Here is a 227,807-nt window from a genome sequence, read left to right on the forward strand (position 1 = left end):
TCGCCGCCCTGCGCGCAACGCGCCGCGACCGCGTACAGACCAGCCTGAACCTCGCCCTCGGCTCCGCGATGGCCAGCATCGGCCTGACCATCCCGGCCGTCGCGGTCGCCTCGGTGTGGCTCTCCGGGCCACTGGTGCTCGGCCTCGGCCCGACCCATATGGTGCTGCTCGCGCTGACCGTCGCCGTCGGCACGCTCACGGTCGTGCCGGGACGCGCCACGCCGTTGCAGGGCGGGGTCCATCTCGTGGTGTTCGCCGCCTACCTGGAGCTCGCGGTCACGCCGTGACGGGGGCCGGCTCCGGAACCGGCCGGGTCTCCGGCAGCAGCGCGAAGCACCCCAGGCTCAGCAGGGCGACCCCCGTCAGATACGCCGCGACGCCCCACGGAGTCCCGTCCCCCTGCGCCACCGCCGTCGCCACGATCGGGGTGAGCGCGCCGCCGAGCACCCCGCCCAGGTTGTAGCCCACCGCGGCGCCGGTGCAGCGCACCCGAGGCTCGTACAGCTCGGGCAGATACGCGGCGATCACCGCGAACATCGTGATGAACGCGAGCATCGCCACCAGGAAGCCGAGGAACATCAGCAGCGGCTCACCGGTCGCCAGGAGCGCGATCATCGGGAACATCCACAGCGCCGAAAGCGCGCATCCGAGCAGACACAGGGGGCGCCGTCCGAAGCGGTCGCCGAGCACGGCGGCCACGGGAGTCAGCGCGCCCTTCACCACGACCGCCGCCATGATGCAGGCGAGCATGACCGTACGGCTCACGTCGAGCCGCTCCACCGCGTAGGCCAGGGACCACGTCGTGACGGCGTAGAACACCGCGTACCCGACGGCCAGCGCGCCCGCCGTGAGCAGGACCAGGCGCCAGTGGTCGCGCACCACTTCGGCGAGCGGCACGCGCGCGTGCTCCCGCAGTTCGAGGAAGCTGGGGCTCTCCGCGAGGGACGTGCGCAGCGCGAGCCCGGCCGTTGCGAGCACGCCCGCCGCCCAGAACGGCACCCGCCATCCCCAGGAGGCGAACTGCGCGTCGGTGAGGGTCGCCGAGAGCGTCAGCATGATGCCGTTGGCGAGCAGGAAACCGAGCGGGGGGCCCATCTGCGGAAAGCTCGCCCACAGCCCGCGCCGCTCGGCCGGCGCGTGCTCGGCGGTCAGCAGCACCGCCCCGCCCCACTCGCCGCCCAGCCCGAGCCCTTGGAGAAAACGCAGCACCAGGAGAAGCACCGGAGCGGCCGTACCGATCGACGCGTACGTGGGCACACAGCCGACGGCGACCGTCGCGAGGCCCGTCAGGAGCAGCGAGACGATGAGGACGGGGCGCCGCCCGTGCCGGTCGCCGATGTGCCCGAAGAGGACGGAGCCGAGCGGCCGGGCCACAAAGCCCACTCCGAATGTCGCGAAGGCGGCGAGAGTTCCCGCCAGCGGAGAGAACGTCGGAAAGAACAGCGGCCCGAGCACCAGCGCCGCGGCCGTCCCGTAGATGAAGAAGTCGTAGAACTCGATGGCGGTCCCGGCGAGCGAGGCGGCCGCGAGCCGCGGCAGAGAGGGAGTCCTGGCAGGGGAGTGGCTCTTGTGCATGCCGCGTCAACTACCCGCTGTGACGGCCGGTTACGGGGGCGTACGGAGGCGTGGAGGATCCCTCAGTACGCTGACGACATGACGCGCACTCTTGCCAACGCCCCGATCATGATCCTGAACGGCCCCAACCTGAACCTGCTCGGTCAGCGCCAGCCCGAGATCTACGGCTCCGACACCCTCGCCGACGTCGAGGCGCTGTGCGCCAAGGCGGCCGCCGCGCACGGCGGCACCGTGGACCTGCGGCAGAGCAACCACGAGGGCCAGTTGGTGGACTGGATCCACGAGGCGCGCGAGCACCACGCAGGCATCGTCATCAACCCGGCGGCGTACTCGCACACCTCGGTCGCGATCCTGGACGCGCTCAACACCTGTGACGGAATGCCGGTGTTGGAGGTGCACATCTCCAACATCCACCAGCGGGAGGCGTTCCGGCACCACAGTTACGTCTCCCAGCGCGCCGACGGCGTCATCGCCGGGTGCGGCGTGCAGGGCTACGTCTTCGCGGTGGAGCGGGTGGCCGCACTGGTCGGCAAGGCCTGACCCCTCGGCTCACCAGCCCCGCTGACGCCACTCCGGCAGATGCGGGCGCTCGGCGCCCAGCGTCGTGTCGTTCCCGTGGCCCGGGTAGACCCAGCTCTCGTCGGGGAGCGCACCGAAGATCTTCGTCTCGACGTCGTGCAGCAGGCTCGCGAAGGCCTGCGGATCGCTGTGGGTGTTGCCGATGCCGCCAGGGAAGAGGCAGTCGCCGGTGAAGACGTGCGGGTGGCCGTGCGGGTCGTCGTACACGAGGGCGATCGAGCCCGGGGTGTGGCCCACCAAGTGGCGCGCGGTGAGCGACACCTGGCCGACCCGCACGGTGTCGCCGTCGACGAGCGGGACGTCCGTGGGCACCGGGATGCCGGGCGCGTCCTCGCGGCCCGCGTAGGTCCGCGCCCCGGTCGCGGCGACGACCGCGGCAAGGGCCTGCCAGTGGTCGCCGTGCTGGTGGGTGGTGACGACGGACGCGATGCCGTCGCCACCGATCAGCGTGAGCAGCGTCCCGGAGTCGTTCGCCGCGTCGATCAGGAGCTGCTCGCCCGTGGCCCGGCAACGCAGCAGATAGGCGTTGTTGTCCATCGGGCCGACCGCGACCTTCGAGATCATCAGGTCCTGCAGCTCGTGCACGTCCGCACCGCCGCCGACCTTCACTGCTCCGCTGTACGTCATGTTCCTCAGCCTATAGCGGCGGCAGGGCGGGCAGGAGGCCGCCTTCGGCCGTCAGTGCGGTGCCGCCGCGGCGCCCGGAGAGCCAGCCGACGACGTCGGGCGCGGACCCGGAGACGGTGACTTCGGGCTCGCCGTCGCGGCCGGTGGTCCACGCGTGCGTGCCGTCCGTGATGCGGGTGGGCGGCACGTCGGGGTTCCCCGAGAAGCGTGCGGCGAGGAACGCGATCTCGCGCTGCACGAATTCATCGGGCAGGTCCTCGAGCTCGTACCCGATGCCGAGGTCGACATGGTGCAGCTCCACCTCGACCCACCGCCGGAACGGCACCCGCGACGCGGAGTCGGTGACTCCGTTGCGCATCTCGATGGTGCGGGACCAGTCGGCGGGGACGGCGGCCTGTGCCTCGAAGCGGGCCGCGCTGTCGCGTACGTCGTCGAGCTGCTCGGCCAGTGGCCGCGGGGCGTCCCGCTCGATGTCCGCGTCCCGTGCCTCGCCGCTGACGTACATCGGCCGCCCGGCGAGGACGTTGACGAGCGCGTCCGCGTTACGGGCGAGATGGGCGAGGACGTGGCCACGGCTCCAGCCCGGGAGGCGTGACGGCTCCGCGGTCGAATCGTTGTTCAGTTTCGCGGCTGCGGTGAGCAGCCGGTCGGTCGCGTCACGTACAGACGCCAGGTCGCGCACATGATCAATCATGCGCCCGACGATAGCCGCGCCACACGTTTGGGTGAAGGCATCGGAGCAGCGCCGCAAATCGAATGCACGTGCTATATGGTCGGGTGCGGCATCGGGCATCCTTGGTGGTCGGGGTTTGTCACCGACAGGGAAACCGCCCCGGCGTTGTCAGTGGCTCGCCCTAGTCTGTGAATGACGGGGGCCCCGCCCCTGTCACCACTCTCAAGAAAGGTGCGGACCGGCGTGGCCGACCGTCTCATCGTCCGTGGCGCGCGCGAGCACAATCTCAAGAACGTCTCGCTCGACCTCCCGCGTGACTCCCTCATCGTGTTCACCGGACTCTCCGGGTCGGGCAAGTCCTCGCTCGCGTTCGACACGATCTTCGCCGAGGGCCAGCGGCGGTACGTCGAGTCGCTCTCCTCGTACGCCCGGCAGTTCCTCGGTCAGATGGACAAGCCGGACGTCGACTTCATCGAGGGCCTCTCGCCCGCGGTCTCGATCGACCAGAAGTCGACCTCGCGCAACCCGCGCTCGACGGTCGGCACGATCACCGAGGTGTACGACTACCTCCGCCTGCTCTTCGCGCGCATCGGCAAGCCGCACTGCCCCGAGTGCGGCCGCCCCATCTCGCGGCAGTCGCCGCAGGCCATCGTCGACAAGGTCCTCGAGCTGCCCGAGGGCAGCCGCTTCCAGGTACTGTCCCCGCTGGTGCGCGAGCGCAAGGGCGAGTTCGTCGACCTCTTCGCCGACCTCCAGACCAAGGGCTACAGCCGCGCGCGGGTCGACGGCGAGACGATCCAGCTCTCCGAGCCGCCCACGCTCAAGAAGCAGGAGAAGCACACCATCGAGGTCGTCATCGACCGCCTCACGGTGAAGGACTCCGCCAAGCGCCGCCTGACCGACTCCGTGGAGACCGCCCTCGGCCTCTCCGGAGGCATGGTCGTACTCGACTTCGTCGACCTCCCCGAGGACGACCCCGAGCGCGAGCGGATGTACTCGGAGCACCTGTACTGCCCGTACGACGACCTGTCGTTCGAGGAGCTGGAGCCGCGCTCCTTCTCCTTCAACTCGCCCTTCGGCGCTTGCCCGGACTGCACGGGTATCGGTACGCGCATGGAGGTCGACCCCGAGCTGATCGTCCCGGACGAGGACAAGTCGCTCGACGAGGGCGCCATCCACCCCTGGTCGCACGGCCACACCAAGGACTACTTCGGCCGGCTCGTGGGAGCCCTCGCCGACGCCCTCGGGTTCTCCACCGACATGCCCTGGGCGGGCCTGCCGCAGCGCGCCAAGAAGGCGCTCCTGCACGGGCACAAGACGCAGATCGAGGTCCGCTACCGGAACAGGTACGGCCGCGAGCGGGTCTACACCACCGCCTTCGAAGGCGCCGTCCCCTTCGTCAAGCGCCGCCACAGCGAGGCCGAGAGCGACGCGAGCCGCGAGCGCTTCGAGGGCTATATGCGCGAGGTGCCCTGCCCCACCTGTGAGGGCACGCGCCTCAAGCCGATCGTCCTGGCCGTCACGGTCATGGGCCGGTCCATCGCCGAGGTCTCCGCGATGTCCATCAGCGACTGCGCGGACTTCCTCGCCGAGCTGAAGCTGGGCGCCCGCGACAAGAAGATCGCCGAGCGGGTCCTGAAGGAGGTCAACGAACGGCTGCGCTTCCTGGTCGACGTCGGCCTGGACTATCTCTCCCTGAACCGCGCGGCGGGCACCCTCTCCGGAGGCGAGGCCCAGCGCATCCGCCTGGCCACGCAGATCGGCTCCGGCCTGGTCGGCGTGCTCTACGTCCTGGACGAACCGTCCATCGGACTCCACCAGCGCGACAACCACCGGCTCATCGAGACCCTCGTACGCCTGCGGGACATGGGCAACACGCTCATCGTCGTCGAGCACGACGAGGACACCATCAAGGTCGCCGACTGGGTCGTCGACATCGGCCCCGGCGCGGGCGAGCACGGCGGCAAGGTCGTGCACAGCGGCTCCATGAAGGAGCTGCTCGCCAACGACAAGTCGATCACCGGGCAGTATCTGTCGGGCAAGAGGTCCATCCCGGTCCCGGACATCCGCCGCCCGGCGGACCCCTCCCGTCAGCTGACGGTGCACGGGGCCCGGGAGAACAACCTCCAGGACATCGACGTCTCCTTCCCGCTCGGCGTCCTCACCGCCGTCACGGGTGTCTCGGGCTCGGGCAAGTCGACGCTCGTGAACGACATCCTCTACACGCACCTGGCAAGGGAGTTGAACGGCGCACGGTCGGTTCCCGGCCGCCACACGCGCGTGGACGGCGACGACCTCGTCGACAAGGTCGTGCACGTCGACCAGTCGCCCATCGGCCGTACGCCGCGGTCGAACCCGGCGACGTACACCGGAGTCTTCGACCACGTCCGCAAGCTCTTCGCGGAGACGATGGAGGCGAAGGTGCGGGGCTATCTGCCCGGCCGCTTCTCCTTCAACGTCAAGGGCGGCCGCTGCGAGAACTGCTCCGGCGACGGCACCATCAAGATCGAGATGAACTTCCTGCCGGACGTGTACGTGCCGTGCGAGGTCTGCCACGGCGCGCGGTACAACCGCGAGACGCTGGACGTCCACTACAAGGGCAAGTCCATCGCCGAGGTCCTGGACATGCCGATCGAGGAGGCGCTCGACTTCTTCGAGGCCGTGCCGGCGATCGCCCGCCACCTGCGCACGCTCAACGACGTGGGTCTGGGGTACGTCCGTCTCGGGCAGTCCGCGCCGACGCTCTCCGGAGGCGAGGCCCAGCGCGTGAAGCTGGCGAGCGAGCTCCAGAAGCGGTCCACGGGCCGGACCGTGTATGTCCTGGACGAGCCGACCACCGGTCTGCACTTCGAGGACATCAGCAAGCTGATCACGGTGCTCTCCGGGCTTGTCGACAAGGGCAACACGGTCATCGTCATCGAGCACAACCTCGACGTCATCAAGACGGCCGACTGGGTCGTCGACATGGGTCCCGAGGGTGGCAACGGCGGCGGTCTGGTCATCGCCGAGGGCACGCCCGAGGAGGTCGCCGGGGTTCCGGCGAGCCACACGGGCAAGTTCCTGCGGGACATCATCTCGGCGGACCGCATCAGTGATGGGGCCTCGCAGGGGCGTCAGCGGAGGGTTGCCTCTGCCCCTGTGGCTAAGAAGACCGCGGCCAAGAAGGTTGCCGCCAAGAAGGTTGCCGCGAAGAAGGTGGCCAAGGCTCGTAAGAGCTGACGGTGCGTTGTTGCGTATCCGCGGGTGCGTGGGGGCTGGTCGCGCAGTTCCCCGCGCCCCTTCGGGGCGCTCCCCTTGTCCGGCGGTCCTTGGGCGTGGTCGCCTGGGGCCCATGTCCGTACGTACTGAACGCCAAGGACCTGTCACCACCATCGTGCTGTCGCGTCCCGATGTGCGGAACGCCGTCGACGGGCCCACCGCTCGTGCCCTTGCCGATGCGTTTCGCGCGTTCGATGCGGATCCCGAGGCGGCCGTTGCCGTGCTGTGGGGGGAGGGCGGCACGTTCTGCGCGGGTGCGGACCTCAAGGCGATCGCGACGCCGGACGGGAACGAGGTGACGGAGAAGGGGGACGGGCCCATGGGGCCGACCCGGATGCGGCTCTCCAAGCCCGTCATCGCCGCGATCTCCGGACACGCAGTCGCCGGCGGTCTCGAACTCGCCCTCTGGTGCGATCTGCGCGTCGCCGACGAGGACGCGGTGCTCGGCGTGTTCTGCCGCCGCTGGGGCGTCCCGCTCATCGACGGGGGAACGGTGCGGCTGCCGCGGCTCATCGGGGAGAGCCGGGCCATGGACCTGGTACTCACGGGGAGGCCCGTGGCCGCCGATGAGGCGCTGGCCATGGGGCTCGTCAACCGGACCGTGCCGCCGGGCACTTGCCGGGCCGAGGCCGAAGCGCTCGCCGCGCAGATCGCCGCGTTCCCGCAGACCTGCATGAGGGGCGACCGGCTCTCCGTACGCGAACAGGCGGGCCTGAGCGAGGAGGAGGCGATGGCGGGCGAACTCCGCCACGGCCTGCGTGCCCTGACCGAGGCGTCCGAGGGCGCCGCCCGCTTCGCCGCGGGGGCGGGGCGGCACGGCGCGTTCACGGACGGCTGAGGCCCGAGGTCAGCTGCCCTGCGGCGCCGCGGTCCCGACCGGCTCCAGGAACTGCATGTCCAGCTGGATCTTCACCACGTCGCCGAGCAGCCCGGCCCCGAAGTCGAGGCCGTAGTCGCCGCGGCGGATCTCGCCGGTGGCCTCGAAACCGGCGTGGCGTCGCTCGTCGCCAGGGAAGGCCTGCAGACCGCCGAACTCGACGGCGAGGGTGATCGGCCGGGTGACGTCGCCGATGGTCAGCTCGCCCTCCAGGGTCCAGTCGTCCTCCTTGCCGGTGACCCGCGTCGAGCGGAACGTCATCGTGGGGCGGCGCTCCACATCGAGCAGATCGGGGGACCGGACATGCGCGTCGCGGTCCGCGTTGCCGGTGTCGATCGAGGCCAGGGCGACGGTGGCCGTCACCGATGAGGTCTCCAGGCTTTCGCCCACGACGAGACCGGCCGTCACCTCGCTGAAACGGCCCCGCACCTTGGAGATCCCGAGGTGGCGGATGGTGAAGTTGACGGCGGAGTGGAAGGGGTCGATCTCCCAGCTGCCTGCGGGCAGCGGAAGGGCGGTCGTGGTGCTCGTGGCACTGGTGTCAGAAGTCATGCCGTCCACGATGGGCGGCCGCCGAGACCCGAGGAAGGCCGGGCCGAGACTGGTAGTGACAGGGCCACGATCCGGTCCGGTGACGCTGATACGTTCGATCGGTGAGCGACAACGAGCTGGGCATCTTCCTGCGGCGCTGCCGTGAAGCGGTCACGCCCGCCCAGGTCGGGCTGCCCACGGGACCGCGGCGCCGCACGCCCGGCCTGCGCCGCTCCGAGGTCGCCACGCTCGCCGGGGTCAGCGTCGAATACCTGGCCCGGCTCGAACAAGGCCGCGACCGCCACCCGTCGCCGCAGGTGATGGGCGCGCTCGCGGACGCCCTGCGGCTCTCCGTGGAGGAGCGTCTCCATCTGCGCCGCCTGGAGAAGGAGACGAGCGGCGACCCCTGCTGCCCGACGGCGAGCGCGCCGGCCCAGGCGGTCCGGCCCACCGTGCGGGCGCTGATCGACCGCCTGGAGCCCGCCCCGGCCGTCCTGCTCAACCGGCTCAGCGATGTTCTCGCGTACACATCGGGCTACGAGCGGATCGTCGGCCCCACCGGTCTCCTGGACGGCGAGCGGCCCAACCTCATCCGGTTCCTGTTCACCGACGAGCGGGCCCGTGCCGCCTACCCCGAATGGGACCGCGTGGCCGACGAGCAGGTCGCGAGCCTCCGGTCGGACTCCATGCTCAGCGACCCCCATGCCGAGGGGTTCGCCGACGAGCTGACCGTCATCGCGGGCGCCCCGTTCGCCGACCGCATGGCGACCGTGCCACGGCTGCCGCGGCGCAGCGGCGTCGACCGCATGACGCATCCGGAGGCCGGCGCGCTGCTTCTGTCGTACGAGACGCTGGCCCTGCCCGAGGGCGACGAACAGCGCCTGGTGGTGTACCTCCCGGCCGACGACGCCTCGTCGGCGGCGCTCGACCGCCTCAACGGCCGCCAGCCGGGCGGCCTGCGCGCGGTGACGGGCTGACGGGCCTCAGGCCACCTCCGCGGTCCGGCTTCAGGCCAGCTCCGCCGCGTACGGCGGCTCGGCGCCCGAGCGGGACACGGTGAACGCGGGCGCGCGCCGCGAGATGCAGTGCATCGCCGCGGCCGGCGGCGCTTCGTCGGCGGCTGACCGGCTGACCCGTCTCAGGCCAGTTCCGTCGCGTACGGCGGTTCGGCGCCTGCACGGGACATGGTGTCGGCGGGCGCGCGCACCGCGAGACGCAGTGCATCGCCCCGGCCAACGACGCCTCGTCGGCGGCTGACCGGCCTTGGACCGGTTGACCTGCCTCAGGCCAGTTCCGTCGCGTACGGCGGTTCGGCGCCCGCACGGGACATGGTGAACGCGGGCGCGCGCCGCGAGATGCAGTGCATCGCCCCGGCCAACGACGCCTCGTCGGCGGCTGACCGGTCTCGGTCCGGTTGACCTGCCTCACGCCAGTTCCGTCGCGTACGGCGGCTCGGCGCCCGCGCGGGACACGGTGACGGCCGCCGCGCGCGCCGCGAGACGCAGTACCTCGCCCCAGCCGTCCGCGCCGAGCGCGGCCAGACCCGGCGCGGACAGCGCGTCCCGCAGGGAAAGTCCGTGCAGCAGCGCCGCGTTGACCGTGTCGCCCGCGCCGATGGTGTCCACGACATCGACCCGCTCACCCGGCACGGACCACTCCCCGCCGTCCCGGGTGAAGACCGTAAGACCCGAGCCGCCCCGCGTGATCACCACGGCGCCGGGGCCGGACGCGAGCCACTCGTGCGGCGTGCCGCCGAGCCAACTCGCGTCGTCCTCCGACAGCTTGAGCAGCGAGACCGACGGCAGCCAGCTCTTGAAACGGGCCCGGTAGGCGTCCGCGTCCGGGATCAGACCGGCCCGGATGTTCGGATCGAGCGCCGTGAAGACACCCCGCGCCGACTCCCGGCGCATCAGCTCCTCGTAGGCGCTCGCGCCCGGTTCGAGGACGAGCGAGCACGTGCCGAACGACACCGCGCGCACGCCGTCGGGCAGCACGGCCGGGGCCGTGAAGAGCCGGTCGGCGGTGCCGTCGACGTAGAAGGAGTAACCGGCGGAGCCGTCCGCGCCGATCGAGGCGACGGCGAGCGTCGTCGGTTCGGCGCCCCGCTGGACGTACGACACATCGACGCCGGCGGCCCGCAGCCCCGCCACCAGCGCCTCGCCGAACGCGTCCCGCGAGATCCGTGAACAGAAGGCGACAGGGGAGCCGAGGCGGCCGAGGGCCACCGCGGTGTTGTACGGACCGCCGCCCAGACGCGGGGCGAGCGGGGACAGCGAGGGCGGCACGGCACCGGCGGAATCCTGCGGGACGAGGTCGATCAGGGCCTCTCCGGCGACGACTATCACGGCTGGTTCCTCTCGGCTCTGCGGTCGTACGGCGCGGCAGCCGCGCACACCGGCTCCCTGACTCCCCGGCTTGCGCACAGGCTAGGGCTTCTGGGCGGACACGGGCCGATACGGGCGGCACTCGGGCACGGCCGTGCCCAACACGGGCGCGCAGCCCCGCACCGGTATGGTCTGATCCGTCACCGATGCGCCTGACCTGTGGAGAGTTCATGCCCGGCACGCCTCCCCCCGCCCGCCGCACCGTGCTGCGCGCCGCCGCCATCGTGCCGGCCGCCGGGCTCGGCATCACGGCCTGCTCGTCCGGCGGCGGCGGTGGCGGCAACCGCTCCGCGCCGACCGCGCCGGTGGACCTCGGCGCGTCGGACGAGATCAAGGTGGGCGCCTCGAAGCTCTACACGGACGAGAACGTCGTGGTCAGCCGTATCGCGGACGCCGAGTACAAGGCGTTCAGCACGATCTGCACGCACGAGAAGTGCCCCATCAACAACCTGGAGGGGCACAAGCTCACCTGCCCCTGCCATGGCAGCCAGTTCGACGCCACGAACGGCAAGGTGCTGCACGAGCCAGCCACCGTCCCGCTCGCCGAGCTGCCGGTGAAGGTCGAGAAGGGCAAGATCATCGCGGGTCCCGGGGCCTGACGACGCGATCAGCCGGGCGGATCGTTCACTCCGGGCGATTCACTCCGGGCGATTCACTCCCAGTCCCACGCGATCCCCAGGAGCCCCGCCCGCACCTGCTGCTCCACGATGTGCACCGACCGATGGCTGCCGCTCAGTGTCAGCTCCTGGCGGCCACCGCGCGGCGCCGCCGCCGAATGCTGGGCGAAGCGGTGGCAGTGCAGGGGCAGGGCACCCTCGTCGAAGCGCACCTGCAGCGCGTACTGCCCGCCCGCGTAGGTGAAGCCGCGCAGATACTCGGTGGAGGCGCCCGCCGTGCCGTCCTCGAAGCCGTAGCGGAACAGATGGGTGTCTCCCGCGCGCAGGCGCGCGTCGAAGAGCAGCTCGGCGACGAGCACACCCGTCTCGTGATGCCACCGCACGCGCCCGGTGCGGCAGTTCTCCAGGGCGTGTACGCCGATGTGTTCGGGTACGCAGCCGGGGTCGCCGTGGTAGATCGCGAGGTAGCGGTCCACGTCGTCCCGGTGGGAGCGCACCACGTGCTGCGAGTCGCGGCCGAGCAGCTCACGGCGCGCGCCGATCCGCACCCGCTCATGGTGGCCGACCGTGTGCAGACCGCCGTCGAGCGGGGATTCGAGGTCGGCGAGGAGGCGCTGCACGACGTCGGAGGCCTCGATGAGCGAGCGGTAGGAGCGGGCGGCGGGGCGTTCGCAGCCAGGACTCCCCGAGGAATGGGCGGGCTGCGCGAGAAGCCGGATCAGTGACTCGTCGGGAAGCTGGAGGATCTCCTCCAGGGCGCGTACGGCCCGCAGCGACTCGGTGCGCTGCGGGCGCCGCGCACCCTGCTGCCAGTAACTCAGGCTCGTCACACCGACGTTGACGCCGTGCCGCGCGAGATGATGACGTACCCGTTGCAGGGGGAGGCGGCGGGCGGCGATCGCGGCCCGCAGCGCCACATGGAAGGGCCCGGTGCGCAGCGCGGTCTCCAGGTCCGCAGGCGTCTCCTCCGCGAGCTGTGTGCCGTGCCGCATCGCAAGGCCCCTTCTGTGAACATTCACATCGGCCGCCCGGGCGTACGCGCCGGTCGGAACGGGCCACCAGGTGGGCGTACGAGGGGTGTTCACATACGTACGCCGTCGTTCACTGGCCCAAGTAATCCCGCATTGAACCTTGTTGACCTGCACCCGACAACACTCGATGCTCAATCGCAGCGTCCGGACGCGCTCCTCCACCCCCTCGCCCCCACTCGGGAGGAACGCGATGCGCCAGAGAAACAGCAGGTACAGCAGACGCAGACGGTTGTCGGCGGTCGCCGTCGTGGCGGTGGCGCTGGTTGCCGCGCCGGCGGCGACGGCCACGGCCGAGCCGGCCCCAGGACCCTCCGCCCTCGCCGCCAAGCGGCTGAACATCACGATGCAGGCTCAGGAGAAGACCAACTGGTGCTGGGCCGCGGGCGGGAACACCATCGCCGCCTTCTACGGCAAGAAGTACAGCCAGAACCAGTTCTGCAACGCCGCCTTCGGGCGCAACCAGAACACCGAGTGCCCCAACAACCAGGCCACGCTGGGCAACGTACAGAACGGCCTGGAGTGGGCGGGCATCAACTCCGGCTCCTATGTGAACGGTTGGCTGCGCTACCCGACCGTGCAGGCCGAGATCAACGCGGGCCGGCCCGTGGAGACCCGCATCCAGTGGTCGGGCGGCGGCGGCCACATGCACGTCCTCTACGGATACGACGATGCCCAGAGCTGGGTCTACTGGGGCGACCCCTGGCCCTCCAGCGACCGCTACAACTGGGCCTCGCACGACTGGTACGTGGACAACGGCACCTTCTCCTGGACCCACTCGCTGTACCGGATCGGGGCGTGAGCGCGATGAGCCGTCATCTGCTGAGAGCCGTGCTCGCCGGCTCCGCCGCCACCCTGTTCCTCGGCCTCGCCGCCCCGCACGCCACGGCGGACTCGGGCCCCTCCGAAGCCTCGCGCGAGGCCGCCCGGAAGGCGGCGAGCTCGCCCGGGACGCTGGACACCCTCTCCCGCTTCTTCGCCCGCGATGGCGCCGTCACCAAGGCCGCGGCGGACCCGCGCGTCCAGGGCGACGCCGTGCCCGTGTACTACCTCTCCCCGGAGTTCGTCACGGGCGAGAAGGGGGCGCCGGTCGCCCGCCTGGAGTTCCTCGCCAGCAAGGCGGTCTCGTCCGACGGACAGGAGGCCTCCCTGTGGACCGTCGAGCGGGGCGATTCCTGGAAGGTCGTGAACATCGCCACCGGGGACGACGAGACGCACTACGCGCGCGTGGGCGCCAAGAAGCTCCCCGGAGGCACCGTTTTCCGCGAGCCGCAGATCGACGCCTGGTACGTCCAGGGGCGGGGGCGAGTGCTGCCGCTGGACGCGGACGCGAAGCTTGCCGTGGGCTCCGGCGGTATCCCGGTTGCCGCCTATCAGAAGCGGGTGCACGACGCGTACGCCGATAAATTGCCTGGCAGCGGCTACGCGAAGTCCGGTGCGGCGGGGGGCTTCGCCCGGAAGGAGGCCGCTGGTGAGCCGGCGGGTGGCTCCTCGCCCGACGGTCCCGTCACAGTTGCCTCCTCCGTGGCCGGAGCGGGAGCACTGGTCGCCCTCGGCCTCTCCGGAGCGGCCGTTCTGCGGCATCGCACCCGGCAGCGCGCCTGACCTTGCCCGGCCTCCGGCCGGGCTTCCCCACCCACCCGCCCTTTAGGGCGGGTGGGCTTCAAGGGTGGGGGAGAAGCGGCGCGAGACCGGGCGGAGGCGAGGAGGCGGCGGCGACGCGAGGCATCGCGGGACCGTCGCGCACAGCTCGCCCTCAAGACCCGGACTGTCACCCCCCGCCAGTAGGGTGTGAGGCATGGCAGACCCCTCCAGCTACCGCCCCAAGCCGGGACAGATCCCCGACTCGCCGGGGGTCTACAAGTTCCGGGACGAACACCGCCGGGTCATCTACGTGGGCAAGGCGAAAAGCCTGCGCCAGCGCCTGGCGAGCTACTTCCAGGACCTCTCCCACCTGCACCCGCGCACCGCCTCGATGGTGACGACCGCCGCGTCCGTCGAGTGGACGGTGGTGTCCACCGAGGTCGAGGCGCTGCAGCTGGAGTACAGCTGGATCAAGGAGTTCGACCCCCGGTTCAACGTCAAGTACCGCGACGACAAGAGCTATCCGTATCTCGCGGTGACGATGAACGAGGAGTTCCCGCGCGTGCAGGTGATGCGCGGCCACAAGAAGAAGGGCGTGCGCTACTTCGGGCCCTACGGCCATGCGTGGGCCATCCGCGACACGGTCGACCTCCTGCTGCGCGTCTTCCCCGTCCGCACCTGCTCGGCCGGAGTCTTCAAGAACGCCGAGCGCACGGGCCGCCCCTGCCTCCTCGGCTATATCGGCAAGTGCTCGGCGCCCTGCGTGGAGCGGGTCACTCCGGAGGAGCACCGTGAACTCGCCGAGGACTTCTGCGAGTTCATGACGGGACGCACGGGCACGTACATCCGCCGTATCGAGCGTCAGATGGCGGACGCCGCCGAGGAGATGGAGTACGAGAAGGCGGCTCGCCTCCGCGACGACATCGAGGCCCTGAAGAAGGCCATGGAGAAGAGCGCCGTCGTCCTCGCCGACGCCACGGACGCCGATCTGATCGCCCTTGCCGAGGACGAACTCGAAGCCGCCGTCCAGATCTTCCACGTCCGCGGCGGCCGGGTGCGGGGCCAGCGCGGCTGGGTCACCGACAAGGTCGAGGCGGTCACCAGCGGTGACCTCGTCGAGCACGCCCTCCAGCAGCTCTATGGCGAGGAGAGCGGGGACTCCGTACCGAAGGAAGTCCTCGTGCCCGCGCTGCCCGACCCGATAGAGCCCGTCCAGGAGTGGCTCACCGAGCGGCGCGGCGCGAACGTCTCCCTGCGCATCCCGCAGCGCGGCGACAAGAAGGCGCTGATGGAGACCGTGGCGCGCAACGCGCAGCAGTCGCTGATGCTCCACAAGACCAAGCGGGCCTCCGACCTGACCACCCGCTCCCGCGCCCTGGAGGAGATCGCCGAGGCTCTGGAGCTCGACGGCGCCCCGCTGCGCATCGAGTGCTACGACATCTCGCATCTGCAGGGTGACGACGTGGTCGCATCGATGGTCGTCTTCGAGGACGGCCTCGCCCGCAAGAGCGAGTACCGCCGCTTCCAGATCAAGGGCTTCGAGGGGCAGGACGACGTCCGCTCCATGCACGAGGTGCTCACCCGCCGCTTCAAGCGCTATCTCGCCGACAAGGAGAAGACGGGGGAGCTGGACGAGGAGGGTGTCGTCGACGAGTCGAACGGCGGGGCGAACGGCCTGACCGAGGAGGACGGCCGCCCCAAGCGCTTCGCCTACCCGCCCCAGCTCGTCGTCGTGGACGGCGGCCAGCCGCAGGTCGCGGCGGCCCGGCGGGCCCTTGACGAGCTCGGCATCGACGACATCGCGGTCTGCGGCCTCGCCAAGCGCCTCGAAGAGGTCTGGGTGCCGGGCGACGACGACCCGGTGATCCTGCCGCGCACCAGCGAGGGGCTGTACCTTCTCCAGCGGGTGCGCGACGAGGCACACCGCTTCGCGATCACCTACCAGCGGGCCAAGCGGGCCAAGCGCTTCAAGGCGGGACCGCTGGACGCCGTGCCCGGCCTGGGCGACGCGCGCAAGCAGACGCTGATCAAGCACTTCGGTTCGGTGAAGAAGCTCCGGTCCGCGACAATCGAGCAGATCTGCGAGGTGCCGGGGATAGGCCGCAAGACGGCCGAGGCGATCGTGGTCGCCCTGGCCGCAGCGGCACCTGTGGCGCCCGCCGTGAACACGGCGACCGGAGAGATCATTGAAGAAGAGGAACCCGTACACGCGGGAGCCTCGAACGGTGAGACCGAGGCACCCGTGACCGCGGGCACCTCAGAGGAGCGACGGGGGCAGGAGACATGAACGAGCACGATGAAGGCGGCGAGCAAGTGAGTACGGGCACGACCATCGAGCCGGGTGAGGCCGCCGAGGCGGCGATCCCCGAGCTGGTGATCATCTCCGGCATGTCGGGCGCAGGCCGCAGCACGGCCGCGAAGTGCCTTGAGGACCTCGGCTGGTTCGTCGTCGACAACCTGCCGCCCGCGCTGATCCCCACGATGGTGGAGCTCGGCGCCCGCTCGCAGGGCAACGTGGCACGGATCGCGGTCGTCGTCGACGTCCGCGGCCGCCGCTTCTTCGACAATCTGCGCCAGTCCCTCTCGGATCTCGAGTCCAAGCAGGTCACCCGCAGGATCGTCTTCCTGGAGTCCTCGGACGACGCCCTGGTGCGCCGCTTCGAGTCGGTGCGCCGCCCGCACCCGCTGCAGGGCGACGGCCGCATCGTCGACGGCATCGCGGCCGAGCGCGAGCTCCTGCGCGAGCTGCGCGGCGACGCCGACCTGGTGATCGACACGTCCAGCCTGAACGTGCACGAGCTGCGCGCCAAGATGGACGCCCAGTTCGCGGGCGACGAGGAGCCCGAGCTGCGGGCCACGGTCATGTCGTTCGGCTACAAGTACGGCCTGCCGGTCGACGCCGACCTGGTCGTGGACTGCCGCTTCCTGCCCAACCCGCACTGGGTGCCGGAGCTGCGCCCCTTCACGGGGCTCAACGAAGAGGTCTCCGGTTACGTCTTCAACCAGCCCGGGGCCAAGGAGTTCCTCGACCGGTACGCCGAGCTGCTCCAGCTCATCGCCGCGGGGTACCGCCGCGAGGGCAAGCGTTACGTGACGATCGCGGTCGGCTGTACGGGCGGCAAGCACCGCTCCGTCGCCATGTCGGAGAAGCTTGCGGCGCGCCTCGCTTCCGAGGGCGTCGAGACCGTCCTCGTCCATCGGGACATGGGGCGCGAATGAAGGCTTCCCTGCGGCTGAACCGACTGGGCCGCAAGCGGAGCGCTCAGCCCAAGGTGGTGGCGCTCGGCGGCGGAATGGGGCTTTCCGCCTCGCTCGCCGCGCTGCGCCGCATCACCGGCGACCTCACCGCCGTGGTCACCGTCGCCGACGACGGCGGCTCCAGCGGGCGGCTCCGCGACGAGCTGGGTGTGCTGCCGCCCGGCGACCTGCGCAAGGCGCTCGCCGCCCTGTGCGGTGACGACGACTGGGGCCAGACCTGGGCCCGCGTCATCCAGCACCGGTTCCAGTCCCAGGGCGAGCTGCACGAGCACGCGGTCGGCAATCTGCTGATCGTCGCGCTGTGGGAGCAGCTCGGCGACCATGTCCAGGCGCTTGACCTGGTCGGCAAGCTGCTCGGCGCGCAGGGCCGCGTACTGCCGATGTCGGCCGTTCCGCTGGAGCTCCAGGCCCTGGTCAAGGGCCACGACCCGGAGCGTCCGGAGGACGTGGACACGGTGCGCGGGCAGGCCACGGTGGCGCTCACACCGGGCGAGGTGCAGTCCGTGCACGTGGTCCCGCACGACCCGCCGGCCGTCCCCGAGGCGGTCGCCGCCGTCCTCGACGCGGACTGGGTGGTGCTCGGCCCCGGCTCCTGGTTCTCGTCGGTGATCCCGCATCTGCTGGTCCCCGAACTGCTCGACGCGCTCATCGAGACGAAGGCCCGCAGGGTGCTCTCGCTGAACCTCGCGCCGCAACCCGGTGAAACCGATGGGTTCTCTCCGCAGCGTCATTTGGAGGTTTTGGCCCGACACGCCCCTAAACTCGCCCTGGACGTGGTGCTGGCCGACGACGCCGCCGTGCCCGACCGTGAGTCACTGACCGATGCCGCCAAGCGGCTCGGCGCCACGGTCGAGCTGGCGCCGGTGGCCCGGCCCGACGGGACTCCGAGGCACGATCCGGAGCTCCTGGCCACCGCGTACGACCGTATTTTTCGGATGCATGGAAGGATCGGCCCATGGCGATGACGGCAGCGGTGAAGGACGAGATCTCCCGGCTTCCCGTCACCCGGACCTGCTGCAGGAAGGCAGAGGTCTCGGCGATCCTGCGGTTCGCGGGCGGCCTTCACCTGGTGAGCGGCCGCATCGTGATCGAGGCGGAGCTGGACACGGCGATGGCCGCACGGCGGCTGAAGCGGGACATTCTGGAGATCTTCGGGCACAGCTCGGAGCTGATCGTGATGGCCCCCGGCGGGCTGCGGCGCGGCTCGCGCTATGTCGTACGCGTGGTGGCCGGCGGCGACCAGCTGGCCCGGCAGACGGGTCTCGTGGACGGCCGCGGCCGCCCGATCAGAGGGCTGCCGCCGCAGGTGGTCTCGGGGGCCACCTGTGACGCGGAGGCCGCCTGGCGCGGGGCCTTCCTGGCGCACGGCTCGCTGACCGAGCCGGGGCGTTCCTCCTCCCTGGAGGTGACCTGCCCGGGTCCGGAGGCCGCGCTGGCCCTGGTCGGTGCCGCTCGCAGGCTGCAGATCGGGGCCAAGGCCCGTGAGGTGCGCGGCGTGGACCGTGTCGTCGTCCGGGACGGCGACGCGATCGGCGCCCTGCTCACCCGGCTCGGCGCCCACGAGTCCGTACTGGCCTGGGAGGAGCGGCGGATGCGCCGCGAGGTGCGCGCCACCGCCAACCGCCTGGCCAACTTCGACGACGCCAACCTGCGCCGCTCGGCCCGCGCGGCCGTCGCCGCGGGCGCCCGTGTGCAGCGCGCCCTGGAGATCCTCGGCGACGAGGTCCCGGAGCACCTGGCGGCCGCCGGACGGCTGCGGATGGAGCACAAGCAGGCCTCCCTGGAGGAGCTGGGCGCGCTCGCCGACCCGGCGCTGACGAAGGACGCGGTCGCGGGCCGTATCCGCCGGCTGCTCGCGATGGCCGACAAGCGGGCCCAGGACCTGGGGATTCCGGGTACGGAGTCCAACCTGAGCGAGGATCTCGCCGACAGCCTCGCCGACAACATGGCGGTCTGAGCGCCGTAGTACGTCACGCAAGCCGCCGGGGCCGCTGAGGCCCCGGCGGCTTCTTTGCGTCCTTTTCGCATCGGCCTCCACGCCATATTGACATGATCATGAAGTGTCACGAGCCTGGCGTTCCCGCACATATGTGCCGGACAACTGCAAGGGGGGCTCATGAGACGAAGAGCGAGAGCCAGATCGGTCATCGCCGCGGGCGCGCTGCTCATCGGCGGACTCGTCGCCGCGCCGCACGCGCAGGCCGACCCGAAGGCCCCGGCCGCCGACGATCCGGCGGCCGTGAAGGTCTACGAAGCCGACGTCACCAAGCAGCAGATCCCCATCCTGGTGAAGGCGGGCCAGGACGCCCATGAACTCGCCGGCCAGGCGCCCGAGCGCGGCACCGCCCGCGTCCAGGTCTATCTGACCGAGGCGCAGGCCAAGGGCGTCGAGCGCGAGGGCATCGAACTCACCGAGCACAAGGTCTCGGCGAGCACGGAGAAGAAGCTCAAGGCCGCGGGGGACGGCGTCTTCCGGCCGTACGGCGGAAAGGGCGGCCTGAAGGAGGAGATCGTCAAGACCGGGCAGGCCCACCCCGGGCTCACCAAGGTCGTCTCCATCGGCAAGACGCTCAACGGGCAGGACATCCTCGCGCTCAAGCTCTCCAAGGGCGCGAGCAAGTCCAAGGACGGCTCCAAGCCCGCCACGCTCTACCTCTCCAACCAGCACGCGCGCGAGTGGATCACCCCCGAGATGAACCGCCGCCTGCTCCACCACTACCTCGACAACTACGGCAAGGACCAGCGCATCACCAAGCTGGTCGACTCCACCGAGCTGTGGTTCGTGCTCTCGGCCAACCCCGACGGCTACGACTTCACCCACGCCGCCGACGGCAACCGCCAGTGGCGCAAGAACCTCCGCGACATCGACGGCGACGGCAAGATAGCCGCGGGCGACGGCGTCGACCTCAACCGCAACTTCGCCTACAAGTGGGGCTACGACAACGAGGGTTCGTCCCCGGAGTCCTCCTCCGAGACGTACCGCGGCACGGGACCCATGTCCGAGCCCGAGACCAAGGCGCTCGACCGCCTCCAGAAGCGCATCGGTTTCGAGTACGGCATCAACTACCACTCGGCGGCCGAACTGATCCTCTACGGAGTGGGCTGGCAGGTCGCGACGCCCACCCCGGACGACGTGCTCTACAAGGCCCTTGCGGGCACTCCCGAGAAGCCCGCGATCCCCGGCTACCACCCGCAGGTCGCCTCCGAGCTCTACACCACCAACGGCGAGGCGGACGGCCACGCGGGCAACATCAACGGCATCTCGATGTTCACGCCCGAGATGTCCACCTGCCAGACCGTCTCCGCGCTCGACCCGAACGACCCCTGGAAGCCCGAGGACTGCGCCTCGATCTTCACCTTCCCGGACGACGAGAAGCTGATACAGCAGGAGTTCGCGAAGAACATCCCCTTCGCGCTCGCCGTCGCCGAGACGGCCGCCCACCCCGACCAGCCGGTCTCCGTCCCCGGCGTCGATGCCCCCGACTTCACCCCGGACGCCTTCACGACGTCGTACGCGCGCGGAGCCGACCAGGAGGTCGCCGTCACCGCCCGCAAGTCGGTGCGCGACAAGGAGCTCAACTACCGCGTCAACGGCGGCCGTACGCACGATGACGACCTCAAGGCCTGGAAGGGCGGCGAGACGTACGGCGGCGAGGACAACCTGTACTTCGACCAGTACCGCGCCGGCGTCGAGGACGCGCGCGTGGGCGACAAGGTCGAGGTGTGGTTCACCGGGCGCACCAAGAAGGGCCGCACGGAGAGCGAGCACTTCACGTACACCGTCGCCGAACGCCCCAAGGCGAAGACGCTCGTCGTCGCCGAGGAAGGCGCCACCGCCACACAGGCCCAGAAGTACGTCGACGCCCTCAAGGGCAACGGGCGTTCGGCCGCGGTCTGGGACGTCGCCGAGAAGGGCGCCCCGCACCCGCTGGGCGTGCTCGGCCACTTCTCGACGGTCGTGCACTACACCGGCGACCCGGTACCCGGCGCGCCCACCCAACTCGCCCTGCGCGCCTACCTCAACGAGGGCGGCAAGCTGATCGAGTCCGGCGAGCGCACGGGCGGCAACGTGGACCTCGGTGACGCGCTCACCGACGACTTCGCGCAGTACTACCTGGGCGCGTACGAACGCCTCTCCGCACCCGGCGCCAACAGCTTCGCCGGCAGCGGGGCGCTCGACGGCGTCAAGACCCCGCTCGCGGCGGCCGGCGTCAACCCCCTGGACAAGGCGGGCCGTTACACCGTCACGTCCGACAACCTGCCCGCCGACGACTTCCCGCAGTTCAAGAGCGCGGCCGCCGGCAGCTACCCCGGACTCAGCAATCCGTACGCACCCTTCGAGGGCCAGGGCATGGCATCGGCGACCCACGCCGACCAGGACTGGAAGCGGCTGACCCGCACCATCGACCTGACCGGGGTCTCGGCCGCGGACAAGCCGGAGCTGCGGTTCGCGCTCAACTGGAACCTGGAGCCGGGCTACGACCACGGGATCCTGGAGGCGCACACCTCGGGCGCCGACGACTGGACCACGCTGCCGGACAAGAACGGGGGCTCCAAGACGGACGTGCCCGCGGAGTGCGGGGCCGGGTTCTTCATCAACGGTCACCCGTTCCTGCGCCACTACCTGACGCAGACGGCGACCGGCTGCACGGCCACCGGCAGCAGCGGTGCCTGGAACAGCTTCACCGGCGCGGCGGGCGGCTTCAAGCCCGTCGCCTTCGACCTCAGCGCCTACGCGGGCAAGAAGGTCGAGGTGTCGCTCAGCTCCGTCACCGACCCCTCCAGCGGAGGCCGCGGCCTCTTCGCCGACAACGCGCAGCTCGTCGTCGGAGGCAACGCGACGGAGACCGAAGGATTCGAGTCCGGGCTCGGTGTCTGGGCCGTCTCGCCGGCCCCGGCCGGGAGCCCCAATATCACAGGCGACTGGGCGCGCACCGGGGAGCTCTACAAGCCCCACGCGGCCGTCACAGCGCGTGACAGTGTGCTCCTCGGCTTCGGGTTCGAGCATGTACCCGGAAGCCCAGAGCGCACCGCTCTAATGGGCGCCTCCCTGGCACATCTGAGCCGCTGACGCTCCGTGACAAAAGGCGGCCCGTACCCCTACTGGCGAGTACGGGCCGACCTGCCGTCGAAGCCCCTCTCGATGTCACTTCGGGGCCATCAGAGAGGTAGGGTCGGAGGCGGTCGGGGACATCCCATACATCTCGCCGGCGTCTGAAACCGGCGTACCAACGAGGAGATCGGTTCGTGACGATCCGCGTAGGCATCAACGGCTTCGGCCGCATCGGGCGCAACTACTTCCGGGCGCTGCTCGAGCAGGGTGCGGACATTGAGATCGTGGCTGTCAACGACCTGGGTGACACCGCGACGACGGCGCACCTCCTGAAGTACGACACCATCCTGGGCCGTCTCAAGGCCGAGGTGTCGCACACCGAGGACACCATCACGGTCGACGGCCACACCATCAAGGTCCTTTCCGAGCGCAACCCCGCGGACATCCCCTGGGGCCAGCTGGGCGTCGACATCGTGATCGAGTCCACGGGCATCTTCACGAAGAAGGCCGACGCCGAGAAGCACATCGCCGGCGGCGCCAAGAAGGTCCTCATCTCGGCTCCGGCCAAGGACGAGGACATCACCATCGTGATGGGCGTCAACCAGGACAAGTACGACCCCGCGCAGCACAACATCATTTCGAACGCGTCCTGCACCACCAACTGTGTGGCGCCGATGGCCAAGGTTCTGGACGAGAACTTCGGCATCGTCAAGGGCCTGATGACCACGGTCCACGCGTACACCAACGACCAGCGCATCCTGGACTTCCCGCACTCGGACCTGCGTCGCGCCCGCGCCGCCGCCGAGAACATCATTCCGACCACGACCGGTGCCGCCAAGGCCACCGCTCTGGTCCTGCCGCAGCTCAAGGGCAAGCTCGACGGCATCGCGATGCGCGTCCCGGTCCCGACCGGTTCGGCCACCGACCTGGTCGTCGAGGTGCAGCGCGACGTCACCAAGGACGAGGTCAACGCCGCGTTCAAGAAGGCCGCCGACGACGGCGACCTGAAGGGCGTCCTCTTCTACACCGAGGACCCGATCGTGTCCTCGGACATCGTCGGCGACCCGGCGTCCTGCACCTTCGACTCGTCCCTGACCATGGTCCAGGACGGCAAGTCGGTGAAGATCCTCGGCTGGTACGACAACGAGTGGGGTTACTCCAACCGCCTCGTCGACCTCACGGTCTTCGTCGGCGGCCAGCTCTGATCGTCAGAGCAGACACCTCGATGTGAGCACAGGGTCCGGACCGCGCAATACTGCGGTCCGGGCCTTGTTGCACGTCAGCCCTCTTAAGGAGTCCTGGAGTCCAGCCATGAAGACGATCGACGAACTTCTCGCCGAAGGGGTCGAAGGCAAGCGGGTCTTCGTCCGCGCCGACCTCAATGTGCCGCTCGCCGACGGCACCATCACCGACGACGGCCGCATCCGCGCCGTCCTGCCGACCGTCAAGGCGCTCGCGGACGCGGGCGCCAAGGTGGTCGTCGCCTCGCACCTGGGCCGCCCCAAGGGCGCCCCGGACCCGGCGTTCTCGCTGCTGCCCGCCGCCGAGCGGCTCGGTGAACTCCTGGGCGAGCCCGTCGCGTTCGCGCAGGACACCGTGGGCCCCGCCGCGCACGACGCGGTGGACGGACTGCAGCCCGGCCAGGTCGCCGTCATCGAGAACCTCCGCTTCAACGCCGGTGAGACGTCCAAGGACGACGCCGAGCGCGGCGCCTTCGCCGACCAGCTCGCCGCCCTGGCGGATGTCTACGTAGGGGACGGTTTCGGTGCCGTGCACCGCAAGCACGCCTCCGTGTACGACCTGCCGGCGCGCCTGCCGCACTACGCGGGCTACCTCATCGCCACCGAGGTCGGCGTCCTGAAGAAGCTCACCGAGGACGTCAAGCGCCCCTACGTGGTCGCGCTCGGCGGCGCCAAGGTCTCCGACAAGCTGGCCGTCATCGACCAGCTGCTCGGCAAGGCCGACCGCCTCCTGATCGGCGGCGGCATGGCCTACACCTTCCTGAAGGCGCAGGGCCACGAGGTCGGCGTCTCCCTCCTCCAGGAGGACCAGATCCCGCAGGTCAAGGAGTACATCAAGCGCGCGGAGGAGAACGGCGTCGAGCTGGTGCTCCCCGTCGACGTACTGGTCTCCACCGACTTCCCTGACCTGAAGACCAAGGCCCCGGCCAACCCCACCACGGTCGCCGCGGACGCCATCCCGGCCGACCAGGAGGGTCTCGACATCGGACCCGAGACCCGTAAGCTCTACGCCTCGAAGCTCGCCGACGCGGCCACCGTCTTCTGGAACGGCCCGATGGGCGTCTTCGAGCACCCGGACTACGCCGAGGGCACCAAGGCGGTCGCCCAGGCTCTCCTCGACTCCCCGGCCTTCACGGTCGTCGGCGGTGGCGACAGCGCCGCGGCCGTCCGGATCCTGGGCTTCGACGAGAACGCATTCGGCCACATTTCCACCGGCGGCGGCGCCTCCCTCGAATACCTCGAGGGCAAGACGCTCCCCGGCCTCGCCGCACTGGAGAACTGACACCTGATGACTACGCGTACCCCGCTGATGGCGGGCAACTGGAAGATGAACCTCAACCACCTCGAGGCCATCGCCCACGTCCAGAAGCTCGCCTTCGCCCTGGCCGACAAGGACTACGAGGCCGTCGAGGTCGCCGTCCTGCCGCCCTTCACCGATCTGCGCTCCGTGCAGACCCTGGTCGACGGCGACAAGCTCAAGATCAAGTACGGCGCCCAGGACATCTCGGCGCACGACTCCGGCGCGTACACCGGCGAGATCTCGGGCCCGATGCTCGCCAAGCTGAAGTGCACGTATGTGGCCGTGGGCCACTCCGAGCGCCGCCAGTACCACGACGAGACCGACGAGGTCTGCAACGGCAAGGTGAAGGCCGCCTACAAGCACGGCCTGACCCCGATCCTCTGCGTCGGCGAGGGCCTCGACATCCGTGAGGCCGGCCAGCAGATCCAGTACACGCTCAACCAGATCGACGGCGGCCTCAAGGGCATCCCCGCCGAGCAGGCCGAGTCCATCGTCATCGCGTACGAGCCGGTGTGGGCCATCGGCACCGGCAAGGTCGCGACCCCCGAGGACGCCCAGGAGGTCTGCGGTGCGATCCGCGGCCGCCTGGCCGAGCTGTACTCGCAGGAGCTCGCCGACAAGGTGCGCATCCAGTACGGCGGCTCCGTGAAGTCCGGCAATGTGGCCGCGATCATGGCGCAGCCCGATGTCGACGGTGCCCTGGTGGGTGGCGCCGCCCTCGACACGGACGAGTTCGTCAAGATCGTCCGCTTCAGCGACCAGTGAGTATGCGGTAGCGGCGTTACGACGTACCCTTGCGGGGGTCGGCGGCTCCAGTTTCTAGCTCGAGGGCTACGAAGAAGAGCACCGGCCCCCGTCGTCGATTCTGATCCGAGGAAGTTGGTCCAGCCGTGGTTATGGGGTTCTCGATCGCCCTCATCGTCTTCAGCCTGCTGATGATGCTGCTGGTGCTGATGCACAAGGGCAAGGGCGGCGGCCTCTCCGACATGTTCGGTGGCGGCATGCAGTCGTCCGTCGGCGGCTCGTCGGTCGCCGAGCGAAATCTCGACCGCATCACCGTCGTGGTCGGTCTTCTCTGGTTCGCGTGCATTGTCGTGCTCGGCCTGCTGATGAAGGTGAACAACTGACCGCGAAAGCGGCTTGATTACCACCTTGCGAAATCATCGCTGAAAGCCCCATGTACGGTGCGTGCTCTCCAGCGCGGATTATCATGGGGCTTGCGTCTCGGGGCGGGGTGTAACTCCAAACACTGGACGCGCGTTGGGCCTTACGTAGACTGAGGCGCCCGCAGCAGCACCATCACGCAGGGAGTTACGACCGTGGCAAGTGGCAACGCGATCCGAGGAAGTCGGGTCGGGGCGGGGCCGATGGGCGAGGCCGAGCGCGGTGAGTCCGCGCCGCGACTGCGCATCTCCTTCTGGTGCTCCAACGGACACGAGACGGTGCCCAGCTTCGCCAGCGACGCGCAGGTTCCCGATACTTGGGACTGCCCCCGCTGCGGCTTCCCCGCCGGTCAGGACCGGGACAACCCGCCGGACCCGCCCCGCACCGAGCCGTACAAGACGCACCTGGCGTATGTACGGGAGCGGCGCAGCGACGCGGACGGCGAGGCGATTCTCGCGGAGGCGCTCGCCAAACTGCGGGGCGAGATCTAGGACTTGCGAAGGGCCGGACACCTGAGGGTGTTCGGCCGCTGCGCTTTTCACGGGCCGGTCGGCCTTTCATGTGACGTTTACCGGCACGTGTGCGGACAGACAGCTTCAGACATCTCATACCGGGCCCTGATCAATTAGGTTGGACCGTGCAGCGGGGCAAGGTACGTACATAGGTACGAGAGAAGGCTGAAGTCCGAGATGAACGCAGAAAGCCGCGCGCGGCTCAACCAGACGCCCGAGTGGGCGGCGCTCAGCAAGCACCGGGAGCAGCTGGGGGAGGTGCAGCTGCGTGATCTTTTCGCGCAGGATCCGGCGCGCGGTACGGGATACGCCCTCCAGGTCGGCGACCTGCACGTCGACTACTCCAAGCACCTCGTCACCGACGAGACGCTGGCACTGCTGCGCGAGCTCGCCGCCGCGACGGACGTCTTCGGGCTCCGGGACGCCATGTTCCGCGGCGAGAAGATCAACACCACCGAGGACCGTGCGGTCCTGCACACCGCGCTGCGCGCCCCGCGCGACGCGGTGATCGAGGTCGACGGCGAGAACGTGGTGCCGGCCGTGCACGCCGTCCTCGACAAGATGGCCGCCTTCGCCGACCAGGTCCGCTCCGGCGGGTGGACCGGGCACACCGGCAAGCGCATCAAGAACATCGTGAACGTCGGCATCGGTGGCTCGGACCTCGGTCCCGCGATGGCCTATGAGGTCCTGCGCTCCTTCACCGACCGTGACCTCACCGTGCGCTTCGTGTCCAACGTCGACGGCGCCGACCTGCACGAGGCCGTGCGGGACCTGGACCCGGCCGAGACGCTGTTCATCATCGCCTCGAAGACCTTCACCACCATCGAGACGATCACGAACGCCACCTCGGCGCGCGACTGGCTCCTGACCGGCCTGCGCGCCGACCAGAGCGCGGTCGCCAAGCACTTCGTGGCGCTTTCGACGAATGCCGAGAAGGTCGCCGAATTCGGCATCGACACGGCCAACATGTTCGAGTTCTGGGACTGGGTCGGCGGCCGCTACTCGTTCGACTCGGCGATCGGCCTGTCGCTGATGCTCGCCATCGGCCCGGACGCCTTCCGCGAGATGCTGGACGGCTTCCACCTCGTCGACGAGCACTTCCGCACCGCGCCCGCCGAGTCCAACGTGCCTCTGCTCCTTGGCCTGTTGGGCATCTGGTACGGCAACTTCCACGACGCCCAGGCGCACGCGGTCCTGCCGTACTCGCACTACCTCTCCAAGTTCACCGCGTACCTCCAGCAGCTGGACATGGAGTCCAACGGCAAGTCGGTCGGACGTGACGGCGAGCGGGTCGACTGGCAGACCGGGCCGGTCGTCTGGGGCACGCCGGGCACCAATGGGCAGCACGCGTACTACCAACTCATCCACCAGGGCACGAAGTTGATCCCCGCGGACTTCATCGGCTTCGCCGAGCCCGTCGGTGATCTGCTGCCGGGTCTGGTCGCCCAGCACGACCTTCTGATGGCCAACTTCTTCGCGCAGACGCAGGCGTTGGCCTTCGGCAAGACGCCGGACGAGGTGCGCGCCGAGGGCGTGCCGGAGGAACTCGTCCCGCACAAGACGTTCCGGGGCAACCACCCGACGACGACGATCCTCTCCAAGGAACTTTCGCCGTCGGTTCTCGGCCAACTCATCGCGCTCTACGAGCACAAGGTGTTCGTGCAGGGCGCGGTGTGGAACATCGACTCCTTCGACCAGTGGGGCGTCGAGCTCGGCAAGGTGCTCGCCAAGCGCATCGAGCCCGCCCTGACCGAGGGCGCCGAGGTGCCGGGCCTGGATGGTTCGACGACCGCGCTGGTCGCCAAGTACCGGACGCTGCGCGGGCGCTGAGCCTGAACAGGGCCCCGGCAGGTAGGTGAATCCTCTGGTGGATGGCTCTCGGCCAAGAGAGCCTGCTCCGCCAGAGGGTTCGCCTGTGTCAGGACCGACCGCCTTGCCGGGGGCCGAGGGGGCGCAGGTCCACATCCTGTTGCCCCGACAGGGGTGCCGGCTCCTTCCACGGCTCAGGGGCCGTCCTGGGCAGCAGCACCTCCACCGCCGTTCCCTTGCCGCGCTGTCGCTGTGCCCACTCCTCGACCTCCTCGCGGCAGGCGAGGTCCAGATGGGAGACGGCGGTCAGGTCGAGTTGGACACCGGAGCGGGCCGACAGGGGTTCCAGCGTGGCGATGAGCTGGGGGAGCCGCAGGAAGGTGGCGTTGCCGCTCATCACGAGGAGTGCGCTGTCGCCTTCGGTGACGGTGTCCATGCGCACGCGCGACATCCTTACCGCCGCAAGCAGGATCGCCACCGCGACGCCGGCGAGCACGCCCTCCAGCAGGTTGCCGACCACGATGGCGCCCGTGGTGACGACCATGACGACGCCCTCGCCCCGGTCCTTGCGCCACATCTCGGGGAACTGGCCCGGGTCGAGCAGCTTCCAGCCGCTGTGCACCAGGATTCCGGCGAGTACGGACACCGGTATCAGCCCGAGCACTCCCGGAAGCAGCAGGCCGAAGCCGAGCAGCCAGGCGCCGTGCAGGACACGGGACACCTTGGTGGTGGCGCCCGCCTGGACGTTGGCCGAGCTGCGCGCGATGACGGCGGTGATCGGCAAGGCGCCGAGCGCGCCCGCGACGGCGTTGCCGACGCCCTGGGAGAACAGTTCGGGGTTGTACCGGGTACGCGGCCCGCTGTGCATCCGGTCCACGGCCGCGGCGCTGAACAGGCTCTCGGCGGAGGCGATCACGGTGAACGTCACCACGACGCCGAGGACCGCCGGGTCCGCGAGCCCCGCGAACCGCTCTGGGCCCGGGATCAGTACGGCGTTCCCGAGGCTGCCGAAGTCGACGGTCTTCACGCCCATCCCAAGGAGCGCTGTGAGCAGCGCGCCGAGGGCGACGGCGACGAGCGGCGCGGGCAGCGCGCCGAGCGGTTTTGGGACCTTCTTCCACAGTGCGCAGATGGTGACGGCGAGTGCCCCGAGCGCCAGGGCTTGGGTCGCGGACCGGTCGGCGAAGGTATCGGGGAACAGGGCGGGCAGTCCCGCGATGTTCTTGAGCGCGTTGCCGAGCTGGGCGTGATCGGTGAGGGCGTACAGCTGGCCGAGGATGAGCGGGAGTCCGATGCCGGCGAGCATGCCGCCGATCACCGACACCGGGATGGCCTGGAAGAAGCGGCCCGCCTTGAGGGCGCCGAGCACCATCTGGAGGAGGCCGGTGGCGAGCACGATCGGGCCCAGCATCTCCAGGCCGTGGTCGGTGACGGCCTCGAGTACCAGCGCGGCGAGTCCGGCGGCCGGCCCGCTGACCTGGAGGTTGCTGCCGGGCAGGAAGCCGACGACGAGGCCGCCGACGATTCCGGAGATGATGCCGAGTGCCACCGGCACCCCGGAGGCGGCGGCGACGCCGATGCACAGGGGCAGCGCCACCAGGAACACGACGAGGGAGGCGACGACGTCGGTGGCGATCACACCTCCTGAGGGCGGCGGCGCGGATGTGCCCGGTCCTGCGGGCGCGCCCCGTCCTGCGGGAGCGGGGCGCTTGGCGTGCCGTCCGGAGCCCATCAGCCTTCCCCCGCAGACCAGTTGAGTATGTCGACCTCGCCCGTGTCGATCCGGTAGAACCAGCCGTGCAGCCGCACGTCACCCCGTTCGACGCCGGGCCGGACGGACGGATAGGTGGCGAGGGTGGTGAGCTGGGCGGCCACATGCCGGTGCACCAGGCGGGTCAGCGCCGGGTCGTATGCCGTCTCGGAAGAGCTGCCGGCCCCGGGACGGCCGAGGCCCAGTGAGGGCCGGGCGAGGTCCAGCCAGCGGCCGATACTCGGCAGCCCCGCGAGGTCGGTGCCGCTGACGAGGGCGTCGAGCGCCCCGCAGTGTGAGTGGCCGCAGACGACGATGTCGCGGACGCCGAGCACCTCCACGGCGTACGAGATGGTGGCGGCCTCGCTGCACGCCGGGCTGTGGTCGTACGGAGGCACGATGCTCCCGGCGGTGCGCAGTTCGAAGAGGTCGCCGGGTCCGGCACCCGTGATGTGGGCCGGGACCACCCGCGAGTCCGAGCAGGTGATGAACAGCGCCTGGGGTGCCTGGCCCTCGGCGAGCCTGCGATATTTGTCACTGTCGGCGCTCACGTGATGCCTGAACGACTGTGCACGCTCCAGTAGTTGCTGCATGGACGCGCTCCTTTCGTTTCGGGTGATCAGGACGCTAACCAGCGGCTTTGCGGCCACGGGAGGGCTCTGGCCGAGCGCTGGACGGACCTTGGCGAATTCCTGGGCCGCCCCTGTACTTGCCTTAACTCCTGTGCCGTCCGGGCCCGTTGGGGTGTGACGGCTGATGTACCTTCCGGGGCATGCGAGTGCTCCTTGTGGAGGACGACGAGACGATCGCCGAGCCGCTGGCCGACGGTCTCGGCCGGTACGGCTTCACCGTCACGCGGTGTGCCACGGGCGCGGAGGCGCTGGGCACGCCGCCCGGCGACTTCGTGCTGCTCGACCTGGGGCTGCCGGACATGGACGGCATCGACGTGTGCCGCGGGCTGCGCCAGGTTTCCCCGGTGCCGATCATCATGCTGACCGCGCGCGGCGGTGAGGCCGACCGCATCGTGGGCCTGGAACTCGGTGCGGACGACTACCTGGGGAAGCCGTTCTCGCTGCGCGAACTGGTTGCGCGGATGCGGGCGGTGACCCGGCGCACGGCCGCCCCGGCGCAGGCCTCGACCGCCGTACCGGCCCGGGCCCAGGCCCCTGCTCCCGTACCGGCACCGCCCGGCCCCCTCGTCGCAGGACCGCTCACCGTCGACCGGCGCACTCGCCACGTGCACATGGCGGGCGAGGGCGTGGCCCTGACCCCGAAGGAGTTCGACCTGCTGGCGCTGCTCATGCAGGACCCGGGCGCGGTGTTCCCGCGCAGACTGCTCCTGGAGGCGGTGTGGGAGGCGGATTTCTTCGGATCGACCAAGACTCTCGATGTCCATGTGGCCGCACTGCGGCGGAAGTTGGGCGATTCCGCATGGATCGAAACGGTGCGCGGAGTGGGGTTCCGGTTGGTCGCGCCGGGCGGCTGAGGAGGCCAGGGACGTGCGCTACCGCCTGCTGCGCAGCTACCTGATGCTTGCCGCGCTGGCCCTGATCGTGCTGGAACTGCCGCTCGGCCGCTTCTACTTGCGCTCGGAGGAGACCCGGGCACTGGCCGCGCTGGAGCGCAATGCCGAGGTGCTTGCCGCCTACGCCGACCAGTTGATCGAGGCGCGCGCCCCGGACCGGCTGCCCGCCCTGGCCCGCGACACGGCGGGACGCATCGCCGGCGAAGTCGTCGTCGTGGACGCCCGGGGCCAGCTCCTGGCCGCCTCGCCGGGGTTCAGCGAGCGTGAGCGCCGGAAGCTGGCGCGGCAGCCCGAGATCGTCACGTCACTGGGCGGCGGCTTCACGGCGGGCGTACGCCATGGGTCGGCCGGGGGTGAAGCGGTCGTGCACCTGGCCGTGCCCACCCGCCCCGGCCCGGTGTCGCGCGGCGCGGTACGGATCACCGTGCCGCGTTCGCAGATCATGGTCGACAGCCATGCGGTGTGGCTGTATCTGGGGGCGGCCGGGGCAGGTGTCCTCGCAGTCGCCGCCGTGGTGGCGTTCGCCATGGCGCGCTGGATCAGCCGCCCGGTCCTTGCGCTCCAGGAGGCGGCGGCGCGGGTCGCGGCGGGTGGCGATCTTGTCGTGCCCGCCCGCCGGACAACCGGGCCGCCCGAGATCCGCCGGCTCACCGAGACGCTGCGCATGACCGCCCGGCGCCTGGGCCATCTCCTTGCCGCCCAGCGGGCCTTCGCGGGGGAAGCCTCCCACCAGCTCAAGACGCCGCTGGCGGCACTGCGGCTGCGCCTCGAGAACCTGGAACAGGACCTCGCGCCGCGCGCACGGCGGGACTTGGAGGCGGCCCTCGCGGAGACCGACCGTCTTGCCCGGACGGCGGAGACGCTCCTTGCCCTGTCCCGCCTGGAGGAGTCCGGCAGCGCGCCCGAACCGATCGTCGTGGACGCCGTCGTGGCCGAGCGCGTCGCTTCGTGGGCGCCGGTCGCGGCGGCATCCGGTGTCTGGCTGGTCGCGGCAGGCGAGGCGGCGGGCCGGGTCTGGGCGCTGCCGGGTGCGGTGGAGCAGATCCTCGACAATCTGCTGTCCAACGCCGTACGGGTCTGTCCGACGGGCGGCACGGTCACCGTCCGCACCCACGTCGTGCGCCCGCGCCACAGGCTGAGCCGGCGTGCCCGCCGTAGCCGCGGGACCCAGGAGGACGGCGCCCCGCCGCAGTTGGTCGAGCTGCATGTGGTCGACGAAGGGCCGGGGCTCTCGCCGGAGGAGCGCGAGCGTGCCTTCGACCGGTTCTGGCGGGCCTCGGACGCGCCCAAGGGCGGGTCCGGTCTGGGCCTGCCGCTCGTCCGGCGCCTGGCGCGGGCGGCGGGCGGTGACGCCCGCCTGGACCAGGCACCGGGTTCCGGGGTCGACGCGGCGGTGACTCTGGTCCGTGCGACGAGCGCCGTCACCTGGCGGCGGCGCGAGGACAGAGCGGCCACGGCGCACCCTGATGGCCGACGGGCCCGGCCGTGGGCGGCCAGGCCCTGAATCCACCCCAGCTGAAGCAGGGGGATTCTTGGCTCACGCCGCCTGGCGCACCACCGCACAGAGCTCTGGCGTCAGGCGACCGCGCTCAGCGTGTCCGCGAGGCGGCGCCGGGCCGCTCGCGACGCCGGGAGCGCGGCAAGGGCGGCGGCTCCAAGGACCGCGGCCGAGCCGAAGAGGATGAGCAGAGCGGGGGACGGCATCCGGGCGATGCCGGCGCCGATGCCGTTCGACCGGCCCTGGGCGTCGATCAGCCAGTGCGCCAGGGGCAGCCCGAGGGCCGTGCCGGTGAGCGCGGCGGCGAGGGCGGTGCACCCCGTCGCCGTCACCGCGACCGCCGTGATCTGCCGTGGCGACAGGCCGATCGCCTTGAGGGCGAGCAGATCCCGTTCCCCCTCGCGCACCGTGCCGCCGATCGCGGTCAGCAGCTCGATGAGCCCGATCAGGGCGAGGACGGCGATCAGACCGATGACCACCGAGCGCAGGGGCGAGAGCCCGTCGGCCGGGTTGGTCACGGCCTGGACGTCGAGCTGTCCCCGCGAGGTCTTCGTCAGCTCGGCGCCGACCGCTGCGGGATCCGCGCCGGGGCGCAGCTGGAGCTGGTAGAGCGTGGGCCGGAGCTTCGGGTCGTTCTCCCGCAGCGTGTCGAGCGAGGTGGAGATGACCCGGCCGCTGTTCTCCGGCTCGATGTTGCGGCCCACGATGTGCAGGATCTGCGGGCGCCCGCCCACCGTCATCCGCACCCAGTCACCGACGCGTACGTCCAGTGCGTCGAGGAGCCCCTGTCCGGCCACCGCCTCGTCCGGGCCGCGCGCCGGGCGGCCCTCGGCCAGGGTGAAGGGGTACGGGTCCTGGTGCGTGCCCAGGCCGCGCAGCGCGATGGTGCCGGTCTGGCCGGGGACGAGGGCGGCCACCTCGATGCCTGGATGGACCCCGGTGACCTGCCGGTTTCCGGCGAGCAGATCCCGCGCCCCGGAGTCGGTCAGGTCCTCGTCGGCGCGGGCGGTGAGCGCCGCCGCGAGGCCCAGCTCCTGGGGCTTGTCGTGGAACCGGTCGATGGTGGTCCAGGCGCTCAGCGCGACCACGATCAGCAGGAGCGGCAGGGCGAGGCGGGCGATCGCGGACAGAGAGCGCGGCCGCCGCGTGAACGCCTTGTGCCAGCCGAGGACCAGCGCGGGCGGCAGCCGCAGCCCCAGTGCCCCGCGCGCCACGCCGGACAGACGCCCGCCGGGCGCCACCGCGGCCCGCAGCACCGGCACCGACGGCACCCGCCCGGCCCGCCACGCGGCGAGCCCCGTCATGGCCCCGATGAAGAGGACCACGGCGGCCGGCACCCCGAACAGGGCCGCCGTATGCTCCGGCAGCCCCTGCCACACGCCGACCGCGTCGCCGAGCCGCCCCGGGACGCGGCTGCCCAGGGTCTGGATGAGAGCCGTCGCCACCGCGGCGCCGAGCAGGGCGTACGCCAGATGCTGGACGAGGAAGCTGCGCACCACCTGGCCGGGGGTGAAGCCGATGGCCTTCAGGACCGAGATGTCGCGCAGATGGCCCCGGATACGGGTGTCGATGGCGCCGTACACGGCAAGGGCGGCGGCCACCAGGGCGCCCAGGCCGAAGAGGCCGAGCACCTGGCCGAGCAGCCGGTTGCCGCCCTGGGCCTCCGCGCGTGCCTGCTGCCAGTGGGAGACCTGGGTGACCGCTCCGGCGCCCAGGGTCGTGACGGCGCGCTGCACCGCGTAGTCCGTGTCGCCGGGGTCGGCGAGGCGGAGGCCGACGACCTGGCCCGAGCGTCCTTCGGCCCGCTGCACGACGGACGGGGGAGCCCAGACGAGTCCGGACCGCTCCCCGGGGCTGTAGCCGGGCTCGGCGCTGTCGGCGACGCCGAGGACGGTCAGGGTGCGCGCGGTGCCGGGCAGCTTCAGGGTGTCGCCGGGCTCGGCCCACAGCGCACGGGCGAGGCCGTGTTCGAGGACGACGCCGTCCGGAGTGGCCGGGTCCAGCCAGCGGCCCGAGGTGAGCAGGGGGCGCCCGGTGGCGGGCGGTGCCCCGGTGGCTCCGCGCAGTTCGACGGAGGCACGGGCGCCGTGTGACTCGACGGCGGTCGCGGCGGTCCGGTACGGCCCGGAGACGGACTCGACGCCGCCGAGCCGGGCAAGGCGGCCCGCGTCGGTGTCGGCCCCGGTGTGGATCCACACATGGGCGCCCCGTGACTGGGTGAAGACGCGCTGCCAGGGGTTGGTGGCGTACCCGAAGAGCGCCGACGCAAGGAGCAGCGAGGCGACGATCCCGGCGGTGGCGAGCACGATGAACAGCGCCTCGCCACGGTGCGTCCGCAGATCGGCGTGCGCCCAGCGCAGGGTGGCCCGCATGTCCTCAGCCCCTCGGCCCGAGAGCGCGTGCGGCGGGGCGGTGCGTGGGCAGCAACCCGCGTACGGCGCGAGGGCTTGTCGGCGGATGGCCGGGCACTGCGGGACGGCTCGTCGGCGGGTGGGCGTGCACGTGAGGTCAGTCCTTCAGTTCGAGCACGCCGGAGATGCCGGTGCCGCGCGGCAGTGCGCCGCCGAGCTCGGCGTCGTCGGCGATCCGGCCGTCGAAGAAGCTGATGACGCGGTCCGCGGAGCTCGCGAGCCGTGCGTCATGGGTGACGAGCACAATCGTCTGACCGCGCTGGTGGAAGCGGGACAGCAGGCGCATCACCTCGCGCGTCCCCTTGCTGTCCAGGCTGCCCGCGGGCTCGTCGGCCAGGAGCAGGGAAGGGTGGTTGACCAGGGCGCGGGCCAGCGCGACGCGCTGCTGCTCGCCGCCGGACAGCTCGCCCGGCATGCTGCGCTCCTTGCCCTGGAGGCCGAGCTCGGCCAGGAGCTCCTCGCGCTCGGCGCGCGCCTGTTTCGGCGAGGTCCCGGCGAGCAGCGCGGGCAGCTCCACATTGTCGGCGACCGACAGATTGGAGACGAGGTTGAAGAACTGGAAGACGATGCCGATCCGGCGTCTGCGCTCCACCGCCCAGCGCGCCTCGCTGTAGGAGTCGGTGGACTCGCCGTCCAGGCGGATGCTGCCGCTGTCCGGCCGCTGGAGCCCGCCGAGCAGATGCAGCAGGGTCGACTTCCCGGCGCCGGAGGGCCCGGTGACGGCGACGAACTCGCCCTGCCGTATGCAGAGATCGACACCGCGTACGGCAGGGGCGGGCGCGCCCTCGCCGTAGTGGGTCTTGACCAGGCCCTCGGCCTCGAGGAGGGGAGGCAGGGGAGACGGCGTGGAGGGACGGTCGTTCACTACTGTTCCTCCAGCTCTTCCTGGCACCGCTCGAGCCAGTCGAGGTCGGCCTGCAGATGCAGCATGGCGCCCTCGATCAGCAGTTGGGAGATGCGGTTGTCCCGGTTCTCGGCCGCGGACAGCTTCGACAGATCGCGCATGGTGTTCAGGTACTGGCGCCGCTGTTTGTTTATCAGGGCGATCTGGTCGGCGAGGCCGGTCCGCGGGGCGAGCGCGAGCTTCATGAAGAACTCGTCCCGCACCCGCGGCTCGTCCGCCGTCTCCTCGTACCAGGCGTGCAGCGCTTCCCGCCCGGCGTCGGTGAGGTGGTAGATCTTCTTGTTGGGCCGGCTCGACTGCTCGACTTCCTCGCCCTCGATCAGTCCCGACTTCTCGAGGCGGCCGAGCGTCACATAGATCTGGCCGACGTTCGGCTGAGGGTACGCGGAGCCGAGGAGTTGCTCAAGGTCCTGCTTGAGCTCGTAGCCGTGGGCCGGGCCTCGCGCCAGGAGAGCAAGGAGGGGCAGCCGCACTCGTGCTCTCCTCCTCGCATCCTCGTATTGTGCTCCAGGCCCTAGTATCGCCCATACCTAACGGGTATACATGGCCCCTGACGCATGGCGAAGGTGCCGGGCGCCGGTGTACAGGGAGGAACCTATGCGGTGGATACGTGCCGCGGGTAGGGGACTCCTGGTCATCGCCGTGATCCTGTCCGGGTACGTCGCATCGGGAACCCGGTCCGACACGGTATCCGGCGACGGACGCGGCCCCCTCACGCTGGCCACCGCGGGCGATCTCACCGGCTATCTGGGCCCGCTCCTCGAGGGCTGGAACCGCACCCACCCCGGCGAGAAGGTCACCCTCGTCGAGCTCCCGGACTCCGCCGACGAGACCCATGCGCAGATGACCACCGATCTGCGCTCGGACAGCAGCCGCTTCGACGTGCTCAACATCGACGTCGCCTGGACCTCGGAGTTCGCCGCCGCGGGCTGGATCGCCCCGCTGCGGCGCGACAGCTTCCCGCTGAAGAGCTTCCTGCCGCCGGTCGTGGACACGGCCACGTACGACGGGAAGCTGTACGCGGTTCCCTACGTCACCAACGCCGGGCTGCTCCTGTACCGCAAGGACGTCCTGGCCAAGGAGGGCATCGCGCCGCCGCGTACCTGGGCCGAGCTCGAACGGGCGGCGAAGACCATCGCCCCCAAGTACGGACTCGACGGATACGCGGGCCAGTTCCTCCCCTACGAAGGGCTCACCGTGAACGCCGCCGAGGCGGTCTACTCGGCGGGCGGCACGATCCTCGGCGACGACGGCGAGCGCGTCACGGTCAACTCCACGGCGGCCCGCGAGGGCATCGGGTTCCTCGCCCGCGGGGTGCGCGAGGGCTGGATCCCGAAGAAGGCCCTGACGTATAAGGAGGAAGAGTCCCGGCAGGCCTTCCAGGACGGCCGGCTGCTCTTCCTGCGCAACTGGCCGTACGCGTACGTCAGCGCGTCCGGCGAGAAGTCCGAGGTCGCGGGGAAGGTCGGCGCCGTACAGCTGCCGGGGGCCGACGGCCCGGGGACGAGTGTGCTCGGCGGCTCGAACCTCGCCGTCAGCTCGCATGCGCGGCACCCCGATTCCGCCGCCCGCCTTCTCGCGTATCTCACCGGCGAGAAGGTGCAGCGGCAGGTCCTCACGCGGGGCGCGCTGCCGCCCGTGCGGGCCGCGCTCTATCGGGACCCCGGTCTCATCCGGAAGTTCCCGTATCTGCCGACGCTGCGCGCGAGCGTGCTCGCGGCGGCACCGCGCCCCAAGAGCCCCCGCTACGACCAGGTGAGCCTGGCGGTGCAGGCCGCCGTGCATGACGCCATGGCCGGGAATCAGTCGCCCGACGCGGCGGTGCGGCGCCTTGCGCGGGAGCTTGCGGCGATCTCGCGCTAGCTGTCCTAGTTACATGTTAGGTATCTGAGGCGAGCTTCAGAGGCCTCAGGTGCACCAAAAACTCTGGACATAACACCTCAATTCATCCCCGCTTTCTGCCTACTCGTTGACACCTCTGCGACATGCCTACTTAACATGCATGCATAACCGCTCGGGTCGCGGTCACTCCACGCACTTCACGTAGACAGGTCAACGGGTCATGCTCACAGTCCCGGCCGGCGACGGCCTCGCGCGCCTCCACCCGCACCACTGGTGGCGGGACGCAGTGATCTATCAGGTGTACGTCCGCAGCTTCCTGGACAGCACCGGTGACGGCATCGGCGATCTCGCCGGGGTCCGCGCGGGCCTGCCGTATCTGAAGAAGCTCGGCGTCGACGGCATCTGGCTGAGCCCCTTCTACCCCTCGCCCCAGCACGACCACGGCTACGACGTCGCCGACTACTGCGACGTGGACCCGATCTTCGGCAACCTCGCCGAGTTCGACCTGCTGATGGCCGACGCCCGGCGCCTGGGCGTCAAGGTGCTCCTGGACATCGTCCCCAACCACTGCTCCAGTGACCACGACTGGTTCCGCGAGGCGCTCGCCGCGGAGCCCGGCAGCGCGGCGCGCGCCCGCTTCCACTTCGCCGAGGGCCGCGGCCCGCACGGCGAGGAGCCGCCCAACAACTGGCACGCCATGTTCGGCGGCCCCGCCTGGACCCGCGTCACCGAGCCGGACGGCACCCCCGGCCAGTGGTACCTGCACATGTTCACGCCCGAGCAGCCGGACCTGAACTGGCGCAACCCCGAGGTCGGCGCCCACTTCGACCACGCGCTGCGGTTCTGGCTCGACCGGGGCGTCGACGGCTTCCGCATCGATGTGGCCGCCGGGCTCTTCAAGCACCCCGACCTGCCGGACTCGCCGGACCCCGAGGCCGACGCCCGCACCCGCGACTCGGTCAACCCCCTCGCCTGGAACCAGCCCGAGGTGCACGACGTGTGGCGGCACTGGCGGGCCGTGTGCGAGGAGTACACCGCACGCGACGGCCACGAGCGCCTCCTCGTCGGCGAGGTCTCCGTGCCGACCGCCCGCGAACACGCCCAGTACGTACGCCCCGACGAACTCCACCAGGCGTTCTTCTTCGACCTGCTGGGCGCGCCCTGGGACGCGGACGCCTTCCGCAAGGTCATCGACGAGGCGATGCGGGACATCGCGGGCACCGGCTCCACGGTCACCTGGGTGCTCAACAACCACGACCAGGTCCGCACGGTCACGCGGTACGGCGAGTCCGGCACCGAGGGCAGCGGCCTCGGCGCCACCCGGGCACGGGCCGCGGCGCTGCTCATGCTCTCGCTGCCCGGAGCCGCGTACATCTACCAGGGCGAGGAGCTCGGCCTTCCCGAGGTCGACGATCTGCCCGACGAGGTGCTCACCGACCCGATCTTCCACCGCACCGGCAGCCGGGCCCGGATCCGCGACGGCTGCCGGGTGCCGCTGCCGTGGTCCGGGCACGCGTCGCCGTTCGGCTTCACCTCCGGGGCCGAGAGCGCCAAGCCGTGGCTGCCGCAGCCCGCGTGGTTCGCCGAGCACGCCACCGACCGCGCGCTCGCCGACACCCGCTCCTTCTGGCACCTCTACCGCGACGGACTCCAACTGCGCGCCGGGCTGCCCCAGTTGGGAGAGGGAGCGCTGCGCTGGCTGCAGACGCCGCCCGGGGTCCTAGCCTTCGTGCGCGGCGACGGCCTGGTGTGCGCGGTCAACTTCGGCACGGCTCCGGTGCCCGCGCCCGTCTCCGGCGCCCCGCTGCTTTCCAGCGGTCCGTGCCCGACCGGCGTCCTGCCCGGCTCCACCGCCGCCTGGTGGATCAGTGACTGCACCAACCCCTGAGATCCGCTCCACCCAAGAGACCGTCAACTCCTTTGCCCCCGAAGGGACATCAACGATGATGCGACGACGTATCACGCTTGCGAGCTGCACCGCCCTCGCCCTGGCCATGGGCGCCACCGCCTGCGGCGGTGGCGACGTCAGCGCCGGTGGCGGTGACAAGTCGCTCGACGGCCAGACGATCACCGTCGCCGGCGTCTGGTCCGGCAGCGAGCAGAAGAACTTCCAGAAGGTGCTCGACGCCTTCGGCGAGGAGACCGGGGCCAAGGCCCAGTTCGTCTCCACCGGTGACAACGTCTCCACCGTCGTCGGCAGCAAGATCGAGGGCGGCAACGCCCCCGACGTCGTGATGGTCCCGCAGGTCGGCGTCCTGAAGCAGTTCGCCAAGAAGGGCTGGCTCAAGCCCCTGTCCCAGAAGACCGAGCAGGCCGTCGACACCAACTACGCGAGCGTGTGGAAGAAGTACGGCAGCGTCGAAGGCGCCCTCTACGGCCTCTACTTCAAGGCCGCGCACAAGTCGACCGTCTGGTACAGCCCCGAAGCCCTCGACCAGGCGGGCGTCAAGACCCCCAAGACGTACGAGGACATGCTCAAGGCGGGCGGGACGGTCTCCGACTCGGGGCTCGCCGCCTTCTCCGTCGCGGGACAGGACGGCTGGACCCTCACCGACTGGTTCGAGAACATCTACCTCTCGCAGGCCGGGCCCGAGAAGTACGACCAGCTCGCCGCGCACAAGATCAAGTGGACCGACCCGTCCGTGGTCGACGCGCTCACCACCCTCGGCAAGCTCTTCAAGGACGAGCAGCTGATCGCCGGCGGCCGCAAGGAGGCCCTGAGCACCGACTTCCCGGGCTCCGTCGAGAAGGTCTTCGGGCCCGAGCCCAAGGCGGGCATGGTCTACGAGGGCGACTTCGTGGCCGGTGTCGCCAAGGACCAGTTCGACAAGAAGATCGGTACGGACGCCGACTTCTTCCCCTTCCCCGCGGTCGACGGCGGCAAGGCACCCGTGGTCAGCGGCGGTGACGCCGCGGTCGTCCTGAAGGACGGCAAGAACCAGGAGGGCGCCATGAAGTTCCTGGAGTACCTGGCGACCCCCGAGGCGGCCGCCGTGTGGGCCGAGGCGGGCGGCTTCCTCTCCCCGAACAAGAAGGTCGACCTCGCGTCGTACGGCGACGACGTCAGCCGCGAGACCGCCAAGTCCCTTGTCGGCGCAGGTGATTCGGTCCGCTTCGACATGTCCGACCAGGCCCCCGCGGCCTTCGGCGGCACCAAGGGCATGGGCGAGTGGAAGCTCCTCCAGGACTTCCTGCGCGACCCGTCCGACCCGAAGGCCACGGCGCGGCGGCTCGAGGCCGCGGCCGCCAAGGCCGACAAGGGCTGATCGCCGTGACCGCCACTTCCGCCACCTCCGCCGGGCCCCCGGCCGCCACCGAGGCCGCCCGGCGCAGGCGCCGCGGGCGGGTCATCGCCGTCGTCTTCGTGCTGCCCGCCCTGCTCCTGCTCGGCGCCCTCGTCGTCTACCCCGTGCTGTTCTCGGCGGGACGCAGCTTCTTCGACGCCTCCGGCACGGAGTTCGTCGGCGGCGACAACTACACCGAGATGTTCCGCGACCCGGCCACGCTCAAGGCCATCCGCAACAGCGTCATCTGGGTGGTCATAGCCCCGACGCTGCTCACCGGGCTCGGCCTCATCCTGGCCGTCCTGGTCGAGAAGATCCGCTGGGCCACCGCGTTCAAGCTGCTGCTCTTCATGCCCATGGCGGTCTCGTTCCTCGCCGCGGGCATCATCTTCCGGCTCGCGTACGACGAGGACCCCGAGAAGGGTGTCCTGAACGCCGCCGTGGTGGGCGTGCACGACGCCTTCGAGGGCACCTCCTCCTATCCGACCGCGCGTGCCCGTGACGGCCAGGGCCTGACCAAGGGCGCCGACGGCTCGTACCGTACGACGGCCGCCGCGTCCCCCGGCCAGACGGTCGGTCTCGGCCTTGTCGGCGTCGCGCCCAAGGACCTGCCCGAGGACGCCGCGCCCGCATACGCGGCGGCCGGGCGGACGGCCGGCGCGCAGGAACTGCGCGGTGTCGTCTACCTGGACTTCGTACCCGGCGGGGGAGGGAAGCAGGGCGAGACGGACCGGGCCGAGAGCGGACTGCCGCAGATGCAGGTCGAGGCGGTGCAGGGCGGCAAGACGGTCGCGAGCACCACCACCGGCGCCGACGGCTCCTTCCGCTTCACGGACCTCGACCCCGGTACGGCGTACAGCGTGCGGCTGCCCGCGGAGAACTTCGCCGCGCCCTACGAAGGCGTCTCCTGGCTGGGCCCCGCCCTCGTCACCCCGGCCATCATCGGCGCGTATCTGTGGATCTGGACGGGCTTCGCCATGGTGCTCATCGGCGCCGGGCTCGCCGCGCTGCCGCGCGACGCCCTGGAGGCGGCCCGGATGGACGGCGCCAGTGAGTGGCAGGTCTTCCGCCGGATCACCGTGCCGCTGCTCGCGCCCGTCCTCACCGTGGTCTTCGTGACCCTGGTGATCAACGTGATGAAGGTCTTCGACCTCGTCTACATCATCGCGCCGGGGCCCGTGCAGGAGGACGCCACGGTCCTCGCCACCCAGATGTGGCTGGTCTCCTTCGGCGGCGGCAACAACCAGGGCCTCGGCAGCGCGCTCGGCATGCTCCTGCTGCTCCTGGTGATCCCCGCCATGGTGTTCAACGTCCGCCGCTTCCGCAGGAGTCAGTCATGACCGTCACCACTCCCGAACGGCAGGCCGTGGCGCCGGACAAGGAACCGGCGGCCGCCGCACCGGCCACCCGCCCCCGCCCCAAGGGCCGGATCGGCCGGTGGCTCGGCAGCAGCCTGGTCCAGGCGTTCCTCGTGGTCGTCGCGCTTGTCTGGATCACCCCGCTCGCCGGGCTCTTCCTCTCCTCGCTGCGTTCCGCCCAGGACAACGCGAGCGGCGGCTGGTGGACCTCCCTGAGCAGCCCGGCGCAGCTGTCCTTCGACAACTACTCGGCGCTGCTCGGCAACGCCGGGATGACGCAGGCGTTCTGGAACACCGTCCTGATCTCGGTGCCCGCGACCGCCCTGGTCGTCGTCATCGCGGCCCTCGCCGCGTACGCCTTCGCCTGGCTGGAGTTCCCCGGCAGGGACCCGCTGTTCCTGCTCGTGGTGGCGCTGCTCGTGGTGCCGATGCAGATCGGCCTGCTTCCGGTGGCCAAGCTCTTCGGTGAGCTGGGGCTTTTCGGCACCATCCCGGGCGTGGTGCTCTTCCACGTCGCCTACGGACTGCCGTTCGCCATCTTCCTGCTGCGCAACTACTTCGCCGAGATGCCGAAGGAGATGCTGGAGGCGGCCCGGATGGACGGCGGCACGGAGTGGCGGATCTTCACGCGGCTCGTGCTGCCGGTGGGGCGTCCTGCCATCGCGAGCCTGGCCATCTTCCAGTTCCTCTGGGTGTGGAACGACATGCTGGTGGCGCTGCTCTTCGCCGACAGCGCCTCGCAGCCGCTGACCGTGGAACTGCAGTCGCAGATCCGGCAGTTCGGCAGCAACATCGATGTGCTCGCGCCCGGCGCGTTCCTCTCGCTGGTCGTCCCGGTGGTCGTGTTCTTCGCGTTCCAGCGGCACTTCGTGCAGGGGGTGATGGCGGGCTCCGTCAAGTGAGCCCGTACGTACGGGAGTTGCCCGTACGCACAACGCGCCGCGGCCCGGTCCTCCACGGGGGAGGACCGGGCCGCGGCACGTGCGTCGTCGCTGCCGTCAGGCCGACGCCGGCGGATACAGATCGCGCGGCAGCTGCGAGGCCGCCGCCGCGTCGAGCAGCCACAGGGTGCGTGACCGACCGTAGGCGCCGGCCGCGGGGGCCTGCACCTCGCCCGCTCCGGAGAGGGCGATCGCCGCGGCGTTCGCCTTGTCCTCGCCCGCCGCGAGCAGCCACACCTCGCGGGCCGCCCGGATCGCCGGGAGGGTGAGCGTGATGCGGGTGGGCGGCGGCTTGGGCGCGCCGTGCACGCCGACCACCGTGCGCTCCGTCTCACGGACCGCGGGCAGCTCCGGGAAGAGCGAGGCGACATGGGTGTCCGGGCCGACGCCCAGCATCAGTACGTCGAACGTCGGCACCGGACCGTGGTCCTCGGGCCCGGCCGCCGCGGAGAGCTCGGCGGCGTACTGCGCCGCCGCCGCGTCCGCCTCGTACACGCCGTCCGACGCGGGCATCGGATGCACCCGGGCCGGGTTCAGCGGCACCGAGTCGAGCAGCGCCTCCTTGGCCTGGGTGTAGTTGCGCTCCGGGTCGCCGTCCGGCAGGAAGCGCTCGTCGCCCCACCACAGGTCGAGGCGCGACCAGTCGACCGCGTCCTTCGCCGGGGCCGAACTGAGCGCCGCAAGGAGGCCGTTGCCGTTGCGGCCGCCGGTGAGGACCACTGACGCGTAGCCCCTGGCGGACTGCGCGTCGACGATCTTCGTGATGAGGCGGGCCGCCGCGGCCTGCGCCATCAGCTCCTTGTCGCGGTGGACGACGAGCTGCGGAGCCGCACTCACTTCGCCGCCGCCTTCTTGGCCGGGGCCTTCTTCGCCGGGGCGGCCTTCTTCGGCTCGTCGGCGGACTGCTCGCCGGCGGACGGCTCGGCCGCCGGCGCCGCCGGCTGCTTCACCGGCTCACCGAGCCGCTCCACGCCGAACTTCAGCGCGGACGCGTAGGTGTCGTCCGGGTCGAGCCGGCGCAGCTCCTCGGCGATCAGCTCGGCCGTCTCACGGCGCTTGAGCGCCACCGCACGGTCGGGCTGCCCCTGGACGGAGAGCGTCGCGAGCGAGCCGTCGGAGCGGCCGAGCACGATGGGACCGCAGTCGGTCTCCATGCGTACGCCGGTCAGGCCAGGGCCCGTCGAGATCGAACGCTTCACGGGGACATCGAGGCGGTCCGCGAGCCACATCGCGAGCAGCTCGCAGCTCGGGTTGAACTCCTCGCCCTCCACCTCGACCGACGTGACCTTGCAGGTGACCTGGTCAAGGGCGGCCGCGAGCATCGAGCGCCACGGCGTGATCCGGGTCCAGGACAGGTCCGTGTCGCCGGGGTGGTACGCCTCGGCACGCGCGGCCAGCTCGTGGATCGGCTGCTCCGCGGCGTAGGTGTCCGTGACGCGGCGCTGGGCCAGGGCGCCCAGCGGGTCGTTGGACGGGTCGAGCGGGGCGCTCACCGGCCACCAGACGACCACGGGGGCGTCGGGAAGCAGCAGCGGCAGGACGACCGACTGGGCGTGGTTGATGACCTCGCCGTACAGCCGCAGGATCACCGTCTCGCCGGTGCCCGCCTCGACGCCCACCCGCACCTCGGCGTCGAGCCGCGACGACGTGCGGTCACGCGGCGAGCGCGCGGCGCGCCGGATGACGACGAGGGTGCGCGAGGGGTGCTCGCGGGACGCGTCGTTGGCGGCCTTCAGGGAGTCGTAGGCGTTCTCCTCGTCGGTGACGATGACGAGGGTGAGGACCATGCCGACGGCCGGGGTGCCGATCGCGCGGCGGCCCTGCACGAGCGCCTTGTTGATCTTGCTGGACGTGGTGTCCGTAAGGTCGATCTTCATGGCCGACGCCAGCTCCGTCCGTCTCGTGCGAGCATTTCGTCCGCCTCGGTCGGGCCCCAGGTGCCTGCCGGGTACTGCGCGGGCTTGCCGTGCCTGTCCCAGTACTCCTCGATCGGGTCGAGGATGTTCCAGGACAGCTCGACCTCCTCCGTGCGCGGGAAGAGGTTGGCGTCGCCGAGCAGGACGTCCAGGATCAGGCGCTCGTACGCCTCGGGGCTGGACTCGGTGAAGGACTCGCCGTACGCGAAGTCCATCGACACGTCGCGGATCTCCATCGACGTGCCCGGCACCTTGGAGCCGAAGCGGACCGTGATGCCCTCGTCCGGCTGGACGCGGATGACGATCGCGTTCTGCCCGAGCTCCTCGGTTGCCGTGTGGTCGAAGGGGGAGTGCGGGGCGCGCTGGAAGACGACCGCGATCTCCGTGACGCGACGGCCCAGGCGCTTGCCCGTGCGCAGATAGAAGGGGACGCCCGCCCAGCGGCGGTTGTCCACCTCCAGCTTGATGGCCGCGTAGGTGTCGGTCTTCGACTTGGGGTCGATGCCGTCTTCCTGGAGATAGCCGACGGCCTTCTCGCCGCCCTGCCAGCCCGCCGCGTACTGCCCGCGGACCGTGCTCTCGCCGAGGTCCTTGGGCAGCCGGACGGCGCCTAGCACCTTCGCCTTCTCGGCGACGAGCGCGTCCGCGTCGAAGGAGGCGGGCTCCTCCATCGCGGTCAGCGCCATCAGCTGGAGGAGGTGGTTCTGGATGACGTCACGGGCGGCGCCGATGCCGTCGTAGTAGCCGGCGCGGCCGCCGATGCCGATGTCCTCGGCCATGGTGATCTGAATGTGGTCCACGTACGACCGGTTCCAGATCGGCTCGAACATCTGGTTGGCGAAGCGCAGCGCCAGGATGTTCTGGACGGTCTCCTTGCCGAGGTAGTGGTCGATCCGGAACACCTGGTCCGGGTCGAACACCTCGTGCACGATCGAGTTGAGCTCCTGGGCGGACGCCAGGTTGTGCCCGAAGGGCTTCTCGATGACCGCGCGCCGCCAGGACCCCTCGGGGGCGTCCGCGAGCCCGTGCTTCTTGAGCTGCTGGACGACGTCCGGGAAGAACTTCGGCGGTACGGACAGGTAGAAGGCGAAGTTGCCGCCCGTGCCCTGCGCCTTGTCGAGGTCCTGGATGGTGGCCTTGAGCTGCTCGAAGGCGGTGTCGTCGTCGAAGTTGCCCTGGACGAAGCGCATGCCCTGGATGAGCTGCTGCCAGACCTCCTCGCGGAAGGGGGTGCGCGCGTGCTGCTTGACCGCGTCGTGCACCTCCTGCGCGAAGTCCTCGTCCTGCCACTCGCGCCGGGCGAAACCGATCAGGGAAAAGCCCGGCGGAAGAAGGCCTCGGTTGGCGAGGTCATAGACAGCGGGCATCAGCTTTTTACGGGACAAATCGCCCGTGACGCCAAAGATGACCAGGCCCGACGGCCCCGCGATACGCGGGAGCCGTCGGTCTGCGGCGTCACGCAGCGGATTGCTGCTTGACAAGATGGTCAGCCCTCCGAAGGGGTGAGGCGCTTGAGCTCCGCCTCGGTGGACTTGAGCAGGTCGTTCCAGGACGCCTCGAACTTGTCGACGCCCTCGTCCTCCAGAAGCTGTACGACGTCGTCGTAGCTGATGCCGAGCTTCTCGACGGCCTCGATCTCGCCGCGCGACGCGTCGTACGTGCCGGCCACGGTGTTGCCCGTGATCCGGCCGTGGTCGGCGGTGGCCTCCAGGGTGGCCTCCGGCATGGTGTTCACCGTGTTCGGCGCGACCAGGTCGTCGACGTACAGGGTGTCCTTGTACGCCGGGTCCTTGACGCCGGTCGAGGCCCACAGCGGACGCTGCTTGTTGGCCTGCGCCTTGTCGAGTGCGGCCCAGCGGTCGGAGGAGAAGACGTCCTCGTACGCCTCGTAGGCCAGACGCGCGTTGGCGAGCGCCGCCTTGCCCTTGAGGGACTTGGCCTCGTCGGTGCCCAGGCCGTCCAGGCGCTTGTCGATCTCGGTGTCCACGCGGGACACGAAGAAGGACGCCACCGAGTGGATCTTGGAGAGGTCCAGGCCCGCGGCCTTCGCCTTCTCCAGGCCCGCCAGGTACGCGTCCATGACCTCGCGGTAGCGCTCGAGCGAGAAGATCAGCGTCACGTTCACGCTGATGCCCTTGCCGATGACCTCGGTGATCGCGGGCAGGCCCGCCTTCGTCGCCGGGATCTTGATGAGGGTGTTCGGGCGGTCCACCAGCCAGGCGAGCTGCTTGGCCTCGGCGACCGTCGCCTCGGTGTTGTGCGCCAGGCGCGGGTCGACCTCGATGGACACGCGGCCGTCCTGGCCGCCCGTCGCGTCGAAGACCGGGCGCAGGATGTCGGCGGCGTCACGGACGTCCGCCGTCGTGATCATGCGGATGGCCTCTTCGACGGTGACCTTGCGGGCGGCGAGGTCGGCGAGCTGCTGCTCGTAACCGTCACCGCTGCTGATCGCCTTCTGGAAGATCGACGGGTTCGTCGTGACACCCACCACGTGGCTCTGGTCGATCAGTTCGGCGAGGTTGCCGGACGTGATCCGCTTGCGCGACAGGTCGTCCAGCCAGATCGCGACGCCTTCGTCGGAGAGGCGCTTGAGTGCGTCTGTCATGGGATTACATCTCCTACTTGGTCGTATGTCGGCGTCAGCGCTGAGCGGCGTCGATCGATTCCCGGGCGGCCGCGGCCACGGCATCGGCAGTGAAGCCGAACTCGCGGAAGAGCACCTTGCCGTCGGCCGAAGCGCCGAAGTGCTCCAGCGAAACGATGCGGCCGGCGTCACCCACGAAGCGGTGCCAGGTCAGGCCGATGCCCGCCTCGACCGCCACGCGCGCCTTCACCGAAGGCGGAAGCACGCTGTCGCGGTACTCCTGGGTCTGCTCCTCGAACCACTCGACCGACGGCATCGAGACGACGCGCGTCGGAACGCCGGCCGCCTGCAGCTGCTCGCGCGCCTCGACGGCGAGGTGCACCTCGGAGCCGGTGCCGATGAGGACGACCTCGGGCTTGCCGCCGTCGGCCTCGAACAGGACGTAACCGCCCTTGGCAGCGCCCTCCGTGACCTCGCGGTCGTACGTCGGCACGCCCTGACGGGTCAGCGCCAGGCCGTGCGGGGCGCCCTTGCCGAACACCTTGGTGTAGCGCTTGAGGATCTCGCGCCACGCGACGGTGGTCTCGTTCGCGTCCGCCGGGCGGACCACGTTCAGACCCGGGATGGCGCGCAGCGAGGCCAGGTGCTCGATCGGCTGGTGCGTCGGGCCGTCCTCGCCGAGACCGATGGAGTCGTGCGTCCACACGTACGTCACCGGCAGGTGCATCAGCGCGGAGAGACGGACGGCGTTGCGCATGTAGTCGGAGAACACCAGGAAGGTGCCGCCGTAGATGCGGGTGCCGCCGTGCAGCGCGATGCCGTTCATCTCCGCGGCCATGGAGTGCTCGCGGATGCCGAAGTGGATCGTGCGGCCGTACGGGTCGGCCTCCGGCAGCGGGTTGTCCGCGGGGAGGAACGACGACGTCTTGTCGATCGTCGTGTTGTTCGAGCCCGCGAGGTCGGCGGAGCCGCCCCACAGCTCCGGCACGACCGCGCCGAGCGCCTGCAGGACCTTGCCGGACGCGGCACGCGTCGCGACGCCCTTGCCCGCCTCGAAGACCGGGAGCTTCTCCTCCCAGCCGGCCGGCAGCTCGCCCGCGGCGATGCGGTCGAACTCCGCGGCGCGCTCCGGGGAAGCGGTGCGCCAGGCGGCGAAGCCCTTCTCCCACTCGGCCTTGGCGTCACGGCCGCGGTCGAGCGCCTCACGGGCGTGCGCGAGGACCTCGTCGGCGACCTCGAAGCTCTGCTCCGGGTCGAAGCCGAGGACGCGCTTGGTGGCCGCGACCTCGTCGGCGCCGAGCGCCGAGCCGTGCGCGGCCTCGGTGTTCTGCGCGTTCGGCGCGGGCCAGGCGATGATCGAGCGCATCGCGATGAAGGACGGCTTGTCCGTCACCGCCTTCGCGGCCTGGATCGCGGCGTAGAGGGCGGCCGGGTCGAGGTCGCCGTTCTCCTTGGGCTCCACGCGCTGGACGTGCCAGCCGTAGGCCTCGTACCGCTTGATGGTGTCCTCGGAGACGGCCGTCTCCGTGTCGCCCTCGATCGAGATGTGGTTGTCGTCCCACAGCAGCACGAGGTTGCCGAGCTTCTGGTGCCCGGCCAGCGAGGACGCCTCTGAGGAGATGCCCTCCTGGAGGCAGCCGTCACCGGCGATCGCGTAGATGTAGTGGTCGAACGGCGACTCGCCATCGGCGGCCTCCGGGTCGAACAGACCACGCTCGTAACGGGCGGCCATCGCCATGCCCACGGCGTTCGCGACGCCCTGGCCCAGCGGGCCCGTCGTCGTCTCCACGCCCGTGGTGTGCCCGTACTCCGGGTGGCCGGGGGTCTTCGAACCCCAGGTGCGGAACGCCTTCAGATCATCGAGCTCCAGGCCGAAGCCGGCCAGGTAGAGCTGGATGTAAAGGGTCAGTGACGAGTGGCCCGCGGAAAGAACGAACCGGTCGCGCCCGGCCCACTCGGCGTCCGCGGGGTCGTGCCGCATCACCTTCTGGAAGAGGGTGTAGGCGGCAGGCGCGAGGCTCATGGCCGTACCCGGATGGCCGTTGCCGACCTTCTGTACGGCGTCGGCGGCCAGGACGCGGGCGGTGTCGACAGCCCGCTGGTCCAGTTCGGTCCACTCGAGGTCAGTGGTGGTCGGCTTGGTGCTCACCCTGAGTCAGGGCTCCTCTCCAAAATGTCGAATGCCGGCGATGGAGATCCCACCGGCCGATGTCGAGCCTACCGCTGTGAAGACGTGCATTTTTTCGAGTCATTCCAGACTGCCGGGGTGCGCCGGGATCCGCCTCCCGAAAGGGATCCACGCTGTTCACCATGTGAAGTCGAAGCCGCTCAGATGGACTGGATGAACGAGTGCCGGGCCGCTCATCTGAACGGGTGTCGCACCGTGTTCCCGGGTGTTTCCCGGGCGCCCAACACGCCGCTCAACACGACCCCACCCCCGCGAAGGGCGAGGTATGGGCAACGTCTACAGTGGCGTGGTACGCGCGAGCCTTTACCGGATCTTCATGTCCGAACTTCCGAAGTGGCTTGCTGGGAAGTCTCTGTCAGGGGTGTGCGTGACGGCCGTTGAATCCCGTCCAGCGGGAGCAATTGGGACGAGCTCTAGCCCAAGCCACCGGCCGTTCGGGGCCCGTGTCATGGCGTTCGTGGCGCTGACCAAGCCGCGGATCATCGAGCTCCTCCTGATCACCACCGTTCCGGTGATGTTCCTCGCCGAGCAGGGTGTGCCCGACCTGTGGCTGGTCCTGCTGACCTGCGTCGGCGGCTACCTCTCCGCGGGCGGCGCCAACGCGCTGAACATGTACATCGACCGCGACATCGACGCGCTGATGGACCGTACGTCGCAACGGCCCCTGGTCACCGGCATGGTGAGCCCCCGCGAGTGCCTGGTCTTCGGCATCTCGCTCGCGGTGATCTCCACGCTCCTGTTCGGCCTGGCCGTCAACTGGCTCTCGGCCTGGCTCTCCTTGGGCGCACTGCTCTTCTACGTGGTCGTCTACACGATGATCCTGAAGCGCCGCACCTCGCAGAACATCGTGTGGGGCGGCATCGCGGGCTGTCTGCCGGTCCTCATCGGCTGGTCCTCGGTCACCAACTCCATGTCGTGGGCGCCGGTCATCCTCTTCCTCGTCATGTTCTTCTGGACGCCGCCGCACTACTGGCCGCTGTCCATGAAGGTCAAGGACGACTACGCGCGCGTGGGCGTCCCGATGCTGCCGGTCATCGCGTCGAACAAGGTGGTCGCCCGCCAGATCGTCCTCTACAGCTGGGTCATGGTCGCCGTGTCCCTGCTGCTGCAGCCGCTCGGCTACACCGGCTGGTTCTACACGGCGGTCGCCCTGCTGTCCGGCGGCTTCTGGCTGTGGGAGGCGCACGGCCTGCAGACCCGCGCCAAGGCCGAGGTCACGGGCGGCAAACTCAAGGAGATGCGGCTCTTCCACTGGTCGATCACCTACGTCTCGCTGCTGTTCGTGGCGGTGGCGGTGGATCCCTTCCTCCGCTGAGTTCCAAGGCTTCGTCGACGGGCGGGGTACGTGGTGTTGAACGCCACGTGCCCCGCCCGTCGCCAGTTGATCTACCCGTCGGTAGCATCCTGCCCATGGCAGACACGCAGCAGGTGGACGACAGCAAGCAGGCCGCGAAGGCCGAGCGGAAGGCGGCCAAGCTGGCCAAGGAGATCGGGGCCTTCGCCAAGGCGCACGGTGGTGCCGAGGGGCAGGTCGCGTACATCGGGCACGAGGGCACCCGGATCGTTCTCGTCGGTGAGGACGGCGGCTGGGGCGACCTGGTGGCGCCCACCTATGCCATCGCGCAGAGCGCCGTGGAGAAGGCCGGGATCACCGTCCACGAGAACTTCGACGGCGAGTTCGCGGCCAAGGTGAAGACCGGGCCCTATGAGTGGACGCGCATGGCGGGCATTCAGCTCGGCGGGCCGAAGAACGCCTGACGGCTCGCGGTCGATGTCGTACAGACTCGCCGAAAGCAACACCTGACGCCCGGCTCACCCGTTAGGACCGTAGGAGCACGGTCCGTCTACCGGGAGTCCGGATGATCGAAACGCCGTCCCTGGTGGACCAGTACTGCCATGGCGTGCTGCGCACGGAGCTGGGCCTCGGCACCTTCGAGGCCCACCTCGGCCGCGGCGGGGGCCCGCCCGCGCCCGGCACCACCTTCTTCGACACCCAGACGGGCTTCGCGGTACGCCGCTGGTGCCCGCCGCTGCTCGGCCTCGAACCGCACTGCCCGCCCGCCCGCTATCTCGCCCGCCGTCGCGAACTGGGCGTGCTGGAAGCGGCCCGGCGGCTGTTGCAGGGCAGCGGCATCACGACGTATCTCGTCGACACCGGGCTGCCGGGTGACCTCACCGGGCCCGATGAGATGGCCTCCACCGGTGCGGCCGAGGCGCACGAGATCGTCCGCCTCGAATTACTGGCCGAACAGGTGGCCGACACCTCCGGCACCGTCGACTCCTTCCTCGCCAATCTTGCCGAGTCCGTGCACGCGGCCGCCGCGGGTGCCGTCGCCTTCACGTCCGTCGCCGGCGTCCGGCACGGTCTCGCCCTGACGCCCGAACCGCCGGGTCCGGGGGAGGTGCGGGGCGCCGCGGGCCGCTGGCTCTCGGGGCGGCAGGTGGGCGGCGCCCTCGGGGACCCCGTACTGCTGAGGCATCTGCTGTGGATCGCCGTCGCGTCGGGGCGCCCGCTGCAGCTGCACGCGGGGGCCGGCGACCCGCAGGCGTACTTCGGGGGCTTCGCGCGGGCGACCGCGGGGCTCGGCACCGATCTCGTACTGCTGCACGGCTACCCCTATCACCGGGGCGCCGCCCACCTCGCGGGCGACTTCCCGCACGTGTACGCCGATCTGGGCCCCGCGCTGGTGCGCACCGGCGCCCGTGCGGCGGCCGTGCTCGCGGAGATCCTGGAACTCGCGCCGTTCGGCAAGGTGCTGTTCTCCAGCGGCGCGCACGGGCTACCCGAGCTGCACGTGGTGGGCGCGCGGCTGTTCAGGGAGGCGCTGGGCAGAGTGCTCGGCGGCTGGGTCGCGGACGGGGCGTGGTCCCTTGCGGACGCACAGAGGGTGGCGGGGCTCGTCGCGTCGGGCAACGCCCGCCGCGTGTACGGGCTTTCGGAGGGCTGAGGCCCGTCAGACCGACGACAGGCGGGAGTCGTCGGCCTGCGCCGGGACCTCCACCGCGGTCAGCGGGCGCTCGCGCAGCGAGAGGAGCACCCTCACCACGCCGATCCACACCAGGCACGAGCCGAGCATGTGCAGGCCCACCAGGACCTCGGGCAGGTCCGTGAAGTACTGGACGTAGCCGATGGCGCCCTGGGCAAGGAGGATCAGGAACAGATCGCGGGTGCGGTGCAGCGGGCCCTTGGGCGCGTCCACGGCCTTGAGGACGAACCACAGGGCGAACGTCAGCGTCACCACGATCCAGGCGAGGACCGCGTGCACCTTGCTGACCGTCTCCCAGTCGAAGCCCATCCGCGGCACCTCGCTGGAGTCGCCCGCGTGCGGCCCCGAGCCGGTCACGACCGTGCCCACGGCGATCAGCAGTCCGGACGTCACGACCAGGAACCACACCAGCTGCGCCACGGCCTTGCCGACCAGCGGGCGCGGCTCGGCGTCGCCCTCGCGGGTGCGCTGCCACATCGTGACGGCGACCGCGATCAGGGCGGAGGAGAGCAGGAAGTGTGCCGCGACCGTCCACGGGTTCAGGCCGACGAGGACCACGATGCCGCCGAGCACGGCGTTGCTCATGACCAGCCAGAACTGGATCCAGCCGAGCCGGGTGAGGCTGCGCCGCATCGGCTTCTGGGAGCGCGCCGCGATGATGGCCCAGCCGACGGCCGCGCTGAGCACGTACGCCAGCATGCGGTTGCCGAACTCGATGAAGCCGTGGATGCCCATCTCGCTGGTCGCGGTCAGGGAGTCGTCCGTGCACTTGGGCCAGGTCGGGCAGCCGAGGCCCGAGCCGGTCAGGCGGACGGCGCCGCCGGTGACCACGATGCCCACCGTCATCACGAGCGAGATCATCGCCGCGCGCCGGACGGTCCGCTGCTGCGGGGTCCAGCGTTCAGCGATGAAGGCGAGCGGGTTGCGCACGAATTGAGCGACGTCGGCTCGGGTCACGTTTGGCACGGGCCCCATCGTAGGGGGCCGCTTGTGCACGCCTTCACGAGGGGGACGTAAGTGGCGTATCTGTGACGCCGGTTACTCCCAGCGGAAGAACTTCGCCGCCGCGCCGAGCCCCAGAACCGCCCACACGGCAAGGATCGCGAGGTCGCCCCACGGCATGCCCGCGCCGTGCTGGAGGACGTCCCGAAGACCGTCCGAGAGCGCCGAGATGGGCAGCAGGCCGAGCACCGACTGGGCGGCGTCCGGGAACTTGTCGAGCGGCACGATGACGCCGCCGCCCACGAGCAGGAGCAGGAAGACCAGGTTCGCGGCGGCGAGCGTCGCCTCCGCCTTCAGGGTCCCCGCCATCAGCAGGCCGAGCCCGGAGAAGGCCGCGGTGCCGAGGATCAGGAGGAGGAGTACGGAGACGGGGTTGCCCTGCGGCGACCAGCCGAGCGCGAAGGCGATGACCGTGAGCAGGGCGATCTGCAGGACCTCGGTGACCAGGACCGACAGGGTCTTGGCCGCCATCAGGCCCCAGCGGGGCAGCGGCGAGGCGCCGAGCCGCTTGAGCACGCCGTAGCGCCGCTCGAAGCCCGTCGCGATGGCCTGCCCGGTGAACGCCGTCGACATCACGGCGAGCGCGAGGATGCCGGGCGCGAGGAAGTCGACGGCCTTGCCCTCACCCGTGTCGACGATGTCGACCGCGCTGAACAGCACGAGCAGCAGGGTCGGGATCACGACCGTGAGGAGCAACTGCTCGCCGTTGCGCAGCAGCATCTTCGTCTCGAGCGCCGCCTGCGCGGCGATCATGCGGGGGAGCGGGGCGGCGCCCGGCTTCGGTGCGTACGTACCGGCGGCGCTCATCCGCGCAGCTCCTTGCCTGTGAGCTCGAGGAAGACGTCTTCGAGGGTGTGGCGTTCGACCGCGATCTTCTCCGGCATGACGCCGTGCTGGGCGCACCAGGAGGTGACGGTGGCGAGCAGCTGGGGGTCGACCGTGCCGCTCACGCGGTAGGCGCCGGGGGTGAGTTCGGCTGCCGCCGAGTCCGGCGGCAGCGCCTTGAGCAGGGAGGCGACGTCGAGTCCCGGGCGCCCGGTGAAGCGCAGGGTGTTCTCGGCGCCGCCGCGGCACAGCTCCTCGGGGCTGCCCTCGGCGATGACCTTGCCCGCGTCGATGATCGCGACGTCGTCGGAGAGCTCCTCGGCCTCGTCCATGTGATGCGTGGTGAGGATGACGGAGACACCGTCGCGGCGCAGATCGCGTACGAGATCCCAGGTGGCCCGGCGTGCCTGCGGGTCGAGGCCCGCGGTGGGCTCGTCCAGGAAGACAAGTTCGGGCCGGCCGACCACGGCCATCGCGAGTGCGAGGCGCTGCTGCTGGCCGCCGGAGAGCCGCCGGTAGGTGGTGCGGCCGCAGCTCTCCAGGCCCAGGCGCTCGATCAGCGCGCCCACGTCCAGCGGGTCTGCGTGCAGCTTCGCCACGTGCCGCAGCATCTCGTCGGCGCGGGCGCCGGAGTAGACGCCGCCCGACTGCAGCATCACGCCTATGCGGGGGCGCAGGGCCGCGGCCTGCGTGACCGGGTCGAGGCCGAGGACGCGGACCGTGCCCGCGTCCGGCCTGCGGTAACCCTCGCAGGTCTCGATCGTGGTGGTCTTCCCGGCGCCGTTCGGCCCGAGGACGGCGGTGACGGTGCCCGCGCGGACCCGGAGGTCGAGGCCGTCCACCGCGGTCTTCTTGCCGTACCGCTTGACCAGGCCGGTGACCTGGACGACGGACTCAGTTCCCATGGCGGGAAGTCTAGAGAGGGGGAGACGGGCCGTGGGCAGGGGGCTGCTACCCGGCGAACTCGGCCCGCGAGCGGTGGATGTCCAGCCACCGCTCGGCGTACGCGACCGCGTCGGCGACGGGGAAGAGCCGTGCCGTCGCGGCACCGACCTTGCCCCGCACGACCGGCCTGTCCCGCTCGAAGTCCGAGCCGAGCTCGTCGAAGCGCTCATCGGAGATGGAGGGCTCGCGCACCGTCGTCCACCGGCGGCCCTCCGGCGTCATGACCGCGAAGGAGTTCTCGACCTCAGGGGCGGGGATCCGGTACTCGGCCAGGTGGAAGGAGGTGCAGGAGCCGAAGCCGGCGCCGAGCAGCAGCACACGCGCGTGCACCTCTTCGAGGCGGGCCAGCGGGCTGCGCTCACCCAGGCGGCAGTCGAGCGCGTGCCCCTCCATGAGGGCCGCGGCGCGCGGGCCGATCGCCGCGAAGGAGGTCTGCGGGTGTGCGCTGCGGACGGCTCCGGGCCAGGTCCGCACGGTCTCGGGGATCACGCCGACGCCCCGGGTGGGCGCGGTGCGCGGGTCGTACGCGGGGATGGACGCGCGGATCTCGGGCCACCAGGACTCGGGCACGGGAGGGTTCTCCCACTCGGCGGGGTCCGAGTTGTCGCTGGACTGCGCGGGGACCACCAGCGTGCCGATTTCGCCCAGGGCGTCGAGCAGTGATTGCACGACGGCGATCTGGCCGCCGCTGACCCAGCCGAGCGCGCTGAGCGAGGAGTGCACGAGGAGGGTCTCGCCGGGCCGCACGCCGAGCTCGCGGAGGTCGGCGGCAAGAGACGTCCGCGTACACAAAGGGCCGGTGGGAGGGGGTGTGGGCATGGTCTGGGAGTTTCCTCGGAGCAGCTCTCGACCGCCACCGATTTGATCGATCAGTGATCATTTCCGCAGGTCAGCTTAGGTATGCCTAAGTGATGCAGCGCACCGGACCGCGATCCGGACGTGGGTTGTCAGGCTCTGAGGAATTACGCAACAATGGCGTTGTGAAAAACGTTGGCGAGGCTCCGCAGGAGGAACTCGCGACCGGGGAGCGGTCTACGCGCAACCGGGTCGCGCGCTCCGTCCTGGATCACGGCCCGTCCACCGTCGCAGACCTCGCGAAGCGCCTCGGTCTCACCCAGGCAGCCGTACGCAGGCACCTGGACACGCTCGTCCACGAGAACGTGGTCGAGCCCCGCGAGCAGCGCGTCTACGGCACGCGTACCCGCGGGCGCCCCGCCAAGGTCTTCGCCCTGACGGACTGCGGCCGGGACGCCTTCGACCAGTCCTACGACAAGCTCGCCGCCGACGCCCTGCGCTGGATCGGCGAGCGGCACGGCGAGGGAGCGGTCGTCGAATTCGCCCGCGAGCGCATCGCCTCCCAGGCCGAGGCCTACCGCAAGGCGATCGACGCGGCGCCTCCGGAGCAGCGCACCGAGGCTCTTGCGAAGGCGTTGACCCGCGACGGGTACGCTGCTACGGCTCGCAGCGCGCCGGTAGGCGAGCAGCTGTGCCAGCACCACTGCCCCGTCGCTCATGTCGCCGAGCAGTACCCGCAACTGTGCGAGGCGGAGACGGAGATCTTCTCCGTCCTGCTCGGAACGCATGTCCAGCGGCTCGCCACCATCGCCCACGGCGACGGCGTCTGCACGACGTTCATTCCCCGCAACACCCCACAGACCACTGATAACGCATCTGCAAGCACGGCCGGGAGGAACCCCGCATGACTCTCCCCACGGAGACTGCCCACCCCGAACTCGAGGGTCTGGGTACGTACGAATACGGCTGGGCCGACTCCGACGCGGCTGGTGCCTCTGCCAAGCGCGGCATCAACGAGGACGTCGTCCGGGACATCTCGGCCAAGAAGTCCGAGCCGGAGTGGATGACCAAGCTCCGCCTCAAGGGCCTGCGCCTCTTCGACAAGAAGCCCATGCCGAACTGGGGCTCGGACCTGTCGGGCATCGACTTCGACAACATCAAGTACTTCGTGCGCTCCACGGAGAAGCAGGCGGAGTCCTGGGAGGACCTGCCCGAGGACATCAAGAACACGTACGACAAGCTCGGCATCCCCGAGGCGGAGAAGCAGCGCCTCGTCGCCGGTGTCGCGGCCCAGTACGAGTCCGAGGTCGTCTACCACCAGATCCGTGAGGACCTGGAGGAGCAGGGCGTCATCTTCCTGGACACCGACACGGCGCTGAAGGAGCACCCGGAGCTCTTCAAGGAGTACTTCGGGACCGTCATCCCCGTCGGCGACAACAAGTTCGCGTCGCTGAACACGGCCGTCTGGTCCGGCGGCTCGTTCATCTACGTCCCCAAGGGCGTGCACGTCGAGATCCCGCTCCAGGCCTACTTCCGCATCAACACGGAGAACATGGGCCAGTTCGAGCGGACCCTGATCATCGTGGACGAGGACGCCTACGTTCACTACGTCGAGGGCTGCACCGCGCCGATCTACAAGTCGGACTCGCTGCACTCCGCGGTCGTCGAGATCATCGTCAAGAAGGGCGGCCGCTGCCGCTACACGACGATCCAGAACTGGTCGAACAACGTCTACAACCTGGTCACCAAGCGCGCCGTGGCGTACGAGGGCGCGACCATGGAGTGGATCGACGGCAACATCGGCTCCAAGGTGACGATGAAGTACCCGGCTGTTTACCTCATGGGTGAGCACGCCAAGGGTGAGACCCTCTCCATCGCCTTCGCGGGCGAGGGCCAGCACCAGGACGCCGGTTCCAAGATGGTCCACATGGCGCCGAACACGTCCTCCAACATCGTCTCGAAGTCCGTGGCGCGTGGCGGTGGCCGCACCTCCTATCGCGGTCTCGTCGAGATCGGTGAGGGCGCCGCCGGATCGAAGTCGAACGTGCTCTGTGACGCGCTGCTCGTCGACACGATCTCCCGCTCGGACACGTACCCGTACGTCGACGTCCGCGAGGACGACGTCTCCATGGGTCACGAGGCGACCGTCTCCAAGGTCTCCGACGACCAGCTCTTCTACCTGATGAGCCGCGGCATGACCGAGTTCGAGGCCATGGCGATGATCGTCCGCGGCTTCGTCGAGCCGATCGCCAAGGAGCTGCCCATGGAGTACGCCCTGGAGCTGAACCGGCTGATCGAGCTGCAGATGGAGGGCTCGGTCGGTTAAGACCCGGCCGCGTCCCCGTAGCAGCGAGCAGACTTCTTACGCAGAGAGAGAGCACGACGACAGCCATGGCTGAGGCTCAGAACATCCCGGTGGGATCCACCACCGCCGGATCCATCGCGGTGGCCGCCGAGTCCACCGTCGCCACCCGTATGAGCGCACCCCCGTCCTTCGACGTGGCGGACTTCCCGGTCCCCCACGGCCGCGAGGAGGAGTGGCGGTTCACGCCGCTCGAGCGCCTTCGCGGGCTGCACGACGGCACGGCGGTCGCCACCGGCGGCATCCGTGTCGAGGTGACGGCGCCGGCGGGCGTGACCCAGGAGACCGTCGGCCGGGACGACGCGCGCGTGGGCAAGGCGGGCAAGCCCGTCGACCGCGTCGCCGCGCAGGCGTACTCGTCCTTCGAGAAGGCCTCGGTCGTGACCGTCCCCAAGGAGACGGTGCTCACCGAGCCGATCCGGATCGCCGTGCACGGGGAATCCCAGAATGGACAAACCGCCACCGCCTTCGCGCACCAGGTCATCGAGGTCGGCGCGTTCGCCGAGGCGCTCGTCGTCATCGACCACACCGGCGACGCCGTGCTCGCCGCCAACGTCGACTACCTCCTGGGCGACGGCGCCAAGCTGACCGTCGTCTCCGTCCAGGACTGGGACGACAAGGCCGTGCACGTCGCGCAGCACAACGCGCTGATCGGCCGGGACGCCTCCTTCAAGTCGGTCGTCGTGACCTTCGGCGGCGACGTCGTCCGCCTGCACCCGCGCGTCGAGTACGCGGGCACGGGCGGCGAGGCCGAGCTCCTCGGTCTGTACGTCACCGACGCGGGCCAGCACCAGGAGCACCGCCTCCTGGTCGACCACAACCAGCCGCACTGCAAGTCGAACGTCGTCTACAAGGGCGCGCTCCAGGGCGACAACGCGCACGCGGTGTGGATCGGCGACGTCCTCATCGAGGCCGCGGCCGAGGGCACGGACACGTACGAGATGAACCGCAACCTGGTTCTGACCGACGGCGCCCGTGTCGACTCGGTACCGAACCTCGAGATCGAGACCGGCGAGATCGTCGGCGCGGGCCACGCATCGGCGACCGGCCGTTTCGACGACGAGCAGCTCTTCTACCTGCAGTCGCGCGGTATCCCGGAGGACGAGGCGCGCCGCCTGGTCGTCCGTGGATTCTTCGCCGAGCTGATCCAGCAGATCGGCCTGCCCGACATCGAAGAGCGCCTCCTCGCCAAGATCGAAGAGGAGCTGGAGGCGTCGGTCGCATGACATTCGTACGCGCCTGTGGCCTGAGCGAGCTGTCGGAGGACACCCCGAAGCGGGTGGAACTCGACGGCACGCCGGTCTCGGTCGTCCACACCGAGGGCGAGGTGTTCGCGATCTACGACATCTGCTCGCACGCGAACGTCTCCCTCTCCGAGGGAGAGGTGGAGGACTGTCAGATCGAGTGCTGGCTGCACGGCTCCAGCTTCGACCTCCGCACCGGCAAGCCGTCCGGCCTTCCCGCGACGCGCCCCGTCCCCGTATACCCCGTAAAGATCGAAGGGGACGATGTGCTCGTCTCCGTCACCCAGGAGTCCTGAGGCACATGGCAACGCTTGAAATCCGCGACCTGCACGTCACTGTCGAGGTCGAGAACGGCACCAAGGAAATCCTCAAGGGTGTCGACCTGACCGTGAAGCAGGGCGAGACCCACGCCATCATGGGCCCGAACGGCTCCGGCAAGTCGACCCTCGCGTACTCGATCGCGGGACACCCCAAGTACACGATCACGCAGGGCACCGTCACCCTCGACGGCGAGGACGTCCTGGAGATGTCCGTCGACGAGCGCGCCCGCGCCGGCATGTTCCTGGCCATGCAGTACCCGGTCGAGGTCCCCGGCGTATCGGTCTCCAACTTCCTGCGTACGTCGGCCACCGCGATCCGCGGCGAGGCCCCCAAGCTGCGCACCTGGGTGAAGGAGGTCAAGTCCGCGATGGAGCAGCTCCAGATGGACCCGGCCTTCGCCGAGCGCAACGTGAACGAGGGCTTCTCCGGCGGTGAGAAGAAGCGCCACGAGATCCTCCAGATGGAGCTCCTCAAGCCGAAGATCGCGATCCTCGACGAGACGGACTCCGGTCTGGACGTCGACGCCCTGCGTCAGGTCTCGGACGGCGTCAACCGCGTCCGTGAGACCGGCGAGGTCGGCACCCTGCTGATCACGCACTACACGCGCATCCTGCGCTACATCAAGCCCGACTTCGTGCACGTCTTCGCGAACGGCCGCATCGCCGAGTCCGGCGGCGCGGAGCTCGCCGACAAGCTCGAGGCCGAGGGCTACGAGGCTTACACGAAGGGTGGCGTATCCGCGTGACACAGCTGCCGGGCCTCCTCGACACCGAGGCGATCCGCAAGGACTTCCCCATCCTGGATCGCACGATCCACGACGGCAAGAAGCTCGTGTACCTGGACAACGCGGCGACTTCGCAGACGCCGCGCCAGGTGCTCGACGTACTCAACGAGTACTACGAGAAGCACAACGCCAACGTCCACCGCGGCGTGCACGTCCTCGCGGAGGAGGCCACGGCGCTGTACGAGGGCGCCCGTGACAAGGTCGCGGCGTTCATCAACGCGCCGAGCCGCGACGAGGTGATATTCACCAAGAACGCCTCGGAGTCGCTCAACCTCGTGGCCAACATGCTCGGTTGGGCCGACGAGCCCTACCGCGTGGACCACGAGACCGAGATCGTCATCACGGAGATGGAGCACCACTCCAACATCGTGCCGTGGCAGCTGCTCTCGCAGCGCACGGGCGCGAAGCTGAAGTGGTTCGGTCTCACGGACGACGGCCGGCTCGACCTGTCCAACATCGACGAGATCATCACGGAGAAGACGAAGATCGTCTCCTTCGTGCTCGTGTCGAACATCCTGGGCACGCTCAACCCGGTCGAGGCGATCGTCCGCCGCGCCCAGGAGGTCGGCGCCCTGGTCCTGATCGACGCCTCGCAGGCCGCCCCGCACATGGTGCTCGACGTGCAGGCGCTGCAGGCCGACTTCGTGGCCTTCACCGGCCACAAGATGCTCGGCCCGACGGGCATCGGCGTGCTGTGGGGACGCCAGGAGCTCCTCGAGGACCTGCCGCCGTTCCTCGGCGGCGGCGAGATGATCGAGACCGTGTCGATGCACTCGTCGACGTACGCTCCCGCGCCGCACAAGTTCGAGGCGGGCACGCCCCCGGTCTCCCAGGCCGTCGGCCTGGGCGCGGCCGTGGACTACCTGTCGGCGATCGGCATGGACAAGATCGCCGCTCATGAGCACGCGATCACCGAGTACGCGGTCAAGCGCCTCCTGGAGGTCCCCGACCTCCGGATCATCGGTCCGTCGACCGCCGAGGACCGCGGCGCCGCGATCTCCTTCACGCTCGGCGACATCCACCCGCACGACGTGGGCCAGGTCCTGGACGAGGAAGGCATCGCGGTCCGCGTGGGTCACCACTGCGCCCGCCCCGTCTGCCTCCGCTACGGAATTCCTGCGACCACGCGAGCGTCGTTCTATCTGTACTCCACGCCCGGCGAGATCGACGCGCTGATCGACGGCCTGGAGCACGTACGGAACTTCTTCGGCTGAGGGGCTGGCTGGGAACGTGAAGCTGGATTCGATGTACCAGGAAGTCATCCTGGACCACTACAAGCACCCGCACGGGCGCGGTCTGCGTGATGGCGACGCCGAGGTGCACCACGTCAACCCGACGTGCGGCGACGAGATCACGCTGCGCGTCAAGTACGACGGGTCGACGATCGCCGACGTGTCGTACGAGGGCCAGGGCTGCTCCATCAGCCAGGCCAGCGCGTCCGTCCTGAACGACCTGCTTGTCGGCAAGGAGCTCGCCGAGGCGCAGAAGATCCAGGCCGTGTTCCTGGAGCTGATGCAGTCCAAGGGCAAGCTGGAGCCGGACGACGCGATGGAGGAGATCCTGGAGGACGCGGTCGCGTTCGCCGGTGTCTCCAAGTACCCGGCGCGTGTGAAGTGTGCTCTGCTGAGCTGGATGGCGTGGAAGGACGCGACGGCCCAGGCGCTCGAGGGCGCCGGAGCCGGGATCGCTGAGAGGAAGACCGCATGAGCGAGAACGAGACGCTGACGAAGCCCGCCTCCGAAGAAGAGGTGCGCGAGGCGCTGTACGACGTCGTCGACCCCGAGCTGGGCATCGACGTCGTCAACCTCGGCCTGATCTACGGCATCCACATCGACGACGCGAACATCGCGACGATCGACATGACGCTCACCTCGGCGGCCTGCCCGCTGACGGACGTCATCGAGGACCAGGCGAAGTCCGCCACCGACGGCATCGTCAACGAGCTGCGGATCAACTGGGTCTGGATGCCGCCGTGGGGCCCGGACAAGATCACGGACGATGGCCGCGAGCAGCTTCGGGCGCTCGGGTTCAACGTCTGAGACAGGACCTCAGGGCTAAGACAGGACCTCAGGGTCTGAGACAGGACCACTGATTCGGCCCCCCGCGCTTATGGCGCGGGGGGCCGAACTGCGTTTACGGGGTGGGCTGCTGGACCGACGACGCCTCCGCCAGGGTGTGGGCCAGGCCCTCCTTGCGGATGCGGCTGTCTATGTAGAGCAGCGCGGTCACCAGCGGGAGGAGCACCGTGGCGGCCAGCTGGGTGAGGAAGCTGCCGACCAGGCCGAGGATGGCGTACAGGCCGAACTGGGAGCGCAGTTGGTCGAGGAAGTAGGCCGACGCGGAGTCGTCCGGGTCCACCGGGGGCGGGGTCGGCGCCGCGAACTGCAGGGGGAGCCGCAGCGCGAGGGACACCCCCAGCACGATGAGGCCCGCGAGCAGCGAGATGCCGAAGGTGCGCCACCAGGCGCCGCGCACCAGACGTACGGAGCGCCGCAACGCCGTGAAGGGGCCCGCTGATTCGAGGACCGCGGCCGCCGGGGCGAAGGCGAACAGGACGTACAGCCAGGCCGCGAGCGGCATCGTCACCAGGAACAGCGGGAAGACCAGGCCGATGGGGATGATCGACTGGGTCATCATCAGGAAGACGAGGGAGAAGAGGAGCAGCGCGAACGCGGCCACCGGCAGCATCAGGATGACGGCGAGAAATAGCGTCACGGCCGCCACGGACGGCGTCCGTGACCACGCCTTGCGCCAGACCGCGCCGAACGTCGCGGGGCGGCCGAGCACCGCCTCGTGCAGGGTGGCCGCGCAGGCGGCCTGGATGAACGAGTTGACGGCCAGCGTGGCGAGCATGAACAGCAGCCACACCAGGCCGAACGCGACCAGGATCGGCCTGCCGTCGTCCCATGAGAAGTCCGCGCCCGGATCGTAGACGGCGCGGACGTGGTCCTGGGTCGCCGCGTAGGCCAGCCCCGCCCCGGCCACGAGGACGACGGCGAGCAGGCCGTAGGCCGCGGCGGCGGTGCCGAACAGTGGCTTGGCGTAGCGCCGCATCGTCGCGAACGCGCCGCCGATGACGTGGTTGGCGCCGAGCGGAGCGAGGGGGATGACGCCCGGCTTGGGCGGCGGGGGCAGCGGTGCCCAGCCGCTGCCGTTCCAGCCCCAGCCGGGCGGCGGCCCGCCGTAAGGCCCGGGCGGCCCGTACGGCCCCGGTGGCCCGCCGTAAGGCGCCTGTGGTCCCCACCCCGATGTGTCTGACATCGCTCTTGTGCTCCGTAGCTTCGTGCGGTGTTCCGCGTGTGCTCGCTGTGGCCCCCCACAGTGATCGCGTCACCTTAGCCGGTCTGCCGTCCGGGTTTGCGTACGCCCGTACATAACGTTGTGTACACTCGTACGCATGGGATACGGACTGCTGGCCGCGGCGATCGCGGCGGAGGTGGCCGGGACGACGGCCATGAAGTACAGCGAAGGGTTCAGCAGGCTCTGGCCCTCGCTGATCACCGTCGCGGGATATCTGATCGCGTTCACCCTCCTCGCGCAGACGCTGAAGACGCTCTCCGTGGGGACCGCCTACGCGATCTGGGCGGGGATAGGGACCGCCGCGGTCGCCGGAATCGGGATGCTGTTCCTGGGGGAGTCGACGAGCCTGGTCAAGGTCTCCGGGATCGCGCTGGTGATCGCGGGCGTCGTCGTGCTCAATCTCGGAGGTGCGCACTGATGGCCCGCAGGTACGACCCCGAGCGGCGGCAGCGGATCATCGACGCCGCGATCCGGGTGGTGGGACAGAAGGGGATCGGCGGGCTCAGTCATCGTTCGGTCGCCGCCGAGGCCGATGTGCCGCTCGGGTCGACGACCTATCATTTCAAGACACTTGACGAGCTGATGGTGGCCGCGCTGCGGCAGGCCAATGAGGGGTTCGCCAAGGCGGTCGCCGCGCGGAGCGCCTTCGAGGATCCGTGCGCCGATCTCGCCGGTGAGCTCGCCGCACTGCTCGGGGAGTGGCTCGCGGGAGATCGCACGGAGGTGGAGCTGGAGTACGAGCTCTATCTGGCCGCCCTGCGCAAGCCCGCCCTGCGGCCCGTCGCCGCCGAGTGCGGTGTGGGCCTCGCCGAGGTTCTGGAGCAGCGCACCGATGCCGTCACCGCGCGGGCCATCGCCGCGCTCATGGACGGGATCTGTCTGGAGGTCCTGCTCACGGACGCGCGGTACGACGAGGAGTACGCGCGTGAGGCGTTCCGCCGGATTGTCGCGTCAGGCGGTTGACCGCCGCAGGCGGCCGACCGTCGCCAGTGCCACGTCGACGCTCGCCGTGACATCCGTGACCGGGTACTGCACGTCCCGCACGACCCGGTCCCGGTCCACCACCAGGGTCAGCCGCTTCAGCCGGCTCACCCCGGCCACGCGGAACGTCGGCAGGCGCAGCGCCGCCGTCAGGTTCAGGTCCGCGTCCGAGAGGAGCGGGAAGCGCAGCCGCTCCTTCTCGGCGAACGCCCGCTGTTCGTCGGGGCGTTGGGTGGAGACCCCGTGGACCGTCGCGCCCGCCGCGGTGAACTCGGCGAGCCGGTCGCGGTAGGTGCAGGACTCCAGCGTGCAGCCCTGGGCGCCGGGGATCCGGGCCCAGTCGGGCGGGTAGGCGTCCTTGCGCGCGTAGGCGCCCGGGAAGCAGTACAAGACGGTGTACGGGGTGGTGGCGGCCACCGGGTCATTGAACTCCCCGTCCTCGCCGAGGAGTTGGAGCTCGGGCAGATGCGTGCCCAGCAGCTCGTGGACCCGCTGTGCCTCCACGGAGGCCTCCGCCGCGGTCGCCATCGTCTCTCCCTCTCCCATCACCCAGGTGTCGCCCCAGTCCTGGAGGGCGACCAGGACCGGCAGCAGCGCACGGCCGCGTGGCGTCAGGCGGTACTCGTGGCGTACCGGACGGTCCTGATAGGGGACGCGCGTGAGCACCTCCGCGTCCACCAGGAGACGCAGCCGCTCGGTCAACACCTTGCGGGACACGCCCAGTTCACGCTGCAGCTCGTCGAAGCGGTGCAGGCCACGGGCCGCGTCGCGCACGATCAGCAGGGTCCACCAGTCGCCCACGACGTCCAGGGCCTGCGCGATGGCGCAGTGGTCGTCGTCGAGCCGGGTCCGTTGCGCCATGGGCCGCGGGCCTTTCGTGGGTCGGTGTCTCGTTGACCTGAGGCTGTCATGCTGACATAGTCCGTTCCCAAAAGGAACTCACTCGGGTTCCGGGGGAACGCGGTTCGGGAGGCGGACGGGTGGGGGCGCTGCGGGACGTACCGCGCACGGTGTGGCTGCTGGCGGCGGGGGTGTTCGTGAACGCCTTTGTCGCCTTCACCTTCGTTTTCGTCTTCGTCTATCTGACCGGGCCCCGCGGCCTCTCGGTCACCGAGGCCGGAGTCGTCAGCGGCCTCGGCGGCGTCGGCTTGGTCGCGGGCAACTTCACCGGCGGCTGGTACGGCGACAGATACGGCCACCGGCGCGTCCTGCTCGCCGCCTCGCTGGTCGGCGGCGTCCTGATCGCCGCGCTGCCCGTCCTGCCCACGCCCGCGCTGTACGCCGTTCTGCCGCTGGCCCAGTACGGCGCGGGCGTCATCCGCTCGGCCAACTCCGCGCTCGTCGCGGTCACCGTCCCCGAAGGGGCGCGGCGCCAGGCATTCGCCGTGATCCGCAGCGCGAGCAACGGCGGGATCACCCTCGGCCCGCCGCTCGGCGCGCTCCTCGCCACGACCTTCTCGTACGACTGGCTCTTCCTCGCCGACGGCATCGGCACCCTCTTCTTCGCGTACTGGACCGCCCGGGTGGTCCCCGCACGCGGCGCCGCGCGGCCGAAAGCGGGACGGACGCCCGGCATCTGGCGTGAGCTGCGGGCCAGACCGCGGGTGCTCGTACTGCTCGGCGCGATCCTCGTCATCGACCTCGTCTACCGCCAGCAGTACTCGACCTTCCCCGTGTACCTCGGCGACCACGGCATGGACGCCCGCGTCTACGGATGGATGATCGCCGTCAACGGCGGCCTCATCCTCTGCCTCGAACTCCCCACCGCCCTGGCCCTGCGGGCCCGGCCGCCGCTGGCGATCGTCGGCACCGGTCTGGTCCTGGTCGGCGCCGGGTACGCGGCCCTGCTGCTCGGTGCCGGGATCGGTCCCGCCGTGGCGATGATGGCCCTGCTCACCCTCGGGGAGATCCTCTACAAGTCCACCGCCACCGCGTACGTCTCCGACCAGGCGCCCGAGCACGCGCAGGGCCGCTTCCAGAGTCTGTACAACGGCGTCTCCGTCAGCGGCGTGATCCTCTCCCCGCCGCTCGGCGGCGCGCTCTACGCGGTGGCGCCCGGCCTGCTCTGGCCGGTGTGTGCGGTGCTCGGAGCCTGCGCGGGGCTCGCGGTCCTGGTGGCGGGGCGGATCCCCGAGCGGGCATCCCTCCGGGTGAGCGGCGCCGCCGGTGGCTCGGCCACTGAGACCGGTTCGCCCGCGCGGTCCCCCGCCGGTTAGGTTTTCCCCATGACCGACACGAACGCTTCCCGCACCACCGGCGCCGTCGCCGCAGGCCTTGCCACCGTCACCGCCGACGGCACCGTCCTCGACACCTGGTTCCCCGCGCCCCAGCTCGACGCCGAGCCGGGCCCGTCCGGCACCGAGCGGCTCACCGCCGAGCGCGCCGTGGAGCTGCTCGGCGACGGTGCCGCCAAGGCGATCGGCCCCGACGCCCGCCGTGGCGTGGAGATCATCGCCGTACGTACGGTCATCGCGTCCCTCGACGAGAAGCCGCTGGACGCCCACGACGCCTACCTGCGTCTGCACCTGCTCAGCCACCGCCTGGTCAAGCCGCACGGCCAGAGCCTGGACGGCGTCTTCGGCCTGCTCGCCAACGTCGCCTGGACCTCGCTCGGCCCGGTCGCCGTCGACGACGTCGAGAAGGTCCGGCTCAACGCCCGCGCCGAGGGCCTGCACCTCGCCGTGACCTCCATCGACAAGTTCCCGCGCATGACGGACTACGTCGCGCCCAAGGGCGTCCGCATCGCCGACGCCGACCGCGTCCGGCTCGGTGCGCACCTCGCCGAGGGCACGACCGTCATGCACGAGGGCTTCGTGAACTTCAACGCGGGCACGCTCGGCACCTCCATGGTCGAGGGCCGCATCTCCGCCGGTGTCGTCGTCGGCGACGGCTCGGACATCGGCGGCGGCGCCTCCACCATGGGCACCCTCTCCGGCGGCGGCAACGTCCGCATCGTCATCGGCGAGCGCTGCCTGATCGGCGCCGAGGCCGGCGTCGGCATCGCCCTCGGCGACGAGTGCGTCGTCGAGGCCGGTCTGTACGTCACCGCGGGCACCCGCGTCACCATGCCCGACGGGCAGATCGTCAAGGCCCGCGAGCTCTCCGGCGCCTCGAACATCCTCTTCCGCCGCAACTCGGTCTCCGGCGCCGTCGAGGCCCGCCCGAACAACGCGGTGTGGGGCGGCCTGAACGACGTCCTGCACAGCCACAACTGACGTACGCCACACACTCCGCCTGGGCGGCCCGCACCGAAACCGGTGCGGGCCGCCCACGCGTATGTAGGGACAGACGCACAGGCAAGGCATAGCGGGGCGGCGCCGCGCGCGTCATCACGGGCAGAGGGGCAGTGAGGCCCGTCGTAACGCAGGAGACGAGAAGGTGGCGATGGATGCCGAAGGCCAGGAAAGCTTCCGGGAGTTCGTGGACAACAGGTCGACCGCGCTCCTGAGGACCGCCGTGCTGCTCAGCGGCGGCGACCGGCACGCGGCCGAGGACCTGCTGCAGAACGCGCTGGTCAAGGCCGCGGGCCGGTGGCATCGGATCGACGATCCCGAGGCGTACGTACGGCAGATCCTCTACCGGCAGCAGGTCAGCCGCTGGCGGCTGAAGTGGCCGCGGCGCGAACTGGCCGTCGCCGAGCCGCCGGAGAGCGCCGTGGGGGACGCCGCGGGCGCCGCCGAGCTGCGCATCGTGATGCGGGCGGCGCTCGCCCGGCTCACCACGCGGCAGCGCACCGTGCTGGTCCTTCGCTACTTCGAGGACCTGCCGGAGGCGGATGTCGCCCGGCTGCTCGGCTGCTCGGTCGGCACCGTGCGCAGCACGACGCACCGCTCGCTCGCCAAGCTGCGCGGCCTCGCGCCGGAACTGGCGGCGCTCGACGGCCCTGACCCCGGCCCCGGCCGGCCGCCGTCCCCCGACTACTCGCCCGTGTCGTCCGTGGAGGTACAGCAGTGAACGTGGAAGAAGTGGTGCGCGAGTCGCTCCGGGAGCAGGCGGGCGACGGTGTGCGGCCCCCGGAGGGTCTCGCCGACCGGGTGCTCGCGCTCAGGCGCCGCCGCAGGACCCGCACCTTCGCGGGCCTGGCGGTCGGCACGGCCGCGGTGGTCGCGGCGGCGGTGGCCGTGCCCGCGCTCGACTCGGGCGGCGAGGACGTCCGCCCCGCGAGCGACGCCCAGACCGGCGACGTCGTCGCCCACCCCGACCAGTCGCCGCCCCGCGACCTGATCGCCGCGGGGAGCACCGCGCTCGCCGCGTTCTACACCACTCAGACGACGAAGCAGCCGGGCGGTGACAAGCTCACCACCCGTACATACGGCCTGCTCGACCAGAAGACGGGGACGTACAAGAAGGCCTCCAAGAAGTGGGCCTGGATCGATGTCGCCCCGGGCATGCGCACCGCCGCGGTCCTGGAGGGCGAACTGCCCGCCCGGCGCATCGGGATCCTGGACCTGATCACCGGCAAGGTCGAGCGCTGGATCCCCGTGAACCACCCGGTGGCGGGGGTCAGTTGGTCCCCCGACGGCGGCGAGCTGGTCGCCACCGCGTACGCCAAGAACCCCGACCGGCTGATCGACCTGCCCGACGACCACCCCAAGAACCCGCCCCAGCGGCACGGCAGCCGCACCGGATTCTTCGTCGTCGACGCCCCGTCCGGCGAGGTGGGCCCGTTCCGTGAGCTGCCGCAGAAGGCCGCCGGCAAGTTCGGCTTCTTCGAAGGCAACTCGCGCGAGGACCTGCGCTGGAGCCATGACGGCAAGCTGCTCTACGTTCAGCTGGCGGCGGGCGCCGACGGCGAGAACCGCGCCTGGTACACGCCGGAGGGCAAGAAGACGAAGGCGCCCGCCGCCGAGCGGTACGCGGGCTGGCCCGAGGCCGGTCTTTCGCCCGACGGGAAGCTGCTCGCGAGCGACGGCAACGACAAGGGCTCACCGGTCCTCGACCCGAGGACCGGCAAGAAGATCACCACGGTGCCGGGACAGCAGCAGCTCGCCTGGGCCGACAACAAGCGGCTCATCGCGTGGGGCTGCGACCCGAAGAAGTGCAGCGGGAAGGGCGAGTTCCGCAACCAGCTCGTGTTGGTCACCGTCGACAGCAAGAAGGTCGTGCCGCTCAGCGACTTCCGCAGGGCGTCGGACGACTACCCGGGCCGCTGGACGCCGATGTTCGCCGACCGCTGACCCTCGGCGGAGCTACCGCAGTGCCTCGTACGCCGTCATCAGCCCGTCGGTCGCCTCGCGGCCGGCGGGCAGCAGCGGTGCCCGCACCGGACCGCCGGGCAGACCGAGCGCGCCGAGCACCGCCTTGGAGGTCACCGTGCCGGGCAGTCCCGCGCCCATCATCAACTCGATGAGTTCCATGGCCCGTTGCTGGAGCCGCTGAGCCTCGGTCGTGTCTCCCGCGTCGAACGCGTCGATGATCGCCCGGAGTTGGCGCGGCACGGCGTTGGCCACCGTGCTGATGTATCCGGCGCCGCCGATCGCGTACATCGCCAGGATGTACTCGTCGCAGCCCGTGTAGTACGCCAAGTCCGTGCGGGCGAGCACCTTCTGAGTGCCCATCAGCTCGTACGCGCAGTCCTTCACGGCGACGATCCGGGGATGCTCGGCCAGTCGTAGCATCGTCTCCGGCTCGATCCGCGTCCCGGTGCGGCCCGGGATGTCGTACAGCGCGAGCGGCAGCCCCGAGGCGTCGGCGACCTCGCGGAAGTGCGCCTCGACGGCGGCCTGCGGCGGCTTGCTGTAGTAAGGGGTGACCACCAACAGGCCCTCCGCGCCCGCCTTTTCGGCCTGCAGCGCCAGCTCGACGGTGTGCCGCGTGGCGAAGCTGCCGACGCCCGCGACGACCGTGGCCCGGTCGCCGACGGCCTCGGCGACGGCCCGTACGAGCGCGGACTTCTCGCCGTCGGACGTGGTGGGGGACTCGCCGGTGGTGCCGGACAGCACGAGCCCGTCGCAGCCGCCGTCCACCAGACGCGCGGCGAGCCGCTGCGCGCCGTCGAGGTCGAGCAGACCGTCGTCCGTGAAGGGCGTGACCATCGCGCAGAGAGCGCGGCCGAAGACGGGAGCCGATGAGGGTGAGGTCATAGGGGCAGTGTCGGCACGACGGCCGTGAAGCTCCACTTAATTCTGCTACGAGATACGGGGCAGGAACGCTACGAGGTGGACGCCGAACCCGACGGGCACTAGTGCCAACTCGCCCCCGTATGGGCCACCGTGGGCGGACGGTAGTCGACGGACGGCCGCAGGGCCGGCGCAGGAGGCACGCCCGGCGCCCAGGCGACGTCGGGCACCCTCCCGGTCAGGACCTGTGTGCCTGGTCGGTCAGCGTCCGGAGGGACGTGCCACGCGGGCCGACGGATTCGTCCATGGGTACCAGGGCACGAAGGCGATGGGTTTACATCTCTGAGCAACCGAAGCGTTCCTCTGCACCGCCGAACATCGCAGGGCGGCGCTGCTCGAAGTGACGGTGCTCGGCGCGTACATCCGCTTCGAGCGCGGCTTCCGGTATGCGCGGCAGCGCGCTGCGGCTCACGGAGTTCGCGCGGATCGCCGGGGAGGGGCTCACGGTCCTGGGGGCGCGTCTGCTGCAGGCCCGACTCGACGTGTTCCAGGGGGAGTTGGCGAGACTGGCGAAGGGGGAACGGAACTAGCCGTGCACCGTCTGGCATGATCGGCGCGGGGCGTGACAGGCCGACATGACAAGACATGAGGCTTGATGAGCAACAACAGCGACAACCGAACGCAGGCACAGGCACAGGACAAGCGCGTCGCCCTGGTGACGGGGTCGTCATCGGGCATCGGCGCGGAGGTGGCCCGCCGCCTCGCCGCGGCGGGCATCCGCGTCGTGGTCAACTCCGCCAACTCGGTCGAGGCCGGCGAGAAACTGGCCGCCGAACTCCCCGATGCCGTCTACGTCCGGGCGAACGTCGCCGACGAGGCCGACGCAGCACGCCTGGTCCGGACGGCGGTCGACACCTACGGACGCCTGGACATCCTCGTCAACTGCGCGGGCGCCACCCTCCCCCATAGCCTTAAGGGCATGGGGGGACCCCCTCCATCGCCCACGACGACTTCGAGTCCGCGAACCCCCAGGTCTGGCGCGAGCTCTACGACATCAACGTCATCGGCGTATGGCAGACGATCACGGCCGCCGTCCCGCACCTGCGGGCGAGCGGCGCGGGCAGCGTCGTCACGATCTCCTCGCAGGCGGGGGTCCGCCCCGGCGGCAGCTCCATCCCGTACTCCGTCAGCAAGGCCGCCGTGAACCACATGACGAAGCTCCTGGCCAAGACCCTCGGCCCGGACGTACGGGTCAACGCGGTCGCGCCCGGAATGATCGACACCCCGTGGTTCGACGGGGTCGAGGGCATCGAGTCCGCGATGGAGGAGACGGCGGCCAGGCTTCCGCTGCGCCGCGTGGGCAGGCCGCAGGACATCGCGGATGCGGTCTTCGACCTGGTCAACGCCTCGTACATCACCGGCGAGGTCCTGCTGGTGGACGGCGGCGGCCACCTTTTGTGACCCGCGCCGAAAGGCCGCCCCCGCGACCGCGTTGACGACCCCCGCCCGTCAGAGGAGGCTCAGGCCATGAGCACACATCCGTACGCGCGCTATGTCGCGATGGGCGACAGCCAGACGGAAGGGATCGGGGACGGCGACGAGGCCCACGGCTACCGCGGCTGGGCCGACCGCCTCGCCGAGCTGCTCGCCGATGCCAACCCTGACATCGGGTACGCCAACCTCGCCGTGCGGGGCAGGCTGACCGCGGGCATCAAGGCGGAGCAGCTTGCCCCCGCGCTGGCCCTCAAGCCGGACCTGGTCACGGTCATGGCGGGCATGAACGACCTGGTGCGGCCCGGCTTCGACGCCGCGGGGGTGGCCCGCGACATCGAGGACATGTTCACCGAGCTCACCGCGGCGGGAGCGCGGGTGGCCACGGTGACGTTCCCGGACATCGGGCGGATCTCGCCGCTCGCGCGCCGGGCGATGCCGCGGGTGCTCGATCTGAACGCCCGGATCAGGGCGGCCGCGGACCGGCATGGCGTCGTCGTCTTCGACACGTTCCCGCACCGGATCACCACCGACCCCCGGCTGTGGTGCGCCGACCGGCTGCACGCCAGCCCCCTTGGGCATGCGCGGATCGCCGCCGGCATGGCCGACGCGCTCGGCATTCCGGGGCACGAGGACTGGCTGCGGCCGCTGCCGGCGCCTCCGGCGGTTTCGCCGCTGCGGGCGGCGGTCGTGGAGGCGCGGTGGTTTGCGGGGTTCATGGGGCCGTGGGCCTGGCGGCGGCTGCGGGGGCGTTCCTCTGGGGACGGGAGGGTGGCTAAGCGGCCGGCTCTTGGGCCGGTGGTTACGCCGGAGCGGGCACCTTGAGGCTGGTGCCCTGTTCATCGCTTGCCCGGCAGCTGTGGGCACAGCGGGGGCGACATAGAGGGAACCACCTCGGAACCACGATCGCGAGGGAGTCGCCATGACGACCAGCAGTGGCAAGGAGTTCGAGATCGTGCGGGAGTTTGAGGTCGATGCCTCGCCCGTGGAAGTCTGGGACGCGCTCACCACCGGTACCGGCGGCTGGCTGTGGCCCATGCGGTACGAACCTCGCGAAGGCGGAGCCGCCCCCTTCGGCGGCACCGTCACCCGCTGGGATCCCCCGCACCGCCTCACCGGACGCGTGGAGGATCCGGAAGGTCTGCCGGACGGCCAGGTCCTCCATCAGCTCGACCACACCATCGAGCCCCGCGACGGCGGCCGCCGCTCCTGGGTCCGCTACGTACACAGCGGCGTCTTCACCGACGACTGGGCCAACCAGTACGACGGGGCGAGCAAGCACACCGACTTCTATCTGCACACCCTGCGCCAGTACCTGACCCACTTCACGGGCCGCCCCGCCGCCTTCACCACCCTGGAGGGCCCGCCGTCCGCCAAGACCCCGGGCGCCTTCATCGAGCTGGGCCGCCACCTGGGCCTGCCCGACGACGCCCGGGAGGGCGCCCGCGTGCGCGTGGACGCGCCCGGCGGTCCGCTCGACGCGGTGGTCGACTTCCGCACGTCCCACTTCATCGGCCTGCGCACGGACACCGCGCTGTACCGCTTCTTCGGCCGCAACCGCTTCGGCGCCCCCGTGGCCGTCAGCGTCCACGACTTCGCGACGCACACCGACCCCAAGGGCACCGAACTGGCCTGGCGGGACTGGCTGGACAGGCTGTACGCCTAGGAGAGCCTGTCCAGCCGCCCGGAGCCTACGGGCGGAACCTCAGCACCTGCGGGTCGTGGTCACTGTTCTGCTCGGCGAACTCCGCGTTGATGTGCACGCTGTCGTACGCGAAGTCCCCGGCAGCCCCCACCCCGGGACTGGTCAGGATCTGGTCGAGGACCTGCGAGTTCCCCTGGTACACATACGAGTAACGCTCGGACCGGGGAAGGGACTTGACGGCCGACTTCAGCGCGCCGCCCGACTCCAGGGCCTTCGTCGTCCCGGAGAACTCGAAGTCGTTCACATCCCCGAGCACGACCATGTCCGCGCTCTTGTGCACCTTGCGTACGTCCCGCACGAAGGAGTTCACGGCCTGCGCCTGCCGCACCCGCTTCTCCTCCGACGAGCGCACCGGCGGCTGGTGGTGCGACGTGAGGCCCTCGTCGCCGCCCTTCGAGCCGAAGTGATTGGCGACCACGAACACGGTCCGCCCCCGGAAGCTGAACTCGCCGGCCAGCGGCTTGCGGCTGTCCGCCCAGGCGGAGTTCGCGGGGTCGATGCGCCCCGGCGAGAGGGTCAGCTCGGCCCGTCCGCCCGAGGAGGAGGCGACGACGTCCGTGGCGGTCGTCGCGTTCCCCTCGCCCCGGTCGGTGAAGGACACCCGCTCCGGGTTGAAGAGGAACACCTGACGGATGTTCCCGCCGGGCTCCCCGCCGTCCTTGTTGTTCTCCGGGGCGATGGACCGCCACTCGTAGCGGGGCCCGCCCGCGGCGACGATCGCGTCTGTGAACTTCTTCAGGGTCGCCTCCGCCGAGACGGTCCCGTCGTTCTTGGCGCCGTTGTCGTCCTGGATCTCCTCCAGGGCGAGGATGTCGGGCGATGCGAGGTTCGAGACGACGGCGCCCGCGAGCGCGTCGAACTTCTTCTGCGGGTCGGTCGGGTCGAGGTTCTCCACGTTGTACGTCGCCACGGCCAGCTCACCCTTGGCCTGGCGCCGTGTCTTCTCGCGTACGAGCCCCTTGTCGGTGACCTTGCCGAGGGTGCGCGCCGTCAGGGTGTAGCCGCCGAACTGGTTGAAGTCCAGGGGCCCTTCGGCGCCACCGGACAGCACGTCGCCGACGTTCGCCTTCGGGAACGGCTGCTCGGAGACCGGCGCGAGCTGCTGGATCTGCAGCCGCCCGGTGTTCTGCGCCGCGTAGGAGCCGTAGACGGTGCCGCCCCGCCGGTCCGCGTTCTCGTGCGGCTTCACGGTGATCCACAGCTCGTTGTAGGGATCGGTGGCGCCGACCACGCGCGAGGTGCCGACGCGGACGTTCATGCCCTCCAGGGACTCGTACAGATCGAGGGCGTACGAGCGGGGCTTCAGCGGCAGCGCGTTGATGCTGGAGCCGTCCGCCGGGTCGCCGTCGGGCGCGTACGCGGACGGCACCTTCTTGGCGTCCACCGTGACCGGCGCGGGCAGCGCGTTGCCGGACGATTCGACGGTCACCGTCGGCTTGGTGAGCTGGGTCAGGGACTGGTTGCCGGACGCGGCGCCGCCGGGCACGTACTCGGCGACCGTGCCGGAGACGCGGACGGCGTCACCGGTCTTCACCGTCAGGGCCGCCGACCCCGTGTAGACGAAGACGCCCTCGCTGGTCGCGGCGTCCGAGTCGGCCTTCGGGTCCTGGATCCAGAAGCCCTTGGAGCCGTAGGAGCGCACGCCCGTGACGATGCCCGTCACGTCCGTGACCTGCTGCCCGTCCAGGGGCGAGAGACGGGTGGTGCCCTGGATGTCGTGGACGCGGACCTCGTCGGCGGAGGCGGCGGACGAGCTCGCGGCGAGCAGACCGGCGGCCAGCGCGGTGGCGACGACGGTGGCGATCGCGGCGGATCTCACGGTGGGCCGGGTGGCACCGGGTATGAGCGGCATGTGGGGACTCCGGGTGGGTGAGGGAACGTACGCAGCACCGGGCCGGCGGGCGCCCGGGACTCTACGCGCGTCAATCTCTTGTGTGGCCAGGGGAGTTGTCAAGGTTCGGCGGGTGTTCTCGCCGTGTATGTCTTCTGACAGGGACATGAACCGGGCGGCATGGGTCCATATCCGTCTAGGCTTCTGTTCAGCCGAACCGTTTGTTTTGCCTCGGAGGAGAACCAGCCGATGTCCGTAAGTCCCGCCACCCTGCCGCCGGTGCTGCTGCACCCCGAAGCGGAACTCGCGCGGGCCGCGCTCGCCACACCGCTGCTGTCCCGCGCCGCGCGGCTCGCCCGCTGGGCGGGCCCCGACACACGGGTCGGGGCGGGCGGCGAACTGGTCGACGAGCAGCTGCCGGCCGCCGCTGCGGAGCTGGGCCTGGACACGGACGACCCGGACTCCGCCGCGTACGCCAGTGAGGCCTGGCGGGTGGCGGTCGACACGGGCCTTGTGGAGGTCACGGACGGCGACGAGGAGGAAGGGGAGGGGGCGCTCGGCACCGTGACCGTCGGCGAGGACCTCGCCGCGCTCACGTCCGGCAGCCCGCAGGACGTCCTCGGGGTCTGGCTCGGCGCCCTGGACACCGTGTACGCGGACGCGACCGTGCCCGACATGGACAATCTCCTCGATGTCCTCGAGGAGAACGGCGAGGTCGACTTCGACGAGCTGGGCTGGGACCCGCAGGCCGAGGCGGACTTCCTCGACGGTGTGCTCGGCAATCTGTATCTGCTGACCGTCGGCGACGCCGCCGGGAGCGAAGGGCCGGTGCCGCTGCCCGCGCTCGCCGCCTCGATGATCGTGCCCGACGACATGGGGGAGCCCACGGACGACGTCCTGGAGCAGGTGTCGGACGCGATGATGAAGCTCGACGACCAGTTCCGGCTCTTCGAGCCGCTTGGCCTCGTCGAGTACCAGCCGGTCGACGAGGCGCTGATGGTCGACATCGACGAGGCGGAGGCGCCGCTGCCGGACGACGACGAGGACGTGTCCCGGTACGGCCTCGTCCGCCTTACGCCGCTCGGCCTGTACGGCGTCCGGGCGCGGATGCTGGAGGCCGGCGTCGACGCGCCCGCGGTCGGTGACCTCGCGGACAAGGGCGCCGACACGCTGCTCGACGGGACGGCCGGTTTCCCGCAGGCGGCCGCGCAGGCGGAGATCGAGCTGTGGCTCGCCCGGCACGAACCGCTGGGCGCGGCACGGGAGTTGCTGGCCGCGGCGCGCGGCGGCGACGAGGGCGCGCCGCTGCGCAGGCTGCGGTGCCAGCAGGCGCTCTCGCTGGTGGGCGTGGAGGCGGAGGCCGCGCTGCGGGAGGTGCTCGACGACGCGGAGCTCGGCGGGCTCGCCCGGGTGTGGCTGGCCGAGCACGGGGCCGCGGACGTGCCGGCGCCGTCCGAGGCGATGGTGTTCTGGCTGACCATCGACACGATCGCCGCGCAGCTCGCCGCCGAGGGCAACTCGGACGAGCTGCAGGGTCTGGTCGAGGGTCTCTCCGAGCAGCACAGCGGGTTCTTCGCGGCGGCGTGGCGGGTCGAGCACCCGGCCACCGCCGACGTCCTGGAGGCGATGGGGCGGCTGCACCCCGACAAGAAGGTGGCGAAGGAAGCGCGGAAGGCGGCCTTCAAGGCCCGCTCGCAGCAAGGGATTTGATCCCACGGCAGATGCCTGCCGGGCCGAATTCTTCAGCCCGGCAGGCATCCGGCTCAGCTCAGCTCAGCACTGATACAGCGTCGTGTGCTTGAACGACGACGTCGCACCGTCGAAGCCGTACGTTCCTCGGTACGCCGGAGGGTTCTGGTACTCGCCGACGATCGTGATCGTGTTCGCACACGATCCCTGGCCCGCGCGCTTGGCGTCCAGGCGGATGGTGTCGCCGATGAGGCCGCCCGTGATGTCCCACGGCGCGCCGCAGATGCCGGCGGTGATCTGGCCGCCCGTCACCACGTGCGGGTAGGTGTTCGGGTTGTACTTCACCTCGATGGCGAAGGTGACAGCGCCGTTGTGCAGCTCCATCTTGCAAGCGGTGGAGACCGCCTCGGCGGACACCTCCTGGGGCGCGGCGAACGCCTCGTCGCGCGTCTTGACCTCGGCGCCCTGCGGATTGTGGAAGCGGTGCTCCGCGCGGGCCTGGCCCTTCTGCTTACGTGCCTGAGTGGTCATGAAAACCCTCCTCTCGTGGTGCGACCGGTCAGGCCAGCTGCTCGGAGACCTCGACCCGCAGCAGCGCGCGGACGTTCTCGATGTGGTTGAGCACGGTCACGGTCGAGGAACCGGCGAACAGCAGGCCGAGTGCGACGTTGTCGAGCGAGGTCACCAGGGACCCCGAGTCGCCGCCCGCCGAGATGTTCGTCGTCAGGATCTGGTCCTTGAAGCGAGCCGTGCCCGCCGTGCCGTAGTTGACGTCGATCGTCGCGTCGACGGCGATGATCCGGCCGAAGGAGATGTTGGTCGTACGGCCGGTCTTCTTCACCAGGTCGCCGACGGCGACGTTCGCCTTGCGGCGCCAGGCGCGCGGCGCACCGCTGAAGTACGTCTCACGGGTCGCGTCCTGGAAGTCGACGGTGCCGAGCGCCGCGTCGACGACGTTGTTGTGCCGCTCCAGCGGGATCTGCGGGGCGAACTGGATCGTGATGAAGCGCTCCAGGGTCGCGATGCGGTCGGCCGGGTCCTGGCCGCCGTCGAAGATCCCCGGCTGCACGATGGCGCTGCCCAGCTGGGCGCGGTTGGAGTCGGCGAGCACGTGGTTGTTGGACAGGATGTAGAACTTCGCGGGTACGCCGAGGCCGGCGCCCGGCGGGTCGACGGAGGCGCCGGGCAGGAAGTCGTAGACCACGCTGCCGAGCGTGCCGGCCGTCACCCGTACGTTGCCGACCGAGAAGCCGGAGGGGCACGGGCGCATCCGGCGCTTGAGGAGCTGCGGCTCGAACGCGCCGAGTCCGGCGAGCTCTTCCAGCATGGGCTGCGAAAGGCCCCCGAGCTGCTCGCTCACACCGCCGTCGGGGCCGTACGTCACCGAACGGTCTTCGGTGCGGCCCGACTTGCGCTGCTGCCGCTGTGCGGCGACGTGGCCGACGGCGATGACGTCGGTGGGGGTGCCGTCGTCCATCTGGGAGGGGATCACGTCCCGCTCCGGGAGCATGGACTCCGGAACCTTCTGGGTCACGAACACCATGACCGCGGGTTCGCCCGTGGGCTCGCCGTTGATCCACTTCACGCCGTGGCCGAAGCCGACGACGTTGGCCAGCGACGTCTGGGGGCCCAGGAAGTCCCCTTTCGCCTGCTGACGTGAGCTGTCACTGAGCTGACCGCCGGTGGGTCCTCGCATCAATTCGGGCTGGCTCACCACGCCAGACCACCTCTTCCCCTTGGTTGAAGGGTGGAGTTCCGGGCCGCTTGCGCAGGTCGTCCCGCTGCGCCTCGTCCTACTGCGCCGCGGTCTCGCCGATGGCGAGCACGCGCACGGGGACGCCTTCGAGCCGATCCGGAATCACGTCTTCGTCACGGAGCCGGTCGCGGGGCACTGTGCGGGTGACGAACACGACGATCACGTCCGCCCCCGAGTGCTCGTCCTTTCCGATGCCGACGCCGGTGACATTGGCCAGCTTCATCAGCCGGTCCTCATGGAGGCTGCGTGCCTGCTGTGCGTCCACGCGGCTCGCCTCCCCCAACGGGTGATGCAGGTAGGTGATGTCTATTGCCGTGTGGATCGCGGGTCAAGGCGTTCCACACGAAATCTTGGCTTTACGGGTGATCCGCTCCTGTTGACCTTCTTTACGAAGATTCTTCCAACCTCTCGTTCGGACGCGGACGTTCAGGTACGCAGATGTGAAGCGCCGTTGAGGTCGAGCACCGTCCCTGACGCCCACTCGGCCACCGGCGAGGCCAGCCACAGCACCGCCGCAGCGATCTCCTCCGCCGTCCCCGCCCGCCCGAACGGACTCTGCGCACGGATCGCCGCGCCCTCCGCCCCGCTGAGCCGGTGCGCCACCCGCTCGGTCTCGAAGAATCCGGGCGCGACGGACGCCACCGCGATGCCGTGCGGGGCCAGCGAGACGGCCAGGGACTGCCCGAGCGCGTGCACGGCCGCCTTCGTCGCCCCGTACGCCGGGTGATCCGGCTCCCCGCGGAACGCGCCGCGCGAGCCGATGTTCACGATCCGGCCGCCCGAGCCCTGGTCGATCATCCGCCGGGCGGCGAGATGGCTGAGGTTCGCCGTGGCAAGGAGATTCACGGACACATGCCGCTGCCACAGCTCGGCCCAGTCCTCGTACGACGTGTCGGCGAGCGGATGCGGCAGGTTCACGGCGGCGTTGTTCACCAGGACGTCGATGCCGCCCAGCGCATCGGCGGCCCGCCCCGCGACATCCGCGGCCCCCGCCGGATCCGACAGGTCACCGCCCACCAGCACATGTCCGCCGCCCGTCAGCGAGTCGAGCGTCGCGCGCGCCTCCTCCTCGCGCGAGCCGTAGTGCACCGCGACGCGGTCCCCGTTCTCCGCGAAGGCCTGCGCGAGGGCTCTCCCCAGGCCTCGGGAGGCTCCGCTGATCAGTACACGGCGGCCGGTGGCTGGCAGGTTCATGGAAGGAAGCCCCTTGACGTCGGACGGTGTTCAACCGCCGTTTATACGCGAGCGGGAACGTGACGCCGACAGCAGCCCGGCCTATCCTCGCCGCCTGCGACCGAGCCCCCACGCAGCCTGTCCGTAGTCCGCTCGTACGCGCCTTTGGAGAGATCATGTCGCTCACCCGCAGGGACTTCGCCAGACGCTCCGCGACAACCGGCGCCGGGGTCGCGCTGGCCGGCAGCGTCGGCGCGCTCGCCACCGCACCCGGCGCGCTCGCCGCCACCGAGACGGAAGGCGTGGACGCGGAAGGCGCCGAAGCGGCGTACGGCGCCCCCGGCTACGGTCCGCTCATACCCGACCCGAAGGGCCTGCTGGCGCTGCCCGCCGGGTTCTCGTACCGCGTCCTCACGTACAGCGGCAAGACGAAGCTGGAGACCGGCGAGTTCACGCCGTCCAACCACGACGGCACGGCCACCTTCGAGGGCCCGCGCGGTGTGACCCTGCTCGTCAACAACCACGAGCTGAGCGGCCCCCGCTCCAAGTGGAAGCACCCGGTCCCGCTCACCGAAGGCCTCGTCTACGACCCGGCCGCGTCCGGCGGCTGCACCGTCGTCGAGGTCCGCCGCGACGGACAGGTCGCCGAATGGGTCGGCATAGCCGGCACCGCCACCAACTGCGCGGGCGGCAGCACTCCTTGGGGCACCTGGCTGACCGGCGAGGAGACCGAGGACCGGGCCGGCGAGAACGGCATGACCAAGGACCACGGCTACGTCTTCGAGGTCGACCCCCTCGACAAGCGCGCCAACCAGGCGCCCAAGCCCATCAAGGCGCTCGGCCGCTACGCCCACGAGGCCGTCGTCGTCGACCCCAAGCGCGGCCACCTCTACCTCACCGAGGACGCCTCCGGACCCAACGGCCTGCTCTACCGCTGGACCCCGCCGCACGGCTTCGAGCACGGCCGCGGCAAGCTGCGCGCTCTCGCCGACGACGCGGGCGTACTGAAGGCCCTCAAGTGCTACGACTCCGGCGGCCGCTTCGTGGACGACCTGTCCCGCGCCACCAAGATCGGCACGGTCTACGGCGTGGACTGGGTCGAGGTCCCCGACCGCGACGCCCGCACGGTCCCGGTGCGCGAGCAGTTCGACGACGGCGACATCACGCGCGCCCGCAAGCTCGAAGGCATGTGGTGGGGCGACGGCGGCGTCTACATCGTCGCGTCGTACGCCCGTGACGAGAGCCCCGTCCACCACGACGGACAGGTGTGGTTCTACCACCCGGCCCGCCGCACCCTGACCCTGAAGGTCCTCCTCGGCGTCAACCAGGACCCCGGCAAGGACGGCGCCTTCGACGGCCCGGACAACATCACCGTCTCCCCGTACGGCGGCCTGGTCATCGCCGAGGACGGCGACGGCATCCAGCACCTCTTCGGCGCGACCGACCGCGGCCGCACGTACCCGATCGCCCGCAACGACCTCAACGCGGGCACCCCGGAGAAGCCCTCCTACAGCGAGTTCACCGGCGTCACGTTCTCGCCCGACGGCAAGACGCTCTACGCCAACATCCAGTCGCCCGGCATCATGCTGGCGATCACCGGGCCGTGGCGGAGACAGCGGGGCTAGGGCCGGGCGGAGGCAGCGCGGCTGGGAGCGGGACCGGCCGGGGGCGTTGACCGCGCGCACGGAGTCGTTGTCGACGCGCGTGTACCAGCCGGACGAGTCGGCGGCGAGGTCGGTGATCTCGCCGCCGACCGGCCATTGCGCACGCACCGTGCCGCCGCTCAGGGTCAGCGCCTTGCAGACACCGCCCGCGGCGGCGTAGACGGTGCCGTCCGCGACGGCCGGGGGGACCTGCGCGGTCGCGCCGAACGTCTCGAGCCACAGGCCCTTGCCGCTGCTGAGGTCGATGGCCTGCAGGGTCTTCTCGTTCGTCCAGTGCAGCAGGACGCCGTCGGCGGTGACGGGGTCGTGCCCGCCGCCGGGCAGCCGCCGCCAGCTCGCTTCGAGGCCGGCGGTGGGGAAGTCCCAGCGCTGCTCGCCGTTCACCGGCTCGAAGCCGATGAGCCGCCCGGCGCCACCCGCGAGCAGCAGGCCGGTGCCGGGGTGCTTGCCGGTGCCGGGGGCGTGACCGAGGGCGGTACTGCCACGCCCGGCGGAGACCTCCATGTCCCGCCGGTACAGCCGCTCGCCCTCGCGTGCGCCGATGAGGTGCAGCTCGCTCTCCTCGGTGAGCAGGGCGAACCGCGCGGCGCCCAGGGTGACGGCGGCATTGTCGACGACGTACAGATCATCGCCCTCGCGCAACAGCGCGCCCCCGTAAGCGACTTCACCGATACCGGTCTTCCACCGCACCCGCCCGCGCGGCACCCGCGTGCGTCGGGCGTCGGGCTTGTTGCCGGTGCCGTCGTCGTCCTGGTTCAGCGCGATGGCCGTGGCGGTGGCGACACCGGCGGTGGCGAGCGCGGCACCGGTCCAGGCGAGGAGGCGGCGGCGGGACGGGAGATGGGGGGCCGCCTGGGCCTGGGGCGGTCGCGCGTCGGCCGGGGTGTCCCGCGGGCCCCGGACTCGGGCGCCGGGCACGGCGTCGGCGGGGGCGTTCCGCGGCCCCCGGACGGCGGCCGTGCTCTCCTCGTCGCGCGCGACCAGCTCCGCAACCTCGTCCTCATGGCTGAGCACGAGCTCCGGCACCGGCCCCCGCTCCCACCACGGCGAGTCGTCGGCCCGCGCCCCGCACCACCCAAGCACCTCACCGACCGTAGGACGGTCCGCCGGGTCACGCGCCAGGCAGCGGGCGAGGAACGGGGGCCAGGTGGTGCCCGGCACGCCCGCCAGGTCCGGCTCGTCGTGCAGGGTGCGGTACAGGACCGCGGGGGCGGCGCCCGTGTCGAACGGGGCGCGTCCCGTGGCGGCCAGCGTGAGGACCGCGCCCAGGGCGAACACATCGGCGGCGGGGCCCGGTTCGCCGTCCCGCGCCAGCTGTTCCGGAGCGATGAAACCGGGCGAGCCGATCGCCTCGTCGTCGGCGGTCAGGCTCTCGTCGGCCGCGCTCTTCGCGATGCCGAAGTCGAGGACCTTGGGGCCGTCACGGGTGATGAGGATGTTCGACGGCTTCAGGTCGCGGTGCGTGAGCCCCACCGCGTGCACTCCGGACAGCGCCTCCGCGAGGGCCGCGCCCAGCGTGGCGAGTTCGGCGGGGCCGAGGGGCCCGTGCGCGGCGACGGCGGCCGTCAGATCGGGGCCCGCGCAGAACTCCGTGGCGAGCCACGGCCGTTCGGCATCCGGATCGGCGTCGAGCACCGCCGCGGTGAAGGGGCCCGCGACGGCGCGCGCTGCGACGGTCTCACGGCGGAACCGCTCCCTGAACTCGGCCTCCACGGCCAGGTGTTCATGCATCGTCTTGACGGCCGCGAGCCGCCCCGACGCCGAACGCGCCAGATGCACACGCCCCATCCCGCCCTCGCCGAGCCGCGCCACGATCCGGAACCCGCCGAGCTCGACCGGCTCACCCCGCGTGGACTGTGCCATGCCCCGGCATCCCCTCCGCATCGACCACCCCCCCGGACGATCTGTGCGACGCCTGTGAGTCGTCGTACGGTTGCACCGAAAAAGCATTGGTGCCCCGCCAGTTCACTCTCCTAAAGTGAAGCTCGTCCAGGTGCGAAGGCAGGACTTACTTCCACTCATAATGGGGAGCGGACGGGTTCGAGTCCCGTCTCCGGCACCAACAGGCCGGAGTAGCTCAGGGGTTAGAGCACCATCGTCAGTTCAGCCGAACCGAACTCTGGACACCTGAACTTCACATGTTTCGCACCTCCCGGTGCGCACGCAGCGGCTACTTCCTTCAAAGAATCCATGCCGCCGCCACTTTGATCTCGGGAGGCCTCAACAGCCGGTGTGCGCCCTGCGGCGCGCCCTCGCGCTGTGCTGCCTCCCCCGTCGTACTTCGGAATTCGGGGGAATTCTCATGGCACGCTTCAACACCAAGTCCGCGAAGGCTCTCGTCACTTCGGCGGTGAAGTCGACCGGCCGCACCACCCGTACCCACGAGGGCGGCCGAGGGCACCTCCGTGACCCGCGTTCCGAGCTTTTCCTGCTCGCGGTCGCGAATTTCGTGTCCCAGCAGACCTTTTACGAGTCCGGCGATGACCGCGACGACCGTTTCGCCGTGCTCGTGCGCCGCCTCGCCGTCGAGGACCCGGAGTGGACCGCGGGCCTGCTCGGCTGGCTGCGCGGCGACGGCAACATGCGCACGGCCTCGCTCGTCGGCACCGCCGAGTACGTCAAGGCGCGCCTCGACGCGGACGTGACGGAAGGCCCCGCCAACCGCCAGGTTGTCGCCTCCGTGCTGCGCCGCCCGGACGAGCCCGGCGAGCTGCTCGGCTACTGGACGGCGACGTACGGCCGCGCCATCCCCAAGCCCGTCAAGCGCGGCATCGCCGACGCCGTACGCCGCATGTACGGCGAGAAGGCGCTGCTGAAGTACGACACGGCGTCCAAGGGCTACCGCTTCGGCGACATCCTCAACCTCGTGCACGCCGCGCCCGACCCGGACAAGCCGTGGCAGGGCGACCTCTTCCAGTACGCCCTCGACCGCCGGCACAACCCGGACACCGCTGTCCCGCCCGCGTCCGCCCGCATTCTGGGCGCGCACCGCGAGCTGATGGCGGTGCCCGTCGCCGAGCGGCGCGCGGTGGTGACCGGTGACGGCGGCGCCGAGCGGCTCGCCGCCGCGGGCATCACCTGGGAGGCGCTCGCGGGCTGGCTGCAGGGTCCGATGGACAAGGCGGCCTGGGAGGCCGTGATTCCGTCCATGGGCGCCATGGCCCTCGTCCGTAACCTGCGCAACTTCGACGAGGCGGGCGTCTCGGACGAGGTGGCGGCCGGCGTCGCGGCGAAGCTCGCCGACCCGGCGGAGGTCGCGAAGTCGCGGCAGTTCCCCTTCCGCTACCTCGCCGCGTACCAGCACGCGCCGTCGCTGCGCTGGTCGTACCCGCTGGAGCAGGCGCTCGGCCACTCGCTGGCCAACGTGCCCGCGCTGCCCGGCCGTTCGCTGATCCTGGTCGACCGGTCCGGATCGATGTGGTCGCCGCTCTCGGCCCGCTCGCAGCTCAACCGCGCGGACGCGGCGGCGGTCTTCGGCACGGCGCTCGCGCTGCGGGCGGCGGACGCGGACCTGGTCGAGTTCGGCACAAGCAGCGCCCGGGTGAAGTACCGCAAGGGCGAGTCCGTCCTGAAGGTGCTCGACCGCTTCGGGAGCCTCGGCGGCACGAACACCACCGAGGCGGTGCGCCGCTTCTACAAGAAGCACGACCGGGTCCTGATCGTCACCGACGAGCAGGCGGCGTACAACTACCACGGCGACCCGACCGAGCAGGTTCCGGCGGACATCCCGGTCTACACCTGGAACCTGGCGGGCTACCAGGCGGGCCACGGCGCGTCCGGCACGGGAAACCGCCATGTGTTCGGCGGGCTTTCGGACGCGGCCTTCCGCATGGTGCAGCTGCTCGAGCAGGGGGCTTCGAGCGACTGGCCCTGGGTGAAGTGAGCTGACGGAGGGGGCGGGCGGCGGGCGGGCCGGCCCGCCGCTCGCCCCCTGGACGCCGCCGACGTCAGCGATGCGGCGGCCGTCGTCCGCGCCATGAGTGACCCGCGGCTCCGCCAGATTTTTCCTGAACGGATGCGACGAGAGATCCGGAAGGGATAAATCGGCGTTGACGGAGTCCCGTGGGGCACAAATGTGCGCGTGGTGCAATGGAGTGGCTACGGACCGCTACGGGGAAGCCGTGTTTGTGTGTCGGTTTGATGCCGATGTGAGGACCGTGTGAGCTCGGAGCATGGTGCGGCGGGCTCCCGGGGGCGCATACTCAGGACATGACGAGGCCCCCCGGTACCCGACGCCACCTGCCGAACAGTCCCTTCAACGTTCCGCCGCCGCCCGCACCGCCCATCGAGCAGTTCGCCGTGGGCGACCGGGTCTCGCACGACCAGTACGGACTCGGACGGATCGTCGGAGTCGAAGGCGAGGAAGCGGTGGTCATCGACTTCGCCGGCCGCCAGGGAAGGTTCCTGAGCCCGTACCCCAAGCTGGCCAAGCTCTGATCCGCTGATCTGCGTACGACGAAGGGGCGGCCGCCAGGAGGAGTCGATCCTCCCGGCAGCCGCCCCTGCGCATTTCCCGCGGCGGCTACAGCGCCTGCGCCGCCGGCTTCACCATGCCGCGCACGGTGCGTGACTTCACGAAGTCGCCCATGGCGGTCATTTCCCACTCGCCGGTGAACTGCTTGATCAGCTTGGCCATCATCACGCCCGTCTGCGCCTCGGCGTTGGTGAGGTCGAAGCGGACCAGCTCCTCGCCCGTCGCCGCGTCCAGGAGGCGGCAGTAGGCCTTGGCGACCTGCGTGAACTTCTGGCCGGAGAACGAGTTCACCGTGAAGACGAGGCCCGTCACGTCCTGCGGCAGCCGGCCGAGGTCGACGACGATCACCTCGTCGTCACCGCCGCCCTCGCCCGTGAGGTTGTCGCCGGAGTGCTTGATCGCGCCGTTCACGATCGACAGCTTGCCGAAGTAGCAGCTGTCCACGTGGTTGCGCTGCGGGCCGTAGGCGATGACCGAGGCGTCCAGGTCGATGTCCTTGCCGCGGAACGCGGGCTCCCAGCCGAGGCCCATCTTGACCTGCGAGAGCAGCGGCTGGCCGCCCTTGACCAGGGACACCGTCTGGTTCTTCTGCAGGCTGACGCGGCCCTTGTCCAGGTTGATCTTCCCGGCGCCGGGCGCGGGGGCTGCGGGCGCCGCTGCGGGCGCAGCCGGGGCGGCGACACGGGGGTCGGCGACCGGCGGGGGCGGGCCCTGCACGGGGGCGCCGACCGGCGGGGCCATCGGGGCGGGGGCCGGAGCGGCGGCCGGGGCGGGCGCGGGCTCCTCCACCGAAACCCCGAAGTCCGTCGCGATGCCCGCGAGGCCGTTCGAGTACCCCTGGCCGACGGCACGGGCCTTCCACGCGCCGTTGCGCAGGTAGACCTCGATGACCACCAGGGCGGTCTCGCCGCCGAGCTGCGGGGGAGTGAACGTGGCGAGTACGGAGCCGTCGTCGGCGTTGCGGATGGTGGCGGTGGGTTCGATGCCCTGGAAGGTCTGGCCCGCGGCGTCCGGGCTCGCGGTGACGACGATCTTCTCGATGCCGGGGGGCACGGCCGTCGTGTCGACGGTGATCTTGTCGGGCGTCGTGCCGCCGCCCGACTGATAGGTCACGCCGGGGCCCGCGGGCTGGTTGAAGAAGATGAAGTCGTCGTCGGAGCGCACTTTGCCGTCGGCGGTGAGCAGCAGGCCCGACACGTCGAGCCGCACCGGTGCGGCGACGTCCACCGCTACGCGCGTGGCGGTGAGGGGAATGTTCGAGCCGGGTGTCATAGCGGTCATGCACGGGGTAACGAACATCCCGGCTTTGCCGTTCCCTTACCCGCAGAACTTTTCTCTCGCCCGACGGGCTGGAGGTCCAGCCCGTCCGGCGTTTGAGGACGAACTCGGCGAAGCCGGTGATGTCCGGTACGAGCGCCGCGGGCTACGGCACCACCACGATCTTCCGGCCCACGCCGGAGGCGAACCGCTCCAGAGCCTCGGGGTACGCCGCCAGCGGCAGCCGGTCGCTGATGAAGACGTCCGGGTCGAGGACGCCCCCGGCGAACAGCTCCGCCGCCCGCTCATAGCTGTGCAGCACCGCCATCGACCCGGTGATGGTGATCTCCTGGTTGTAGATCCGGTACGGGTCGATGCTCACGCGCGTCGCGTAGTCCGCCACCCCGAACTGCAGGAACGTCCCGGCCTTGGCGACCCGCCCGAGCCCGTCCTGGATCGCCCCCGCGTTCCCCGTCGCGTCGACGACGATGTCCCAGCCCTGCGGCCGCTCCAGCTCGTCCGCGTTCGCGGCGGAGCCCGAGACGCCCAGCTGCCGCGCCGTGGCGAGGCGGTCCGGGTTGAGGTCCACGACCTCCACGCTCGCCGCGCCCGTCCGCTTGGCGAGCTCCAGCATCATCAGGCCCATGGTCCCCGAGCCGTAGATCAGCACATGCGCGCCCAGCTGGGCGCGCAGCACGTCATAGCCGCGCACCGCGCAGGACAGCGGCTCGATGAGCGCGGCGTCCTGGGTGCGGACGTGCTCCGGGAGGCGTACGCAGTTGGCGACGGGCGCGACGGCGTACTGGGCGGCGCCGCCCGCCGTGGTGACGCCGATCGCGGCCCAGCGCTCGCAGAGGTTGTTGTGGCCGGTGCGGCAGTAGCGGCACTCGTAGCAGTAGAGGGACGGGTCGACGGCGACCCGGTCGCCGACGGCGAGTTCCGTGACCTCGCTGCCGAGCCCCACCACCTCCCCGGCGAACTCGTGCCCCGGCACCACGGGCAGCGTGGGCGCGAACTCGCCCTGGAGGATGTGCAGATCGGTCCCGCACAGACCGCACGCGGCGACTTCCACGACGACCTGGCGCGGCCCGGGTGTCGGGTCCGGGACCTCGGCGACCACGGCCTTGCCGATGGACTCGATGACGGCGGCCTTCATTTCACGGCTCCCAACGACAGGCCCTGGACCAGCTTGTCCTGGGCGGCGAACCCCGCGGCGAGCACCGGCAGGGAGATCACGAGCGACGCGGCGCACACCTTCGCCAGGAACAAGCCCTGGCTGGTGATGAAGCCGGTCAGGAAAACGGGCGCGGTCTGGGCGACGACCCCGGTGAGCACCCGTGCGAAGAGCAGTTCGTTCCAGCTGAAGATGAAGCAGATCAGGGCCGTCGCGGCGATCCCGGGCAGCGCGATGGGCGCCACCACGCGCGCGAGGATGGTCGGCAGTCGTGCCCCGTCGATCTGCGCGGCCTCGATGATCGCGACCGGGACCTCGGCGAGGAAGGACTGCATCATCCAGACCGCGATCGGCAGGTTCATCGACGTATAGAGGATGACGAGCAGCCAGATGTTGTCGAGCATCTCGGCGTTCTTGGCGAAGAGATAGATCGGCAGGAGGCCCGCCACGACCGGCAGCATCTTCGTCGAGAGGAAGAAGAACAGGACGTCCGTCCACTTCTTCACCGGCCTGATGGAGAGCGCGTACGCGGCAGGGAGTGCGAGGAGCAGCACAAGCAGGGTCGAGGCGACCGATGCCACGGTCGAGTTGATCAGCGCGGGCCAGGGGCTCGCGCCGCCGCCCGTGCCGAAGAAGTCGCGGTAGCCGTCCAGGGTGAGCGAGGCGGCGATCGACGGCGGGTTGGTCGCGGCGTCCTCCTCCGAGTGGAAGGAGGTCAGGGTCATCCAGGCGATCGGCAGGAAGAACAGGATGCCGGCCAGCCAGGCGACGAGGCCGAGCCCCGACGCTCCCTTCGTACGGACGGTACGGACGGTACGGACGGTACGGACCCGCGTCACGGCGGTGTTCATGCTGCTCATCAGCGGGACGCCTCCTCACGGAACAGGGACGAGACGACCCGCAGCGCGAAGGTCGCGATGATGATGGAACCGATGACGACGAGGACACCGGCGGCGGACGCCAGGCCGTTCTCGTGGGCCTGGTAGAAGCTCTGGTAGACGGTGTAGGGCAGGTTGGCGGTGCCCAGGCCGCCCGAGGTGATCGTGAAGACGGCGTCGAAGTTCTGCACGATGTACACCGAGCCGAGCAGGGCGCCCAGTTCGAGGTAGCGGCGCAGATGCGGCAGCGTCAGGTAGCGGAACACCTGCCAGTTGCTCGCGCCGTCCATGCGGGCGGCCTCGATGAGTTCGGTGTCGCGGCTCTGCAGCCCGGCGAGCAGGATCAGCATCATGAAGGGCGTCCACTGCCAGATCAGGGAGGCCTCGATGGCGATCAGCGGGGTGTTGGACACCCAGTCGGGCTGCGCGGCGCCGTCACCTCCCACCCAGTGCAGGAGCCCGTTGAAGAGCCCGTACTCGGGGTTGTAGAGCACGTGCTTCCACAGCAGCGCGGCGGCCACCGGCACGAGCAGGAACGGTGCGATGAGCAACGTACGCACCAGGCCGCGGCCCCGGAACTTCCGGTCGAGGAGGAGTGCGAGCGCGAGGCCGATGACGAGGCTCGCGATCACCACGGTGGCCGTGAGCACGATGGTCGTCAGGACGGACTTGCGCAGGTCCGGATCGGTGAGGACCTCGGAGTAGTTGGCGAGTCCGGTGAAGCTGCGGGCGTCGGGGTAGAGGGCGTTCCAGTCGAAGAAGGAGATCACCAGCGTGGCCACGAACGGCAGCTGGGTCACCACGACCATGAAGATCAGGGCGGGAAGGAGCGGGGCCCTGGTGGCCCAGGCGCGCAGCCGTCCCGGTGTCGGTGACTTGGCGGTGGGCACGCGCGCGTGCCCGACGGCGGTGGTGCTCGCGGTGGCGGTCATCGTCCCTCGTACTCCTCGGCGATCTTCTCGGCGAGCTTCTGTGACTTCCTCAGGGCCGAGTCGACGGACTGCCGCCCGGCGATGGCCGCGCTGATCTCCTGGGAGACCTTCGTGCCGAGGTCGGTGAACTCGGGGATGCCGACGAACTGGATGCCGGGCGCGGGCCGGGGCTGTACACCCGGGTCGCGGGGCCTTGCGCCTTCGATGGCGGCGCGGGTGACGTCCTGGAAGGCGGCGGCTTCCTTGCGGTACTCCGGGTTGGTGTACGTCGAGGCGCGCTTGCCGGCGGGGACGTTGGACCAGCCGATCTTCTCGCCGACCAGCTGCTCGTACTCCTTGCTCGACGCCCAGGAGACGAACTTCCAGGCCTTGTCCGGGTTGCGCGAGGCCTTCTGCAGGCCCCAGGCCCAGGTGTAGAGCCACCCGGAGCTCTTGGTCTTCTCCACGGGCGCCGGTACGTAGCCGATCTTGCCCTTGACGGGGGACTTGGCGGACTCCAGGGAGCCGGCGGCGGCGGTGGCGTCGTACCACATGGCGGTCTTGCCCTGAGTGAGGTTGTTCAGGCACTCGGCATAGCCGGACTGGGCGGCTCCGGACTCGCCGTGCTCGCGAACGAGGTCTACGTAGAAGCGAGTTGCCTTCTCAAACTCGGGTGAGTCGAGACGGGCCTTCCACCCCTTGTCGAACCACGTCCCTCCGAAGGTGTTCACCACGGTCGTCAGGGGCGCCATCAGCTCGCCCCAGCCGGGAAGCCCGCGCAGGCAGATGCCCTTCATGCCGGACTCGGCACCGTCCACGTCGGCGGCGAGCTTCGCCACCTGCTGCCAGGTGGGGTGCTTCGGCATGGTGAGCCCTGCCTTCTTGAACACGTCCTTCCGGTACATCAGGAAGGACGACTCTCCGTAGAAGGGCTGTCCGTAGAGCTTCCCGTCGTCGCCGGTGAGCGACTGGCGCATGGGCGGCAGGATGTCCTTCTGGTCGTACGCCTTGTCCTTGCGCGTATACGAACCGACTTCATGCAGCCAGCCGTTGCGGGCGTAGATCGGTATCTCATAGTTGCTGAGCGTCGCGACGTCGTACTGCCCGGCCTGGTTGGCGAAGTCCTGGCTGATCTTGTCGCGGACGTCGTTCTCGGGCAGGACCGTGAAGTTCACCTTGATGCCCGTCTCCTTGGTGAAGTGGGCGGCGGTGAGCTTCTGCAGCTCGACCATCTGCGGGTTGTTCACCATCAGTACGTTGATGGAGTCGCCGCCTGAACCGGTCCCGCCCGCCCCGGCCCAGCAGCCGGAGAGCAGCGGGGCAAGCAGCGTCCCTGCGGCGGCAGCGGCGAGTACGCGCGGCCTCCGTCGGCTCTGGGTTCGCATGAATGCTCCTGGACTTTTGGGGACTTATGGGGTGCTTCGGGGTGTGGTTGGGATGCGGTGGGGTGCTTCCGGGGCGTGCGGAAGCCCGATGCGGCGGGGGCGGGGGAGGGGGGATGCGGCGGGTGTCGTCAGACCCGGATGACCTGCGGCCCCTGGAGGGAGTAGCGGTGTGCCTCGGACGCGGGCAGCTGGCTGCTGGTGACGATGGCCTCCAGGTCGCCGACGTGCGCGAACCGGCAGAAGCTCGTCGCCCCGAACTTGGTGTGCACGCCCGCGAACACGGTGCGCCGCGACGCCCGGATCGCCTGGGCTTTCACTTCGCTGACGGCCGGGTCGGGCGTCGTCAGGCCGTGCTCGCGGGAGATGCCGTTGGCCCCGATGTACGCCAGGTCGATCACGAACCCGGCGAGCATCCGGGTGGTCCAGTGGTCGACGGTCGCGAGTGTGCCCGGACGGACCCGGCCGCCGAGGAGCAGCACGGACATGTTCTCGGCCTCGGCGAGGGCGCCGGCGGTCGCGAGGGACGCGGTGACGACCGTCAGAGCGCGGCCCTTGGTGGCCTCGGGCAGTGCCTCGGCGATCAGCTGCGGGGTGAAGCCCTCGTCGACGAAGACGGTCTCGGCGTCGCCCAGGAGGTCGGCTGCGGCGGTGGCGATCCTTCGCTTCTCCGGGACGTGCATGGTGGTGCGGAAGGCGAGCGTCGTCTCGAAACCGGCGCTTTCCACGGGGTAGGCGCCGCCGTGGGTGCGGCGGACCAGGCCGTGGTCCTCCAGGGCGCGGAGGTCGCGGCGCACGGTCTCCTTGGCGACGCCCAGTTCGGCGGCGAGTGCGGTGACGTCCACGGAACCGGAGTTCCGCGCCGCTCGGACGATCTTCCGCTGACGTTCTTCCGCGGTCATGACCGCCGCCTCCTTCCTCGCCGGATGCCCGTTCGGGCCCTGTGGGGAAGTTCTACAGCGGGCGGCGGCGTGTGAACAGGCTCGGAGCCGGGGCGATGGTGCCCGTGTCTGCCCGTTTGGCGGAGCGGTGGCCTGCGGTCCGGGCGGTAGGGATGCCCGTTCGGTGGGGTGGGGGTGCCCGTTTGGTGCCCGGATGCAGGTTCAGGGCCTTCTCTTTCCCCAAACCCGCCCCTACCCGAATCCCTTCCGGCTGCGCCGGCCGCGGGGTGACCGTCGATCACCGGCTCCGCCGAGTTCGTCCTCAAACGCCGGACGGGCTGAATTACCTGCGGCCAGTCTTGAGAACCACCGGCAGGGCGGGTGGGCCACTGCCGGGTATCGGGTGGGTGGGTGGGAAAGCTTTCGCCGCGGAGCGGCGGTACGGCGGCGCGGCCGACGACGGCGCGTCGACAGGCTGGGGCCGCTGCGGGGCAATCGGGCGGGCGGGCGGGTTGGTCAGTGCGGCCACACCGGAGGGTTCGTGCAGAAGTGGCCGCCCAGGTACGCGTGGTCCGGGTTCGCAGCGTCCAGTTCCCCGTGCTCGGCGACCAGCTTCTCCGCGTACTGCTCAGAGTCGTCCTGCGGCTCATACCCCAGCGCCCGCGCCGAGGAGAGGTCCCACCACAGCCGGGTGTTCGCGGAGGACCCGTACACCACCGCATGCCCCACAGCGGGAGCGCTCAGCGCCGCGTGGAAGAGCCGTGCGCCGTCCCCCGGCGACATCCACACTGACAGCATCCGCACGCTCGTCGGCTCCATGAAGCAGGAGCCGATGCGCACGGAGACCGTCTCGATCCCGTGTTTGTCCCAGTAGAGCTGGGCGAGATCCTCGCCGAAGGACTTGGACAGGCCGTAGAAGGTGTCGGGGCGGCGCGGTGTGTCGACCGGGATCAGCGGGTCGTCCCCGGTCGGCCGCGGCGTGAAGCCCACCGCGTGGTTCGAGGAAGCGAAGACGATGCGGCGCACGCCCTCCTCGCGGGCCGCCTCGTAGAGGTTGTACGTCCCCTCGATGTTGGCCTTCAGGATCTTGTCGAAGGTGGATTCGAGGGAGATGCCCGCCAGATGGACGATCGCGTCGACGCCCCGCACCGCCTCGCGCAGCGCCGCCCGGTCCGAGAGGTCCGCCGTGACCGCCGTTGGCTCGCCCTCGATCGGCCGCATGTCGAGCAGCCGCAGCTCATATCCGTAGGCGGGCAGCAGGCCCCGCATCAGGGTGCCGAGGCCGCCGGCTGCGCCGGTGAGCAGGACGGTGCGGGGAGCGGGCATGAGGGAGTCTCCTCGGATCAGCTGTCGCATTCGCCTTCATATTCGCGTGCGCGTACGACATTCACATGTGTGGACACGCTAGGGATCGGATCACCGCCGCGTCAAGTGTCGTACGGAGGCGGTGAATCCGCTCCTGAATTGCGGTTCTGTTGCACGCCTGCGCGCTTGACCAGGGGTTAGGGCGCGCCTTAGCGTGGACGCGTTCAGAAATATGGACGTGGATCAGAAACGTGCACGCTAAGGGAGAGCCCGTGACGTCAGCACCCCTCGCCGCTCGACTCCGCATCCCCAGCGGGCCACTGTTCTTCCCGGTCACCGCCTACGGCCCTGACGGCCCCGTGAACCTCGACGTCTTCCGCACGCATGTGCGCGCGGGGATCGAGGCGGGCGCGGCGGCCGTCTTCGCCTGCTGCGGCACCGGCGAGTTCCACGCCCTGACCCCCGAGGAGTACGAGGCGTGCGTCGCCGCCGCCGTCGAGGAGTCGGCGGGCCGGGTGCCGGTGGTCGCGGGAGCCGGGTACGGCACCGCCCTCGCCGTGCGGTACGCGAAGCTCGCCGAGGGCGCCGGCGCCGACGGGCTGCTCGCGATGCCGCCCTACCTGGTCGTCGCCGGACAGGACGGCCTGCTGCGGCACTACGCCGAACTGGCCGCCGCCACCTCCCTCGACGTGATCGTCTACCAGCGCGACAATGCCGTGTTCACCCCCGAGACCGTCGTCGAACTCGCCCGTACCGAGGGCATCATCGGCTTCAAGGACGGCCTCGGCGACATGGACCTGATGCAGCGCATCGTCAGCGCCGTACGCAGTGAAGTGCCCGAGGACTTCCTGTACTTCAACGGTCTGCCCACCGCCGAGCTGACCGGACTCGCCTATCGCGGCATCGGCGTGACGCTCTACTCCTCGGCCGTCTTCTGCTTCGCGCCCGACATCGCGCTCGCCTTCCACAAGGCCTTCAACGCCGGGGACGCCGAGGGCGACGCCACCGTGAACCGGCTCGTCGACGGCTTCTACCGGCCCTTCGTGGAGCTGCGCGGCGAAGGCCGTGGCTATGCGGTCTCCCTCGTCAAGGCGGGCGTACGCCTGGCCGGACTCGACGTCGGCGGGGTGCGGACGCCGCTGCACGACCCCGCGGATGAGCACATCAAGCGTCTCGCCGAACTGACCGAGCGAGGCAGGGCGTTGCTGCGGGCGGGGGCGGACGCGTGAGGACCTCCGCCTTCCTCTACCCCTGGGACGTCGTCGGCGACCCCGAGGCGCCCGCCCGCATCGCCGCCATCGGCGTCCAGCAGGTCACCCTCGCCGCCGCCTACCACTCCACCCGCGCACTGACCCCGCGCCACCCCCGCCACCGCATCGTCACCGCCGAGCACGCGGCCGTGCTGTACGAGCCGGACACCCGCTGGCAGGGGCGCGAACTGCGTCCGTACGCGCCGGGAAACTGGGCCCGGGGCGACGCCTACGGAGAGGCCGCCGAGGCGCTGGCGTCCGCCGGGCTCGACGTGCACACCTGGGTCGTCCTCGCCCACAACTCCCGCATGGGCGCCGACCATCCGCACACCTCCGTCGTCAACGCCTACGGAGACCGCTACCCCTGGGCGCCCTGCATCGCACAGCCCGCCACGCGCGCGTACCTGATCGACCTCGCCGCGGAAGCCGCCGTACGCCCCGGCGCGCTCGGCACCGAACTGGAGTCCCTCGGCTGGTACGGCCTCGCGCATCTGCACGCCCACGACAAGACCGCGGGGGTGCCGCTCGGCGAGGCAGGGCAGTACCTGATGTCGCTCTGCTTCTGCGCGGACTGCCGTCAGGGGTACGCCGGACAGGGCCTGGACCCCGACGAGTTGGCCCCCGCGGTCCGCCGCGCCCTGGAGCCCGTATGGCGCGGCGAGGAACCCGCCGGCGGCTGGGCGGCCGTGGAGAAGCTCATCGGCGCCGACAAGGCGGCCGCCACGCGCGCGTGGCGCGACGAGACCGCGCGCACCCTCCAGGAGGCGGCGATCGCGGCGGTGCGCGCGGCCGCGCCGGACGGTTTCCAAGTGCTGCTGCACGCCGACCCGGTGACATACCACTGCGGCGCGAACGCCGGAGTCGACCCCGAGCACATCCTCTCCGTGGCGGACGGCGTGGTCGTGCCCTGCACGGGCGGCGCGGACGCCCTGACGGCCTTCACACCGCACCGCACCGACCGCACCACGCTCGCCGCGAACCTCACCGTCGTCTCCGGCATGGGCGGCAGCCCCGCCACCCTCGCCGCCGACGCCGAGCACGCGGCCGAGCTGGGCGCCGACGAACTGCGGCTCTACCACGCCGGGTTGGCGTCGGACGCGGATCTCGCGCGGGTTCGCAACGCCCTTTCGAGCCTCAAATAGCCCCTGTCGCCCGTGAAGTGAAGACGGTTACCATCCGCGCAACCATTCGCTCCAGTACGAGAAATACGAGGAGACAAGGTGCGCAACAAGGGGATATCGGCGCTGTTCTGTGCCGGGTTCATGGCAGGCGCGGCGGTGCTCGGCGGGGCCGTGCCCGCCGCCGCGCAGACGGGCGGGAGACAGGCCGCCGCACCCGACATCCGGGAGCGGTTGGAGAAGATCCCGGGCATGAAGGTCGTCTCCGTGGCGGACCGCGAGGGCTACCCCCTCTACACGCTCACCTACGCCCAGCCCGTCGACCACGACAACCCCGACGCCGGCACGTTCACCCAGCGCGCCACCCTCTGGCACAAGTCCACGGACAAGCCGACCGTCCTCTACACCGGCGGCTACACCCTCGCCTCCAACACCACCGCCCTCACCAAGCTGATCGACGCCAACCAAGTCAGCGTCGAGCACCGCTACTTCGAGCAGTCCCGGCCGTCGGGCGCGGCCGGCTCCGACTGGTCCAAGCTCACCGTGCAGCAGGAGGCGGCCGACGAGCACCGCCTCACGCAGGCGCTGCGCGGCATCGAGAAGGGCAAGTGGCTGGGCACGGGCGCCAGCAAGGGCGGTATGACGGCGACGTACCACGAGCGCTTCTACCCCGACGACCTGGACGCCGTCGTCGCGTTCGTGGCGCCGAACGACGCCAACAACAAGGACGACAGCGGCTACGAGCACTTCTTCAAGACGGTGGGGACGGCCGAGTGCCGTACCGCGCTCGACGCGGTGCAGCGCGAGATGCTCGTACGCCGTGACGCCCTGATCCCCAAGTTCGAGGCGGACGCCAAGGCCAACGGCGACACCTTCGAGGAGACCCTCGGCACCACGGACCGCGCCTACGAGTTCGCCGTGCTCGACCAGGTGTGGAACTTCTGGCAGAGCGGCACCATCGACAACTGCCCGACCGTGCCCGACGCCAAGAAGGCCACCGACGACGAGCTGTACGACTGGTCCAAGAAGCACGGCTTCAGCGTCTACCAGGACGAGACCCTCGGCACGAACGGCACGGGCCCCTACTACCGGCAGGCCGCCACCCAACTCGGCTGGGCCGACCTGAAGTTCAAGCACCTCAAGGGCGTCCGCCACTACCCGGACATCTACCAGCCCAACTCGGTCCTGCCCGAGGGCATGCGCGGCTCGTACAACAACAGGACCATCGCCGACGTCGACCGCTGGGTGAAGACCCGCGGCAAGCGGATGATGTTCATCTACGGCGAGAACGACCCGTGGAGCGCGGAGAAGTTTACGCCGAGCCACCGCGACTCCTACCGCTACGAGGTGCCCGGCTCCAACCACGGCGCCTCGATCGCCAAGCTGCCCGCCGCCGAGCAGGCCGAGGTCACCGCCACCATCAAGCGCTGGGCCGCTGTGAAGTAGCCGCTTCCGAAGGGGACTTGAGCAGGGGCGCGGCGATCAGCAGCCGCGCTCCCGCCAGGACCGGGAGCAGCAGGCCGTAGTCGACCGTCTCGACCAGAGCCGCGCCCAGCGCGATGCCCAGCGCGGTCGGCGTGAACATCATTGTGTTGGCGGTCGCCGCCGCGCGTCCCAGGAGGGCCACCGGCGTCTCGCGCTGGACCGCCGTCATGCCCGCGATCAGTACGCAGGGCAGGCCGATGCCGTTGGCGAGGCTGCCCGCGAGGGCGGCGGCGTTGTACGGCAGTGCGTGCAGGGCCGCGGCCAGGGCGGTGAGGACGATGCCGGTACCGGCGAACCGCCGAATGCCGACGCGTCGCATCAGCGGCCCCGACGCGATGCCGAGCGCGACGGATCCGGCGCCCTGCACGACGTACAGGACACCTGCGTACGCGGGGGAGCGGCCGAGGCCCGCCACGACCGCGTAGAGCATCGCGCCGCTGATCCCCGAGGTGAGCATGGTCAGTCCGGCGGCCACCACGAGAGCCCGCAGCCGGGCGTTCCCCCACAGGTGCCGGGTGCCCTCGGCGGTCCGCGCCCGCCAGTCGCTGCGAACGGGCGTCGGAGCGCTCTCGTGCACCCGCAGCAGTGCGAACATCCCTGCCGCGAGGACGAAGGTGGCGGCGTCGAGGAGTGCCACGCCGGCGCCGCCGTACACGGCGTAGACACCGGCGCCCGCGAGCGGCGCGACGAGCTTCATGCCCTCGTTCGCGGCCATCCGCAGGCCGTTGAAGTCGCCGGTCAGGTCCTTGCCGACGGCCTGGGGCAGCAGGGCCGCCTCCGCCGCGTCGGTGACGGCGCCGCACGCCCCGTACAGGAGGAGCGCCGCGAAGAGGATCCACAGGGTGCCGGCCGTATCGACGAGCAGGAGGGCGGTGAGCAGGGCGGCCAGGGCCAGGTTCGTGCGGACAAGGAGTGGCCCCCGGCGGGTGCGGTCGGCGAGGGTGCCGAGGAGCGGGCCGATCAGGGTGGGCGCCCACAGGGCGAACGCGCAGAGCGCGGCGAGGCCGTCGGACCCGGTCAGCTCCTTCACCCAGATCCCGGAGACCAGCCACATCGCGGAGCTCCCGAACCCGGAGACCAGCACGGCGCCGAGACAGAGCCGTGCGTCGCGGTTGGCCAGGACCCGCCCTGTTGTCGTCGACGTCATGGCTGGTGAGCGTGGCGCTAAGGCCCCCGGTCCCGCATAGGGCGAAGTCGCTAGATCCGGGCGGCGCGTCGCGATGAGTTCCGGGGGCGGCCGGGGTCTACCAAGGAAGGACGGAAACGACTTGGAGGCACCCATGACGGAGATGATCGACTTCGCGCCGCAGGCCCGGCTCGTGGCGGGGGTCGCGGAGCGCGTCACCGATGAGCAGCTCTCGGGGCCCACGCCCTGTCCGGAGTACGAGGTGCGCCATCTGCTGGGGCACCTGGTCGGTCTCACCGGCGCGTTCCGTGACGCCGGGCGCAAGGACATGAGCCCGGTGCTCGACCAGGACCCGGGGGACCACGTGCCGGAGCTCGGTCCCGGGTGGCGTGCCGAACTGCCCAAGCTGCTCGACGAGTTGGTGGAGGCATGGCGGGATCCGGCCGCGTGGGAGGGCATGACCCGCGCGGGCGGCATCGACCTGCCCGGAGCCGTCGCGGGCATCGTCGCCCTGGATGAACTCGTCGTGCACGGCTGGGACCTGGCGCGCGCGACGGGCCAGGCGTACGCCCCTGACGAGGCGAGCCTCGGGGCGGCCCAGGCGGTGTTGACGCCCCAGGAGGGCGACGAGTCCTCCAGGGGCGGCCTGTTCGGGAATGTCGTCGCGGTGCCGGACGATGCCCCGCTCCTCGACCGAGTGATCGGCCTCAGCGGCCGCGATCCGGGCTGGACGCCGGGCATGTAGCGGCAGGCGGTTGCTCACGGATCAGGTATCGATCGAGTAAAGGGTCTCCCCGGGGTCTCGCGGGGGCCCGCGTGATGCGCGTAGACAAGGCGCGTAGACAGGCTTTGACCTGCTCACCTTGTTGCCCCTACGTACACATACGCAGACACTGATCCGGAGAGACCGCTCTATGCGCAAGTCCCTACGGGTGGCGGGTATCGCCACCGCATGTGCCGTCGCCGGCGCCGCGCTGTACGGCACCGGCGCCGCCACCGCCGACAACGCCTCGGCGCGGCACACCGCCGAGCCGCAGAACATCGGCCTGCTCGTCGGCGAGATCGACGACTACTACGGCGCGTACCAGGACGCCGACGGCGTCTGGCGCTCATCGCCCGACAGCCCCTACGCCAAGGACCTGGCGCGCATCCAGGCGAAGGCGAAGAAGGACATCAGGAAGGCCGCGGCACACGGCGCGAAGGGTGCGGGCCACGGCAAGAAGCCCGCGATCGTCCTCGACGTGGACGACACATCGCTGCTCAGCTTCGACTACGAGAAGACCACCAACTTCACCTACAACAGCGCCACTTGGGACGCCTACGTCAAGGCGGCCAAGCGCCCGGCGGTCTTCGGCATGCCCGAACTCGTCACGTACGCCAAGGGCAAGGGCGTCGAGGTCTTCTTCCTGACCGGCCTGAGCGAGGCGCAGCGCGAGGGCGCCGTCACCAACCTCGCCAAGGCCGGGTACGAGACGCAGCTGGACAAGCAGCACGTGTTCACCAAGGACAAGATCAACCCGCCCGCCTATCTGAGCGACTGCGCCACGCCCGCCAAGTGGGAGTGCAGCACCGTGCAGTTCAAGGAAGGCACTCGCAAGCACATCGAGTCGAAGGGCTACAACATCGTCGGCAGCTTCGGCGACCAGCTCTCCGACCTCGCGGGCGGGTACGCGGACAAGACGTACAAGCTGCCGAACCCGACGTATTTCGTCGAGTAGGCACCGGAGATGCCGGGGGAGGCTCGGCATCGCGAGCTAGCTTGCATTCCTGACTAGGTCGCTTTACGGTCTAGGTAGCTCACATGCTCATGGGGCCGTGCGGCACGCGCCGCGCGGCCCCTTCGGGAAGGGGGATCCCATGACCGTCTCGCCGGACTTCTCGGCCGCGTCCACGGCCGTCACCGCCGTGCTCGGCGCCTATCTGCTGCTCGGCGAGCCCTGGCTCGGCCGTCGCGTCTACGGCTCGCTCGCGCGCCGCCGCGACACCGAACCACGCGCTCTCGTCCGCTACTTCACCTTTGTGCTCGCCTTCTGGTGGGTCCTTGCCGCCCTCGCCGTGGCGGTGCTGCTGCTCTCGCCGGGCATGGCCGCCGCCGACCTCGGCATCGCGGCGCCCGATTCGCCGGTGACCGCGGCCGTCGTCATCGTCGTGATGGCAGTGGTCTCCGTGACGTCCGGGCGCAAGATGCGCGCCCTCGCCGCGGGCGGCAGGAATGTGCCGGGGCTCGCCTCCATCCAGGCGATGCTGCCGCGCACGCCACAGGAGCGCCGCCTCGCGATCGCCGTCGCCGTCACCGACGGCCTCTGCGCCGAACTCGTCTACCGCGGGCTCCTGATCGCCTTCGGCGTCGGCGTGCTCGGCCTCAACCTCTATGTGGCGGCGGCTCTTTCGGTGCTCGTGTACGCCGTCGCAGGCTTCTACCAGGGCCGCAGCGGCGTCCTCGCCTTCGGCTTCGTCGGGGCGCTGTTCGCCGGGCTCTATGTGGCGAGCGGCAGCCTGCTGCTGCCCGTCGCCGTCCATATCGCCCTCTCCGTACGGGACTTGACCCTCCCCGAACCGGAGCCGATCGGTTCCGTGCCCGCGTACGAGCCGGCCTCGAAGGGAAGTTGAGCGTGACCCCACCCGCGTCCTCGGGCGCCAAGACCGACCGTCGGGCCAGCTGGTTCAAGGGCGTACTCGATCTGCTCGTCCTTGCCGGCCTCACCGACGGCGAGAGCTACGGCTACGAGATCGCCAAGCTGCTCGGCGCCGCCGGGTTCGGCCAGATCAAGGGCGGCACGCTCTACCCCGTGCTCAACCGCCTTGAGGAGGCGGGCCTGGTCGTCGCCGAGTTCCGGGCCACGGAGAAGGGGCCGGGGCGGCGCTACTACTCCCTCACGGACGCGGGGCGCGAGACCCTCGGCGAGCAGGGCGGACTGTGGCTCGCCTTCGACGCGTCCGTACGTGAGGTCCTGGGGAAGGCGGGTGTGCGATGAGCCTGAGCTACTTCGATGACCTGGCCGGTCGGCTGCGGGAGCACGGGGTGCCCGCCGAGCGTGTCGAGGCGACCGTCGCGGATCTGCGGGCGCACCTGGAGGAGTCGGGCGGGGCGGAGCCGGAGGCCGAGTTCGGGCCCGTGGAGGAGTTCGCCCGGGATCTGGCGCCTGCCGGGGGAGAGGGGCGGCCCGAGGTTCCTGACGCGCACATCGAGACGTGGCGGTGGACCGCCGACACGTACGTCGACGAGGAGTTGCTGAACCGCTTCGGCGGTGAGGGGTGGGAGGTCGAGCGGGTCGACGCGCTCGGGCGGTTCGTCTGCCATCGGGATCTTGAGCGGCCGCAGCGGTGGGAGTACCGGCGGGAGCTGGTCACGCGGGGGCGTGAAGGGCTTGACGAGCGGCTTGCTCCCGAAGGGTGGGAGGCGTGCGGGAACTGGATCGTGTACGCGTGGTTCAAGCGGCCTCGGGCCGCGAGTGTTGGTCCTGGGGCGGAGATTTCGGCGCCGCCGGGGGTTCCCCTGCGGGGGCGGTTCTTCAGCCGGCGGTTTTATGTGCTGGTGGGTGTTGTGGCCGTGGCTGTCGTCCTGGCGGGTGTTGCTGTTGCCGTCGATGACGGCGACGCCAGCAGTGGGTTCGGCTTCGCCGGGGGGCTGTTGGTGGGGGCGTTGGTGCCGCTTGCCTGCCTTTGGGGCTGGCAGGTGTGGAAGTCGCGGCGTTGACCTCCGCGGGGTGCCCGTCGCTTTCTTCGGCACCCCGCGGCTGTGGGCACAGCGGGAGCGGGTGGGTGGCTGCGCCCACGGCAGGAGTGGGCGGGTGGCTGCGCCCACAGCCAGGCCGGCTGTGCGCCGGGGCTACGAGTTCAGGGCCGCCTGCATCATCGCCTTGGCGATCGGCGCCGCCAAGCCATTGCCGCTTACCTCTGACCTTGATGCGTCCGAGGACTCCACGATGACCGACACCGCCACCTCCTTGCCGTCGCCGCCCTTCGCGTACGACGTGAACCAGGCGTACGGCGTCTTGCTGTTGTTCTCACCGTGCTGGGCCGTGCCCGTCTTGCCGCCCACGTCCGCGCCGCTGATCCGCGCGTTCGTGCCCGTGCCCTCCTCGACGACCGTCTCCATCGCGGACTGCAGCTCGCCCGCCGTGTCCTCGCTCATCACCCGCTCGGAGTCCGGGTCGTCGTACGACTCCAGGGCATCGCCGTTCGAGTCGGTGATCTGGGACACCATGTGCGGCGACACCAGCTCGCCGCCGTTGGCGATCGCGGCCGAGACCATCGAGATCTGCAGCGGCGTCGCCGTCACGTCGAACTGGCCGATGCCGGTCAGGGCCGTCTGTGCCTTGTCCATGTCGGAGGGGTAGACGCTCTTGGACGCGCGCACCGGCACGTCCAGCTTGTCGGCGTTGAAGCCCATCTTCTCGGTCATCGACTTGACCTTGTCCTGGCCCAGGTCGACGGCCATCTTCGCGAAGACGTTGTTGCAGGAGTACTGCAGCGCCGTACGGATCGTCGCGTTCTCGCAGGGCGCGCTCGCGTTCTCGTTCTTCAGGACCGTGGTCGTGCCGGGCAGCGTGTACGGGTTCGGGCTGTCGGTCTTGGTGTCGGCGGAGGCGTAGAGGCCGTCCTCGAGAGCCGCCGCCGCGACGACCAGCTTGAACGTGGACCCCGGCGGCAGCGGCTGCCGCAGCGCGCGGTTGACCATCGGCTTGTCCTCGTCGCCGGTCAGCGCCTTCCACTCCTTGGAGTCCGTGGAACCGCTGATGTCCGAGGGGTCGTACGACGGCGTCGAGACCATGCCGAGGATCTTGCCGGTCTTCGGGTCGATCGCGACCGCCGCGCCCTTCTTGTCGCCCAGGGCCTTGTACGCGGCCTTCTGCACGGCCGGGTCGATGGTCGTGACCACGTCACCCGGGTCGGCGCGCTTGTTGGTGACCGTGTCCAGCGGGTTCTTCAGCCGGTTGTCGGTGCCGTCGAGGATGTCCTTGTAGATGCCCTCGATCTGCGTCGCCCCGTACACCTGAGAGCTGTAGCCCGTGACGGCCGAATAGAGATCGCCGTCCTTGTACGTGCGCTTGTACGCGAGGTCGCCGCCCTTCGTCCGCTCGGAGCCGGTGATGGCGTCACCGCCCACGATGATGTCGCCCAGCGGGTTCGCGTACTGCTCGATCGCGTTGCGCCGGTTCAGCTTGTCGTCCGCGAGAGCCTTCGAGTCGTAGAACTGCACCCACGTCGCCCGCACCAGGAGGGCGAGCACGAGCAGCAGCGTGAAGACCGAGGCATGCCTGATCGTCTTGTTCATCCCGTGAAAGGACGAGCGGCACGGATGCTTTCGTTCCGTTCTGCCGGGTTTCTTAGAGATTCCTCATAGTCGGACCAGGGGCGTCAGGCGTCCTTCATGAAGCCCGCCTCGTACGCCGCGATCACCGCCTGTGTGCGGTCCCGGGCCCCCGTCTTGGCGAGGACCGAAGCCACATGGGTCTTCACCGTCGCCGGGCCCACCCCCATCCGTCCGGCGATCTCCGCGTTGGTGAGGCCCGCGGCCATCAGCCGCAGCACCTCGTTCTCCCGCCCGGTGAGCCTGGCCACCCAGGCCGGGGCCGCCGGCTTGGCGCTCGCGTGCTCGGCGGCCAGGGCGCGCACGGCCGCGGGGAAGAGCAGCGAGTCGCTGCGCGCGACAAGCCGCACCGCCTGGACGAGCGAGTCCGCGTCGGCCCGCTTGAGCAGGAACCCGGAGGCCCCGGCGCGCAGCGCGTCGTACACATAGGCGTCGTTCTCGAAGGTCGTCACGACCACGATGCGCGGCGGATCGGCGAGCGTCTGCAGGATCTGCTCGGTGGCGCGGATGCCGTCGATCTCCGGCATGCGTACGTCCATGAGCACCACGTCCGGCTTCAGCTCACGCACGACCGACACCGCCTCGGCGCCGCTCGCCGCCTCACCGACGACCTCCAGGCCGTCCTCGGCGGAGAGGATCACGCGCAGGGCCGTGCGCACCATGCGTTCGTCGTCGGCGAGGACGATACGGATGGGTACTGCGGCGGTCTCGGTCATGCGGATTCCTTCGGTTTCTGCGGTTCCTGCGGTTCCTGCGGCTTCATCGGCTTGTTCGGCTTCTTCGGGTCGGGGGCGTGCGGGCCTTTCAAGGGGAGGCGTACGCGCAGGTGCCAGGTTCCGTCGATCGGTCCTGCTTGGGCCGTGCCGCCCAGGAGCCGGGCCCGGTCGGTGATGCCGCGCAGGCCGTGGCCGCCGCCGGGGCGGGAGGTGGCGCCCGCGGCGGGCAGCGGGTTCTGCGCGGTGATCTCCAGGTCGGCGCCTTCCAGGGTGATCCGCAGGGTCACCGCGGCGTCGGGGCCCGCGTGCCGCAGCGCGTTGCTCAGGCTCTCCTGGACGATGCGGTACGCCTCGCGGGAGACCATCGGGGGCAGGGCGTCCGTGCCCTGCGGGCCGAGGTCCACGACCGACTTCACGCGCAGGCCGCCCGCGCGGGTCCGCTTGAGCAGCCCGTCCAGATCGGCGGCGAGGGTGGGGGCCGGGGCGGTCGGCGCCGTCTGGTCGCCGTCCCGCAACACCCCCAGGACCGCGTCGAGTTCACCCACCGTGCGCCGGGTCGTCTCCTCGATCGCGGTCAGCGCCTCGCGGACGAACTCCGGGTCCTTGTCGAGGACCCGGCGGGCCGCGCTCGCCTGGAGCGTGACGGCGCTCAGGGCGTGCCCCACCGAGTCGTGCAGCTCCCGCGCGAGCCGGTTGCGTACGGCGAGATCCGCCGCGCGCTGCTCGGCCGCAGCGAGCCGGTCGGCGGGCGTGGGCCCCAGGAGTTCGGGCGCCCAGCGCGCGAGCAGGGCCCCGGCACCCGCCGCGCACCCCGCGAGCGCGACGAGGGAGGCGCATCCGATGACCGGCGAGAGGGCAAGGAGCCAGCCCTCGCCGAACACTTCGGGCATCCCGACCCGGCTGCCCCGCAGCGCCGCGGCGAACGGCAGCGCGATCAGCACCCCCGCGAACGGCGGCAGCGCGAGGGACATCCCGCTGATGATCCCGCCGAATCCGAGGTGCAGCGTGAACCACGTGACGGTGCGGCCGCGCGCCGTGCGGGACCGCGCGGGCCCGTCGGCGAGGCTCTCGCCCGGCACGTCGCACAGCGCGCGTACGGCGGCCACCGACATGGGGCGGGTGAGCGGGAAGAGCGCGGTGATCGCGGCGAGCGGCAACCCCACGGCGAACGCGGCGAGTTGGGCCGTGATCGAGCCGAAGACGGCGTCCTCGCCGAGCAGCGGGCCGACGATGACGGAGCCCACGAAGACGTACGGCATGGCGAGCGCGCCGCCGAGGATCAGATGGATCCAGCGGCGGCGCGCCCGCCGCCCGAAGAGGGCTGTGGCAAAGGTTTTCACGCGGGGTCCTTGGAGGCGGGGTCCTTGAAGAAGCGCACCCCGAGGGTGACCACAAGCATCCCGACGATCATCTGCACAGCGTAGGTCAGGAGCATCGGCGCCGTCGGCCGCTCTGCGATGTCGTCGACGCCGACGAGCAGGGCGAACAGCAGCCAGCCGCCCCAGCAGGCGACGGCGCCGGAGCCGAGCCAGCCGAGTGCGAGCGGCACCTTCACGGGCAGTGCGGGTGCTCGCCGGAAGGCGATGAGGAGTCCGCCGGCCACGGCGGCGGCGAGGTAGCCGATGTCCAGGACTTCGAGGACGTAGAAGTCGGTCGTACGTTGCTCGATGCGCGCCTCGTTGAGACCGAAGGTGGAACCGGTGGCCCAGAGGAGGTGCAGGGTCGCGGGGGCGAGGGCGAGGAGAGCGGCAGTTATTCCTGTGCGGCGGTCATTCTTGGTTGCGGTCCGGGTCCGGGGGAGGTCCCCGATGCGGCCGCGCCACAGGTGGCCCCAGCGGTCGCGGGCGTAGCGGACGAAGAGGGCGCCGAGGGCGAGGCCTTGCAGGATGAAACCGGTGTAGACGACGCCGAAGACCCAGTCGTCGAGGAAGGCGTCACTGCCGCTGCTCGATCCCTGGTTGCTGCTGCCGCCGAAGGCCTTCACCAGGAGCTGGAGCGGGAATCCGGCCATGATCGGCGTCAGTAGTCCGGTGGCCGCCCACATGGGGAGGGCGAGCAGCCAGGCGGGGGTGCGCAGGCCCCAGGGGCGGGTCAGGAGCAGGGCGAGGACGATGACGCAGGCGTCCATCAGCACGGTGAGGCTGTTGGCGAAGATCATGGCGGTGCGGTGCTGGAGGAGGCTGCTGCCTTCGGGGATGCCGATGTGGCTGCCGGCGATCCAGGCGATCTTGAGGCTGAGGTAGGGGAGGCAGGCGAGGATGGCGATGGCTCGCAGGGTGCGGGGCACTGCCGTGCGGGCTGGGGCGGGGACGAGCGTGTGCGTCATGCCTCTACGCTCCCGGCGGGGGCTGCCGGGGGCGTCCTGCGGGGCGATGATCCGGGTCCGCCGTGCGGGGGAGGGCGGTTCTAGACCGCCGCTTCGCGGCGGATCTTTCCCGCCCACCCCCAAGCTCTTAATGAGCAGGGGGGACCCCCTTCCCGATTGCCCGGCAGTTGCCCATTTCAGCCCGTCCGGCGTTTGAGGACGAACTCGGCGGAGCCGGTGATCGACGGTCACCTCGCGGCCGGCGCAGCCGGAAGTTTCGGGAAGGGGCGGGGTTGGGGAAGAGGAAGCCGCTCCTACCCCAGCACCAGCACCGCCTCGTCGATCTCCTCGCCCCGCGCATGCGCGAAGCCCCGCTCGGCGGCCGTCACCCGGAAGCCGCACTTCTCGAGGACCCGCAGGGACCCGGCATTGTCCGCCGCCGCCCGGGCGTGCAGCGGGCGCTCCGGGACCTCCGCCAGCAGCCCCAGCAACGCGGCGGTCGCCAGGCCGCGCCCCCAGTACGCGCGGTCGATCCAGTACGTGACCTCCCGCTCGCCCGGCTCCCCGTACACCGCCACGCTCCCCACGACGTCCCCGTCCGCGAGAACCGTCCGCACGACGACGTCGGGCGACGTCCGCAGCCCGTTCCAGTGGGCCTCGAAGAGGTCCCGGTCCGCCGTCTTCGGCGAGGTGAACGCGGCGACGCGGTTCGCCTCGGGATCGTTCATCTGCCGGTAGAAGACCGGCAGATCGCTGTCATGCACCGGGCGCAGACTGACATCCATGGCCGCCGTGTTCGCCGTGTTCGTCGTGCTCGTCGTGTTCACCATGGTTCAGAGCCTACGAGTCGCCAGTGTCAGCCGGTCCCGAGCGTCGAACAACGCGTCCTTCACCATCTGTTCGTGCGCGGGCGTAAGCCGCGCCACCGGCACAGAGCAGCTGATCGCGTCCCGCGCGGGCGTGCGGTACGGGATGGCCACGCCGAAGCAGCGAAGGCCCAGCGTGTTCTCCTCGCGGTCCACCGCGAAGCCCTGCTCGCGCACCGTCCGCAGCTCCTCGATCAGCTTCTCGCGGTCGGTGATCGTGTGCTCGGTCAGCGCGGGCAGCGTCTCCGGGAGCATCTTGCGGACCTGCTCGTCGGTGTGCGTGGCGAGCAACGCCTTGCCCAGGGACGTGGAGTGGGCGGGGAGCCGGCGGCCGACCCGGGTGAAGGGGCGGAGGTAGTGCTGCGACTGGCGCGTGGCCAGGTAGACCACGTTCGTGCCGTCGAGGCGCGCCAGGTGGATCGTCTCCGTGGTGTCGTCCGAGAGGCGGTCCAGGGTGGGACGCGCCGCCGCCACCACCTCGTCGCCGTCGATGTACGAGGTGCCGACCAGCAGGGCCCGCACCCCGATGCCGTACCGCGTGCCCGTGGCGTCCGTCTCCACCCAGCCGAGCTCCACCAACGTACGAAGAAGCATGTAGAGGCTGGACTTGGGGTACCCGACGGCTTCCTGGACGGAGGCCAGGGAGTGCATTCCGGGGCGGCCCGCGAAGTATTCGAGCAACTCCACCGTCCGCACCGCGGACTTGACCTGTGCCCCGCCAGTCTCGCCAGCCGACATCGCCCTTGACCCCTTAGTTCGACGAGAAATAGTCTCCGAAGTCTCCGGTATTCATCATGGGAGACGCTGTTCAGCATATCGAACAGTGCAGGTGAGTGGCAGTACATCTGAGTGCATCTGTGGCAACACATCTTGAGGAGCCCGCGGTGGCAGCAGCACCAGTCTGGAGTGTCGACCCCCGAACCGGGAAGCAGCGCGAGCAGGTTGCGGTGGAAGCCACAGCCCAGGAGGTGGACCAGACGGTACGTGCCGCGCTTGCCGCCAAGGACGCGCTCGCCGACCGCACCGTACGCGCGGCGTTCCTGCGCACCGCGGCCGAGTTGCTCGACGGGGCCAAGGACCAGCTCGTGGAGGCGGCGGACGCGGAGACCGCGCTCGGCCCCGTCCGGCTGACCGGCGAACTCGCCCGCACCTGCTATCAGTTGCGGGCCTTCGCGGGCGTGGTCGACGAGGGTGAGTTCCTCGGGGTCGTCATCGACCACCCGGATGGCAGCGCGACCCCGCCCATCCCCGACCTGCGGCGCTACAAGATCCCGCTGGGTGTCGTGGCCGTCTACTCCGCGTCCAACTTCCCGTTCGCCTTCTCGGTCCCCGGCGGCGACACCGCGAGCGCGCTCGCCGCGGGCTGCCCCGTGGTCGTCAAGGCGCACCCTGACCATCCGGCCACGTCCGAGCTGGTCGCGGCGCTGATCCGGGCGGCCGCGGACCGGCACGGCATCCCGGACGGCGTTCTCGGCCTCGTACACGGCTTCGAGGCGGGCGTGGAACTGGTCCGGCATCCGCTCGTCTCGGGCGCCGGGTTCACCGGCTCGATCCGTGGCGGCCGCGCCCTCTTCGACGCGGCGGCGGCCCGTCCCGTACCGATCCCCTTCCACGGCGAACTCGGCTCCCTCAACCCGGTCGTGGTGACCGAGGCGGCGGCCGCCGAGCGCGCCGAGGAGATCGGGGCGGGGCTCGCGGGCTCGATGACGCTGGGCGTCGGCCAGTTCTGCGTCAAGCCGGGCCTGGTCTTCGCCCCGTCGGGCGCGGGCGGCGACCGCTTCATCAAGTCGCTCACGGAGGCGGTCAGCGACACCGAGGCCGGGGTGCTCCTCGACCACCGGATGCGGGACAACTTCGTGGCGGGCGTGCGGGAGCGCGGCGGGCTGCCGGACGTGGACGCTCCGGTGACGCCGGGCGCGGGCAGCGAGCACATGGTCAGCGCGGGGTTCCTGACGGTTCCGGCGGCGCGGCTGGCCTCCGAGGGAGAGCACGATCTGCTCCTGGAGGAGTGCTTCGGTCCGGTGACCGTCGTCGCCCGCTACGAGGACGACGCGGAGATCACCGCGGTCCTGTCCCGCCTGCCGGGCAACCTCACGGCGACCGTGCAGCTCTCCGCGCGGGAGGCGGCCGGCGAGGGGCGCGGGGCGGCGCTGCTCGCCGAACTGACGCCGCTGGCCGGGCGCGTGCTGGTCGACGGCTGGCCGACCGGGGTCGCCGTGGCGCCCGCGCAGCACCACGGCGGACCGTACCCGGCGACGACGTCCACCTCGACGTCCGTGGGCGGTACGGCCATCGAGCGCTGGCTGCGTCCCGTCGCGTACCAGAACACCCCGGAGGCGCTGCTGCCGCCCGAGCTGCGGGACAACAACCCACTGGGGCTGCCGCGCCGCTACGACGGGCGCCTGGAACACTGACGCCCATGGACGTCGATATCCCGCAACTGCCCTTCTCCCTGCGCACGTACGGCCCTGACGGGCATTGGTCGTACGACGACGGGGTCCTCACCGGCTGGGCGGGCGCCCGGCAGGACCGCTTCGTGCCGCCGACGGGCGAGGCGCTCGACCCCGCGTCGGACGCGCCTCGCCTCCTCGGCGCCCCCGAGGGCGACTTCCAGCTGATCGCCAAGGTCACGGTGGGGTTCGCGGCGGCGTTCGACGCGGGTGTGCTGTACGTGCATGTCGGCGACCGGGAGTGGGCCAAGCTCTGCCTGGAGCGCTCGCCGGACGAGGCGACGGTGTGCACGGTCGTCACCCGTGGCCGCTCCGACGACGCCAACGCGTTCGTGGTGGACGGCAGCAGCGTGTGGCTCCGGGTCAGCCGCACGGGCTCCGCGTTCGCCTTCCACGCCTCGCCGGACGGGAAGCGGTGGACGTTCGTCCGGATCTTCTCGCTGGGCGATGAGAAGGCGGCGGGGGCGGCGCTGGTCGGCTTCATGGCGCAGTCCCCTGTCGGGGAAGGCTGCGTGGTGACGTACGAGTCCGTCGAGTTCCGCCCGAACTGGCCGGTGGGCCTCAGGGACGGTTCTTAGTCACCCTGCGGGTGGGGTGGCCGCCGCGGGGCTCTGCCCCGGACCCCGGTCTCCCGGGGGTGCGACGCTGCGGCTCCGTTGTGGCTGGTCGCGCAGTTCCCCGCGCGCCTTCGGGGCGCAACCCGAGCGTCGCCAGCCCCGTAGCCGCCAGCAGCCCCGCCGAAATCAGCAGACTCACCCGCATCCCGGAGACGAAGTCCCCGGCCACCAACCCCCCGAAGGCAGCGATCCCGAGGCCCCCCGCCACCTGCCGCGCCGAGTTCAGGACCCCCGCAGCCAGCCCCGCCCGCTCGGAAGGCACCGCCTCCATCATCGCGGACGTCAGCGGCGGGATCGTCAGGGCGCAGCCAAGGGCCAGCGGGACCATGAGGAACGCCAGGCCGAGCGCCGGCGTCGACGCGTCGGCGAAGAGGAGGACCAGCAGGCCGAGCACGGCCAGGGACTGTCCCGCCAGCATCGGGACCCGCGGCCCCACCCGCGCCGCCAGCTTCCCCGCCACCACATTCGTCACCGCGATGAGCCCCGTCATCGGCAGGAACATCAGCCCGGCCCACAGTGCCGAATGCCCCTGCACCTGCTGGAAGAAGAGGCTGAAGACAAAGACGAGACCGTAGAAGGCGACGCTGCACGCCGCCCCCGCCGCGACTGTGATCGCGACCGTCCGGTTGCGGAAGAGCCCGAGCGGCACCACCGGATGCGGCTGCCGCGCCTCCGTCCGAAGGAAGAGCGCACCTCCCGCCACCACGACGGCCAGGGCGAGCAGACCCGTCGTACCGCCCTCGATCACCGCGAAGGTCAGCGCCGTCAGGGTCACCACCGCCAGCGCCTGCCCCGGCAGGTCAAGCGGTGCGGGACGCCGCTGCGAGCGCGGCGCCCGCAGCAGGAGCACCAGGGCCACCGCGCCCAGGGGGACGTTGATGAAGAAGATGCCGCTCCAGTCCCACGCCGTGGTCAGCGCGCCGCCCGCGACCGGACCGAGCGCCACCGCGACGGAACCGCCCGCCGCCCACATCGCCACCGCACGCGCCCGCCCCGCCGCGTCCGCGTACGCCTGACGGACCAGGGAGAGCGAGGCCGGCAGGACCACCGCGGCCGCCATCCCCTGCACCACCCGCGCGCCGATCAGCGCGGGCAGCGACGGTGCGAGGCCGCACGCCACGGAAGCCGCCGTGAAGACCGTGATGCCGATCGCGTACGCCCGGGTCGCGCCGATCCGGTCGGAGAGCGCGCCGGTGGACAGCATCAGCGCGGCGAAGGCGAGGGTGTACGCGTCCACGACCCACTGGAGCCCGGACATGCCGCCGCCGAGTTCGCCGCCGATCGCGGGCAGCGCCACGTTCACCACGGAGGCGTCGAGCGTGATCAGGGCGAAGCCCAGCATGGCGGCGACCAGGGTGAGGACGGGTGACGTCCGGCCCTTGCCGGGGGGTGCGGACCGGGGGTGCGGCCGCGTCAAGTCGCCCGTGTGACCGGGGGGTTCGGTGAGGGAGTTCGTTGCCATGCCCCTGAGTCTGCGGGCTGCGGCGCGGCTACAGTAGTGGCCTGAATGCCATACATCCGGAGGTTCTGGCCATGCCCCGCTCCCAGGGCGACCACCGTGCCCACCGCGCGCATCGCGTCGTCGTCATCGCCCCCTCACCTGTGTCGATGTTCAACCTCGCGATCCCGGAGATGCTCCTCGGCAAGGTCGAGGTGCCGGGCGGCCCCGGCTACGAGGTGGTCGTCTGCACCCCGCGGCCCGGCGCCATCGCCACCACCGGCGGCCTCAGCCTGCACGTGGAGCACGGGCTCGACGCCGTACGCGACGCCGACACGCTCCTCGTCGCGGGCACCGGACACCGCTACGAACCCGACCCGCTGACCGTCGCCGCCGTCCGCGAGGCCGCAGAGCGGGGCGCCCGCATCGCCTCCATCTGCAGCGGCGCCTTCGTGCTCGCCGAGGCGGGTCTGCTCGACGGGCGCAGCGCCACCACGTACTGGCAGCTGGCGGAGGAGCTGCGCAGCCGCTATCCCGCGCTCGACCTCAAGGGAGACGTCCTCTACGTGGAGGACGGCCAGGTGATGACGTCCTCCGGGTACGCAGCCGGGATCGACCTGTGCCTGCACATCATCCGCACCGACTACGGAGCGGCGGTGGCCAACGAGGTCGCCAGGGCCGCACTCGTCGCCCCCGTACGGCCGGGCGGCCAGACCCAGTTCACCCAGACCCCGCTGCCGCCCGAGCGCGGCAACGCCTGCGCCGACACCCGAGGCTGGGCCATGCGGCGCCTCGACGAGCCGCTCACCCTCACCGACCTGGCCCGGCACGCGGGCGTCAGCGTGCGCACCCTCACCCGGCGCTTCCACGCCGAGAGCGGGGTCAGCCCGCTGCAGTGGCTGCTCCACCAGCGCATCGAGCGGGCCAAGGAGCTCCTGGAGACCACGTCCTTCCCGATGGACCGGGTGGCCCAGGCGTGCGGATTGGGCACGGCCGACTCGCTGCGCGGTCATCTGGTGCGCCGCACGGGGCTCACGCCGAGCGCCTACCGCGCCCAGTTCAGCCGCCTCGGGACACGCCCCTCCACGCGCCCCGGAACTCAGAAAGCGCGGCGCACGTCTATCGCAGCGTGATCCACTCCGCACTTCCCACACCGCCCACCCCGAAGCAGGCAGTGATGCCGACCGTCATCCGCACCGCACTGCCCGCCGACGCACCCGTGCTCGCGGCTCTGCACGCCCGGGCCCGCGCCACGTACTACCCCGAAGGGCCGCCGGACGCGGGCGTCGACGGGACGGCGATGTGGCGGGGCGCCATCGGGCGCCGCGACGGGCATGTGCTGTGCGCGGTCCGGGACGGGCGCGTCGTGGGCCTCGCGTCCTTCCGTACGCCCGACGGCGACGCGGCGGACACGGCGCAGCTCTTCCAGTTCCACGTCGAGCCCGCCCACTGGCGCGCGGGTGTCGGCGCCGCGCTGCACGCCGCGTGCGTGGAGCAGTGGCGCGCCGACGGCATCCGCGAGGCGGGCCTGGACGTCCACCGCGAGAACCGCAGGGCCCAGGCCTTCTACGCCCGCCACGGCTGGCGGCCCGCCGAGCGCGCGGACGGCGCCGGCACCCATCTGCGGATGCGCTTTGCCGTGTCGGACGCGGCCGGGGAATGAGAACCGACGGTCGTACGTTGTTCAACTGACCGGAGGGACCCTCCGCACCACCCGTACGACCTGGAAAGAGCTGCACACATGCGCGTCGAGATCTGGAGCGACATCGCCTGCCCCTGGTGCTACGTGGGCAAGGCCCGCTTCGAGAAGGCGCTCGCCGCCTTCCCGCACCGTGACGACGTCGAGGTGGTGCACCGCTCCTTCGAGCTCGACCCCACGCGCGTCAAGGGCGACAGCGGCCCGGTGATCCCGATGCTCGCCAAGAAGTACGGCATGAGCGAGCAGCAGGCCCAGGAGGCCGAGCGGAACCTCGGCGTGAACGCCGCCTCCGAGGGCCTCGACTACCTCACCGAGGGCCGCGACCACGGCAACACCTTTGACATGCACCGCCTGCTGCACTTCGCCAAGGAGCAGGGCAGGCAGGACGAGCTGATCGGGCTCCTGTACCGGGCCAACTTCGCCGACGAGCGGTCCGTCTTCGACGACGACGAGCGGCTCGTGGAGATCGCCGTCGCGGCGGGTCTGGACGCGGCGGACGCCCGCGCGGTCCTCGCCGACCCCGACCGGTACGCCGACGACGTGCGCGCCGACGAGCGCGAGGCCGCGGAACTGGGCGCGAACGGCGTGCCGTTCTTCGTCCTCGACCGCAAGTACGGCGTGTCGGGGGCCCAGCCCGCCGACGTCTTCGCGCAGGCCCTCGAGCAGGCGTGGGGCAGCCGCTCGCCGCTGACGACCCTCGCGGGCGGCGACGCCTGCGGCCCGGACGGCTGCGCGGTTCCGCAGCCCGGTGCCGACGTGTGACGTGTAAGCAGCCCTGACAGGTCCCCCGTACACATCATCAATGGACGTGGGCGCGGACAGGCCCGAGAGTTGGTCCCATGGGGATCATCAACGGTGCCGACTTCGCGCCCACGTCGACGTATCTGAACACCGCGAGCTGCGGGCTGCTGCCCGGCCGCGCGGTGGCGGCCATCCACTCCCTCGCGGCCGAGAACGGCGCGGGCAGGCGCGGCGGATCGGGCAGCTTCGAGGTCGTGGACGCCGCACGCCGGTCCTTCGCGCGGCTCGTCGCGGTGGACCACGGGCGCGTGGCGTGCGGCGGCTCGGTCGCCGTGCACACCGGTCTTGTCGCCGCCTCGATGCGGCCCGGGGCCGAAGTCCTGTTCCCCGAGGGCGACTTCAGCTCGATCATCAACCCCTTCGTGGTGCGCGGCGACCTCAAGGTGCGCTACGTGCCCCTGGAGGACCTCGCCGATGCGATCGGCCCCACGACCGACCTCGTCGTGTGGTCCGCCGTGCAGTCGGCCGACGGCCGGATCGCCGACGACGCGGCGGTGCGCGCGGCGGCCGCCGCCCATGGCGCGCGCACCTTCAACGACGCGACACAGGCGGCCGGCTGGCTGCCCTTCGACGCGGGTCTGTACGACTACACCGTCACCGGAGCCTTCAAGTGGCTGCTGTGTCCGCGCGGCACGTCGTTCCTGACGGTGCGCGAGGAGGCGCAGGAGACCCTCGTCCCGCTGCACGGCGGCTGGCTCGCCTCGGCCGACACCTGGAACTCGACGTACGGCCCGCTCACCGAACTGGCCCCGGACGCACGCCGCTTCGACGAGCCGCCCGCCTTCCTCGCCTACCACGGGGCGGCCGAGTCCCTCGCGTACCTGGAGGAGATCGGCATCGACGCGGTGTACGCCCACGACACGGCGCTCGGCGCCCGCTACCGCGCCGGACTCGTAGCGCTGGGCCACGAACCGGTGCCGGGCACGTCGCCCATCGTGTCGGTGCCCGGACTCGCCGACAGGGAGCCCGAGTTGAGCCGCGCCGGGATCATCACCTCCGCGCGGGCGGGGCTGCTGCGAGCCTCGTTCCACCTGTACAACACGGAGGCGGACGTGGACCGGCTCCTGGACGTGCTGTCCGGCTGAACACTGGCGCTGGGGGCGGCGGCACGCTAGGAAGGCAGGACGGGGTGGCCGCACGAGGCGGTGGTGGACAGTGGCAGTGGCGGAACAGCCCTTCAAGGACACCGATCTGCACCAACGGCTGGTGTACGGCGACGAGACGGCGCTGGCCGAGGTGTACGACGCGTACGGCGGCCTCGTCCACCGGATCGCGGGCCGCGTCACGCGCAGCCCCGCCGGGGCGGAGGACGTGGCCCAGGAGGTCTTCGCCCACCTGTGGTCGCGGCCCTACGCGTTCGACGCGCGGCGCGGCAGTCTGCGCACCTGGCTGTCCATGCTGGCCCACCGGCGTGCGGTGGACTGGGTGCGCGGCGAGGAGCGCCACCGCAAGGCGGCGCACGCCGACGACGCGACGCTGCACACGATCCCGACGCAGGACCCGCCCCCGGAAGACGTGGTCATGGCACGAGAACGCTCCCTGCTGCTGCACTCCGCGCTGGCCCGGCTTCCGCTCCCGCAGCGGCAGGTGGTGCACCTCGCCTACTTCGCCGGCCGCACCTACCGCCAGGCGGCGGTGGAACTCGGCATCCCCGAGGGCACCGCGAAGACCCGATTACGCACGGCCCTGCGCACCCTGGCCGAAGCCCTGACCGACCCACCCGACCCGGCACTTGCCGAAGCTCCAGGCGAAAGAGGCGCGTGATGACCACGGATCACGAAGCCATACGTGAACTCCTCGGCGCCTGGTCCTTCGGCGCGCTCATGCCGGGCGACGAGCGGGTGGTCGCCCCGCATCTGGCCGACTGCGAGCTGTGCGCCGCGGAGGCCGCGCGGCTGCGGGCGGCCGTGCGCGACCTGGACGGGCCGCCGCTCCCCGCCGGGCCCGCACCCGCCCGGCGTGCCCTCGCCGGCGCACTCGGCGCCCGTGCGGCGGCGCCGCGGACCGCGGCACACGCCGCGCCGTACGCCGCGGCCGTGGCCGGACTCCAGGCGCTCCTGGCGGAGTTGGACGAGCACGGACCCTGGGGTACCCCCGTGGTGCACGACTGGGACGTGCACGACACCGTCGCCCATCTGATCGCCGCCGACGGGGCGCTCGCCGTGCGTCTCGGCCTGGCGACGGGCGCGTCCGCGTCGCCGTCCGTGTCCGTCGACGGGACTCCCTGGCGTGCGGTCTGGGCCGCGCGCACGGCCGACGCCCTCTCGCGCGAGCGGCGGCGGGCGCCCGCCGATACGGTCGCCGACTGGCGGGCGCAGTCCGCCGCGCTGCTCTCGTCCCCGGCGGCGCACGATCCGGAGCTTGCCGGGCGGGCCGCCACGCTGATGGGTGTCCGGCTTCCGCTGGCGGATCACTTCCGGGTGCGGGCCTTCGAGACGTGGGTGCACGCGGACGACATCGGCAGGGCCCTGGACAAACCCGTTCCGCCGCCGCTCGCCGATCATCTCTGGCAGCTGGTGCGGCTTGCCGTGCGCATGCTCGACCGGGCCGTCGGGGCGAGTGCGGAGCCGGTGGCGCTGACGGTGTCGGGGGAGGGGCGTGCGGTGGAGTGGGTCCTGGGCAGTCAGGACGAGCCGGTGGCCGCGGAGGTGGTTCTGGACCCGGTGGACTTCTGCCTGCTCCTCGGGGGCCGTAGCGACCCCGCGCAGGTTCCTCGCGGGGTCGCGGGGGACGAGGCAGCCGCCGACCGCCTCCTGAACCGGGCCTCAGTCCTGTCCTGGCTGTGAGCCTCTCCCCGGCTGAGGCTGTGGCCTGACGCCCTGGCGCCCTGCTGTATCGGGGCCCGGCGGCTGGGGCTGTGCCCACCCTTCCCCAAGCTCTCGGCTTCGCTCGAGCAGGGGAGACCCCACTCGCCCTGCGGAACGCCTGCCCACAGCGGGGGCGGCCGGGCGCTATGCCCCGCCCGTCACTGCCGCCGCAGCCCTGCGGGCCTCCTCCGGGCAGTCTGCCGTCTCCGTGCAGAGGTTCGCCTCCACCCGGCCCAGGAGGCGTGCCAGTTCCGTCCGGTCCTTCGCGTCGAGGCCCGTGAGCGTGTGCTCCTCCAGGTCGCCCCAGGCGAGCTCCACCTCCCGCAGCAGTCCGCAGCTCGCGTCCGTGGCCTCGACCAGGACCGCACGCCGGTCGTCGGGGTCCTGCCGCCGCCGGACGTGCCCCGCCTGTTCGAGGCGCTGCAGCATCTTGGTGATGGTCGAGGGATCCAGGTCCATGGCCTTGATGAGCTCCGACTGCCGCACGGGCCCCGCGTCCCACAGGTACATCATCACGAACTCCTGGCCGGGGTAGAGCCCGACGCCCTTCAGCACCTTGCCCGCGGCGATCCGGTGCAGCCGGGCCACCCGGCTCACGGTGTGGCTCACGGGCCCGCGGCGCGCGGCGGTGGGGAGGAGGTCGGCGTCGGTACAGGCGGGATCGGCCTCGGCAGCCATCGGAACTCCAGGTCGGGCGTTGGTCGGGTCGGCAGGGTGCCAACAGTCTCCAGCACAAGATTAGCTTGGTCGGCCAAGGAATGCGCTACAGTGGCTCTTGGTTGAATTACTTGGCCGACCAATGGAGTCGGCCGACACAAACCTATGCCAATGCCTGGGGGCACCTGATGACCACCGCGTTCGACTCCATCGACCTGTCCGGCACCCCGCTCAGCAACCGCATCGCCATGGCACCGATGACCCGCAGCCGCGCGGGCGACGGCGCCACCGCGACGGAGCTCACCGCCGAGTACTACGCCCAGCGCGCATCGGCGGGCCTGATCATCACCGAGGGCATCCAGCCGTCCGTGATCGGCCAGGGCTACCCGGACACCCCGGGCCTGCACTCCGCTGAGCAGATCGCCTCCTGGCGCAAGGTCACCGCCGCCGTGCACGAGGCGGGCGGCAAGATCTTCGCGCAGATCATGCACACCGGCCGCATCGGCCACCCCGTACTGCTCCCCGACGGCCTGGTGAACGTGGCCCCCTCGGCGATCCCCGCCCAGGGCCAGGTCTACACGGCCGATGGCCCCAAGGACTTCGTCACGCCGCGCGAGCTGACCGGCGACGAGGTCCGCGCCACCATCGCCGACTTCGCGGCCGCGGCCCGCAACGCGATCGACGCGGGCTTCGACGGGGTCGAACTGCACGGCGCCAACGGCTACTTGATCCACCAGTTCCTGGCGCCGGGCTCCAACCAGCGCACCGACGAGTGGGGCGGAACCCCGGAGAACCGCATCCGTTTCGCGGTCGAGACGGCCAAGGCGGTCGCCGCGGAGATCGGCGCGGCGCGCACCGGCATCCGCCTCTCGCCGGGCAACCCGTTCAACGACATCTCCGAGCCGCAGGACGAGCTCGAGGCGACGTACACCGCCCTCGTGAAGGAGCTCGACGCGCTGAACCTGGCGTATCTGCACGTCATGGAGGTGGGCCCGATCCGCGACCTGGTGACCGCCCTGCGCGGCGGCTTCGGCGGCACCTTCGTCCTCAACCCCTCCACCGAGGGCCCCACGGGACCCGACGCGCTGGCCCTCGTCGAGGAGGGCGCCGCGGACCTCGTCTCCTTCGGCGCGCTGTTCCTCGCCAACCCCGACCTGCCGGCCCGCCTCAAGGCCGAAGGCCCGTACAACACCCCTGACACGGCCACGTTCTACGGCGGTACGGAGAAGGGCTACACGGACTACCCGGCGCTGTAACCGGTCCGTACGACAACCGGTACGCGCGACGCGAGGCGGCCCGGCACCACCTGCCGGTGCCGGGCCGCTTCAACTCACTTGTATGGCGGGTTACTTCACCGGCGTGAAGTCCCGGGCCCCGATGTACACGGGCCGCCGGATCGGCGCGGCGAACGGCTCCACCGCCGTGTTCTCCACACTGTTGAACACGATGAAGACGTTGCTGCGCGGGAACGGCGTGATGTTGTCCCCCGAACCGTGCATGGCATTGCAGTCGAACCAGGTCGCGGAGCCCGCCTCACCGGTGAAGAGCCGGATGCCGTGGTCCGATGCGAGGCTGGTCAGCGTCTCGTTCGACGGAATGCCCGCGTCCTGCATCTGCAGGGACCGCTTGTAGTTGTCCTTCGGCGTGGCGCCCGCACAGCCGAGGAACGTCCTGTGCGACCCCGGCATGATCATGAGGCCGCCGTTGGTGTCGTGATTCTTGGTGAGCGCGATCGAGACCGAGACGGTCCGCATGTTCGCGAGCCCGTCCTCCGCGTGCCAGGTCTCGAAGTCCGAGTGCCAGTAGAAGCCGGAGGCTCCGAAGCCCGGCTTCACATTGATCCGGGACTGGTGGACGTAGACGTCGGAACCCAGGATCTGCCGGGCCCGTCCCACCACCCGCGGATCGGCGGCGAGCTTCGCGAACAGCTCGCTGATCTTGTGCACCTCGAAGATGGACCGGATCTCCTGGGAACGGGGCTCCACGATGGAGCGCTCGTTCTCCCGCATCGCGGGATCACCGATCAACCGTTCCAGCTCCGCGTGGTGGACGCTCACCTCTTCGGGGGTGATGAGCTGGTCGATCGCCAGGAAACCGTCCCGTTCGAACCCCGCCAGATCGTCGGCCGCGATGGGCCCCGGTGCACCCGGCTCGGACCACACGACAGGGTCCTTGCGCTCTATGAGGACCTCTTCGGCGCCTCGGGTCGGGTACAGATCGGCGGTGCGTTCGGGTGCGGTGGTCATGGTGTTGCCTGCCTCTCCTCTCGTACGGCCCTTTCCGGGATGTACACCCCCGCCGCCCAGAGGAAGGAGGGCGGCGGGGGAGTTCAGGGGGGCGTGCTCAGCCCTGCGGCTTCAGCCCTGCGGCGCCGACTCCGGCTCCGGCTCGGTGAGCAGCGGGTACACGCCGTTCTCGTCGTGGTCCTCACGACCCGTGACGGGCGGGTTGAAGACACAGATGCAGTGGAAGTCCTCCTTGATCCGCATCGTGTGCTTCTCGTGCCCGTCCAGCAGGTACATGGTCCCCGGCGTGATCGTGTACTTCTCGCCGGTCGTGTCGTCGGTCAGCTCGGCCTCGCCCTTCGTGCACACGACGGCCTCGATGTGGTTGGCGTACCACATCGACGTCTCCGTACCCGCGTACAGGATGGTCTCGTGGACGGAGAAGCCGACCCGCTCCTTGGCGAGGACGATGCGCTTGCTCTCCCACGTGCCCGACTTGGCCTTGACGTGCCGGTCGGTGCCTTCAATGTCCTTGAACGAACGGACGATCACGGTGAGTTGGTTCCTTTTCTCTTACGGGGGTGAAGACGCGGGCGGCCGGGCCGGCGGGGCGGCCCGGCGCACCGCTCAGGCGGTCTCGCGCACCGCGCGGGCGAGCGTGCGAAGGCCCTCGTCCAGCTCGTCGGCGGTGATCGTCAGCGCCGGAAGGAGCTTGACGACCTCGCCCTCGGGGCCCGACGTCTCGATGAGCAGGCCGAGTTCGAAGGCCCGCTTGGCGATGGTGTTCGCGCGCTCCTTGTCGAGGAACTCCATGCCCCAGACCAGGCCGCGGCCGCGGTACTCCTTGATCGCGCCGGGGTTCTCCTCGACGATGGCGGCGAACGCCTCCTCGATCTGCTCACCCTTGGCGCGGGTCTGCTTCTCCATGGCCGAGCCGTCGGTCCAGTACGTCTCGAGGGTGGCGGCAGCCGTGACGAACGCCGGGTTGTTGCCGCGGAAGGTGCCGTTGTGCTCGCCCGGCTCCCAGACGTCGAGCTCGGGCTTGAACAGGGTCAGCGCCATCGGCATGCCGTAGCCGCTGATGGACTTGGACACCGTCACGATGTCCGGCACGATGCCCGCCTCCTCGAAGGAGAAGAAGGCGCCGGTGCGGCCGCAGCCCATCTGGATGTCGTCGACGATCAGGAGCATGTCCCAGCGCTCGCACACGTCGGCGAGCTTGCGCAGCCACTCGGCGCGGGCGACGTTGATGCCGCCCTCGCCCTGGACCGTCTCGACGATCACGGCGGCGGGCTGGTTGAGGCCGGAGCCCTGGTCCTCGAGCAGCCGCTCGAACCAGATGAAGTCGGGGGTCTGGCCGTCGAGGTAGTTGTCGAACGGCATCGGCGTGCCGTGCACCAGCGGGATGCCGGCGCCGGCCCGCTTGAACGCGTTGCCGGTCACGGCGAGCGAGCCGAGCGACATCCCGTGGAAGGCGTTGGTGAACGAGACGATCGACTCGCGGCCCTTGACCTTGCGGGCCAGCTTCAGCGCGGACTCGACGGCGTTGGTGCCCGTCGGGCCCGGGAACATGACCTTGTACGGCAGGTCACGCGGGCGCAGGATGATGTTCTGGAACGACTCGAGGAACGCGCGCTTGGCGGTCGTCGACATGTCGAGACCGTGGGTGACGCCGTCGCGCTCCAGGTAGTCGATGAGGGCGCGTTTGAGGACGGGGTTGTTGTGCCCGTAGTTGAGCGAGCCGGCCCCGGCGAAGAAGTCGAGGTACGAGTGGCCGTCCTCGTCGAACATGCGGCTGCCCTGCGCACGGTCGAAGATGGTGGGCCAACCGCGGCAGTAGCTGCGCACCTCCGACTCCAGGGTCTCGAAGACGCTCAGGTCGGGCTGGGTGATGGTCACAGCAGATCTCCTGGGAGATGGAAAGGCGTGGGAGGTGGGGGGAGTTGACTGAAAGCGAGGGGGGACGCGGGTGACGCCGTCGTCAGCCGCGTGGCGCGTCGGGCGCGATCGGCGGTATCGGCTCGATGAGGAACAGAACCTCCGGCTCGTGGCCGCCGTCGGGGAAGAGCCCCGCGTCGAAGAGCACCGTGCGCTCGACCGAGGCACCGTGCCGCTGTGCGTACGAGGTGAAGAGCCGCTCGGACGCGGTGTTGTCCGGGGTGATGGTCGTCTCGACCGAGACCAGCTCGCGGTCGGCGGCGACCTTCGCGGTCAGTCCGTCGAGCAGCGCACCGGCGAGCCCCCGACCACGGTGCGCGTGGTCGACGGCCACCTGCCAGACCACCAGGGTGCGCGGCCGCTCGGGCCGGATGTAGCCGGTGATGAATCCCGCGGGCTGCCCGTCGGCGTCTCTGGCCACGACGGAGGTCGCCGCGAAGTCACGACACCACAGCAGATAGCTGTACGAGGAGTTGAGGTCGAGCACCTTCGAGTCGCGGGCGATCCGCCAGATCGCGGCGCCGTCGGCGACGGCGGGGGTGTCGAGCCGCAACCCCTCGGGCATTTCCAGGGAATTCGCGTGCAGGTCGGTCGGTAGATCGGCTTGTGCAGCGGTCATGCGTATTGAATTTACCGAGCAATTTCTTGGATTGCATCGCGAGGAGGGGTTACGCGAGAGCGCGTCATGTGTTATCACGCGGGGGTGCGCGCCCGCAGGAAGCTCCGGCGGTATCGCCCATTTTGAGCGGGACGAAAGGTCTATACCGGACCTGATGTGGAGTACGTCACAGACGCGTAACTCCGTCGAGACGTGCCCGAATTACGTCGGTTGGCGCTGTCGAAATCTTGGTGTTTAGGTCCCGGGAAAGCGGGCAGAAGAATACGGGAAGCTGCGCTGATAAAGTGGATAAAGAGGCGATGAGAAGCGGATGAGGCGCCGGTGAGAATGCGTCCGTGAATTTACGTAGAGTATTTACGGTCCCGTCACTCCGTCGATGCCCTCCCTGAGGAGATCGGCATGGCCGTTGTGCCGTGCGTACTCCTCGACGAGGTGTACGAGGATCCAGCGCAGGCTGACCCCGTCGCTGCCCGCGACGGCCGCCTCCCGCGCGCTCAGCCGCCCGATGTCGTCCACGCGCGCCCCTCGCAGAGCTCCCTGCTCAGCGCCGTCTCGCGCCGCCACACGGCCAGGGCCTCGGCGAATATCTGCTCCGGGTCCAGGGTGAAGCCCCCGGCCGGATCCTCGTACACCGGAGGCACGTCCTGCCCGGCCAGCACGCGCTGGAACCAGTTCCGCTCGACCTCGGCGAGATGCCGTACCAGGCCGAGCAGGGTCAGCGACGAGGACGGGACCGAGGCGATCCGCGTCTGCGCGTCCTCGAGGCCGACGCACTTCACCACGAGCGTGGCGCGGTGGAAATCTAGCCAGTCGGCGAGCATGGCGCGCTCGTCGGCGGTGGGGCGGGGAACGGGACGACCGTCCGGCAAGGTGGTCACGGCGCTCACGCTGCCATGCCGCCGGTCCCGGACGGCCGCTGTTCGCTGAGAGCGAGGGAGCCCCCCGCTGCCCGGCTCCTGCCTACTGCCAGGCGGCCGTCACCGCGCGGCGGGCCGCTTCCAGGTCGACCGTCAGGCCGGCCTCACCCATCGCCTCACCCAGCGCCGCGAGCGAGGCATGCACGACGCCACGGGTCGCGTCCGGCCCGTAGTGATTGACCCGGATCATCTCCTTGGCCAGTGCGCCTCCGCCCGCCACCAGCGGAAGCACCGGGTCCGCTGCCAGGGCCTTCGCGACCAGCTCCGAGGCGTCGATGCCGGAGGGCGCACGCAGGGTGGTGGCGACCGGGGCCGCGTCCTGGGCCTCGTACACATAAGGCTCCAGGCCCCCACCCAGCGCCAGCGCACCCGCGCGCGTGGCGGCGGCAGCGGTGGCGTGCCGCGCCATCAGGGCGTCGAGCCCCTCCGCCTCGATCCGCTCCACGCAGGCTTCGAGGGCGAGCATCTCCAACTGGGCGGGTGCGTGAAGCAGCGCCTTCCTGCCGCCGTCGATCCAGCGCTCCTTCCAGTCCAGGAGGGAGAGATACGAGCGGCGCGGCGCCCGCGGATTGGCCGCGAGCCGTGTCCAGGCGCGCTCGCTCACGGAGACCGCCGAGACGCCCGCGGGGCCGCCCATCGCCTTCTGCGCGCCGATCACGCACAGGTCCACGCCCCACGCGTCCGGAAGCAGCGGCTCGGCGGCCACGGAGGCGACGGCGTCCAGCATGAACAGGGCACCGTGCTCCCGCACGACCTCACCGATCGCGGCGACGGGATTGGTGTTGCCCGTCGCGGCCTCCGCGTGCACGAGCGAGACGAAATCGATCTCTGGATGCTCGGCGAGGGCGGCCCGCACCTGCTCCGCGGTCACGGCGGTGTGGAAGGGGACGGCGAGGTCGACGACCGTCGCCCCGCAGTCCCGCAGCCAGTTCCCGAACGTCTGGCCGTACGGCCCGGTGATGATGTTCAGCGCGGTCGTACCCGGCTGAGCCGCACCCCGGATGCAGCCCTCCAGGGGCAGCAGCGCCTCGCCCTGCATGATCACGACGTCCTGCGAGGTGGCGAGGAGACCGGCGACGCGCTCCTCGATGGAGGCGAAGTGCCGGGCGCTCAAGGGGGCCAGGTCAAGGAATGGATGCGTCGTCACGGTGCTGCTCACTTCGCTGCTCACTTCGCTCACGAGTTCGTTCGGGCTGCCGGACCGAGCGTACCGACAGGCTCCTAAGCTGCTGTACATGAGCGATCACACGGTGCTGCACGTGAAGGGGCGGGTGCTCGTCGGCCCGGACGAGGTCCGGGACGAGCTGTGGGTCGTCGGGGGCAGGGTCACGTACGACCGCCCGGCGCACGCGGCGGCGGACATCACCACGATCGAGGGCTGGGTGCTCCCCGGCCTGGTCGACGCGCACTGCCACGTGGGCCTGGACGCGCACGGCCCGGTGGAACCGGAGGTGGCGGAGAAGCAGGCGCTGACGGACCGCGAGATCGGCGCCCTCCTCATCCGCGACGCGGGCTCCCCGTCCGACACCCGCTGGATCGACGACCGCGAGGACCTCCCGAAGATCATCCGCGCGGGCCGGCACATCGCGCGCACGCGCCGCTACATCCGCAACTACGCCCACGAGATCGAGCCGTCCGACCTCGTCGCGTACGTCGCCCAGGAGGCCCGCCGCGGCGACGGCTGGGTCAAACTGGTCGGCGACTGGATCGACCGCGAGGCGGGCGATCTCACCGCCTGCTGGCCCCGCCCCGAGGTGGAGGCGGCGATCGCCGAGGCCCACCGCCTGGGGGCGCGGGTGACGGCCCACTGCTTCGCCGAGGATTCCCTGCGGGACCTGGTGGAGGCGGGCATCGACTGCATCGAGCACGCGACGGGCCTGACCGAGGACACGATCCCGCTGTTCGCGGAGAAGGGCGTGGCGATCGTCCCCACGCTGGTGAACATCGCGACGTTCCCGCAGCTCGCGGACGGCGGCGAGTCCAAGTTCCCCCGCTGGTCGCAGCACATGCGCCGCCTGTACGAGCGCCGCTACGACACGGTGCGGGCGGCGTACGACGCAGGCGTCCCCGTCTACGCGGGCACGGACGCCGGAGGCTCCCTCGCACACGGCCTGGTGGCGGCGGAGGTGGCGGAGCTGACGCTGGCCGGCATCCCGGCGGTGGACGCGCTGTCGGCGACGACGTGGGGGGCGAGGGCCTGGCTGGGGCGCCCCGGGCTCGTGGAGGGCGCCCCCGCGGACCTCGTGGTCTACGAGGCGGACCCTCGGGAGGACGTGCGGGTGTTGGGGGCGCCGCGGAGGGTTGTGCTGAACGGGAGGGTGGTGGGTTGACATCCTCTGCCCCATGGATGAGGGCAATCCGGAGCTATTGAGGTTGTCCAAGCTGTCGGGTATCGCCCTCTAAGGGCAACGCCGTTGCGTTACGGCCGATCTTGGTCTCGACCGCCTGCGCGGCGCGGCCAGCTGATACTCGGGACGGTTTCCGCACCGGCCGACACGGCCATCGGTCGACGGATCCCGCTCGCCATCGGAACGGCACGCCAAGATCGCGGCTGACGCAACGGCATGGGCGCCAGAGGGCGTCTGAGAAGCCCCGTTCAGGGCAGGTGAGTTGGTATGCCTGCGCTGATGGAGGCCGGGATGGCCGGGGAGCGGCGCGCGTATCCGACGGATCTGTCCGACAGGGAGTGCGCGGTGCCGGCGCCGCTCGTGGCGCCGAAGCCGGGCGGGCGGCCACCAAGAGCTGTGCCCTGAACGGGACTTCTCGGCCGCCCTCGTGTCCGTGGCCGGCCGCGCGTGCAGATGGAGGTCCGGGTGGATGGTCCTGGGCTCGCCCCAGGAGCCCCGCCCGCACGCCTCGGGAAGGACCCAGTAGCCCAGGCCGTCGATGCGCGGAACTATCTGGCGCCGCCCCACCCCTCGTCAGTGAAGCTTCAACCAGTGTGCACCGCGGGTGAGTTGGGGCACGCTCAAGGTGACCGTCGCCGTGCGCACATGGCATGATCCACTTTCGCGTTACCTGTGGGTAACGCCCCCCACCCCCCCAATCCAAAGGTCACACCTACGTGCGCACGCTCTCCAGACGCCTCCTGCTCCCCGGCCTGACCGCCCTCGCGCTCGCCGCCACCGGCTGCTCCTCGACGCCGGACACGAACGCGGCCGAGCCCGAAAGCAGCAGCACCGCCACCACGCCGACAGCCGACGGCACCCGGCGGCTCGACGTGGACGCCGCGCCGCAGGCGTCGCCCGCGCCGACCGCCGTGGCCCGCGCCCATACCGGCAAGGGCCGTCCCGAGAAGTCCTCGCTGAAGGTGGCCTCGTACGACAAGACGAGCCGACAGGCAGTCATATCCACGGCCCCGCAGCGGCACACCGCCACGCCGGGCCACTCCGCCGCGCCTGACAAGCCCGTCGCCGTCGGCGACATCATCGCCAGCGCGCCGGCGCACGGCGCTCCCAACGGCCTGCTCGCCAAGGTCACCGAGGTCGTGGGGGAGACCGACCGCGGCACCGAGGTGAAGACTGCCTCCACGACGCTGGCCTCCGTCCTCCAGGACGACAAGGCCGATGGCAAGGTCCCGGTCGACCCGTCGTCGGTCACGGTCGAGCCTCTGACCAAGGGCGTCAGCTTCTCCTGGGCAAAGAGCCAGGGCGTGCGTTTCGGGCCCAAGGGCGCAAAGCTCCCCCTCGGTAATCTGCGGCTCGACGTGAACGCCTCGGTGGATACCGCCAAGGACGCCCCAGCCTCGGCCGGTGCCTCCGTCTCCGGCTTCGTCCAGCTCGCCCCCGAGGTCGAGTTCTCCTACGAGGGCAACAAGGACGGCGGCTTCGCTCCGAGCTCCGCCTTCCTCGGCATGAGCGGTGACTGGTCCTCGCGGTGGGCGCTCAAGGGCCGCGCCGCCGCGAGCACCGGGGAGCCCAAGCGGATCCCGTTCGCCAAACTGCACAGCACCCCCGTCATCCAGGTCGGCCCGGTGCCCGTCGTCGTCAACCTCGACCTGACCTGCTACATCCAGGTGGAGGCCGACGGCCACGTCACGCTCGACGTCCAGCAGGACGTCAAGGGCGACTTCCGGGTCGGCGGCAGTTACGCCTCGGGCAAGGGCTGGGCCCCGGTCGGCACGTCGGCCGTGCACAGCACCCCGGTGAACGCGAGCGTCACCGCCGCCGGGCGCGTCAAGGGCGCTCTCGGCGCGGAGGCCTCCGTCGGCCTGTACGGGGCCGTGGGTGTCACCGCCGACTTCGCCCCGTATCTACGCGGCGAGGCCGACGCCAAGGCGACCGCGTCCAGCGACGGCAAGACCTCGGTGACCGGCGCCTGGGCGCTGTACGGCGGCTTCGACTTGAGCGGCCAACTCCACTTCCGGCTCGCCCTGTTCGGTACGCCGATCATCGAGCACCGCATCCCGCTGGGCACCCTCAACCGCGAGTGGCGGCTCGCGAGCGGGCACTCCGGACGATAACCGGGCGCGGACTCCGCCACCGTGGCCAGTGATGGATGGGCGGCGCCCGTGCGCGTTGACATCCGCCCAGGGATCGATTAGGCCCAACTGGCCAGCAGCCGTCGCGTCACGCGTGCGGTCAACTCGCAGCCGGAGGAGTCGTATGCCCCGCAACGTCGCCCTGTTCGCCGCCGACTGGTGGGCCCAGGCCGGGTACGGGGTGCGGTTCGAGTGGGGACCCGAAGGGGCGCGGCGACTGATGGCGGGCGGGGATGTGGCGTGCCTGGTCGTAGTGGACGTGCTGTCGTTCACGACCGCGGTGTCGGTCGCGGTGGACGCCGGGACACGGGTCTTCCCGTACGCGTGGCGGGACGAGAGCGCGGTGGCGTACGCGGCGGACCGGGGCGCCGTGCTGGCGGTGGGACGGCGCGCGGTGACGCCCGATACGCCGTGGTCGCTCTCCCCCGCCGCGCTGCGCCGGGCACCCTTCGCGTCCCGCCTGGTGCTGCCCTCGCCCAATGGGTCCGCGATCGCGGCGGCGGCGTCGGAGGCGGGCGGGGTGGTGGTCGCCGGATGCCTCAGGAACGCGGCGGCGGTGGGCGGTTGGCTGGCCCGGGAGGGCTTCGGCACCACTGACCGGCCGGTCGCGGTGGTCGCCTCCGGCGAGCGGTGGGAGGACGGGAGCCTGCGGCCCGCGCTGGAGGACGCGCTGGGGGCGGGGGCGGTGATCTCCGCTCTGGGCGGGGGGCGTCTTTCGCCGGAGGCGGAGGTGGCGGCGGGCGGGTACGCGTCGTGCGGGGACGTCGCGGTGGCGGTGGCGGAGTGTGCGTCGGGGCGAGAGCTGGCGGCGGGCGGCTTCGCCGGGGATGTGGCGGTGGCGGTGGAGCGGGATGCGTCGAGGGTGGTGCCGGTGCTGGTGGACGGCGCTTTCTCTTCCCCGCTGTGTCCATGAACGCGCTCCGCCCGCGGGCGCCCCTTCCCGAAATCTTCCGGCTGCGCCGGCCGCGAGGTGGCCGTGGATCACCGCCTCCGGCGAGTTCGTCCTCAAACTCCCCCAAGCTCCTAAAGAGCAGGGGGGACCCCCTCGACGGGCTGGAAGGTCTGTGGCCGGGCTGGAAGCCCTGTTGACGGGTGGGCGGGCAACTTCGGGGCAATCGGGAAGGGGGTCCCCCCTGCTCATTAAGAGCTTGGGGGAGGGCGGGAAAGATCCGCCGCGAAGCGGCGGTCTTGCCCGGCCTCGGGAAGGGGTCAGCCCCCCAGCACCGACCCCAACGCCGCCAAGAACCGATCCGTCGTCCCCCGGTCACGGACCGCGACCCGTAGCCACTCCGCGCCCAGGCCAGGGAACGTGTCGCCGCGTCGCACGGCGAAGCCACGCTCCCGCAGCGTGGAGCGCACCGCGGCGGCCCCCGGCACCCGGATCAGGACGAACGGTCCCTCCGCCGCCGGAACGGCCCGCACCCCGCCGGAGGCGAACTCCGCGAGCCCCGCGAGGAGATGGGCCCGGTCGGCGGCGATCAGGGAAGCCGCGTCCGCCGCCTCGGCCAAGGCGGCGGACGCCACGCACGCCTCCGCCGCCGCCAGCGCCGGCGAGGACACCGGCCACAGCGGCTGCGCCCCCGCCAGTGTCGCGATCGTCTCCGGGTCGGAGAGGACGTAACCGATCCGTAGTCCGGCCAGGCCCCACGTCTTGGTGAGGCTGCGCAGGACGACGAGTCCGGGTACGTCCGTACGGCCGGCCAGCGCTTCCCGTTCACCCGGCACCGCGTCCATGAAGGCCTCGTCCACCACCAACACCCGCCCGGGACGGGCGAGTTCGGTGATGGACGCGGCCGGGTGCAGTACCGACGTCGGGTTGGTCGGGTTGCCGATCACCACCAGGTCGGCCGACTCCGGCACCACCGCCGGGTCAAGCCTGAACCCTTCGGACTCCCGCAGCAGCCCCCGGCCCACCACATGCCCCGCATCCCGTAGAGCCGCCTCGGGCTCGGTGAACTGCGGGTGCACGACCACCGGCTGACGGACCTTCAGGGCCCGCGCGAGGAGTACGAACGCCTCCGCCGCGCCCGATGTGAGCAGCACCCGGTCCGGTGACACACCGTGCCGCGCCGCCACCGCGGCCCGCGCCGACCGCCCGTCCGGATACGCGGCCAGGCCGTCGAGCGAGGCGGCGATGTGCCGCTTCAGCCAGTCGGGCGGGGTGTTCGCGCGGACGTTGACCGCGAGGTCGGTGAGGCCGGCGGCGCCCCGGACCTCGGCATCCCCGTGATGCCGCAGGTCCAGTTCGCCGTCGTACCCGGTGTCGGTCTCAGGCTCAGTGGGAGTGCGCATGGGACCCGTGGTGGTGACCGTGTCCGTGCCCATGTCCGTGCCCGTGCCCATGGTCCCCGTCGTCGTCCGGGTGGAAGTGCGGCTGCTGCGGCAGGCCCACCTTGTCCTCGAAGCCGGGCAGCGCGATGCGGTAGACGCAGGAGTCGCAGTTCATCCGGAGGTCGCCCTTGACCGCCTCCCGGTAGCGCTCCATGACGAGGTCGAGCAGCTCCTCCTCGGGGCCGATCACATCCGCCGAGAGCACCTCGACCTCGGGGTGCGCCGCCGCCCAGCCGTCCGTCTGCTGGCGGACCCGGTCCGGCAGGATGCCGGTGAAGAGGAAGTAGGGCAGGACCACGATCCGCTTCGCGCCAAGCCGTACGCAGCGGTCGAGGCCCGACGGCACGTCCGGCGCCGCGAGCGAGACGAACGCCGTCTCCACGCCCGCGTAACCGCGCCCCTCCCACAGCAGCCGCGCCGCCTTGTGCACCTCGGCGTTGGCGTCCGGGTCGGTCGAACCGCGGCCGACGAGCAGCACCGTCACGTCCGCGCGGTCCTCGGGCGTGCGCGCCGCGCCGCCGAGCGCCTCGTCCAGGCGGCGCTCCAGGACCTTCAGGAGCGAGGGGTGCGGGCCGAGCGGGCGGCCGTAGGTGTAGGAGATGCCGGGGTGGCGCTCCTTCTCACGGGTGAGCGCCGCAGGGATGTCCCCCTTGGCGTGCCCGGCCGACACCAGCATCAGCGGGACGGCGGCGAAGCGTTTGACGCCCCGCTCCACCAGGTCGGTGACCGCGTCGCCCAGCGGCGGCGGCGACAGCTCGATGAAGCCGCCGGCGACCGGGAGTTCGGGGTTGCGGCGGGCGAGTTCCTGCACGAAGTCCCGGAACGCTGCGGCCCCGGCCTCGTCGCGGGTGCCGTGGCCGGCGATGAGCAGTGCGGGCGGGGTGGTCACGGGGACTCCTCGGTTGTTGCGGGTGCTTCGTAAGACTTCGACTGCGAGTGCGGTGTCGACTTCGGCGACGGCGCGGGGTGGTACAGGAGCGCGTTCAGCGCGGCCGCCGCGACCGCCGAACCGCCCTTCTCCGAGACATTGCTGACGGCGGGAAGGCCGCTCTCGCGCAGCGCCGCCTTGGACTCGGCGGCACCGACGAAGCCGACGGGCAGGCCGATCACCAGGGCGGGCGCCGCGTCGAGCACGAGCAGTTCCTCCAGGGCGGTCGGCGCGCAGCCGATCACCCAGAGCGCCCCGGGGCCCACTTCCTCGTACGCGAGACGGATCGCGTGGGCCGAACGGGTAAGGCCGGGGCCCGACTTGGCGTCCTTCAAACGACACACCGTCTGCCGCTTCGTGATGCCCGCCGCGACCATCTCCACGTCGGTGACCACGGGCGCACCCGCGTGCAGCGCCGCGTGGGCCGCCACGAGGGCGTCCTCGTCGGTGACGAGGTCCGTCGCGTACTCCAGGTCGGCGGCGGAGTGGATGACGCGCTCCACGACCGCCCGGGTCAGCGGCGCGAAGTGCGAGGTGTCCAGGCGGGCCCGGAGCCGCCGGAACGACTCCTGCTCGATGGGGTGGACGACACGGGTCACTTGGACACCTCCGAAGGGTCGGCCGACTGGTCCGCGTGCTGCCAGCGGTAACCGCGCGGAGTCACCATGCGGCCCGCGATCTCACGGGTCGCGGTGTTGCCGACCGTCACGACCGTCATCATGTCGACGACTCCCGGGTCGAGTTCGCCGATCGTGCTCAGGCGCGCGGACTCGTCCGGGCGCGAGGCATTGCGTACGACACCGACCGGCGTCGTCGGCTCCCGGTGCTCGGCGAGGATCGACAGGGCCTTCGGCAGCTGCCAGTCGCGGCCCCGGCTGCGCGGGTTGTAGAAGGTGACGATGATGTCCGCCTCGGCCGCCGCGCGCACCCGGCGCTCGATGACCTCCCACGGAGTGTGCAGGTCGGAGAGGCTGATGGACACGTGGTCGTGGCCGAGCGGCGCGCCCAGTATCGCCGCCGCCGCGAGCGCGGCCGTCACACCGGGTACGCCGATGACGTCGATGTCGTCGCTCGCCTCGGCAAGGGCGGGCGAGGCCATGGCGTACACGCCCGCGTCGCCCGAACCGATCAGCGCGACCGCCTGCCCCTTCTGCGCCTCCGCGACAGCGGTACGCGCCCGCTCCTCCTCGGCGCCGAGCCCCGACTCGATGATGACCGTGCCGGGGCGAAGGAGGTCCCGGATCTGGTCGACGTACTGGTCGAGACCGACCAGGACCGAGGCCCTGCGCAGCTCTTCGCGGGCGCGCGGCGTCAGCAGGTCCCGTGCGCCGGGACCGAGCCCGACGACCGCGAGCCGTCCGCGCGGCTTCCGCCGCACGACGGCACAGGTGGCCATCGGCGCACGGCCCTCGGGCGCCGACTTCCGCTTGGGCACGAGGAGTTCACCGCCGCCGCGCAGTGCGGCGGCCTCCGCGACGGAGGGCGTACCGACGGCGGCGAGCGGCGCGTCGGACGGGTTCGGCACGTCGACCCCGGCCAACTCGTCGGCCGCGTACGTCACGACCGGCACCCCGAGCCGCGCGGCGGCCTCGACGATGCCGGGTTCGTCGGCCTTCGCGTCGACGGTCGCCAGCGAGGCGACGGAAGCGGCGGAGAGCCCCGCGTCCCGCAGGGTGTCCTGAACGAGCCCGAGCACTTCTTCGACGGGCGCACCCTTGCTGGCGCCGACGCCTACGACGAGGGTGGGCGGCCGCAACACGACTTCCCTGTCCCCGAGTTCAGCGCGGCGATCGCTGACCCGGATGGTCGCCACGGTCGTCTGCCCCGGCTGTGGGCAGGCGTTCCGCACGGCGGAACGGGTGGGCACAGGCTCAACTTCGGGGCCCCGATCAAGCGACGTCACGTTAGGCGGCAACGCAGGCAGTGGGTAGCCCAACTCGTCACAGAGAGCAACGGCTTCCCCGTCCAGCACCGCACGGGTCACACCCGCAACATCCCCCTCAACCGGCAGCCCCAGCATGTCAAGACCCGGCACATCGACGGAGTCGGTGGCGGTCGTCACGACAGGCAAGGCCCGCAGAACATCCCCCACCTCGTGGGCAAGGGCATTCGCACCCCCCTCATGCCCGCCCAGCAGGGCAACGGCAAACCGCCCGCCCTCATCGACGCACACCACCCCAGGGTCGACATCCTTCCCCTGGAGCAGCGGCGCGCAGAGCCGCACCACGGCGCCCGCGGCGAGAAAGCACACCACCTGCTCGCACTCCGCGAAGGCCCGCTCCACGGCGCCCCGCACGGGCCCCTCGTACACCCGCGTCCGCGAGGGCCACGCCGCGGCGAGACGGTCGCGTGCCGCGCCGCCCGCCGCCGTGGCGGAGATCAGGCCGATCACTGAACTACTCCTTCAGACAAGGGAGATGAGGGGCGGGTGCCCCACACCAGAAAGACCGGATTGGTCGCCGCGAGCCGCGACACCTCACCCGGCAGCGGCGCGAGCCGCGACGACTGCAGCAGTACGCCGTCGCAGTCGAACCCGGCACCGCTCAGCGCCGCCCGCACCGCGGGCACCCGGTCGAGCGCCGCCATGGCGACGACGACGGACCGCCGGGCCCGCCGCGCGCACGCCGTCACTATCGCGGGCAGCTCACGCCCGCCGCCGCCGATGAACACCGCGTCCGGGTCGGCGAGATCGGACAGGACGGTGGGCGCGGCCCCATGCACGGCGTGTACGTCGACGCCGTGCGCCGCGGCGTTGGCGCGGATGCGCTCGACGCCGTCGGCGGTCTTCTCCACGGCCACGACCGCCGCGCCGAACCGCGCGCACTCCACGGCGACCGAGCCGGAGCCCGCGCCGATGTCCCACACCAGGTCGCCCAGGCGCGGTCCGAGCCGGGCGAGGGCGAGCGCCCGCACCTCGAACTTGGTGATCATCGAGTCGCGGTGGGTGAACTCGCCCTCATCCAGGGCCCATTGGGCGGGTCCGGGCCGGGGCCCCGCGACAGTGCGCAGCGGCGCGAGGGCCCGTTCCTCGTCCAGGCAGAGCACGACACTCACCGCTGGCCCCCAGTCGCGGGCCGCGGCCTCGGCCGGCGTGACCCGTTCCACGCGCTCGTGCTCCGGGTCGCCGAGGGCGCTCGCGACGACGAGCGTGCGGGCGTCGGCGCGCCGGACCAGCTCGGCGCCGAGTTCGGCGGGGCCGCTGCCGGGGCCGGTCAGGATGGCCACCTTGGGGTGCGCGCGGCAGGCGTTCGCGGCGGTGCGCGGATCGCGTCCGTGCGCGCTGACCACCACGGCGTCGTCCCACGGAAGCCCGACCCGCGCGAAGGCGGTGGCGACGGACGAGACACCGGGCCGGACGTCGAGCCGGTCGGACCCGAACCGCTCGGCGAGTGCCCGCACGATCCCGAAGAACCCGGGGTCCCCGGAGGCGAGCACCACGACGCCGCCGCCCTCCGCCGCCCCGTCGGCCTTCGCCAGCTGTTCCTCGATGGCGTCGAGCGCGGGGGCGAGCGGCCCCATCACCACCCGGGCCGTCCCCGGCGGCAGCCCGGCGGACTCGATGTGCCGCCGGGCGCCCACGACGAGCCCCGCGGCGCGCACCGCGTCCAGGGCGGCGGTGTCGAGCGGCGCCCCCGTCCCCGTACCGAAGACGGTGATCACGATTTCGCCCTCTCCGCGCGCAACGCGGCCCGCGCCTCGGGGTCGGCCTTGCGGAAGCCGTGGAAGTGGCCCGGGTGGTAGAGGTGCGAGCGGGTGCCGTGCGCGGCGAGGGCCGGTCCGACCAGGAACAGCGTGTGCTTCCACAGGCGGTGTTCCTTGACCGTTTCCTCAAGGGTCTCGATGGTGCAGTTGAGGACGAGCTCCTCGGGCCATGTCGCCTGGTACGCGATGACGACGGGCGTGGTCGTCGGGTAGCCGCCCTCCAGGAGCTCACGCACCAGCTGGCCGCTGCGTGCCGCGGAGAGGAACAGCGCCATCGTCGTGCCGTGCCGCGCGAACTCCCGCACCTCCTCGCCGGGCGGCATCGGCGTCTTGCCGCCGCCGAGCCGGGTGAGGATCACGGACTGCGCGACCTCGGGGATCGTCAGCTCGCGCTGCGCGATCGCCGCGACCGCCGAGAAGGACGAGACGCCCGGCACGATCTCCGTCGCCACGCCGATCCCGGCGCACCGGTCGACCTGCTCCTGCGTGCCGCCCCACAGGGCCGGGTCGCCGGAGTGGATGCGGGCGACCTTCAGGCCCTCGGCGGCGGCGCGCTCGTACACGGCGACGACGTCTTCGAGGGACATCGTCGCCGAGTCGAGGATCTCGGCGCCCTCGCGCGCGTGATCGAGGACGTCCGCCTGCACCAGGCTCGCCGCCCAGATGACGACATCGGCCTCCGCGATGGCGCGTGCGGCACGGAACGTCAGCAGGTCGGCGGCGCCGGGCCCTGCCCCGACAAAGGTCACCTTGCCGGTGGTGGCTTCGGCGTCGGCCATGGGTGGAGTTCCTCTCGTACGAAACAGAAACAGTCAGTGGTGGAACAGAAATCAGTGGTGGAACAGAAATCCGTGGGTGTCGCCCCGCGGATGGATGTGCGGGGCAGGGGGTCGATCGGCTAGCAAGGGCGCATGGCTGTGTTCGTGGCGCTCGGCGCTTTTCTGATGACCCTGGCGGGCGGCTGGACGGCCCAGCGGGTCACCGACCGGCGTCACCTCGTCCTGGGGCTCGCCGGCGGTCTGATGCTCGGCGTGGTCGGCCTCGACCTGCTGCCGGAGGCCCTGGAGGCCGCGGGCGGCCCGGTCTTCGGCGTACCGGCGGCGCTGCTCCTGTTCGTGGCGGGCTTCCTCGTGGCGCACCTGGTGGAGCGGCTGCTCGCGGTGCGTCAGGCGGCGCACGGGGCGGAGGAGGTCAACGGCAGGGCGCCCCAGGTGGGTCTGACGGCGGCCGCCGCGATGGTCGGCCACAGCCTCATGGACGGCGTCGCGATCGGCGCCGCCTTCCAGGTGGGCCAGGGCATGGGCCTCGCGGTGGCGCTCGCGGTCATCGCCCATGACTTCGCGGACGGCTTCAACACGTACACGATCGCCAGCCTGTACGGGAACGCCCGCCGCAAGGCACTCGCGATGCTCTTCGCCGACGCGGTGGCCCCGGTCGTGGGCGCCGCGTCGACGCTCCTCTTCACCATTCCGGAGCAACTGCTCGGCGGATATCTCGGCTTCTTCGGCGGAGCGCTGCTCTATCTGGCCGCCGCGGAGATCCTGCCGGAGGCGCACCACGAGCACCCGGCCCGCTCGACGGTGCTGTGCACGATCGCGGGAGCCGCGTTCATCTGGCTGGTGGTGGGCATCGCGGACTGACGCCGCGGTGCGGACCGAGGTCACAGTTTCCCGCCCCGGCCGCCCTCGCGCCGCGCGGGAGCGATCAGCGTGGACAGATAGGGCAGCGGCGTCTCGTCCAGCTCGGCGGCCGAGCGGATGGACTCCTCGGGAAGGCCGAGCGCGGACCCCCACACGGCGTCCTCCGTGCGCCCCGTCTCGCGCAGTGCGGCCGCCACCTCCTGGGCCTGCCGCCCGAACTTGTACGCGACGACCGTGCCGGGCCCGGCGAGCGCGTCCTTGAGCACGGCGGCACCCGCGGTCACCGGCACCAGCGTCAGCGGCTCGGTGCCTTCGGTGAGCACGGCACCGCTGCGGGCGGCGAGATCCTGCATGGCGGTGATGCCGGGCACGGTCTCGATGCCGGCCCCCGGCACGAGCTCCGCGATGGTCTGCGCGAGATAGGTGAACGTCGAGTACACATTGGGGTCGCCGATCGTCGCGAACGCCACCGAGCCGTGCTCCCGCAGCAGCTCGGCGACCCGCTCGCCGGCGGCGTCCCAGGCGGCCTCGCGGCGCTGCCGGTCGGTGCGCTCGTTGAGCGCGAACACGACACGCACGACCTTGTCCTCGGGGACGTAGTGCAGCACGGTCGCTTCTGCCCGCCCGCGCTCACCGGTGTCCATGACCGGTACGACGACGACAGCGGCGGCACGCAGCGCGTTGACGCCCTTGACGGTCACCAGCTCCGGGTCACCGGGCCCGACACCGACTCCGACCAGCGTGTTGCTCATGCCGTGCACCTCTCTACGAACCGACGGGCGATACCGGGTTCGGCGGCCCAATGCGTGTGCAGATAACTCGCGTGCACACCCTGTTGTACGAAGCCTTCGACGCGCCGTTCAGGGGCGTGCAGACCCCAGGCGGGAGCCGCCCCGGCGCCCGGTTCGACGACGGTGCGGTGAAACTCGTGCCCGCGCATCCGGGTCCCGACGGCCGCGAGCGCGCTGTCGGACACGGCGACGGCCTCCCGGTACCCGAGGGTCAGCCGCTCCGACATCCGCGCACGGGCGTCGAGCACGCCGCACATGGGCTTCCCGTCCAACTCCCGCGTCAGATAGAGCAGCCCGGCACACTCGGCGGCGACGGGCGCCCCACCGAGCGCAAGCTCGGCAACGGCTTTCCGCAACGGCTCATTGGCGGAAAGCTCGGGAGCGTACACCTCGGGAAATCCACCGCCGATGACCAACCCGGCGGTGCCGTCCGGCAGTTGCTCGTCATGGAGAGGATCAAACGTGACGACGTCTGCGCCGGCGGCGGTGAGCAGCTCGGCGTGCTCGGCGTAGGAGAACGAGAAGGCGGCACCACCGGCGATGGCGACGACAGGCCTGCGGCTCTCGCTCTTCAGCGCGTCCGGCGAAACTTCCGGGTCCCACGTGTCACCGGACAACGCAGGCGCGCTACGGGCCAGCCCCAGAATCCCCTCCAGGTCACACCCTTCCCGCACCCGCGAGGCCAACGCCGCAACAGAGTCCACAGCCTCAGCCCGCCGCTCGGCGACCGGCACGAGTCCCAGGTGCCGCGAGGGCGCGTGGACCTGCTGCGCCCGACCCAGCGCCCCCAGCACAGGAACCCCGGACTCGTCCAAGGCCTCCCGCAGCAACGCCTCATGCCGCGCGGACCCCACCTTGTTCAAGATGACGCCCCCGATCCGTACCTCCGGATCCCACGAGGCGAACCCATGCACAAGCGCGGCAACGGACCGCGACTGCGACGAAGCGTCGACCACCAGAACCACCGGCGCCCGCAACAACTTCGCCACCTGCGCCGTAGAAGCGAGCTCACCCTGCCCCGAGGCCCCGTCATAGAGCCCCATGACGCCCTCGACCACGGCGAGATCGCACCCACGCGCCCCATGCGCGAACAGCGGCGCGACCATCTCGGGCCCGCAGAGATACGCGTCGAGATTCCGCCCCGGCCGCCCCGTGGCCAGCGCGTGATACCCGGGATCGATGTAGTCGGGCCCCACCTTGTGCGGGGACACGGCGAGCCCGGCCGCCGAGAAGGCGGCCATCAACCCCGTGGCGACAGTCGTCTTCCCGCTTCCGGAGGAAGGCGCTGCGACGACGAGCCGAGCTACCACTCGATGCCCCTCTGGCCCTTCTGCCCGGCGTCCATCGGATGCTTGACCTTGGACATGTCCGTCACGAGATCGGCGAAGTCGACCAGCGCATCGGGAGCATTGCGCCCTGTGATCACGACATGCTGATTCCCCGGCCGATTCCGCAGCGTCTCCACGACCTCGTCCGTGTCGACCCACCCCCAGTGCATGGGATAGGCGAACTCGTCGAGGACGTAGAGGCGGTACGTCTCGGCGGCGAGGTCACGCTTGACCTGCTCCCAGCCCTCGCGGGCCTTGTCCTCGTTGCTCATCTCGCCGTCGGCGGGCGCGCGCTGGATCCACGACCAGCCCTCGCCCATCTTGTGCCAGTCGACGGCCCCGCCCTCGCCGGAGGCCCCGAGGACCTTGAGGGCGTTCTCCTCGCCCACCTTCCACTTCGCCGACTTCACGAACTGGAAGACCCCGATCGGCCAGCCCTGATTCCAGGCCCGCAGCGCGAGCCCGAAGGCGGCGGTGGACTTCCCCTTGCCGATGCCGGTGTGCACGACGACGAGCGGGCGGTTGCGCCGCTGACGCGTGGTGAGTCCGTCGTCCGGCACGACGCTCGGCTGTCCCTGCGGCATTACGCGACGCTCCTCATGCGAGTCATACGAGATCCCGATCCCTGTACGTCCTTGACGAGCCCGGCGATGGACTCGGCCCGCAGCTCGTCCAGCGTCACCGCGGTACCGCCGAGCTCACCGGCAAGCTGCCCGGCGAGCCCGAGCCGCACGGGCCCCGACTCGCAGTCGACGACCACGGAGGCTATCCCGGCCGCCCCGAACAGCCGCGCGGCACGCCCCGCCTGGGCCACCGGCTCGGGCCCGCCCGTGGCGCGCCCGTCCGTCACGACCACCACGAGGGCCCGCCGCGCCGGATCCCGCAGCCGCTCCACCCGCAGCACCTCGTGTGCCTTGAGCAGCCCGGCAGCGACCGGCGTACGCCCACCCGTGGGCAGCGACTCCAGGCGCGCGGCGGCCGCGTCGACGGACGAGGTCGGGGGCAGCGCCACGTCGGCGCTCGTGCCCCGGAAGGTGACGAGCCCGACCTTGTCGCGCCGCTGGTAGGCGTCGAGCAGCAGCGAGAGGACGGCCCCCTTGACCGCGCTCATCCGCTGCCGTGCGGCCATGGACCCGGAGGCGTCCACGACGAAGAGGACGAGGTTGCCCTCGCGCCCCTCCCGTGTCGCCTGCCGCAGGTCGTCCCTGCGCACCACGAGACCCCGGCCCGACCGGCCGCGCGCCCGCTGATGCGGGGCCGCGGCCTGCACGGTGGCCGCCAAGTGCAGCTTGGTGAGGGCCCCTTGGGGCCGCCGGGCCCCGGTGGTCCTGCCGTGCTCGGTACGCGCCCGAGAGCGCCGCCCGGCGGCACCTTCGCCCAGTCCGGGCACGCTCAGCATCTTCGTACGGAACGGTTCGGCGGCCCGCACGGCCTGCTGTTCACCGCCACCGGCGGCGGGAGCCTGCGCGGCGGACGCCTCGTCCTCCTGGCCCGCCTCGCTCTGGTCCCCGGGAGTGCCGGGCGAGTCCGGACCGCTCTCCGGGGGCCGGCCGCCCCCGCCGGGCCCGTCGGGATCCGGATCGTCGTCGCCCTCATCGCCCCCGGACTGCTCCAGGGTGTCGTCCAGCTTGTCCTCGTCGAGTCCCGGAGCGTCGAAGGGGTTGCGCCGCCGCCGGTGCGGAAGGGCGAGCAGCGCCGCCTGCCGGACGTCCTCGGCGAGTACGTCCTCGCGCCCGGCCCAGGCGGCAAGTGCCGTCGCCGTACGCGCCATCACGATGTCGGCCCGCATCCCGTCGACCTCGAAGGCCGCGCAGGTCGCCGCGATCTGCCGCAACGCCCCGTCACCGAGCCGCACTTGGGGAAGCAGGGCGCGCGCCGCGACGATCCGGGTCCGCAGCGCGGTCTCCTCGTCGCCCCACCGCGCGGCGAAGCCCTCCGCGTCGTCGTCGTACGCGAGCCGCCGGCGCACGACCTCCACACGCTGGTCGGTCTCCCGCGACGCGGCCACCTCGACGGTGAGCCCGAACCGGTCGAGCAACTGCGGCCGCAGCTCGCCCTCTTCGGGGTTCATGGTCCCGACGAGCAGGAAGCGCGCGGCGTGCCGCACGGACACCCCCTCGCGCTCCACATAGGAGGCGCCCATGGCGGCGGCGTCGAGCAGCAGATCGACCAAGTGGTCGTGCAGCAGGTTGACTTCGTCGACGTAGAGGATGCCGCGGTGCGCGTCGGCGAGCAGCCCCGGCTCGAAGGCCTTGACCCCCTCGGCGAGCGCCCGCTCGATGTCGAGCGCGCCGACAAGACGGTCCTCGGACGCCCCCACGGGCAGCTCGACCATCCGGGCGTCCCGCACCGAGTCCCCGCCGACGTCGTGCGGACCGTCGGGGCAGGCGGCATCGGCGGCGGCCGGATCGCAGGAGAACCGGCACCCGGCGACCACCGGCACCTGCGGAAGCAGCGCCGAAAGGGCGCGCACCGCGGTGGACTTGGCGGTGCCCTTCTCGCCGCGTACGAGCACGCCGCCGACGGCGGGCGAGACGGCGTTGAGCAGCAGGGCGAGCCGCAGGTCGTCCTGTCCGACGAGCGCGGTGAACGGATAGGGGGTGCTCACAAGGCCTCCATCAGGTGATTCGGGGCGGGACGTGGGGCGTCGGAACTCATCCGTCCCCCTCCAGCTCACCCTCAAGTTCGAGGTACGTGGCCCGCAGCCGCTCCAGCGTCTGTGCGTCCGGCTCCGCCCACAGACCCCGCTCGGCCGCTTCGAGCAACCGCTCCGAAATCCCGCGCAGGGCCCAGGGGTTGGACTTCTGCATGAACTCCCGGTTCTCGGGATCGAAGACGTACTCGGCGGAGAGCTTCTCGTACATCCAGTCGTCGACCACGCCCGCGGTCGCGTCGTACCCGAAGAGATAGTCCACGGTGGCGGCCATCTCGAACGCGCCCTTGTACCCGTGCCGGCGCATCGCCGCCATCCACCGGGGGTTGACGACGCGGGCCCGGAAGACCCGGTGGGTCTCCTCGCCCAGGGTGCGCGTCTTCACCTGGTCGGGCGTGGCGGAGTCCCCGACGTACGCCTCGGGGGATTCGCCGGTCAGGTGCCGCACCATGGCGACCATGCCGCCGTGGTACTGGAAGTAGTCGTCGGCGTCGACCAGGTCGTGCTCGCGGGTGTCGACGTTCTTCGCCGCGACCGCGATCCGCCGGAACGCCGTCTCCATGTCCCCGCGCGCGGCCTTGCCGTCGAGCCCACGCCCGTACGCGTAGCCGCCCCACACCGCGTACACCTCGGCGAGGTCGGCGTCGCTGCGCCAGTTGCGTGCGTCGATCAGCGGAAGGAGGCCCGCCCCATAGGCGCCGGGCTTGGACCCGAAGATCCGGGACGTGGCACGGCGCCGGTCGCCGTGCTCGGCGGTGTCCTCGTCCGCGTGGGCGCGTACGTAATTGGATTCCGGGGCCTCGTCCAGCTCGGCCACGGCCCGTACCGCATCGTCGATCAGGCCGACGACGTGCGGGAACGCGTCGCGGAAGAACCCGGAGATGCGCACCGTCACATCGATGCGCGGCCGCCCGAGCTCCGCCACCGGCACGATCTCGAAGCCGGTCACGCGCCGGGACGCGTCGTCCCACACGGGACGGCAGCCGAGCAGCGCCAGGATCTCCGCGATGTCATCGCCCTGCGTACGCATCGCCGACGTGCCCCACACGGTCAGACCCACGGACTTCGGGTACTCACCCGTGTCCGCCAGATACCGCGCGATCAGCGAGTCCGCGAGGGACTGGCCGACCTCCCAGGACAGCCGCGAGGGGATGGCCTTGGGGTCGACCGAGTAGAAGTTGCGTCCGGTCGGCAGCACATTCACGAGCCCGCGCGTCGGCGACCCGGAAGGACCGGCGGGAACGTAACCGCCGTCGAGCGCCCGCAGGATGTGCCCGATCTCGTCGGTCGTCCGCGCGAGGCGGGGCACGACCTCCTCGCAGGCGAAGCCCAACACGGCCACGGCGGGAGTGACTTCGACCCCGAGCACGTCTCGCACGAGGCTGCGTACGGCTTCCAGCTTCCAGCCGCGCTCCTCCATGCCCTCGGCGAGGCGTCGGCACAGCTGCTCCAGGAGGTCAAGCGCGTCGGCGCCGGTCCGAGCGGGCCCGTCGACCAGGGACGTCAGACCGTCCGCCACCTTCACGGCGGCGCCCGGCTCGGCGAGCAGCTCCTTCTCGCTGAGCCCGAAGTGCTCGGCGAGGCAGGCCCGCAGGCCGGGCAGCGCGTTCGCCTGGCCGCCCCACACCTGCGAGGCCCGCAGTACGGCGAGCACCAGATTGACGCGCGCCTCGCCCTCGGGGCCGCCGCCGAGGATGTGCAGGCCGTCACGGATCTGTACGTCCTTGATCTCGCAGAGATAGCCGTCGATGTGCATGACGAACTCGTCGAACTCGCCGTCGTCGGGCTGCTCGTCGACATGCAGGTCGTGGTGGAGCTCGGCGGCCTTCACCAGCGTCCAGATCTGCGCGCGGACGGCAGGGGCCTTCGTCGGGTCCAGGTCGCTGACGAGTGCGTACTCGTCGAGCAGCTGCTCCAGCTTCGCCAGATCGCCGTACGTGTCCGCCCGTGCCATCGGCGGCACCAGGTGGTCGACGACCGTGGCGTGCCCGCGCCGCTTGGCCTGGGTGCCCTCGCCGGGGTCGTTCACGATGAAGGGGTAGATCAGCGGCAGCTCGCCGAGCACCGCGTCCGGGGCGCAACTCCCGCTCAGGCCGAGGCCCTTGCCCGGCAGCCACTCCATCGTGCCGTGCTTGCCCATGTGGACGACCGCGTCGGCGCCGAAGGACAGCTCCAGCCAGCGGTAGGCCGCCATGTAGTGGTGCGAGGGCGGCATGTCCGGGTCGTGGTAGATCGCGATCGGGTTCTCGCCGAAGCCGCGCGGCGGCTGGATCATCACGACGACGTTCCCGAACTGCAGGGAGGCGAGCACGATGTCGTCGCCGTCCACGTACAGGCTGCCGGGCGGCTCGCCCCACGCCTCCAGCATGCCGTCGCGCAGCTCGGGGGCCAGCTTGTCGAACCAGGCCCGGTAGTCGGCGAGCGGCACGCGCGCGGGCGCGGCGGCCAGCTGCTCCTCGGTGAGCCACTCGACGTCGTGGCCACCGGCGTTGATGAGCCGGTGGATCAGCTCGTCGCCGTTGTCCGGGTGGCCCTCGACGACGTATCCGGCATCGCGCAGCGAGTCGAGCACGCGCACCGCCGACGCGGGCGTGTCGAGCCCGACGGCGTTGCCGACACGCGAGTGCTTGGTGGGATAGGCCGTGAAGACGAGCGCGAGCTTCTTCTCGGCGTTCGGCTTGTGCTTCAACTGGGCGTGCCGCAGGGCGATTCCGGCGACCCGGGCGGCGCGCTCGGGGTCGGCGACGTACACCGGTACGTCGTCGGGGCCCTGCTCCTTGAAGGAGAACGGCACGGTGATGACACGGCCGTCGAACTCCGGGATCGCCACCTGCATCGCGGCGTCCATGGGGGAGAGCGCGGCGTCCGACGCGTCCCACGTCGCCCGCGACGAGGTGAGGCAGAGTCCTTGCAGCACAGGGATGTTGAGGTCGGCGAGCGCGCCGATGTCCCAGGCCTCCTCGTCGCCGCCCGCGCTCGCGCCGGAGGCATGCGTGCCGCCCGCCGCGAGGACGGTGGCGACCAGGGCGTCGGCCCGCCCGAGGATCTCGTACAGGCCCGCGTCGGCGCCGCGCAGCGAACCGCAGTACACGGCAAGGGCGTTGGCGCCCCGCGCCTCGATCGCGTCGCACAGCGTGTCCACGAAGCCGGTGTTCCCGGAGAGCTGGTGCGCCCGGTAGAAGAGCACACCGACGGTGGGCCGGCCCTCGACGTACTCCCGGGTGCCATGCACCCCGTACTCGGGCATCTTCTGCGGCTCGGCACTCTGCCGCTCCTGCGTGTCGGCGGCCGACGCCCGGCCGCGACCCGCCGCGAGGACGTCCTCCTTGAGGAAGCGCACCAGCTCGCGCAGATTGCCCGTGCCGCCCTCGACGAGATACCGCAGCGCCTCCGCCACGGACCCCGCGTGCACGGTCGACTCGGCCATCAGCTCCGCGTCCGGCACGGCCTCGCCGCCGAGCAGCACCGTCGGGATCCCGGCGGCCTTCAGCGCCGCGAGCCCGTCCTCCCAGGCGCGCCTGCCGCCGAGGAGGCGTACGACGGCGATGTCGGCGCCCTCGATCAGGGCGGGCAGCTCGTTCTGTACGTCGACCCGGGTCGGGTTGCCGATGCGGTACCCGGCGCCCGAGGCACGGGCGGCCAGCAGGTCCGTGTCGGCGGTGGACAGAAGCAGGACGGTCATGAGGGTGCCCCCGGTGCGATGAAGGGGAGACCGGACGGTGTGCCGGTCTCGATCAGACTGAGCAGCGCGTCCGTGTCCGCGTGTTCTTCGATCAGGTCTCCGAGCAGGTCGAGCTGCTCCTCGCGCAGTGCGCCGAAGCTGGTGTCGGGCGCGGGCACGAAACGGCGCCCGGCGGCGCGGGCCACCTCGGTGAGGAAGCGCCGCCGGAACGCGTCGCTCTCAAGGGAGCCGTGCCAGTGCGTGCCCCACACCTCACCGACGCGGCAGCCGTCCAAGAAGGGCTCTCCGCCCAGGACTTGGGCGACGCCGTGATGAATCTCGTACCCCTCGACGGGTTCCCCGAGTGCCTCGCCGACGGGCCGGGCGAGGGTCTTCTCGCGGGCGAACCGCACGCGCACGGGCAGCAGCCCGAGCCCGTCCACGGCCCCCGCGCGCGATTCCACGTCGTCCTCGATGTGCTCGCCGAGCACCTGGAAGCCGCCGCAGATCCCGAGCACGGGCCGCCCCTCGGCCGCACGCCGCGCGATGGCGTCGGCGAGCCCACGCTCGCGCAGCCATTCAAGCGCGCGCACGGTCCCGCGCGTCCCCGGCACGATCACGAGATCGGCGTCGACGAGTTCCTCGGCCCGGTCCACGAACCGCACGACGACACCGGGTTCGGCGGCGAGCGCGTCCACGTCCGTGAAGTTCGACATCAGCGGTACGGCACAGACGGCGACCCGCAGCACGTCCTCGCCGACCGGGGGAGCGACGACGGACTCCCGCACGGCACCCCGCAGGGACACCCGAAGGCCGTCCTCCTCGTCGATGCCGAGCCCGTGCTGGAACGGCAGCACACCGAACGTGCGCCGCCCGGTGAGTCCTTGCAGCATGTCGAGCCCGGGTGCGAGCAGCGACACATCGCCCCGGAACTTGTTGACGAGATACCCGGCGACCAGTTCCTGATCCTCGGCACTGAGCAGCGCGGTCGTGCCGAAGAAGGAGGCGAAGACGCCACCGCGGTCGATGTCGCCGACGACGACGACGGGGAACCGGGCGGCCCGCGCGATCCCCATGTTCACAATGTCCGTACGCCGCAGATTGATCTCGGCGGGACTGCCCGCGCCTTCGCAGATCACGGCGTCATAGCTGCCCCGAAGTTCCTCAAGACATCCCACCACGGTCGAGAGCAACGCCTCCTGGCGCCCGCCGTGATAGCCACGCGCACTCATCTCGCCCACGGGCTTCCCCATGAGCACCACCTGACTGCTGCGGTCGCTGCCCGGCTTGAGCAGCACGGGATTCATCAGCGCGCTCGGCTCGACCCGGGCGGCCTGCGCCTGCATGGCCTGCGCCCGCCCGATCTCGGCGCCTTCGCGCGTGACGAAGGAGTTGAGCGACATGTTCTGCGCCTTGAACGGCGCGACGGAAACTCCTTTGCGAGCCAGCCACCGACAGATCCCGGCGGTGACGACGCTCTTCCCGGCGTCAGAGGTGGTTCCGGCAACAAGCAGCCCGCCACTCATGAGGTTCTCCTTGACTTGCTCTGCCGTCCTTGCTGTGGGCAGGCGTTCCGCAGGGCGGAACGGGTGGGCACAGTCCCAACTGCCGGGCTCCGCTTCGGACGGGCGGCCATGGCAACCCCCAGCGCCAGCAGCCCAACCCGCCGAGACAGCCGAACAGCCCGCTCGATGTCAGCCACGGCAACGGCACGCCCACCCCCATTGAGAACAGGCCGATGCTCAACCCGCCCCCCGTACGAGAGAGTCCCCCCGAGCCGCACCCCCAACGCCCCGGCAAAGGCCGCCTCAACGGGCCCAGCGTTGGGACTCGGATGCTTGGCGGCATCGTCACGCCAGGCCCGCAGCGCCCCGGAGGGCGAATCCCCCGCAGCAGCCGCCAGCAGGGCGGTCAGCCGAGCCCCCGGCCACCCCAGAACATCATCGAGCCGAGCAGACGCCCACCCGTACCGGAGGTACCTCGCGGACTTGTGCCCCACCATCGCGTCCAACGTGTTCACGGCCCGAAACCCGACAAGCCCCGGAACGCCCGCCAACGCCCCCCACACCAGCGCCCCCACGACGGCGTCGGACGTGTTCTCGGCGACGGACTCGACGACGGCCCGCGCGATGCCGTCGGCATCCAGCGCCTGCGGATCCCGCCCGCACAGATGCGGCAGCCACTCCCGCGCCACCTCGATGTCCCCCGCGGCGAGCGCCCCGCCGATGGCCCGCGCCTCACGCCCGAGCGAGGTCCCGCCGACCACGGCCCAGGTCGCGGCGGCGGTCAGCGCGACCGATCCGGCGCGCGAGTGGCGACGTACAAGAGAAGAGGCAAGGGCGGCGGCACCCGCAGCACCGCCGGCGCACACCACGGCATGCAGCGCGCCCCACCCGCGGTGATCCCGCCACAGGACACGCTCGACGGCACCCGCCGCACGCCCGAACGCGGCGACCGGATGCCCGCGGCGAGGATCACCGAGAAGCAGGTCACCGAGGAGCCCGGCGGCGGCGCCGTACGCGAAGTCGCGATCGGCACACACGGGTTCAGCCGACCGTTACGTGAAGGGGAGCGACGGGCCCGGCCTGGACAGGCGGGGGCACAGGAACCGGCAACGGGCGGCCGCGCATGGCGATATGTCCTCACTCAGGGTGTCCGCGCCCTGGTTCGACGTGATCGGCGGGCGAGAGTTCCTGGCTCACGGGGAGTCGTCTCCCCGGTGACAGTGGCGGGACCGCGCCGGATTCGCACCGGCTTCCTCTTCTGCCGCCGTAATGGCTCCGGCAGTCCACCACGCCCGCGAACGCCCGTCAACTCGCCTTTGACCTGCGACGGGAGAGTGTGCCAAGGCCCACATACGAAGGTGGGGTGCGGGACGCCGAAGCGTCTCGCACCCCACCTCGAACTCCGTCGTCAGGCGACGAACTCCGGCCGTCAGGCGACGATCAGATAGATCCCGTACGCCACCGCGGCCGCGCACAGCGCGAAGCACGCGTACGCGCCGGCGCGCGCCGCCGCAGCGTTGCCGCCCGCGGCGGAAGCGGCGCCGGAGGCGGCCGCCTCGTGCTTGGAGAGGCCGACGATGCCGAGGGTGAACAGGCCCACCAGGGCCACCGTCACCGCGAGGCTGACTCCGAAGACGGAGCCGAGAGCTGCCCAGTCGATGTCCATGCTGATCTGTCCTTACACCGTGGCAGGCCGGGCGGGGTCCGCCACGGAGCCGGTCGGGGCCGGGATGGTGGCCTTGACGTGGTCGTCGTCGGCGGCCGTCGCGGCGGCGCCGGTGGGCGGCGGCGTGACGGCGGCGATCGCGGTGGTCACGACGCCCGCGGGCTCCGCGTCGGAGCCGCCGATCTCGTCGTCCGCGACGTTCGTGTGGTCGACGGCGTTGCGCCGCGAGAGCACCCAGATGACGGCCGAGCCGCCGACCAGGAGCGCCGCGGTCGCCGCGATGCCCCAGGGGCCCTGCTTGGTGAGGAACTCGGCGCCCGCGCCGACCAGGCCGGCGGCCGGGAGCGTCAGACCCCAGGCGACGAACATCCGGGTCGCCGTGGACCAGCGGACCACACCGCCCTTGCGGCCCAGGCCCGCGCCCATCACGGCGCCGGAGCAGGACTGCGTGGTGGAGAGCGAGAAGCCGATGTGCGACGAGGCGAGGATGACCGTCGCGGCGCTGGTCTGGGCGGCGAAGCCCTGCTGCGGCTGGAGGTCGGTGAGGCCCTTGCCCATGGTGCGGATGATGCGCCAGCCGCCCAGGTAGGTGCCGAGCGCGATGGCCACACCGGCCGAGACGATGACCCACATCGGGGGGTTCGCGCCGGGGTTGAGGACGCCGCCGGTGACCAGGGCGAGCGTGATGATGCCCATGGTCTTCTGCGCGTCGTTCGTGCCGTGCGCCAGCGAGACGAGGCCGGCGGAGGCGATCTGGCCGGCGCGGTAGCCCTTGGCGGTCGACTTGGTGTCGGTGTTGCGGCCGATCCGGTACGTCAGGCGCGTGGCCGCCATCGCGGCGAGACCCGCCACGAGCGGCGCGGCGAGGGCCGGGATCAGGATCTTGGTGACGACGGTGCCGCCGTTGATCGACGACCAGCCCATCGACATGACGGCGGCGCCGATGAGGCCGCCGAAGAGTGCGTGGGAGGAACTGGAGGGCAGGCCCACCAGCCAGGTCAGCAGATTCCAGAGGATCGCGCCCACCAGGGCCGCGAATATGACCTCTGTCTTCAGTCCGTCCTCGTTGACGATGCCGCCAGAGATCGTCTTGGCGACTTCGACGGAGAGGAATGCTCCGACGAGGTTCAGCACGGCGGACATGGCCACCGCCGTCTTGGGCTTGAGGGCGCCGGTCGAGATGGTGGTCGCCATCGCGTTGGCTGTGTCGTGGAAACCGTTCGTGAAGTCGAACACGAGAGCGGTAACGATCACGATCCCGAGGAGAAGCGTGATGTGTTCCATTTACCCAGGCTTCTGTTGGACGTCAGTGGCAAGTGGAACGTAGGCAACCTGGGTGAACGGAAAGTGAACTGGGCCGGGCGGTGCGGTGACTCGATGCGGGGCACCGCCACTCCGCTTCCGTCGGAACCGTGACGGAGATCGTCCGGAGCGGCGGTACGGGGCCCGGAATCCGGGCTTCCAAGGGCTTTTGGCTACCCTCGGGCGAACCTCTTCAGCTGGTTCATCGAGCCGTTGAAGAGATTCTGATCACCCGGCAGCTCGCCGCCGTTGTCGTACTGCCAGATGGTCAAGTACGACCACCCCTTGGGCAGCGTCCCCGACGTCGACGACCAGCGCGCGAGCCACAGCGCGTGATTCGCCGCGAAGGCGCGGCTGCCGCCCGTGCAGTTGTTCCACCACTTGGTGGTCGTGTAGATCACGGGACGGCGTCCCGTCTGGCGCTGCACCTCGTTGCTGAACGACTTGATCCAGTTGACCATGCCGGTCTTGCTGAGGCCGTAGCACTTGCGTTTGCTGTACGGATTGTGCTCGATGTCGAGCGCGGGCGGCAGCGTCCAGCCGTCCGCCCGCCAGCGCCCGCCGTGGCTCATGAAGTACGCGGCCTGCTTCTTGCCGGACGACTTGTTCGGTACGGCGAAGTGGTACGCCCCGCGGACGATGCCCGCGTTGCGGGAGCCGTTGTACTGCTGCTTGAAGTGGGGATTGCGGTACGTGTGGGACTCGGTGGCCTTCACGTACACGAAGCGTGCGCCCTTGCTCTTGGCCTTCTGCCAGTTGACGTTCTTCTGGTGCGACGAGACGTCGTGGCCCCTAGGCTTGCCCGCCGCCGAAACCGGAATCTCGGCGAGGGCGGTCCCGCTCAGGGCCAGCGTTGCCACTGAGGCGGCGATGACGCGGGCGCGGCGACGGGACGGTTTGTGATCACGAGCCATATTTCCCCCCGGATGGCGACGTGCATGACAAATCCCCCAGAGGTTACTGGAAGATCACCGCATGCCGGTCGATCGCCAGCCAATCATCGCCAGAAGGGGATGTATGCCCATAACACGCCGATACGGACGCTCCGGCTCCGCACTGCGGTGCCGCGGTCCCGGCTGGCAGGATCACGGCATGACTGAGCAGCGGCAGGACGCGGTGGAACGGGCCTGGGGCGATCTCGTCGCGGCGGCTCGCAGGACCGTCTCGGACGGCCTGGTGGTCGGCACGTCGGGCAATGTCTCCGTACGCGTCGGCGGCACGGTCCTGGTCACCCCGAGCGGAGTCCCCTACGACCGCCTCACACCGCGGGACGCGGTCGGCGTCGACCTCGACGGCGCCCGGCTCTTCGGCGACCTCACCCCGACCAGCGAACTGCCGATGCACCTCGCGATCTACCGCAACACCTCCGCCGGGGCCGTGGTCCACACCCACGCGGTGCACGCCACGGCCGTCTCCACGCTGCTGCCGGAGCTGCCGCCGATCCACTACATGGCGGCCTCGATGGGCGGCCCCGCCCGCGTCGCCCGGTATGCGCCGTACGGCTCGGACGAGTTGGCCGAGAACATGCTGCACGCCCTGCGCGAGCGCACAGCTTGTCTCCTCCAGAACCACGGAACCATCACATACGGAGACACTCTGGACCAGGCATACGACCGCACGGCCCAGCTGGAATGGATGTGCCGCCTCTGGCTGACGGCAAGCGCGATCCCCGGCCACGCGCCGACCCTGCTGTCGGACGCCCAGCTACGGGAAGCGGAGGACCGACTGCGGGGGTACGGGCAGGGGTAAGCCCTGCGGGGCCTCTCCCCAATCCCGCCCCTTCCCGATTTTCCGGCTCCGCCGGCCGCGCAGTTGCCGTCATCACCGGCTTCGCCGAGTTCGTCCTCAAACGCCGGACGGGCTGAATCATCCAGCCCCTCCGGCGTTTGAGGAGCGGGGTCCGGGGCGGAGCCCCGTGGCGTCCACCACTTCGGGGGTCTGGGGGCGGAGCCCCCAGTTTCGGGAAGGGGCGGGATTGGGGAAGAAGCCCGCCGCAGGCGCAACGGTCCGCAGCCGGAATCACTCCACAGCCCCCGTCCACTGGCCCTACCCAGCCACCCCGCCGACACTGGACACGTGCGCCCAGCCAAAGCGACGGCAACGGCCGTCACCGCCGCAGCGACCGCCCTCCTGGCCGGCGCAGCCGCCATCGCGGCGGGCCGCGTCGCCAGCAACGCCGCCCTCAAGACCCCGGCAGGCCGCCCCCTGCCGGGGCCCCGCCTCACGGTCCACGCCACGGCGGCAGGCCAGATCACCCTGACCCGCGCCCTCGCGAGCCTGCGCCCCGGCAGATACGGCCTCGGCGGCGCCGGCAGCCACGCGGTGATCGGCCCGGTCGTCGACTCCGCGCCGCACGAGGCCGACACCGTCGTACGCCGCCTGGAAGCCGTCACCCACGGCACCCTGGACCCCGGCGCCCGGGTCCGGCTCACCCCGCAGGTGTACATCGGCGACCCGCACGCCGCGCTCGACATCGACCACGCGGACGTGGACATCCCCGGAGAACTCGGCGGCCTGCCCGCCTGGTTCGTGCCCGGCGCCCGCGACACCTGGGTGATCACCGTGCACGGCCTCGGCACCACCCGCGAGCACCCCATGGTCGTCATGGACTTCCTGCACCGCCTGCAGTTCCCCATCCTCGACCTCGCCTACCGAGGCGACCTCGGCGCACCCCGCTCCCCGGACGGCCTCGGCCACCTCGGCGAGACCGAGTGGCGCGACCTCGACGCGGCCATCCGCTACGCCGTGCGCTACGGCGCAGAGAACGTGATCGTGCACGGCTGGTCCACCGGCGCCGCCATGGCCCTGCACGCCGCCGCGTACTCGGCCCTGCGCGACCGCATCAGCGGCCTCGTGCTGGACTCCCCGGTGCTCGACTGGGAGGTCACCCTGCGTGCGCTCGCCGCGGCCCGGCGCACGCCGGGCTTCCTGCTGCCGCTCGCGGTGCGCGCCGCCCAGGGACGGACCGGCCTGCGCGGCGACCGCATCCTGGAGGCCGCCCACCCCGACGTGCTCAAGGTGCCGACCCTGCTCTTCCACGGCCCCGACGACGTCATCGCCCCCTGGGGCCTGTCCCGGCAACTGGCCGCCCGGCGCCCGGAACTCGTCACTCTCCACACGGTTCCGGATGCGCCCCACGGCGCCATGTGGAACGCGGACCCGGCGGGCTACGAAGAGGTGCTGCGGCGCTTCCTCACGCCCCTGATGTAGCACCCCGCGCACCCCGGACGTAGCGCTCCGGAGCCTCACGAAGTCATTCCGTTTGGGTTTTCGGACCGTCAACAGGAAGACTGCTCCCGTGACGTCCCGTATCCCGCGCGACTCAAGGCTCCGACTCGTCCGTGCTCAGTCCCCGATGGCCGAGAGGCGAGCAGCGGCGGATCGCGGCGCAGCGCGCCCCCTGACTGCTCCCGGCGCAGTGACCGAGGCCCGTTCGCGCCGTCCCGCGCCCCGGCCGCCCGAGGGCACACCGGCCCCCGCCGAGCTGGCCCGCATGGCCCGCGCCGGTCTCGCCGACGCCGTGCGGGTGGCCCGCTGGGCCGACGCGTCGCTGCGCCCGGGAAGCGGCGGGGGCGAGCGCGACGGCAAAGGAACCCTCTCCACCGCCACCGCCGAACGGGCCGCCGCGGAACTCGCCCTGACCGCGGATCAGGTCAGGGCGGACTGGGACACCGCACGGCTCGCCGGCCTCGTCGAGGTGCACGGCGACAGCGCGCGCCCCGGCTGGCGCCTGCGCGCCTGGGACCGCGACGACGCCGCCGTGCTGCGCGGCTGGGTCGCGCTGTTCGACGCCTGGTCCCTGGCGCACGCGGCATCGCGCGAACTGCCGCCCGCCGCCGTCGCCGAGACCGTCGAGGCCATGCCGCAGCTCCTCACCCTGCTGCAGCTCTCGGCGGGTCCCGTCCCCCTGCCGCAGCTCCTTGACCTCCTGGACCAGCGCGTCACGGAACTGCGTACGGAACGCTGCGAGATCCCCTACGGCCCGCAGCCCGAGCCGGTGGACCCCGATGACGCCCCTTCCCTGCCCACCCTCCTCGACTGGGCCCTGCGCGGTCTCGCCGCCGTCGGCGCGCTGACGTACGCCGACGGGCAGGCCACGCTCACGCCGCTCGGCAGCTGGGCGGTCTGGGTCAAGCTGGAGCAGATCTGCGTGGCCGCGCAGAGCCCGGCGGGGAACATCGAGCAGGCGGCCGCCGACATGCTGCGCGGCTGCGCACGCCTGCGCCCCAAAGCGGCCCGCTCCGAGTACCGCGCCTGGCTCGCCGCGCGCCCCGTGGGCAGCGCCGTCACCGAGCTCCTGGAGGCGGCACGCGGCGAGGACGCCCTGCTGCGCGGCCTCGCCTTCGAGGCCCTGCGGGTGGTCGGCGCCCCGGCCGAGGCCGAGGTGCGGGCCGTCGTGGACGAGACCTCGCTGCGGCCGTACGCCCTGATCTGGCTGGCCGAGCAGGAGGGCGCGGACCCCGAGGACGTCCACCTGGTCCTGACCCGTGACGAGTCGACGTGGCTGTGGGTCGACACCGCCGCGGCCGTCGCCGACCACGGCGAGACCCATCTGCTCATCCGCCACCTGGAGTCCGCGGTCCAGCCCACGGTGCCCGCGCTCCTGGACGAGGTGCGCCGGATCGGCCACCCCCGCACCGTCCAGGTCCTGGTCGCGCTCGCCGCCGCGCACCCCGACCCGGCGCTCGCGAAGGCCGTCCGCCGGGCTGCGTTCCAGGTGCACACCGGAGGGGTGTAGCGGCCCGTCCGGCTCACCGGAAGGTGTTGCACTGCCCCATGTCGCCGGTGCGGTAGCCCTCGTAGAACCACTGCTGCCGCTGCTCGGCCGAGCCGTGCGTCCAGGTCTCGGGTGTGACCCGGCCCTGGAACCTCTCCTGGATGCGGTCGTCGCCGACCGCGGCCGCCGCGTCCAGGCCCTCGCGGATGTCCGCCTCGGTGAGACTGGTGATCAGCGGCCTGCCCGTCCGGTCGTCGGGGGTGCGGGTCGCGTGCCGCGCCCACACCCCGGCATAGCAGTCGGCCTGCAGCTCGACCTTCACCGCGTTGCTGTTCTGCCCGGTGCGCCCGTCCTGGGAGCGCTGCAGCGTCCCCATGAGGTTCTGTACGTGGTGCCCGTACTCGTGCGCCACGACGTACGCCTGCGCGAAGGGGCCGCCGCTGGAGCCGAACGTGGTCCGCAGCTCCTCGAAGAACCCCAGGTCCAGATAGACCTTCCGGTCACCGGGGCAGTAGAAGGGGCCGACCGCCGACGACGCCGCGCCGCACGCGGTGCCCACCCTGCTGGTGAAAGGGACCGTCTGCGCGGGGGAGTAGGTCCCGCCCCTGAGCTGGAACTCCGGACGCCAGTAGTCCTGCAGGCTGTTGACCACCGCCACGATCCGGCAGTCCTCCTTGGTGTTCGCGTCCTGTCCCGTACGGCAGTTCTGCTGCACCTGCGCCACGGACGAGGACGATGCGGCGGGCTCTTCGCCGCCCGACGAGAGGCCGAGCTGGTCGGGGCCGACCCCGAAGAGCAGCCCGAGGACGAGCGCGATCAGGCCCGCGATGCCGCCGCCGACCGTCGCCCTGCCGCCGGGAATCCGGCTGCCCCGCACGTCCTGCACCTCGGACGTGTCCAGATCGGCGTCGTCGTCGAACTGCATGGGCGCACCCCCCTCTGCCTCGCATCCGGGGCGGCGTCCGCAGTCCCGCGCCGACCGTTCGGCCCCTTCATCCTGATAGGCCCCTCCCCGTGCGGCGCCGGACGGAGGGCCGAACGGGGGACGCCCGCCGAGTGGCGCGCCGGACGACCGGGGCGTGCGCTGCCGCCGCCGCTACGCTCTGCGCCTGTTCCGTGGGCATCGGCCGGGAACGGGCCGTGAGCATCGGCCGGGCATGGGTACCAAAGGGGCGCGTCGTGAGCTGGGTACCAAAGGGGCGGGTCGTGACGTGGGTACGAAGGGGGCGCGTCATGGCCGTCGCACCGATCGAGGCGACCGGGCCGCAGGAGACGGCACCGCAGGCGACGGGATCACGAGCGACAGAACCGCAGGCGACCGGACTGCGGCCGACGGGATCACGGGTGACCGGACCGCAGGCGACCGGACTGCGGCCGACGGGATCACGGGTGACCGGACCGCAGGCGACCGGACTGCGGCCGACGGGATCACGGGTGACCGGACCGCAGGCGACCGGACTGCGGCCGACGGGATCACGGGTGACCGGACCGCAGGCGACCGGACCCCGGGCGACGGCCGCCCGCCGCGGCTCCCGGCTCGCGCTCCCGGTGGCCCTCGCCCTCCTCGCCCTCCCGCTGATCACCGCCGCCCACCACGCGCGCCCGGCTCCCTACGGAGACCACATCACCGTCCACGCGCGCGTGGCCGCCGGCAGCGCCGCCCCCGAGCTCCGCACGAAGGGGCCAACCGTCGAGGCGTACGACCCGGCGACCGGCCGCGCACGCTGGACCTACGGCCGCGCCGGACACCGCCCGCTCGCGCTGCTCCCCGCCCCCGGCCACGCCGTCGCGCTCTGGAGCGACGGCCTGGTCACCGACACCGCGCGCGCCGCCGGCAGCGCCGTCCGCTGGCACCGTGCCATCCCCGGCAGCGCCTCCTGGCTGCGCACCCCCGCCGCCCGGGGCGCCGCCGGAGTCCTGCAGCCGCTCGACCCGCACGGCCGCATGATCGCCGTCGTCACCCCGCACCGCATCGCCGCCTACCGCACCGCCGACGGCGACCTGCGCTGGGTGCTGCCCGCCCGCGGTGGCTGCGCCTTCGAGCCCGCCCGCTCCGTACGCCACCGCGCGGCCCTCCTGGTGGCCCAGCCCTGCGGCGACGCCGCCACCCCGTGGACCTCACAGCTGATCGCGGTGGACGACCTCGGCCGGATCGTGCCGCGCCGCACCCCGCTGGGCAACGAGCTGCCGGGGGCCGCCCCCGACGACGTACCGAACCGGGCAGAAAAAGTGTTTGCGCGGCCCCGGTAGAATTGCCGTCATGGCCATTCTCCTCGTGCATTAGACGGCGTGATCGCCCTCCATCAACCCTTCCGCCGTCCTTCCCCCTGCCCTGGAGTCTGTCCGTGATCACCGCTTCCGGCATCGAGCTGCGCGCCGGCGCCCGCATCCTCATCGAGAACGCCACCTTCCGCATCGCCAAGGGCGACCGCATCGGTCTGGTGGGCCGCAACGGCGCGGGCAAGACCACGCTCACCAAGTGCCTGGCCGGTGAGGGCATCCCGGCCGGCGGCACCATCAGCCGCTCCGGAGAGGTCGGCTACCTCCCGCAGGACCCCCGCACCGGCGACCTCGACGTGCTGGCCCGCGACCGCATCCTCTCCGCCCGCGGACTCGACGTACTCATCCGCAAGATGCGTGAGAACGAACAGCGCATCGCCAGCGGCTCGGGCGCCACCCGCGACAAGGCGATGCGGCAGTACGAACGCCAGGAGACGGAGTTCCTCACCAAGGGCGGGTACGCCGCCGAGGCCGAGGCCGCCACCATCGCCGCCGCGCTCAACCTCCCCGACCGGGTGCTCGGCCAGCCCCTGCACACGCTCTCCGGTGGTCAGCGCCGCCGTATCGAGCTGGCCCGGATCCTCTTCTCGGACGCCGACACGCTCCTCCTCGACGAGCCCACGAACCACCTCGACGCCGACTCCATCGTCTGGCTGCGGGACTACCTGAAGACGTACCGCGGCGGCTTCATCGTGATCTCCCACGACGTCGACCTGGTCGAGACGGTCGTCAACAAGGTCTTCTATCTGGACGCCAACCGCACCCAGATCGACGTCTACAACATGGGCTGGAAGCTCTACCAGCAGCAGCGCGAGTCCGACGAGAAGCGCCGCAAGCGCGAGCGTCAGAACGCCGAGAAGAAGGCCTCCCAGCTCCACTCGCAGGCCGACAAGATGCGGGCCAAGGCCACCAAGACCGTCGCCGCGCAGAACATGGCCAAGCGTGCCGACAAGCTCCTCGCGGGCCTGGAGGAGGTGCGCCAGAGCGACAAGGTCGCCAAGCTGCGCTTCCCGGACCCCTCGCCGTGCGGCAAGACGCCGCTGATGGCGGAGGGCCTTTCGAAGTCGTACGGCTCGCTGGAGATCTTCACCGATGTCGACCTCGCCATCGACAAGGGATCCCGCGTCGTCATCCTGGGCCTGAACGGCGCGGGCAAGACCACCCTGCTCCGGCTTCTCGGCGGCGCCGAGAAGCCCGACACCGGACAGGTCATAGAGGGCCACGGCCTCAAGCTCGGGTACTACGCCCAGGAGCACGAGACCCTCGACCCGGAGCGCACGGTCCTGGAGAACATGCGCTCGGCCGCCCCGGACCTCGACCTCGTCCAGGTCCGCAAGACGCTCGGCTCGTTCCTCTTCTCCGGGGACGACGTCGACAAGCCGGCGGGCGTGCTCTCTGGCGGTGAGAAGACCCGGCTCGCGCTGGCGACCCTGGTCGTCTCGTCCGCCAACGTCCTGCTCCTCGACGAGCCCACCAACAACCTCGACCCGGCAAGCCGCGAGGAGATCCTCGGCGCCCTGCGCACGTACAAGGGCGCGGTCGTCCTCGTCACGCACGACGAGGGCGCGGTGGACGCCCTCCAGCCGGAGCGGATCATCCTGCTGCCCGACGGCGTCGAGGACCTGTGGGGCCAGGACTACGCGGATCTGGTCGCACTCGCCTGATCTCTCCTGACCCGCGGGCCTCGCGCGAGGGGTCCACTTTGGTTGATCGAATAACTGATCCACTGCGTATGGATCATTCGGCCGATCCGTGATCCTTCATCTGTGTGAGGCCGCCTCGTACCGAGGTGTGGGATACACGGATTTCCCTCGTGTGGCGGGCGCTGACCGCGGTTCTCGTCCGCCACCGCGCTGACCTGGCACTTCGCCCGACAACCCATTCGGCCGTACGGAATTTGATGCGCGGAATCGTTAATTCCGCTCATGGTGGCCCGTTCTTGAGCGGCAAACCTTGTCGTACGGACCTTGCCGAATGGGTGGCCAGGAAGCCCGGAAGGGGTGATCATGAGAAGTCCAGAGCGCACTTCCCATGAGGAGGCACGGGTGGCCGAGACTCTGAAGAAGGGCAGCCGGGTAACCGGCGCCGCGCGCGACAAGCTCGCGGCAGACCTGAAGAAGAAGTACGACGGCGGTGCGAGCATCCGGGCGTTGGCCGAGGAGACCGGCCGTTCGTACGGCTTTGTGCACCGCATGCTCAGCGAATCCGGCGTCACGCTGCGGGGACGCGGCGGGGCGACGCGAGGCAAGAAGGCCGCTGCCGGCTGACGGCGGCGGTCTGTTCACCGGCTTCGACGGTGGCCACCGGGCCGATCGTCCCCCAGAGCCCTTAAGGGACCTGGGGGTGACCCCTGATCGGCCGGGTGGTTACTGTGCAGTCACTTACGGGCGCACGTGTGTGCCCGCACCGACCGCACACCACCATCGGAGGCCCCCATGGTTTCGCCCGGCAGTGAACTCGGCGGACCCGCACCGGTACTCGACAAGGACGGCGTACGCCTGACTGTCGACGAGGCCGTAGCCACGGTGACGCTGGCCAACCCGGCCAAGCGCAACGCCCAATCTCCCGCGCTGTGGAGGGCGTTGGCCGAGGCAGGCCGGATGTTGCCGGGCAGTGTCCGCGTCGTGGTGCTCCGAGGTGAGGGCAAGTCCTTCTCCGCGGGCCTCGACCGCCAGGCGTTCACGCCCGAGGGCTTCGACGGTGAGCCGTCCTTCATCGACCTCGCGCGCGGCGACGACGGCGTCCTCGACGCCACCATCGCCGAGTACCAAGAGGCGTTCACCTGGTGGCGGCGCAGCGACATCGTGTCCATCGCCGCCGTCCAGGGGCATGCCATCGGTGCGGGCTTCCAGCTCGCGCTCGGCTGTGACCTGCGGATCGTCGCGGACGACGTGCAGTTCGCCATGCGCGAGACCAGCCTCGGCCTGGTGCCCGACCTCACCGGCACGCACCCCCTCGTGGGTCTTGTCGGCTACGCCCGCGCGCTGGAGATCTGCGCCACCGGGCGGTTCGTCCAAGCGGCCGAGGCCGAGCGCATCGGCCTCGCCAACCTTGTCGTGCCCGCGGACCAGCTCGACGCGTCCGTGAGTGACCTGGCGGCCGCGCTGCTCGCCGCACCGCGCGACGCGGTCATCGAGACCAAGGCGCTGCTGCAGGGCGTCTCCGGTCGTACGTACGAGGAGCAGCGCACCGCCGAGCGCGCGGCGCAGGGGCGGCGGCTGCGGGACCTTGCGGGGATCGGCGAGTAGGCGCTCCGCTGGGTGGGCGGATTCTGTCTGCGGGTGTTTTGTGGCTGGGCGCGCAGTTCCCCGCGCCCCTTTGGGGCGCGCCCGCCTCTGCCGGGTTAGTCCTCTACGGCTGTGATCAGCACCGCCACCGAAGGGTGGTCCGGGAGCGCGTCACCGACCGCCGTGCGGACCACTAGTGCCACGTCCAGGGCGCGGTGCTCGCGGGCCGTTGCCAGTTCCACGCGCACGTGGCGGCGCGGGAGGGCCGCTTTCGCTGCGGGCGACTCCTCGATGTGGACCGCGTGGCCGAGTCCGCCGAGCGCACCCGTCAGCCTGCGTACGCCGGGCACGTCCAGGGCGGCCGCGGCCACTTGGGCCTCGTCTCCGCTGCCGGACGGCGGCTTGGACTCGGCCGGTGGCTGCTCCTGGTCGGGGGAGTCGGCCGCGGGAGCCTCGCCCTCGTCCAGCAGGGCCGTCACGCCGAGGTCCACCTCGTCGACCACCAGGCCGAGCCGGTCCGCGGCCGCCGTGAACAGTGCCTCGCGGAGCCGGGCTGCAGCCGCCGGCAGCGGCTCGGTCGCGGCCGCCGCGAACTCCGCCGTGATCCGCAGCGGCCCCGGCGGCAGCGCGCTCGGCGGCGCCGGCACCGAGGCGACGTACGCGTCCGAAGGATCGGCCAGTGCAAGCCGCAGGCCGCCGAGCCGCACACCGCTCACCCCCTGTGCCGCACGGCGCAGCACCGCGCCCGCCGCCGACTCCGTCACCCAGACGCCGTCGCCCGGTCCGCCGAGCGGCAGCACCCGCCCCAGGCCGAGTTGCCGCCGCACTGCCTCAGTCCACCCGTCACCGGTCATTGCCCCAGCCTGCCGCATCCCTGGCGCGCTATGGCGCAACCGCACTTAGTGTGGTCGAAGGAGCACATCCCCTTTCGAAAGGGACGGCGATGACCGACACCGGACAGCGGAAGCGGCCCCAGGAGAGCCTGGAGAAGGAACCCTCGGGCGAGGCGGTGGGGAGGAGCGGCGCGACCAGGCGCGGCGGCGGAGATCCCGCGACCAGGGGACGCACCACCATCGCGGACGGCGTGGTCGAGAAGATCGCCGGGCTCGCGGCCCGCGACGTCGTCGGCGTGCACGCGATGGGCGGCGGCCTTGCCCGGACCTTCGGCGCCGTCCGCGACCGGGTGCCCGGCGGCTCCAAGTCCGTGTCGCGCGGCGTGAAGGCCGAAGTCGGCGAGGTGCAGACGGCGCTCGACCTGGAGATCGTCGTCGAGTACGGGGTCTCGATCGCCGATGTCGCCCACGCCGTACGCGAGAACGTCATCGGCGCGGTCGAGCGCATGACCGGCCTTGAGGTCGTCGAGGTCAACATCGCGGTGAGCGATGTGAAGCTGCCGGACGAGGAAGACGATGAGCCGCAAGGCCGCCTTCAGTGACGCGGCCGTCCTGCTCGAAGTCGTCTTGCTAAGGAGCGCGCGATGAGCATGGCCGTGATCGGCATGGTGGCCGGAATGGCGCTCGGCTTCGCCGGGTACTTCGGCGGGTTCGGGGCGTTCCTTCTGGTGGCGGCCCTGGGCGCCATAGGTTTTGTCGCCGGCCGGTTCCTCGAGGGCGACCTCGACCCGGGCGACTTCTTCCGTACCCGTGGCGACGACCGGCGGCGGTGAGCCGTGGCGGCACAGGTCGCTCCAGGGTGGCGCGGCGCGACCCGGATCGCCGACCGGGTCGTCGCGAAGATCGCCGCGCGGGCGGCGCGCGAGGCGCTGGGCACGGTCCCCGCCGACGGCTCGCCGCCGCACGCGACGGTCACCGTGCGCCATGATGTGGCGCGCGTGCGCATCAGCGTGGAACTGGACTACCCCTCGGACATCGGCGCGCAGTGCGGTGCGGTGCGTCGCCGAGTCGCCGAGCGGGTAAAGGCGTTGGCGGGGATGGAAGTGCCCGAGGTCGCGGTCCAGGTCGAGCGGCTGCACTCGGCACAGGTGCGCGCCGCGGCGCGGGGGAGGACGCGATGAGTGAGACCGAGGGGCCGGAGGGCGAGGGCGGTGGTCGCACACAGCCGGTGCCGGTCATCGAGCGGGCCGGCAGCGATCTCGACCAGTCGGCGTCCGCGGCCTCCTACGATCCGCCGCCCACGCTGGCCGACGACACCAAGGCGACCCGCTTCTGGTCCTCCCGGCGCGTTCCCGCCACCGTCCTCGCGCTGCTGGTCCTCGGCGGTGCGGGGCTTCTGCTGTACGACATCGCTGCCGTGCGCGCCGGGCACTCGGCGATGGCGTGGCGGCGCGACCTCGCCCGTGAGCTGGCCGAGCGGCCGCTGGACAGCACGTCGGTGCTTGTCGGCGCGGGGGTCGCGGCGGCCGCCGGGGTGTGGCTGATCGTGCTCGCCGCGACGCCGGGGCTGCGGGCCGTGCTCGCCATGCGGCGCGACGACGCCGACGTACGGGCCGGTCTCGACCGCGGGGCCGCGGCGATGGTGCTGCGGGACCGGGCCATGGACGTGTCCGGGGTGCAGTCGGTGCGGGTCCGCATGACGCGCTCCAAGGTGGACGTCCGCGCGGTCTCGCACTTCCGCGAACTGGACGACGTACGCGGTGACTTGGATGCCACGCTGGCCGACGCCATCAAGGATCTGGGTCTCGGCCGCGGTCCCGCGCTCTCGGTGCGCGTCGCACGGCCGGGCAGGAAGGGCTGAACTCGCGATGCTGAAGACGGTCAACCGTGTGGTGCTCGGCCTGCTGGGCCTCGTCCTGCTGGTGCTCGGCGGTTCGGTGCTCGCCATCGGCCTCGGCGCGAGCCCGCCCTCGTGGTGGGTGCACGACGGGAAGCGCGATGTCCTGCTCAGCGAGGCGGACCGGGATCGGTGGCGGGACGACGGCTGGTTCTGGCCCACGGTCATCGGCGTGCTCGCGGTGTGCGTGCTGCTCGCCCTGTGGTGGCTCTCCGCGCAGTTGCGGCGGCGGAGGCTGGCGGAGGTGCTTGTGGAGACCGGGGACGGGGAGGGGGCGCTGCTGCGGGGGCGCGCCCTGGAGAACGTACTGGCGGGCGAGGCCGAGTCGCTGGAGGGTGTGCAGCGGGCCGCGGTCTCCCTGACGGGCCGCCGCAACGCTCCCGAGGCGCGGGTGTCCCTCCTCCTGGAGCCGCACGCGACGCCGGGCGAGGCGCTCCACCGCCTCTCGGCGGAGGCGCTGGCGCATGCGCGCGACTCCGCGGGGTTGGCGAAGCTGCCGGCGGTGGTGCAGTTGAGGGCGGTCAAGCACCGGGCGGAGCGGGTGAGCTAGGCCGCCGCTTCGCGGCGGATCTTTCCCGCCCTCCCCCAAGCTCTTAATGAGCAGGGGGGACCCCCTTCCCGATTGCCCGGCAGCGGTCTCAGCCTGCCGACGCGCCGTCGTCGGCCGCGCCGCCGTACCGCCGCTTCGCGGCGAGTTTCCCGCCCACCCACCCGATTACCCGGCACTTGCCCGCCCACCCATTGGCAGATTTTTCAGCCCGTCCGGCGATTGAGGACGAACTCGGCGGAGCCGGTGATCGACGGCCACCTCGCGGCCGGCGCAGCCGGAAAGTTTCGGGAAGGGGCGGGGTTGGGGAAAGAAGCCGCCTAGAACCCCCGCCGCGCCCCACCATCCACCGGCAGCATGACCCCCGTCAGATAGGACGCCGCGGGAGAGAGGAGGAACGCGGCCGTCTGGCCGAATTCCTCCGGGGTGCCGTAGCGGCGCAGCGGGATGCGGGACTCGTTCGCCGCCCGCGTCGCCTCGGGATCCGCCGAGAGCCCGTCCAGCTCCCGCACCCGATCCGTGTCGATACGGGCCGGCAGGAGTCCGACGACGCGAATGCCCCGCGGCCCGAGCTCGTCGGCGAGCGACTTGGCGAAGCCGGCAAGCCCCGGCCGCAGCCCGTTGGAGATCGTCAGACCCGGAATCGGCTCGTGCACGGACGCGGAGAGGACGAAGCCGATGACACCCCCCTCACCGAGCTCGGCCGCGGCCGCCCGCGCAAGCCGCACCGCGCCGAGGAAGACGGACTCGAACGCCGACTCCCACTGCTCGTCCGTGTTGTCGGCGGCGAACCCCGGCGCAGGACCCCCGACACTGATCAGCACTCCGTCGAACCGCCCGAACCGCTCCCGCGCGGCATCGATCAGCCGCCCGGCGACGGCGGGGTCGCCGTTGTCCGCCGCGATGCCGGCCGCGTCGGGGCCCAGCGCCTCCGCCGCCTCCGCGACGGTCTTCTCGTCCCGCCCGGTGATGAGTACCTTCGCGCCGTCCGCGATCAGCTCACGCGCGGCGGCGTTGCCCAGGCCGCGGGTGGCGCCGGTGATGACGTAGACACGGTCCTTCAGTCCAAGATCCATGGCGCTATTTTGCCGCGTCACGGCGGGGGAACGCGAGGCCCGTCACACCGTCGCGGGCGTCGCCTCCGGCGTGGACTCCGCGGCTGCCGCCGTGCGGTCCCGCACTTCGCGGCGGACCAGGATCACCCAGCCGATGGGGACGCCCGCGCAGAACAGCCACCACTGGACCGCGTACGCCATGTGCGGGCCGATGTCGCCGTGCTCGGGCTCGCCGATCGGCTGGGGGGTGCCGGACGCGGGTTCCGGCGAGGTCAGTTCGATGTAGCCGCCGAGGACCTGCTTGCCGAGGGTGTGCGCCTGTTGCCCGCTGCTGATCAGCATGATCTGACGGTCCGGCAGACCCTGGAGGTCCTTGATGCCGCTCTTCGCGGACGTCTCGTCGGCCATGAGCCGGCCGGTGACGGTCAGCTCGCCCTTGGGCGCCGGGGGAACCTTCGGGAACGCGGTCTGCGGCCCGTTCGCCGGGATCCAGCCCCGGTTGACGAGGAGCACCTTGCCGTCGTCGAGGACGAACGGCGTCAGGACGTGGAAGCCGATCTCCTCGTCGGAGTTCGTGCGGCGCCGCACGACGACCTCGTGCTCCGTGTCGTACGTGCCCTTCGCGCTCACCCGCCGGTAGCGCTCGTCGTGCGAGACGGCGTGACCGGGGGACGTGAGCCGCTCGGCGGGGACCGGCTTCGCGTCCAGCGCCTTGGAGATCTGCGCGTTCTGTGCGACGCGGTGCTCGTGGCGGTGCAGCTGCCAGAAGCCCAGCTCGATCATCGTGGGGATGAGGACGAGGGCGATGAGGGTGAGGATCACCCACTGCCGGGTCAACAGGAAGCGGTACACCCCACGACGGTACAACTCGGTCGTGGGGTGCACGGGAGTGGGGTACTCCGGAACGGAGCCGCGGAGGGCCGTGGGGGAGGGGCGGGTCACACCCTGTCGACGATGCCCACCTGCCCCTCCGCGCGCGAACAGTGCGCACCGCAGTACCACTGCCCGTCGGCCTCCACGCCCTGGCCGATGATCCGGCACCGGCAGTGCTCACAGATGGGCGCCATGCGGTGAATGGCGCAGGAGAAGCAGTCGAAGACGTGCACCGCGCCTTGCGCGTGCACCTCGAAGGACATGCCGTAGTCGTTTCCGCAGACCTCGCAACGTGCCATGCGCCACAGGGTGGGACGCGCGGCGCCCGCATGCGAGCGGGCAGGCGGGGCGCGGCGCGACAATCACCCGTCTGACACCCGCCCGTCGGCTCAGCCCTCCGCCGCCGGAGCGACGTCCTGGAGGAGCTGGCCGAAGGCCGCCTCGTCGATGACCGGGGTGCCGAACGCCCGCGCCTTGGTGGTCTTGGACGTACCCGAATCCGGGTCGTTCGTGACGAGCACGCTGGTCAGCCGCGACACGCTCGTCGCGATGTGCAGTCCGGCCTCCACCGCGCGGTCCTCGAGCAGCTCGCGCTCGGTCGAGGTGTCCCCGGAGAACGCGACACGCATGCCCTGCTGGAGCGGTTTGCCCGGTTCGTACCGCCCCGGGTTGGGGTAGGGGCAGGCGGGCCGCTTGCGTGAGGGGCGCCAACTCCCTTGGCCGTACGAAGAGTACGAGGAGGATGACGAGGACGACGAGGATGCGGAGCCCGGTCCCGTCGGCTGGCGGACGATGCGCGCCGCGCCGTCGGACCACTCGGTGAGCGGACGGCACTCGAGGAGCGGCAGCCGCACCCCTTCGCTCGCCGCGGCGCGCAGGCTCGGCCGGAAGGCCTCGGCGAGCACGCGCGCGTCGTCGAGCGCGTTGTGCGCGTTGCGCTGCTCGACGCCGAAGTGCGCGGCGAGCGACTCCAGCTTGTGGTTGGGCAGCGGGAGCCGCAGCTCCTTGGAGAGGGCGATCGTGCACAGGCGCTGGCGGACCGGGGCGGTGCGCTCCGCGCGTGCGTACTCCCTGGCGATCATCGACCAGTCGAAGACGGCGTTGTGCGCGACCAGGACGCGGTCCGCGAGGCGTGCGGCGAACTCGTCGGCGATGTCCTTGAAGAGCGGCGCGTCGGCGAGCATCGTGCTGGTGAGTCCGTGGATCCAGACGGGGCCCGGATCGCGCTGCGGGTTGACCAGCGTGTACCAGTGGTCCTCCACCTCGCCCTGGGCGTCCACCCGGTAGACGGCAGCCGACACTATGCGGTCGTCGCGGGCCAGCCCTGTGGTCTCCACGTCGACGACCGCGTATCCGGAGGGATACGCGGCCGGCCAGGGGGCTGCGGACGCTGCGGTCGTCTGGTCTTCGAGCATGGTCCCTGAGGATACGGGCCACGACTGACAGTCAGGTCCCCGGTCCGAGCAGTCCGGCCACCAGCGCGTGCACGGATGTCGTGAACAAGGCCTCCGGGTCGACGGGTGCGGCGAGCGCGCGGGCTAGTTCGGGATCGTCCTCGGCGGTCTCCTCCGTCCACAGCTCCTCCTCGCCGGGCCGCTGCACCGGCGCCCGTTCGCGGTTGCGCTCGACCAGGACGTGGCCGACGACATGGACCTGGACGGCGCGCACGGCGGCGGCCGCGCGTGCGCCGCGCAGTCCCGCCGCGTGCACCTCGTGCACCAGGACCCGCTGCGCGGGCAGGAACATCCGCTCGGTGAGGCCCCGTTCGTGGACCATCGCGACGAGGTGCGGATGGTCGCGCAGCTCGCGGCGCAGGGCGCGCGCCACGGAGACGATGCGCCGGTCCGGGGTCTTTCCGGAGGGGCGGATCTCGCGCAGGTCGGCGACGGTGCGCTCGACCAGCGCGTCCAGGAGCGACTCCCGGTTGCCCACGTGCCAGTAGATCGAGGTGACGGCGGTGCCGAGCTCGGCGGCGAGCTTGCGCATCGTCAGGCCCTGCGGGCCGTGCTGTTTCACGAGCGTGGCCGCCGTGGCGAGCACCTGCTCCCGGTTGAGATGCGTGCGCGTTCCTTCGTGACGCGGCTCTTCACTCTTCACGGCTCCTGTTGTAACTGTGTTACAGAACCTCCCGCAAGACCTCCCGCAAGACCTCCCGCAAGTCCCCGTCGCGGGCCCGAGTCCCGCGCTGACGAAGGGTGGTACGACATGGCACGCGTACGGTACGGAGCGCGCACCGAGGCGGAGATCGCCGCGACGCGCACCGCGAGCTCGAAGCTCCCCGACATCTGGTCGACCGGTGTGGTGGCCGTCTGGGAGAGCGACCCGGACGCGGTGGCGGCGGTCCTTCCGCCACCGCTCAAGCCCACGCACCGGCCCCTGGTGCGGGCCAACATCAGCAAGGTCGACCTGCCGGGCTATCCGCTGGGCGCGGGCTCGGTGGCGGTGGCCGCCGAGCACGGGGGAGTGGAGGGCTGGTATCCGCTCGTCATGCCGATGACCCACGAGCGGGCCCTGATCGGCGGGCGCGAGGTCTTCGGGGAGCCGAAGAAGCTCGGCGAGGTGGAGGTGGAGCGCGACGGCCTGGTCGTCGGCGCCCGGCTCGCCCGGCACGGCATCGCCTTCGTCGAGGTGCGCGGCGCGGTCAGCGGCCCGCTGCCGCTCCCGGAGCCGGCCCAGAAGACCGACTTCTACTTCAAATTCCTTCCCGGGGTTGACGGTTCGGGCTTCGACGCGGACCCGGTGCTCGTGCACTGCGTACGCAACGAGAAGGTCCGCAAGCTGGAGGGCATCACCGGCGACATTGTGCTGCGCGAGTCGATGTACGACCCGATCGCGGACCTCCCCGTGCGTGCGGTCGTCGAGATCACGATCGGCGAGAAGACCACCGACCAGAAGGGCCGCGTCGTAGAGCGGGTCAGCGCGCAGGCCCTGCTGCCCTACATCCACCAGCGCTACGACGACCCGCAGCAGATCCTCGACGGCCCGCCCGAGGGGAGCGTCTGAGATGGAGTTGCGCGAAGGGCAGGTCGCCGTCGTCACGGGCGCGGCGAGCGGCATCGGCCTCGCCATGGCGCGGCGGTTCGCGGCGGAGGGCCTGAAGGTGGTACTCGCCGACGTCGAGGAGGGCGCCCTGGAGAAGGCGGCCGCCGGGCTGCGCGAGGACGGGGCGAGCGTGCACGCGCGCGTGGTCGACGTCGGCTCGCGCGAGCAGGTCTTCGCCCTCGCCGACGCGGCGTACGAGACGTTCGGCGCCGTCCATGTGCTGTGCAACAACGCGGGTGTCGGCTCGGGCGCAGAGGGCCGCATGTGGGAGCACGAGCCGAACGACTGGAAGTGGGCCTTCGAGGTCAACGTGTGGGGCGTCTTCCACGGCATCCAGGCCTTCGTGCCCCGCATGATCGCGGGCGGCGAGCCCGGCCATGTCGTCAACACCTCATCCGGCGACGGCGGCATCGCGCCGCTGCCCACCGCATCCGTGTACGCGGTCACCAAGGCGGCCGTGGTGACGATGACCGAGTCGCTGTACGCCCATCTGAAGGCGGAGCACGCGCGCGTGGGCGCCTCCGTGCTCTTCCCGGGGCCGCACATGCTGCGCACCGGCCTGTGGGAGTCGCACCGCAACCGCCCCGACCGGTACGCCAAGTCCCGCCCCCGCAGGGCCCCTTACCGCAGCCTCGACCAGTGGGAGGCGGCGATGAAGGAGGCGGGCCAGGAGGTGGAGTTCACGCCCGTCGAGCAGGTCGCGGACTTCGTGGCGCAGGGCATCGCGGCCGGCCGCTTCTGGCTGCTTCCGGAGAGCGAGCACAGCGACCGGCAGATCAAGGCCAGGTCGCGGTCGATGCTGGACCGCGCCGACCCGGCGTATCTCGAGAACTTCATCCTGGACTGAAGGGAGTGCCACCGATGAGTGCCCAGGACCCGTACTTGATCATCAGCTCCGACTGCCACGCCGGGCTCCCCACCGAGGAGTACCGGCCCTATCTGGACAGCCGCTTCCACCGGGACTTCGACCAGTTCTTGGGGGAGCGCGACGCCCGCCGCGCGGAGGCGACCCGGCTCGGCATCCGCAACGACGCGTTCGCCGCCAAGTGGTTCCAGGACAACGAAGAGGGCCTGCGGGGCGGCTGGGACACCGCGCAGCGCCTCAAGGAGCTGGACGGCGACGGGGTGGCCGCCGAGGTCGTCTTCCCCGATGCGGACGCCGTGGACAGCCAGACGGCGGCGCCCTTCGGGGTGGGCCTCGGCCTCTCCGGCGACCAGGACCCCGAGCTCGGCATGGCGGGCGCGCAGGCGCACAACCGCTGGCTCGCCGACTTCGTGTCCGAGCATCCCGAACGGCACTGCGGCGTCGCCCTGTTGCCCATCACCGGAGAGGTCGACCGGGTCGTCGCCGAGGTGCACCGGGCCAAGGAGTCCGGGCTCGGCGCGCTGATGATCCCCTCCATGTGGGTCGACAAGGCGCCCTACCACGACCGGCGTTACGACCCCGTGTGGGCGGCGGCGGCCGAGTGCGCGATGCCCGTGGTGACCCACTCCGGGGCGGCGCCCCGCCACGAGTACGGCGACCACCTCGGGATCTACGTCTCCGAAGTGACCTGGTGGCCCGCGCGGCCGCTGTGGTTCATGCTCTGGTCCGGTGTCTTCGAGCGCCACCCGGGGCTGAAGTTCGGTGTCGCGGAGTCGGGCTGCTGGTGGCTGCCGAACCTCCTGTGGTTCATGGACCGCCTCTACCTGGGCGCGCATGGCGGCAAGAAGCTCTCCCCGTTCGCGGAGCTCAAGCGGCCGCCGCACGAGTACCTGGACCGGCAGATCTTCATCTGCGCCACCAACACCAAGCGCCGCGAGCTCGCCCAGCGCTACGAGATCGGTGTCGACAACATCCTCTGGGGCAGCGACTTCCCGCACCCCGAAGGGACCTGGCCCGACACGCGCGCGTGGCTGAAGAAAACCTTCCACGACATCCCGGTGGGGGAGACCCGCCGGATGCTGGGCCTCGCGGCGGCGGAGGTCTTCGGCTTCGACACCGAGAAGCTGGCGCCGCTGGCCGCCCGCATCGGCCCGACGCCCGCCGAGCTCGGCCAGGACACCGAGGGCGCGGCTCAGCAGGCGGTGGAGGCGTCCTGGGCGCGCTCGCGCGACGTGGGCCGCCACTGGCTGACGGAGAACGACTTCCCGGTACTGGGGGCGGACACATGAGCCGGCAGCGCATGACCGAAGGGCGCATGACCGGAGCGCGCATGACCGGAGGCACGACCGGAGAGCGCTACACCGTCATCTCGGCCGACTGCCACGCGGGCGCCGATCTCCTCGACTACAAGCCCTACTTGGAGTCGCGCCACCACGACGCGTTCGACGCGTGGGCGGCCACCTACGTCAATCCGTACGAGGACCTCCTCGCCGACACCGCCGACCGCAACTGGAATTCGGAGCGCCGCGTCGCCGAGCTGGAGCAGGACGGCATCGTCGCCGAGGTCGTCTTCCCGAACACCATCCCGCCGTTCTTCCCGAGCGCGTCGCTGATGGCCCCGGCGCCCACGCGCGAGGAGTTCGAGCAGCGCTGGGCGGGCCTGCGGGCCCACAACCGCTGGCTCGCCGACTTCTGCGCGGCGGCTCCGGGCCGCAGGGCGGGCGTCTTCCAGATCCTCCTCAACGACGTCGACGAGGCCGTCAGGGAGATCAACTGGGCGGCCGACGCCGGGCTCAAGGGCGGCCTCCTGCTGCCCGGCACACCGCCGGGGTCGGGACTCGCCGAGCTCTACTCCGCGACGTACGACCCGATCTGGGCGGCCTGCGCCGAGCGCGGCGTGCCGGTCAACCACCACGCGGGCTCGGCATCGCCGCCGCTGGGCGAGGAACCGGCCGCGCGCGCCGTCTTCATGGTGGAGACGACGTGGTTCTCGCACCGGGCGCTGTGGCACCTCGTCTTCGGCGGCGCGTTCCGCCGCCACCCCGAGCTCAGGCTCGTCCTCACCGAGCAGGGTTCGGGCTGGATCCCCGGCGTGCTCGACATGCTGGACTACTACCACGGGCGCCTGGTCGCGGCGGCTTCGAAGGCGGACACGGCCGAGACGGCGGAGTCGAAGTTCGGTGCGGGCCTAGCCGCTTCGATGGGCAAGGGCCCGTCCGAGGTGTGGCGCGAGAACTGCTTCGTGGGCGCGAGCTTCATGCGCCCGCACGAGGCGCAGATGCGGGACCGGATCGGCCTCGACAAGATCATGTGGGGCAGCGACTACCCGCACGACGAAGGCACGCACCCCTTCTCGCGCGAAGGCCTGCGCATCGCGTACGCGGGTCTCCCCAAGGAGGAGATCGCCGCCATGGTCGGCGGCAATGCGGCCCGCGTCTACGGCTTCGACCTGGAGCTTCTGGACGCGATCGCGGCGAAGGTCGGACCGACCGTCCAGGAACTGGACGAACCCCTCAAGGAGACCCCCGCCGGCGCGACGAGCCCGGTGTTCGCCCCCGGAGGGTCGGTACGCGTCTGGTGACGGCGTGCCCCTGCCGACCCGCTCACCCGGGGTGAGACCCTCCCCGGGTGAGCGATCAGGCACCGGAACACGACGAGGCGCACGGCGGCGCGCTCGCCTCCCGGCTCAACTGGCTGCGGGCCGCCGTGCTCGGGGCCAACGACGGCATCGTCTCCACGGCCGGCCTGGTCGTCGGCGTCGCGGGCGCCACCGGCGACCGCGCCACCCTGCTCACGGCGGGCCTGGCCGGACTGCTCGCCGGGTCGATGTCGATGGCCGCGGGCGAGTACGTCTCCGTGTCCACCCAGCGCGACTCCGAGAAGGCCGCTCTAGCCATGGAGAAGCGCGAACTGCGGGAGCAGCCCGAGGCCGAACTGGTCGAGCTGACCGGCCTCCTGGAAGAGCGCGGGCTCAGCCGCGAGGTGGCCCGCGAGGCGGCGCAGCAGCTCACCGAGCGGGACGCGCTGCGGGCCCACGCGCGCGTGGAGCTCGGTATCGACCCCGACGCGCTCACCAACCCGTGGCACGCGGCCTGGGCCAGCTTCGTCGCGTTCACGGTGGGCGCGCTCCTGCCGCTCCTCGCGATCATCCTGCCGCCGGCCGACCTGCGCCTCGCCGTCACCGTCGTCTCGGTCCTCGGCGCGCTCGCCCTCACGGGCTGGAGCAGCGCGCGCCTGGGCTCAGCGGCCGTGCGTCCCGCCGTGCTGCGGAACGTGGCGGGTGGAGCGCTGGCCATGGCGGTCACCCACGGAGCGGGCGCGCTGCTCGGGGCGGTCGGTGTCTGAGCGTCCGCTTTTGGCGAGGCCCGCCAACATCCGTCGGTTTACCACTGGTAATACTTGTCGGTAACTACGTCTAGCGGCGGCCCGTCAGGGGCCTTTACGGTGCACGCATGCCGCCGAACCTGCCCGATGTCGTGCTGTGGTCCATACCCGCCTTCGTGCTGCTCACCGTCGTGGAGATCGTGAGCCACCGGATCCATCCCGACGAGGACGCCGCTGGGTACGAGACGAAGGACGCCGCCACCTCCATCACGATGGGGCTCGGCAGCCTCGCCTTCGACTTCCTGTGGAAGATCCCCATCGTCGCCATCTACACGGCGATCTACGCGCTGACGCCGCTGCACATCCCCGTGCTGTGGTGGACGATCCCGCTGATGCTGCTCGCGCAGGACTTCTTCTACTACTGGTCGCACCGCGGACACCACGTCATCCGCATCCTGTGGGCCTGCCACGTGGTGCACCACTCCAGCCGCAAGTTCAACCTCACCACGGCGCTGCGCCAGCCCTGGACGAGCCTGACGGTCTGGCCCTTCTACGTGCCCCTGATCGCACTCGGCGTGCACCCGGCGGCGCTCGCCTTCTGTTCCTCGGCGAACCTCGTCTACCAGTTCTGGATCCACACCGAACGCATCGACAAGCTGCCCCGGCCCTTCGAGTACGTCTTCAACACCCCCTCGCACCACCGCGTCCACCACGCGTCACAGGGCGGCTACCTGGACCGCAACTTCGGCGGCATCCTCATCATCTGGGACCGCATGTTCCGCTCCTGGGTGGCGGAGACGGACCGCCCGGTCTACGGCCTGACAAAGAACATCACCACGCACAACCCGCTCCGGGTGGCCACACACGAGTACGCGGCGATAGCGAAGGACCTGAAGACGGCAACGACATGGCGCGAACGGGGCGGCAGGCTGTTCAGGGGGCCGGGCTGGCAGCCGGAGCCGCAGCCGGCACAGAGCAAGACACCGGAGCCGGTATCGGAGAGCGCCGCATGAGTCGTGCTCCTGTTGTGGGCAGGCGTTCCGCAGGGCGGAACGGGTGGGCACAACCCCAACTGCCGGGCACCGATGAACCCGCGTCCACCAAGGCCAAGCTGCTCCTGGCCGCATTCGGCCTGGCGGCCGCAGGCGACCTGGCAGGACTGCTGGCGGACTCGGACACGGCCCACACCCTCTTCAAGCCCCTCCTGATGCCGCTCCTGGCGGCGTACGTAGCCACGGTGAAGGGCCCCCGCCTACTGATCGGCGCCCTCCTCTTCGGCTGGGGCGGAGACACCCTGCTCCTGGCGGACGCGGACCCCGCGTTCCTCGCGGGCATGGGCTCCTTCGCGGCCGGCCACGTCTGCTACCTGGTTCTCTTCAAGAGGTACGGCAAGGGGTACGGCACGGCACGCGCACGCGGAGCCGGCCTCGTCGCGGCGTACGCGGCAGCCCTCATCACGACCGTCGCGCTGCTCTGGCCCGACCTCCCCGCGGACATGCGCGGCCCGGTGGCCGGCTACAGCCTCCTGCTCACCGCGATGGCCTTCGGGGCGACCACACTGGGCCTCACCGCGGCGGCCGGCGGCGCCCTCTTCCTCCTCTCGGACACCCTCATCGCGACCGGCGTCGCCGAGTGGCCGCAGGCGCCAAGGCCCGACTTCTGGATCATGCTCACCTATATCGCCGCGCAGTTCCTGCTGGTCAGAGGCGTGTTGACGACGCTGAACGCGCGGACAGCGACGAACCCGACGTACGGTGAAGGGCGGACAAGCACGCCCTGAGGGGGGTTCCGGCAAGGAGCCGAGGAGCACCCCCATGCGCGCCACCACCATCCACGCCCCGTACGACCTGCGCGTGGAGGACGTACCAGAACCGGTCGCCCAACTGCCCACCGACGCCGTCGTACGCGTCCTGCGCGCCTGCATCTGCGGCAGCGACCTGTGGGCGTACCGGGGCGAGTCGGCCCGGCAGCCGGGGCAGGGGGTCCCCCCAGGCCCTTAAGGCACTGGGGGAGGATCGGCCATGAGTTCCTCGGTCTCGTCGAGGAGACCGGCTCCGAAGTGACCGATTTCCGGCGGGGCGACCTGGTCGTCGCGCCGTTCATGTGGTCGGACGGCGTCTGCGAGTACTGCACGGAGGGCCTGACCACGTCCTGCGTGCACGGCGGCTTCTGGGGCTCGGTCGGCTACGACGGAGGCCAGGGCGAGGCGGTGCGCGTGCCGTTCGCGGACGGGACGCTGGTCCGGCTGCCCGCGGACGCCGCGTCCGACGACCATCTGCTGTCCGCCCTGCTCAAGCTCTCGGACGTGATGGGCACCGGCCATCACGCGGCCCTCGGCGCGGGCGTACGGCCCGGGACGTCGTGGTCGTCGGCGACGGGGCGGTCGGCCTGTGCGCGGTGCTCGCCGCCGTGCGGCTCGGCGCGGAACGCGTCATCGCCCTGGGCCGCCACCAGGTGCGTACGGACATCGCGCGCGGCTTCGGCGCGACCGACGTCGTCGCCGAGCGCGGCGACGCGGCGGTGGAGGCCGTCCGTGAACTCACCGGCGGCCAGGGCGCGCACTGTGTGGTCGAGGCGGTCGGCACCGAGCAGTCGATGCGCACCGCCGTGAACGTCACGCGCGACGGCGGGGCCATCGGCTTCGTGGGAGTGCCACACGGCAGGGGGTCCCCCAGGCTTTAGGCACTGGGGGAAGCACGGGCCTCGACCTGAGCGTCATGTTCGACCGGAACATCGCCCTGCGCGGCGGCGTCGCGCCCGTGCGGACGTACATCCCCGACCTGCTGCCCGACGTCCTGGACGGCTCCCTCGACCCGTCGCCGGTCTTCGACCTGACGGTGGACATGGAGGGCGTACCCGGCGGCTACAAGGCGATGGACGAGCGGACCGCGCTCAAGGTGATGGTGACCAACTGAGCCGGCCCCCGGTACCCCCCGGCCTGCTCACCAGCGAATCGGCAGCGGCAGCGCGGTGAGCAGCGCCGACACCACCACGACGAGGCCGAGCGCGATGACCTCCCCGCGCGCGGGTGCGTACGCGGAGACGGGATCGGAGGCCTTGCGCAGCCGGGCGCGCGCGAGCAGCGCCATGACGGCGACGGCCACCACCAGGAGCAGCTTGGCGAGCAGCGTGCGTCCGTAGGCCGTGTCCGTCAGCTGGTCGAGCACGGTGCCCGGCGGCATCCGGCGCAGCGTGCTGAACGCCCCCGTCACGGTGATCGCGGCGAGCAGGAAGGCCGCCACGCGCGCGTAGAGGCCAAGAAGCGCTCCGCCTTCCCGGGGAGCGGACGTCCGCCACAGCCGCATCGTGCGCAGCACGTGCAGCAGACCGCCCGCCCACAGCACACTGCAGGTCAGATGGACCAGCGTCAGTCCGGAACCGATCAGCGGGGTGTCCTCCGCCGGCGGGTGCGCGCGCAGCGCCTCCGCGACGATCACCGCGGCCAGCGGCAGGGCGGCGGTCGACGGGCGGCGCGACTTCGAACACAGCAGGGACACGATGAAGGCGTTGACCTCCAGGAGTGCCAGCCTGCCGTCCCGCGTCTGATAGAGACCGCCGATATCCACGTCGGAGAGCTGATGCGGCACCAGATTGCCGGTGGCCACCACGGAGGCGAGCCCCAGCGTCGCGACGATGCCCGCGCCCGCCGCGTACGCCGCCCAGCTTCGAGGCTCACGCTCCAGCGGCGCCCCCGGCACCCGGCGGGCGAGGCGGATCGCGTACACCTCGCCCAACTGCACGCAGAGCGCGGCGAACATGACCGTCCGCAGGAACGTGATCCCCACCGTGCCCGGCGCCTCGGCCTCCCCGGTGCCGTCCAGCGCGGCCGACGGGCCGAGCAGCGGGATCAGGGCGGCGACGGCCACCAGGACGAGCACGGCGACGGCACGCGCGGGCGAGGGGCGGCCGCGCGGCGCACGGTGGGACGCACGGGGCACGGAGGCGGCCGCTTCGGCTGCTGCCTCGCCCCCGGGTTCGGCGGACGGTTGTATCGGACTCACCACAAGATCTTCACCAGGTGCCCCCTTAACGGGCAAGTCCTGGCAAACAACTGGCGAAATCCCATTCCGCCCGACGGGGTCCGTTCACCGCCACTCGGGCGTATCGGTGCCCCAACGGCCGGGCGGCCGCGACCAGTTGTCCGGTCCGCCCGCGAGGGACACCGGAGGCAGCGCGTACCGCAGCCGCCCCAGGGGACTGTCCGTCTCGGCCAGCCAGGGGGCGGGATCGTCCGTGGCACCGGTGCCGCCCTCGCCTCCGGAGGCGCCCCCGGGAGCGCCTCCGGCAGTGCCCCCGAGGGACGCTCCCGTCAGCCAGTGCGCCGTCTGCGCGAGCGTCAGGCTCACACCCCATGTGCCCCCGTCCGCCATCGCCTCGGTGAGCGAACGCAGGACGGCGGCGGCCGTCAGATGGCCCGTGCCGTGGTCCAGGGCCTGCGCGGGCAGTGCGCCCGGCCGTTCGGGTGACCCCTCGGCGGACGCGATCCCCGACGCGACCTGCACCAGACTGTCGAAGCCGCGCCGCCTGGCCCACGGCCCGTGGTCCCCCCACGCCGAAAGCCGCGCCACCACGATCCCGGGCCTGCGCTCGGCCAGCGCCAGAGGGGCGAGCCCGAACCGGTCGAGGGCGCCGGGGCGGTACCCGGTGACGACCACGTCGGCCCCCGCGAGCAGCTCGTCGAACGTCCGCAGGTCCGCGCGCCGCGCCAGGTCCAGCGTCGCGGACCGCTTCCCGAACCCGGTGTCCGCGTGCTGGTCCGGGAGTTCGGGCAGCCGGGGCGAGTCGATCCGCAGCACGTCCGCGCCGAGCAGCGCAAGGGTGCGGGTCGCGACGGGGCCCGCGATGACCCGGGTGAGGTCGAGCACGCGGAGCCCGGAAGCCGGCAACAAGGGGTCGCCGGTGAGCGCCGGAAGGGACCGCGCGGGCCCCTCGCCGATCCGCTCGCGGCTCAGCAGCGGCCGCTCGGCCACCGCGGCGCCCTGCGGGTGCTTCGCCCACTCCTCGGGCGTACGCAGCGCCACGGCGAGCCCTCCGGCGGCGTACACGGCGTCCTCCACGTCCACGGCGGGCCGCTCGGCGAGCCGGGCGGCCACGGCATCCACGGAGTCGGCGGATTCGGCAGAGAGCCCCAGCGCGGCCAGCAGCGCCGCCCGGTGGTGCGGATAGTTGGCGTGCGTCCGCACCCAGCCGCCGTCCCCGGTGCGCCAGAAGCCGGACAGGGGAGCGAAGTTGACGGGCTCGCGGCCGTCCACGAGCAGCTGCCGCTCGCTGGTGAACGCGGCGGCCACCGCCCCGTCGTCGACCCGGACCCGGGGCACGGCCCGCCCGGTGCGCGCCGCCGCCAGTTCCGCCGCGGCGAGCGCGCAGCCGCCCACACAGGCGCGGGCCAGCTCACGGACGGGCAGCCGCGCGGGCAACACCCCCGCGCGTACGACGGGTTCGACACAGGAGAGGAGCGCGGGATCGCCGCCGAGCGCCGCCCAGGCCGCGCGCGTACCGGTCATCGGTGTGTGCGTCATGCATGCACTATGCCCGGCGGTGTCTACGGTGTGCCCGTGGCCGTCCCTGGACCAGACGCCGCCGACCACCACAGCCTGATCGACTTCTCCGGCTCCGACGGCCGCAGTTCCCACCCCCGCGCGGCGGCCGCTTTGACTACGTAGTCGCCGCCCACGAGTCCTTGTACTCATACATGGAAGGAGATCCTCTCGCGAAGGGCCGGGCGGTCAGCGACCGCCCGGCCCGACTCGCCTCGCGGGAGGGTTACTTCCGCACCGCGTCCAGGGCGTCGATCATGCCCACTCCGTAGAAGCCGTTCGCGTTCTTGCCGCCGGCGCAGACCGCGTCGACCTTGCCGTCACCGTCGATGTCGTACGGATCGGTGCACTTCATGGCGTCGGCCTCGCCGTAGAGCAGCGCCTTCACCTTCGCCGAAGAGGCGTGTGGATGGGCCGACTTGATGAGCGCGGCGACGCCCGCGGCGTGCGGTGACGCCATCGACGTACCCGCCTTGTAGCCGAACTTGCCGCCCGGCAGCGTCGACAGGATGCGGCCGTCGGTGGCCGGCGCGTCCGGCGTCTGGAACTTCGTCGAGTCGCCGCCGGGCGCGGCGATGTCGATGACGCCCTTGCCGTAGTTCGAGAACGAGGACTTGATGCCCTTCGCGCCCGTGGACGAGACGGTCACGACACCCGGAAGCTGCGACGGCAGGTCGAGGCAGTCCGCGGTCTTGATCGTCCGCTCCGTAGGAGTCGTGTCGTCCGGGCTCGAGTCGTCGACGATCTCGTCCTGCGCGAGGTCCGTCTTGGCGTTTCCGGCCGCCGCGACATTCACCGCGCCCTTGCGCTCCGCGTACCGGGTGGCCCGCCCGACGGCGTCGACCAGGGCCTTCTGGTCGTCGTCCGTCTTGCAGTTGAACAGCCACGGGTCGGTGTAGTAGCTGGAGTTGGTGACGTCGACTCCGTGATCGGCGGCCCACATGAAGCCGCAGACCACGGCCTCCGTGTAGTACATGCCGGTCGCCGGCTCGGCCACCTTCAGGCTCGCCACCTTCACGCCCGGAGCGACACCGGTGACGCCGGTGCCGTTCTTCGCGGCGGCGATGGTGCCCGCCACGTGCATGCCGTGGTCGCTCTCCTTGGCCACCGGACGCCAGGCGCTGTCCTTCTGCACGGGCACACCGCCCAGGCAGCTCGCGGAGGCCTTCGCGTCGAAGTTCGGCGCGATGTCCGGGTGTGTGTCGTCCACGCCGGAGTCCAGGACGCCGACGGTGACAGCGGAGCTGCCGAGCGACTCCTTGTGGGCCTTGTCCGCCTTGATGGCGGGCAGGTCCCACTGCAGCGGCTCCAGCTCGTCCTGGCCCGCGCCCGCCTGCCCGGCGGCCTTCTCGGCCTCGGCGGCGGTCAGCGGCCGGTCGGCCTCGAGCGCGTCGTCGGACTGCGCGGACAGCGGCGCGGTGCGGGTCGCCCCCGCGGACGCGACTCCGCGAACCTTGCGGATCTCCTTGGCGAAGCCCGCGTTCGACGAGTGGACGACGATCACGCCGATCTTGTCGTACGCGATGACGACGGTGCCGCCCGCCTTGGCGATGGCCTTCTTCACGTACGCCGATGTCTTGGCGGACGGTGAACTGCCGGGACCCGAGCGGACGTTGACGACGTAGCTCATCGACGTGCCGTCCGCGAGAGTCGCGCCGAGGGCGTCCACGACGGACGACACGGGGCCGCCCGGCCGAGACGCGGCGTCCGGCTGGGCCGCCGCCGTCCCCGGCAGGAAGGCGACGGCCGAGGCCACCGCCATGCCAAGCGGCAGAGCGAGCACGCGGCGGGAGCGCGGGAAGGATGCGGTCATGGTGCGCGAGCCCCTCACTTCTTCACGGCGTCGAACGCGTCGACGATCCCGCTGCCGTAGAAGCCGTTCTTGTTCGTGTCGCCCTCGCAGACCGCGTCGACCTTGCCGTCACCGTCCGGGTCGTACGGCTCCGTCGGGCAGCCCGGGTTGTCGGCCTGCTTCTTAAGAAGGCGCTGGAGTTCGGCGGGGCTCGCCTTGGGGTGCGTCGACTTCAGGAGCGCGGCGACGCCGGAGGCGTGCGGCGATGCCATCGAGGTGCCCTGCAGCCAGCCGTACTCGCCGCCCGGCATCGTGGAGAGGATGCGGCCGTTCTTCGACGGGGTGTCGCCCGGGATCTGGTACTTGTCGCCGCCGGGGGCCGCGATGTCGATGACGCCCTTGCCGTACGTGGAGTAGTACGACTTGAGGTTCTGCACGCCCGTCGCGCTGACCGTGACCACGCCCGGCAGCTGCGTCGGGACGTCGAAGCACTCGGAAGGGTCGATGGTGCGCGGCACCGGCGTCGAGTCGTCCGGGCTGGAGTCGTCCAGGATCTCGTCGGAGGCGAGGTCATGGTTGGAGTTGCCCGCGGACGCCAGGTTCAGGGTGCCCTTGCGCTGTGCGTACAGCTGGGCGCGGTTGACCGCGTCGACGATGGCCCGCTGGTCGGGGTCGTCCATGCAGTTGTAGAGCCACGGGTCCACGTAGTAGCTGTTGTTCGTGATCTCGATGCCCTTGTCGGCGGCGAACACGAAGGCGCAGACCACGCTCTCCGGGAAGAACAGCTCGCTGACCGGGTCGGCCACCTTGATGCCCGCGACCTTCACGCCGGGCGCGACACCCGCGACGCCCACGCCGTTGCGCGGGGCGGCGATCTCGCCGGCCACGTGCGTGCCGTGGTAGTGCTCCTTCTTCTCCGGACGCCAGGCGCCGGGGGAGGTGTCCGCCTTGCCGCCGACACAGCTCGCCGACTGCGAGGCCGAGAAGCTGGGCGCGAGGTCCGGGTGGGTGTCGTCGACTCCGGTGTCGATGACGCCGACGGTGACCTTGCCGCTGCCGGGGTTGATCTTCGCCGCCTTGTCGGCGCCTATCGCGCGCAGGTCCCACTGGTCGGCTTCCATCGGCTCGGCGTCCGGACCGGCCTGCTTCTGGAGCGACTTGGCCTCGGCCTTCGACACGAAGGTCGGGGCGCCCTCCTCCGTGGTGCCCGCCGCCGTCAGGGGCGAGGTGCGGGTCGCGCCCGCCGACTGGACCCCCTTCACCTTGCGCATCTGCTTGCCGAACTCGGGGTTGGCCGAGTGCGCGACGATGACGCCGATCTTCTCGTAGGCGACGACGACGGAGCCGTCCGCCTTGGAGATCGCCTTCTTGACGTATTCGATCGTCCCGTGGTCCGGGCGGGTGTTGACGACGTACGCGAGCTTCGGGGCCTCGGCGTTCGCCGAAGCGCCTGCGGTCGCGGGGGCGTCGGAGGGCACCGCGGTCGCGACGCCGGGGGCGAAGCCGACCGATGCCGCGAGTGCGATACCGAGCGGCACGGTGAGCGCGACGCGGCGTCTGGAGCGCAGATGAGCCATGGGATCTCCACATCATCCGGATACGTGAACTGCCCGAACACAAAAGGTGGTCAGGCAGGTACATGACGGGTATTGCAGGGTGAAGCTATCCCCAGAACTCCCAGGCCAGCAACGGGTTCTTGAAGAAATCGGGAAGTGTGGCCGGGTCGACGTCGCGGTGATGACGTTGAAAAGGAAACGGAAGCAACATCAACCCCCCTGTCGGATCACGTCCCGTGGCCTTAGCATCGCCATCCGTGGCTTACGTGATCCGCGTCACGCAGGAACAGATCGGATCAGAGAGCCCATGGATCAGCTGTCCGTCCCCGCCGCACCCGCACCACGAGGAGACTCCGTGGCCACCGATGCACCGCCGCCTTCGAAGGGCGGCGCAGTCCCCACTCCCCACGCCCCTTCCACGGAGGAGTTCATCCAGGAGCAGGAGAGCCAGGAGTTCGGTGAACTCCGCCGTGCGCACCGCTCGTTCGCGTTCCCGCTGACCATCGCGTTCATCGTCTGGTACCTGGCCTACGTGCTGCTGTCGAACTACGCGGGCGACTTCATGGGCACCAAGCTGTTCGGCAACATCAACGTCGCCCTGGTGCTCGGCCTCGCGCAGTTCCTGACCACGTTCCTCATCGCCTGGTGGTACTCCCACCACGCGGCCACCAAGCTCGACCCCAAGGCCGAGGCGATCAAGTCCCGTATGGAGGGCGGCGCATGAGCCCCGCGCTGAGCACCACAGTCCTGGCCGCGGGTGAGGCGAGCGAGCACCGGCCGCTGATCATCTCCCTGTTCGCCGTCTTTGTCGTCGCCACCCTGTTCATCACCGTCTGGGCAGGCCGCCAGACCAAGAGCGCCGCCGACTTCTACGCGGGCGGCCGCCAGTTCACCGGCTTCCAGAACGGCCTCGCGGTCTCCGGCGACTACATGTCGGCCGCGTCCTTCCTCGGCATCGCGGGTGCGATCGCCCTCTTCGGGTACGACGGCTTCCTCTACTCCATCGGCTTCCTGGTCGCCTGGCTGGTGGCACTCCTCCTGGTCGCCGAACCGCTGCGCAACTCGGGGCGCTACACGATGGGCGACGTGCTCGCCTACCGGATGCGCCAGCGCCCGGTGCGCACGGCCGCGGGCACCTCCACGATCATCGTGTCGATCTTCTACCTGCTTGCGCAGATGGCGGGCGCGGGCGTCCTCGTCTCGCTGCTGCTCGGCATCACGTCCGACGCGGGCAAGGTCGGGATCGTCGCCCTCGTCGGCGTACTGATGATCGTGTACGTCACCATCGGCGGCATGAAGGGCACCACCTGGGTGCAGATGGTCAAGGCCGTCCTGCTCATCGCGGGCACGCTGCTTCTGACCTTCCTGGTGCTCCTGAAGTTCAACTTCAACGTCTCCGACCTGCTCGGCAGCGCCGCATCCAACAGCGGCCAGGGCACCAAGTTCCTCGAACCGGGCCTGAAGTACGGCGCGACGTCCACATCGAAGCTGGACTTCATCTCGCTCGGCATCGCCCTCGTCCTGGGCACCGCGGGACTGCCGCACATCCTGATCCGCTTCTACACGGTGCCGACGTCCAAGGCCGCGCGTAAGTCCGTGAACTGGGCGATCGGCATCATCGGCTCCTTCTACCTGATGACGATCGCGCTCGGCTTCGGCGCCGCCGCGCTCATCAAGCCGGCCGAGATCATCGAGTCCAACCCGGCGGGCAACACGGCGGCACCGCTGCTCGCGCTCCATCTTGGTGGCGTCGATTCGTCCTGGGGCGCGATCCTGCTCGCCACGATCTCGGCGGTCGCCTTCGCCACCATCCTCGCGGTGGTCGCGGGCCTGACCCTGGCCTCGTCCTCGTCGTTCGCGCACGACATCTACGCCAACGTCATCAAGAAGGGCCAGGCCACCGAGAAGCAGGAGATGAAGGCGGCCCGCTGGGCGACGGTCTTCATCGGCATCGTCTCCATCGCGCTCGGCGCGCTCGCCCGCGACCTGAACGTGGCGGGACTCGTCGCCCTCGCCTTCGCGGTCGCCGCGTCCGCCAACCTGCCGACGATCCTCTACAGCCTCTTCTGGAAGAGGTTCACCACCCAGGGCGCGCTCTGGTCGATCTACGGCGGCCTCTTCACGGCGGTCTTCCTGGTCCTCTTCTCGCCAGTCGTCTCCGGCAACCCGAAGACCTCGATGTTCAAGGGCGTCGACTTCCACTGGTTCCCGCTGGAGAACCCGGGCCTCATCTCGATCCCGGTCGGCTTCCTGCTCGGCTGGCTCGGCACGATGCTGTCGAAGGAGGAGCCCGACAAGGGCAAGTACGCGGAGCTGGAGGTACGGTCCCTGACCGGCACCGGGGCCCACTGATTCCGGCTCATTCCGCCTGAACACGCACGTCAGCGGCCGCGTCGTAGATCGTTTGGTAGATCTCTACGACGCGGCCGCGCCGCTCCTCGTGGGATCGGGCCCGCTTCGATGTCGGTCCCGTCACGTAGGCTCGTCACTATCTGAACCGGACTGGCTGAACAGGATCAGGGAGGGGGCCCACGTGCTCATCGACACCTACGGCCGAGTGGCCACCGATCTGCGGGTCTCGCTGACCGACAAGTGCAATCTGCGATGCACGTACTGCATGCCGGAAGAGGGCCTGCAGTGGCTGTCCAAGTCCGAGCTGCTCAGCGACGACGAGATCGTCCGCCTCGTCCGGATCGCCGTGACGCAGCTGGGCATCACCGAGGTCCGCTTCACCGGCGGCGAGCCGCTGCTGCGCCCCGGCCTGGTCGGCATAGTCGAGCGCTGCGCCCAGCTGGAGCCGCGCCCCAAGATGTCCCTGACGACGAACGGCATCGGCCTCAAGCGCACCGCCGCCGCCCTCAAGGCCGCGGGCCTCGACCGGGTGAACGTCTCCCTTGACACCCTGCGCCCCGACGTCTTCAAGACCCTCACCCGCCGCGACCGGCACAAGGACGTCCTCGAAGGCCTCCAGGCCGCGCGCGACGCGGGCCTCACCCCGGTCAAGGTCAACACGGTCCTGATGCCGGGCCTGAACGACGACGAGGCCCCGGACCTGCTCGCCTGGGCCGTCGAGAACGAGTACGAGCTGCGCTTCATCGAGCAGATGCCGCTCGACGCCCAGCACGGCTGGAAGCGCGACGGCATGATCACCGCGGGTGACATCCTGCAGTCGCTGCGTACGCGCTTCGAGCTCGCCGAAGAGGGCTCCGGCGAGCGCGGCTCGGCGCCCGCCGAGCGCTGGGTCGTGGACGGCGGCCCGCATCGCGTCGGCGTCATCGCCTCCGTCACCCGCCCCTTCTGCTCGGCCTGCGACCGTACGAGGCTTACGGCCGACGGCCAGGTCCGCACCTGCCTGTTCGCCACCGAGGAGACGGACCTGCGGGCGGCCCTGCGCTCCGACGGCGAGGACGGCTCGGACGAGAGCATCGCCCGTATATGGAAGCTCGCCATGTGGGGCAAGAAGGCGGGTTCGGGCCTCGACGACCCGACGTTCCTGCAGCCCGACCGCCCGATGTCGGCGATCGGCGGCTGAGCCGCTAGGCGTCCCGCGCTTCCCACTCGGCCAGCGTGACGACGTCCTTCAACATGCCGCGCACGCCCAGGAATTGGGAGAGGTGCTCGCGGTGCTCGTCACACGCGAGCCAGGTCTTGCGACGCTCCGGCGTGTGGATCTTCGGGTTGTTCCAGGCGAGCACCCAGACCGCGTCGGCGCGGCAGCCCTTGGCGGAACAGATCGGTGTTTCGTCGCTCACAGATAACGTCCAAGTGCGTTCAAAACAAGGCGACGCCGAGCAGCCACGGGGGGAGCTGCCCGGCGTCGGTCTGTCGCTCCGACGGGGGATGCGGAGCGCGTACGAAGTATGTCACGGGGGACCCGGTGCCTGGCACCGGAACTACATGATTGATCTGAGCTTTTCTTGAGCTTGGCGCAACGTCGACGGTCAGTTCTGGTGGCCGGAAGGCGCGTCGGGCTCACCGGACTTGGGGCCCGCGCCGGCTTCCGGGAAGGGTTCCGCGGACTCGGTCCTTGCGGCCGGCGGAGCGATCATCGGCCGTGACGGCGCCGGTACGAAGGTCGACGGCAGCGAGGGCGCGCTCTCCCGGCCGGCGTTGGCGATCACGACGGAGATGTACGGGAGGAGTATCCCGAGCACCAGAGCAACGAAAGCGACATGCCGCTCGACGTTCCACAGCACGGCGGCGGCAATGACCGAAAGAGTACGGACCGACATCGAGATCATGTAGCGCCGTTGCCTGCCGCGCACGTCCTCCTCGAGGCCCTGCCGGGCTCCGGTGATCCGGAAGACCTGGGCACTGCTCTGCTTCCGCATCACATTCCACCGCCTGCTCACAAGACGCCGGACTCTCCCCGGCCCGGACCCGCTCCACGTTACGCCGGGGCTGCGCAGCCTACGAGACCGGGGCCCGTCCCATCTCGGCGTACTTTCTCCGTCATGCCACGTATGGGGGTGCCCGACATGCGCCGTATGGCGGACAGGCCGACACTGACCGTAACGCTCATGTCGAGCCGTATGAGGAGGCAGCTATGGGCTGGTTGTGGGCCATCATCGTGGGGTTCGTACTGGGGCTGATCGCCAAGGCGATCCTGCCCGGTAAACAGCACAGCCCGCTCTGGCTGACCACGATCTTCGGCATCATCGGCGCGATCATCGGCAACTCGCTCGCCGCGGGCTTCGGTATCGACGAGACCAGAGGCATCGACTGGGGTCGGCACGCCCTGCAGCTGGGGGCCGCGCTGGTCGTCGTGGGCCTCGGTGACATGGCGTACAAGATGGTCAAGGGCAACAAACAGTCGGCGTAGGCACCCTGCCGCGCCGTCGGTTCCCTCCCCCCTCGCCGCATGCCGAAGGGGCCGGTCCACGCGGACCGGCCCCTTCGGCATGCGTACGTTCAGCGGGTCAGCCGGCCGTGACCTCGACCGCCGCCAGGTTCTTCTTGCCCCGGCGAAGCACCAGCCAGCGACCGTGAAGCAGCTCGTCGCGGGAGGGCACGGCGTCCTCGGCGGCGACCTTCACGTTGTTCACGTAGGCACCGCCCTCCTTGACCGTGCGCCGGGCCGCGGACTTGCTGGCCACCAGGCCGACCTCCGCGAAGAGGTCCACCACCGGGCCGAGCTCGGCGACCTCGACGCGCGGCAGCTCCGAGAGCGCAGCGCCCAGCGTCGCCTCGTCCAGCTCGCCCAGGTCGCCCTGGCCGAAGAGCGCCTTGGACGCGGCGATGACCGCGGCGCACTGGTCGGCGCCGTGCACCAGCGCCGTCAGCTCCTCGGCGAGCGCGCGCTGTGCGGCGCGCGCCTGCGGACGCTCCTCGGTCTGCTTCTCGATCTCCTCGAGCTCCTCGCGGGGCTTGAAGGACAGGATCCGCATGTACGTCGAGATGTCCCGGTCGTCCACGTTCAGCCAGAACTGGTAGAACGCGTACGGCGTCGTCATCTCCGGGTCGAGCCAGACGGCGCCGCCCTCGGTCTTGCCGAACTTGGTGCCGTCCGCCTTGACCATCAGCGGCGTGCCCATGGCGTGCACCGTGGCGTCCGGCTCCAGGCGGTGGATCAGGTCGATGCCCGCCGTGAGGTTGCCCCACTGGTCGCTGCCGCCGGTCTGCAGCGTGCAGCCGTACCGCCGGTAGAGCTCCAGGAAGTCCATGCCCTGCAGGAGCTGGTAGCTGAACTCCGTGTAGGAGATGCCCTCCTGGGACTCCAGGCGACGGGCGACCGATTCCTTGGTGAGCATCTTGTTCACCCGGAAGTGCTTGCCGATGTCGCGCAGGAACTCGATGGCGGAGAGGCCCGCCGTCCAGTCCAGGTTGTTGACCATCGTCGCGGCGTTCTCGCCCTCGAAGGACAGGAACGGCTCGATCTGGGTGCGCAGCCTGCCCACCCAGTTCGCGACCGTCTCGGGGTCGTTCAGGGTGCGCTCGGCGGTCGGCCGGGGGTCACCGATCTGCCCCGTCGCGCCGCCGACCAGGGCGAGCGGACGGTGCCCCGCCTGCTGGAGCCGGCGCAGGGTGAGGACCTGCACGAGGTGGCCCACGTGCAGGCTCGCCGCGGTCGGGTCGAAGCCGCAATAGAACGTGACGGGACCGTCCGCGAGCGACTTGCGCAGTGCATCTTCGTCAGTGGACAGGGAGAAAAGCCCCCGCCACTTCAGCTCGTCGACGATGTCCGTCACGGTCCTGTGTCTCCTTGAAAGGTTCGAATGGGTACGCGTCACTCTTACGCGTCAGTCTATGGGCGTCACACGCCCTGGCTGACCGAGCTCATGTTGAAGTCGGGGATGCGCAGGGCGGGCATCGCAGCCCTAGTGAACCAGTCGCCCCACTCCCTGGGCAGCGTCTTTTCCGTGCGCCCGGCCTCGGCGGCCCGCGACAACAGGTCCACAGGAGACTCGTTGAACCGGAAGTTGTTCACCTCGCCCACGACCTCGCCGTTCTCGACGAGATAGACGCCGTCCCGGGTGAGCCCGGTGAGGAGCAGCGTCGCCGGGTCGACCTCGCGGATGTACCAGAGGCAGGTGAGCAGCAGGCCCCGCTCGGTGCTCGCGACCATCTCCTGGAGCGAGCGGTCGGAGCCGCCGTCGAGGACGAGGTTGTCGATGGCCGGGGCGACCGGAAGCCCGGTCAGGGCCGCACTGTGCCGGGTGCTCGTCAGATGCGTCAGCTCGCCCGCGCGCACCCAGTCGGTGGCGGCCAGCGGAAGCCCGTTGTCGAAGACCGACGAGTCGCCGCCGGACGCGTGCGCGAGCACGAACGGGGCGGACTCCAGGCCCGGCTCGTTCGGGTCGCTGCGCAGGGTCAGCGGCAGCTCGGCAAGACGGTCGCCGACGCGGGTGCCGCCGCCCGGCTTGGAGAACACCGTGCGGCCCTCGGCCGCGTCCCGGGCCGATGCCGACCACAGCTGGTAGATCAGCAGGTCGGCGACGGCGGTCGGCGGAAGCAGCGTCTCGTACCGGCCCGCCGGCAGATCGATGTGCCGCTGGGCCCACCCCAGGCGCTGCGCCAGCTCCGCGTCGAGCGCTGCAGGATCGACGTCCTTGAAGTCCCGGGTGGCCCGCCCGGCCCACGCCGACTTCGTCCGGTCCGGGCTCTTGGCGTTGAGTTCCAGCGTCCCGTTGGGCTGGTCGTGCCGCAGCCGCAGCCCCGTCGACGTACCGAGATAGCTCGATACGAGCTCGTGGTTCGCGAAGCCGTACAGCTCGCGCCCGCCCGCGCGGGCCCGTGCGAAGGCCTCGCCGAGCGCGGGGGCGAAGTCGGCGAAGACCGCGGACGAGGTCTCGGCGGGGGCATCCCTGAAGTCCGCGGACTCCTCGCCACCGGTCACCAGCGGCTGCGCGTCCTCGGCGGGCCCGGCCCCGCGTGCGGCATGCTCGGCGGCGCGCACCAGCGGCTCCAGATCGTCCGCGGTGACGGCCGAGCGTGAGACGACTCCGGACGCGGTGCCTTCCTTGCCGTCGACGGTCGCGATGACGGTGAGGGTGCGGCCGCGGGTGACGCCGTTGGTGGTCAGGGCGTTGCCCGCCCAGCGCAGATTCGCCGTCGACTCCTCGTCGGCGATCACGACGCAGCCGTCGGCGGTGGACAGTTCGAGGGCGCGCTCGACGATCTCGTGCGGCTTGGTGCTGCGACTCGACGAGCTCATCGCCCCGCCTCCTGGGTGGTGTTGAGGATGTTCACGCCCCGGAACAGGGCGGACGGGCAGCCGTGCGAGACCGCGGCGACCTGTCCCGGCTGGGCCTTGCCGCAGTTGAACGCGCCCCCGAGTACATAGGTCTGCGGACCGCCGACCGCGGCCATCGAACCCCAGAAGTCGGTGGTCGTCGCCTGGTACGCGACATCGCGCAACTGGCCGGTGATACGGCCGTTCTCGATGCGATAGAAGCGTTGCCCGGTGAACTGGAAGTTATACCTTTGCATGTCAATTGACCATGAACGGTCACCAACGACGTAAATACCCCGGTCGACCCCCGCGATCAGGTCCTCGGTCGAGAGCCCGCCCGGATCCGGCTGCAGCGACACGTTCGCCATCCGCTGCACCGGCACATGCCCGGGGGAGTCCGCGTAGGCGCAGCCGTTGGAGCGCTCGAAGCCGGTGAGCTTCGCGATGCGGCGGTCCAGCTGGTAGCCGACCAGCGTGCCGTCCTTCACCAGGTCCCAGGACTGCGCGGCCACGCCCTCGTCGTCGTACCCGATGGTGGCCAGGCCGTGCTCGGCGGTCCTGTCGCCCGTCACGTTCATCAGCGACGAGCCGTAGGCGAGCTTGCCGAGCTGGTCGAAGGTGGCGAAGGAGGTGCCCGCGTACGCCGCCTCGTAGCCGAGCGCGCGGTCCAGCTCGGTGGCGTGGCCGATGGACTCGTGGATCGTCAGCCAGAGGTTCGACGGGTCGACGATCAGGTCGTACGAGCCCGCCTGCACGCTCGGCGCCCGCATCTTCTCGGCGAGGTGCTCCGGGATGCGCGCGAGCTCCGCGTCCCAGTCCCAGCCGGTCCCGGTCAGGTACTCCCAGCCGCGGCCGGCCGGCGGCGCGATCGTCCGCATCGAGTCGAACTCGCCGCTCGTCTCGTCCACGGCGACCGCGGTCAACTGCGGGTGCAGGCGCACCCGCTGCTGCGTGGTCACCGTCCCCGCCGTGTCCGCGTAGAACTTGTTCTCATGCACAGTGAGCAGCGACGCGTCGACGTGCGAGACCCCGTCGGCGGCGAGCAGCCGCGAGCTCCACTCGGCGAGCAGCCCGCTCTTCTCCTCGTCCGGCACGGAGAAGGGGTCGATCTCGTACGAGGAGATCCACGTCTTGTCCGCGTGCACCGGCTCACCCGCGAGCTCCACCCGCTCGTCGGAGCCCGCCGCCTTGATCACCTGGGCCGACAGCTTCGCCATCGCCACGGCCTGGGAGGCGACCTTCGCCGCCGCGTCCATCGTCAGATCGACGCCCGAGGCGAACCCCCAGGTCCCGCCGTGCACCACACGGACCGCGTAACCGAGGTCCGTGGTGTCCGAGGAGCCGGACGGCTTGGCGTCCCGCAGCCGCCAGGACGCGCTGCGCACCCGCTCCAGGCGGAAGTCCGCGTGGTCGGCGCCCAGGGCACGCGCGCGGGCCAGCGCGGCGTCCGCGAGGGCCCGCAGCGGCAGCGCCGTGAAGGCTGCATCGATGGAATGAGGCACGGAATGTCTCCCTGCTGTCGGCACCGGTCAGGTCCGATCATGTCGCGCGTGTGGGCCCGTGGGCCACAGTTTTCTGTAGGGATCCGACAGCGAGTCCCCTACGCCACTGTCGGTCGCCGATTCTCCGTATGGAGCACCGTACCGATAGGTTTTCGAGGTACCAGACAGCTATCGAAAGGGTGATCCGTTGAGCCGCTCGGTTCTCGTCACCGGAGGAAACCGGGGCATCGGCCTCGCCATCGCCCGCGCCTTCGCCGACGCCGGTGACAAGGTCGCGATCACCTGCCGCTCGGGTGAGCCGCCCCAGGCACTCGCGGAGCTCGGTGTTCTCGCCGTCAAGTGCGACATCACCGACGCGGAGCAGGTGGAGCAGGCCTACAAGGAGATCGAGGAGAAGCACGGTCCGGTGGAGGTCCTGGTCGCCAACGCCGGGATCACCAAGGACACGCTCCTCATGCGCATGTCCGAGGAGGACTTCACGTCCGTACTCGACACCAACCTCACCGGCACCTTCCGTGTCGTGAAGCGCGCCAACCGCGGCATGCTGCGCGCCAAGAAGGGCCGTGTCGTCCTGATCTCCTCGGTCGTCGGCCTGATGGGCGGCCCCGGGCAGGCGAACTACGCCGCCTCGAAGGCCGGTCTGGTCGGCTTCGCGCGCTCGCTCGCCCGCGAGCTCGGGTCGCGCAATCTCACTTTCAACGTCGTGGCGCCCGGGTTTGTCGACACCGACATGACCAAGGCGCTGACGGACGAGCAGCGCGCGAGCATCATGGCGCAGGTGCCGCTCGGCCGTTACGCGCAGCCCGAGGAAATCGCCTCCGCGGTGAAGTTCCTCGCCTCGGACGACGCCTCGTACATCACTGGAGCCGTCATCCCCGTTGACGGCGGATTGGGCATGGGTCACTGATCACCATGAGCGGAATTCTCGACGGCAAGAAGATCCTGATCACGGGCGTTCTGATGGAGTCCTCCATCGCGTTCCACGCGGCCAAGGTCGCGCAGGAGCAGGGCGCCGAGGTCATCCTCACCGCTTTCCCGCGCCCCACGCTCACCGAGCGCATCGCCAAGAAGCTGCCCAAGCCGGCCAAGGTCATCGAGCTCGACGTGACCAACCAGGAGCACCTGGACCGCCTGGAGGGCGTCGTCCGCGAGGAGCTCGGCAGCCTGGACGGAGTCGTCCACTCCATCGGCTTCGCGCCGCAGGACGCGCTCGGCGGCAACTTCCTGAACACGCCCTTCGAGTCCGTCTCGACGGCCATGCACGTCTCGGCGTTCTCCCTGAAGTCGCTCGCCATGGCGTGCCGCCCGCTGATGAACGACGGCGCCTCGATCGTCGGCCTCACCTTCGACGCGCAGTTCGCCTGGCCGCAGTACGACTGGATGGGCCCGGCCAAGGCCGCCCTCGAGGCCACCTCGCGCTACCTCGGGCGTGACCTCGGCAAGGACAACATCCGCTGCAACCTCATCTCGGCGGGCCCGATCGGCTCGATGGCCGCGAAGTCCATTCCGGGCTTCGGCGAGCTGGCCGAGGTGTGGAACACCCGCTCCCCGCTGGCGTGGGACATGGCCGACCCGGAGCCCGCGGGCCGCGGCATCGTCGCGCTGCTCTCGGACTTCTTCCCGAAGACCACGGGCGAGATCATCCACGTCGACGGCGGCGTGCACATGATGGGTGCCTGACCTTCTGATCAGGTCTTTCGTACGTTTTCGACGCCCCGTTTCCCGCTTTGTGCGGGGAGCGGGGCGTCGCCCGTTCGGCCCACCGGCCGGGCGGCGGCCGGGCACAGCGGCGCACCCTGAAGTGTGCGCCCGTCACCTCCTGCGGTGCTCGCCGCTCTCACCCTGCTGATCGCCCTGCCGTACGGCGCCGCGTCGCATGCCGTCGGAGAGGCGAAGCGCCCCCACGCGCGCGTGCAGGCGGTCGAGCCCCGGCCGTTCGGCGCGGAGTGCCGCACCAGCGTCGAGGGTTCGGACGCCGTCGCGTACTGCCACAACCCGTACCCCGAGACCGACCGGATCCGGCTGCACGTGGAGTGCGACCGGTGGTGGGACATCGACAGCGACGGCGTCCTGGTCGAGGCGGGGCCCGCCATGACCGTGCGGCTCACCGGCCGGTGCTGGAAGGAGATCCGGTCGGTCTGGGTCAGCCACCAGAGGTGAGGGCCAGGGGCAGGCTCAGGCGGGGTCGCGGGGGGTGTTCAACCGCTCCGGGCGGCACATGAACGGGTAGCCGGCGGCCTCCTTCGCCGCGGCCTCCTCGTCGTGCTCGCGGATCGCCTCGACGAGCCGGGCGTGGTCCATGTGGCTCTCGGGGGTCAGCTCCTTGCCGACGTCCTCGCGCAGCCAGTCCCGCAGGACCTCGCCCAGGTCCGCGTACATCGCCATCATCACGTCGTTGTGGGACGCGGCCACGACGGCCAGGTGGAAGGTCGCGTCGGCCGTCACGAACGCCTCCGCGTCGCCGGACGCCCAGGCCTGCTCACGGCGCTCAAGGAGGGCGTCGAGCTGCTTGAGGTCGCGCTCCGTGCGCCGCTGCGCGGCCAGCCTCGCCGCGCTCGACTCCAGGGTGCTGCGCAGCTCCGCGATGTGCCGGGGCTCCGCGTCGGCGAACCTGCGCTGCATGACGCCGGCGAGCTCGCTCGTCGCGACCACGTAGGTGCCCGAGCCCTGCCGGATGTCGAGGAGGCCGTTGTGCGCGAGGGCGCGGACGGCCTCCCGGACGGTGTTGCGGGCCACGCCCAGCTGCTCGACCAGTTCGGGCTCGGTGGGGATGCGGGAGCCCACCGGCCACTCTCCGGAGGAGATCTGATTGCGCAGCTCGGCGATGACCTGCTCGGAGAGCGCTGAGCGGCGAGGGGTGGTCAGCGGCATGACGTTCCTTCGTACGCGGGATGACGGGTGGGCCGGGGGCTGACATTACGGGTGCTGTGACGGAATCGGATTGGACAGCCAATCATCCCATGATTCTATGATGGCCTCATGGCTAGTGAGGAATCCACGACGATGACACCTGCGCCGACCCGGCCGCAGGCACCGGTACGCACCGACGCGGCAGACGGGACGGCAGAGAAAAAGCCCCCCACGCGCGCGTGGGCGACGCGTCTCGTCGTCGTCGGCATCGTCCTCGCGGCGCTCAACCTCCGCCCGGCCATCACCAGCCTCGGCTCCCTCCTGGAAGAGGTGCGCGACGGGCTCGGCATGAGCGGCACCCTCGCTGGCCTGCTCACCTCCGTCCCGCCGCTCTGCTTCGCGATCTTCGGCGTGATGGCCCCGCGCCTGGCCCGCCGCTTCGGCCCCGGCGCGGTGGTGTGCGCGGGCATGGTCGCGATCGCGTCCGGCCTCGCGATCCGCCCCTTCCTGGGCGGCACGGCCGGCTTCCTCGCCGCGACCGCGCTCGCCCTCATGGGCATCGCGGTCAGCAACGTCCTGATGCCGGTGATCGTCAAGCGCTGGTTCCCCGAGAAGGTCGGCTCGATGACCGGCCTGTACTCGATGGCGCTCGCACTCGGTACGTCGATGGCGGCCGCCGTCACGGTGCCCATGACCGATGCGCTGGGCGGCAGTTGGCGGACCGGGCTCGCCGTGTGGGCGGTGCTCGCGGTCGTCGCCGTCGTGCCGTGGGTGGCGCTCGTGCGCGACCGGGGCGCGGGCGCTTCCGCCTCGGCCTCCGCTTCGGCCGCTGCCTCCGCCGAGCACGTCTCGGCCGCCGTGCAGCGCGAGGACGCCGGTCTGCGCATCACCCGGAGCCGTACGGCTTGGGCGCTCGCCTGCTTCTTCGGACTCCAGGCCACCGCCGCGTACATCACGATGGGCTGGATGCCGCAGATCTTCCGTGACGCGGGCGTTCCGGCCGGGGAGGCGGGCGTGCTGCTCGCCGTCACCATGGCGATGGGCGTGCCGCTGGCCTTCGTCATCCCCCGGGTCGCGACGCGGCTGCCCAACCAGGGCCCCGTGGTGATGGTGCTCGGCGCGTGCGGTCTCGCCGGGTACGCGGGTCTCTACCTCGCCCCGGCGGGCGGCGCATGGGTCTGGGCGCTGCTGCTCGGCGTGTCCAACTGCGCCTTCCCGCTGGCCCTGACCATGGTCGGGATGCGGGCCAAGAGCAGCGTGGGCGTCGCCAAGCTCTCCGCGTTCGCCCAGAGCACGGGCTATCTGATCTCCATCCCGGGTCCGCTCCTGGTGGGCGTCCTCTACCAGCACAGCGGCGGCTGGGAGCTGCCGATCGTGCTCATGGCCGCCCTGATGGTGCCCCAGATCGTGGTGGGCATCCTGGCGGGCCGCAACCGCACGGTCGAGGACGAGGCAGCCGCGGCGGCCTGATCCGGAGAGGGGCGGTGCGACCCCGCCGACGTCCGGCCGGACAAAGGGTGCGAGACTCGTCGTATGCCAGTGCTTGACCCGAACCCCCAGAACGGCCAGAAGAAACTGCTCATCGTGCTCGGCGCGATGCTGGCCATCACCGTGATCATCGGGATCGTCGCCTCCGTCGCCTCGCCGTGAACTGCCCCCGGCGGGGCGGATGGTGGGGCTAGCCCCACCATCCCCTAGGGGGTCAGTGTCAGGGTCAAGTGGGTGGATCACCGGATGTGCTGAGGGTCGCCGAGTCCGTAGTTTCGAGATGTGGCCGCGAAGACGCGGCACGGAGCACTCGAAGACCACGGAGGCGGCATGTCGGCCCGCTCGCACACCCGGCGCGAACTGGGAGCCCCCAAGGACTCAGCGAGCGTGGAGATCCAGCTTCCCTGGTGGGCCATCGCCCTCCCGGCCATCGCCTTCGCGGCACTGCTCCTGCTGATACTGAACCCGGCCGACGCGCACGCGGCGAGCGGCGACCCGGTGGTCACCCATCTGCTCGAGCGCGTCCAGGAGACGTTCTTCGGCGCGACGTCGTGACCCGCCCCCGGCAGGCGCCGTCACCCGTGCCGGGGGACCGCGTCAACTCCCTGCGCCCGGCCGCGCGTTTCATGCGAAGCTGGGATGCATGAGCGTCGCAGAACCCCGCAGGATTGTCCTTTTCCGGCATGCGAAGGCCGATTGGCCGCAGGTGTCCGACCACGACCGGCCGCTCGCGGAGCGAGGCCGCAAGGATGCCCCCGTCGCCGGGCGCAAGCTCGCCGACAGCGGCATCCCGTTCGATCTGGCCCTCTGCTCGACCGCGGCCAGGACCCGCGAGACATGGAAGCTCGCCGTCCACGAGCTGCCCCATAGGCCCAAGACGGTCTACGAAGACCGGCTGTACGAGGCCTCTCCGGGCGAGCTGATCGCCGTGCTGAACGAAACCCCGGACGACGTGCAGAATGTCGTCCTGATCGGCCACAACCCCGGCGTCCAGGGCCTCGCCGACATCCTCGCCGGGGATGCCGAGGGCGACGCGCGTACGCGGATGGACCGCCGCGGCTTCCCGACGTCGGCCTACGCCGTCCTGACGTACACCGGCTCGTGGAAGGCTCTGGAGCCGGGGGTCGGCACGCTCGTCGACTACTGGGCGCCTTCCGAGTGACCCTCACTCTCCGTACGAAGAAGGGCCCGGTACCGCAGCGGTACGGGGCCCTTCGTCGTACGTGAGGTGCGGGCGCCGTCAGTCGGCGTGCGTGTCCGCCGCCTCCACCTCTTCGCGGGTGACGCCGAGGAGATAGAGCACCGTGTCGAGGAAGGGGACGTTCACCGCGGTGTGCGCGGCCTCGCGGACGACGGGCTTGGCGTTGAAGGCGACGCCGAGACCGGCCGCGTTCAGCATGTCGAGGTCGTTGGCGCCGTCGCCGATCGCGACGGTCTGCTCCAGCGGGACCCCGGCTTCCATGGCGAAGCGGCGAAGGAGCCGGGCCTTGCCCGCGCGGTCCACGATCTCCCCGGTCACCTTGCCGGTGAGCTTGCCGTCGACGATCTCCAGCGTGTTGGCCTGCGCGAAGTCGAGGCCGAGACGTTCCTTCAGATCATCCGTGACTTGGGTGAACCCGCCCGATACGACGCCCACTTGGTAGCCGAGGCGCTTCAGCGTACGGATGAGGGTGCGGGCGCCGGGGGTGAGGCGGACCTCGGAGCGGACCTTGTCGACGACCGAGGCGTCGAGCCCGGCGAGCAGCTCCACGCGGGCGTGCAGCGACTGCTCGAAGTCCAGCTCCCCGGCCATCGCGGCGGCAGTCACCTCGGCGACCTTGTCCTCGCAGCCCGCGTGCGCCGCGAAGAGCTCGATCACCTCGTCCTGGATGAGGGTCGAGTCGACGTCCATCACGACCAGCCGCTGGGCGCGGCGGTGCAGGCCCGCGGCCACGACGGCGACGTCCACGCCCAGCTTCGCCGCCGCCAGGGCGAGGGCGGTGCGCAGCGGTTCGGTCTCCGTGCCGGACACGGCGAACTCCACTGCGGTGACCGGGTACTTGGCGAGCCGGAAGATGCGGTCGATGTTGCCGCCGGTCGCGGTGATGCTGGCGGCGATCTCGGCGGTCGACTCCGCCGTGAGGGGGTGCCCGAGCACCGTCACGTGGGAACGGCCGAGGCCGCGCGGGCGGTTGTCGCCGATGCCCGAGATGATCTCGGCCTGCATCTTCAGGGAGTCGGCCCAGCTGTGCACGGTGGACCGCAGGTCGCCTTCCAGGCCGGGCGGCGGCGCGGTCACGAGCGCGCACAGCACTATGCGGCCGCGGGTGACGACCTGCTCGATGTCGACGACGTCGACGGAGTAGGCGGCGAGGGTGTCGAAGAGGCCGGCGGTGATGCCTGGGCGGTCCTTGCCGAAGATCTTGACGAGGAGCGTCGGGGTGTCGGCGGGAGAGGTCTCTTGGGGCTGCGAAGCGCTCATGGTGTTCCCACCGTATCCGCAGGCCGCGGCCGGCTGCGGGGGTGGTCCGCGTGCCGGACGTTCCGGCTGCGGGTGGGCGGGGTGACCTGTCCCGCCGCTTCGCGACGGATCTTTCCCGCCCACCCACCCGATTACCCCGCGGCGCGGGGTGGGCGGGCCATCGCCCCAGGTGGGCGGGTGTTCCGCCCGTCCGCGTCGTGCGTGGGCATCCCGCCCGTCCCCGTTGTGGGCAGGCGTTCCGCACGGCGGAACGGGTGGGCACAACGCACCGCCGCCGGGTGCCGTCTACCCCCTTCGTGGACCCGGCGGCGGAGGAGGAGGCGGTGGAGGCGGCGGCCAGTCTCCGTCGCCCGAGGAGCGGGACCGCTTCGGCTTCGGAGGCGGAGGCGGGGTGATCGGCCCCACCACCGTCGGCGCGCTGTAGACATCCTTCGGCGGCCGCAGGTACGGATTGGTGTCCGGATTCGGGGGCCGGTGCGGCGCGCCAGGGCTGTACGGCCCCGAAGCCCCAGCCCCAGCCAACGCTTCGGACGTCGCCCCGGCAGCAACCCCTTCGGCCAGAGGAGACACCCGCCCACCCGCAGCCCCCGAGGCCACGGCAAGTAGCGCCCCCACCGCCCCCGCCCCTGCACCCCACGCCACCCCGAGCAGCAACGCCGCCCCCAGCTGCCCATGCAGCTCGATCCCCGCCCCGAACGCGTCGAAGCCGAGCACGGAGAGCGAGGCATCGGCGGACACCCCGGTCAGCCACACCATCAGCGGGAGCGCCACCGCCGTCACGACCCCCAGCCGCACCGCACATCCCGCGGCGAACCGCAGAGCGCCCACCTCGCCACGTACGAAGGGCGAACGCACGGCGGCAAGCACCCCCGCGAACAGCATCATCAGCGCCGCCGCAACCCCGAGCAGCCACACCCGCCCGTCAAGCTCGGCAAGCCGCCCCAGCGTCACCGCCTCGTTCCCCGAGGCCCCCGACCCCGCGAGGAGATCGTCCAGCGGGTCGGGCAGCAGCTTCGCCAGCTCACCCGTGGCCTCGCCGTCCCACGGCACGAAGAGCCCGATGGGCACCCCGAGCCACACCCCGTTCGGCGCCCCGAGCAGCGCGGCCCCCGCGATCCGCTTCGGATGGGCGTCGCCGACCATCGCGTACAGGGCCGCCGCAAGCCCGGCGAGCACCGCCACGAGCACCACCGTGACAAGCGCGGACACGGCAGGCCGCACCACCCGGTGCACGACGTCCCACCCGCGCGGCAGCGGCGTGCGCCGCGAGGCGAGCAGCGCGATCAGGAGCACACCGATCACCCACACCGCTCCCCCGAGCAGCGTCGGTCCGGTGTCCACGGTGAAGCCGACGGCCGCCTTCGCCTGGGCGAGATCGCCGAGCCGGTCGGGCAGCAGACCGCCGATGTCGCCGAGACCGTCGGGCAGTTTGTCGGTGATGTCGTCGGGGAGTTGATCGATCCCTTTATCGATTCCCTTGTCGATGCCCAGCTGCTCGCCGTCGATCGTGATGATGTCGTGACCGGCCCAGGCGAGCCCGGCGAGCATCGCGAGGAACAGGGCGACCACCGAGCCCACGCGCGCGGCCAGTTCGGCGGGCGTGATGGTGACTCCCGCCGTGCGTAAGGAACGTAGGAAGAAGTACGCCAGGAGAAGCGCGCCCGCGAGCCCGACGCCCAGTGGTGTGATGTCGATCGCGGTGGTCGCCTCCGCGCCTTCGAGGCCGAACGCCGACACATCGCCGGACGGCGTGACCGAACCACCCGCGCCAAGGGCCACCACCGCCGCCGTCATCGGCCCGAGCGACGCGACGGCGTCCGCGCCGAGCAGATGGAGCCCCAAGGCCGCCGTGCCGGCCATGCCGATCAGGGCCCAGCTGACCGCGGCGATCGCGGAGAGCAGCACGTCGCCCCACCGCACACCCCGCCCGTCGACTCCTTTGGCGCCGGTCTCCATCAGGCCCCCCTGACTTGCGCAGCCTCACACGGCCTCACACGGCATTGCCCCCTTCGTGCGAGATGTGCGCAATGCGCATGATCCGTATGCACTGATGGGCTGTTACTACTCTCCGGGCGGATTTCTGCCCCGTCAACGGGGCAACCACAGGGGCCCGTACGCAGTCTTCACAAGGCCCGACTTTCGGTCAGAGGCCTCCGCCTGAAATAGTTCCTCCCGATGTTCGACATCCCTAGACTCCCCATCGATGGGGGCTAGCTCGGGGGACAACTCAGTGGGGCTGGAGTGCCGGAACTCGTACTGGAATTGAATGGAAGGACCTGGACGCTCGATCCGTCCAGGTCGTACACCCTCGGACGTGATCCGCAGGGAGATCTCTCGCTTGACGACGCCAGAGTGTCCTGGCGTCATGCCACGATCAGCTGGAGCGGCCGCAGTTGGGTCATTGAGGACCACGGCAGCACCAACGGCACCTTTGTGCAGGGCCAGCGGATCCACCAGATGGAAATCGGCCCGGGCTCGGCCGTGCACCTCGGCAACGCGACCGACGGTCCGCGGCTCAACGTGTCCGGCAGCGCGTCGGGCGCAGCCGCTGCCGCCGTTTCCGCACCGCAGCAGCACGCCCAGCAGCAGGCCGCGCCACAGCAGGCGCCCCAGCACGAGGCGCCCGGCTGGGCCGCCCAGCAGCAGGCACCGCACCAGCAGGCACCCCAGCAGCAGGGCTGGCAGCAACAGCAGCCTCAGCAGCAGCAGGGCTGGCAGCAACAGCAGCCTCAGCAGCACCAGCCGCAGCAGCAGCCGCACGTGCCCCCGCAGCAGGGTGGCTACGCGCAGCAGCCCCCCGGTTCCGGCGGCGTCGCGGGGGCCCCGCCGGTCTACGGCGACCGCAGCCCGACGACGTTCCACCAGCTCTCGCTCGGCCGCAAGATGCGCATCGGTCGTGCCCTGGAGAACGAGCTGGTCGTCTCCGACCTGCAGGTCTCGCGGCACCACGCCGAGTTCACGGCCACTCCGGACGGCCGCTTCGAGATCCACGATCTCGGCTCGCACAACGGCACGTACGTCAACGGCCAGCCGGTCGCGAAGTCGGGTTCGGCCCTCATCGGCCCGAACGACATCGTCAGCGTCGGTCACTCGACCTTCCGCCTCGTCGGCGACCGGCTCGAGGAGTTCGTCGACACCGGTGAGGTCTCCTTCTCCGCCCGCCACCTGACGGTGACGGTCGACGGCGGCAAGCAGATCCTCAAGGACGTCTCCTTCGGCGTCCCGGAGAAGTCGCTCATCGCGGTCATCGGCCCCTCCGGCTCCGGCAAGTCCACCCTGCTCAAGGCGCTCACCGGCTACCGGCCCGCCAACCAGGGCGATGTCCTCTACGACAACCGGAACCTCTACAAGCAGTTCGCCGAGCTGCGCCAGCGCATCGGTCTGGTCCCGCAGGACGACATCCTGCACAAGGAGCTGACCGTCAAGAAGGCCCTCAAGTACGCGGCCAAGCTCCGCTTCCCCGGTGACACCGCGGAGGCCGAGCGCGAGGCCCGTATCAACGAGGTCCTGCGCGAGCTCAAGCTGGACATCCACAAGGAGAAGAAGGTCACCTCCCTCTCCGGTGGCCAGCGCAAGCGCGTCTCGGTGGCCCTCGAGCTGCTCACCAAGCCGTCGCTGATCTTCCTGGACGAGCCGACCTCCGGCCTCGACCCGGGCATGGACCGCGACGTCATGCAGCTCCTGCGCGGCCTCGCCGACGACGGCCGTACGGTCCTCGTCGTCACGCACTCGGTCGCCGAGCTGGCGATCTGCGACAAGCTCCTGGTGATGGCGCCGGGCGGTTCGGTCGCCTACTTCGGTCCGCCGGAGGAAGCGCTCAACTTCTTCGGCTACACCACCTGGGCCGACGTCTTCTCGGCGTTCGAGAACTACCGCGACTACGACTGGGCGGGCCGCTGGAAGGGCTCGCAGCACTACCAGATGTACGCCGCGGACATCGACGCCGTCGCCGCACAGTCCGTACAGATGCCGCCGCCGCAGGCCGTCCGGCCGCCCAAGCCGCAGGGCTGGGGCTCGCAGCTGTGGACGCTGATCCGCCGCTACTCCTCGGTGATCGCCTCCGACAAGGGCTTCCTCGGCCTGATGGTGATCCTGCCCGCGGTCCTCGGCATCGTCAGTGTCGTCATCCCGGCCGACTTCGGGCTCGGCCCGCCCAAGCCGCCGTCGAAGTTCAACGGCGACGCGGGCACGATCATGCTGATCCTCGCGGTCGGCATGTGCTTCTCGGGCGCGGCCAACTCCGTACGTGAGCTGATCAAGGAACGGGTCATCTACGAACGGGAACGGGCCACCGGCCTGTCCCGCTCGGCGTACCTGATGTCCAAGGTCATCGTGCTCGGCGTGATCACGGCCTTCCAGGGCGTCATCATCTGCGGCATCGGCTTCGCGACGCGCGACATGCCGGAAGAGGGCCTGATCATGCCCCCGGCCGTCGAGATCTGCCTGGTCATCATCGCCCTCGGCTTCACCTCGATGATGTTCGGCCTGGTCATCTCCTCGCTGGTGAAGACCGCCGAGAAGACCATGCCGCTCCTGGTGATGTTCGCGATTGTCCAGGTCGTCTTCACCGGCGTGCTCTTCCAGGTCTACGGCTCGCCGGGCCTGGAGCAGTTCGCCTGGCTGATGCCGTCCCGCTGGGCCATCGCCGGCGCTGGCTCCACGCTGGACCTCGCGCACCTGATGCCGCCGTGGGACCCGAAGAACCCCACCGATCTCGACCCGCTGTGGGAGCACTCGGCCGGGCAGTGGGGTCTGAACATCACGATCCTGCTCCTGATCGGCATCGCCTGCGGCTTCGCGGTCGCGCGACTGCTGCGCCGCCACGAGCCGGAGGTCATGCGCAAGTAAGCGCGTGACTCCCGGGCATACGGAGAAGGGCGGCACCCCCCGGGGGGTGCCGCCCTTCGGCGTCCGTGGGCCTCGCCTTGGCGGCTGAAGAGGTCCGTTGATCAGGCGATCAAGGCTCAGTAGGCGCCGTTCACGTTGTCCATCGAGCCGTACTTGTCGGCCGCGTAGTTGGCCGCGGCCGTGATGTTGGCGACCGGGTCGTAGATGTTCGTGGACGTGCCCGAGACGTGGTACGCGTCGAACGTCGGCTGGATGACCTGGAGCAGGCCGATCGACGGGGTGCCGTTGATCGCGTTGATGTCCCAGCCGTTGACGGCGTTCGGGTTGCCCGTGGACTCACGCATGATGTTGCGGTGCAGGCCCTCGTAGGAACCGGGTATGCCCTTGGACTTCATGATGTCCAGGGACTGGCGGATCCAGCCGTCGAGGTTGTTGGCGTAGACCGGCTTGCGCGCGGCGGCACGGCTCGCGGCTTCCTTGGCCTTGCGCTCGTCCTCGGCCTTCTTCTTGGCCGCGGCCTCTTCGGCCGCCTTCTTCTTCGCGGCGGCGTCGGCGTCGGCCTTCTGCTTCGCCGTGACGGCGTCCTTGGCCTGCTTGTCGGCGGCGGTGTGCTGCTTGATGACACCGGCCTCGACGGCCTGCTGGGCGTCGACGTTCTGCTTGAAGGCCACCGGGGCAGCCGTCACGTTCTGGGTTCCGGCTTCGGCGCTGCCCGGCACGAGGGAGAAGGCGAGGGCGGCGGCGCCGAGCGTGGCGACACCGGCGATCGAGAACTTCTGGATCTTGGTCAGCGCGGGGCGACTATGACCAGGGGTGTTGTGCTGGGGCATGACAGATGGACCTCTTCAAATCGCGGAGGTCGCTCTGGTCCGGTGGGGACATTGCTTCTCCGGCACAAACGCCGCGGTGCGAGACCGCGGCGCCGAGCGACGGGAGCAATTCTTAGCGGCCGCAAAATTCTGTGGCAAAGCAGTGACGTACGATGCCGGGTAGTGGATCAGGGGGTGCGCCGACGGCCCTGGCGACCATGTACCCCGTGTCCCTAAAGGTCCCTCTTATCCACTAGGAACCTTCGTACGTGACGTGCGTCCTATGCGCGGCCTCACATCGGGCACGTAACGGTCTTACCAACAGTTGCCGGAGCAACTCTCAGCGTGAGGGCCGTCCTCCCGGAGGAGGAGATGGACGTCGCCGAACTCGTGCCAGAGGTAGAGACGGCGTACCGCCTCGGTGTATCCCCGCTCCACGGCGGCCCGGCCGGCGACCGCCTCCAGCATCAGCAGATGCGAGGCCTCCGGCTCGTGCAGCCCGGTGAGCAGGCCGTCCACCACGCGTACGCCGCGCTCCGGTGTCACCACGAGCTCCGTGCGCCCCTCGGCGGCCCTGACGGCCCTGACGGCCCCGTCGGGTCCCGTCGCCGACTCGACGGCCCGCACCGCCGTCGTGCCGACCGCGATGACGCGGCCCCCGCCGGCCCTGGCCGCGTTGATGAGCCGCGCCGACGTCTCCGGCACCGCGAAGCGCTCCGGGTACGGCGGCTCGTGCGCCTCGGGCGACGCGACCCCTGTGTGCAGGGTCACCGGGGCGAACTGCACACCCCGGCTCACCAGCCGCGCCACCAGGTGCTCGGTGAAGGGCCGGGCCGCGCTCGGCATCTCGGCGCTGCCCGAGCCGTCGGCCGATGGCAGCGCGAACACCGTCTGGTAGGCGGAGAGCGGCTGGTCCCGCTCCGTATAGGAGTAGCGGATGGGGCGCCCGTGCCGGTGCAGGAGCGTGGGCACGTCACCGGACACCCGCGCCCACCACAGCCGCCCGCTCCCCGCGGCCAGCGGCTCCTCGCAAATGAGGTGTACGTCTCCGGGGAGCTGTACGTATGAATACGCGGGCCCGCCCACGCGTGCGCGCGTAGTGCCCCAATTGTCCGGATCGCGCAACTCGACGGCCCACCGTCCGTCATCGCCCCGCGTCGAGAAATGCACCACCACGCGCGCGTGCCCGAGCTCTCCGTCGACCGCAGCGGGCAGCGTCCGTGACGTGTTCACGATCAGCAGGTCCCCGGCCCGCAGCAGCGCGGGCAGCTCCGCGAACGCGTGGTGCGACACCTCGGTCCCGCGCGACACGAGCAACCGCACCGCGTCCCTGCCCAGACCGGGCCCCCGCTGCTCGGCAGGGACCCTGGCCGCAAGCCCTTCGGGCACCTTCACGGCGAGCGTCATCGGACGTCCGGCGAGGTGAGCAGGGCAGGGGCGGCGTAGCGGCCGCTCGCGGGCCGCTCGTCGAGCAGTCGCAGGAAGGCGGGCACCACCGTCGCGGGCAGCGGCCGGCCCGAGTCGTCGTCCAGGGGGACGGCCGCCCGATAGAGGTCCGTCCGCAGGTCACCGGGGTCCACGGCCCACACCCGGATCCCCGGCTCCTCCACGGCGAGAACCGCCGAGAGCTGATCGAGGGCGGCCTTGGACGCCCCGTAACCGCCCCAGGTCTCGTACGCCTCGGCAGCCGCGTCGGAGCTGACGTTCAGGACCGCACCGCCGGACGCCCGCAGCAGCGGCAGCGCCTCCCCGATCAGCCCCAGTGCCGCCACCACATTGGTCTCGAACGCCTGCCGCAACCCGTCGACGGCGAGCTCCTCCAGGCGCACGAGCGGCTCAGCGCCCAGCGCGCTCGCGTTGTTCACCAGCAGATCCAGACCGCCGAGACCGCGCGCCGCCGCCACCAGGGCGGCCCGGTGCGCGGCATCAGTGACATCCCCGGCGACGGCCTCCACGCGCGTGCCGTGCGCCTCCAGCTCCCGCGCGGACTCCTTGAGCGCCGCGCCCGTTCTGGCGTCGACGACCAGATCCCAGCCCCGCTCGGCGAGCGCCGCCCCCAGCGCACGCCCCAGTCCCTTCGAAGCCCCCGTGATGATCGCTACCGGCATGACATCCGTCCCCTCGGGTCGCCGCGGCGGCCGCTTCTCCAGCGGCTGACCCCACGGTAGGAACGGATCCGCCGCGGGCGCCTCGTGCGCGGGCCGCAACGGCGCAGGGTCCTTGGCCCTACGCCCACGGTCCTAGGCAGGGGCCGCCACAGGTCCGATACGCGCTGTCACACCTCGCCGGTACGGTGAGGCCATGAGTCAAGGTCCAAGGTCCGGCCTGAACGCGGTGAGTTCCGCGCTCCTGGCCATGAGCAGGCAGCTCGAGGTGCGCGACGTCCTTAAGACGATCGTCGCCTCGGCCCGCGAGCTGCTCGACGCCGAGTACGCGGCGCTCGGTGTCCCCGACGACCACGGCGGCTTCGCCCAGTTCGTCGTCGACGGCGTCAGCGATGAGCAGTGGCGGGCCATCGGCCCGCTGCCCCGTCAGCACGGCATCCTGGCCTCGATGCTGCACAAGGCCGAGCCCGAGCGCCTCGGTGACGTGCGCGAGGACCCCCGCTTCGAGGGCTGGCCGTCCGCCCACCCGGAGATGTCCGACTTCCTGGGCCTGCCGATCCGGTACGGGGACGAGACGCTGGGCGCGCTCTTCCTCGCGAACAAGCGGTGCCCCAAGCCGGCGGGCGGCTGCGGCTTCACCGCCGACGACGAGGAGCTCCTTTCGCTCCTGGCCCAGCACGCCGCGATCGCCCTCAACAACGCCCGGCTCTACGAACGAAGCCGCGAGCTGACCATCGCCGAGGAGCGCTCGCGCCTGGCCCATGAACTGCACGACGCCGTGAGCCAGAAGCTGTTCTCGCTGCGCCTGACGGCCCAGGCGGCGGCCGCCCTGGTGGACCGCGACCCCTCACGGGCCAAGGGCGAACTCCAGCAGGTGGCCGTGCTCGCGGCCGAGGCGGCGGACGAACTGCGCGCCGCCGTCGTGGAGTTGCGCCCCGCCGCCCTGGACGAGGACGGCCTGGTGGCCACCCTGCGGACGCACACCCAGGTCCTGGACCGCGCGCACTCCGCCGAAGTCACCTTCGACAGCTGCGGAGTCCGGGCGCTGCCCGCCGCCCAGGAGGAGGCGATGCTGCGGGTCGCCCAGGAGGCCCTGCACAACGCCCTGCGCCACTCGGGGGCGGCCCGCGTCGATGTGACCCTCATCCGGCGCGGCGCGGGCGCGGTGCTGCGCGTCAGTGACGACGGCAGCGGCTTCGACCCGCGCGGAGTCCGGCGCGCGGGGCGGCACTTGGGCCTGGTCTCCATGCGGGACCGGGCCGGCGGGGTCGGCGGACGGCTGACCGTGGAATCGGAGCCCGGAAAGGGCACGACGATCGAGATGGAGGTTCCCGGTGGCTGACGCCGTGTCACGGAAAGCAGGGATCCGGGTGCTGCTGGTCGACGACCACCAGGTCGTCCGCCGCGGTCTGCGTACGTTCCTGGAGGTGCAGGACGACATAGAGGTCGTGGGAGAGGCGTCGGACGGCGCCGAAGGCGTCGCGCAGGCCGAGGAGTTGAAGCCGGACGTCGTCCTCATGGACGTCAAGATGCCCGGCATGGACGGCGTCGAGGCGCTGCGCAAGCTCCGCGAACTGGCCAACCCCGCGCGCGTGCTCATCGTCACCAGTTTCACCGAGCAGCGCACCGTCGTCCCGGCCCTGCGCGCGGGCGCCGCGGGGTACGTCTACAAGGACGTCGACCCGGACGCCCTCGCCGGCGCCATCCGCTCGGTGCACGCGGGGCATGTGCTCCTGCAGCCCGAGGTGGCGGGGGCGCTGCTCTCCCAGGAGGAGGCCAACACCGGGCAGGGGAGAGGCAGTTCGCTCACGGAGCGGGAGCGCGAGGTCCTCGGCCTCATCGCCGACGGCCGCTCGAACCGTGAGATCGCCCGCGCCCTCGTCCTCTCCGAGAAGACCGTCAAGACGCACGTCTCGAACATCCTGATGAAGCTGGACCTCGCCGACCGCACCCAGGCCGCGCTCTGGGCCGTACGACATGGTGTGACCGGCTGATCCACGCTCCGGCGCACAACGTCAACGGTCAGCGCGGACCGTCGCATTCCGGGCTGAGATTCATACCGTCGTGTGGATGTCCCCCGAATGGCGCAACCTACGGTCCGCCCCGCCGTTCTCCAGTGCGTGCTGCGGCGGCTGGCCGCAGCGATCGCTAGGAGGGTCAAGAAGTGAAGAACCTGAAGAAGGCCGCGGCTGTCACGATGGTGGCGGGTGGCCTCGTCGCCGCCGGCGCCGGTCTCGCCTCCGCCACGGGCGGTGCGCACGCCGACGGCAATGCCGTGAAGTCCCCGGGCGTCGGCTCGGGCAACCTCGTCCAGGCGCCGGTGCACATCCCCGTGAACGCCGTGGGCAACACCGTGTCCGTCATCGGCGCCCTCAACCCGGCCTTCGCGAACGACGGCCTGAACGCCTGACGTTCGCACCAGGTCCAGCAGTGACCACCGGCCTCCCGGGCAATTCCGGGGGGCCGGTCTGCTTGTGCGCCCCATTAAGGGGCGCGGGGAACTGCACGCCAAGCCACAACGCACCCGCAGCCGAAGTCACACCTCCCCGCCGAGAAGCGGCTGCCCCCGGGCAACCCGGAACCGCCCAGGCACCGCAGGGCTACCGTTCCCGCTCCTCCACAAACGCGTTGTACGCAGCCACCTGCGCCCGCCGAGCCGTCCGCTCGACCGGCCGCAACGCCTCGCCCCGCGCCGCCATCTCCGAGGCGCTCACCGCCCCGCCATGGCCGTTCTCGTACGCCACCGAAATCAGCAGGCCGACCCGCTGGGCCAGCTCCAACACCCGTACCGCCCGCGGCGGATACCCGGGTGCGAGCGCCTCGCGCCCCCGATCCGCCCGCGCCCGGTAGGCGTCCACCGCGGCCTCGGCGACCGGACCCGACCCCGCGACGTCGAGCCGCGACAGCACGGCAGTCGCCTCCCGCAGCGCCTCCGCCAGCTCACGCTCCGCCTCACCCAGCGAGGGCACATCGGCGGGCGGCGCCTCCCGCACCGGCAGGCAGTGCCAGACGACCTCCACATGAAGGTCGCCGTCGGGCCCGGCCTCGTACACCTCGGGAACGAGCCCGTACGGCGCGCCGAACGCGACGACGGCCTCCTCCGCGTCGAGGGCGCGCGCGTTGAACTCCGGCGGCCCGCTCAGCCCGAGCGGATGCCCGGGCGCGGGCAGCGCGACCCGGAACCCGGTCACCCCGAGCGAGCGCAGTCGTCCGAGGGCGAGCGTGAGTCCGACGGGCCCCGACTCGCCGGGAAGACCTTCGACCCGGTGCACGGCGTCGTCGCCGACCACCGCGAGCACCGCATCATCCGGTGAGACAAGTCCGGCAAGAAGGGCATTTCCCCATGCTGCCAAGCGTCCTGAGCGTTCTTCCGAGAGCATGCGTACAGCCTAAGGACCGGGCTAACGGCTGGACCGCCCGACCGGTGGCGTAGGTTTTCTCCAGGGGACTGCGTCCACAGGCGCAAGCGACAGCCGAGACTGCAATGGGAGACAACGCGCTCATGAGCGATGTACTGGAGCTGGAGGACGTATCCGTGGTCCGCGAGGGCCGGGCTCTGGTGGACCAGGTCTCCTGGTCGGTCAAGGAGGGGGAGCGCTGGGTCATCCTCGGCCCGAACGGCGCGGGCAAGACCACCCTCCTGAACGTCGCGTCGAGCTACCTCCACCCGAGCTCCGGCTCCGCCACCATCCTCGGCGAGACCCTCGGCAAGCCCGGCACGGACGTCTTCGAACTCCGCCCCCGCATCGGCGTCGCCGGCATCGCGATGGCCGAGAAGCTGCCCAAGCGCCAGACCGTGCTCCAGACGGTTCTCACGGCCGCGTACGGCATGACCGCCGGCTGGCACGAGGACTACGAGGACGTCGACGAGCAGCGCGCCCGCGCCTTCCTCGACCGCCTCGGCATGACCGACTACCTGGACCGCAAGTTCGGCACCCTCTCCGAGGGAGAGCGCAAGCGCACCCTGATCGCCCGCGCCCTCATGACCGACCCCGAGCTGCTGCTCCTCGACGAGCCCGCCGCGGGCCTCGACCTGGGCGGCCGCGAGGACCTCGTACGCCGTCTCGGCCGCCTCGCCCGCGACCCGATCGCCCCCTCGATGATCATGGTCACGCACCACGTCGAGGAGATCGCCCCCGGCTTCACCCACGTCCTGATGATCCGCCAGGGCAAGGTCATGGCCGCGGGCCCGCTGGAGCTCGAACTCACGTCCCGCAACCTCTCCCTCTGCTTCGGCCTGCCCCTGGTGGTCGAGGAGCGCGGCGAGCGCTGGAGCGCCCAGGGCCTGCCGCTCGGCTGACGCACACCAACCCGCCCCGGGCGGTAGATCGCGGGGCCCTGTCCGGGACGGGCCCGCGGTCCTACCATGACCATGTGGAGAACATCGACGCATGGGTGTGGTGGCTGATCGGCGCGGTCGCACTCGGAATCCCGCTCGTAATGACGGCCATGCCGGAGTTCGGCATGCTCTCCGTGGGCGCGGTCGCCGGCGCCGTGACCGCCGGACTGGGCGGCGGCACCGTCCTTCAAGTGGTCGTCTTCGCGGCCGTCTCCGTCGCACTCATCGCGGTCGTACGCCCCATAGCGGCCCGGCATCGCGCCCAGCGCCCCGAACTGGCCACGGGCGTAGAGGCGTTGAAGGGGAAGACCGCCGTCGTCCTGGAACGGGTAGACGGGTCCGGCGGCCGGATCAAGCTCGCGGGCGAGACCTGGTCGGCGCGCGCACTGGACAAGGACCAGAGCTACGAGGCGGGGCGCGAGGTCGATGTGGTCGAGATCGACGGAGCGACGGCCATCGTCATGTGAATGCCCCACGGCGCGCGCAGCGGTCTGACAGACTCGACCAGCAAGATCTTCAACAGCTCAGCAGAGACAGCTCAGCAGAGTCCGCAGAGATCTTCCGGAAACGCCGAGGCAAGAGGGGTACGGGGAACAACGATGGAACCAATCATCATCGTCCTGATCATTCTGGTGGTGCTGGTCTTCATCGCCCTGATCAAGACGATCCAGGTCATCCCGCAGGCCAGCGCCGCGATCGTAGAGCGCTTCGGCCGCTACACCCGCACGCTGAACGCGGGCCTGAACATCGTCGTCCCGTTCATCGACTCGATCCGCAACCGCATCGACCTCCGTGAACAGGTCGTCCCCTTCCCGCCCCAGCCGGTGATCACCCAGGACAACCTGGTGGTCAACATCGACACGGTCATCTATTACCAGGTGACCGACGCACGGGCCGCGACGTACGAAGTCGCCAGCTACATCCAGGCGATCGAGCAGCTCACCGTCACCACGCTCCGCAACATCATCGGTGGCATGGACCTGGAGCGGACCCTGACCTCCCGCGAGGAGATCAACGCGGCACTGCGCGGCGTCCTCGATGAGGCGACCGGCAAGTGGGGCATCCGCGTCAACCGCGTCGAGCTCAAGGCGATCGAACCGCCGACCTCCATCCAGGACTCGATGGAGAAGCAGATGCGTGCCGACCGCGACAAGCGCGCCGCGATCCTCCAGGCCGAAGGTGTCCGGCAGTCCGAGATCCTGCGCGCCGAAGGTGAGAAGCAGTCCGCGATCCTGCGCGCCGAAGGTGAGGCCAAGGCCGCGGCCCTGCGCGCAGAGGGTGAAGCACAAGCCATCCGTACGGTCTTCGAGTCGATCCACGCGGGCGACCCGGACCAGAAGCTGCTCTCCTACCAGTACCTCCAGATGCTCCCGAAGATCGCCGAGGGCGATGCGAACAAGCTCTGGATCGTGCCCAGCGAGATCGGCGACGCCCTCAAGGGCCTCGGCGGCGCACTCGGCAACTTCGGCCCCCTGGGCGGCGGTTCGAGCGGCTCGGCACCCGCTGCGGAGCGCCGCGAACAGCCGCCGATCGACTAGGGCCCCGCCAGGGGCGCGAGAAACTGCGCGACAAGCTCAAGACGGCCCGCAGCCAGACACGAAACGTCTGACTGCGGGCCTCTTTCGGGTGCGGGGCTAGGCCGCAGGCTGCGCCAGCCAGCCAGGCAGCGAGGCCAACTCATCCCGCCCAAGCGACAAGAGCATCGCGTCCGCCGGCGTCGGCTCAAACGGCTGCCGCAGCAACGGCATACCCGCCTCCTCCGGCGTACGGTCCGCTTTGCGGTGATTGTCCATCGCGCAGGAAGCCACCGTGTTCAGCCACGAGTCCGCACCGCCCTGCGCCTTGGGCACCACGTGGTCGACCGTCGTCGCGCGCCTGCCGCAGTAGGCGCACCGGTGCTGGTCCCGCACCAGCACACCCCGCCTGGACCACGGAGCCTGTCTTCGGAAGGGCACCCGTACATACCTGCAGAGTCTGATCACCCGAGGCACGGGTATGTCGACCGCCGCCGCGCGCACACGGAGTCCGGGGTGGGCGTGCTCGACCACGGCCTTGTCCTGGAGCACCAGAACGACGGCTCGGTTGAGCGTCACCGTCGAGAGCGGCTCGAAGCTCGCGTTCAGCACCAGCGTGTCCCGCATCAACCTGCCCACCTCCCGTATGCACCGGCCCACCGCCTGGCGGGCTGGGATCAACTCTGGCCGGGCACGCCGAGATGGACAACGCAATAAAAAATGCCCGTCTCTGATCACTTCCATGACCAGAGACGGGCAAACAATCGATGAACGCTCAGTTCTGTACGAGTGCTCAGCTCTCCGCGGGAGCGGTGTACTGAGCGAGCACCTGCGCACGCGCGAGCGTGTGGAACCGGAGATTGAAACCGACAACAGCGGGCGAAGCATCCGAATCCGGACCCAGCTTCTCCTGGTCGACGGCGTACACGGTGAACACGTACCGGTGGGCCGGATCCCCGGGCGGCGGCGCCGCACCCCCGAAGTCCTTCGTCCCGTAGTCGTTGCGCACCTGCACCGCGCCCTCGGGCAGCCCCTCGAACTTGCCGCTGCCCGCACCACCCGGCAGCTCGGTGACCGACACCGGGATGTCGAAGACGGTCCAGTGCCAGAACCCGCTGCCCGTGGGGGCGTCCGGGTCGAAGCACGTCACGGCGAAACTCTTGGTCTCGGCCGGGAACCCCTCCCACCGCAGCTGCGGCGAGGTGTTCCCGGCCGCGTAGACCTGAGCGTCCTTGAGGACCGCACCCGGCTCGAAGTCCTCGCTCACGACCGTGAACGACGGGACGGGCGGATGGAAGTCATGGGGAAGCGGCGGCCTCGTCAGCTCGCTCACGTCGGCACCTCCTGGTTGATGGCTGGTCCTCGATCCGCTCCGAGCCTAGAACCAGTTGCGCTTGCTGCCGACCTGGGACAGCCACTCGTTCAGGTACGCCGCCCAGTCCGTGCCCTGGAAGTCGTTCAGACCCACCTTGAACGAACGGAACGAGTCGCTGCCCTCACTGAAGAGCCCCGGCTTCTTGTCCATCTCCAGGATGACGTCCATCTCGCGGTCGTCCGCCACGAAGCTCAACTCGACCTGGTTCAGGCCGCGGTACTGCTGCGGCGGCAGGAACTCGATCTCCTGGTAGAACGGCAGCTTCTGGCGCGTCCCGCGGATGTGACCGCGCTCCATGTCGGCGCTCTTGAAGCGGAAGCCCAGCTGGATGAAGGCGTCCAGGATCGCCTGCTGCGCCGGCAGCGGGTGCACGTTGATCGGGTCGAGGTCGCCCGAGTCCACGGCGCGCGCGATCTCCAGCTCGGTGGTCACACCGATGTTCATCCCGCGCAGCTGCTGCCCGTCGATGGAGGTGACCGGCGTCTCCCAGGGGATCTCGAGCCCGAAAGGCACCGCGTGCACCTGGCCGGCCTGCAGCGTGAAGGCACCGCCGAGCTTCAGCTTGGTGAACTCGATGTCCTGCTTCGTCTCCTGGTCCTGGCCCTCGACCTCGACCCGGGCCTGCAGACCGACGGACAGACCCTCGATCTCCTGGTCCACGGACCCGCCCTGGATCCGCACCTCACCCTGGACGACACCACCGGGTACGACATTGACCTCGGTCAGCACCGTCTCCACCGAGGCACCGCCGGCACCCAGGCTCGCAAGCAGCTTCTTGAACCCCATGACTCTCCTCCCCAGGCCCCGCCTGTGGCTCGAACTCGACTTGATCCTTGATCCATACAAACGCGATGGACGCACGTCCGGTTCCGCGTCCTCACCCTGGCAATAGGTACGAGCGATGACCACCCACTCGTACAGACCGCTCCACTAAGCTCGGACGCCATGATCGCGGCCCCTGACCGTACGCCTCTCCCACGCGACTTCTTCGACCGCCCTGTCCTGGAGGTCGCCCCGGATCTCCTGGGCCGCGTCCTCCTGCGCACCTCACCGGACGGTCCGATCGAACTGCGCCTGACAGAGGTGGAGGCGTACGCGGGCGAGATCGACCCCGGGTCGCACGCCTATCGCGGCCCCACCGCCCGCAACAGCGTGATGTTCGGTCCGCCCGGACACGCGTATGTCTACTTCACGTACGGCATGTGGCACTGCCTCAATGTGGTGTGCGGCCCCGAGGGCACCGCGAGCGGTGTCCTGCTCCGCGCGGGTGAGATCACCACGGGCGCCGAGCTCGCCCGCAAACGTCGACTCTCGGCCCGCAACGACAAGGAACTGGCCAAAGGCCCTGCCCGCCTGGCCACGGCCCTGGACGTGGACCGCGACCTCAATGGCACGGACCTCTGCGCGGGCCGGGGCGCCCCGCTCACCCTCCTGACCGGCACTCCCGTCGACCCCGACCAGGTCAGGAACGGCCCGCGCACAGGAGTGGGCGGAGACGGCGCCGTCCACCCCTGGCGCTTCTGGACCCCCAACGACCCGACGGTGAGCCCTTATCGGGCCCATACGCCCCGGCGCCGTTCAACTTGACGCAGCCTTGAGGTCTCCGTAATGTAGCCCGAGCCGCTTGACCCGGTTACGGCAATCTGCCAGCAGCCGAGAGTGGCCAACCACTACTTACAACTTCCCCTCGGCGGGGTCCTATTTCGCATGCCTGCATGTCGAAATTCGAACTCGCGGAACTCGATTATGAGTTGCGGAGGGAATCCGCTAACGTAGTGAACACGCCGAAAGGCAAAGGCCCTCCAACGGCCACCGGAAATGAAATCCGAACCGGGAACGGAACGGAAAACGGATCTGGTAAGGTTGGAAACACGAAATACCGAAGGGAAGCGCCCGGAGGAAAGCCCGAGAGGGTGAGTACAAAGGAAGCGTCCGTTCCTTGAGAACTCAACAGCGTGCCAAAAGTCAACGCCAGATTGACAACCCCGTCTCGACCGTCATGGTCGGACGCGGTTCCTTTGAAAAGTCCACCCCTTGGGGTGGCAACATCAGCGAGGACGCTGTGAACGAGGGGATTATTCCTCCCCTTTGTTCCGCTCAACGCGGATGCGCACCCGATTACGGGTAAACATTCACGGAGAGTTTGATCCTGGCTCAGGACGAACGCTGGCGGCGTGCTTAACACATGCAAGTCGAACGATGAAGCCCTTCGGGGTGGATTAGTGGCGAACGGGTGAGTAACACGTGGGCAATCTGCCCTGCACTCTGGGACAAGCCCTGGAAACGGGGTCTAATACCGGATGACATTCCCTCTCGCATGGGAGGGGATTGAAAGCTCCGGCGGTGCAGGATGAGCCCGCGGCCTATCAGCTTGTTGGTGAGGTAGAAGCTCACCAAGGCGACGACGGGTAGCCGGCCTGAGAGGGCGACCGGCCACACTGGGACTGAGACACGGCCCAGACTCCTACGGGAGGCAGCAGTGGGGAATATTGCACAATGGGCGAAAGCCTGATGCAGCGACGCCGCGTGAGGGATGACGGCCTTCGGGTTGTAAACCTCTTTCAGCAGGGAAGAAGCGAAAGTGACGGTACCTGCAGAAGAAGCGCCGGCTAACTACGTGCCAGCAGCCGCGGTAATACGTAGGGCGCAAGCGTTGTCCGGAATTATTGGGCGTAAAGAGCTCGTAGGCGGCTTGTCACGTCGGTTGTGAAAGCCCGGGGCTTAACCCCGGGTCTGCAGTCGATACGGGCAGGCTAGAGTGTGGTAGGGGAGATCGGAATTCCTGGTGTAGCGGTGAAATGCGCAGATATCAGGAGGAACACCGGTGGCGAAGGCGGATCTCTGGGCCATTACTGACGCTGAGGAGCGAAAGCGTGGGGAGCGAACAGGATTAGATACCCTGGTAGTCCACGCCGTAAACGGTGGGAACTAGGTGTTGGCGACATTCCACGTCGTCGGTGCCGCAGCTAACGCATTAAGTTCCCCGCCTGGGGAGTACGGCCGCAAGGCTAAAACTCAAAGGAATTGACGGGGGCCCGCACAAGCAGCGGAGCATGTGGCTTAATTCGACGCAACGCGAAGAACCTTACCAAGGCTTGACATATACCGGAAAGCATCAGAGATGGTGCCCCCCTTGTGGTCGGTATACAGGTGGTGCATGGCTGTCGTCAGCTCGTGTCGTGAGATGTTGGGTTAAGTCCCGCAACGAGCGCAACCCTTGTTCTGTGTTGCCAGCATGCCCTTCGGGGTGATGGGGACTCACAGGAGACTGCCGGGGTCAACTCGGAGGAAGGTGGGGACGACGTCAAGTCATCATGCCCCTTATGTCTTGGGCTGCACACGTGCTACAATGGCAGGTACAATGAGCTGCGAAGCCGCGAGGCGGAGCGAATCTCAAAAAGCCTGTCTCAGTTCGGATTGGGGTCTGCAACTCGACCCCATGAAGTCGGAGTTGCTAGTAATCGCAGATCAGCATTGCTGCGGTGAATACGTTCCCGGGCCTTGTACACACCGCCCGTCACGTCACGAAAGTCGGTAACACCCGAAGCCGGTGGCCCAACCCCTTGTGGGAGGGAGCTGTCGAAGGTGGGACTGGCGATTGGGACGAAGTCGTAACAAGGTAGCCGTACCGGAAGGTGCGGCTGGATCACCTCCTTTCTAAGGAGCACTTCTCACCAACTCCGGTTGGTCAGAGGCCAGTACATCAGCGAATGTCTGATGCTGGTTGCTCATGGGTGGAACGTTGACTACTCGGCACAGTCGGCCAACTCGGGCCGCAAGTACTGTCCTTCGGGGCGTGGAACGCGGATCTGGGGAGGGGACTGGGTCGGGCACGCTGTTGGGTATCTGAAGGTACGGCCGGATTTTCGGCTGCCTTCGATGCCGACCCCAGTGCACTCGAGCTTCTGGTTCGGGGTGATGGGTGGTTGGTCGTTGTTTGAGAACTGCACAGTGGACGCGAGCATCTGTGGCCAAGTTTTTAAGGGCGCACGGTGGATGCCTTGGCACCAGGAACCGATGAAGGACGTGGGAGGCCACGATAGTCCCCGGGGAGTCGTCAACCAGGCTTTGATCCGGGGGTTTCCGAATGGGGAAACCCGGCAGTCGTCATGGGCTGTCACCCGCTGCTGAACACATAGGCAGTGTGGAGGGAACGCGGGGAAGTGAAACATCTCAGTACCCGCAGGAAGAGAAAACAACCGTGATTCCGGGAGTAGTGGCGAGCGAAACTGGATGAGGCCAAACCGTATACGTGTGATACCCGGCAGGGGTTGCGTGTGCGGGGTTGTGGGATCTCTCTTTTACAGTCTGCCGGCTGTGAGACGAGTCAGAAACCGTTGATGTAGGCGAAGGACATGCGAAAGGTCCGGCGTAGAGGGTAAGACCCCCGTAGTCGAAACATCAGCGGCTCGTTTGAGAGACACCCAAGTAGCACGGGGCCCGAGAAATCCCGTGTGAATCTGGCGGGACCACCCGTTAAGCCTAAATATTCCCTGGTGACCGATAGCGGATAGTACCGTGAGGGAATGGTGAAAAGTACCGCGGGAGCGGAGTGAAATAGTACCTGAAACCGTGTGCCTACAAGCCGTGGGAGCGTCGCGCATTGAGTTTACTCAATGCGTCGTGACTGCGTGCCTTTTGAAGAATGAGCCTGCGAGTTTGCGGTGCGTTGCGAGGTTAACCCGTGTGGGGAAGCCGTAGCGAAAGCGAGTCCGAATAGGGCGGTTCAGTAGCGCGCTCAAGACCCGAAGCGGAGTGATCTAGCCATGGGCAGGTTGAAGCGGCTGTAAGAGGTCGTGGAGGACCGAACCCACCAGGGTTGAAAACCTGGGGGATGACCTGTGGTTAGGGGTGAAAGGCCAATCAAACTCCGTGATAGCTGGTTCTCCCCGAAATGCATTTAGGTGCAGCGTCGTGTGTTTCTTGCCGGAGGTAGAGCACTGGATAGGCGATGGGCCCTACCGGGTTACTGACCTTAGCCAAACTCCGAATGCCGGTAAGTGAGAGCACGGCAGTGAGACTGTGGGGGATAAGCTCCATGGTCGAGAGGGAAACAGCCCAGAGCATCGACTAAGGCCCCTAAGCGTACGCTAAGTGGGAAAGGATGTGGAGTCGCAGAGACAACCAGGAGGTTGGCTTAGAAGCAGCCACCCTTGAAAGAGTGCGTAATAGCTCACTGGTCAAGTGATTCCGCGCCGACAATGTAGCGGGGCTCAAGCGTACCGCCGAAGTCGTGTCATTCACACAATAGGGCCAACGCCTGTGTGGATGGGTAGGGGAGCGTCGTGTGCCGGGTGAAGCTGCAGCGGAAGCTAGTGGTGGACGGTTCACGAGTGAGAATGCAGGCATGAGTAGCGATACATACGTGAGAAACGTGTGCGCCGATTGACTAAGGGTTCCTGGGTCAAGCTGATCTGCCCAGGGTAAGTCGGGACCTAAGGCGAGGCCGACAGGCGTAGTCGATGGATAACCGGTTGATATTCCGGTACCCGCTGTGAAGCGTCAAACATTGAATCAGGCGATGCTAAGTCCGTGAAGCCGTCCTGGAGCCTTCGGGCAAAGGGAAGTGGTGGAGCCGACGGACCAGACTTGTAGTAGGTGAGTGATGGGGTGACGCAGGAAGGTAGTCCAGCCCGGGCGGTGGTTGTCCCGGGGTAAGGGTGTAGCCCGTCATCTAGGTAAATCCGGATGACATGAGGGTGAGACCTGATGCCGAGCCGATTGTGGTGAAGTGGATGATCCTATGCTGTCGAGAAAAGCCTCTAGCGAGTTTCATGGCGGCCCGTACCCTAAACCGACTCAGGTGGTCAGGTAGAGAATACCGAGGCGTTCGGGTGAACTATGGTTAAGGAACTCGGCAAAATGCCCCCGTAACTTCGGGAGAAGGGGGGCCATCACCGGTGATCGGATTTACTCCGTGAGCTGGGGGTGGCCGCAGAGACCAGCGAGAAGCGACTGTTTACTAAAAACACAGGTCCGTGCGAAGCCGTAAGGCGATGTATACGGACTGACGCCTGCCCGGTGCTGGAACGTTAAGGGGACCGGTTAGTCCGACTTCGGTCGGGCGAAGCTGAGAACTTAAGCGCCAGTAAACGGCGGTGGTAACTATAACCATCCTAAGGTAGCGAAATTCCTTGTCGGGTAAGTTCCGACCTGCACGAATGGCGTAACGACTTCTCGACTGTCTCAACCATAGGCCCGGTGAAATTGCACTACGAGTAAAGATGCTCGTTTCGCGCAGAAGGACGGAAAGACCCCGGGACCTTTACTACAGTTTGATATTGGTGTTCGGTTCGGCTTGTGTAGGATAGGTGGGAGACTTTGAAGCGGGCACGCCAGTGTTCGTGGAGTCGCCGTTGAAATACCACTCTGGTCGTGCTGGATGTCTAACCTCGGTCCGTGATCCGGATCAGGGACAGTGTCTGATGGGTAGTTTAACTGGGGCGGTTGCCTCCCAAAGAGTAACGGAGGCGCCCAAAGGTTCCCTCAGCCTGGTTGGTAATCAGGTGTTGAGTGTAAGTGCACAAGGGAGCTTGACTGTGAGACCGACGGGTCGAGCAGGGACGAAAGTCGGGACTAGTGATCCGGCGGTGGCTTGTGGAAGCGCCGTCGCTCAACGGATAAAAGGTACCCCGGGGATAACAGGCTGATCTTCCCCAAGAGTCCATATCGACGGGATGGTTTGGCACCTCGATGTCGGCTCGTCGCATCCTGGGGCTGGAGTCGGTCCCAAGGGTTGGGCTGTTCGCCCATTAAAGCGGTACGCGAGCTGGGTTTAGAACGTCGTGAGACAGTTCGGTCCCTATCCTCTGTGCGCGTAGGAATATTGAGAAGGGCTGTCCCTAGTACGAGAGGACCGGGACGGACGAACCTCTGGTGTGCCAGTTGTCCTGCCAAGGGCATGGCTGGTTGGCTACGTTCGGAAAGGATAACCGCTGAAAGCATCTAAGCGGGAAGCCTGCTTCGAGATGAGTATTCCCACCCCCTTTGAGGGGTTAAGGCTCCCAGTAGACGACTGGGTTGATAGGCCAGATCTGGAAGCCCGGTAACGGGTGGAGGTGACTGGTACTAATAGGCCGAGGGCTTGTCCTCAGTTGCTCGCGTCCACTGTGTTGGTTCTGAAACAACGAACAGTTGTGTCGGCTGAACAGCGTCACTACTTAATTGAAGAGTGTGCTTGTTCGCTGCCCTGTTTGAGATCCGGCTATTTCGCTGGATATTTCATAGGGTTTCGGTGGTCATAGCGTGAGGGAAACGCCCGGTTACATTCCGAACCCGGAAGCTAAGCCTCAAAGCGCCGATGGTACTGCAGGGGGGACCCTGTGGGAGAGTAGGACGCCGCCGAACAATCTTTGGAGGACCCTTGGTCCCAGCGTCCACGCTGGGACCAAGGGTCCTTTTTGTTTTTGTCGAAGCGCGCCGGCTACCCGGCTGCGCGAGAATGACTGCGGTACCGAAGACTAGGAGTCACCGATGTCCACCAACTCTCCCGACGAGCGACCGGAGCGCGAGCAGCGCCGCCGGGACGGTGGCGACCGGGGCGGATACCGCGGTGGGGCGCCCCGTCGGGACAACGACCGTGGCGACCGCAGTGGCGGGCGTCCCCCGTTCCGCCGGGACGACCGTCCCACTTCCGGCGGACCGCGCCGCGATGACCGTGACAATCGTGGCGGTCCGCGTCGTGACAACGACCGCGGCGGTGAGCGTGGCGGCTTCCGTCGCGACGACAACCGTGGCGGCGACCGTCCCGGGTTCCGGCGCGATGACCGCCGGGATGACCGGCGTGACGATCGCGGTGGTGACCGTGGTGGTTTCCGTCGCGATGACAACCGTGGCGGTGGCGGCGGCTACCGCGGGCGGGATGACCGTGATGGCGGAGGACGTCCCCCGTTCCGTCGCGATGACCGCTCGACCTCCGGTTTCCCGCGCCGTGACGACCGTCGTGACGGGGATCGTCCCGCCTTCCGTCGTGACGACCGCTCGACCTCCGGCTCCCCGCGTCGCGATGACCGTCGTGACGATCGTGGCGGCGACCGCGGTGGTGACCGTGGTGGTTTCCGTCGCGATGACAGCCGCGGTGGTGACCGTCCCGGCTTCCGCCGTGACGGGGATCGTCCCGGATTCCGTCGTGATGACCGCCGCGATGACCGGCGTGACGATCGCGGCGGCGATCGTGGTGGATTCCGGCGCGACGATCGTCGGGATGACCGCGGTGGTGACCGTGGTGGATTCCGCCGCGACGATCGACGTGACGACCGACGCGATGACCGGCCCCGTGGTGGCGGCGACCGTCCTGGGTTCCGCCGTGACGACCGTCGTGATGACCGCGGTGGCGATCGTGGTGGCTTCCGTCGGGATGACAGCCGTGGTGGCGACCGTCCCGGGTTCCGGCGCGATGACCGCCGTGACGACCGGCGTGACGATCGCGGTGGTGACCGTGGTGGGTTCCGCCGCGATGACCGTCGTGACGATCGTGGCGGCGACCGCGGTGGTGACCGTGGTGGGTTCCGGCGTGATGACAGCCGTGGTGGTGGCGGTGGCGGTGGCTACCGTGGGCCGCGTCGTGACGACAGCCGTGGCGGACGGCCCAGCGGGTTCCGTGGGCGGGACGACCGGCGTGATGACCGGCGCGACGGCGACCGTGGTGGCTACCGCGGGCGTGACGACCGGGACCGTGACCGCGAGCCCATCAAGCGGCTGCCGATCCCGGACGACGTCACGGGGCACGAGATCGACAAGGACGTACAGCAGGAGCTGCAGAGCCTTCCCAAGGGGCTTGCCGAGGACGTCGCCAAGAACCTGGTGATGGTCGCCAACCTGCTCGACGAGGCCCCCGAGCAGGCCTACGCGTACTCGCGGGTCGCGCTGCGGCTCGCGTCGCGTGTCGCCGCTGTTCGCGAGGCCGCGGGCTTCGCCGCGTACGCGACGCAGAAGTACAGCGAGGCCCTCGCCGAGTTCAGGGCCGCCCGGCGGATGACCGGCAGCGTCGAGCTGTGGCCCGTCATGGCGGACTGCGAGCGTGGTCTCGGCCGGCCCGAGAAGGCGCTGGACATGGCCGGTGGGCCTGAAGTGGCGAAGCTGGACAAGGCGGGGCAGGTCGAGATGCGGCTCGTGGCCGCAGGCGCCCGGCGTGACATGGGGCAGATCGATGCCGCCATCGTCACCCTGCAGAGCCCTGAGCTGGCGTCGAACTCCGTGCAGCCGTGGACCGCGCGGCTGCGGTACGCGTACGCCGACGCGCTGCTCGCTGCGGGGCGTGAGGACGAGGCGCGCGAGTGGTTCGCGAAGGCCATCGAGTCCGACAAGGACGGCAGCACCGACGCGTCGGACCGGCTCGCCGAGCTGGACGGTGTCGAGTTCGTGGACGCTCTTGATGAGGACGGTGCCGATGCGCTCCCGGAGCCCTCGGAAAGCGATGACGCCGTCGTCCAGAGCGACGTGGACGACGAGGGCGATGAGGATGATGAGGGTGACGCTGATGGTGCCGGAGACGGCAAGGTCTGAGCGTTGACCTAGATACGACGACGGGCGGGATCCCAGCAGGGGTCCCGCCCGTTGTCGTATCCGCGTGCTGTGGGAGGTTCAGACGTCGAGGCTGCGCAGGACCAGGCCCGATGCGGGCTTGGGGCCGAAGGATGTCGACTTGCGGGGCATCGTGACCCCTTGGCGGGCCAGGTCGCGGACGACCTCTTCGCGGACCGGGTGCATCAGGATCGCCGTGCCGCCGTCGCGCTCCGCCTTCTCCACGGTCGCTTCGGTGTCGTGGATGTAGGCGATGTGCTCAGGGGCGTCGGGGATCTGCCAGATGTGGTCGAGGAGCGTGGAGTGCAGGACCGTCGCGTCGAGGGTGCGCCAGGCCTCGGGGCGGTCGGTGCGGATCGTACGCGCGAGGAGGTCGGGGGAGGGGCGGTCGACGAGGTGGTAGCGGCCGTCGCCGGCGAGGAGGAAGGCGTTGCCTTCGGTGGCGGCATCGGCCAGGGCGTCGAGCGCGCGGGGCAGGGCACCCTCGACGGTGCGGACGCGGAAGGTGTCCGTGAGGGCCGCCAGGGCGTCCGCGACCGGGAGTTGATGCAGGTAGCGGTGGATGGCGCGGACCCGCAGGGGGTAGCGCGCGGTGTCCACCAGGAGGACAAGGCCGTAGTCCCACGGGCCGGGGGACGGGTGCTCTGAGCGCAGCCGCAGGTTGGTCGCCCAGCGGTGGTGTCCGTCCGCGATCAGGGCCTGGTGGCGGGCGAGATCTGTCTGGATCTCGGCGAGCTCGGCGGGGTCCGTGACCGCCCACAGGCGGTGGCTGAAGCCGTCCTCCGTGGTCGTCGACAAGAGAGGCTTGTTCAGTACGGTGCGCTCGATGAGCGCCGGCGCGCCCGTGGCGTTGCCGTCGGAGCGGTAGGTCAGCAGCAGCGGCTCGAGGTTGGCGCTCGTCGCGCGCATCAGGGCCGCGCGGTCCTCGACGACATGGGGCATGACGCCCTCGTGGGGCAGGACGATGCCGTCCGCCGCCTCCGAGAGGCGCAGGGCGCCGATGACGCCGCGCTGCAGGATGTCGCCGTCGCGCTGCTCGTAGATGTAGAGGCTGGGCACCGGGTCGGGCGCGAGGATGCCCTGGGCGAGCCAGGACCGCAGGGTCTCCGCTGCCTGGTCGTTGCGGGCGGCGGGCGTGGTGGCCTGCGGGAGGATCAGCCGGACGATGTTGTGCGGGTCGGCGGACTCCAGGTGGAGCAGGCCGTCGGGCCGTACGACCACGTCGTACGGAGGAGACGTCACGGCGGCCAGGCTGCCGACCCGTTCGGGGACGTATCGCACGCCTCGGAACGGGATCAGGTCGAGGCCGTGGTCGTCCGTGTCACCCGCTGTGTTCATTGCAGCATCGTATGTGTGTCAGTGGCATAAGCGATGATCGGGGGAGTGGGATCGACCGAGGAGCGATGTGTAATGAGCCAGACCGTCAGGACGCGGCCCGACGGCAGCCGGAATGTGCTGAGCGAGGCGTATGACACGGCGCTGCTCGACCTGGACGGAGTGGTGTACGCGGGAGGGCAGGCGATCGTGTACGCCGTCGAGTCGCTGGGGACGGCGCGGGCGGGCGGGATGCATCTCGCGTACGTGACGAACAACGCGCTGCGCACGCCGGACGCGGTCGCCGGGCATCTGACGGAGCTGGGCATCCCGACCGGGGCGTCGGATGTGATCACGTCGGCGCAGGCGGCCGCGCGGCTCGTGAGTGAGCAGGTCCCGGCGGGGGCACGGGTGTTGGTGATCGGCGGGGAAGGGCTGCGGGTCGCGTTGCGGGAGCGGGGGCTCGAGCCGGTGGAGTCGGCCGAGGACGAGCCGGTGGCGGTGGTGCAGGGGTACGGGGGGCCGGACCTGGCGTGGGGGCGGTTCGCCGAGGCCTGTTACGCGATCGCGCGCGGGGTGCCGTGGTTCGCGTCCAACACGGACCTGACGATTCCGAGTGCGCGGGGCATCGCGCCCGGCAATGGCGCGGCGGTCGAGGTGGTCCGCATCGCGACGGGCGCCGAGCCGCAGGTGGCGGGCAAGCCGCTGCCTCCGATGCATCGCGAGACGATTCTGCGGACCGGGGCCGAGCGGCCGTTGGTCGTGGGGGACCGGCTCGACACGGACATCGAGGGAGCGTTCAACGGCGGGGTGGACTCGCTGCTGGTGCTGACCGGAGTGACGGACGGCGCCCGGTTGCTCGCGGCCCCGCCCGAGCACCGGCCGACGTATGTGGACGCGGATCTGCGCGGCATCCTGACCGGGCAGCCCGAAGTGACCTCGGCGGAGGGCGCGTTCGGCTGCGGCGGGTGGACCGCTTCGGCGCGGGGGTCCGAGCTGGTGCTTGACGGCGAGGGCGACGTGCTTGATGGGCTGCGGGCGCTGTGTGGTGCGGCGTGGACGGATGCGGGGGATGGGGTGTGCGCGCTGGACGGGGGGAAGGCGTTGTCGCGGTTGGGGGTGTAGGCGGGGCTGGGGCTGGAGGTTGGAGCCGCCCGGCCCGCGCGTGAGTGGGCCGAAGGCGCCCCGCCACTCCCCACCCCCCCAATCAACGGAAAGCCCCGCCCCTGCCAGCAGAGGCAAGTGCGGGGCCTTCGGTGGGCTAGGGGGCTCAGGCCGTTTCGTTGCGGTCTATTAGTTCGTCGGTGGTCGTGCCTCTGCGCCAGTAGCCCGAGAACGACACCCGCTTGCGGTCGAAGCCGCGGTCGGTGACCAGGTGGCGGCGGGTGGCCTTGACCGTTGCGGATTCGCCCGTGATCCAGGCGTACGGGGTGCCCGATGGGAGCTCCGCGGTGCGGATCGCCGACGGTGTGGCGCCTGTCTCCGTGAGCCAGGTGATTTCCGCGTCGGCCTTGGTGGACAGGTCCTGCCGGTCCGCAGGGTCGTGGACCTCGATCCAGACGCGCGTCGGAGTGCCGGGCGGGAGTGTTTCGAGGATGCTCGCCACCGCCGGGAGCGCCGACTCGTCGGCGGTCAGCAGGACCCAGTCGGTGTCCTGCGGCAGCCTGAAGTCGTAGGCGCCGTTCTCTTCCTCGATCGGGGCGAGTACGCCTATCCGGGCGCCGGGGGCCGCCTTCCGCGCCCAGCTGGTGGCCGGTCCGTCCGACGGCGAGGGGGCCGGGCCGTGCACCGCGAAGTCGACGATCAACTCATCGGGGTCGCGGCGCAGTTCACGCGTGGTGTACGTGCGCATGATGCCGCGTACGTCGGGGTCGAGGGCGAGCCAGTCGGCGTACCAGTTGGCCGCGTCGCCCTCGGTCGTGTCCGGCATGACCGGGGCGTCCTGCCCCGGATGCGGCAGGAACACCTTGATGCGCTGGTCGCGGCCGGCCGAGGCCATCCGTTCCAGGCCGTCGCCGCCGAGTGCCACGCGGATCATGGCGGGCGTGACGTACTCGGTCCGCAGCACGTGCATGTCGAAGAAGTGGTACGGGGAGTCGGTCATCAGTTGAGCCTCTTCGACTTCTCGATGGCGGCGGCGAGTCGTTCGAGCACGGGGGCGAAGCCGGCGTAGCTGTAGCGCTCCTCCATCGACCAGGGCGTGGTCTGGCCGGCCTTGACGGCGGGGAGCAGCTCCCAGGTGGGCTTCTTCGCGAGCTCCTTGGGCGGCAGGGCGCTCGAGCGGTTGTCCATCATGACGAGATCGGCGTGGTACTTGTCGGCGTTCTCCCAGCTGAGGAACTCCCAGAAGCCCCATTCATCGCTCTTCTTGCCCTCGACGAACTCGACGCCGAGGTCCTTGAAGTAGTTCAGGTCGCAGTAGGAGTCCGGCACGGCGACGTAGAACTGGTCGGCGTCGCCGGTCATCGCGAGGACCTTCAGGCCGGGTTTGGCCTTCGCCGCCTTGCGCAGTCGGCTTTCGGCCTTGTCGAAGCGGGCCTTGGCGGCCCGTACCTTCTCCGTCTCGAGGTCGGCGCCGAGCGACTCGGCGAGCTCGGTGTAGCGCTTCAGCGGTTCGAGCAGGGAGGTGCGGGCGCCCTTGATGCCGACGGTGGGCGCGAGCGCCTCGATCTTCTTGGTGC

207 protein-coding genes, 3 rRNA genes, 4 pseudogenes and 1 riboswitch (2 of these 215 only partly in view) are annotated in these 227,807 nt (G+C 70.5%); of the genes and pseudogenes, 117 read left to right on the top strand and 97 right to left on the bottom strand.

Features of this window, described 5'->3' with window-relative positions; all coding sequences use genetic code 11:
- On the top strand, nt 1–287 hold the final stretch of the coding sequence (locus OG453_RS15415) for a calcium:proton antiporter (protein WP_266868231.1). Its footprint begins 811 nt before the window's first position; the window shows 287 of its 1,098 coding nt (coding positions 812–1,098); its start codon lies beyond the left edge, outside the window; it ends in the stop codon at nt 285–287.
- On the opposite strand, the gene OG453_RS15420 is transcribed toward OG453_RS15415, so the two are convergent.
- Nucleotides 277–1,575 carry an MFS transporter gene (locus OG453_RS15420; protein ID WP_266868233.1) on the bottom strand — a complete coding sequence of 433 codons (1,299 nt, stop codon included), beginning with the start codon at nt 1,573–1,575 and terminating at the stop codon, nt 277–279. The two genes, OG453_RS15415 and OG453_RS15420, sit on opposite strands and share 11 nt — an antisense overlap.
- Before the next feature lie 78 nt (nt 1,576–1,653).
- Here OG453_RS15420 and aroQ point away from each other — a divergent pair, with 78 nt between their 5' ends.
- Nucleotides 1,654–2,115: a type II 3-dehydroquinate dehydratase gene (gene aroQ / locus OG453_RS15425; protein WP_266868235.1), complete on the top strand. Its 462-nt coding sequence runs from the start codon at nt 1,654–1,656 to the stop codon at nt 2,113–2,115.
- Between the two features lie 9 nt (nt 2,116–2,124).
- Here aroQ and OG453_RS15430 read toward each other — a convergent pair whose 3' ends face one another.
- The gene (locus OG453_RS15430) at nt 2,125–2,781 is read right to left on the bottom strand and encodes an MBL fold metallo-hydrolase (RefSeq protein ID WP_266868237.1); all 657 of its coding nucleotides are present in this window, start codon (nt 2,779–2,781) and stop codon (nt 2,125–2,127) included.
- A gap of 10 nt (nt 2,782–2,791) precedes the next feature.
- A complete protein-coding gene (locus tag OG453_RS15435) occupies nt 2,792–3,475 on the bottom strand; it encodes a maleylpyruvate isomerase family mycothiol-dependent enzyme (protein WP_266868239.1) in 684 nt (227 codons plus the stop codon).
- A gap of 222 nt (nt 3,476–3,697) precedes the next feature.
- Between OG453_RS15435 and uvrA the strand changes: the two genes are divergently transcribed.
- A complete protein-coding gene (uvrA, locus tag OG453_RS15440; protein WP_266868241.1) occupies nt 3,698–6,673 on the top strand; it encodes an excinuclease ABC subunit UvrA in 2,976 nt (991 codons plus the stop codon).
- A 112-nt stretch (nt 6,674–6,785) separates the two neighbouring features.
- Complete coding sequence (locus OG453_RS15445) at nt 6,786–7,550, top strand: crotonase/enoyl-CoA hydratase family protein (protein WP_266868243.1); 765 nt, start codon at nt 6,786–6,788, stop codon at nt 7,548–7,550.
- 9 nt (nt 7,551–7,559) lie between these two features.
- Here the strand turns inward: OG453_RS15445 and OG453_RS15450 are convergent, their stop codons facing one another.
- Nucleotides 7,560–8,141: a YceI family protein gene (locus OG453_RS15450; protein WP_266868245.1), complete on the bottom strand. Its 582-nt coding sequence runs from the start codon at nt 8,139–8,141 to the stop codon at nt 7,560–7,562.
- Between the two features lie 101 nt (nt 8,142–8,242).
- Here OG453_RS15450 and OG453_RS15455 point away from each other — a divergent pair, with 101 nt between their 5' ends.
- A complete protein-coding gene (locus OG453_RS15455) occupies nt 8,243–9,097 on the top strand; it encodes a helix-turn-helix transcriptional regulator (protein WP_266868247.1) in 855 nt (284 codons plus the stop codon).
- 447 nt (nt 9,098–9,544) lie between these two features.
- Here the strand turns inward: OG453_RS15455 and OG453_RS15460 are convergent, their stop codons facing one another.
- The gene (locus OG453_RS15460; protein ID WP_266868249.1) at nt 9,545–10,465 is read right to left on the bottom strand and encodes a carbohydrate kinase; all 921 of its coding nucleotides are present in this window, start codon (nt 10,463–10,465) and stop codon (nt 9,545–9,547) included.
- 209 nt (nt 10,466–10,674) lie between these two features.
- On the opposite strand from OG453_RS15460, the gene OG453_RS15465 reads away from it, so the two are divergent.
- A complete protein-coding gene (locus OG453_RS15465; RefSeq protein ID WP_266868251.1) occupies nt 10,675–11,103 on the top strand; it encodes a Rieske (2Fe-2S) protein in 429 nt (142 codons plus the stop codon).
- A gap of 53 nt (nt 11,104–11,156) precedes the next feature.
- Here OG453_RS15465 and OG453_RS15470 read toward each other — a convergent pair whose 3' ends face one another.
- Entirely contained in the window at nt 11,157–12,113 is a 957-nt protein-coding gene (locus OG453_RS15470; protein WP_266868253.1) for a hypothetical protein, read from the bottom strand.
- Nucleotides 12,114–12,342: 229 nt separating this feature from the next.
- On the opposite strand from OG453_RS15470, the gene OG453_RS15475 reads away from it, so the two are divergent.
- The 13 genes from OG453_RS15475 (at nt 12,343) to pgi (ending at nt 28,091) form a co-directional block, all read left to right on the top strand.
- Nucleotides 12,343–12,951 carry a papain-like cysteine protease family protein gene (locus OG453_RS15475; protein WP_266868255.1) on the top strand — a complete coding sequence of 203 codons (609 nt, stop codon included), beginning with the start codon at nt 12,343–12,345 and terminating at the stop codon, nt 12,949–12,951.
- Nucleotides 12,952–12,956: 5 nt separating this feature from the next.
- Nucleotides 12,957–13,754: a hypothetical protein gene (locus OG453_RS15480; RefSeq protein ID WP_266869882.1), complete on the top strand. Its 798-nt coding sequence runs from the start codon at nt 12,957–12,959 to the stop codon at nt 13,752–13,754.
- 193 nt (nt 13,755–13,947) lie between these two features.
- Nucleotides 13,948–16,020, top strand: coding sequence for an excinuclease ABC subunit UvrC (gene uvrC / locus OG453_RS15485; protein ID WP_266868257.1), 2,073 nt, complete (start codon nt 13,948–13,950; stop codon nt 16,018–16,020).
- Nucleotides 16,017–16,952 carry an RNase adapter RapZ gene (gene rapZ / locus OG453_RS15490; protein WP_135329448.1) on the top strand — a complete coding sequence of 312 codons (936 nt, stop codon included), beginning with the start codon at nt 16,017–16,019 and terminating at the stop codon, nt 16,950–16,952. Before uvrC ends, rapZ begins: the two co-directional genes overlap by 4 nt.
- Nucleotides 16,949–17,956: a uridine diphosphate-N-acetylglucosamine-binding protein YvcK gene (gene yvcK / locus OG453_RS15495; protein WP_266868262.1), complete on the top strand. Its 1,008-nt coding sequence runs from the start codon at nt 16,949–16,951 to the stop codon at nt 17,954–17,956. The genes rapZ and yvcK overlap by 4 nt, the downstream gene beginning before the upstream one ends.
- Entirely contained in the window at nt 17,947–18,948 is a 1,002-nt protein-coding gene (whiA, locus tag OG453_RS15500; RefSeq protein WP_266868264.1) for a DNA-binding protein WhiA, read from the top strand. Before yvcK ends, whiA begins: the two co-directional genes overlap by 10 nt.
- Before the next feature lie 159 nt (nt 18,949–19,107).
- Entirely contained in the window at nt 19,108–22,062 is a 2,955-nt protein-coding gene (locus OG453_RS15505) for a M14 family metallopeptidase (protein ID WP_266868266.1), read from the top strand.
- A gap of 176 nt (nt 22,063–22,238) precedes the next feature.
- On the top strand, nt 22,239–23,249 hold the full coding sequence (gene gap / locus OG453_RS15510; RefSeq protein ID WP_266868268.1) for a type I glyceraldehyde-3-phosphate dehydrogenase: 1,011 nt from the start codon (nt 22,239–22,241) through the stop codon (nt 23,247–23,249).
- 106 nt (nt 23,250–23,355) lie between these two features.
- Complete coding sequence (gene pgk, locus OG453_RS15515; protein ID WP_266868270.1) at nt 23,356–24,567, top strand: phosphoglycerate kinase; 1,212 nt, start codon at nt 23,356–23,358, stop codon at nt 24,565–24,567.
- A gap of 6 nt (nt 24,568–24,573) precedes the next feature.
- Complete coding sequence (tpiA, locus tag OG453_RS15520; protein WP_266868272.1) at nt 24,574–25,350, top strand: triose-phosphate isomerase; 777 nt, start codon at nt 24,574–24,576, stop codon at nt 25,348–25,350.
- Nucleotides 25,351–25,481: 131 nt separating this feature from the next.
- The gene (gene secG, locus OG453_RS15525) at nt 25,482–25,712 is read left to right on the top strand and encodes a preprotein translocase subunit SecG (RefSeq protein WP_135329442.1); all 231 of its coding nucleotides are present in this window, start codon (nt 25,482–25,484) and stop codon (nt 25,710–25,712) included.
- Nucleotides 25,713–25,904: 192 nt separating this feature from the next.
- The gene (locus OG453_RS15530) at nt 25,905–26,240 is read left to right on the top strand and encodes an RNA polymerase-binding protein RbpA (RefSeq protein WP_078077905.1); all 336 of its coding nucleotides are present in this window, start codon (nt 25,905–25,907) and stop codon (nt 26,238–26,240) included.
- Nucleotides 26,241–26,438: 198 nt separating this feature from the next.
- A complete protein-coding gene (gene pgi / locus OG453_RS15535; RefSeq protein WP_266868279.1) occupies nt 26,439–28,091 on the top strand; it encodes a glucose-6-phosphate isomerase in 1,653 nt (550 codons plus the stop codon).
- An 88-nt stretch (nt 28,092–28,179) separates the two neighbouring features.
- Here the strand turns inward: pgi and OG453_RS15540 are convergent, their stop codons facing one another.
- A complete protein-coding gene (locus tag OG453_RS15540; protein WP_266868281.1) occupies nt 28,180–29,802 on the bottom strand; it encodes a SulP family inorganic anion transporter in 1,623 nt (540 codons plus the stop codon).
- Nucleotides 29,802–30,413, bottom strand: a complete 612-nt coding sequence (locus OG453_RS15545; RefSeq protein ID WP_266868283.1) for a carbonic anhydrase — start codon at nt 30,411–30,413, stop codon at nt 29,802–29,804. The genes OG453_RS15540 and OG453_RS15545 overlap by 1 nt, the downstream gene beginning before the upstream one ends.
- 179 nt (nt 30,414–30,592) lie before the next feature.
- Between OG453_RS15545 and OG453_RS15550 the strand changes: the two genes are divergently transcribed.
- A complete protein-coding gene (locus OG453_RS15550) occupies nt 30,593–31,306 on the top strand; it encodes a response regulator transcription factor (RefSeq protein WP_266868286.1) in 714 nt (237 codons plus the stop codon).
- A 13-nt stretch (nt 31,307–31,319) separates the two neighbouring features.
- Nucleotides 31,320–32,849 carry a HAMP domain-containing sensor histidine kinase gene (locus OG453_RS15555; RefSeq protein ID WP_266868288.1) on the top strand — a complete coding sequence of 510 codons (1,530 nt, stop codon included), beginning with the start codon at nt 31,320–31,322 and terminating at the stop codon, nt 32,847–32,849.
- Between the two features lie 71 nt (nt 32,850–32,920).
- Here OG453_RS15555 and OG453_RS15560 read toward each other — a convergent pair whose 3' ends face one another.
- The 3 genes from OG453_RS15560 to OG453_RS15570 all read right to left on the bottom strand — a co-directional run bounded on the left by OG453_RS15560 (nt 32,921) and on the right by OG453_RS15570 (nt 36,631).
- On the bottom strand, nt 32,921–35,215 hold the full coding sequence (locus OG453_RS15560; protein ID WP_266868290.1) for an ABC transporter permease: 2,295 nt from the start codon (nt 35,213–35,215) through the stop codon (nt 32,921–32,923).
- A gap of 136 nt (nt 35,216–35,351) precedes the next feature.
- On the bottom strand, nt 35,352–36,119 hold the full coding sequence (locus OG453_RS15565) for an ABC transporter ATP-binding protein (RefSeq protein ID WP_266868292.1): 768 nt from the start codon (nt 36,117–36,119) through the stop codon (nt 35,352–35,354).
- The gene (locus tag OG453_RS15570) at nt 36,119–36,631 is read right to left on the bottom strand and encodes a PadR family transcriptional regulator (RefSeq protein ID WP_266868294.1); all 513 of its coding nucleotides are present in this window, start codon (nt 36,629–36,631) and stop codon (nt 36,119–36,121) included. Before OG453_RS15570 ends, OG453_RS15565 begins: the two co-directional genes overlap by 1 nt.
- A gap of 124 nt (nt 36,632–36,755) precedes the next feature.
- Between OG453_RS15570 and OG453_RS15575 the strand changes: the two genes are divergently transcribed.
- The 5 genes from OG453_RS15575 (at nt 36,756) to OG453_RS15595 (ending at nt 43,544) form a co-directional block, all read left to right on the top strand.
- Nucleotides 36,756–38,021: an ABC transporter substrate-binding protein gene (locus OG453_RS15575; protein WP_266868296.1), complete on the top strand. Its 1,266-nt coding sequence runs from the start codon at nt 36,756–36,758 to the stop codon at nt 38,019–38,021.
- Between the two features lie 199 nt (nt 38,022–38,220).
- Nucleotides 38,221–39,888: a glycoside hydrolase family 13 protein gene (locus tag OG453_RS15580; RefSeq protein ID WP_266868298.1), complete on the top strand. Its 1,668-nt coding sequence runs from the start codon at nt 38,221–38,223 to the stop codon at nt 39,886–39,888.
- 55 nt (nt 39,889–39,943) lie between these two features.
- Nucleotides 39,944–41,266 carry an ABC transporter substrate-binding protein gene (locus tag OG453_RS15585; RefSeq protein ID WP_266868299.1) on the top strand — a complete coding sequence of 441 codons (1,323 nt, stop codon included), beginning with the start codon at nt 39,944–39,946 and terminating at the stop codon, nt 41,264–41,266.
- 5 nt (nt 41,267–41,271) lie between these two features.
- Nucleotides 41,272–42,624, top strand: a complete 1,353-nt coding sequence (locus OG453_RS15590) for an ABC transporter permease subunit (protein ID WP_266868301.1) — start codon at nt 41,272–41,274, stop codon at nt 42,622–42,624.
- On the top strand, nt 42,621–43,544 hold the full coding sequence (locus OG453_RS15595) for a carbohydrate ABC transporter permease (RefSeq protein ID WP_266868303.1): 924 nt from the start codon (nt 42,621–42,623) through the stop codon (nt 43,542–43,544). Before OG453_RS15590 ends, OG453_RS15595 begins: the two co-directional genes overlap by 4 nt.
- Nucleotides 43,545–43,640: 96 nt before the next feature.
- Here OG453_RS15595 and pgl read toward each other — a convergent pair whose 3' ends face one another.
- The 5 genes from pgl to tkt are packed head-to-tail and all read right to left on the bottom strand — an operon-like array spanning nt 43,641 to nt 50,232.
- On the bottom strand, nt 43,641–44,420 hold the full coding sequence (pgl, locus tag OG453_RS15600) for a 6-phosphogluconolactonase (RefSeq protein WP_266868306.1): 780 nt from the start codon (nt 44,418–44,420) through the stop codon (nt 43,641–43,643).
- The gene (opcA, locus tag OG453_RS15605; protein ID WP_266868308.1) at nt 44,417–45,460 is read right to left on the bottom strand and encodes a glucose-6-phosphate dehydrogenase assembly protein OpcA; all 1,044 of its coding nucleotides are present in this window, start codon (nt 45,458–45,460) and stop codon (nt 44,417–44,419) included. The genes pgl and opcA overlap by 4 nt, the downstream gene beginning before the upstream one ends.
- Nucleotides 45,457–46,989 carry a glucose-6-phosphate dehydrogenase gene (gene zwf / locus OG453_RS15610; RefSeq protein WP_266869883.1) on the bottom strand — a complete coding sequence of 511 codons (1,533 nt, stop codon included), beginning with the start codon at nt 46,987–46,989 and terminating at the stop codon, nt 45,457–45,459. The genes opcA and zwf overlap by 4 nt, the downstream gene beginning before the upstream one ends.
- A complete protein-coding gene (tal, locus tag OG453_RS15615) occupies nt 46,986–48,104 on the bottom strand; it encodes a transaldolase (RefSeq protein WP_266868310.1) in 1,119 nt (372 codons plus the stop codon). The genes zwf and tal overlap by 4 nt, the downstream gene beginning before the upstream one ends.
- A gap of 34 nt (nt 48,105–48,138) precedes the next feature.
- On the bottom strand, nt 48,139–50,232 hold the full coding sequence (gene tkt, locus OG453_RS15620; RefSeq protein WP_266868311.1) for a transketolase: 2,094 nt from the start codon (nt 50,230–50,232) through the stop codon (nt 48,139–48,141).
- 400 nt (nt 50,233–50,632) lie between these two features.
- Here tkt and OG453_RS15625 point away from each other — a divergent pair, with 400 nt between their 5' ends.
- The 3 genes from OG453_RS15625 to OG453_RS15635 all read left to right on the top strand — a co-directional run bounded on the left by OG453_RS15625 (nt 50,633) and on the right by OG453_RS15635 (nt 53,219).
- Complete coding sequence (locus tag OG453_RS15625) at nt 50,633–51,586, top strand: heme o synthase (RefSeq protein ID WP_266869884.1); 954 nt, start codon at nt 50,633–50,635, stop codon at nt 51,584–51,586.
- Nucleotides 51,587–51,681: 95 nt separating this feature from the next.
- Entirely contained in the window at nt 51,682–52,029 is a 348-nt protein-coding gene (locus OG453_RS15630; protein WP_266868313.1) for a hypothetical protein, read from the top strand.
- Between the two features lie 101 nt (nt 52,030–52,130).
- Complete coding sequence (locus tag OG453_RS15635; protein ID WP_266868315.1) at nt 52,131–53,219, top strand: amidohydrolase family protein; 1,089 nt, start codon at nt 52,131–52,133, stop codon at nt 53,217–53,219.
- Nucleotides 53,220–53,225: 6 nt separating this feature from the next.
- Here the strand turns inward: OG453_RS15635 and OG453_RS15640 are convergent, their stop codons facing one another.
- The 4 genes from OG453_RS15640 to OG453_RS15655 form a co-directional block, all read right to left on the bottom strand.
- A complete protein-coding gene (locus OG453_RS15640) occupies nt 53,226–54,233 on the bottom strand; it encodes a heme A synthase (RefSeq protein ID WP_266868317.1) in 1,008 nt (335 codons plus the stop codon).
- Nucleotides 54,234–54,296: 63 nt separating this feature from the next.
- A complete protein-coding gene (locus OG453_RS15645) occupies nt 54,297–55,067 on the bottom strand; it encodes an ABC transporter permease (RefSeq protein ID WP_266868319.1) in 771 nt (256 codons plus the stop codon).
- Nucleotides 55,064–55,990, bottom strand: a complete 927-nt coding sequence (locus OG453_RS15650) for an ABC transporter ATP-binding protein (RefSeq protein ID WP_266868321.1) — start codon at nt 55,988–55,990, stop codon at nt 55,064–55,066. Before OG453_RS15650 ends, OG453_RS15645 begins: the two co-directional genes overlap by 4 nt.
- 46 nt (nt 55,991–56,036) lie before the next feature.
- The gene (locus OG453_RS15655; RefSeq protein WP_266868322.1) at nt 56,037–56,849 is read right to left on the bottom strand and encodes an aminoglycoside N(3)-acetyltransferase; all 813 of its coding nucleotides are present in this window, start codon (nt 56,847–56,849) and stop codon (nt 56,037–56,039) included.
- A gap of 161 nt (nt 56,850–57,010) precedes the next feature.
- On the opposite strand from OG453_RS15655, the gene OG453_RS15660 reads away from it, so the two are divergent.
- From OG453_RS15660 to OG453_RS15695, 8 genes are all read left to right on the top strand, one after another.
- Complete coding sequence (locus OG453_RS15660) at nt 57,011–57,733, top strand: metalloregulator ArsR/SmtB family transcription factor (RefSeq protein ID WP_266868324.1); 723 nt, start codon at nt 57,011–57,013, stop codon at nt 57,731–57,733.
- Entirely contained in the window at nt 57,730–59,151 is a 1,422-nt protein-coding gene (gene sufB, locus OG453_RS15665; protein WP_266868326.1) for a Fe-S cluster assembly protein SufB, read from the top strand. Before OG453_RS15660 ends, sufB begins: the two co-directional genes overlap by 4 nt.
- 65 nt (nt 59,152–59,216) lie before the next feature.
- On the top strand, nt 59,217–60,413 hold the full coding sequence (gene sufD / locus OG453_RS15670) for a Fe-S cluster assembly protein SufD (protein WP_266868328.1): 1,197 nt from the start codon (nt 59,217–59,219) through the stop codon (nt 60,411–60,413).
- The gene (locus OG453_RS15675) at nt 60,410–60,727 is read left to right on the top strand and encodes a bifunctional 3-phenylpropionate/cinnamic acid dioxygenase ferredoxin subunit (protein WP_135329418.1); all 318 of its coding nucleotides are present in this window, start codon (nt 60,410–60,412) and stop codon (nt 60,725–60,727) included. The genes sufD and OG453_RS15675 overlap by 4 nt, the downstream gene beginning before the upstream one ends.
- Before the next feature lie 5 nt (nt 60,728–60,732).
- Nucleotides 60,733–61,497 (top strand): Fe-S cluster assembly ATPase SufC, encoded by a 765-nt coding sequence (gene sufC, locus OG453_RS15680; protein WP_160504343.1) that lies wholly within the window; start codon nt 60,733–60,735, stop codon nt 61,495–61,497.
- Nucleotides 61,494–62,750 carry a cysteine desulfurase gene (locus OG453_RS15685; RefSeq protein WP_266868334.1) on the top strand — a complete coding sequence of 419 codons (1,257 nt, stop codon included), beginning with the start codon at nt 61,494–61,496 and terminating at the stop codon, nt 62,748–62,750. Before sufC ends, OG453_RS15685 begins: the two co-directional genes overlap by 4 nt.
- Before the next feature lie 16 nt (nt 62,751–62,766).
- Nucleotides 62,767–63,243, top strand: a complete 477-nt coding sequence (gene sufU, locus OG453_RS15690) for a Fe-S cluster assembly sulfur transfer protein SufU (RefSeq protein WP_135329415.1) — start codon at nt 62,767–62,769, stop codon at nt 63,241–63,243.
- Nucleotides 63,240–63,575 (top strand): metal-sulfur cluster assembly factor, encoded by a 336-nt coding sequence (locus OG453_RS15695; RefSeq protein ID WP_135329414.1) that lies wholly within the window; start codon nt 63,240–63,242, stop codon nt 63,573–63,575. The genes sufU and OG453_RS15695 overlap by 4 nt, the downstream gene beginning before the upstream one ends.
- 94 nt (nt 63,576–63,669) lie before the next feature.
- On the opposite strand, the gene OG453_RS15700 is transcribed toward OG453_RS15695, so the two are convergent.
- The gene (locus tag OG453_RS15700) at nt 63,670–64,797 is read right to left on the bottom strand and encodes an oxidoreductase (protein ID WP_266868338.1); all 1,128 of its coding nucleotides are present in this window, start codon (nt 64,795–64,797) and stop codon (nt 63,670–63,672) included.
- A gap of 136 nt (nt 64,798–64,933) precedes the next feature.
- Between OG453_RS15700 and OG453_RS15705 the strand changes: the two genes are divergently transcribed.
- Both OG453_RS15705 and OG453_RS15710 read left to right on the top strand, forming a co-directional pair.
- On the top strand, nt 64,934–65,254 hold the full coding sequence (locus tag OG453_RS15705) for a multidrug efflux SMR transporter (protein WP_266868340.1): 321 nt from the start codon (nt 64,934–64,936) through the stop codon (nt 65,252–65,254).
- Nucleotides 65,254–65,799, top strand: coding sequence for a TetR/AcrR family transcriptional regulator (locus OG453_RS15710; RefSeq protein WP_266868342.1), 546 nt, complete (start codon nt 65,254–65,256; stop codon nt 65,797–65,799). Before OG453_RS15705 ends, OG453_RS15710 begins: the two co-directional genes overlap by 1 nt.
- Here OG453_RS15710 and OG453_RS15715 read toward each other — a convergent pair.
- Nucleotides 65,788–66,678 (bottom strand): winged helix-turn-helix transcriptional regulator, encoded by an 891-nt coding sequence (locus OG453_RS15715; protein ID WP_266868344.1) that lies wholly within the window; start codon nt 66,676–66,678, stop codon nt 65,788–65,790. The genes OG453_RS15710 and OG453_RS15715 overlap by 12 nt on opposite strands.
- 119 nt (nt 66,679–66,797) lie before the next feature.
- On the opposite strand from OG453_RS15715, the gene OG453_RS15720 reads away from it, so the two are divergent.
- From OG453_RS15720 to OG453_RS15735, 4 genes are all read left to right on the top strand, one after another.
- Nucleotides 66,798–68,033, top strand: a complete 1,236-nt coding sequence (locus tag OG453_RS15720; protein WP_266868346.1) for an MFS transporter — start codon at nt 66,798–66,800, stop codon at nt 68,031–68,033.
- A gap of 9 nt (nt 68,034–68,042) precedes the next feature.
- The gene (dapD, locus tag OG453_RS15725) at nt 68,043–69,032 is read left to right on the top strand and encodes a 2,3,4,5-tetrahydropyridine-2,6-dicarboxylate N-succinyltransferase (RefSeq protein WP_266868348.1); all 990 of its coding nucleotides are present in this window, start codon (nt 68,043–68,045) and stop codon (nt 69,030–69,032) included.
- A 169-nt stretch (nt 69,033–69,201) separates the two neighbouring features.
- A complete protein-coding gene (locus tag OG453_RS15730) occupies nt 69,202–69,771 on the top strand; it encodes a SigE family RNA polymerase sigma factor (RefSeq protein WP_266868349.1) in 570 nt (189 codons plus the stop codon).
- Nucleotides 69,768–70,994 carry a WD40 repeat domain-containing protein gene (locus tag OG453_RS15735; RefSeq protein ID WP_266868351.1) on the top strand — a complete coding sequence of 409 codons (1,227 nt, stop codon included), beginning with the start codon at nt 69,768–69,770 and terminating at the stop codon, nt 70,992–70,994. Before OG453_RS15730 ends, OG453_RS15735 begins: the two co-directional genes overlap by 4 nt.
- A 12-nt stretch (nt 70,995–71,006) precedes the next feature.
- Here OG453_RS15735 and dapA read toward each other — a convergent pair whose 3' ends face one another.
- The gene (gene dapA / locus OG453_RS15740) at nt 71,007–71,900 is read right to left on the bottom strand and encodes a 4-hydroxy-tetrahydrodipicolinate synthase (RefSeq protein WP_266868353.1); all 894 of its coding nucleotides are present in this window, start codon (nt 71,898–71,900) and stop codon (nt 71,007–71,009) included.
- Between the two features lie 422 nt (nt 71,901–72,322).
- Here dapA and OG453_RS15745 point away from each other — a divergent pair, with 422 nt between their 5' ends.
- From OG453_RS15745 to OG453_RS15760, 5 genes and pseudogenes are all read left to right on the top strand, one after another.
- Nucleotides 72,323–72,466, top strand: a complete 144-nt coding sequence (locus OG453_RS15745) for a hypothetical protein (protein WP_266868355.1) — start codon at nt 72,323–72,325, stop codon at nt 72,464–72,466.
- A 65-nt stretch (nt 72,467–72,531) separates the two neighbouring features.
- A pseudogene (locus OG453_RS45130) lies at nt 72,532–72,792 on the top strand (SDR family NAD(P)-dependent oxidoreductase); the annotation flags it as partial.
- A 137-nt stretch (nt 72,793–72,929) separates the two neighbouring features.
- The gene (locus tag OG453_RS45135; RefSeq protein ID WP_323178654.1) at nt 72,930–73,337 is read left to right on the top strand and encodes an SDR family oxidoreductase; all 408 of its coding nucleotides are present in this window, start codon (nt 72,930–72,932) and stop codon (nt 73,335–73,337) included.
- A gap of 66 nt (nt 73,338–73,403) precedes the next feature.
- Nucleotides 73,404–74,192 (top strand): SGNH/GDSL hydrolase family protein, encoded by a 789-nt coding sequence (locus tag OG453_RS15755; protein ID WP_266868357.1) that lies wholly within the window; start codon nt 73,404–73,406, stop codon nt 74,190–74,192.
- Nucleotides 74,193–74,289: 97 nt separating this feature from the next.
- On the top strand, nt 74,290–75,033 hold the full coding sequence (locus tag OG453_RS15760; RefSeq protein WP_266868358.1) for an SRPBCC domain-containing protein: 744 nt from the start codon (nt 74,290–74,292) through the stop codon (nt 75,031–75,033).
- Between the two features lie 25 nt (nt 75,034–75,058).
- On the opposite strand, the gene OG453_RS15765 is transcribed toward OG453_RS15760, so the two are convergent.
- Entirely contained in the window at nt 75,059–76,924 is a 1,866-nt protein-coding gene (locus OG453_RS15765; protein WP_266868360.1) for an endonuclease/exonuclease/phosphatase family protein, read from the bottom strand.
- A gap of 228 nt (nt 76,925–77,152) precedes the next feature.
- On the opposite strand from OG453_RS15765, the gene OG453_RS15770 reads away from it, so the two are divergent.
- Nucleotides 77,153–78,613: a hypothetical protein gene (locus tag OG453_RS15770; RefSeq protein ID WP_266868361.1), complete on the top strand. Its 1,461-nt coding sequence runs from the start codon at nt 77,153–77,155 to the stop codon at nt 78,611–78,613.
- Nucleotides 78,614–78,676: 63 nt separating this feature from the next.
- Here the strand turns inward: OG453_RS15770 and OG453_RS15775 are convergent, their stop codons facing one another.
- From OG453_RS15775 to OG453_RS15790, 4 genes are all read right to left on the bottom strand, one after another.
- The gene (locus OG453_RS15775) at nt 78,677–79,123 is read right to left on the bottom strand and encodes a hypothetical protein (RefSeq protein ID WP_266868363.1); all 447 of its coding nucleotides are present in this window, start codon (nt 79,121–79,123) and stop codon (nt 78,677–78,679) included.
- Between the two features lie 28 nt (nt 79,124–79,151).
- Complete coding sequence (locus OG453_RS15780) at nt 79,152–80,306, bottom strand: hypothetical protein (protein ID WP_266868365.1); 1,155 nt, start codon at nt 80,304–80,306, stop codon at nt 79,152–79,154.
- Nucleotides 80,307–80,385: 79 nt separating this feature from the next.
- Nucleotides 80,386–80,613, bottom strand: a complete 228-nt coding sequence (locus OG453_RS15785) for a hypothetical protein (protein ID WP_266868367.1) — start codon at nt 80,611–80,613, stop codon at nt 80,386–80,388.
- Between the two features lie 161 nt (nt 80,614–80,774).
- Entirely contained in the window at nt 80,775–81,542 is a 768-nt protein-coding gene (locus OG453_RS15790; RefSeq protein WP_266868369.1) for an SDR family NAD(P)-dependent oxidoreductase, read from the bottom strand.
- Between the two features lie 155 nt (nt 81,543–81,697).
- Between OG453_RS15790 and OG453_RS15795 the strand changes: the two genes are divergently transcribed.
- Nucleotides 81,698–83,146 (top strand): alkaline phosphatase PhoX, encoded by a 1,449-nt coding sequence (locus OG453_RS15795; RefSeq protein WP_266868371.1) that lies wholly within the window; start codon nt 81,698–81,700, stop codon nt 83,144–83,146.
- A 189-nt stretch (nt 83,147–83,335) separates the two neighbouring features.
- Here OG453_RS15795 and OG453_RS45365 read toward each other — a convergent pair.
- A pseudogene (locus OG453_RS45365) lies at nt 83,336–85,135 on the bottom strand (protein kinase); the annotation flags it as partial.
- 352 nt (nt 85,136–85,487) lie between these two features.
- Between OG453_RS45365 and OG453_RS15805 the strand changes: the two are divergent.
- Both OG453_RS15805 and OG453_RS15810 read left to right on the top strand, forming a co-directional pair.
- Nucleotides 85,488–87,068 (top strand): TROVE domain-containing protein, encoded by a 1,581-nt coding sequence (locus tag OG453_RS15805; protein WP_266868373.1) that lies wholly within the window; start codon nt 85,488–85,490, stop codon nt 87,066–87,068.
- Nucleotides 87,069–87,394: 326 nt separating this feature from the next.
- Nucleotides 87,395–87,622 carry a CarD family transcriptional regulator gene (locus OG453_RS15810; protein ID WP_135329399.1) on the top strand — a complete coding sequence of 76 codons (228 nt, stop codon included), beginning with the start codon at nt 87,395–87,397 and terminating at the stop codon, nt 87,620–87,622.
- An 85-nt stretch (nt 87,623–87,707) separates the two neighbouring features.
- Here OG453_RS15810 and OG453_RS15815 read toward each other — a convergent pair whose 3' ends face one another.
- The 7 genes from OG453_RS15815 to OG453_RS15845 all read right to left on the bottom strand — a co-directional run bounded on the left by OG453_RS15815 (nt 87,708) and on the right by OG453_RS15845 (nt 95,468).
- Nucleotides 87,708–88,931, bottom strand: coding sequence for a TerD family protein (locus OG453_RS15815; protein WP_266869885.1), 1,224 nt, complete (start codon nt 88,929–88,931; stop codon nt 87,708–87,710).
- Nucleotides 88,932–89,082: 151 nt separating this feature from the next.
- The gene (locus OG453_RS15820; RefSeq protein ID WP_266868376.1) at nt 89,083–90,072 is read right to left on the bottom strand and encodes a zinc-dependent alcohol dehydrogenase family protein; all 990 of its coding nucleotides are present in this window, start codon (nt 90,070–90,072) and stop codon (nt 89,083–89,085) included.
- On the bottom strand, nt 90,069–90,941 hold the full coding sequence (locus tag OG453_RS15825) for a carbohydrate ABC transporter permease (RefSeq protein ID WP_266869886.1): 873 nt from the start codon (nt 90,939–90,941) through the stop codon (nt 90,069–90,071). The genes OG453_RS15820 and OG453_RS15825 overlap by 4 nt, the downstream gene beginning before the upstream one ends.
- Before the next feature lie 8 nt (nt 90,942–90,949).
- Entirely contained in the window at nt 90,950–91,900 is a 951-nt protein-coding gene (locus tag OG453_RS15830) for a sugar ABC transporter permease (protein WP_323178634.1), read from the bottom strand.
- On the bottom strand, nt 91,897–93,264 hold the full coding sequence (locus OG453_RS15835; protein ID WP_266868378.1) for a sugar ABC transporter substrate-binding protein: 1,368 nt from the start codon (nt 93,262–93,264) through the stop codon (nt 91,897–91,899). Before OG453_RS15835 ends, OG453_RS15830 begins: the two co-directional genes overlap by 4 nt.
- Before the next feature lie 128 nt (nt 93,265–93,392).
- A complete protein-coding gene (locus OG453_RS15840) occupies nt 93,393–94,163 on the bottom strand; it encodes a DeoR/GlpR family DNA-binding transcription regulator (RefSeq protein WP_266868379.1) in 771 nt (256 codons plus the stop codon).
- A gap of 495 nt (nt 94,164–94,658) precedes the next feature.
- Nucleotides 94,659–95,468, bottom strand: a complete 810-nt coding sequence (locus tag OG453_RS15845; RefSeq protein WP_266868381.1) for an NAD(P)-dependent oxidoreductase — start codon at nt 95,466–95,468, stop codon at nt 94,659–94,661.
- Nucleotides 95,469–95,719: 251 nt separating this feature from the next.
- Here OG453_RS15845 and OG453_RS15850 point away from each other — a divergent pair, with 251 nt between their 5' ends.
- From OG453_RS15850 to OG453_RS15860, 3 genes are all read left to right on the top strand, one after another.
- Nucleotides 95,720–96,676 (top strand): 5-dehydro-4-deoxyglucarate dehydratase, encoded by a 957-nt coding sequence (locus tag OG453_RS15850; RefSeq protein ID WP_266868383.1) that lies wholly within the window; start codon nt 95,720–95,722, stop codon nt 96,674–96,676.
- Complete coding sequence (locus tag OG453_RS15855) at nt 96,673–97,839, top strand: hypothetical protein (RefSeq protein ID WP_266868385.1); 1,167 nt, start codon at nt 96,673–96,675, stop codon at nt 97,837–97,839. The genes OG453_RS15850 and OG453_RS15855 overlap by 4 nt, the downstream gene beginning before the upstream one ends.
- 78 nt (nt 97,840–97,917) lie before the next feature.
- Nucleotides 97,918–99,261, top strand: a complete 1,344-nt coding sequence (locus OG453_RS15860) for a S28 family serine protease (RefSeq protein ID WP_266868387.1) — start codon at nt 97,918–97,920, stop codon at nt 99,259–99,261.
- On the opposite strand, the gene OG453_RS15865 is transcribed toward OG453_RS15860, so the two are convergent.
- Nucleotides 99,236–100,447 (bottom strand): MFS transporter, encoded by a 1,212-nt coding sequence (locus OG453_RS15865; RefSeq protein WP_266868389.1) that lies wholly within the window; start codon nt 100,445–100,447, stop codon nt 99,236–99,238. The genes OG453_RS15860 and OG453_RS15865 overlap by 26 nt on opposite strands.
- A 133-nt stretch (nt 100,448–100,580) precedes the next feature.
- Here OG453_RS15865 and OG453_RS15870 point away from each other — a divergent pair, with 133 nt between their 5' ends.
- From OG453_RS15870 to OG453_RS15890, 5 genes are all read left to right on the top strand, one after another.
- Nucleotides 100,581–101,171 (top strand): TIGR03086 family metal-binding protein, encoded by a 591-nt coding sequence (locus OG453_RS15870; protein WP_266868391.1) that lies wholly within the window; start codon nt 100,581–100,583, stop codon nt 101,169–101,171.
- Between the two features lie 169 nt (nt 101,172–101,340).
- The gene (locus OG453_RS15875) at nt 101,341–102,144 is read left to right on the top strand and encodes an HAD family acid phosphatase (protein ID WP_266868393.1); all 804 of its coding nucleotides are present in this window, start codon (nt 101,341–101,343) and stop codon (nt 102,142–102,144) included.
- A gap of 139 nt (nt 102,145–102,283) precedes the next feature.
- Nucleotides 102,284–103,036 (top strand): CPBP family intramembrane glutamic endopeptidase, encoded by a 753-nt coding sequence (locus OG453_RS15880; RefSeq protein WP_266868395.1) that lies wholly within the window; start codon nt 102,284–102,286, stop codon nt 103,034–103,036.
- A gap of 2 nt (nt 103,037–103,038) precedes the next feature.
- Nucleotides 103,039–103,401, top strand: a complete 363-nt coding sequence (locus tag OG453_RS15885; protein ID WP_266868397.1) for a PadR family transcriptional regulator — start codon at nt 103,039–103,041, stop codon at nt 103,399–103,401.
- The gene (locus tag OG453_RS15890; RefSeq protein ID WP_266868399.1) at nt 103,398–104,123 is read left to right on the top strand and encodes a hypothetical protein; all 726 of its coding nucleotides are present in this window, start codon (nt 103,398–103,400) and stop codon (nt 104,121–104,123) included. Before OG453_RS15885 ends, OG453_RS15890 begins: the two co-directional genes overlap by 4 nt.
- A 132-nt stretch (nt 104,124–104,255) precedes the next feature.
- Here the strand turns inward: OG453_RS15890 and OG453_RS15895 are convergent, their stop codons facing one another.
- The 6 genes from OG453_RS15895 to OG453_RS15920 form a co-directional block, all read right to left on the bottom strand.
- Entirely contained in the window at nt 104,256–105,704 is a 1,449-nt protein-coding gene (locus OG453_RS15895) for a penicillin-binding protein 2 (RefSeq protein ID WP_266868401.1), read from the bottom strand.
- An 83-nt stretch (nt 105,705–105,787) separates the two neighbouring features.
- Complete coding sequence (locus OG453_RS15900; RefSeq protein ID WP_266868402.1) at nt 105,788–106,456, bottom strand: response regulator transcription factor; 669 nt, start codon at nt 106,454–106,456, stop codon at nt 105,788–105,790.
- A complete protein-coding gene (locus OG453_RS15905) occupies nt 106,453–107,796 on the bottom strand; it encodes a sensor histidine kinase (protein ID WP_266868403.1) in 1,344 nt (447 codons plus the stop codon). The genes OG453_RS15900 and OG453_RS15905 overlap by 4 nt, the downstream gene beginning before the upstream one ends.
- The gene (locus OG453_RS15910) at nt 107,793–108,782 is read right to left on the bottom strand and encodes a hypothetical protein (protein ID WP_266868405.1); all 990 of its coding nucleotides are present in this window, start codon (nt 108,780–108,782) and stop codon (nt 107,793–107,795) included. Before OG453_RS15910 ends, OG453_RS15905 begins: the two co-directional genes overlap by 4 nt.
- A 293-nt stretch (nt 108,783–109,075) precedes the next feature.
- Nucleotides 109,076–109,546 carry a GNAT family N-acetyltransferase gene (locus tag OG453_RS15915; protein WP_266869887.1) on the bottom strand — a complete coding sequence of 157 codons (471 nt, stop codon included), beginning with the start codon at nt 109,544–109,546 and terminating at the stop codon, nt 109,076–109,078.
- A 48-nt stretch (nt 109,547–109,594) separates the two neighbouring features.
- On the bottom strand, nt 109,595–110,365 hold the full coding sequence (locus tag OG453_RS15920; RefSeq protein WP_266868407.1) for an IclR family transcriptional regulator: 771 nt from the start codon (nt 110,363–110,365) through the stop codon (nt 109,595–109,597).
- A 146-nt stretch (nt 110,366–110,511) separates the two neighbouring features.
- Here OG453_RS15920 and OG453_RS15925 point away from each other — a divergent pair, with 146 nt between their 5' ends.
- The gene (locus OG453_RS15925) at nt 110,512–112,041 is read left to right on the top strand and encodes an aldehyde dehydrogenase (NADP(+)) (protein WP_266868409.1); all 1,530 of its coding nucleotides are present in this window, start codon (nt 110,512–110,514) and stop codon (nt 112,039–112,041) included.
- Between the two features lie 5 nt (nt 112,042–112,046).
- Nucleotides 112,047–112,655: a DUF1349 domain-containing protein gene (locus tag OG453_RS15930; RefSeq protein WP_266868410.1), complete on the top strand. Its 609-nt coding sequence runs from the start codon at nt 112,047–112,049 to the stop codon at nt 112,653–112,655.
- Here the strand turns inward: OG453_RS15930 and OG453_RS15935 are convergent.
- Nucleotides 112,639–114,156 carry an MFS transporter gene (locus tag OG453_RS15935; RefSeq protein WP_266868411.1) on the bottom strand — a complete coding sequence of 506 codons (1,518 nt, stop codon included), beginning with the start codon at nt 114,154–114,156 and terminating at the stop codon, nt 112,639–112,641. The two genes, OG453_RS15930 and OG453_RS15935, sit on opposite strands and share 17 nt — an antisense overlap.
- A gap of 146 nt (nt 114,157–114,302) precedes the next feature.
- Between OG453_RS15935 and OG453_RS15940 the strand changes: the two genes are divergently transcribed.
- From OG453_RS15940 to OG453_RS15965, 6 genes are all read left to right on the top strand, one after another.
- Nucleotides 114,303–115,265, top strand: a complete 963-nt coding sequence (locus OG453_RS15940) for a GlxA family transcriptional regulator (protein ID WP_266869888.1) — start codon at nt 114,303–114,305, stop codon at nt 115,263–115,265.
- A 44-nt stretch (nt 115,266–115,309) separates the two neighbouring features.
- Entirely contained in the window at nt 115,310–115,795 is a 486-nt protein-coding gene (locus tag OG453_RS15945) for a GNAT family N-acetyltransferase (RefSeq protein ID WP_266868413.1), read from the top strand.
- Nucleotides 115,796–115,873: 78 nt separating this feature from the next.
- Nucleotides 115,874–116,593, top strand: coding sequence for a DsbA family oxidoreductase (locus OG453_RS15950; protein WP_266868415.1), 720 nt, complete (start codon nt 115,874–115,876; stop codon nt 116,591–116,593).
- 77 nt (nt 116,594–116,670) lie between these two features.
- Nucleotides 116,671–117,717, top strand: coding sequence for an aminotransferase class V-fold PLP-dependent enzyme (locus OG453_RS15955; protein WP_266868417.1), 1,047 nt, complete (start codon nt 116,671–116,673; stop codon nt 117,715–117,717).
- 76 nt (nt 117,718–117,793) lie between these two features.
- A complete protein-coding gene (locus OG453_RS15960; protein WP_266868419.1) occupies nt 117,794–118,396 on the top strand; it encodes an RNA polymerase sigma factor in 603 nt (200 codons plus the stop codon).
- A complete protein-coding gene (locus tag OG453_RS15965; protein ID WP_266868421.1) occupies nt 118,396–119,418 on the top strand; it encodes a maleylpyruvate isomerase family mycothiol-dependent enzyme in 1,023 nt (340 codons plus the stop codon). Before OG453_RS15960 ends, OG453_RS15965 begins: the two co-directional genes overlap by 1 nt.
- 165 nt (nt 119,419–119,583) lie before the next feature.
- Here OG453_RS15965 and OG453_RS15970 read toward each other — a convergent pair whose 3' ends face one another.
- The gene (locus tag OG453_RS15970) at nt 119,584–120,117 is read right to left on the bottom strand and encodes a MarR family winged helix-turn-helix transcriptional regulator (RefSeq protein WP_266868423.1); all 534 of its coding nucleotides are present in this window, start codon (nt 120,115–120,117) and stop codon (nt 119,584–119,586) included.
- A 167-nt stretch (nt 120,118–120,284) separates the two neighbouring features.
- Between OG453_RS15970 and OG453_RS15975 the strand changes: the two genes are divergently transcribed.
- Entirely contained in the window at nt 120,285–121,352 is a 1,068-nt protein-coding gene (locus tag OG453_RS15975; protein WP_266868425.1) for an alkene reductase, read from the top strand.
- Nucleotides 121,353–121,442: 90 nt separating this feature from the next.
- Here OG453_RS15975 and thpD read toward each other — a convergent pair whose 3' ends face one another.
- From thpD to OG453_RS16005, 6 genes and pseudogenes are all read right to left on the bottom strand, one after another.
- On the bottom strand, nt 121,443–122,342 hold the full coding sequence (gene thpD / locus OG453_RS15980; protein WP_266868427.1) for an ectoine hydroxylase: 900 nt from the start codon (nt 122,340–122,342) through the stop codon (nt 121,443–121,445).
- Between the two features lie 111 nt (nt 122,343–122,453).
- Nucleotides 122,454–122,873: an ectoine synthase gene (locus OG453_RS15985; protein WP_266868429.1), complete on the bottom strand. Its 420-nt coding sequence runs from the start codon at nt 122,871–122,873 to the stop codon at nt 122,454–122,456.
- Between the two features lie 75 nt (nt 122,874–122,948).
- Nucleotides 122,949–124,220, bottom strand: coding sequence for a diaminobutyrate--2-oxoglutarate transaminase (gene ectB, locus OG453_RS15990; RefSeq protein WP_266868431.1), 1,272 nt, complete (start codon nt 124,218–124,220; stop codon nt 122,949–122,951).
- 82 nt (nt 124,221–124,302) lie between these two features.
- Entirely contained in the window at nt 124,303–124,878 is a 576-nt protein-coding gene (ectA, locus tag OG453_RS15995) for a diaminobutyrate acetyltransferase (RefSeq protein ID WP_266868433.1), read from the bottom strand.
- Between the two features lie 354 nt (nt 124,879–125,232).
- Nucleotides 125,233–125,756, bottom strand: a pseudogene (locus tag OG453_RS16000) (DinB family protein).
- Between the two features lie 82 nt (nt 125,757–125,838).
- Nucleotides 125,839–126,954 (bottom strand): alanine--glyoxylate aminotransferase family protein, encoded by a 1,116-nt coding sequence (locus OG453_RS16005; protein ID WP_266868435.1) that lies wholly within the window; start codon nt 126,952–126,954, stop codon nt 125,839–125,841.
- Between the two features lie 76 nt (nt 126,955–127,030).
- Between OG453_RS16005 and OG453_RS16010 the strand changes: the two genes are divergently transcribed.
- The 3 genes from OG453_RS16010 to OG453_RS16020 all read left to right on the top strand — a co-directional run bounded on the left by OG453_RS16010 (nt 127,031) and on the right by OG453_RS16020 (nt 131,188).
- On the top strand, nt 127,031–128,125 hold the full coding sequence (locus OG453_RS16010) for an amidohydrolase family protein (protein WP_266868437.1): 1,095 nt from the start codon (nt 127,031–127,033) through the stop codon (nt 128,123–128,125).
- Nucleotides 128,126–128,859: 734 nt separating this feature from the next.
- Nucleotides 128,860–130,257, top strand: a complete 1,398-nt coding sequence (locus tag OG453_RS16015; RefSeq protein WP_266868439.1) for a hypothetical protein — start codon at nt 128,860–128,862, stop codon at nt 130,255–130,257.
- Between the two features lie 142 nt (nt 130,258–130,399).
- On the top strand, nt 130,400–131,188 hold the full coding sequence (locus OG453_RS16020; RefSeq protein ID WP_266868441.1) for a 2-phosphosulfolactate phosphatase: 789 nt from the start codon (nt 130,400–130,402) through the stop codon (nt 131,186–131,188).
- Between the two features lie 296 nt (nt 131,189–131,484).
- Here the strand turns inward: OG453_RS16020 and cobC are convergent, their stop codons facing one another.
- Genes cobC through cobM form a run of 6 tightly spaced genes read right to left on the bottom strand, consistent with a single transcriptional unit; the run spans nt 131,485 to nt 138,015 of the window.
- A complete protein-coding gene (cobC, locus tag OG453_RS16025) occupies nt 131,485–132,567 on the bottom strand; it encodes an Rv2231c family pyridoxal phosphate-dependent protein CobC (protein WP_266868443.1) in 1,083 nt (360 codons plus the stop codon).
- Complete coding sequence (locus tag OG453_RS16030) at nt 132,551–133,495, bottom strand: sirohydrochlorin chelatase (RefSeq protein ID WP_266868445.1); 945 nt, start codon at nt 133,493–133,495, stop codon at nt 132,551–132,553. The genes cobC and OG453_RS16030 overlap by 17 nt, the downstream gene beginning before the upstream one ends.
- Nucleotides 133,492–134,133 carry a precorrin-8X methylmutase gene (locus OG453_RS16035; protein ID WP_266868447.1) on the bottom strand — a complete coding sequence of 214 codons (642 nt, stop codon included), beginning with the start codon at nt 134,131–134,133 and terminating at the stop codon, nt 133,492–133,494. The genes OG453_RS16030 and OG453_RS16035 overlap by 4 nt, the downstream gene beginning before the upstream one ends.
- The gene (gene cobJ / locus OG453_RS16040) at nt 134,130–135,926 is read right to left on the bottom strand and encodes a precorrin-3B C(17)-methyltransferase (RefSeq protein ID WP_266868449.1); all 1,797 of its coding nucleotides are present in this window, start codon (nt 135,924–135,926) and stop codon (nt 134,130–134,132) included. Before cobJ ends, OG453_RS16035 begins: the two co-directional genes overlap by 4 nt.
- Complete coding sequence (cbiE, locus tag OG453_RS16045) at nt 135,923–137,194, bottom strand: precorrin-6y C5,15-methyltransferase (decarboxylating) subunit CbiE (protein ID WP_266868451.1); 1,272 nt, start codon at nt 137,192–137,194, stop codon at nt 135,923–135,925. Before cbiE ends, cobJ begins: the two co-directional genes overlap by 4 nt.
- A complete protein-coding gene (gene cobM / locus OG453_RS16050; protein ID WP_266868453.1) occupies nt 137,191–138,015 on the bottom strand; it encodes a precorrin-4 C(11)-methyltransferase in 825 nt (274 codons plus the stop codon). The genes cbiE and cobM overlap by 4 nt, the downstream gene beginning before the upstream one ends.
- 132 nt (nt 138,016–138,147) lie before the next feature.
- Here cobM and OG453_RS16055 point away from each other — a divergent pair, with 132 nt between their 5' ends.
- Nucleotides 138,148–138,876, top strand: coding sequence for a ZIP family metal transporter (locus OG453_RS16055; RefSeq protein WP_266868455.1), 729 nt, complete (start codon nt 138,148–138,150; stop codon nt 138,874–138,876).
- A gap of 20 nt (nt 138,877–138,896) precedes the next feature.
- Here OG453_RS16055 and cobI read toward each other — a convergent pair whose 3' ends face one another.
- From cobI to OG453_RS16105, 10 genes are all read right to left on the bottom strand, one after another.
- Entirely contained in the window at nt 138,897–139,628 is a 732-nt protein-coding gene (cobI, locus tag OG453_RS16060; RefSeq protein WP_266868456.1) for a precorrin-2 C(20)-methyltransferase, read from the bottom strand.
- On the bottom strand, nt 139,625–140,977 hold the full coding sequence (locus OG453_RS16065) for a cobyrinate a,c-diamide synthase (protein ID WP_266868458.1): 1,353 nt from the start codon (nt 140,975–140,977) through the stop codon (nt 139,625–139,627). The genes cobI and OG453_RS16065 overlap by 4 nt, the downstream gene beginning before the upstream one ends.
- Nucleotides 140,971–141,579 carry a cob(I)yrinic acid a,c-diamide adenosyltransferase gene (gene cobO / locus OG453_RS16070; protein WP_266868460.1) on the bottom strand — a complete coding sequence of 203 codons (609 nt, stop codon included), beginning with the start codon at nt 141,577–141,579 and terminating at the stop codon, nt 140,971–140,973. Before cobO ends, OG453_RS16065 begins: the two co-directional genes overlap by 7 nt.
- Nucleotides 141,579–143,603, bottom strand: a complete 2,025-nt coding sequence (locus tag OG453_RS16075) for a putative cobaltochelatase (protein ID WP_266868462.1) — start codon at nt 143,601–143,603, stop codon at nt 141,579–141,581. The genes cobO and OG453_RS16075 overlap by 1 nt, the downstream gene beginning before the upstream one ends.
- A 46-nt stretch (nt 143,604–143,649) precedes the next feature.
- The gene (gene cobN, locus OG453_RS16080; RefSeq protein ID WP_266868464.1) at nt 143,650–147,330 is read right to left on the bottom strand and encodes a cobaltochelatase subunit CobN; all 3,681 of its coding nucleotides are present in this window, start codon (nt 147,328–147,330) and stop codon (nt 143,650–143,652) included.
- On the bottom strand, nt 147,327–148,835 hold the full coding sequence (locus tag OG453_RS16085; RefSeq protein WP_266868466.1) for a cobyric acid synthase: 1,509 nt from the start codon (nt 148,833–148,835) through the stop codon (nt 147,327–147,329). The genes cobN and OG453_RS16085 overlap by 4 nt, the downstream gene beginning before the upstream one ends.
- A complete protein-coding gene (locus OG453_RS16090) occupies nt 148,832–149,851 on the bottom strand; it encodes a cobalamin biosynthesis protein (protein WP_266868468.1) in 1,020 nt (339 codons plus the stop codon). The genes OG453_RS16085 and OG453_RS16090 overlap by 4 nt, the downstream gene beginning before the upstream one ends.
- A 122-nt stretch (nt 149,852–149,973) precedes the next feature.
- A riboswitch (cobalamin riboswitch) is annotated at nt 149,974–150,125 on the bottom strand.
- 118 nt (nt 150,126–150,243) lie between these two features.
- Nucleotides 150,244–150,480 (bottom strand): hypothetical protein, encoded by a 237-nt coding sequence (locus OG453_RS16095; RefSeq protein WP_266868470.1) that lies wholly within the window; start codon nt 150,478–150,480, stop codon nt 150,244–150,246.
- Between the two features lie 12 nt (nt 150,481–150,492).
- Nucleotides 150,493–151,764, bottom strand: a complete 1,272-nt coding sequence (locus tag OG453_RS16100; protein ID WP_266868472.1) for an inorganic phosphate transporter — start codon at nt 151,762–151,764, stop codon at nt 150,493–150,495.
- 191 nt (nt 151,765–151,955) lie between these two features.
- A complete protein-coding gene (locus OG453_RS16105; protein WP_266868474.1) occupies nt 151,956–152,696 on the bottom strand; it encodes a lysozyme in 741 nt (246 codons plus the stop codon).
- 178 nt (nt 152,697–152,874) lie between these two features.
- Here OG453_RS16105 and OG453_RS16110 point away from each other — a divergent pair, with 178 nt between their 5' ends.
- From OG453_RS16110 to OG453_RS16120, 3 genes are all read left to right on the top strand, one after another.
- Nucleotides 152,875–153,531 (top strand): class II aldolase/adducin family protein, encoded by a 657-nt coding sequence (locus OG453_RS16110; RefSeq protein ID WP_266868476.1) that lies wholly within the window; start codon nt 152,875–152,877, stop codon nt 153,529–153,531.
- A gap of 327 nt (nt 153,532–153,858) precedes the next feature.
- Nucleotides 153,859–154,992, top strand: coding sequence for a S9 family peptidase (locus OG453_RS16115; RefSeq protein WP_266868478.1), 1,134 nt, complete (start codon nt 153,859–153,861; stop codon nt 154,990–154,992).
- Nucleotides 154,993–155,080: 88 nt separating this feature from the next.
- Nucleotides 155,081–156,520 (top strand): hypothetical protein, encoded by a 1,440-nt coding sequence (locus OG453_RS16120; protein WP_266868480.1) that lies wholly within the window; start codon nt 155,081–155,083, stop codon nt 156,518–156,520.
- Nucleotides 156,521–156,533: 13 nt separating this feature from the next.
- Here the strand turns inward: OG453_RS16120 and OG453_RS16125 are convergent, their stop codons facing one another.
- A complete protein-coding gene (locus OG453_RS16125) occupies nt 156,534–157,424 on the bottom strand; it encodes a neutral zinc metallopeptidase (protein ID WP_266868481.1) in 891 nt (296 codons plus the stop codon).
- Nucleotides 157,425–157,732: 308 nt separating this feature from the next.
- Between OG453_RS16125 and OG453_RS16130 the strand changes: the two genes are divergently transcribed.
- From OG453_RS16130 to OG453_RS16145, 4 genes are all read left to right on the top strand, one after another.
- Nucleotides 157,733–158,749, top strand: coding sequence for a hypothetical protein (locus tag OG453_RS16130; protein WP_266868483.1), 1,017 nt, complete (start codon nt 157,733–157,735; stop codon nt 158,747–158,749).
- A gap of 95 nt (nt 158,750–158,844) precedes the next feature.
- On the top strand, nt 158,845–160,443 hold the full coding sequence (gene abc-f, locus OG453_RS16135; protein ID WP_266868485.1) for a ribosomal protection-like ABC-F family protein: 1,599 nt from the start codon (nt 158,845–158,847) through the stop codon (nt 160,441–160,443).
- Nucleotides 160,444–160,824: 381 nt separating this feature from the next.
- Entirely contained in the window at nt 160,825–161,046 is a 222-nt protein-coding gene (locus tag OG453_RS16140) for a helix-turn-helix domain-containing protein (protein WP_055550175.1), read from the top strand.
- 168 nt (nt 161,047–161,214) lie between these two features.
- Complete coding sequence (locus OG453_RS16145) at nt 161,215–162,027, top strand: enoyl-CoA hydratase/isomerase family protein (RefSeq protein ID WP_266868490.1); 813 nt, start codon at nt 161,215–161,217, stop codon at nt 162,025–162,027.
- 95 nt (nt 162,028–162,122) lie between these two features.
- Here OG453_RS16145 and OG453_RS16150 read toward each other — a convergent pair whose 3' ends face one another.
- The gene (locus OG453_RS16150) at nt 162,123–162,860 is read right to left on the bottom strand and encodes a nucleopolyhedrovirus P10 family protein (RefSeq protein WP_266868492.1); all 738 of its coding nucleotides are present in this window, start codon (nt 162,858–162,860) and stop codon (nt 162,123–162,125) included.
- Nucleotides 162,861–162,949: 89 nt separating this feature from the next.
- Between OG453_RS16150 and OG453_RS16155 the strand changes: the two genes are divergently transcribed.
- Genes OG453_RS16155 through amaP form a run of 5 tightly spaced genes read left to right on the top strand, consistent with a single transcriptional unit; the run spans nt 162,950 to nt 165,286 of the window.
- The gene (locus tag OG453_RS16155) at nt 162,950–163,441 is read left to right on the top strand and encodes an Asp23/Gls24 family envelope stress response protein (RefSeq protein ID WP_266868493.1); all 492 of its coding nucleotides are present in this window, start codon (nt 162,950–162,952) and stop codon (nt 163,439–163,441) included.
- 42 nt (nt 163,442–163,483) lie between these two features.
- Nucleotides 163,484–163,672, top strand: a complete 189-nt coding sequence (locus OG453_RS16160) for a hypothetical protein (RefSeq protein ID WP_135335341.1) — start codon at nt 163,484–163,486, stop codon at nt 163,670–163,672.
- Between the two features lie 3 nt (nt 163,673–163,675).
- On the top strand, nt 163,676–164,020 hold the full coding sequence (locus tag OG453_RS16165) for an Asp23/Gls24 family envelope stress response protein (protein WP_266868496.1): 345 nt from the start codon (nt 163,676–163,678) through the stop codon (nt 164,018–164,020).
- The gene (locus OG453_RS16170) at nt 164,017–164,700 is read left to right on the top strand and encodes a DUF6286 domain-containing protein (protein WP_266868498.1); all 684 of its coding nucleotides are present in this window, start codon (nt 164,017–164,019) and stop codon (nt 164,698–164,700) included. The genes OG453_RS16165 and OG453_RS16170 overlap by 4 nt, the downstream gene beginning before the upstream one ends.
- A 7-nt stretch (nt 164,701–164,707) precedes the next feature.
- A complete protein-coding gene (gene amaP, locus OG453_RS16175; RefSeq protein ID WP_266868500.1) occupies nt 164,708–165,286 on the top strand; it encodes an alkaline shock response membrane anchor protein AmaP in 579 nt (192 codons plus the stop codon).
- Between the two features lie 317 nt (nt 165,287–165,603).
- On the opposite strand, the gene OG453_RS16180 is transcribed toward amaP, so the two are convergent.
- The 5 genes from OG453_RS16180 to OG453_RS16200 all read right to left on the bottom strand — a co-directional run bounded on the left by OG453_RS16180 (nt 165,604) and on the right by OG453_RS16200 (nt 169,308).
- A complete protein-coding gene (locus tag OG453_RS16180) occupies nt 165,604–166,359 on the bottom strand; it encodes an SDR family oxidoreductase (protein WP_266868502.1) in 756 nt (251 codons plus the stop codon).
- Nucleotides 166,360–166,401: 42 nt separating this feature from the next.
- Nucleotides 166,402–167,190 (bottom strand): SURF1 family protein, encoded by a 789-nt coding sequence (locus OG453_RS16185; protein ID WP_266869889.1) that lies wholly within the window; start codon nt 167,188–167,190, stop codon nt 166,402–166,404.
- An 86-nt stretch (nt 167,191–167,276) separates the two neighbouring features.
- Nucleotides 167,277–167,510, bottom strand: a complete 234-nt coding sequence (locus OG453_RS16190) for a hypothetical protein (RefSeq protein ID WP_135331724.1) — start codon at nt 167,508–167,510, stop codon at nt 167,277–167,279.
- A gap of 90 nt (nt 167,511–167,600) precedes the next feature.
- Nucleotides 167,601–168,626, bottom strand: a complete 1,026-nt coding sequence (locus tag OG453_RS16195; protein ID WP_266868505.1) for a DEDDh family exonuclease — start codon at nt 168,624–168,626, stop codon at nt 167,601–167,603.
- A gap of 31 nt (nt 168,627–168,657) precedes the next feature.
- Nucleotides 168,658–169,308 carry a TetR/AcrR family transcriptional regulator gene (locus OG453_RS16200; RefSeq protein WP_266868507.1) on the bottom strand — a complete coding sequence of 217 codons (651 nt, stop codon included), beginning with the start codon at nt 169,306–169,308 and terminating at the stop codon, nt 168,658–168,660.
- Nucleotides 169,309–169,416: 108 nt separating this feature from the next.
- On the opposite strand from OG453_RS16200, the gene OG453_RS16205 reads away from it, so the two are divergent.
- The 8 genes and pseudogenes from OG453_RS16205 to OG453_RS16240 all read left to right on the top strand — a co-directional run bounded on the left by OG453_RS16205 (nt 169,417) and on the right by OG453_RS16240 (nt 177,357).
- Nucleotides 169,417–170,214, top strand: a complete 798-nt coding sequence (locus OG453_RS16205; RefSeq protein ID WP_266868508.1) for an acetoacetate decarboxylase family protein — start codon at nt 169,417–169,419, stop codon at nt 170,212–170,214.
- A gap of 1 nt (nt 170,215) precedes the next feature.
- On the top strand, nt 170,216–171,100 hold the full coding sequence (locus OG453_RS16210) for an SDR family NAD(P)-dependent oxidoreductase (RefSeq protein WP_266868510.1): 885 nt from the start codon (nt 170,216–170,218) through the stop codon (nt 171,098–171,100).
- A 14-nt stretch (nt 171,101–171,114) separates the two neighbouring features.
- A complete protein-coding gene (locus OG453_RS16215) occupies nt 171,115–172,407 on the top strand; it encodes an amidohydrolase family protein (protein ID WP_266868511.1) in 1,293 nt (430 codons plus the stop codon).
- Between the two features lie 41 nt (nt 172,408–172,448).
- A complete protein-coding gene (locus OG453_RS16220; protein WP_266868513.1) occupies nt 172,449–173,699 on the top strand; it encodes an amidohydrolase family protein in 1,251 nt (416 codons plus the stop codon).
- A 47-nt stretch (nt 173,700–173,746) separates the two neighbouring features.
- Nucleotides 173,747–174,463, top strand: coding sequence for a VIT family protein (locus OG453_RS16225; RefSeq protein ID WP_266868514.1), 717 nt, complete (start codon nt 173,747–173,749; stop codon nt 174,461–174,463).
- Nucleotides 174,464–174,570: 107 nt separating this feature from the next.
- A complete protein-coding gene (locus OG453_RS16230) occupies nt 174,571–175,455 on the top strand; it encodes a sterol desaturase family protein (RefSeq protein WP_266868515.1) in 885 nt (294 codons plus the stop codon).
- Nucleotides 175,452–176,222 (top strand): lysoplasmalogenase, encoded by a 771-nt coding sequence (locus OG453_RS16235; RefSeq protein ID WP_266868517.1) that lies wholly within the window; start codon nt 175,452–175,454, stop codon nt 176,220–176,222. The genes OG453_RS16230 and OG453_RS16235 overlap by 4 nt, the downstream gene beginning before the upstream one ends.
- Before the next feature lie 34 nt (nt 176,223–176,256).
- A pseudogene (locus OG453_RS16240) lies at nt 176,257–177,357 on the top strand (alcohol dehydrogenase catalytic domain-containing protein).
- Between the two features lie 27 nt (nt 177,358–177,384).
- On the opposite strand, the gene OG453_RS16245 reads toward OG453_RS16240, so the two are convergent.
- From OG453_RS16245 to OG453_RS16260, 4 genes are all read right to left on the bottom strand, one after another.
- Nucleotides 177,385–178,380: a CopD family protein gene (locus OG453_RS16245; protein ID WP_266869890.1), complete on the bottom strand. Its 996-nt coding sequence runs from the start codon at nt 178,378–178,380 to the stop codon at nt 177,385–177,387.
- Between the two features lie 147 nt (nt 178,381–178,527).
- Nucleotides 178,528–179,961 carry a CoA transferase gene (locus OG453_RS16250; protein ID WP_266868518.1) on the bottom strand — a complete coding sequence of 478 codons (1,434 nt, stop codon included), beginning with the start codon at nt 179,959–179,961 and terminating at the stop codon, nt 178,528–178,530.
- A gap of 244 nt (nt 179,962–180,205) precedes the next feature.
- The gene (locus OG453_RS16255; protein ID WP_266868519.1) at nt 180,206–181,792 is read right to left on the bottom strand and encodes a S8 family serine peptidase; all 1,587 of its coding nucleotides are present in this window, start codon (nt 181,790–181,792) and stop codon (nt 180,206–180,208) included.
- Between the two features lie 14 nt (nt 181,793–181,806).
- Nucleotides 181,807–183,348, bottom strand: a complete 1,542-nt coding sequence (locus OG453_RS16260; RefSeq protein ID WP_266868521.1) for a S8 family serine peptidase — start codon at nt 183,346–183,348, stop codon at nt 181,807–181,809.
- Nucleotides 183,349–183,682: 334 nt separating this feature from the next.
- Here OG453_RS16260 and OG453_RS16265 point away from each other — a divergent pair, with 334 nt between their 5' ends.
- The 3 genes from OG453_RS16265 to moaA all read left to right on the top strand — a co-directional run bounded on the left by OG453_RS16265 (nt 183,683) and on the right by moaA (nt 186,859).
- Nucleotides 183,683–184,051 (top strand): DUF485 domain-containing protein, encoded by a 369-nt coding sequence (locus OG453_RS16265; RefSeq protein WP_266868523.1) that lies wholly within the window; start codon nt 183,683–183,685, stop codon nt 184,049–184,051.
- The gene (locus OG453_RS16270) at nt 184,048–185,679 is read left to right on the top strand and encodes a cation acetate symporter (protein ID WP_266868525.1); all 1,632 of its coding nucleotides are present in this window, start codon (nt 184,048–184,050) and stop codon (nt 185,677–185,679) included. Before OG453_RS16265 ends, OG453_RS16270 begins: the two co-directional genes overlap by 4 nt.
- A gap of 181 nt (nt 185,680–185,860) precedes the next feature.
- The gene (gene moaA, locus OG453_RS16275) at nt 185,861–186,859 is read left to right on the top strand and encodes a GTP 3',8-cyclase MoaA (protein ID WP_266868526.1); all 999 of its coding nucleotides are present in this window, start codon (nt 185,861–185,863) and stop codon (nt 186,857–186,859) included.
- Between the two features lie 4 nt (nt 186,860–186,863).
- On the opposite strand, the gene OG453_RS16280 is transcribed toward moaA, so the two are convergent.
- Together OG453_RS16280 and OG453_RS16285 are read right to left on the bottom strand one after the other, a co-directional pair.
- The gene (locus OG453_RS16280; protein WP_266868528.1) at nt 186,864–187,079 is read right to left on the bottom strand and encodes a hypothetical protein; all 216 of its coding nucleotides are present in this window, start codon (nt 187,077–187,079) and stop codon (nt 186,864–186,866) included.
- A 189-nt stretch (nt 187,080–187,268) separates the two neighbouring features.
- Complete coding sequence (locus OG453_RS16285) at nt 187,269–187,658, bottom strand: DUF3099 domain-containing protein (RefSeq protein WP_266868530.1); 390 nt, start codon at nt 187,656–187,658, stop codon at nt 187,269–187,271.
- A 215-nt stretch (nt 187,659–187,873) separates the two neighbouring features.
- On the opposite strand from OG453_RS16285, the gene OG453_RS16290 reads away from it, so the two are divergent.
- Nucleotides 187,874–188,149 carry a GlsB/YeaQ/YmgE family stress response membrane protein gene (locus OG453_RS16290; RefSeq protein WP_266868532.1) on the top strand — a complete coding sequence of 92 codons (276 nt, stop codon included), beginning with the start codon at nt 187,874–187,876 and terminating at the stop codon, nt 188,147–188,149.
- Between the two features lie 97 nt (nt 188,150–188,246).
- On the opposite strand, the gene tyrS is transcribed toward OG453_RS16290, so the two are convergent.
- The 3 genes from tyrS to OG453_RS16305 form a co-directional block, all read right to left on the bottom strand.
- On the bottom strand, nt 188,247–189,515 hold the full coding sequence (tyrS, locus tag OG453_RS16295; protein ID WP_266868534.1) for a tyrosine--tRNA ligase: 1,269 nt from the start codon (nt 189,513–189,515) through the stop codon (nt 188,247–188,249).
- Between the two features lie 65 nt (nt 189,516–189,580).
- The gene (locus OG453_RS16300) at nt 189,581–190,981 is read right to left on the bottom strand and encodes a TldD/PmbA family protein (RefSeq protein WP_266868535.1); all 1,401 of its coding nucleotides are present in this window, start codon (nt 190,979–190,981) and stop codon (nt 189,581–189,583) included.
- The gene (locus tag OG453_RS16305) at nt 190,978–192,501 is read right to left on the bottom strand and encodes a TldD/PmbA family protein (RefSeq protein WP_266868537.1); all 1,524 of its coding nucleotides are present in this window, start codon (nt 192,499–192,501) and stop codon (nt 190,978–190,980) included. The genes OG453_RS16300 and OG453_RS16305 overlap by 4 nt, the downstream gene beginning before the upstream one ends.
- A gap of 187 nt (nt 192,502–192,688) precedes the next feature.
- Here OG453_RS16305 and fabG point away from each other — a divergent pair, with 187 nt between their 5' ends.
- From fabG to OG453_RS16320, 3 genes are all read left to right on the top strand, one after another.
- Nucleotides 192,689–193,408, top strand: a complete 720-nt coding sequence (fabG, locus tag OG453_RS16310) for a 3-oxoacyl-[acyl-carrier-protein] reductase (RefSeq protein ID WP_266868539.1) — start codon at nt 192,689–192,691, stop codon at nt 193,406–193,408.
- A 5-nt stretch (nt 193,409–193,413) separates the two neighbouring features.
- Nucleotides 193,414–194,181 (top strand): enoyl-ACP reductase FabI, encoded by a 768-nt coding sequence (gene fabI / locus OG453_RS16315; protein ID WP_266868541.1) that lies wholly within the window; start codon nt 193,414–193,416, stop codon nt 194,179–194,181.
- Between the two features lie 144 nt (nt 194,182–194,325).
- Nucleotides 194,326–194,661 carry a hypothetical protein gene (locus OG453_RS16320; RefSeq protein ID WP_266868543.1) on the top strand — a complete coding sequence of 112 codons (336 nt, stop codon included), beginning with the start codon at nt 194,326–194,328 and terminating at the stop codon, nt 194,659–194,661.
- Between the two features lie 15 nt (nt 194,662–194,676).
- On the opposite strand, the gene OG453_RS16325 is transcribed toward OG453_RS16320, so the two are convergent.
- Nucleotides 194,677–195,372 carry a FadR/GntR family transcriptional regulator gene (locus OG453_RS16325; protein WP_266868545.1) on the bottom strand — a complete coding sequence of 232 codons (696 nt, stop codon included), beginning with the start codon at nt 195,370–195,372 and terminating at the stop codon, nt 194,677–194,679.
- A gap of 108 nt (nt 195,373–195,480) precedes the next feature.
- On the opposite strand from OG453_RS16325, the gene OG453_RS16330 reads away from it, so the two are divergent.
- The 4 genes from OG453_RS16330 to OG453_RS16345 all read left to right on the top strand — a co-directional run bounded on the left by OG453_RS16330 (nt 195,481) and on the right by OG453_RS16345 (nt 198,001).
- A complete protein-coding gene (locus OG453_RS16330) occupies nt 195,481–196,821 on the top strand; it encodes an MFS transporter (protein ID WP_266868547.1) in 1,341 nt (446 codons plus the stop codon).
- 63 nt (nt 196,822–196,884) lie between these two features.
- Nucleotides 196,885–197,001, top strand: coding sequence for an SGM_5486 family transporter-associated protein (locus OG453_RS16335; RefSeq protein WP_107102012.1), 117 nt, complete (start codon nt 196,885–196,887; stop codon nt 196,999–197,001).
- 168 nt (nt 197,002–197,169) lie between these two features.
- Nucleotides 197,170–197,394, top strand: coding sequence for a hypothetical protein (locus tag OG453_RS16340; RefSeq protein WP_266869891.1), 225 nt, complete (start codon nt 197,170–197,172; stop codon nt 197,392–197,394).
- 88 nt (nt 197,395–197,482) lie between these two features.
- Nucleotides 197,483–198,001 carry a histidine phosphatase family protein gene (locus OG453_RS16345; RefSeq protein WP_266868550.1) on the top strand — a complete coding sequence of 173 codons (519 nt, stop codon included), beginning with the start codon at nt 197,483–197,485 and terminating at the stop codon, nt 197,999–198,001.
- Nucleotides 198,002–198,079: 78 nt separating this feature from the next.
- Here the strand turns inward: OG453_RS16345 and serB are convergent, their stop codons facing one another.
- Together serB and OG453_RS16355 are read right to left on the bottom strand one after the other, a co-directional pair.
- Nucleotides 198,080–199,300 (bottom strand): phosphoserine phosphatase SerB, encoded by a 1,221-nt coding sequence (serB, locus tag OG453_RS16350; RefSeq protein WP_266868552.1) that lies wholly within the window; start codon nt 199,298–199,300, stop codon nt 198,080–198,082.
- A 285-nt stretch (nt 199,301–199,585) separates the two neighbouring features.
- On the bottom strand, nt 199,586–201,256 hold the full coding sequence (locus OG453_RS16355) for a streptophobe family protein (protein ID WP_266868554.1): 1,671 nt from the start codon (nt 201,254–201,256) through the stop codon (nt 199,586–199,588).
- 285 nt (nt 201,257–201,541) lie between these two features.
- Between OG453_RS16355 and OG453_RS16360 the strand changes: the two genes are divergently transcribed.
- On the top strand, nt 201,542–204,148 hold the full coding sequence (locus OG453_RS16360) for an FHA domain-containing protein (RefSeq protein ID WP_266868556.1): 2,607 nt from the start codon (nt 201,542–201,544) through the stop codon (nt 204,146–204,148).
- Nucleotides 204,149–204,264: 116 nt separating this feature from the next.
- Here OG453_RS16360 and OG453_RS16365 read toward each other — a convergent pair whose 3' ends face one another.
- The 3 genes from OG453_RS16365 to OG453_RS16375 all read right to left on the bottom strand — a co-directional run bounded on the left by OG453_RS16365 (nt 204,265) and on the right by OG453_RS16375 (nt 207,065).
- A complete protein-coding gene (locus OG453_RS16365; protein ID WP_266868558.1) occupies nt 204,265–204,978 on the bottom strand; it encodes a transglycosylase SLT domain-containing protein in 714 nt (237 codons plus the stop codon).
- A 294-nt stretch (nt 204,979–205,272) separates the two neighbouring features.
- Entirely contained in the window at nt 205,273–206,364 is a 1,092-nt protein-coding gene (locus OG453_RS16370; protein ID WP_266868560.1) for an S-adenosylmethionine:tRNA ribosyltransferase-isomerase, read from the bottom strand.
- On the bottom strand, nt 206,361–207,065 hold the full coding sequence (locus OG453_RS16375) for an SDR family oxidoreductase (RefSeq protein WP_266868562.1): 705 nt from the start codon (nt 207,063–207,065) through the stop codon (nt 206,361–206,363). The genes OG453_RS16370 and OG453_RS16375 overlap by 4 nt, the downstream gene beginning before the upstream one ends.
- Nucleotides 207,066–207,258: 193 nt before the next feature.
- Here OG453_RS16375 and OG453_RS16380 point away from each other — a divergent pair, with 193 nt between their 5' ends.
- From OG453_RS16380 to OG453_RS16390, 3 genes are all read left to right on the top strand, one after another.
- Nucleotides 207,259–208,404: a GAF domain-containing sensor histidine kinase gene (locus tag OG453_RS16380; protein WP_266868564.1), complete on the top strand. Its 1,146-nt coding sequence runs from the start codon at nt 207,259–207,261 to the stop codon at nt 208,402–208,404.
- The gene (locus OG453_RS16385; protein WP_266868566.1) at nt 208,397–209,056 is read left to right on the top strand and encodes a response regulator transcription factor; all 660 of its coding nucleotides are present in this window, start codon (nt 208,397–208,399) and stop codon (nt 209,054–209,056) included. Before OG453_RS16380 ends, OG453_RS16385 begins: the two co-directional genes overlap by 8 nt.
- Nucleotides 209,057–209,226: 170 nt before the next feature.
- Nucleotides 209,227–209,472: a chaplin gene (locus OG453_RS16390; protein ID WP_266868568.1), complete on the top strand. Its 246-nt coding sequence runs from the start codon at nt 209,227–209,229 to the stop codon at nt 209,470–209,472.
- A 190-nt stretch (nt 209,473–209,662) separates the two neighbouring features.
- On the opposite strand, the gene OG453_RS16395 is transcribed toward OG453_RS16390, so the two are convergent.
- Nucleotides 209,663–210,442, bottom strand: coding sequence for a hypothetical protein (locus OG453_RS16395; protein WP_266868570.1), 780 nt, complete (start codon nt 210,440–210,442; stop codon nt 209,663–209,665).
- 122 nt (nt 210,443–210,564) lie between these two features.
- Here OG453_RS16395 and OG453_RS16400 point away from each other — a divergent pair, with 122 nt between their 5' ends.
- From OG453_RS16400 to OG453_RS16410, 3 genes are all read left to right on the top strand, one after another.
- The gene (locus OG453_RS16400; RefSeq protein WP_266868572.1) at nt 210,565–211,362 is read left to right on the top strand and encodes an ABC transporter ATP-binding protein; all 798 of its coding nucleotides are present in this window, start codon (nt 210,565–210,567) and stop codon (nt 211,360–211,362) included.
- A gap of 74 nt (nt 211,363–211,436) precedes the next feature.
- Entirely contained in the window at nt 211,437–211,868 is a 432-nt protein-coding gene (locus OG453_RS16405) for an NfeD family protein (RefSeq protein ID WP_266868574.1), read from the top strand.
- 132 nt (nt 211,869–212,000) lie between these two features.
- Nucleotides 212,001–212,939, top strand: coding sequence for an SPFH domain-containing protein (locus tag OG453_RS16410; RefSeq protein ID WP_266868576.1), 939 nt, complete (start codon nt 212,001–212,003; stop codon nt 212,937–212,939).
- Between the two features lie 96 nt (nt 212,940–213,035).
- Here OG453_RS16410 and OG453_RS16415 read toward each other — a convergent pair whose 3' ends face one another.
- From OG453_RS16415 to OG453_RS16425, 3 genes are all read right to left on the bottom strand, one after another.
- Entirely contained in the window at nt 213,036–213,542 is a 507-nt protein-coding gene (locus OG453_RS16415) for an HNH endonuclease (protein WP_266868577.1), read from the bottom strand.
- A 166-nt stretch (nt 213,543–213,708) separates the two neighbouring features.
- Entirely contained in the window at nt 213,709–214,248 is a 540-nt protein-coding gene (locus OG453_RS16420) for a YbhB/YbcL family Raf kinase inhibitor-like protein (protein WP_266868578.1), read from the bottom strand.
- Nucleotides 214,249–214,293: 45 nt separating this feature from the next.
- The gene (locus OG453_RS16425; protein WP_266868579.1) at nt 214,294–215,076 is read right to left on the bottom strand and encodes a sporulation protein; all 783 of its coding nucleotides are present in this window, start codon (nt 215,074–215,076) and stop codon (nt 214,294–214,296) included.
- 159 nt (nt 215,077–215,235) lie between these two features.
- On the opposite strand from OG453_RS16425, the gene OG453_RS16430 reads away from it, so the two are divergent.
- From OG453_RS16430 to rrf, 4 genes are all read left to right on the top strand, one after another.
- A complete protein-coding gene (locus OG453_RS16430; protein ID WP_266868581.1) occupies nt 215,236–215,877 on the top strand; it encodes a DNA-3-methyladenine glycosylase in 642 nt (213 codons plus the stop codon).
- A 544-nt stretch (nt 215,878–216,421) separates the two neighbouring features.
- Nucleotides 216,422–217,947: ribosomal RNA gene (locus OG453_RS16435) — 16S ribosomal RNA — on the top strand.
- A 312-nt stretch (nt 217,948–218,259) separates the two neighbouring features.
- Nucleotides 218,260–221,382, top strand: a 23S ribosomal RNA gene (locus OG453_RS16440).
- 138 nt (nt 221,383–221,520) lie between these two features.
- Nucleotides 221,521–221,637: ribosomal RNA gene (gene rrf / locus OG453_RS16445) — 5S ribosomal RNA — on the top strand.
- The 16S, 23S and 5S rRNA genes sit together here, the layout of an rRNA operon.
- 120 nt (nt 221,638–221,757) lie before the next feature.
- On the opposite strand, the gene OG453_RS45140 is transcribed toward rrf, so the two are convergent.
- Nucleotides 221,758–223,017 (bottom strand): hypothetical protein, encoded by a 1,260-nt coding sequence (locus OG453_RS45140; RefSeq protein WP_323178656.1) that lies wholly within the window; start codon nt 223,015–223,017, stop codon nt 221,758–221,760.
- On the opposite strand from OG453_RS45140, the gene OG453_RS16455 reads away from it, so the two are divergent.
- Nucleotides 222,988–223,794, top strand: a complete 807-nt coding sequence (locus tag OG453_RS16455; RefSeq protein ID WP_266869892.1) for a tetratricopeptide repeat protein — start codon at nt 222,988–222,990, stop codon at nt 223,792–223,794. The genes OG453_RS45140 and OG453_RS16455 overlap by 30 nt on opposite strands.
- A 78-nt stretch (nt 223,795–223,872) precedes the next feature.
- On the opposite strand, the gene OG453_RS16460 is transcribed toward OG453_RS16455, so the two are convergent.
- Nucleotides 223,873–225,150, bottom strand: coding sequence for a DUF1015 domain-containing protein (locus OG453_RS16460; RefSeq protein ID WP_266868583.1), 1,278 nt, complete (start codon nt 225,148–225,150; stop codon nt 223,873–223,875).
- Nucleotides 225,151–225,222: 72 nt separating this feature from the next.
- Here OG453_RS16460 and OG453_RS16465 point away from each other — a divergent pair, with 72 nt between their 5' ends.
- Entirely contained in the window at nt 225,223–226,251 is a 1,029-nt protein-coding gene (locus tag OG453_RS16465; protein ID WP_266868585.1) for an HAD hydrolase-like protein, read from the top strand.
- A 145-nt stretch (nt 226,252–226,396) separates the two neighbouring features.
- Here the strand turns inward: OG453_RS16465 and OG453_RS16470 are convergent, their stop codons facing one another.
- Both OG453_RS16470 and OG453_RS16475 read right to left on the bottom strand, forming a co-directional pair.
- Nucleotides 226,397–227,230: a siderophore-interacting protein gene (locus OG453_RS16470; protein WP_266868586.1), complete on the bottom strand. Its 834-nt coding sequence runs from the start codon at nt 227,228–227,230 to the stop codon at nt 226,397–226,399.
- Nucleotides 227,230–227,807 carry the 3' portion of an ABC transporter substrate-binding protein gene (locus tag OG453_RS16475; RefSeq protein ID WP_266868587.1) on the bottom strand. The gene runs 433 nt beyond the window's last position, so the window shows 578 of its 1,011 coding nt (coding positions 434–1,011); its start codon lies off the right edge, out of view; the stop codon is at nt 227,230–227,232. Before OG453_RS16475 ends, OG453_RS16470 begins: the two co-directional genes overlap by 1 nt.

This window comes from Streptomyces sp. NBC_01381 (assembly GCF_026340305.1).
Lineage (GTDB): Bacteria > Actinomycetota > Actinomycetes > Streptomycetales > Streptomycetaceae > Streptomyces.

Excerpts from the sequence above, each read along its gene's own strand:
- OG453_RS15420 (WP_266868233.1), bottom strand. The coding sequence starts at position 1,575 with ATGCACAAGAGCCACTCCCCTGCCAGGACTCCCTCTCTGCCGCGGCTC.
- aroQ (WP_266868235.1), top strand. The coding sequence starts at position 1,654 with ATGACGCGCACTCTTGCCAACGCCCCGATCATGATCCTGAACGGCCCC.
- OG453_RS15430 (WP_266868237.1), bottom strand. The coding sequence starts at position 2,781 with ATGACGTACAGCGGAGCAGTGAAGGTCGGCGGCGGTGCGGACGTGCAC.
- OG453_RS15435 (WP_266868239.1), bottom strand. The coding sequence starts at position 3,475 with ATGATTGATCATGTGCGCGACCTGGCGTCTGTACGTGACGCGACCGAC.
- OG453_RS15445 (WP_266868243.1), top strand. The coding sequence starts at position 6,786 with ATGTCCGTACGTACTGAACGCCAAGGACCTGTCACCACCATCGTGCTG.
- OG453_RS15450 (WP_266868245.1), bottom strand. The coding sequence starts at position 8,141 with ATGACTTCTGACACCAGTGCCACGAGCACCACGACCGCCCTTCCGCTG.
- OG453_RS15465 (WP_266868251.1), top strand. The coding sequence starts at position 10,675 with ATGCCCGGCACGCCTCCCCCCGCCCGCCGCACCGTGCTGCGCGCCGCC.
- OG453_RS15470 (WP_266868253.1), bottom strand. The coding sequence starts at position 12,113 with ATGCGGCACGGCACACAGCTCGCGGAGGAGACGCCTGCGGACCTGGAG.
- OG453_RS15475 (WP_266868255.1), top strand. The coding sequence starts at position 12,343 with ATGCGCCAGAGAAACAGCAGGTACAGCAGACGCAGACGGTTGTCGGCG.
- OG453_RS15480 (WP_266869882.1), top strand. The coding sequence starts at position 12,957 with ATGAGCCGTCATCTGCTGAGAGCCGTGCTCGCCGGCTCCGCCGCCACC.
- uvrC (WP_266868257.1), top strand. The coding sequence starts at position 13,948 with ATGGCAGACCCCTCCAGCTACCGCCCCAAGCCGGGACAGATCCCCGAC.
- rapZ (WP_135329448.1), top strand. The coding sequence starts at position 16,017 with ATGAACGAGCACGATGAAGGCGGCGAGCAAGTGAGTACGGGCACGACC.
- yvcK (WP_266868262.1), top strand. The coding sequence starts at position 16,949 with ATGAAGGCTTCCCTGCGGCTGAACCGACTGGGCCGCAAGCGGAGCGCT.
- whiA (WP_266868264.1), top strand. The coding sequence starts at position 17,947 with ATGGCGATGACGGCAGCGGTGAAGGACGAGATCTCCCGGCTTCCCGTC.
- OG453_RS15505 (WP_266868266.1), top strand. The coding sequence starts at position 19,108 with ATGAGACGAAGAGCGAGAGCCAGATCGGTCATCGCCGCGGGCGCGCTG.
- pgk (WP_266868270.1), top strand. The coding sequence starts at position 23,356 with ATGAAGACGATCGACGAACTTCTCGCCGAAGGGGTCGAAGGCAAGCGG.
- tpiA (WP_266868272.1), top strand. The coding sequence starts at position 24,574 with ATGACTACGCGTACCCCGCTGATGGCGGGCAACTGGAAGATGAACCTC.
- secG (WP_135329442.1), top strand. The coding sequence starts at position 25,482 with ATGGGGTTCTCGATCGCCCTCATCGTCTTCAGCCTGCTGATGATGCTG.
- pgi (WP_266868279.1), top strand. The coding sequence starts at position 26,439 with ATGAACGCAGAAAGCCGCGCGCGGCTCAACCAGACGCCCGAGTGGGCG.
- OG453_RS15540 (WP_266868281.1), bottom strand. The coding sequence starts at position 29,802 with ATGGGCTCCGGACGGCACGCCAAGCGCCCCGCTCCCGCAGGACGGGGC.
- OG453_RS15545 (WP_266868283.1), bottom strand. The coding sequence starts at position 30,413 with ATGCAGCAACTACTGGAGCGTGCACAGTCGTTCAGGCATCACGTGAGC.
- OG453_RS15550 (WP_266868286.1), top strand. The coding sequence starts at position 30,593 with ATGCGAGTGCTCCTTGTGGAGGACGACGAGACGATCGCCGAGCCGCTG.
- OG453_RS15560 (WP_266868290.1), bottom strand. The coding sequence starts at position 35,215 with ATGCGGGCCACCCTGCGCTGGGCGCACGCCGATCTGCGGACGCACCGT.
- OG453_RS15575 (WP_266868296.1), top strand. The coding sequence starts at position 36,756 with ATGCGGTGGATACGTGCCGCGGGTAGGGGACTCCTGGTCATCGCCGTG.
- OG453_RS15580 (WP_266868298.1), top strand. The coding sequence starts at position 38,221 with ATGCTCACAGTCCCGGCCGGCGACGGCCTCGCGCGCCTCCACCCGCAC.
- OG453_RS15585 (WP_266868299.1), top strand. The coding sequence starts at position 39,944 with ATGATGCGACGACGTATCACGCTTGCGAGCTGCACCGCCCTCGCCCTG.
- OG453_RS15595 (WP_266868303.1), top strand. The coding sequence starts at position 42,621 with ATGACCGTCACCACTCCCGAACGGCAGGCCGTGGCGCCGGACAAGGAA.
- opcA (WP_266868308.1), bottom strand. The coding sequence starts at position 45,460 with ATGAAGATCGACCTTACGGACACCACGTCCAGCAAGATCAACAAGGCG.
- tal (WP_266868310.1), bottom strand. The coding sequence starts at position 48,104 with ATGACAGACGCACTCAAGCGCCTCTCCGACGAAGGCGTCGCGATCTGG.
- OG453_RS15630 (WP_266868313.1), top strand. The coding sequence starts at position 51,682 with ATGGCAGACACGCAGCAGGTGGACGACAGCAAGCAGGCCGCGAAGGCC.
- OG453_RS15635 (WP_266868315.1), top strand. The coding sequence starts at position 52,131 with ATGATCGAAACGCCGTCCCTGGTGGACCAGTACTGCCATGGCGTGCTG.
- OG453_RS15640 (WP_266868317.1), bottom strand. The coding sequence starts at position 54,233 with ATGGGGCCCGTGCCAAACGTGACCCGAGCCGACGTCGCTCAATTCGTG.
- OG453_RS15645 (WP_266868319.1), bottom strand. The coding sequence starts at position 55,067 with ATGAGCGCCGCCGGTACGTACGCACCGAAGCCGGGCGCCGCCCCGCTC.
- OG453_RS15650 (WP_266868321.1), bottom strand. The coding sequence starts at position 55,990 with ATGGGAACTGAGTCCGTCGTCCAGGTCACCGGCCTGGTCAAGCGGTAC.
- OG453_RS15655 (WP_266868322.1), bottom strand. The coding sequence starts at position 56,849 with ATGCCCACACCCCCTCCCACCGGCCCTTTGTGTACGCGGACGTCTCTT.
- sufB (WP_266868326.1), top strand. The coding sequence starts at position 57,730 with ATGACTCTCCCCACGGAGACTGCCCACCCCGAACTCGAGGGTCTGGGT.
- sufD (WP_266868328.1), top strand. The coding sequence starts at position 59,217 with ATGGCTGAGGCTCAGAACATCCCGGTGGGATCCACCACCGCCGGATCC.
- OG453_RS15675 (WP_135329418.1), top strand. The coding sequence starts at position 60,410 with ATGACATTCGTACGCGCCTGTGGCCTGAGCGAGCTGTCGGAGGACACC.
- sufC (WP_160504343.1), top strand. The coding sequence starts at position 60,733 with ATGGCAACGCTTGAAATCCGCGACCTGCACGTCACTGTCGAGGTCGAG.
- OG453_RS15695 (WP_135329414.1), top strand. The coding sequence starts at position 63,240 with ATGAGCGAGAACGAGACGCTGACGAAGCCCGCCTCCGAAGAAGAGGTG.
- OG453_RS15700 (WP_266868338.1), bottom strand. The coding sequence starts at position 64,797 with ATGTCAGACACATCGGGGTGGGGACCACAGGCGCCTTACGGCGGGCCA.
- OG453_RS15705 (WP_266868340.1), top strand. The coding sequence starts at position 64,934 with ATGGGATACGGACTGCTGGCCGCGGCGATCGCGGCGGAGGTGGCCGGG.
- OG453_RS15710 (WP_266868342.1), top strand. The coding sequence starts at position 65,254 with ATGGCCCGCAGGTACGACCCCGAGCGGCGGCAGCGGATCATCGACGCC.
- OG453_RS15715 (WP_266868344.1), bottom strand. The coding sequence starts at position 66,678 with ATGGCGCAACGGACCCGGCTCGACGACGACCACTGCGCCATCGCGCAG.
- dapD (WP_266868348.1), top strand. The coding sequence starts at position 68,043 with ATGACCGACACGAACGCTTCCCGCACCACCGGCGCCGTCGCCGCAGGC.
- OG453_RS15730 (WP_266868349.1), top strand. The coding sequence starts at position 69,202 with ATGGATGCCGAAGGCCAGGAAAGCTTCCGGGAGTTCGTGGACAACAGG.
- dapA (WP_266868353.1), bottom strand. The coding sequence starts at position 71,900 with ATGACCTCACCCTCATCGGCTCCCGTCTTCGGCCGCGCTCTCTGCGCG.
- OG453_RS15745 (WP_266868355.1), top strand. The coding sequence starts at position 72,323 with ATGCGCGGCAGCGCGCTGCGGCTCACGGAGTTCGCGCGGATCGCCGGG.
- OG453_RS15755 (WP_266868357.1), top strand. The coding sequence starts at position 73,404 with ATGAGCACACATCCGTACGCGCGCTATGTCGCGATGGGCGACAGCCAG.
- OG453_RS15760 (WP_266868358.1), top strand. The coding sequence starts at position 74,290 with ATGACGACCAGCAGTGGCAAGGAGTTCGAGATCGTGCGGGAGTTTGAG.
- OG453_RS15765 (WP_266868360.1), bottom strand. The coding sequence starts at position 76,924 with ATGCCGCTCATACCCGGTGCCACCCGGCCCACCGTGAGATCCGCCGCG.
- OG453_RS15770 (WP_266868361.1), top strand. The coding sequence starts at position 77,153 with ATGTCCGTAAGTCCCGCCACCCTGCCGCCGGTGCTGCTGCACCCCGAA.
- OG453_RS15775 (WP_266868363.1), bottom strand. The coding sequence starts at position 79,123 with ATGACCACTCAGGCACGTAAGCAGAAGGGCCAGGCCCGCGCGGAGCAC.
- OG453_RS15790 (WP_266868369.1), bottom strand. The coding sequence starts at position 81,542 with ATGAACCTGCCAGCCACCGGCCGCCGTGTACTGATCAGCGGAGCCTCC.
- OG453_RS15795 (WP_266868371.1), top strand. The coding sequence starts at position 81,698 with ATGTCGCTCACCCGCAGGGACTTCGCCAGACGCTCCGCGACAACCGGC.
- OG453_RS15805 (WP_266868373.1), top strand. The coding sequence starts at position 85,488 with ATGGCACGCTTCAACACCAAGTCCGCGAAGGCTCTCGTCACTTCGGCG.
- OG453_RS15810 (WP_135329399.1), top strand. The coding sequence starts at position 87,395 with ATGACGAGGCCCCCCGGTACCCGACGCCACCTGCCGAACAGTCCCTTC.
- OG453_RS15815 (WP_266869885.1), bottom strand. The coding sequence starts at position 88,931 with ATGACACCCGGCTCGAACATTCCCCTCACCGCCACGCGCGTAGCGGTG.
- OG453_RS15820 (WP_266868376.1), bottom strand. The coding sequence starts at position 90,072 with ATGAAGGCCGCCGTCATCGAGTCCATCGGCAAGGCCGTGGTCGCCGAG.
- OG453_RS15825 (WP_266869886.1), bottom strand. The coding sequence starts at position 90,941 with ATGAACACCGCCGTGACGCGGGTCCGTACCGTCCGTACCGTCCGTACC.
- OG453_RS15830 (WP_323178634.1), bottom strand. The coding sequence starts at position 91,900 with ATGACCGCCACCGCGAGCACCACCGCCGTCGGGCACGCGCGCGTGCCC.
- OG453_RS15835 (WP_266868378.1), bottom strand. The coding sequence starts at position 93,264 with ATGCGAACCCAGAGCCGACGGAGGCCGCGCGTACTCGCCGCTGCCGCC.
- OG453_RS15840 (WP_266868379.1), bottom strand. The coding sequence starts at position 94,163 with ATGACCGCGGAAGAACGTCAGCGGAAGATCGTCCGAGCGGCGCGGAAC.
- OG453_RS15845 (WP_266868381.1), bottom strand. The coding sequence starts at position 95,468 with ATGCCCGCTCCCCGCACCGTCCTGCTCACCGGCGCAGCCGGCGGCCTC.
- OG453_RS15865 (WP_266868389.1), bottom strand. The coding sequence starts at position 100,447 with ATGACGTCGACGACAACAGGGCGGGTCCTGGCCAACCGCGACGCACGG.
- OG453_RS15870 (WP_266868391.1), top strand. The coding sequence starts at position 100,581 with ATGACGGAGATGATCGACTTCGCGCCGCAGGCCCGGCTCGTGGCGGGG.
- OG453_RS15875 (WP_266868393.1), top strand. The coding sequence starts at position 101,341 with ATGCGCAAGTCCCTACGGGTGGCGGGTATCGCCACCGCATGTGCCGTC.
- OG453_RS15880 (WP_266868395.1), top strand. The coding sequence starts at position 102,284 with ATGACCGTCTCGCCGGACTTCTCGGCCGCGTCCACGGCCGTCACCGCC.
- OG453_RS15890 (WP_266868399.1), top strand. The coding sequence starts at position 103,398 with ATGAGCCTGAGCTACTTCGATGACCTGGCCGGTCGGCTGCGGGAGCAC.
- OG453_RS15895 (WP_266868401.1), bottom strand. The coding sequence starts at position 105,704 with ATGAACAAGACGATCAGGCATGCCTCGGTCTTCACGCTGCTGCTCGTG.
- OG453_RS15900 (WP_266868402.1), bottom strand. The coding sequence starts at position 106,456 with ATGACCGAGACCGCCGCAGTACCCATCCGTATCGTCCTCGCCGACGAC.
- OG453_RS15910 (WP_266868405.1), bottom strand. The coding sequence starts at position 108,782 with ATGACGCACACGCTCGTCCCCGCCCCAGCCCGCACGGCAGTGCCCCGC.
- OG453_RS15915 (WP_266869887.1), bottom strand. The coding sequence starts at position 109,546 with ATGGATGTCAGTCTGCGCCCGGTGCATGACAGCGATCTGCCGGTCTTC.
- OG453_RS15920 (WP_266868407.1), bottom strand. The coding sequence starts at position 110,365 with ATGTCGGCTGGCGAGACTGGCGGGGCACAGGTCAAGTCCGCGGTGCGG.
- OG453_RS15930 (WP_266868410.1), top strand. The coding sequence starts at position 112,047 with ATGGACGTCGATATCCCGCAACTGCCCTTCTCCCTGCGCACGTACGGC.
- OG453_RS15935 (WP_266868411.1), bottom strand. The coding sequence starts at position 114,156 with ATGGCAACGAACTCCCTCACCGAACCCCCCGGTCACACGGGCGACTTG.
- OG453_RS15940 (WP_266869888.1), top strand. The coding sequence starts at position 114,303 with ATGTTCAACCTCGCGATCCCGGAGATGCTCCTCGGCAAGGTCGAGGTG.
- OG453_RS15945 (WP_266868413.1), top strand. The coding sequence starts at position 115,310 with ATGCCGACCGTCATCCGCACCGCACTGCCCGCCGACGCACCCGTGCTC.
- OG453_RS15950 (WP_266868415.1), top strand. The coding sequence starts at position 115,874 with ATGCGCGTCGAGATCTGGAGCGACATCGCCTGCCCCTGGTGCTACGTG.
- OG453_RS15955 (WP_266868417.1), top strand. The coding sequence starts at position 116,671 with ATGGGGATCATCAACGGTGCCGACTTCGCGCCCACGTCGACGTATCTG.
- OG453_RS15965 (WP_266868421.1), top strand. The coding sequence starts at position 118,396 with ATGACCACGGATCACGAAGCCATACGTGAACTCCTCGGCGCCTGGTCC.
- OG453_RS15970 (WP_266868423.1), bottom strand. The coding sequence starts at position 120,117 with ATGGCTGCCGAGGCCGATCCCGCCTGTACCGACGCCGACCTCCTCCCC.
- OG453_RS15975 (WP_266868425.1), top strand. The coding sequence starts at position 120,285 with ATGACCACCGCGTTCGACTCCATCGACCTGTCCGGCACCCCGCTCAGC.
- thpD (WP_266868427.1), bottom strand. The coding sequence starts at position 122,342 with ATGACCACCGCACCCGAACGCACCGCCGATCTGTACCCGACCCGAGGC.
- ectA (WP_266868433.1), bottom strand. The coding sequence starts at position 124,878 with ATGACCGCTGCACAAGCCGATCTACCGACCGACCTGCACGCGAATTCC.
- OG453_RS16010 (WP_266868437.1), top strand. The coding sequence starts at position 127,031 with ATGAGCGATCACACGGTGCTGCACGTGAAGGGGCGGGTGCTCGTCGGC.
- OG453_RS16020 (WP_266868441.1), top strand. The coding sequence starts at position 130,400 with ATGCCCCGCAACGTCGCCCTGTTCGCCGCCGACTGGTGGGCCCAGGCC.
- cobC (WP_266868443.1), bottom strand. The coding sequence starts at position 132,567 with ATGCGCACTCCCACTGAGCCTGAGACCGACACCGGGTACGACGGCGAA.
- cobM (WP_266868453.1), bottom strand. The coding sequence starts at position 138,015 with ATGGCCGACGCCGAAGCCACCACCGGCAAGGTGACCTTTGTCGGGGCA.
- OG453_RS16055 (WP_266868455.1), top strand. The coding sequence starts at position 138,148 with ATGGCTGTGTTCGTGGCGCTCGGCGCTTTTCTGATGACCCTGGCGGGC.
- cobI (WP_266868456.1), bottom strand. The coding sequence starts at position 139,628 with ATGAGCAACACGCTGGTCGGAGTCGGTGTCGGGCCCGGTGACCCGGAG.
- cobO (WP_266868460.1), bottom strand. The coding sequence starts at position 141,579 with ATGCCGCAGGGACAGCCGAGCGTCGTGCCGGACGACGGACTCACCACG.
- cobN (WP_266868464.1), bottom strand. The coding sequence starts at position 147,330 with ATGACCGTCCTGCTTCTGTCCACCGCCGACACGGACCTGCTGGCCGCC.
- OG453_RS16085 (WP_266868466.1), bottom strand. The coding sequence starts at position 148,835 with ATGAGTGGCGGGCTGCTTGTTGCCGGAACCACCTCTGACGCCGGGAAG.
- OG453_RS16095 (WP_266868470.1), bottom strand. The coding sequence starts at position 150,480 with ATGGACATCGACTGGGCAGCTCTCGGCTCCGTCTTCGGAGTCAGCCTC.
- OG453_RS16100 (WP_266868472.1), bottom strand. The coding sequence starts at position 151,764 with ATGGAACACATCACGCTTCTCCTCGGGATCGTGATCGTTACCGCTCTC.
- OG453_RS16105 (WP_266868474.1), bottom strand. The coding sequence starts at position 152,696 with ATGGCTCGTGATCACAAACCGTCCCGTCGCCGCGCCCGCGTCATCGCC.
- OG453_RS16110 (WP_266868476.1), top strand. The coding sequence starts at position 152,875 with ATGACTGAGCAGCGGCAGGACGCGGTGGAACGGGCCTGGGGCGATCTC.
- OG453_RS16125 (WP_266868481.1), bottom strand. The coding sequence starts at position 157,424 with ATGCAGTTCGACGACGACGCCGATCTGGACACGTCCGAGGTGCAGGAC.
- OG453_RS16130 (WP_266868483.1), top strand. The coding sequence starts at position 157,733 with ATGGCCGTCGCACCGATCGAGGCGACCGGGCCGCAGGAGACGGCACCG.
- OG453_RS16145 (WP_266868490.1), top strand. The coding sequence starts at position 161,215 with ATGGTTTCGCCCGGCAGTGAACTCGGCGGACCCGCACCGGTACTCGAC.
- OG453_RS16150 (WP_266868492.1), bottom strand. The coding sequence starts at position 162,860 with ATGACCGGTGACGGGTGGACTGAGGCAGTGCGGCGGCAACTCGGCCTG.
- OG453_RS16155 (WP_266868493.1), top strand. The coding sequence starts at position 162,950 with ATGACCGACACCGGACAGCGGAAGCGGCCCCAGGAGAGCCTGGAGAAG.
- OG453_RS16160 (WP_135335341.1), top strand. The coding sequence starts at position 163,484 with ATGAGCATGGCCGTGATCGGCATGGTGGCCGGAATGGCGCTCGGCTTC.
- OG453_RS16170 (WP_266868498.1), top strand. The coding sequence starts at position 164,017 with ATGAGTGAGACCGAGGGGCCGGAGGGCGAGGGCGGTGGTCGCACACAG.
- amaP (WP_266868500.1), top strand. The coding sequence starts at position 164,708 with ATGCTGAAGACGGTCAACCGTGTGGTGCTCGGCCTGCTGGGCCTCGTC.
- OG453_RS16180 (WP_266868502.1), bottom strand. The coding sequence starts at position 166,359 with ATGGATCTTGGACTGAAGGACCGTGTCTACGTCATCACCGGCGCCACC.
- OG453_RS16190 (WP_135331724.1), bottom strand. The coding sequence starts at position 167,510 with ATGGCACGTTGCGAGGTCTGCGGAAACGACTACGGCATGTCCTTCGAG.
- OG453_RS16195 (WP_266868505.1), bottom strand. The coding sequence starts at position 168,626 with ATGCTCGAAGACCAGACGACCGCAGCGTCCGCAGCCCCCTGGCCGGCC.
- OG453_RS16205 (WP_266868508.1), top strand. The coding sequence starts at position 169,417 with ATGGCACGCGTACGGTACGGAGCGCGCACCGAGGCGGAGATCGCCGCG.
- OG453_RS16210 (WP_266868510.1), top strand. The coding sequence starts at position 170,216 with ATGGAGTTGCGCGAAGGGCAGGTCGCCGTCGTCACGGGCGCGGCGAGC.
- OG453_RS16215 (WP_266868511.1), top strand. The coding sequence starts at position 171,115 with ATGAGTGCCCAGGACCCGTACTTGATCATCAGCTCCGACTGCCACGCC.
- OG453_RS16220 (WP_266868513.1), top strand. The coding sequence starts at position 172,449 with ATGACCGGAGGCACGACCGGAGAGCGCTACACCGTCATCTCGGCCGAC.
- OG453_RS16230 (WP_266868515.1), top strand. The coding sequence starts at position 174,571 with ATGCCGCCGAACCTGCCCGATGTCGTGCTGTGGTCCATACCCGCCTTC.
- OG453_RS16235 (WP_266868517.1), top strand. The coding sequence starts at position 175,452 with ATGAGTCGTGCTCCTGTTGTGGGCAGGCGTTCCGCAGGGCGGAACGGG.
- OG453_RS16250 (WP_266868518.1), bottom strand. The coding sequence starts at position 179,961 with ATGACGCACACACCGATGACCGGTACGCGCGCGGCCTGGGCGGCGCTC.
- OG453_RS16255 (WP_266868519.1), bottom strand. The coding sequence starts at position 181,792 with ATGACCGCATCCTTCCCGCGCTCCCGCCGCGTGCTCGCTCTGCCGCTT.
- OG453_RS16260 (WP_266868521.1), bottom strand. The coding sequence starts at position 183,348 with ATGGCTCATCTGCGCTCCAGACGCCGCGTCGCGCTCACCGTGCCGCTC.
- OG453_RS16270 (WP_266868525.1), top strand. The coding sequence starts at position 184,048 with ATGAGCCCCGCGCTGAGCACCACAGTCCTGGCCGCGGGTGAGGCGAGC.
- OG453_RS16285 (WP_266868530.1), bottom strand. The coding sequence starts at position 187,658 with ATGCGGAAGCAGAGCAGTGCCCAGGTCTTCCGGATCACCGGAGCCCGG.
- OG453_RS16290 (WP_266868532.1), top strand. The coding sequence starts at position 187,874 with ATGGGCTGGTTGTGGGCCATCATCGTGGGGTTCGTACTGGGGCTGATC.
- OG453_RS16300 (WP_266868535.1), bottom strand. The coding sequence starts at position 190,981 with ATGAGCTCGTCGAGTCGCAGCACCAAGCCGCACGAGATCGTCGAGCGC.
- fabI (WP_266868541.1), top strand. The coding sequence starts at position 193,414 with ATGAGCGGAATTCTCGACGGCAAGAAGATCCTGATCACGGGCGTTCTG.
- OG453_RS16325 (WP_266868545.1), bottom strand. The coding sequence starts at position 195,372 with ATGCCGCTGACCACCCCTCGCCGCTCAGCGCTCTCCGAGCAGGTCATC.
- OG453_RS16330 (WP_266868547.1), top strand. The coding sequence starts at position 195,481 with ATGGCTAGTGAGGAATCCACGACGATGACACCTGCGCCGACCCGGCCG.
- OG453_RS16335 (WP_107102012.1), top strand. The coding sequence starts at position 196,885 with ATGCCAGTGCTTGACCCGAACCCCCAGAACGGCCAGAAGAAACTGCTC.
- OG453_RS16340 (WP_266869891.1), top strand. The coding sequence starts at position 197,170 with ATGTCGGCCCGCTCGCACACCCGGCGCGAACTGGGAGCCCCCAAGGAC.
- OG453_RS16345 (WP_266868550.1), top strand. The coding sequence starts at position 197,483 with ATGAGCGTCGCAGAACCCCGCAGGATTGTCCTTTTCCGGCATGCGAAG.
- serB (WP_266868552.1), bottom strand. The coding sequence starts at position 199,300 with ATGAGCGCTTCGCAGCCCCAAGAGACCTCTCCCGCCGACACCCCGACG.
- OG453_RS16355 (WP_266868554.1), bottom strand. The coding sequence starts at position 201,256 with ATGGAGACCGGCGCCAAAGGAGTCGACGGGCGGGGTGTGCGGTGGGGC.
- OG453_RS16365 (WP_266868558.1), bottom strand. The coding sequence starts at position 204,978 with ATGCCCCAGCACAACACCCCTGGTCATAGTCGCCCCGCGCTGACCAAG.
- OG453_RS16370 (WP_266868560.1), bottom strand. The coding sequence starts at position 206,364 with ATGACGCTCGCCGTGAAGGTGCCCGAAGGGCTTGCGGCCAGGGTCCCT.
- OG453_RS16375 (WP_266868562.1), bottom strand. The coding sequence starts at position 207,065 with ATGCCGGTAGCGATCATCACGGGGGCTTCGAAGGGACTGGGGCGTGCG.
- OG453_RS16380 (WP_266868564.1), top strand. The coding sequence starts at position 207,259 with ATGAGTCAAGGTCCAAGGTCCGGCCTGAACGCGGTGAGTTCCGCGCTC.
- OG453_RS16395 (WP_266868570.1), bottom strand. The coding sequence starts at position 210,442 with ATGCTCTCGGAAGAACGCTCAGGACGCTTGGCAGCATGGGGAAATGCC.
- OG453_RS16400 (WP_266868572.1), top strand. The coding sequence starts at position 210,565 with ATGAGCGATGTACTGGAGCTGGAGGACGTATCCGTGGTCCGCGAGGGC.
- OG453_RS16410 (WP_266868576.1), top strand. The coding sequence starts at position 212,001 with ATGGAACCAATCATCATCGTCCTGATCATTCTGGTGGTGCTGGTCTTC.
- OG453_RS16415 (WP_266868577.1), bottom strand. The coding sequence starts at position 213,542 with ATGCGGGACACGCTGGTGCTGAACGCGAGCTTCGAGCCGCTCTCGACG.
- OG453_RS16425 (WP_266868579.1), bottom strand. The coding sequence starts at position 215,076 with ATGGGGTTCAAGAAGCTGCTTGCGAGCCTGGGTGCCGGCGGTGCCTCG.
- OG453_RS16430 (WP_266868581.1), top strand. The coding sequence starts at position 215,236 with ATGATCGCGGCCCCTGACCGTACGCCTCTCCCACGCGACTTCTTCGAC.
- OG453_RS16460 (WP_266868583.1), bottom strand. The coding sequence starts at position 225,150 with ATGAACACAGCGGGTGACACGGACGACCACGGCCTCGACCTGATCCCG.
- OG453_RS16465 (WP_266868585.1), top strand. The coding sequence starts at position 225,223 with ATGAGCCAGACCGTCAGGACGCGGCCCGACGGCAGCCGGAATGTGCTG.
- OG453_RS16470 (WP_266868586.1), bottom strand. The coding sequence starts at position 227,230 with ATGACCGACTCCCCGTACCACTTCTTCGACATGCACGTGCTGCGGACC.